At 59.9% G+C, this 227,192-nt stretch carries 201 protein-coding genes, 1 tRNA gene, 1 pseudogene and 1 riboswitch (1 of these 204 running past the window's edge); of the genes and pseudogenes, 93 read left to right on the top strand and 110 right to left on the bottom strand.

Annotated features, from left to right (window positions below):
- Together ABIB44_RS03015 and ABIB44_RS03010 are read right to left on the bottom strand one after the other, a co-directional pair.
- Positions 1-430, bottom strand: the beginning of a protein-coding gene (locus ABIB44_RS03015) for an N-acetyl sugar amidotransferase (protein WP_354583141.1). It extends 779 nt beyond the left edge of the window; 430 of the gene's 1,209 nt are visible here — the first part of the coding sequence; the start codon lies at positions 428-430; its stop codon lies off the left edge, out of view.
- A 116-nt stretch (positions 431-546) separates the two neighbouring features.
- The gene (locus ABIB44_RS03010; protein WP_354583140.1) at positions 547-1,383 is read right to left on the bottom strand and encodes a carbon-nitrogen hydrolase family protein; all 837 of its coding nucleotides are present in this window, start codon (positions 1,381-1,383) and stop codon (positions 547-549) included.
- A gap of 450 nt (positions 1,384-1,833) precedes the next feature.
- Between ABIB44_RS03010 and ABIB44_RS03005 the strand changes: the two genes are divergently transcribed.
- Positions 1,834-4,464, top strand: coding sequence for a valine--tRNA ligase (locus tag ABIB44_RS03005; protein WP_354583139.1), 2,631 nt, complete (start codon positions 1,834-1,836; stop codon positions 4,462-4,464).
- A gap of 77 nt (positions 4,465-4,541) precedes the next feature.
- Here the strand turns inward: ABIB44_RS03005 and ABIB44_RS03000 are convergent, their stop codons facing one another.
- The 13 genes from ABIB44_RS03000 to ABIB44_RS02940 all read right to left on the bottom strand — a co-directional run bounded on the left by ABIB44_RS03000 (position 4,542) and on the right by ABIB44_RS02940 (position 16,069).
- Positions 4,542-4,739, bottom strand: a complete 198-nt coding sequence (locus tag ABIB44_RS03000) for a hypothetical protein (protein ID WP_354583138.1) — start codon at positions 4,737-4,739, stop codon at positions 4,542-4,544.
- A gap of 143 nt (positions 4,740-4,882) precedes the next feature.
- Complete coding sequence (locus ABIB44_RS02995) at positions 4,883-6,262, bottom strand: dihydrolipoamide acetyltransferase family protein (RefSeq protein WP_354583137.1); 1,380 nt, start codon at positions 6,260-6,262, stop codon at positions 4,883-4,885.
- A gap of 225 nt (positions 6,263-6,487) precedes the next feature.
- Entirely contained in the window at positions 6,488-6,883 is a 396-nt protein-coding gene (locus tag ABIB44_RS02990; protein ID WP_354583136.1) for a hypothetical protein, read from the bottom strand.
- A gap of 74 nt (positions 6,884-6,957) precedes the next feature.
- Positions 6,958-7,326, bottom strand: a complete 369-nt coding sequence (locus tag ABIB44_RS02985; RefSeq protein WP_354583135.1) for a hypothetical protein — start codon at positions 7,324-7,326, stop codon at positions 6,958-6,960.
- 134 nt (positions 7,327-7,460) lie between these two features.
- A complete protein-coding gene (gene accC / locus ABIB44_RS02980; RefSeq protein WP_354583134.1) occupies positions 7,461-8,807 on the bottom strand; it encodes an acetyl-CoA carboxylase biotin carboxylase subunit in 1,347 nt (448 codons plus the stop codon).
- Between the two features lie 143 nt (positions 8,808-8,950).
- Complete coding sequence (gene accB, locus ABIB44_RS02975; RefSeq protein WP_354583685.1) at positions 8,951-9,421, bottom strand: acetyl-CoA carboxylase biotin carboxyl carrier protein; 471 nt, start codon at positions 9,419-9,421, stop codon at positions 8,951-8,953.
- Positions 9,422-9,568: 147 nt separating this feature from the next.
- Positions 9,569-10,132 (bottom strand): elongation factor P, encoded by a 564-nt coding sequence (efp, locus tag ABIB44_RS02970; protein WP_354583133.1) that lies wholly within the window; start codon positions 10,130-10,132, stop codon positions 9,569-9,571.
- Positions 10,133-10,286: 154 nt separating this feature from the next.
- Positions 10,287-11,291: a beta-ketoacyl-ACP synthase III gene (locus tag ABIB44_RS02965; RefSeq protein WP_354583132.1), complete on the bottom strand. Its 1,005-nt coding sequence runs from the start codon at positions 11,289-11,291 to the stop codon at positions 10,287-10,289.
- Positions 11,292-11,439: 148 nt separating this feature from the next.
- Positions 11,440-12,381 carry a phosphate acyltransferase PlsX gene (plsX, locus tag ABIB44_RS02960; RefSeq protein ID WP_354583131.1) on the bottom strand — a complete coding sequence of 314 codons (942 nt, stop codon included), beginning with the start codon at positions 12,379-12,381 and terminating at the stop codon, positions 11,440-11,442.
- Between the two features lie 118 nt (positions 12,382-12,499).
- Complete coding sequence (gene rpmF, locus ABIB44_RS02955; protein WP_354583130.1) at positions 12,500-12,730, bottom strand: 50S ribosomal protein L32; 231 nt, start codon at positions 12,728-12,730, stop codon at positions 12,500-12,502.
- Positions 12,731-12,798: 68 nt separating this feature from the next.
- The gene (locus ABIB44_RS02950; protein ID WP_354583129.1) at positions 12,799-13,356 is read right to left on the bottom strand and encodes a YceD family protein; all 558 of its coding nucleotides are present in this window, start codon (positions 13,354-13,356) and stop codon (positions 12,799-12,801) included.
- Between the two features lie 80 nt (positions 13,357-13,436).
- Entirely contained in the window at positions 13,437-14,471 is a 1,035-nt protein-coding gene (pdxA, locus tag ABIB44_RS02945) for a 4-hydroxythreonine-4-phosphate dehydrogenase PdxA (RefSeq protein ID WP_354583128.1), read from the bottom strand.
- 140 nt (positions 14,472-14,611) lie between these two features.
- Positions 14,612-16,069: a leucyl aminopeptidase family protein gene (locus tag ABIB44_RS02940; RefSeq protein ID WP_354583127.1), complete on the bottom strand. Its 1,458-nt coding sequence runs from the start codon at positions 16,067-16,069 to the stop codon at positions 14,612-14,614.
- A gap of 240 nt (positions 16,070-16,309) precedes the next feature.
- Between ABIB44_RS02940 and rsmA the strand changes: the two genes are divergently transcribed.
- The 6 genes from rsmA to ABIB44_RS02910 all read left to right on the top strand — a co-directional run bounded on the left by rsmA (position 16,310) and on the right by ABIB44_RS02910 (position 21,086).
- A complete protein-coding gene (gene rsmA, locus ABIB44_RS02935; RefSeq protein ID WP_354583126.1) occupies positions 16,310-17,140 on the top strand; it encodes a 16S rRNA (adenine(1518)-N(6)/adenine(1519)-N(6))-dimethyltransferase RsmA in 831 nt (276 codons plus the stop codon).
- Between the two features lie 67 nt (positions 17,141-17,207).
- Complete coding sequence (locus ABIB44_RS02930) at positions 17,208-17,603, top strand: hypothetical protein (RefSeq protein WP_354583125.1); 396 nt, start codon at positions 17,208-17,210, stop codon at positions 17,601-17,603.
- 12 nt (positions 17,604-17,615) lie between these two features.
- The gene (locus tag ABIB44_RS02925; RefSeq protein WP_354583124.1) at positions 17,616-18,581 is read left to right on the top strand and encodes an NAD(P)-dependent oxidoreductase; all 966 of its coding nucleotides are present in this window, start codon (positions 17,616-17,618) and stop codon (positions 18,579-18,581) included.
- 101 nt (positions 18,582-18,682) lie between these two features.
- A complete protein-coding gene (gene greA, locus ABIB44_RS02920; protein WP_354583123.1) occupies positions 18,683-19,159 on the top strand; it encodes a transcription elongation factor GreA in 477 nt (158 codons plus the stop codon).
- A 160-nt stretch (positions 19,160-19,319) separates the two neighbouring features.
- Complete coding sequence (locus ABIB44_RS02915; RefSeq protein WP_354583122.1) at positions 19,320-20,150, top strand: nuclease A inhibitor family protein; 831 nt, start codon at positions 19,320-19,322, stop codon at positions 20,148-20,150.
- A gap of 105 nt (positions 20,151-20,255) precedes the next feature.
- On the top strand, positions 20,256-21,086 hold the full coding sequence (locus tag ABIB44_RS02910; protein ID WP_354583121.1) for an alpha/beta hydrolase: 831 nt from the start codon (positions 20,256-20,258) through the stop codon (positions 21,084-21,086).
- Positions 21,087-21,091: 5 nt separating this feature from the next.
- On the opposite strand, the gene ABIB44_RS02905 is transcribed toward ABIB44_RS02910, so the two are convergent.
- Positions 21,092-22,561: a DNA/RNA non-specific endonuclease gene (locus ABIB44_RS02905; RefSeq protein ID WP_354583120.1), complete on the bottom strand. Its 1,470-nt coding sequence runs from the start codon at positions 22,559-22,561 to the stop codon at positions 21,092-21,094.
- An 11-nt stretch (positions 22,562-22,572) separates the two neighbouring features.
- Here ABIB44_RS02905 and ABIB44_RS02900 point away from each other — a divergent pair, with 11 nt between their 5' ends.
- A complete protein-coding gene (locus tag ABIB44_RS02900) occupies positions 22,573-22,761 on the top strand; it encodes a hypothetical protein (RefSeq protein ID WP_354583119.1) in 189 nt (62 codons plus the stop codon).
- Between the two features lie 204 nt (positions 22,762-22,965).
- Here ABIB44_RS02900 and ABIB44_RS02895 read toward each other — a convergent pair whose 3' ends face one another.
- Together ABIB44_RS02895 and aspA are read right to left on the bottom strand one after the other, a co-directional pair.
- Complete coding sequence (locus ABIB44_RS02895) at positions 22,966-23,835, bottom strand: alpha/beta hydrolase (protein ID WP_354583118.1); 870 nt, start codon at positions 23,833-23,835, stop codon at positions 22,966-22,968.
- Between the two features lie 151 nt (positions 23,836-23,986).
- Complete coding sequence (aspA, locus tag ABIB44_RS02890; protein WP_354583117.1) at positions 23,987-25,393, bottom strand: aspartate ammonia-lyase; 1,407 nt, start codon at positions 25,391-25,393, stop codon at positions 23,987-23,989.
- 269 nt (positions 25,394-25,662) lie between these two features.
- On the opposite strand from aspA, the gene ABIB44_RS02885 reads away from it, so the two are divergent.
- From ABIB44_RS02885 to ABIB44_RS02875, 3 genes are all read left to right on the top strand, one after another.
- Positions 25,663-27,414, top strand: a complete 1,752-nt coding sequence (locus tag ABIB44_RS02885; RefSeq protein WP_354583116.1) for a DUF885 domain-containing protein — start codon at positions 25,663-25,665, stop codon at positions 27,412-27,414.
- 118 nt (positions 27,415-27,532) lie between these two features.
- Entirely contained in the window at positions 27,533-27,889 is a 357-nt protein-coding gene (locus ABIB44_RS02880; RefSeq protein ID WP_354583115.1) for a thioredoxin family protein, read from the top strand.
- A gap of 41 nt (positions 27,890-27,930) precedes the next feature.
- The gene (locus ABIB44_RS02875) at positions 27,931-28,683 is read left to right on the top strand and encodes a YdcF family protein (RefSeq protein WP_354583114.1); all 753 of its coding nucleotides are present in this window, start codon (positions 27,931-27,933) and stop codon (positions 28,681-28,683) included.
- Between the two features lie 162 nt (positions 28,684-28,845).
- Here ABIB44_RS02875 and ABIB44_RS02870 read toward each other — a convergent pair whose 3' ends face one another.
- Positions 28,846-30,246 (bottom strand): NAD-dependent succinate-semialdehyde dehydrogenase, encoded by a 1,401-nt coding sequence (locus ABIB44_RS02870; protein ID WP_354583113.1) that lies wholly within the window; start codon positions 30,244-30,246, stop codon positions 28,846-28,848.
- 257 nt (positions 30,247-30,503) lie between these two features.
- Here ABIB44_RS02870 and ABIB44_RS02865 point away from each other — a divergent pair, with 257 nt between their 5' ends.
- The 8 genes from ABIB44_RS02865 to ABIB44_RS02830 all read left to right on the top strand — a co-directional run bounded on the left by ABIB44_RS02865 (position 30,504) and on the right by ABIB44_RS02830 (position 36,083).
- A complete protein-coding gene (locus ABIB44_RS02865) occupies positions 30,504-31,064 on the top strand; it encodes an RNA polymerase sigma factor (RefSeq protein ID WP_354583112.1) in 561 nt (186 codons plus the stop codon).
- An 8-nt stretch (positions 31,065-31,072) separates the two neighbouring features.
- Positions 31,073-31,975: an anti-sigma factor gene (locus tag ABIB44_RS02860; RefSeq protein WP_354583111.1), complete on the top strand. Its 903-nt coding sequence runs from the start codon at positions 31,073-31,075 to the stop codon at positions 31,973-31,975.
- Between the two features lie 271 nt (positions 31,976-32,246).
- On the top strand, positions 32,247-32,390 hold the full coding sequence (locus ABIB44_RS02855; RefSeq protein ID WP_354583110.1) for a hypothetical protein: 144 nt from the start codon (positions 32,247-32,249) through the stop codon (positions 32,388-32,390).
- A gap of 47 nt (positions 32,391-32,437) precedes the next feature.
- Positions 32,438-32,776 carry an arsenosugar biosynthesis-associated peroxidase-like protein gene (locus tag ABIB44_RS02850; protein WP_354583109.1) on the top strand — a complete coding sequence of 113 codons (339 nt, stop codon included), beginning with the start codon at positions 32,438-32,440 and terminating at the stop codon, positions 32,774-32,776.
- 73 nt (positions 32,777-32,849) lie between these two features.
- Positions 32,850-33,908, top strand: a complete 1,059-nt coding sequence (arsS, locus tag ABIB44_RS02845) for an arsenosugar biosynthesis radical SAM (seleno)protein ArsS (RefSeq protein WP_354583684.1) — start codon at positions 32,850-32,852, stop codon at positions 33,906-33,908.
- 30 nt (positions 33,909-33,938) lie between these two features.
- Positions 33,939-34,475 (top strand): rhodanese-like domain-containing protein, encoded by a 537-nt coding sequence (locus ABIB44_RS02840; protein ID WP_354583108.1) that lies wholly within the window; start codon positions 33,939-33,941, stop codon positions 34,473-34,475.
- Positions 34,468-35,145: a TIGR04282 family arsenosugar biosynthesis glycosyltransferase gene (locus ABIB44_RS02835; RefSeq protein WP_354583107.1), complete on the top strand. Its 678-nt coding sequence runs from the start codon at positions 34,468-34,470 to the stop codon at positions 35,143-35,145. The genes ABIB44_RS02840 and ABIB44_RS02835 overlap by 8 nt, the downstream gene beginning before the upstream one ends.
- A gap of 44 nt (positions 35,146-35,189) precedes the next feature.
- The gene (locus ABIB44_RS02830) at positions 35,190-36,083 is read left to right on the top strand and encodes a hypothetical protein (protein WP_354583106.1); all 894 of its coding nucleotides are present in this window, start codon (positions 35,190-35,192) and stop codon (positions 36,081-36,083) included.
- Between the two features lie 44 nt (positions 36,084-36,127).
- Here the strand turns inward: ABIB44_RS02830 and ABIB44_RS02825 are convergent, their stop codons facing one another.
- The 3 genes from ABIB44_RS02825 to ABIB44_RS02815 all read right to left on the bottom strand — a co-directional run bounded on the left by ABIB44_RS02825 (position 36,128) and on the right by ABIB44_RS02815 (position 39,765).
- Entirely contained in the window at positions 36,128-37,480 is a 1,353-nt protein-coding gene (locus ABIB44_RS02825) for an MptA/MptB family glycosyltransferase (protein ID WP_354583105.1), read from the bottom strand.
- A gap of 35 nt (positions 37,481-37,515) precedes the next feature.
- Entirely contained in the window at positions 37,516-38,973 is a 1,458-nt protein-coding gene (locus ABIB44_RS02820; protein ID WP_354583104.1) for a glycosyltransferase, read from the bottom strand.
- Positions 38,974-39,066: 93 nt separating this feature from the next.
- Positions 39,067-39,765: a glycosyltransferase family 2 protein gene (locus ABIB44_RS02815; protein ID WP_354583103.1), complete on the bottom strand. Its 699-nt coding sequence runs from the start codon at positions 39,763-39,765 to the stop codon at positions 39,067-39,069.
- Positions 39,766-39,861: 96 nt separating this feature from the next.
- On the opposite strand from ABIB44_RS02815, the gene ABIB44_RS02810 reads away from it, so the two are divergent.
- Together ABIB44_RS02810 and ABIB44_RS02805 are read left to right on the top strand one after the other, a co-directional pair.
- Positions 39,862-40,314, top strand: coding sequence for a peroxiredoxin (locus tag ABIB44_RS02810; protein WP_354583102.1), 453 nt, complete (start codon positions 39,862-39,864; stop codon positions 40,312-40,314).
- A gap of 11 nt (positions 40,315-40,325) precedes the next feature.
- Positions 40,326-40,808, top strand: a complete 483-nt coding sequence (locus tag ABIB44_RS02805; protein WP_354583101.1) for an SRPBCC family protein — start codon at positions 40,326-40,328, stop codon at positions 40,806-40,808.
- A 119-nt stretch (positions 40,809-40,927) separates the two neighbouring features.
- Here the strand turns inward: ABIB44_RS02805 and ABIB44_RS02800 are convergent, their stop codons facing one another.
- A complete protein-coding gene (locus ABIB44_RS02800; RefSeq protein WP_354583100.1) occupies positions 40,928-41,860 on the bottom strand; it encodes a polysaccharide deacetylase family protein in 933 nt (310 codons plus the stop codon).
- A gap of 136 nt (positions 41,861-41,996) precedes the next feature.
- Here ABIB44_RS02800 and dapA point away from each other — a divergent pair, with 136 nt between their 5' ends.
- Positions 41,997-42,881, top strand: coding sequence for a 4-hydroxy-tetrahydrodipicolinate synthase (gene dapA, locus ABIB44_RS02795; RefSeq protein WP_354583099.1), 885 nt, complete (start codon positions 41,997-41,999; stop codon positions 42,879-42,881).
- A 138-nt stretch (positions 42,882-43,019) separates the two neighbouring features.
- On the opposite strand, the gene ABIB44_RS02790 is transcribed toward dapA, so the two are convergent.
- Together ABIB44_RS02790 and ABIB44_RS02785 are read right to left on the bottom strand one after the other, a co-directional pair.
- Positions 43,020-43,766 (bottom strand): (Fe-S)-binding protein, encoded by a 747-nt coding sequence (locus ABIB44_RS02790; RefSeq protein WP_354583098.1) that lies wholly within the window; start codon positions 43,764-43,766, stop codon positions 43,020-43,022.
- Between the two features lie 13 nt (positions 43,767-43,779).
- On the bottom strand, positions 43,780-44,631 hold the full coding sequence (locus tag ABIB44_RS02785; protein ID WP_354583097.1) for a hydroxymethylglutaryl-CoA lyase: 852 nt from the start codon (positions 44,629-44,631) through the stop codon (positions 43,780-43,782).
- Between the two features lie 215 nt (positions 44,632-44,846).
- On the opposite strand from ABIB44_RS02785, the gene ABIB44_RS02780 reads away from it, so the two are divergent.
- The 4 genes from ABIB44_RS02780 to ABIB44_RS02765 all read left to right on the top strand — a co-directional run bounded on the left by ABIB44_RS02780 (position 44,847) and on the right by ABIB44_RS02765 (position 47,638).
- The gene (locus tag ABIB44_RS02780; RefSeq protein ID WP_354583096.1) at positions 44,847-46,160 is read left to right on the top strand and encodes a peptidoglycan DD-metalloendopeptidase family protein; all 1,314 of its coding nucleotides are present in this window, start codon (positions 44,847-44,849) and stop codon (positions 46,158-46,160) included.
- Positions 46,161-46,277: 117 nt separating this feature from the next.
- Positions 46,278-46,535: a hypothetical protein gene (locus tag ABIB44_RS02775; RefSeq protein ID WP_354583095.1), complete on the top strand. Its 258-nt coding sequence runs from the start codon at positions 46,278-46,280 to the stop codon at positions 46,533-46,535.
- Complete coding sequence (locus ABIB44_RS02770) at positions 46,528-46,866, top strand: hypothetical protein (RefSeq protein WP_354583094.1); 339 nt, start codon at positions 46,528-46,530, stop codon at positions 46,864-46,866. Before ABIB44_RS02775 ends, ABIB44_RS02770 begins: the two co-directional genes overlap by 8 nt.
- Before the next feature lie 118 nt (positions 46,867-46,984).
- Positions 46,985-47,638: a cytochrome c oxidase subunit 3 gene (locus tag ABIB44_RS02765; protein WP_354583093.1), complete on the top strand. Its 654-nt coding sequence runs from the start codon at positions 46,985-46,987 to the stop codon at positions 47,636-47,638.
- Between the two features lie 52 nt (positions 47,639-47,690).
- On the opposite strand, the gene ABIB44_RS02760 is transcribed toward ABIB44_RS02765, so the two are convergent.
- Complete coding sequence (locus ABIB44_RS02760; protein WP_354583092.1) at positions 47,691-49,961, bottom strand: T9SS type B sorting domain-containing protein; 2,271 nt, start codon at positions 49,959-49,961, stop codon at positions 47,691-47,693.
- Positions 49,962-50,126: 165 nt separating this feature from the next.
- Here ABIB44_RS02760 and ABIB44_RS02755 point away from each other — a divergent pair, with 165 nt between their 5' ends.
- Positions 50,127-52,175: a M1 family metallopeptidase gene (locus tag ABIB44_RS02755; protein WP_354583091.1), complete on the top strand. Its 2,049-nt coding sequence runs from the start codon at positions 50,127-50,129 to the stop codon at positions 52,173-52,175.
- A 110-nt stretch (positions 52,176-52,285) separates the two neighbouring features.
- Here ABIB44_RS02755 and ABIB44_RS02750 read toward each other — a convergent pair whose 3' ends face one another.
- The 3 genes from ABIB44_RS02750 to ABIB44_RS02740 form a co-directional block, all read right to left on the bottom strand.
- Positions 52,286-52,921, bottom strand: a complete 636-nt coding sequence (locus tag ABIB44_RS02750; protein ID WP_354583090.1) for a hypothetical protein — start codon at positions 52,919-52,921, stop codon at positions 52,286-52,288.
- Between the two features lie 173 nt (positions 52,922-53,094).
- Positions 53,095-53,535, bottom strand: coding sequence for a DUF2147 domain-containing protein (locus ABIB44_RS02745; RefSeq protein ID WP_354583089.1), 441 nt, complete (start codon positions 53,533-53,535; stop codon positions 53,095-53,097).
- A 604-nt stretch (positions 53,536-54,139) separates the two neighbouring features.
- Entirely contained in the window at positions 54,140-55,006 is an 867-nt protein-coding gene (locus ABIB44_RS02740; RefSeq protein ID WP_354583088.1) for an NlpC/P60 family protein, read from the bottom strand.
- Positions 55,007-55,184: 178 nt separating this feature from the next.
- On the opposite strand from ABIB44_RS02740, the gene ABIB44_RS02735 reads away from it, so the two are divergent.
- Both ABIB44_RS02735 and ABIB44_RS02730 read left to right on the top strand, forming a co-directional pair.
- The gene (locus ABIB44_RS02735; protein ID WP_354583087.1) at positions 55,185-57,005 is read left to right on the top strand and encodes a M61 family metallopeptidase; all 1,821 of its coding nucleotides are present in this window, start codon (positions 55,185-55,187) and stop codon (positions 57,003-57,005) included.
- Positions 57,006-57,068: 63 nt separating this feature from the next.
- Positions 57,069-57,227 carry a hypothetical protein gene (locus ABIB44_RS02730; RefSeq protein WP_354583086.1) on the top strand — a complete coding sequence of 53 codons (159 nt, stop codon included), beginning with the start codon at positions 57,069-57,071 and terminating at the stop codon, positions 57,225-57,227.
- 130 nt (positions 57,228-57,357) lie between these two features.
- Here the strand turns inward: ABIB44_RS02730 and ABIB44_RS02725 are convergent, their stop codons facing one another.
- The 16 genes from ABIB44_RS02725 to ABIB44_RS02650 form a co-directional block, all read right to left on the bottom strand.
- A complete protein-coding gene (locus ABIB44_RS02725) occupies positions 57,358-59,322 on the bottom strand; it encodes a KUP/HAK/KT family potassium transporter (protein ID WP_354583085.1) in 1,965 nt (654 codons plus the stop codon).
- A 117-nt stretch (positions 59,323-59,439) separates the two neighbouring features.
- Positions 59,440-60,114: a hypothetical protein gene (locus tag ABIB44_RS02720; RefSeq protein ID WP_354583084.1), complete on the bottom strand. Its 675-nt coding sequence runs from the start codon at positions 60,112-60,114 to the stop codon at positions 59,440-59,442.
- A gap of 108 nt (positions 60,115-60,222) precedes the next feature.
- Positions 60,223-60,855, bottom strand: coding sequence for a BamJ family beta-barrel-assembly machinery protein (gene bamJ / locus ABIB44_RS02715; protein ID WP_354583083.1), 633 nt, complete (start codon positions 60,853-60,855; stop codon positions 60,223-60,225).
- A gap of 227 nt (positions 60,856-61,082) precedes the next feature.
- Positions 61,083-61,217, bottom strand: coding sequence for a hypothetical protein (locus ABIB44_RS02710; RefSeq protein WP_354583082.1), 135 nt, complete (start codon positions 61,215-61,217; stop codon positions 61,083-61,085).
- A 157-nt stretch (positions 61,218-61,374) separates the two neighbouring features.
- Positions 61,375-61,938 carry a pseudouridine synthase gene (locus ABIB44_RS02705; RefSeq protein ID WP_354583081.1) on the bottom strand — a complete coding sequence of 188 codons (564 nt, stop codon included), beginning with the start codon at positions 61,936-61,938 and terminating at the stop codon, positions 61,375-61,377.
- 73 nt (positions 61,939-62,011) lie between these two features.
- Positions 62,012-63,091 carry an OmpA family protein gene (locus ABIB44_RS02700; RefSeq protein WP_354583080.1) on the bottom strand — a complete coding sequence of 360 codons (1,080 nt, stop codon included), beginning with the start codon at positions 63,089-63,091 and terminating at the stop codon, positions 62,012-62,014.
- A 95-nt stretch (positions 63,092-63,186) separates the two neighbouring features.
- The gene (locus ABIB44_RS02695; RefSeq protein WP_354583079.1) at positions 63,187-63,759 is read right to left on the bottom strand and encodes a hypothetical protein; all 573 of its coding nucleotides are present in this window, start codon (positions 63,757-63,759) and stop codon (positions 63,187-63,189) included.
- A gap of 203 nt (positions 63,760-63,962) precedes the next feature.
- The gene (locus ABIB44_RS02690; protein ID WP_354583078.1) at positions 63,963-64,832 is read right to left on the bottom strand and encodes an aldo/keto reductase; all 870 of its coding nucleotides are present in this window, start codon (positions 64,830-64,832) and stop codon (positions 63,963-63,965) included.
- A 595-nt stretch (positions 64,833-65,427) separates the two neighbouring features.
- The gene (locus ABIB44_RS02685; RefSeq protein WP_354583077.1) at positions 65,428-66,216 is read right to left on the bottom strand and encodes an SDR family NAD(P)-dependent oxidoreductase; all 789 of its coding nucleotides are present in this window, start codon (positions 66,214-66,216) and stop codon (positions 65,428-65,430) included.
- 107 nt (positions 66,217-66,323) lie between these two features.
- The gene (locus ABIB44_RS02680; RefSeq protein WP_354583076.1) at positions 66,324-66,914 is read right to left on the bottom strand and encodes a histidine phosphatase family protein; all 591 of its coding nucleotides are present in this window, start codon (positions 66,912-66,914) and stop codon (positions 66,324-66,326) included.
- Between the two features lie 350 nt (positions 66,915-67,264).
- A complete protein-coding gene (locus ABIB44_RS02675) occupies positions 67,265-67,870 on the bottom strand; it encodes a hypothetical protein (RefSeq protein WP_354583075.1) in 606 nt (201 codons plus the stop codon).
- A gap of 824 nt (positions 67,871-68,694) precedes the next feature.
- Positions 68,695-70,026, bottom strand: coding sequence for a hypothetical protein (locus ABIB44_RS02670; protein ID WP_354583074.1), 1,332 nt, complete (start codon positions 70,024-70,026; stop codon positions 68,695-68,697).
- 82 nt (positions 70,027-70,108) lie between these two features.
- Positions 70,109-73,528 (bottom strand): methylmalonyl-CoA mutase family protein, encoded by a 3,420-nt coding sequence (locus ABIB44_RS02665; protein ID WP_354583073.1) that lies wholly within the window; start codon positions 73,526-73,528, stop codon positions 70,109-70,111.
- Positions 73,529-73,650: 122 nt separating this feature from the next.
- A complete protein-coding gene (gene fdhA / locus ABIB44_RS02660) occupies positions 73,651-74,877 on the bottom strand; it encodes a formaldehyde dehydrogenase, glutathione-independent (protein WP_354583072.1) in 1,227 nt (408 codons plus the stop codon).
- An 81-nt stretch (positions 74,878-74,958) separates the two neighbouring features.
- A complete protein-coding gene (locus ABIB44_RS02655) occupies positions 74,959-75,369 on the bottom strand; it encodes a GlcG/HbpS family heme-binding protein (RefSeq protein WP_354583071.1) in 411 nt (136 codons plus the stop codon).
- Positions 75,370-75,641: 272 nt separating this feature from the next.
- A complete protein-coding gene (locus tag ABIB44_RS02650) occupies positions 75,642-76,403 on the bottom strand; it encodes a hypothetical protein (RefSeq protein WP_354583070.1) in 762 nt (253 codons plus the stop codon).
- A 243-nt stretch (positions 76,404-76,646) separates the two neighbouring features.
- Here ABIB44_RS02650 and lepA point away from each other — a divergent pair, with 243 nt between their 5' ends.
- The 5 genes from lepA (at position 76,647) to ABIB44_RS02625 (ending at position 83,130) form a co-directional block, all read left to right on the top strand.
- The gene (gene lepA / locus ABIB44_RS02645; protein WP_354583069.1) at positions 76,647-78,434 is read left to right on the top strand and encodes a translation elongation factor 4; all 1,788 of its coding nucleotides are present in this window, start codon (positions 76,647-76,649) and stop codon (positions 78,432-78,434) included.
- 144 nt (positions 78,435-78,578) lie between these two features.
- Positions 78,579-79,499 (top strand): bifunctional methylenetetrahydrofolate dehydrogenase/methenyltetrahydrofolate cyclohydrolase FolD, encoded by a 921-nt coding sequence (folD, locus tag ABIB44_RS02640; protein ID WP_354583068.1) that lies wholly within the window; start codon positions 78,579-78,581, stop codon positions 79,497-79,499.
- Between the two features lie 201 nt (positions 79,500-79,700).
- Positions 79,701-80,282: a 7-carboxy-7-deazaguanine synthase QueE gene (locus tag ABIB44_RS02635; RefSeq protein WP_354583683.1), complete on the top strand. Its 582-nt coding sequence runs from the start codon at positions 79,701-79,703 to the stop codon at positions 80,280-80,282.
- An 8-nt stretch (positions 80,283-80,290) separates the two neighbouring features.
- A complete protein-coding gene (locus ABIB44_RS02630; protein WP_354583067.1) occupies positions 80,291-82,267 on the top strand; it encodes an OmpA family protein in 1,977 nt (658 codons plus the stop codon).
- A gap of 488 nt (positions 82,268-82,755) precedes the next feature.
- Entirely contained in the window at positions 82,756-83,130 is a 375-nt protein-coding gene (locus ABIB44_RS02625; RefSeq protein WP_354583066.1) for a hypothetical protein, read from the top strand.
- A 79-nt stretch (positions 83,131-83,209) separates the two neighbouring features.
- On the opposite strand, the gene ABIB44_RS02620 is transcribed toward ABIB44_RS02625, so the two are convergent.
- The 5 genes from ABIB44_RS02620 to ABIB44_RS02600 all read right to left on the bottom strand — a co-directional run bounded on the left by ABIB44_RS02620 (position 83,210) and on the right by ABIB44_RS02600 (position 89,177).
- Complete coding sequence (locus ABIB44_RS02620; RefSeq protein ID WP_354583065.1) at positions 83,210-84,499, bottom strand: citrate synthase; 1,290 nt, start codon at positions 84,497-84,499, stop codon at positions 83,210-83,212.
- A 206-nt stretch (positions 84,500-84,705) separates the two neighbouring features.
- Positions 84,706-86,127 carry a tRNA uridine-5-carboxymethylaminomethyl(34) synthesis GTPase MnmE gene (gene mnmE / locus ABIB44_RS02615; protein WP_354583064.1) on the bottom strand — a complete coding sequence of 474 codons (1,422 nt, stop codon included), beginning with the start codon at positions 86,125-86,127 and terminating at the stop codon, positions 84,706-84,708.
- On the bottom strand, positions 86,124-86,822 hold the full coding sequence (locus ABIB44_RS02610) for a metal-dependent transcriptional regulator (RefSeq protein WP_354583682.1): 699 nt from the start codon (positions 86,820-86,822) through the stop codon (positions 86,124-86,126). Before ABIB44_RS02610 ends, mnmE begins: the two co-directional genes overlap by 4 nt.
- Before the next feature lie 95 nt (positions 86,823-86,917).
- Positions 86,918-87,928, bottom strand: coding sequence for a 3-oxoacyl-ACP synthase III family protein (locus ABIB44_RS02605; protein WP_354583063.1), 1,011 nt, complete (start codon positions 87,926-87,928; stop codon positions 86,918-86,920).
- A 115-nt stretch (positions 87,929-88,043) separates the two neighbouring features.
- Positions 88,044-89,177, bottom strand: a complete 1,134-nt coding sequence (locus tag ABIB44_RS02600) for a glycosyltransferase (protein ID WP_354583062.1) — start codon at positions 89,175-89,177, stop codon at positions 88,044-88,046.
- Between the two features lie 131 nt (positions 89,178-89,308).
- On the opposite strand from ABIB44_RS02600, the gene ABIB44_RS02595 reads away from it, so the two are divergent.
- On the top strand, positions 89,309-90,133 hold the full coding sequence (locus tag ABIB44_RS02595) for a 2,3,4,5-tetrahydropyridine-2,6-dicarboxylate N-succinyltransferase (protein WP_354583061.1): 825 nt from the start codon (positions 89,309-89,311) through the stop codon (positions 90,131-90,133).
- An 11-nt stretch (positions 90,134-90,144) separates the two neighbouring features.
- Positions 90,145-90,690, top strand: a complete 546-nt coding sequence (locus tag ABIB44_RS02590) for a hypothetical protein (RefSeq protein ID WP_354583060.1) — start codon at positions 90,145-90,147, stop codon at positions 90,688-90,690.
- A gap of 37 nt (positions 90,691-90,727) precedes the next feature.
- On the opposite strand, the gene msrA is transcribed toward ABIB44_RS02590, so the two are convergent.
- Both msrA and ABIB44_RS02580 read right to left on the bottom strand, forming a co-directional pair.
- Positions 90,728-91,264, bottom strand: coding sequence for a peptide-methionine (S)-S-oxide reductase MsrA (gene msrA, locus ABIB44_RS02585; RefSeq protein WP_354583059.1), 537 nt, complete (start codon positions 91,262-91,264; stop codon positions 90,728-90,730).
- Between the two features lie 205 nt (positions 91,265-91,469).
- Positions 91,470-92,357, bottom strand: coding sequence for a 3-hydroxybutyryl-CoA dehydrogenase (locus ABIB44_RS02580; protein ID WP_354583058.1), 888 nt, complete (start codon positions 92,355-92,357; stop codon positions 91,470-91,472).
- Between the two features lie 216 nt (positions 92,358-92,573).
- Between ABIB44_RS02580 and ABIB44_RS02575 the strand changes: the two genes are divergently transcribed.
- Complete coding sequence (locus tag ABIB44_RS02575) at positions 92,574-92,732, top strand: lmo0937 family membrane protein (protein WP_168672812.1); 159 nt, start codon at positions 92,574-92,576, stop codon at positions 92,730-92,732.
- Positions 92,733-92,825: 93 nt separating this feature from the next.
- Here the strand turns inward: ABIB44_RS02575 and ABIB44_RS02570 are convergent, their stop codons facing one another.
- Together ABIB44_RS02570 and ABIB44_RS02565 are read right to left on the bottom strand one after the other, a co-directional pair.
- Entirely contained in the window at positions 92,826-93,647 is an 822-nt protein-coding gene (locus tag ABIB44_RS02570; protein WP_354583057.1) for a hypothetical protein, read from the bottom strand.
- Positions 93,648-93,748: 101 nt separating this feature from the next.
- Positions 93,749-95,371 carry an ABC-F family ATP-binding cassette domain-containing protein gene (locus tag ABIB44_RS02565; protein ID WP_354583056.1) on the bottom strand — a complete coding sequence of 541 codons (1,623 nt, stop codon included), beginning with the start codon at positions 95,369-95,371 and terminating at the stop codon, positions 93,749-93,751.
- Between the two features lie 283 nt (positions 95,372-95,654).
- Between ABIB44_RS02565 and ABIB44_RS02560 the strand changes: the two genes are divergently transcribed.
- Entirely contained in the window at positions 95,655-96,131 is a 477-nt protein-coding gene (locus ABIB44_RS02560) for a DUF4199 domain-containing protein (RefSeq protein WP_354583055.1), read from the top strand.
- 250 nt (positions 96,132-96,381) lie between these two features.
- Positions 96,382-96,714 (top strand): hypothetical protein, encoded by a 333-nt coding sequence (locus ABIB44_RS02555; protein ID WP_354583054.1) that lies wholly within the window; start codon positions 96,382-96,384, stop codon positions 96,712-96,714.
- Between the two features lie 192 nt (positions 96,715-96,906).
- Here the strand turns inward: ABIB44_RS02555 and ABIB44_RS02550 are convergent, their stop codons facing one another.
- A complete protein-coding gene (locus ABIB44_RS02550) occupies positions 96,907-97,329 on the bottom strand; it encodes a hypothetical protein (protein WP_354583053.1) in 423 nt (140 codons plus the stop codon).
- A 119-nt stretch (positions 97,330-97,448) separates the two neighbouring features.
- Between ABIB44_RS02550 and ABIB44_RS02545 the strand changes: the two genes are divergently transcribed.
- Entirely contained in the window at positions 97,449-98,234 is a 786-nt protein-coding gene (locus tag ABIB44_RS02545) for a murein L,D-transpeptidase catalytic domain family protein (protein ID WP_354583052.1), read from the top strand.
- Positions 98,235-98,326: 92 nt separating this feature from the next.
- A complete protein-coding gene (locus tag ABIB44_RS02540; protein ID WP_354583051.1) occupies positions 98,327-99,139 on the top strand; it encodes a M48 family metalloprotease in 813 nt (270 codons plus the stop codon).
- Positions 99,140-99,434: 295 nt separating this feature from the next.
- Here ABIB44_RS02540 and ABIB44_RS02535 read toward each other — a convergent pair whose 3' ends face one another.
- A complete protein-coding gene (locus tag ABIB44_RS02535) occupies positions 99,435-100,070 on the bottom strand; it encodes an LON peptidase substrate-binding domain-containing protein (protein WP_354583050.1) in 636 nt (211 codons plus the stop codon).
- A gap of 156 nt (positions 100,071-100,226) precedes the next feature.
- Between ABIB44_RS02535 and mtgA the strand changes: the two genes are divergently transcribed.
- On the top strand, positions 100,227-100,991 hold the full coding sequence (mtgA, locus tag ABIB44_RS02530) for a monofunctional biosynthetic peptidoglycan transglycosylase (protein ID WP_354583049.1): 765 nt from the start codon (positions 100,227-100,229) through the stop codon (positions 100,989-100,991).
- 5 nt (positions 100,992-100,996) lie between these two features.
- Here the strand turns inward: mtgA and ABIB44_RS02525 are convergent, their stop codons facing one another.
- Positions 100,997-101,281 carry a TIGR03643 family protein gene (locus ABIB44_RS02525; protein ID WP_354583048.1) on the bottom strand — a complete coding sequence of 95 codons (285 nt, stop codon included), beginning with the start codon at positions 101,279-101,281 and terminating at the stop codon, positions 100,997-100,999.
- 158 nt (positions 101,282-101,439) lie between these two features.
- Between ABIB44_RS02525 and ABIB44_RS02520 the strand changes: the two genes are divergently transcribed.
- Complete coding sequence (locus tag ABIB44_RS02520) at positions 101,440-101,910, top strand: YybH family protein (RefSeq protein ID WP_354583047.1); 471 nt, start codon at positions 101,440-101,442, stop codon at positions 101,908-101,910.
- Between the two features lie 62 nt (positions 101,911-101,972).
- On the opposite strand, the gene ABIB44_RS02515 is transcribed toward ABIB44_RS02520, so the two are convergent.
- Entirely contained in the window at positions 101,973-103,076 is a 1,104-nt protein-coding gene (locus ABIB44_RS02515; RefSeq protein ID WP_354583046.1) for an App1 family protein phosphatidate phosphatase, read from the bottom strand.
- 111 nt (positions 103,077-103,187) lie between these two features.
- On the opposite strand from ABIB44_RS02515, the gene ABIB44_RS02510 reads away from it, so the two are divergent.
- On the top strand, positions 103,188-104,309 hold the full coding sequence (locus ABIB44_RS02510) for a DNA topoisomerase IB (protein WP_354583045.1): 1,122 nt from the start codon (positions 103,188-103,190) through the stop codon (positions 104,307-104,309).
- Positions 104,310-104,363: 54 nt separating this feature from the next.
- Here ABIB44_RS02510 and ABIB44_RS02505 read toward each other — a convergent pair whose 3' ends face one another.
- A complete protein-coding gene (locus tag ABIB44_RS02505) occupies positions 104,364-105,863 on the bottom strand; it encodes a hypothetical protein (RefSeq protein WP_354583044.1) in 1,500 nt (499 codons plus the stop codon).
- A 235-nt stretch (positions 105,864-106,098) separates the two neighbouring features.
- Complete coding sequence (locus ABIB44_RS02500; protein WP_354583043.1) at positions 106,099-107,709, bottom strand: hypothetical protein; 1,611 nt, start codon at positions 107,707-107,709, stop codon at positions 106,099-106,101.
- 111 nt (positions 107,710-107,820) lie between these two features.
- On the opposite strand from ABIB44_RS02500, the gene ABIB44_RS02495 reads away from it, so the two are divergent.
- On the top strand, positions 107,821-109,422 hold the full coding sequence (locus ABIB44_RS02495) for a hypothetical protein (RefSeq protein ID WP_354583042.1): 1,602 nt from the start codon (positions 107,821-107,823) through the stop codon (positions 109,420-109,422).
- Between the two features lie 173 nt (positions 109,423-109,595).
- Here ABIB44_RS02495 and ABIB44_RS02490 read toward each other — a convergent pair whose 3' ends face one another.
- The gene (locus tag ABIB44_RS02490) at positions 109,596-110,309 is read right to left on the bottom strand and encodes a spheroidene monooxygenase (RefSeq protein ID WP_354583041.1); all 714 of its coding nucleotides are present in this window, start codon (positions 110,307-110,309) and stop codon (positions 109,596-109,598) included.
- Between the two features lie 100 nt (positions 110,310-110,409).
- Positions 110,410-110,922 (bottom strand): pyridoxamine 5'-phosphate oxidase family protein, encoded by a 513-nt coding sequence (locus ABIB44_RS02485; protein WP_354583040.1) that lies wholly within the window; start codon positions 110,920-110,922, stop codon positions 110,410-110,412.
- 127 nt (positions 110,923-111,049) lie between these two features.
- Here ABIB44_RS02485 and ABIB44_RS02480 point away from each other — a divergent pair, with 127 nt between their 5' ends.
- Positions 111,050-111,667: an acyl carrier protein phosphodiesterase gene (locus ABIB44_RS02480; protein WP_354583039.1), complete on the top strand. Its 618-nt coding sequence runs from the start codon at positions 111,050-111,052 to the stop codon at positions 111,665-111,667.
- A gap of 60 nt (positions 111,668-111,727) precedes the next feature.
- Here ABIB44_RS02480 and ABIB44_RS02475 read toward each other — a convergent pair whose 3' ends face one another.
- The 4 genes from ABIB44_RS02475 to ABIB44_RS02460 all read right to left on the bottom strand — a co-directional run bounded on the left by ABIB44_RS02475 (position 111,728) and on the right by ABIB44_RS02460 (position 115,403).
- Positions 111,728-112,006 (bottom strand): SemiSWEET family sugar transporter, encoded by a 279-nt coding sequence (locus tag ABIB44_RS02475; protein ID WP_354583038.1) that lies wholly within the window; start codon positions 112,004-112,006, stop codon positions 111,728-111,730.
- A gap of 159 nt (positions 112,007-112,165) precedes the next feature.
- Entirely contained in the window at positions 112,166-112,681 is a 516-nt protein-coding gene (locus ABIB44_RS02470) for an FKBP-type peptidyl-prolyl cis-trans isomerase (protein ID WP_354583037.1), read from the bottom strand.
- Positions 112,682-112,744: 63 nt separating this feature from the next.
- On the bottom strand, positions 112,745-114,736 hold the full coding sequence (locus ABIB44_RS02465; protein ID WP_354583036.1) for an AAA domain-containing protein: 1,992 nt from the start codon (positions 114,734-114,736) through the stop codon (positions 112,745-112,747).
- A gap of 85 nt (positions 114,737-114,821) precedes the next feature.
- On the bottom strand, positions 114,822-115,403 hold the full coding sequence (locus ABIB44_RS02460; protein ID WP_354583035.1) for a hypothetical protein: 582 nt from the start codon (positions 115,401-115,403) through the stop codon (positions 114,822-114,824).
- A 340-nt stretch (positions 115,404-115,743) separates the two neighbouring features.
- Here ABIB44_RS02460 and ABIB44_RS02455 point away from each other — a divergent pair, with 340 nt between their 5' ends.
- Both ABIB44_RS02455 and ABIB44_RS02450 read left to right on the top strand, forming a co-directional pair.
- On the top strand, positions 115,744-117,306 hold the full coding sequence (locus ABIB44_RS02455) for an FAD-dependent oxidoreductase (RefSeq protein WP_354583034.1): 1,563 nt from the start codon (positions 115,744-115,746) through the stop codon (positions 117,304-117,306).
- A gap of 282 nt (positions 117,307-117,588) precedes the next feature.
- The gene (locus ABIB44_RS02450; RefSeq protein WP_354583033.1) at positions 117,589-119,121 is read left to right on the top strand and encodes a carbon-nitrogen hydrolase family protein; all 1,533 of its coding nucleotides are present in this window, start codon (positions 117,589-117,591) and stop codon (positions 119,119-119,121) included.
- A 230-nt stretch (positions 119,122-119,351) separates the two neighbouring features.
- Here the strand turns inward: ABIB44_RS02450 and ABIB44_RS02445 are convergent, their stop codons facing one another.
- The 8 genes from ABIB44_RS02445 to ABIB44_RS02410 form a co-directional block, all read right to left on the bottom strand.
- Entirely contained in the window at positions 119,352-120,464 is a 1,113-nt protein-coding gene (locus ABIB44_RS02445; RefSeq protein ID WP_354583032.1) for a VWA domain-containing protein, read from the bottom strand.
- 159 nt (positions 120,465-120,623) lie between these two features.
- Positions 120,624-122,984 carry a DUF5682 family protein gene (locus ABIB44_RS02440; RefSeq protein WP_354583031.1) on the bottom strand — a complete coding sequence of 787 codons (2,361 nt, stop codon included), beginning with the start codon at positions 122,982-122,984 and terminating at the stop codon, positions 120,624-120,626.
- A gap of 26 nt (positions 122,985-123,010) precedes the next feature.
- Positions 123,011-123,616: a hypothetical protein gene (locus ABIB44_RS02435; protein ID WP_354583030.1), complete on the bottom strand. Its 606-nt coding sequence runs from the start codon at positions 123,614-123,616 to the stop codon at positions 123,011-123,013.
- Positions 123,617-123,781: 165 nt separating this feature from the next.
- On the bottom strand, positions 123,782-124,867 hold the full coding sequence (locus tag ABIB44_RS02430) for an ATP-binding protein (RefSeq protein ID WP_354583029.1): 1,086 nt from the start codon (positions 124,865-124,867) through the stop codon (positions 123,782-123,784).
- A 38-nt stretch (positions 124,868-124,905) separates the two neighbouring features.
- Complete coding sequence (locus tag ABIB44_RS02425) at positions 124,906-127,983, bottom strand: DUF5691 domain-containing protein (protein WP_354583028.1); 3,078 nt, start codon at positions 127,981-127,983, stop codon at positions 124,906-124,908.
- 103 nt (positions 127,984-128,086) lie between these two features.
- A complete protein-coding gene (locus ABIB44_RS02420; RefSeq protein WP_354583027.1) occupies positions 128,087-128,446 on the bottom strand; it encodes an Imm51 family immunity protein in 360 nt (119 codons plus the stop codon).
- Positions 128,447-128,614: 168 nt separating this feature from the next.
- Positions 128,615-129,931: a DASH family cryptochrome gene (locus tag ABIB44_RS02415; RefSeq protein ID WP_354583026.1), complete on the bottom strand. Its 1,317-nt coding sequence runs from the start codon at positions 129,929-129,931 to the stop codon at positions 128,615-128,617.
- A 103-nt stretch (positions 129,932-130,034) separates the two neighbouring features.
- The gene (locus ABIB44_RS02410) at positions 130,035-130,607 is read right to left on the bottom strand and encodes a hypothetical protein (protein ID WP_354583025.1); all 573 of its coding nucleotides are present in this window, start codon (positions 130,605-130,607) and stop codon (positions 130,035-130,037) included.
- 150 nt (positions 130,608-130,757) lie between these two features.
- On the opposite strand from ABIB44_RS02410, the gene ABIB44_RS02405 reads away from it, so the two are divergent.
- A complete protein-coding gene (locus tag ABIB44_RS02405; RefSeq protein ID WP_354583024.1) occupies positions 130,758-134,387 on the top strand; it encodes a DEAD/DEAH box helicase in 3,630 nt (1,209 codons plus the stop codon).
- A gap of 65 nt (positions 134,388-134,452) precedes the next feature.
- Here ABIB44_RS02405 and ABIB44_RS02400 read toward each other — a convergent pair whose 3' ends face one another.
- The 5 genes from ABIB44_RS02400 to ABIB44_RS02380 all read right to left on the bottom strand — a co-directional run bounded on the left by ABIB44_RS02400 (position 134,453) and on the right by ABIB44_RS02380 (position 140,128).
- Positions 134,453-134,980 carry an FKBP-type peptidyl-prolyl cis-trans isomerase gene (locus ABIB44_RS02400; RefSeq protein ID WP_354583023.1) on the bottom strand — a complete coding sequence of 176 codons (528 nt, stop codon included), beginning with the start codon at positions 134,978-134,980 and terminating at the stop codon, positions 134,453-134,455.
- Positions 134,981-135,127: 147 nt separating this feature from the next.
- Complete coding sequence (locus tag ABIB44_RS02395; protein ID WP_354583022.1) at positions 135,128-135,580, bottom strand: ribosomal maturation YjgA family protein; 453 nt, start codon at positions 135,578-135,580, stop codon at positions 135,128-135,130.
- Positions 135,581-135,659: 79 nt separating this feature from the next.
- Positions 135,660-136,472 (bottom strand): oxygenase MpaB family protein, encoded by an 813-nt coding sequence (locus ABIB44_RS02390; protein ID WP_354583021.1) that lies wholly within the window; start codon positions 136,470-136,472, stop codon positions 135,660-135,662.
- A 111-nt stretch (positions 136,473-136,583) separates the two neighbouring features.
- Complete coding sequence (locus ABIB44_RS02385) at positions 136,584-137,426, bottom strand: formate/nitrite transporter family protein (protein WP_354583020.1); 843 nt, start codon at positions 137,424-137,426, stop codon at positions 136,584-136,586.
- Positions 137,427-137,824: 398 nt separating this feature from the next.
- The gene (locus ABIB44_RS02380) at positions 137,825-140,128 is read right to left on the bottom strand and encodes an efflux RND transporter permease subunit (protein WP_354583019.1); all 2,304 of its coding nucleotides are present in this window, start codon (positions 140,126-140,128) and stop codon (positions 137,825-137,827) included.
- Positions 140,129-140,353: 225 nt separating this feature from the next.
- On the opposite strand from ABIB44_RS02380, the gene ABIB44_RS02375 reads away from it, so the two are divergent.
- Positions 140,354-140,812 (top strand): ankyrin repeat domain-containing protein, encoded by a 459-nt coding sequence (locus ABIB44_RS02375; RefSeq protein ID WP_354583018.1) that lies wholly within the window; start codon positions 140,354-140,356, stop codon positions 140,810-140,812.
- A gap of 98 nt (positions 140,813-140,910) precedes the next feature.
- Positions 140,911-141,123 (top strand): hypothetical protein, encoded by a 213-nt coding sequence (locus tag ABIB44_RS02370; protein ID WP_354583017.1) that lies wholly within the window; start codon positions 140,911-140,913, stop codon positions 141,121-141,123.
- Positions 141,124-141,199: 76 nt separating this feature from the next.
- Here the strand turns inward: ABIB44_RS02370 and ABIB44_RS02365 are convergent, their stop codons facing one another.
- Positions 141,200-141,754, bottom strand: coding sequence for a hypothetical protein (locus tag ABIB44_RS02365; RefSeq protein ID WP_354583016.1), 555 nt, complete (start codon positions 141,752-141,754; stop codon positions 141,200-141,202).
- 177 nt (positions 141,755-141,931) lie between these two features.
- On the opposite strand from ABIB44_RS02365, the gene ABIB44_RS02360 reads away from it, so the two are divergent.
- From ABIB44_RS02360 to ABIB44_RS02350, 3 genes are all read left to right on the top strand, one after another.
- On the top strand, positions 141,932-143,437 hold the full coding sequence (locus ABIB44_RS02360) for a cryptochrome/photolyase family protein (protein ID WP_354583015.1): 1,506 nt from the start codon (positions 141,932-141,934) through the stop codon (positions 143,435-143,437).
- 78 nt (positions 143,438-143,515) lie between these two features.
- Entirely contained in the window at positions 143,516-144,310 is a 795-nt protein-coding gene (locus ABIB44_RS02355; RefSeq protein ID WP_354583014.1) for a thymidylate synthase, read from the top strand.
- 5 nt (positions 144,311-144,315) lie between these two features.
- Positions 144,316-144,873, top strand: a complete 558-nt coding sequence (locus ABIB44_RS02350; RefSeq protein WP_354583013.1) for an energy transducer TonB — start codon at positions 144,316-144,318, stop codon at positions 144,871-144,873.
- Here the strand turns inward: ABIB44_RS02350 and ABIB44_RS02345 are convergent.
- From ABIB44_RS02345 to ABIB44_RS02330, 4 genes are read right to left on the bottom strand one after another with little or no spacing between them, the layout of a single operon-like run.
- Positions 144,848-145,663 carry an aminotransferase class IV gene (locus ABIB44_RS02345; protein ID WP_354583012.1) on the bottom strand — a complete coding sequence of 272 codons (816 nt, stop codon included), beginning with the start codon at positions 145,661-145,663 and terminating at the stop codon, positions 144,848-144,850. The genes ABIB44_RS02350 and ABIB44_RS02345 overlap by 26 nt on opposite strands.
- A gap of 50 nt (positions 145,664-145,713) precedes the next feature.
- Positions 145,714-146,853 (bottom strand): DNA-processing protein DprA, encoded by a 1,140-nt coding sequence (gene dprA / locus ABIB44_RS02340; RefSeq protein WP_354583011.1) that lies wholly within the window; start codon positions 146,851-146,853, stop codon positions 145,714-145,716.
- 48 nt (positions 146,854-146,901) lie between these two features.
- A complete protein-coding gene (locus ABIB44_RS02335; protein WP_354583010.1) occupies positions 146,902-147,324 on the bottom strand; it encodes a hypothetical protein in 423 nt (140 codons plus the stop codon).
- Positions 147,325-147,329: 5 nt separating this feature from the next.
- A complete protein-coding gene (locus ABIB44_RS02330; RefSeq protein WP_354583009.1) occupies positions 147,330-147,692 on the bottom strand; it encodes a MerR family transcriptional regulator in 363 nt (120 codons plus the stop codon).
- A gap of 125 nt (positions 147,693-147,817) precedes the next feature.
- Here ABIB44_RS02330 and alaS point away from each other — a divergent pair, with 125 nt between their 5' ends.
- Both alaS and ABIB44_RS02320 read left to right on the top strand, forming a co-directional pair.
- On the top strand, positions 147,818-150,499 hold the full coding sequence (alaS, locus tag ABIB44_RS02325; RefSeq protein ID WP_354583008.1) for an alanine--tRNA ligase: 2,682 nt from the start codon (positions 147,818-147,820) through the stop codon (positions 150,497-150,499).
- A 225-nt stretch (positions 150,500-150,724) separates the two neighbouring features.
- The gene (locus ABIB44_RS02320) at positions 150,725-151,483 is read left to right on the top strand and encodes a TonB family protein (protein ID WP_354583007.1); all 759 of its coding nucleotides are present in this window, start codon (positions 150,725-150,727) and stop codon (positions 151,481-151,483) included.
- 409 nt (positions 151,484-151,892) lie between these two features.
- On the opposite strand, the gene accC (ABIB44_RS02315) is transcribed toward ABIB44_RS02320, so the two are convergent.
- Positions 151,893-153,404 carry an acetyl-CoA carboxylase biotin carboxylase subunit gene (accC, locus tag ABIB44_RS02315; RefSeq protein WP_354583006.1) on the bottom strand — a complete coding sequence of 504 codons (1,512 nt, stop codon included), beginning with the start codon at positions 153,402-153,404 and terminating at the stop codon, positions 151,893-151,895.
- 280 nt (positions 153,405-153,684) lie between these two features.
- On the opposite strand from accC (ABIB44_RS02315), the gene ABIB44_RS02310 reads away from it, so the two are divergent.
- Positions 153,685-154,932 (top strand): aminotransferase class I/II-fold pyridoxal phosphate-dependent enzyme, encoded by a 1,248-nt coding sequence (locus ABIB44_RS02310; RefSeq protein ID WP_354583005.1) that lies wholly within the window; start codon positions 153,685-153,687, stop codon positions 154,930-154,932.
- Between the two features lie 255 nt (positions 154,933-155,187).
- Positions 155,188-155,358 (top strand): annotated as a pseudogene (locus ABIB44_RS02305) (BF3379 family histone-like protein); the annotation flags it as partial.
- Between the two features lie 246 nt (positions 155,359-155,604).
- On the opposite strand, the gene tyrS reads toward ABIB44_RS02305, so the two are convergent.
- Positions 155,605-156,921 (bottom strand): tyrosine--tRNA ligase, encoded by a 1,317-nt coding sequence (gene tyrS, locus ABIB44_RS02300; RefSeq protein WP_354583004.1) that lies wholly within the window; start codon positions 156,919-156,921, stop codon positions 155,605-155,607.
- A 166-nt stretch (positions 156,922-157,087) separates the two neighbouring features.
- Between tyrS and holA the strand changes: the two genes are divergently transcribed.
- From holA to trmB, 10 genes are all read left to right on the top strand, one after another.
- Positions 157,088-158,146 (top strand): DNA polymerase III subunit delta, encoded by a 1,059-nt coding sequence (gene holA, locus ABIB44_RS02295; RefSeq protein WP_354583003.1) that lies wholly within the window; start codon positions 157,088-157,090, stop codon positions 158,144-158,146.
- Positions 158,147-158,204: 58 nt separating this feature from the next.
- Entirely contained in the window at positions 158,205-158,417 is a 213-nt protein-coding gene (locus ABIB44_RS02290; RefSeq protein WP_354583002.1) for a hypothetical protein, read from the top strand.
- A gap of 585 nt (positions 158,418-159,002) precedes the next feature.
- Entirely contained in the window at positions 159,003-162,230 is a 3,228-nt protein-coding gene (locus tag ABIB44_RS02280) for a tetratricopeptide repeat protein (RefSeq protein ID WP_354583001.1), read from the top strand.
- Between the two features lie 50 nt (positions 162,231-162,280).
- A complete protein-coding gene (locus tag ABIB44_RS02275) occupies positions 162,281-164,047 on the top strand; it encodes a TonB-dependent receptor (protein ID WP_354583000.1) in 1,767 nt (588 codons plus the stop codon).
- Between the two features lie 108 nt (positions 164,048-164,155).
- On the top strand, positions 164,156-165,379 hold the full coding sequence (locus ABIB44_RS02270; RefSeq protein ID WP_354582999.1) for an HU domain-containing protein: 1,224 nt from the start codon (positions 164,156-164,158) through the stop codon (positions 165,377-165,379).
- An 8-nt stretch (positions 165,380-165,387) separates the two neighbouring features.
- Positions 165,388-166,083, top strand: a complete 696-nt coding sequence (locus ABIB44_RS02265) for a MotA/TolQ/ExbB proton channel family protein (RefSeq protein ID WP_354582998.1) — start codon at positions 165,388-165,390, stop codon at positions 166,081-166,083.
- 97 nt (positions 166,084-166,180) lie between these two features.
- A complete protein-coding gene (locus tag ABIB44_RS02260) occupies positions 166,181-166,603 on the top strand; it encodes an ExbD/TolR family protein (protein WP_354582997.1) in 423 nt (140 codons plus the stop codon).
- 65 nt (positions 166,604-166,668) lie between these two features.
- Positions 166,669-167,550 (top strand): hypothetical protein, encoded by an 882-nt coding sequence (locus ABIB44_RS02255; protein WP_354582996.1) that lies wholly within the window; start codon positions 166,669-166,671, stop codon positions 167,548-167,550.
- A 117-nt stretch (positions 167,551-167,667) separates the two neighbouring features.
- Entirely contained in the window at positions 167,668-168,981 is a 1,314-nt protein-coding gene (locus ABIB44_RS02250) for a bifunctional folylpolyglutamate synthase/dihydrofolate synthase (RefSeq protein ID WP_354582995.1), read from the top strand.
- A gap of 94 nt (positions 168,982-169,075) precedes the next feature.
- Positions 169,076-169,741 (top strand): tRNA (guanosine(46)-N7)-methyltransferase TrmB, encoded by a 666-nt coding sequence (trmB, locus tag ABIB44_RS02245; RefSeq protein WP_354582994.1) that lies wholly within the window; start codon positions 169,076-169,078, stop codon positions 169,739-169,741.
- A gap of 97 nt (positions 169,742-169,838) precedes the next feature.
- Here trmB and ABIB44_RS02240 read toward each other — a convergent pair whose 3' ends face one another.
- Positions 169,839-170,435, bottom strand: coding sequence for a hypothetical protein (locus tag ABIB44_RS02240; protein ID WP_354582993.1), 597 nt, complete (start codon positions 170,433-170,435; stop codon positions 169,839-169,841).
- A 144-nt stretch (positions 170,436-170,579) separates the two neighbouring features.
- Between ABIB44_RS02240 and rpe the strand changes: the two genes are divergently transcribed.
- A complete protein-coding gene (gene rpe / locus ABIB44_RS02235; RefSeq protein WP_354582992.1) occupies positions 170,580-171,293 on the top strand; it encodes a ribulose-phosphate 3-epimerase in 714 nt (237 codons plus the stop codon).
- A gap of 27 nt (positions 171,294-171,320) precedes the next feature.
- Complete coding sequence (locus ABIB44_RS02230; RefSeq protein ID WP_354582991.1) at positions 171,321-173,927, top strand: TonB-dependent receptor; 2,607 nt, start codon at positions 171,321-171,323, stop codon at positions 173,925-173,927.
- Here the strand turns inward: ABIB44_RS02230 and ABIB44_RS02225 are convergent.
- On the bottom strand, positions 173,924-174,655 hold the full coding sequence (locus tag ABIB44_RS02225; RefSeq protein WP_354582990.1) for a sterol desaturase family protein: 732 nt from the start codon (positions 174,653-174,655) through the stop codon (positions 173,924-173,926). The two genes, ABIB44_RS02230 and ABIB44_RS02225, sit on opposite strands and share 4 nt — an antisense overlap.
- 95 nt (positions 174,656-174,750) lie before the next feature.
- The gene (locus ABIB44_RS02220) at positions 174,751-175,317 is read right to left on the bottom strand and encodes a Crp/Fnr family transcriptional regulator (protein WP_354582989.1); all 567 of its coding nucleotides are present in this window, start codon (positions 175,315-175,317) and stop codon (positions 174,751-174,753) included.
- A gap of 433 nt (positions 175,318-175,750) precedes the next feature.
- Here ABIB44_RS02220 and hisG point away from each other — a divergent pair, with 433 nt between their 5' ends.
- From hisG to hisIE, 7 genes are all read left to right on the top strand, one after another.
- Entirely contained in the window at positions 175,751-176,602 is an 852-nt protein-coding gene (gene hisG / locus ABIB44_RS02215; protein WP_354582988.1) for an ATP phosphoribosyltransferase, read from the top strand.
- Positions 176,603-176,612: 10 nt separating this feature from the next.
- Positions 176,613-179,006, top strand: a complete 2,394-nt coding sequence (gene hisD, locus ABIB44_RS02210; RefSeq protein ID WP_354582987.1) for a histidinol dehydrogenase — start codon at positions 176,613-176,615, stop codon at positions 179,004-179,006.
- A gap of 54 nt (positions 179,007-179,060) precedes the next feature.
- On the top strand, positions 179,061-180,167 hold the full coding sequence (gene hisB, locus ABIB44_RS02205; protein ID WP_354582986.1) for a bifunctional histidinol-phosphatase/imidazoleglycerol-phosphate dehydratase HisB: 1,107 nt from the start codon (positions 179,061-179,063) through the stop codon (positions 180,165-180,167).
- Positions 180,168-180,233: 66 nt separating this feature from the next.
- Complete coding sequence (hisH, locus tag ABIB44_RS02200) at positions 180,234-180,821, top strand: imidazole glycerol phosphate synthase subunit HisH (RefSeq protein ID WP_354582985.1); 588 nt, start codon at positions 180,234-180,236, stop codon at positions 180,819-180,821.
- A 23-nt stretch (positions 180,822-180,844) separates the two neighbouring features.
- On the top strand, positions 180,845-181,561 hold the full coding sequence (locus ABIB44_RS02195) for a 1-(5-phosphoribosyl)-5-[(5-phosphoribosylamino)methylideneamino]imidazole-4-carboxamide isomerase (protein ID WP_354582984.1): 717 nt from the start codon (positions 180,845-180,847) through the stop codon (positions 181,559-181,561).
- 62 nt (positions 181,562-181,623) lie between these two features.
- On the top strand, positions 181,624-182,379 hold the full coding sequence (gene hisF, locus ABIB44_RS02190; protein ID WP_354582983.1) for an imidazole glycerol phosphate synthase subunit HisF: 756 nt from the start codon (positions 181,624-181,626) through the stop codon (positions 182,377-182,379).
- Between the two features lie 52 nt (positions 182,380-182,431).
- Positions 182,432-183,100, top strand: coding sequence for a bifunctional phosphoribosyl-AMP cyclohydrolase/phosphoribosyl-ATP diphosphatase HisIE (gene hisIE, locus ABIB44_RS02185; RefSeq protein WP_354582982.1), 669 nt, complete (start codon positions 182,432-182,434; stop codon positions 183,098-183,100).
- 68 nt (positions 183,101-183,168) lie between these two features.
- On the opposite strand, the gene ABIB44_RS02180 is transcribed toward hisIE, so the two are convergent.
- From ABIB44_RS02180 to ABIB44_RS02155, 6 genes are all read right to left on the bottom strand, one after another.
- On the bottom strand, positions 183,169-184,191 hold the full coding sequence (locus tag ABIB44_RS02180; protein WP_354582981.1) for a hypothetical protein: 1,023 nt from the start codon (positions 184,189-184,191) through the stop codon (positions 183,169-183,171).
- Between the two features lie 990 nt (positions 184,192-185,181).
- Complete coding sequence (locus ABIB44_RS02175) at positions 185,182-186,342, bottom strand: tetratricopeptide repeat protein (RefSeq protein WP_354582980.1); 1,161 nt, start codon at positions 186,340-186,342, stop codon at positions 185,182-185,184.
- 198 nt (positions 186,343-186,540) lie between these two features.
- Complete coding sequence (gene gyrA, locus ABIB44_RS02170; protein WP_354582979.1) at positions 186,541-189,189, bottom strand: DNA gyrase subunit A; 2,649 nt, start codon at positions 189,187-189,189, stop codon at positions 186,541-186,543.
- A 237-nt stretch (positions 189,190-189,426) separates the two neighbouring features.
- Entirely contained in the window at positions 189,427-189,696 is a 270-nt protein-coding gene (locus ABIB44_RS02165; RefSeq protein WP_354582978.1) for a hypothetical protein, read from the bottom strand.
- 55 nt (positions 189,697-189,751) lie between these two features.
- Positions 189,752-190,405: an HD domain-containing protein gene (locus tag ABIB44_RS02160; protein ID WP_354582977.1), complete on the bottom strand. Its 654-nt coding sequence runs from the start codon at positions 190,403-190,405 to the stop codon at positions 189,752-189,754.
- Between the two features lie 103 nt (positions 190,406-190,508).
- Positions 190,509-191,309: a DUF547 domain-containing protein gene (locus tag ABIB44_RS02155; protein WP_354582976.1), complete on the bottom strand. Its 801-nt coding sequence runs from the start codon at positions 191,307-191,309 to the stop codon at positions 190,509-190,511.
- A 150-nt stretch (positions 191,310-191,459) separates the two neighbouring features.
- On the opposite strand from ABIB44_RS02155, the gene ABIB44_RS02150 reads away from it, so the two are divergent.
- Both ABIB44_RS02150 and ABIB44_RS02145 read left to right on the top strand, forming a co-directional pair.
- Positions 191,460-192,263 carry a phosphatase PAP2 family protein gene (locus ABIB44_RS02150; RefSeq protein ID WP_354582975.1) on the top strand — a complete coding sequence of 268 codons (804 nt, stop codon included), beginning with the start codon at positions 191,460-191,462 and terminating at the stop codon, positions 192,261-192,263.
- Between the two features lie 81 nt (positions 192,264-192,344).
- Positions 192,345-192,569 carry a hypothetical protein gene (locus tag ABIB44_RS02145; RefSeq protein ID WP_354582974.1) on the top strand — a complete coding sequence of 75 codons (225 nt, stop codon included), beginning with the start codon at positions 192,345-192,347 and terminating at the stop codon, positions 192,567-192,569.
- 65 nt (positions 192,570-192,634) lie between these two features.
- On the opposite strand, the gene ABIB44_RS02140 is transcribed toward ABIB44_RS02145, so the two are convergent.
- From ABIB44_RS02140 to ABIB44_RS02130, 3 genes are all read right to left on the bottom strand, one after another.
- A tRNA-Thr gene (locus ABIB44_RS02140) sits at positions 192,635-192,710 on the bottom strand.
- 119 nt (positions 192,711-192,829) lie between these two features.
- On the bottom strand, positions 192,830-195,277 hold the full coding sequence (locus tag ABIB44_RS02135; RefSeq protein ID WP_354582973.1) for a DUF349 domain-containing protein: 2,448 nt from the start codon (positions 195,275-195,277) through the stop codon (positions 192,830-192,832).
- Between the two features lie 88 nt (positions 195,278-195,365).
- Complete coding sequence (locus ABIB44_RS02130) at positions 195,366-195,920, bottom strand: YqgE/AlgH family protein (protein WP_354582972.1); 555 nt, start codon at positions 195,918-195,920, stop codon at positions 195,366-195,368.
- Positions 195,921-196,158: 238 nt separating this feature from the next.
- On the opposite strand from ABIB44_RS02130, the gene pdxH reads away from it, so the two are divergent.
- From pdxH to ABIB44_RS02105, 5 genes are all read left to right on the top strand, one after another.
- Positions 196,159-196,809: a pyridoxamine 5'-phosphate oxidase gene (pdxH, locus tag ABIB44_RS02125; protein ID WP_354582971.1), complete on the top strand. Its 651-nt coding sequence runs from the start codon at positions 196,159-196,161 to the stop codon at positions 196,807-196,809.
- Between the two features lie 88 nt (positions 196,810-196,897).
- Entirely contained in the window at positions 196,898-198,229 is a 1,332-nt protein-coding gene (locus ABIB44_RS02120; protein ID WP_354582970.1) for a DUF1015 domain-containing protein, read from the top strand.
- Complete coding sequence (locus tag ABIB44_RS02115; protein ID WP_354582969.1) at positions 198,226-198,807, top strand: Maf family nucleotide pyrophosphatase; 582 nt, start codon at positions 198,226-198,228, stop codon at positions 198,805-198,807. The genes ABIB44_RS02120 and ABIB44_RS02115 overlap by 4 nt, the downstream gene beginning before the upstream one ends.
- A gap of 11 nt (positions 198,808-198,818) precedes the next feature.
- A complete protein-coding gene (locus ABIB44_RS02110) occupies positions 198,819-200,621 on the top strand; it encodes a hypothetical protein (protein WP_354582968.1) in 1,803 nt (600 codons plus the stop codon).
- A 98-nt stretch (positions 200,622-200,719) separates the two neighbouring features.
- Positions 200,720-202,477: a hypothetical protein gene (locus ABIB44_RS02105; protein ID WP_354582967.1), complete on the top strand. Its 1,758-nt coding sequence runs from the start codon at positions 200,720-200,722 to the stop codon at positions 202,475-202,477.
- A 5-nt stretch (positions 202,478-202,482) separates the two neighbouring features.
- Here the strand turns inward: ABIB44_RS02105 and ABIB44_RS02100 are convergent, their stop codons facing one another.
- The 7 genes from ABIB44_RS02100 to sdaAB form a co-directional block, all read right to left on the bottom strand.
- Positions 202,483-202,914, bottom strand: a complete 432-nt coding sequence (locus ABIB44_RS02100; protein WP_354582966.1) for an EamA family transporter — start codon at positions 202,912-202,914, stop codon at positions 202,483-202,485.
- Positions 202,915-202,928: 14 nt separating this feature from the next.
- On the bottom strand, positions 202,929-203,801 hold the full coding sequence (locus ABIB44_RS02095; RefSeq protein ID WP_354582965.1) for a glycosyltransferase family protein: 873 nt from the start codon (positions 203,799-203,801) through the stop codon (positions 202,929-202,931).
- A gap of 1 nt (position 203,802) precedes the next feature.
- Positions 203,803-204,207 (bottom strand): DUF4259 domain-containing protein, encoded by a 405-nt coding sequence (locus ABIB44_RS02090; RefSeq protein ID WP_354582964.1) that lies wholly within the window; start codon positions 204,205-204,207, stop codon positions 203,803-203,805.
- A gap of 48 nt (positions 204,208-204,255) precedes the next feature.
- Positions 204,256-205,245 (bottom strand): NAD(P)H-dependent glycerol-3-phosphate dehydrogenase, encoded by a 990-nt coding sequence (locus ABIB44_RS02085; protein WP_354582963.1) that lies wholly within the window; start codon positions 205,243-205,245, stop codon positions 204,256-204,258.
- Positions 205,246-205,318: 73 nt separating this feature from the next.
- A complete protein-coding gene (locus ABIB44_RS02080) occupies positions 205,319-206,734 on the bottom strand; it encodes an efflux RND transporter periplasmic adaptor subunit (RefSeq protein WP_354582962.1) in 1,416 nt (471 codons plus the stop codon).
- 103 nt (positions 206,735-206,837) lie between these two features.
- Positions 206,838-208,394: a TolC family protein gene (locus ABIB44_RS02075; protein ID WP_354582961.1), complete on the bottom strand. Its 1,557-nt coding sequence runs from the start codon at positions 208,392-208,394 to the stop codon at positions 206,838-206,840.
- A gap of 83 nt (positions 208,395-208,477) precedes the next feature.
- Positions 208,478-209,158, bottom strand: coding sequence for an L-serine ammonia-lyase, iron-sulfur-dependent subunit beta (gene sdaAB / locus ABIB44_RS02070; protein WP_354582960.1), 681 nt, complete (start codon positions 209,156-209,158; stop codon positions 208,478-208,480).
- 202 nt (positions 209,159-209,360) lie between these two features.
- Here sdaAB and ABIB44_RS02065 point away from each other — a divergent pair, with 202 nt between their 5' ends.
- On the top strand, positions 209,361-210,353 hold the full coding sequence (locus tag ABIB44_RS02065) for a tryptophan 2,3-dioxygenase family protein (RefSeq protein WP_354582959.1): 993 nt from the start codon (positions 209,361-209,363) through the stop codon (positions 210,351-210,353).
- A 100-nt stretch (positions 210,354-210,453) separates the two neighbouring features.
- Here the strand turns inward: ABIB44_RS02065 and ABIB44_RS02060 are convergent, their stop codons facing one another.
- On the bottom strand, positions 210,454-211,773 hold the full coding sequence (locus tag ABIB44_RS02060) for an MFS transporter (protein WP_354582958.1): 1,320 nt from the start codon (positions 211,771-211,773) through the stop codon (positions 210,454-210,456).
- A 154-nt stretch (positions 211,774-211,927) separates the two neighbouring features.
- On the opposite strand from ABIB44_RS02060, the gene ABIB44_RS02055 reads away from it, so the two are divergent.
- Together ABIB44_RS02055 and ABIB44_RS02050 are read left to right on the top strand one after the other, a co-directional pair.
- Positions 211,928-213,499 carry an NAD(P)/FAD-dependent oxidoreductase gene (locus ABIB44_RS02055; protein ID WP_354582957.1) on the top strand — a complete coding sequence of 524 codons (1,572 nt, stop codon included), beginning with the start codon at positions 211,928-211,930 and terminating at the stop codon, positions 213,497-213,499.
- A gap of 94 nt (positions 213,500-213,593) precedes the next feature.
- Complete coding sequence (locus ABIB44_RS02050; RefSeq protein ID WP_354582956.1) at positions 213,594-213,953, top strand: CoA-binding protein; 360 nt, start codon at positions 213,594-213,596, stop codon at positions 213,951-213,953.
- Between the two features lie 110 nt (positions 213,954-214,063).
- On the opposite strand, the gene ABIB44_RS02045 is transcribed toward ABIB44_RS02050, so the two are convergent.
- Positions 214,064-215,458, bottom strand: coding sequence for a hypothetical protein (locus ABIB44_RS02045; RefSeq protein WP_354582955.1), 1,395 nt, complete (start codon positions 215,456-215,458; stop codon positions 214,064-214,066).
- A gap of 144 nt (positions 215,459-215,602) precedes the next feature.
- Positions 215,603-215,676, top strand: a riboswitch (Fluoride riboswitch).
- Between the two features lie 49 nt (positions 215,677-215,725).
- Here ABIB44_RS02045 and ABIB44_RS02040 point away from each other — a divergent pair.
- The gene (locus ABIB44_RS02040; protein ID WP_354582954.1) at positions 215,726-217,006 is read left to right on the top strand and encodes a chloride channel protein; all 1,281 of its coding nucleotides are present in this window, start codon (positions 215,726-215,728) and stop codon (positions 217,004-217,006) included.
- Between the two features lie 71 nt (positions 217,007-217,077).
- On the opposite strand, the gene ABIB44_RS02035 is transcribed toward ABIB44_RS02040, so the two are convergent.
- Entirely contained in the window at positions 217,078-217,407 is a 330-nt protein-coding gene (locus ABIB44_RS02035; RefSeq protein WP_354582953.1) for a YnfA family protein, read from the bottom strand.
- Between the two features lie 232 nt (positions 217,408-217,639).
- Between ABIB44_RS02035 and ABIB44_RS02030 the strand changes: the two genes are divergently transcribed.
- The 4 genes from ABIB44_RS02030 (at position 217,640) to ABIB44_RS02015 (ending at position 221,363) form a co-directional block, all read left to right on the top strand.
- Positions 217,640-218,371 carry a DUF4386 domain-containing protein gene (locus ABIB44_RS02030; RefSeq protein WP_354582952.1) on the top strand — a complete coding sequence of 244 codons (732 nt, stop codon included), beginning with the start codon at positions 217,640-217,642 and terminating at the stop codon, positions 218,369-218,371.
- Positions 218,372-218,485: 114 nt separating this feature from the next.
- Complete coding sequence (locus tag ABIB44_RS02025) at positions 218,486-219,043, top strand: RNA polymerase sigma factor (protein ID WP_354582951.1); 558 nt, start codon at positions 218,486-218,488, stop codon at positions 219,041-219,043.
- 4 nt (positions 219,044-219,047) lie between these two features.
- Positions 219,048-220,196, top strand: coding sequence for a hypothetical protein (locus ABIB44_RS02020; protein WP_354582950.1), 1,149 nt, complete (start codon positions 219,048-219,050; stop codon positions 220,194-220,196).
- Between the two features lie 18 nt (positions 220,197-220,214).
- Complete coding sequence (locus ABIB44_RS02015) at positions 220,215-221,363, top strand: outer membrane beta-barrel protein (RefSeq protein ID WP_354582949.1); 1,149 nt, start codon at positions 220,215-220,217, stop codon at positions 221,361-221,363.
- Positions 221,364-221,508: 145 nt separating this feature from the next.
- Here ABIB44_RS02015 and ABIB44_RS02010 read toward each other — a convergent pair whose 3' ends face one another.
- Positions 221,509-222,267, bottom strand: coding sequence for an RNA methyltransferase (locus ABIB44_RS02010; RefSeq protein WP_354582948.1), 759 nt, complete (start codon positions 222,265-222,267; stop codon positions 221,509-221,511).
- Here ABIB44_RS02010 and tamL point away from each other — a divergent pair.
- Positions 222,267-224,930: a translocation and assembly module lipoprotein TamL gene (tamL, locus tag ABIB44_RS02005; RefSeq protein ID WP_354582947.1), complete on the top strand. Its 2,664-nt coding sequence runs from the start codon at positions 222,267-222,269 to the stop codon at positions 224,928-224,930. The two genes, ABIB44_RS02010 and tamL, sit on opposite strands and share 1 nt — an antisense overlap.
- A 13-nt stretch (positions 224,931-224,943) precedes the next feature.
- Here tamL and ABIB44_RS02000 read toward each other — a convergent pair whose 3' ends face one another.
- Positions 224,944-227,160 (bottom strand): alpha-ketoacid dehydrogenase subunit alpha/beta, encoded by a 2,217-nt coding sequence (locus tag ABIB44_RS02000; RefSeq protein WP_354582946.1) that lies wholly within the window; start codon positions 227,158-227,160, stop codon positions 224,944-224,946.
- Positions 227,161-227,192 lie beyond the last annotated feature (32 nt).

Below are 227,192 nucleotides of genomic sequence, written 5' to 3'. Positions count from 1 at the left end.
CGGAAGTGATGGTGCGCAGCTCTACGCCCAGGCGCTGGCAGGTGCGCACCATATTCTCACCGGCCACCGGGTTGCCAAAACCGTCGTTGAAATGAACGGCTAGGGGCCGCAGTTTCAGTTGTGTGACGCAATACCACAAGGCATAAGTGCTGTCGCGGCCGCCGCTCACGCCGATTACGCAGTCGTAGCGACGGTTGCGGCCAGCCCGGCGCATGGTCTGAGTATGCCGCTGCACGGTGCGCAGGCCGGCTTCGCCCAGCGGGAATGCGGTTTCCATGCGGTCGTGAACCGCGCAAAAGGAGCAAATGCCATGCGCATCGAAGCGAATGCCGGGTGCCATGGTGTCCATAATGCAGCGGCGGCACTGCTGGTACGCCGGGTCCATTTCAGTGGTGGCGCGGGTTGCGGCAGGGAGTACGAGAGATGGCAAAGGCAGCGGGTTTATGAAAAGTAGCGTGGCCTACTGTCGGGCACGCAGCGTCAGATGAGAGAATAGTATTTGGAAATAGGTAAGGAGTAGCCAGGTAGGGCCAGCGGAAATAGAGGTTAGGGCAACTGGTCGAAACGGTAGCCTTTGCGCTCGAGTAGGAGACCGATGTCGGTTCCGCATTCGGGCCGGTGGGGGCGGTTGAGGGTCGCCACCACGAGCTGGCTGGCAAACTCATTAAACGTGCCTTGGGCCTGCACGCCGTGGGCATCGACGGCCAGCGAGCAGCCCACGCTTTTTTTGCCTTCGTAAGGCCCGCCCACTATGTAGCCCACCGATGTGGTGCTGACCACTACTACGTTGTAAAGCTGGGCCAGGATTGAAAACGGCTTGAGCCATTTTTCCCGGTAGGGGTCGTGCTCTTCGGTGATGGAATAATCGACGGTCCAGGAAGCCGGGGCAATAATGAATTCGGCCCCCATGCGAGCGAGCGTGTGGCCGATAGGCAGGGCATCGAGGTAATTATCGGCGCAGATATTAACCCCTATTTTGCCCAGCGGGGTATCCACCACATTAAGCGTCTGGCCCACGGCGTAGAAAGGTTGCTCAACATCCAACAAGTTGATTTTGTGGTACTTGAGAATGATATGACCCTGCGGGTCGATAAGAATGGCCGCGTTAAAGTTGCGGCCATCAGCCGCCTGTTCGGTCAGGCCGGCGCAAACGTAGAGCCCGTGTTGGGCTGCTGCCGCGCAGAGGATGTCGCTGAATGGGCCCGGAATGGGTTGGGCTTCGTAGAGGGCACTGGGATGCGTCCAGGCAAAGTCTAAGGTTTCGGGCAGCAGCACCAGGTCGCATTTCTCGGCGGCGGCCTGCGCGATAAGGTCGGTGGCGCGGGCCAGGTTGCGAGCGGGCTCACCGCCCTCAACAAGTAGCTGGCCGAGGCCGATGCGCATCGTTCCCACTGGTGGGGGGACAACTGGCTGAGCTACCGGCGGTAGAGGCGCGGGCTTCCGAAAAGAAAAGAGCGTAGCCATCGGCAAACAACGGGATATCGGGTGCGAACACTCGGAAGGTACAAACAGAACGTTAGACTTTCATACCGCAGATTAGTTGCGATTTTTACGGGTAAAATGGCTCTCCTTAATAAAGTGATATCAGCTCAGAAGGCTATTCCCGCTTAATCACCCTAATTAATTTATAATCAAAAATATAAGAAATTTACCAAGGATTTCAGTGCAATAGGAGGGCATCGAAAATCTGGGGGATTGCAGAGGTGAATTTTGTGTGAAGTTGACCCTTGCCAGCGGCCGCATGTGCTGGTAGCGGGGCCGGCTGGGTTGAGTACTGGCTGCCCCGTTGCTTATGCCTATTTTTGCGCAGTCTGCACTCTGCAATTCCTCTTTATGTCGCTCGCCACCACTTACTCGCCCACCGATGTTGAAGCCAAATGGTATCAACGCTGGCAGGAGCAGGGCTTTTTCAAAGCCAAACCCAACCCAAAAAAGAAGCCTTACACCGTCGTAATTCCACCACCGAACGTGACGGGCGTGCTCCACATGGGGCATATGCTGAACAATACGATTCAGGACGTGCTGGTGCGCCGCGCCCGCATGCAGGGCAAGGAAGCCTGCTGGGTGCCCGGCACCGACCACGCCAGCATTGCCACCGAAGCCAAAGTAGTGGCCTTACTGAAAGAGCAAGGCATCAATAAAACGGACCTTACCCGTGAGGAATTTCTCTCCCATGCTTTTGCCTGGAAGGATAAGTACGGCGGCATCATTCTGGAGCAGCTCAAGCAGCTCGGTGCCTCGTGCGACTGGGACCGCACCCGCTTCACGATGGAGCCCGACCTGACCGATGCCGTACTGCGTGTATTTGTCGACCTCTACAATAAGGGGCTGATTTACCGCGGCGTGCGCATGGTGAACTGGGACCCTGAGGGCCGCACCGCCATCTCCGACGAGGAGGTGATTGCCAAGGACGTGCAGGCCAAGATGTACTACCTGAACTACGCCGTAGTAGGGCAGGAGGGCCAGTTTCTGACCGTGGCCACCTCGCGCCCCGAAACGATTATGGCCGACGTGGCCGTGGCCGTGAACCCCAATGACCCGCGCTACGCTCATCTGGCCGGGGCGCAGGTGCGCATCCCGCTGCTGGGCCGCGAAATCCCGGTGATTTTTGACGAGTACGTGTCGGTCGATTTTGGTACCGGCGCGCTGAAAGTGACGCCCGCCCACGACCTGAATGACTACGAGCTGGGCGTGAAGCACAACCTGCCGGTCATCGATATATTGGCGGATAACGGCACGCTGAACGAGAAGGCCATTCTCTACGTGGGGCAGGACCGGTTTGCCGCGCGTAAGCAGATTGCCAAGGATTTGCAGGATGCCGGTCTGCTCGTAAAAATCGAGGAATACGCCAGCATCGTGCAGACTTCGGAGCGTACTAAAGCCGTGATTGAGCCCAAGCTCAGCCTGCAGTGGTTCATGAAAATGGAGCACATGGCCAAGCCCGCGCTCGACGCCGTGGAAAACGACACGGTGCGCCTGCACCCGCCCAAGTTCAAGAACATGTACCGGGCCTGGATGGAGAACGTGCGCGACTGGTGCATCTCGCGCCAACTCTGGTGGGGACAGCAGATTCCGGCCTACTACTTGCCCGATGGCTCGTTCGTGGTCGCTCTCACCGCCGAGGACGCCCTGCAGCAAGCTATTGCCCAGACCGGCAAGGCCGATATGCAAATCAGCGACCTGCGCCAGGACGAGGACGTACTCGATACCTGGTTTTCGTCGTGGCTGTGGCCGATTTCGGTTTTCGACGGCTTCAAAGACCCCGACAACGCCGACATCAACTATTTCTACCCCACCAACGACCTGGTGACGGGGCCCGACATCCTCTTCTTTTGGGTGGCCCGCATGATTATGGCCGGCATCGAATACCGTCAGGAAGTGCCGTTCAAAAACGTGTATCTCACTGGTATCGTGCGCGACGCGCAGGGCCGCAAAATGAGCAAGCAGCTCGGCAACTCACCCGACCCGCTCGACCTCATTGCCCAGTACGGGGCTGATGGCGTGCGCACCGGCATGCTGTTCTCGGCTCCGGCCGGCAACGACCTGCTCTACGACGTGAAGCTGGTTGAACAGGGCCGTAACTTCTCCAACAAGCTCTGGAATGCCTTCCGCCTCGTGAAAGGCTGGGAGGCTGATGCCTCGCTGCCCTTCGTGAATGAAAAGGCGGTTACCTGGTTCAACGCCCGGTTGCAGGCCGCCATCGTGGAAATGGACGACCATTTTGAGAAGTTCCGGATGTCGGATGCGCTCATGACCATCTACAAGCTGGTGTGGGACGATTTCTGCGCCCTGTACCTGGAAATGGTGAAGCCCGCCTACCAGCATCCCATCGATGCCGAAAGCCTACGCCATACCACCGCCTATTTCGAAACGCTGCTCAAGCTGCTACACCCCTTCATGCCCTTCATCACCGAAGAACTGTGGCATGAGCTGGCCGAACGCGGCCCCCGCGATTACGTGACCGTGGCTCCCTGGCCCCGCGCCACCGCTCCCGCCAACAGCGCCGAAACCCTGGCCAATATGGAAAAGGCGCTGGCTATCGTGGCCGGTATTCGGGCCGTGCGCAACCAGAAAAACCTCGGCCCCAACAAGCCCCTGACGCTAGTAGCCAAAACCGACGAGCCGCAACTGGTAACCAATTACGACGGCATCATCCGCAAGCTGGGCAACATCTCAGAGGTGACCTTCGCTGATGCCGGCCCCACCGCCTCGGTGAGCTTCGTGCTCGGGGTCGGCGAGTTCTTCATCCCGCTCGAAGGCCACATCGACATGGCCGCCGAGCGTGCCCGTCTCGAAAAAGAGTTGGAATACGCCCAGGGCTTCCGCGATTCAGTGCAGAAAAAACTCGGCAACGAGAAGTTTGCGCAGAACGCCAAGCCCGAAGTGCTGGAAAAAGAACGCCAGAAACTGGCCGATGCCGAGGCAAAAATCGCGGCTTTGGAGCAGGCCCTCAAAGGCTTGTAGTCGCACATTAGTTCCAATACATTAAAAAGCCGCTTTCTGCTAGCAGAAAGCGGCTTTTTAATGTATTGCGGCGGGCTTCACTGGGGTACGCCGCCCGGCTGCTTCTTCTGCAAGGGCGCGAGTTGATTCTGCAGCTGAAACGTGACTTTCTGGCAATCAGCAAAGCGTTGCTCCGATACTTGCAGGGCCTTTTCGGTGGTGGTGAGTTGCTGATACAAATAGCCGATTAGGCCCAGAGCAAGTATCAGCGCCCCGAGGAAGATGAGGTTTTTCATGAGTTAATAGATAAAACAACGTCATGCTGAGCGCAGCCGAAGCATTTCGCGTTTGGTAGAAATCCCATTGGCTGGGTTTACTATTGCACGCGAGATGCTTCGGCTGCGCTCAGCATGACGTTCGAATTAATGCAGATGATGCGCTAAATCGCCGTGTTTGGGTCGAACTGCTCCAAATAGTCAGCCACCCGGCGCACGAACATGCCGCCGAGCGAGCCGTCGACTACGCGGTGGTCGTAGCTGTGGCTCAGGAACATGAAGTGACGAATGCCGATGAGGTCGCCCTGCGGTGTCTCAATCACAGCCGGCTTCTTTTTGATGGCTCCCACGGCCATGATGGCTACCTGCGGCTGCATGATAATGGGCGTGCCCATCACGTTGCCAAATGAGCCCACGTTGCTCAGGGTGTAGGTGCCGCCTTCGAGGTCGGCGGGGGTGAGCTTGTTGATGCGGGCGCGGGCAGCCAGGTCGTTCACCTTCTTGGTCAGCCCGTTTAGGTTCAGCTGGTCGGCGTTGTGGATGACGGGCACAATGAGGTTGCCGCTGGGCAGGGCCACGGCCACCCCAATGTTGATGTCACGCTTCTTGATGATAAAGTCACCGTCAATCGACACGTTAATCAGCGGGTAATCCTGGATGGCGCGGGCCACAGCCTGAATGAAGATGGGCGTGAAGGTGAGATTTTCGCCTTCGCGCTTCTTATAGGCATCCTTGTGCTTGTTGCGCCAGTTCACGATGTCCGTCACGTCGGCTTCCACGAAGCTGGTGACGTGGGGCGAAATCCGCACCGAATCCACCATGCGCTGGGCAATCATCTTGCGCATGCGGTCCATCTCAATCAGCTCCTGGCCGCCGCTCACGCTCGGGGCGGGTTTAGTGCTGACTGCCGAAGCAGCCGGAGCTGCTGTTGGGGTTGCTTGCGGTTGCGCCGCCGGTGTTGCGGCCGGGGTCGGAGTGGCAGCAGGCGCAGCATCGACAGCGGTAAACGAAGGCTTGCCGGCCGCCACATAGTCGAGAATGTCTTTCTTCGTCACGCGGTTTTCTTTGCCGGTGCCGGGCAGGTATTCAAGGTCGCTCATGCTCACCCCTTCTTCGCGGGCAATGCTGAGCACCAATGGCGACAGGAAGCGGCCGGGCTGATGCTCGGCTCCGGCTACCGGGGCGGCCTGGGGCGCAACAGCCTCGGGCACGTAAGGAACGGCGCTACCGTTGCTCGAAGGAGCAGGGACGGCCTGCGGGGCGGCGGGGGCGCTGGCCGGAGCAGCAGCACCAGCGGCGGCCGCATCCGTTTCCATGATGGCGATGGGCGCGCCCACGGCCACAACTTGGCCTTCCTGCACCAGAATTTCCGTCAGCACCCCGGCATAAATGGCCGGCACTTCGGTATCTACTTTGTCGGTGGCTACTTCCAGCACCGATTCGTCCTGCTCGATTGCGTCGCCAACTTGTTTAAGCCATTTCAGGACGGTGCCTTCCATGATGGATTCGCCCATCTTGGGCATCGTCATTTCCACTCGTGCCATAGGTAAGGAGGGGTATTTGAGGGTAAGTGAGGGTGGGGTGGGAGTTTAGCTAGCACTGACCTTGCGGTTGGTGCCGCAAAGGTAGCCAGAAAGCCGAACGCCCTCGCCGCTTCCTGCTGCTGGCGGGTTCTGCGGGTGTTGCGGGCCGCCGATTGGTTTGAAGCCGAACCCGGTAAAGACTACTTGCAACCAGCAATAGCCACAACTATGCCTTCCAACTGCGGTCTAATTCATCGCCCGAAAATGCTTATCGCGCAAGCGCCGACGTACCTCCGGCGGCAGGGACCAGCCCTGCTCGTACTGGCGCACGATGAGTAACTCACGGTCCGCACCGTAGCGCAGGGCTTGCCGCAGCCCAATTACCGTCGAAACCACCGTAAGCAGAGCATTCACGCCCACCATATCGTATTCGCCCCGCGCCGAGCTGGATATCATGCCGACGATGCTGGCGGCCCCGGTGCCCAAGGCACCTTCAGCCGAATGGCGATGCTTTTTGAAGAGCTGATGCACGGCAAAGGCTGAATCGCGCACCGGGTGGGACAGGGGAAGTAGGGTTTGGGCCGCGCCGGGCAGCGGCAGAACTGCCAGGAGCAGCCCACCCATAAAACCAATACAGCGCATCAAAGGGAAAGAAAAAATGGCCACGATTCCCGTTTAGGAGTCGTGGCCATTGGAGGTGGTTGCATAGGTGCTGGCTACTCGGTCACCGTAATTTCCGGCAGGCCTTCCTCCGTCAAATCGCCGCCCGTCTCCGCCGCGTTCTGCTTAAACTTCGAGAAGCAAATGGTACGGTTCGAAGCAAAGCGGCTGGTGGGGTCATTGATGATGACAACGTGCGGGAAGGTGCCGAACTCTTTGCCCTCGTATAGCAGCGTTTTTTTGATGCCCAAATCCGGCTTGTTCACCACGTCCACATAAATGTTGCGGCCCACGCCCTTCGGCCCCGGCTTGGCAAAAAGCACCGTGGTTTCGATGCTACCGTTGCAGGAATCGGCGCAGGAGGTGAGGATGAAGCAACTTGCGACCGCTACAGTAACCAAAGGTTTGAAGGAATAGCGCATCATATTTGGAAGTGAATGCTAAGCCCCAGCGTGGCGGCATTCGTCGGAGCAAATGTCAGCCAGCCGGGGCTGTGGGCCAGAAATTGGTGTGAACGTGCTACTAATAGGTTGCCACGCTCAGGCTGAATAATGGGTGCTTAAATCGTCGAGAAATCGAACGACTGCTCCAGGAAAGCCGTCGTGAAATTGCCCGCCTTGAAATCCTCGTTATCCATCAGCGCGAGGTGGAAGGGGATGGTCGTTTTCACGCCTTCCACCACAAACTCGCTCAGGGCGCGCTTCATTTTTACGATGCACTCCTCCCGGGTCTGGGCCACGGTGATGAGCTTGGCAATCATCGAATCGTAGTTGGGCGGGATGGTGTAACCCGCGTACACGTGCGTATCGACGCGCACGCCGTGACCGCCGGGAATGTGCAGGGTCGTGATTTTGCCGGGAGCCGGGCGGAAGTTATTGCGGGGGTCCTCGGCGTTGATGCGGCACTCCATTGCGTGCATTTTCGGGAAGTAGTTTTTGCCCGAAATCGGAATACCCGCCGCCACCTTGATTTGCTCCTTGATTAGGTCGTAGTTGATGATTTCTTCCGTCACCGGGTGCTCCACCTGAATGCGGGTATTCATCTCCATGAAGTAAAAGTCGCGGTTGGCATCCACCAGAAACTCAATCGTGCCCACGCCCTCGTAGCCAATGGCCGAAGCGCCCGCAATGGCCGCCTTGCCCATTTTCTCGCGCAGCGCGTCCGTCATAAACGGCGACGGCGCTTCCTCCACCAGCTTCTGGTGGCGGCGCTGGATGCTGCAGTCGCGCTCCGAAAGGTGCGCGACGTGCCCGAACTGGTCGCCCACAATCTGCACCTCAATGTGGCGCGGCTGCACTACGTACTTCTCCAGGTACATGCCGTCGTTGCCGAAAGCAGCTTTCGATTCCGTGCGCGCATCGTCCCAGGCTTTCTGGAATTCGTCGTCCCCGTGAATGATGCGCATGCCGCGCCCGCCGCCGCCGGCCGTGGCCTTGATGATGACGGGGTACTTGATTTTGTTCGCCAGCTTCTTGCCCTGCTCCACCGATTCGAGCAGGCCCACTGAGCCGGGCACCACCGGCACGCCGGCCTTAATCATGGTGGCTTTGGCCGTGGCCTTGTCGCCCATCTGGTTAATCATCTCGGGCGAGGCCCCGATGAACTTGATGCCGTTTTCGGCGCAGATGCGCGAGAATTCCGCGTTTTCCGAAAGGAAGCCGTAGCCGGGGTGAATAGCATCGGCGTTGGTGATTTCGCAGGCCGCAATCAGGTTGGGCATGCTCAGGTAGCTGTCTTTGGAAGCGGGCGGCCCGATGCACACGGCCTCATCGGCAAATTTCACGTGCAGGCTTTCCCGGTCGGCCGTCGAGTACACGGCCACCGTTTTGATGCCCATTTCCTTGCAGGTACGGATAATGCGCAGGGCAATTTCGCCCCGGTTGGCGATGAGTATTTTCTTGAACATGGGGGTGGGAACGTCAGGGTTAAAACCTGTCATCCTGAGTATTTTGCGAATAAAGCAAAGTCGAAGGACCTTATCACGTTTGAACGACTCGTTCCGACTTGATAAGGTCCTTCGCTCCGCCCAGGATGACAAATGGGGGAAAACTACTCAATCAAAAACAGCGGCTGGTCGTATTCCACCGGCGTGGCGTTGTCCACGAGTGCTTTCACGATGCGGCCGCTTTCCTCGGCTTCAATCTCGTTGAACAGCTTCATCGCTTCGATGATGCAGATAACCTGGCCTTTCTCCACCATGTCGCCCACCTGCGCAAAAGCGGGGGCATCGGGGCCACTGCTGCGGTAGAACGTGCCAATCATTGGGGCTTTCAACGACTTGTAGTTGCCGGCCGGTGCTTCGGCCGGGGTCGGAGCAGCGCTGGCTGCCGCGGGAGCCGCGGCAGGAGCCGCCACCGGAGCCGGGGCTGCTGCCGCTACCGGAGCCGCCGCGCTGAACACCGTTTTGGTATTGGGGTCGCGCTGCACCGAGATTTTAAACTCTTCGGTTTCAATGTTGACCTTGTTCAGGCCCGACTTGGCGATAAAATCAAGCAGCTCCTGTAATTCTTTGGCTTTCATGGCAGCGTCTTTTTCCTTTTTGGGCGAGTTGGACATATTCTTTAGCTGCTAGCTATAAGCTGCTAGCTGTTAGCTTTTGCAGAACGTCAGCCAACAGCTGAGGGCCGGATAAAGGGCCCCGCTGGCAGCTAACAGCTCAATAAGAGGCTACTTCACGCGCTCGACGTAGCTGTAGTCGCTGGTTTTGATGCGGATTTTAGTGTCAACATCAACGAACAGCGGCACTTGGATGCGGGCCCCGGTCTCTACGGTAGCAGGCTTGAGGGTGTTGGTGGCGGTGTCGCCGCGCAGGCCCGGCTCAGTGTAGGTCACCACGAGGTCCACGGTGGTGGGCAGTTCGGCGGTCAGGGGCTGTTCGGTTTCGGCGTGCATGAGGATGGTTACCTCCTGGCCTTCCTTCATAATATCGGCGAAAGGTACCAGCTCCTCAGGCAGTACTATCTGCTCGAAAGTGCTGTTATCCATGAAGTTATAGCCGTAGTCGTCTTTATACAGGAACTGGTGGGGGCGCTGCTCCACCCGGGCCGTTTCCACCTTCACACCCGCGTTGAAAGTGTTGTCGATGGTGCGGCCGGTTTTGATGTTGCGCATCTTGGTGCGCACGAAGGCGGGCCCTTTGCCGGGCTTCACGTGCTGAAACTCGGTGATGACGTGCAGCTCGTTGTTGTAATTAAGGACGAGCCCGTTGCGGAAGTCGGCGGTTGATGCCATTTTATTTGAGCTATTAGCTGATAGCCGTTAGCTATTAGCTTATTGTGGGTGTTTTAATTTATGCCATTAAGCAATGGTCGTTAACCATCGGCTATCAGGAAATCCAAAGGAGGGACAAAGCTAACAACTGGCAGCTATAAGCTAACAGTCACTTCTAGGCTGCTTTATCGCCATCGTACGCCCATTTGATATAAATGGAGCCCCAGGTGAAGCCACCGCCAAAAGCCGCGAGTATGAGATTGTCGCCCCGGCGCAACTGGCTTTCGTAGTCGGACAGGCACAGCGGAATGGTGGCGTTGGTGGTGTTGCCATAGCGGTCGATGTTGAGCATCACCTTCTCGGGCCCCACGCCCATGCGGTTGGCGGTGGCATCGATGATGCGCTTATTGGCCTGGTGGGGTACCAGAAAAGCCACATCATCCTTGCTGAGGTGATTACGCTCCATTACCTGGGCGGCCACGTCGGCCATGCTCTTCACGGCAAACTTGAATACCGTGGCTCCTTCCTGATAGATGTAGTGCTCCTTGGCATCCACGGTGGCATGCGTTGGGGGGCGGCGGCTGCCGCCGGATTTCTGGTGCAGGAAAGCTTCGCCCGAGCCATCGGTACGCAACACCTGGTCGAGAATACCGAAACCGTCGGTGCTGGGTTCGAGCAGCACGGCCGCCGCTGCGTCGCCAAACAGGATGCAGTTGGCGCGGTCGGTATAGTCCACGATGGCCGACATCTTATCGGCTCCCACCACAATCACCTTTTTGTGCGTGCCGGCCTGAATGTATTGCGCGCCCGTGGCCAGCGCAAACAAGAAGGTCGAACACGCCGCGTTCATATCAAAGCTGAATGCCTTGGTGATGCCCACGCCGTTGGAAATGATATTGGCCGTGGCCGGAAAAAGCAAATCGGGCGTGGTCGTGGCGCAAATCAGCAGCTCCACCTCATCGGGGTGGGTACCGGTTTTCTCCAGCAATCGCTGCACCGCCTGAATGCCCATCACGGAAGTACCCTGGTTTTCGCCCTTCAGAATGCGTCGCTCCCGAATGCCGGTGCGCGACAAAATCCATTCATCGTTGGTATCCACCAGCTTCTCAAGCTCGGCATTGGTAAGCACATAGTCGGGCACATAGGAGCCCACACCAGTGATGGCGGCAGTAATCTTCATACGGGCAAAAGTAGGCGGGGCAAGCGTAAAATGGGAAGGGGGCGGCGGCGCGACCGGCGCTAGCCACCCAACGTCCCGGCAATGAGTGCCCAAGCAGCTAAAAAAAATCCGGCCGAAGCCGGAGGTTTTTCACCACCGGGAACCGGAGTTAAGACTTAAAAGTAGCCTTAATTTGGTCAACAATTCCGGAATCGGCCATTTTGAAGCCCTGCATCAGCATGTTGCCGATGGCGCGGGGCGTGCTGCGGCCATGCCCGATAATGGCGTTGTCGTTAATGCCCAGAATGGGCGAGCCACCCACCGACTCATAGTTGAAATGGTCGAAAAACGGGTCATGAATTTTCTTTTCCTCCATGGCATCATAAATCGATTCCGCCATTTTCAGAATAATATTGCCCGTAAAACCATCGCATACAATAACATCAGCTTTATCGTTGAAGAGGTCGCGCCCTTCGATATTGCCCACGAAGTTGATGTGTGGATTGGCCTTCAAGCGCTGGTGAGCTTCCTGAATGATGGGCGTGCCCTTGCCTTCTTCCTCGCCGATATTCATCAGCCCCACCAGCGGCTGGGCAATGCCCAGCACATGTTGAGCATACAGCGAGCCGAGCTCGCCGAACTGTTCCAGCATCTCGGGCTTGCATTCGGCGTTAGCACCCACGTCGAGTAAAATTCCTACGCTGTTGTGCAGCTTGGGTAAGAAATTGGCAATGGCCGGGCGCATCACGCCGGGCACCGTTTTCACAGTGAACATGGCCCCTACGAGCATGGCACCCGTGTTGCCAGCCGAGCAAAAGGCATCGATTTCGCCGGCGAGAAGCATTTTGTAACCTATGGCAATGCTCGAATCCTGCTTCTGCTGGAAGGCTTTGGCGGGGTGCTCGCCCATGTCGATAACCTGCGACGCGGCAATGAACTCGAGGGCGGCACCGGCGGGGCCGGCGGCCTGCAGCAAGGGACGCACCGCGTCCTCCTGCCCGATAAGGACGATGGTGGCCCGGCCGGCGAGTTCTTCGGCAGCTAGCAGGGCACCCGCCACGGCGGCTTGGGGGGCGAAATCGCCGCCCATTGCGTCGAGGGCTATTTTCATGAAAAAGGTGTTTGGAGGGAGGTCAGCGGAAAGCAAAAGTACCAAAAATCCGGCTCCGCTGGCTTAAAAAAGGAGCGAAGCCGGACCAAGTGGTGCCGCGAAGTAACAACCAAACGCGCTATTCGTCGTCTTCGGCAACGTCGGCCGCAGGGGCGGCGTTGGTCTTAGCGTAGTTTTTGATGGCCAGCTGGCCGTTGTGGTACAGGTCGCCGTCGACCATATAGGCCTTGTGGCGCAGGTGCAGCTCGCCCGTGTTAGGGCACAAGGTCACGGCCTTAGGAGTCAGCTTGTAGTGGGTACGACGCTTGTCGCGAACAGCGGTGGAGGTGCGGCGCTTAGGATGTGCCATGGTTTAGTTGAAATTAGGGGATTGAAGTTGCGGTTAACGAGTGGGGAGCGACTCGGGGCACTGACGGTTTAATTCAGGTTGCGCAGCGCGGCCCAACGCGGGTCGGCCGGCTCGTCGTCGTCGGGCGCATCATCGGCAGGACGGGTGCTGAAGATGTGCTTGGTCGGCGCGTCGGGGTTATCATCGGCCTCGTCCTGGAAGCGCGGATGCAGCTTCTTCATGGGCAGGGCCAAACCAATGTAGTCGTATAGATGCTGAGCGAGCGGGAGGACCTGCGTCTCGGGCGTGATTTGCAGCACGTTGTCGTCCAGCTCTTTGGCCTCATCGCCGAAGCGCACCAGCAGCTGCTCGTGAATGTCCAGCGGCTGAGCAAACTCATCGAGGCTCCGGTCGCAGGTAAGCTGCACGGTACCGGTAATGTGAAAGTTGAGCGTCATCAGCCGCTCGGTTTTCACTACCTCCACATCGGCGTGCAACTGGCCTTCATCAACCAAAGGCTGGTCGAAAAGGGCAAAAAAGTCGGGACCCAGCTCGAACTCAAACTGATGCGTTTTCAGCGTCAGTCGGGCAAGGTTTAGGTCGAATTGGCTTTCTTTTTTCACGGTCGGCTCTGTAGCAGGGGGCAAAAGTAGTGAAAATTCGGCTTTTTGCCAAAAAAAGCAGCCAACTTTCTCTACCGTAGCCTCTTCAAAAAGCTATTCTGAAACTACCGCGCCGAGCGGGGCTGGGCGTCTTCCCAGCGTTGCTTCCAAATATCGCAGGCCAGATACACGGCGGCGCGAAACGATGATTCGTTGGCTTTGTACTGGCCGGCTAGGCCGTAGGCCGTGCCGTGGTCGGGCGAGGTACGGACTACGGGCAGGCCAGCCGTGAAGTTCACGCCGCGCTCGAAGGCCATGAGCTTGAAGGGAATCAGTCCCTGGTCGTGGTAGAGCGCCAGCGTAGCGTCGAACTGGCGGAACTGCTGGGTGCCAAAATAGCCATCGGGCGGGAAGGGACCCACGACGAGGTGGCCATCGTGGGCAAACTGCTGAATGACGGGCGACACAATGTCGCCTTCCTCTTTGCCCAAAAGGCCGTTTTCGCCGGCGTGGGGGTTGAGGCCGAGCACGGCGATGCGCGGCTTGAGGATGCCAAAATCGTTTTTCAGCGACTTGAGGAGCAGGGTGATTTTAGTGCGCAGCAGCTCGGCCGTGAGGCGGGCCGGCACATCCTTCAGTGGGATATGGCCGGTGACGGTGGCAATGCGCAAGCTGGCGTCCTCGTCCACCAGAAACATGAGGCTCTCGGGAGCTTCGAAAAAGCTGGTGAGAAACTCGGTGTGACCGGGGAAGCGGAAGTCGTCGGCCTGGGTATTGTCCTTGCTGATGGGGGCCGTCACGAGGCCGTCTAGCTTGCCGGCTTTTAGGTCGCGGGCGGCGCAGAGCAGGCTTTCGCGGGCGGCCGCGCCGGTGGCGGGGGAGGGCTGGCCGGGGGCCAGTACAAAATCCTCGTCCCAGCACGTCACGGCGTTGAGGCGGCCGGGGGCGATATCGGCCGCGTCGCGCAACTGGCGAAACTGCAGGTGCTCAGAATCGGCGGGAGTGGGAAAATCGTCGAACAGCGCCGTGGCCGTGCCGTAGATAACGGGCGTGCAGAGTTTGAGCAGGCGCTCATCGAGCAAAGTTTTGTAAATGACTTCGGGGCCGATGCCGGCGAGGTCGCCCACGGAAAAGCCGAGGCGGGGGAGGTTTTGGGGCATATTGTTAATACTAGGGCGTCATGCTGAGCGAAGCGCAGCGGAGTCGAAGCATCTCTACCTTAATACTATTCAATACTGATGGCAACGAAGCGGTAGAGATGCTTCGACTCCGCTGCGCTTCGCTCAGCATGACGTTCTATCTACGCCAACTGCTGCTGAAAGAACTCATACAAAAGCCGCACGCCCGTGCCGGTGCCGCCTTTGCCCCGGTAGTTCTCGGGGGCCGTTAGGTACGCGGGGCCGGCAATGTCGAGGTGTACCCAGGGGTAGCCCTCGGCGAAACGCTCCAGGAATTTGGCGGCCGAGATGTGTCCGGCTTCGCCTTTGCCCAGGTTGCTGAGGTCGGCGATGTCGGACTTGATGTGGTCGGCGTACTCATCCCAGAGCGGAAACTCGACGAGACGCTCGTGCACGGCGTGGCCGGCTTGGGCGAGCTGCTGCATGGTGGCGGGCCCGGCAGTGCCCATCGAGGCGGAGGCTTCGGTAGCCAGGGCGCGCACGGCGGCCCCGGTGAGGGTGGCCAGGTCGATAACCAGTTCCGGCTCGTAGCGCTTGGCGAAGCTGAGGGCGTCGGCAAGGAGCAGGCGCCCTTCGGCATCCGTGTTTTTAACTTCGACGGTGAGGCCGGAGTGCATCGTGATAACGTCGCCGGGGGCGTAGGCGAGGCCGCCGGGGCGGTTGTCGGTGGCGGGCACCAGGCCGATGACGTGCAATGGCACCGCGTTTTTGGCTAGGGCGAAGAGCGTGCCGGCCACGGCCGCGCCGCCGGCCATGTCGCACTTCATCATGTCCATGCTGTTGGGCGTGGGCTTGAGGCTGAGGCCACCGGTATCGAATACCACGCCCTTACCGACGAGGACGTAGGGCTTCTCGTTTTTGGCGTTAGCCGGCTTGTATTCGAGGATGCTGAAGGTGGGCGGCTCGGGCGAACCGAGGTTGACGGCCAGCAGGCCGCCCATGCGCAGGGCTTCGATTTTGGCCAGGTCGAGGATGTCGGTGCTATAGCCGGCTTCATCGCCGGCCTGGGCCATGCGCTCAGCAAACTGCACGGCATTCAGCTTATTGAGCGGGGCGTTGACGAGGTCGCGGGCCAGCATGACGCCTTGCAACAGGCCGTCGAGCTCGTGGATTTGGGCGACGGTAGCGGCGTTGCCGACCAAGTAAACTTCTTTCAACTCCGGCGCTTTGCGCGACTTCTCGTCGGTTTTATAGCCCTCGAACTGGTAGGCGGTCAGGGCCAGGCCTTCGGCGAGCAGCAGGGCGGCGTTGGGCGTTGCGCTCAGGTTTTGAATGAACACCTCATTGGTTTTTTCGGCCTTTAGCAGGCCGTGCAGCGCGTTTCCGGCGCGCCGCAACTGTTCGGCTACCTGGGCGGCGGTGGGCTTGTCGGCTAGCACCACGAAGTAGTGGTGGTGGCTGAAATGATTGAGGTGAACGAGCTTCTGGTCGCCGGCGAGGGCGGTGGTCACATATTGGCGGGCCGGTCCCGAAAGGTCGCCGACGGCGGCATCGGGCAGGGTGGTAGTGCCTGCGGGCAGGATGAAAACCTGCGTGGCTTGGGCGGGCGCAGCGGCGGCGTGAGCGAGGGCTAGGGACATAAGCGAAGTTGAAGGCCGTAGATTTGAGGCCGCAAGGTACTGTTACGGTGGCGAGGTTTTTCTGACGTTTGGGTTAGAACTTTGACCGCGCTTATTTGAACGTCATGCTGAGCGTAGCCGAAGCATCTCGCTTGCGGTAGTAACCAAGATTGTCGCACGATTGAATTAGTAATGCACGCGAGATGCTTCGGCTGCGCTCAGCATGACGTTCTGTATAACCTCTTACGCCCTCACCACTCCGTGAATACCGTTCGTCCCAAAAAGCACCTGGGCCAGCATTTTCTGGCCGACCCCAACATTGCCCGCAACATCGTGGGTGCCTTGCAGCTGCCCGACGGCGTGCGGGAAGTGCTCGAAATAGGCCCGGGCATGGGCGTACTCACGCAGTACCTGCTCCAGAACCCGGCCTACCAGACCAGCGTGGTGGAAATTGATACCGAGTCGGTGGCTTACTTGAAAGTGCATTATCCGGCCCTAACCGAGCGCATTTACGCAACCGACTTTCTGAAGCAAAGCCTAGCCGTGATGTTCCCGGACCAGCCGCTGGCCATCATTGGCAACTTTCCCTACAATATCAGCAGCCAGATTTTCTTCGCCGTGCTCAACAACCGCCAGCAGGTGCGCGAGGTAGTGGGCATGATTCAGAAGGAAGTAGCCCAGCGCCTGGCTGAGCCGCCCGGTTCGAAAACCTACGGCATCCTGAGCGTGCTGCTGCAGGCCTTCTATAAAATAGAATACCTGTTCACGGTGCCGCCGCACGTCTTCAACCCGCCGCCCAAGGTGGAGTCGGCCGTGGTTCGACTTACGCGTAATGATACCTTGCAACTCGACTGCGATGAGAAGCTGTTTTTTCGGGTGGTGAAGCAGGCATTTCAGACGCGCCGCAAGACGCTGCGCAATGCGCTGAAACCCTTCGGGATGCCGGCCGAAGCCACTACTGACCCCATTTTTGAGAAGCGGGCCGAGCAACTGGGCGTGGCCGAATTCGTGAAGCTGACGCAACACGTAGGCCAGCATATGGTGGGTGGCGCGTTGTTGCCGGATTTGAATATCAGCGACGTTACTGAGTAAATACCGATAAAGTTCTGTGATTATTGGCTCTGACTTTTAATGCCTGATTATCAAATATGATTCGCTAATGACTCTCGGACGCAAAGTTTTAATCGGCGCTTTGTTGATTTTCTGTGGTTGGTATATCGTATCTGATTATTTGTTTGACGATGACAATATCACGCATCTTACCGGTAGATATTACACTGGTAATTATGGTGATGGCGTCGCGCTGCATTTGTATGAGGATGCCGATAAGCCCTATGGTGAGCCATTGTTGGAGCAGGTTTATGCCATACAAATTGGCGGCCGTTATTTAGTTGCACGAGCAGGAGTAGACTTTTATTTCCTGTATCCGATAGCTGCTAAAACAACCGAAGAAGCTCAGCAAAAGAAAATGGGACCTCTGCTGAAAGCTGAATTGATGAATAAGCTGATTCAGCTAAATGGTGATACGCTACTCCGCACAACAGGGCCCTTCTAGCTTGTAATTATAATGAGTACCTGTCTAGTTGTCGACGAAATGCACCCCTCGCTGCAACCGCTGTTGCAAAGCATCGGGGTCGAAATAGATTATCAACCAACTCTCACCGCCGCCGAGGTGCCCGCCGCCCTTGCCGCGCAGCCCTACGAGGGTCTGATAGTGCGGAGCAAGCTGCGCGTAACCGCCGACCTGCTGACCCACGGTCCGCAGCTGCGCTACGTGGCCCGCGCCGGGGCTGGCACCGACAATATCGACGAAGCCGCGATGGCGGCGGCCGGCGTGACGCTGCTGAATGCCCCCGAGGGCAACCGCGACGCGGTGGGCGAGTTTGCCGTGGGCCTGCTGCTGGGGCTATTGCGCAACATCGTGCGGGCCGACCACGAGGTGCGCCAGGGGCAGTGGCGGCGCGAGGCCAGCCGGGGCGAGGAAATCGGCGGCAAAACCATTGGCCTGCTGGGCTATGGGCACATGGGCCGGGCCTTCGCGCGGCGGCTGGGAGCGTTTGGCTGCACGGTGCTGGCGCATGACAGCGACCCGGAAGTTACCACCGACGGCCATGCCACGCTGGTGCCGCTGGCTGAGCTACAGGCGCGGGCCGATGTACTCAGCCTGCACATTCCGTACTCGGTAGCCAACCACCATTTTGTGGATGCCGCGCTGCTGGCTGGTTTCGCCAAGCCGCTTTGGGTGATGAACACGGCCCGGGGTGAAGTGGTGGACCAGGCCGCGCTGGTGCAAGCCCTGCGGGCGGGCTCGGTGCGCGGCGCGGCCCTGGATGTGCTCGATAATGAGAAACTCAATAGCCTCAGCTCAGCGCAGCAGGCTACGTTCGATTTTCTGAAAACGGCTCCGAATGTGGTGCTCACGCCGCACGTGGGCGGCTGGACATTTGAGAGCTATGCGCGCATCAATGAAGTGCTGGTGGAGAAAATTCAGTATTTCCGGGCGGGCACGTTAGGGGCAGGCGCGGGGAGCTAATTCGTTTTGCGTATCTTTGCTGAGAACCTAAGGAGGGAGAACGGTTGGCAGTGCCAGCCGTTCTCCTTGCTTTTTAGCCAAACCGTCAAGCCTCTACTCTCATGGCCACCACCATCAACTATTACACCCCCGAGGGCCTCCAAAAACTGAAGGATGACCTTCAGGACCTCAAAGTTCGCGGCCGCGCCAAAGCCGCCGAGGACCTGCGCGAAGCCCGCGACAAGGGTGACCTGAGCGAGAACGCCGAATACGACGCCGCCAAGGACGCGCAGGGTCTGCTGGAACTGAAAATCTCGAAGCTCGAAGAAGTGCTGGGCAATGCCCGCCTCATCGACGAAACCAACATGGATTTCAGCAAGGTGCTCATCATGAGCAAGGTGAAGCTGAAGAACCTGAAGAATAACATGGTGCTCGACTACACGCTGGTGGCCGAGGAGGAAGCGAATCTGGCCGCCGGTAAAATCTCGGTGAAGTCGCCGATTGGCAAAGGCCTGTTGGGCAAATCGGCCGGCGACATGGCCGAAATCACCGTGCCAGCTGGCAAGCTGCAGTTTGAGATTCTGGAAATTACGCGGTGAAAATTGGTGCCTGGTTGTTGGTACCTGGTGCTTGGCAATTTGTTTGATGGGCAGTTCCGGAAAGGGGCTGCCCTTTTTTTAGGGCGCTTTCCGGCGTAGGCCGTTACTTGCATCGAATAAAACCAAGCACTAAGCACCAGCCACCAAGTACCAAACTGCCATGCCCTCGATTTTCTCCCGCATCGTTTCCGGCGAGCTGCCGGCATATAAAGTGGCCGAGGATGGCCGCCACCTGGCTTTTCTCGACATCACGCCGCTAGTGGAAGGCCACGCGCTGGTGATTCCGAAGAAGGAAGTCGACTACATTTTTGATATGTCGGCCGATGAGCTGGCGGCCCTGCACGTGTTTGCCCAACGCGTGGCCCGGGCCGTGCAGGCGGCCGTGCCCTGCAAGCGCATTGGCGTGGCCGTGATTGGACTGGAAGTACCGCACGCCCACATCCACCTCATTCCAATGAATAAAGTGTCGGATATGAATTTCGCCAACCCCAAAATCAAGGTTCCCGAAGACCGGATGAAGGAGTTGGCCGCCGCCATCGCCGCCAAAGTGGAGGGCGGCAGCGGGCTGGCCGAACCCAAGCCCGCCGGCGCTGCTTCCGATGCGGCCGTGCCCGCCGAGCTGCAAAAGCAAGTGGCGGGCCTGCGATTTATCAGCGAATCGGAGGCTCCGCTCGAAGCAGTGGCCTACGCCGCGCCGGGCGGCGAGCTCAGCAACGCCGCGCTGCTGAAGCTGCTGGGCGAGCCCGCCGATGCCAAAGTGGAAACCGGCGAGCTGACGCAATTTCTGCGCAATCATACGGCCGACGACGGCGTGCTGAGCGACGTGGCCCTCTCGAATCGGTACAAGGCGCTGCAAATGTTCATGAAGCAGGACATGAACGGCGTGCAGGTATACCGCGTGGGCAGTGGCCCGAAAATTCACGCCTACGCCCTGGGCCGGATGATGGATGGCACGTTGGCCGGTTTCAAAACGGTGCTCACGCAGACATGATTACGGGTAGCAGGTCCCGCATCTTTTGATGCCGGCTGCAACGTGGTGGGTGAAAGGCTGTCTGTACCGACAGTTTTTCACCCCCTTTCTTTTTTAGTCCTGACCATGCGCAGTATCCTACTCCTGGCGTATCTGTTCCTGCAAACTGCCGCTGCCTGGGCCCTGAAGCCCAGCCGCGAATGGGTGGCCACCCCCGATTCGCTGGCCCTGCGCTACCAGACCACGGCCCTCGCCACCCCCGACCACGCCCAACTGGCCGGTTGGATTGTGGAGCCCGCCGCCAACGTGCCCGACCAACACACCACGATGGTGCTGGCCTACGGCGACATGAACAACATGTCGCACTGGCTTTACCAGGCCCAGGCGCTGAGCCAGGGCGGCTACCGGGTGTACCTATTTGACTACCGCGGCTTCGGGCACAGCAGCGACTTCGCTATCGAGCGACAGCGGCTGTACTACCCCGAGTTCACCACCGACCTGCGTACCGTGCTGGCCGATGCCCGCCAACGCTTCCCCCGTAGTCGCACGGGCATTATCGGCTTTTCGATGGGCACCATCATGGGCTCGGAAGTGGCGGCCCGGGGCGGGTGCGATTTCCTGATTGCCGAGGGCTACTCGGCCAATCCACAGCGCATCGTAGCCGAGCAGTTCGGGCGCTACCAGAAAACGGTGACGCTGCCCGACGAGGCCGCCGACTACGCGCTGGTAGCCCGCCGCGTGCATTGCCCCTGGCTGCTGGTGGGCGGCACCAACGACAAAAACACACCCCTGGCCGATTCGGTGGTCGTAGCCCGCCAGGCCCGGTGGCGGCAACGCCGGCAGGTGCTCTGCTTCGACGGCGGACACCTGGAAGGGTTTTATCGGCTGACGGAGGCGGCCTACGGCGATAAGTATGTGCGGGAGGTAACGCGCTTTCTGGCCGGAAAGCGAAGCTAGAAGTACTACTCGGCCCGTCCGGTATCTACCAGCTTCTGCAGGCGGGCCTGGGCGTCGCGGGGTAGGGCGCTCAGTAAGTCTAAACCGGTGGCGGCTTCAATTTTATCCACGGAAGTAAGGTACTGCCGCCAGTCGGGGTTCACGGTGTTGTTGTCGTTGGGCGTATCGATGGCCAGCATGCGCACTCCAGGGTCGGTCGCGATGCGCAACAGGTCGTTGGTGCCGTCGGGCAGAATGACCATGATTTTCCAGATGCGGGCCGGCACGGTTACGCGGCCCTGGTCGAGGGTCTGCACGAAGCCGTTGCTGCCGGTTCCGCCGCGCCCGTAGCTGCCCATTACCACGTAGATTTCCTGGCCGCGCTGGATTTGCGAGCGGCCGTATTCTTCGAGGTGAGCCCAGGTTTGCTGATTGTTGTGCGGGGCCTGGGGCACCATGTTGGTCATCAGGAAGGTATTGGAGTTGGCGTCGAGGTCGGCGGTGCGGTCCCCGCTGGGGCAGTTGTGGCCTTTGTCGAAGCCCGAGCGGGCGTAGCTGGCGGGCGTCACTGCATAGAATTGCCGGGGCAGGGCGGCATCGGGCCGAAAGTTGTTCTGGCGCGGGGCCTGGCCGAGGTCGGCCCGGTCGATGTGCCAGCTCACCCAGGTTGGAATGCCACGCGCGGCATTGTAGCCGATGGTGAATTCGGGGTGGACCAGCAGGTAGTTGCTCGCATTGCCGGGGTCGGAGGTAGCGCCGCTGGGGTTGCCGAGGGCCAGGTTGGCATCGTTGGGGTCCTGGGCCGTGCCCGTGCCGGTACCGGCCGGATATTGGCTAGCAGCAGGCGCTGATGCGGCGGGAGTCGGGGGGCTGTTCCGATTCTCGAAATAGCCGCCCGACGCCCCAGTTCCCACGGCGACGGCGGGGCCAGCGGCGGTTTCGAGCACAATGTCGTCGATATCGAGCCGATTTTTAGGGCCGCTGGTTTTGCGGATTTCCAGGCGCAGCGGCTCGTTGGCCAGGCCTGCGAATACGTGCGGTACCAAGGTCGGGCCGCTGGTGATGACGGGCGCACCGGTGCGGGCATAGGTGCGGCCGCCGTCGCGGCTCAGCCACAACTCCCAGGTGCTGGGGCCGTCGGTACCATACGCGGCGGCCGAAATGGTGATGCGCCGTACGCCGGCCCTGGCATCGAAGCGCATGGAAACCCGGCCCAGATTGCGTAGGCGGGCCGCCCGCTCGCCCGATTTATGGTCTTGCGGGCCGCTGCCGACGAGGGCGTCCTGAAAATGCCAGCTGCCAGTAGCGAGCGGCTCGTCGGCCTCCTCATAAGAACCTTTAGAACCCGCTTCGAAGGTTTCGGGAAACGGAGCCGGGGCGGGCTGCTGGGCGGGGCGGGTTTGCGAAGCGCGGGTGGCGGTGGCCGTTTCGGTAGGCTGCTGGGAGCAGGCCAGGAGGCCCAGCGCGGCAAGGGTGAGGTAAGCGGAAGCATGCATGGGGCGAAGATATGCGCCGGCATGCAGCACTCCCGGCCTACGACACCCAGGAGCTGAAGCAGCTGGCGCTGCTGGGCGTGACGGAAGGCGAGGAGACGAGCAACAAAGCCTCCATCTTGGGCGCGCTCATACTGTACCTCGATTTCGTGAACCAGTTCCTATTTCTGCTCCTGCTGCGCATTTTTGGTCGTCGGCGCTAGCCATCAGCGCTGATGGCTGCTTAAGGAAGAGGCCCCGCTGGCATTGCCAGCAGGGCCTTTTACTTTCCTGGTGCCCGGCTATATCGGGACGGCCAGCTACTGCGTCGGCGGGTCGACCTAGCCTTGTTTACCGCCGTTGCTCATGGCATTGGTCCCGGTCTTTTTGAGTGTTTCATCTTCGTGGGGGGCGTTTCAAACGGGATTTTAGCGCGGCACTGCCGCTCCATTGGCCCGCAACACGTTGTTCAAAAACAGCACCTGATAGGGTAGTGCATTCTGCCAGTAAGGCCAGTTGTGGCCGCCGGGACGCTCGGTGTAGTCGTGCGGGGTGTTGGCGTAAAGCAGGCGGCGGTGTACTTCGCGGTTGATTTCCAGCAGGCCATCTTCCACCCCGCAGTCGATGATGATGGGCTGGCCATTGCGGTGGAACTGCTCCAGCAGGCTCAGTACCGAGTTGGCCGCGAAACGCTCGGGATTTTCGGTTTCCGCGCCCAGCACCGGGGCCCAGAGCCTGGCACGAGAGGCCGCGTCGGCGGGCGAAAGCTTGCGGTTGAAAGTCGTCAAATCGAGCGCGCCGCTCATGCTGCCGGCGGCGCAGTACAGGTCGGGGTGGCGGGCCGAGAGGTAGAGGGCCCCGTGGCCGCCCATGCTCAGGCCGGCAATCACGCGGCCCTTGCGGTCGGGCACGGTGCGGTAATGCTGGTCGATGGCCGGAATAACCTCTTTGGTCAGGTAGGTTTCAAACTGGCTGTCGGGGCTCACGGGGCTATCGAGGTAGAAGCTGAAGGTTTCGCCCTCCGGAGTCACGATAATCAGGTTGTACTCATCGGCCAGCCGGTGCAGCAGCAGCTTGTCGGGCGTCTTGTTCAGCCAGTCGCCGAAGTGGCCCCAGGCCCCGTGCAGCAGATACAGCACCGGGTAATTGGCTTTTTTATTCTTCGCGTAGGAAGCCGGGACCACCACCGCGGCGCGGTAGGTTTTGTGCATAGCCGCGCTCGGAATGTCCAGGGTATCGACGCGGGCCGCGTGGGCGGTGAGGGAAAATAGGAGGAGGGCGAGGAGGAGGAAGCGCATGGAGAAATGGATGGAAGGGGATAACAGAACGTCATGCCAAGCGTAGCCGAGGCATCTCGCGCGCAATACTAGCTATTCCGTATAACGAATTGATTACTAGCCCACGCGAGACGCTTCGGCTCCGCTCGGCATGACGTTCTGTTAAGAAGTCTTACTTCATAAACACCGGCCGAATCAGGTTTTCAAAGGTGAAAATCTCGTCCCATTTCTCTTGCGTCAAAAGCCCGCGCTCGGTTACGGCAATGTCGTGCACCGACTTGCCGGTTTTCAGGGCTTCCTTGGCAATCTCGGCCGAGGCTTCGTAGCCGATAACCGGGTTGAGCTGCGTGACAATGCCGATGCTGTTGCGCACGAGATTTTCGGCGTGGGCCTTGTTGGCTGTGATGCCGACGACGCATTTGTCGCGGAGGGTGCGGCAGGCGTTGGTCATGTAGGAAATCGAGGTGAACAGCGCGAAGCTGATAACCGGCTCCATCACGTTGAGCTGCAACTGGCCGGCCTCGGCCGCCATTGTCACCGTGAGGTCGGCCCCGATAACGTAGAAAGCCGTCTGGTTCACCACTTCGGGCACCACGGGGTTCACCTTGCCGGGCATAATGCTGGAACCCGGCTGCAAGGCGGGCAGGTTGATTTCGTTAAAGCCCGTGCGTGGGCCCGACGAGAGCAGGCGCAAGTCGTTGCAGATTTTGGAGAGCTTCACCGCCGTGCGCTTCAGCACGCCCGAAAGCTGCACGTAGGCACCGGTATCGTAGGTGGCTTCGAACAAGTCGCCGGCCAGGCTCAGGTTCAGGCCCGTGATGGTGCGCAGGTGCTCGGTCACCAATTCGGGGTAGCCGGTGGGCGCGTTGATGCGCGAGCCGATGGCCGTGGCGCCCATGTTAATTTCGTCAATCAGCCGGCGCGAGTCGTCGATGCGCAGCAGCTCTTCGCGCAGGTTGGTAGCGAAGGCGCGGAACTCGTCGCCCATGCTCATCGGCACGGCATCCTGCAGCTGGGTGCGGCCCATTTTCAGAATGTCGCGGAATTCATCGCCCTTCTGGGCGAAGGCATCGGCCAGTACTTTTAGGGTTTCTCGGTAGCCCACCAGCTTGTTGTTGAGGGCGATGCGGAAGGCGGTAGGGTAGGCGTCGTTGGTGCTTTGCGAGCAGTTGACGTGGTTGTTGGGGTGGCAAAACTGGTACTCGCCTTTAGCGTGGCCCATGATTTCGAGGGCCACATTGGCAATGACTTCGTTGGCGTTCATGTTCACCGAAGTACCCGCGCCGCCCTGAATCATGTCGGTGAGGAACTGATTATCAAACTCGCCGGTGGCCACGCGGTCGCAGGCGGCGGCAATGGCGTCGGCGATAGTGGCGGGTAGCACGCCAAGCTCCTTGTTGGCCAGGGCCGCGCCTTTTTTCACGAAGGCGAGGGCCTGCACAAACAGCGGTTCGTTCTTGATGGGAATGCCGGTGATATCAAAATTTTCGAGCGCCCGCAGCGTCTGAATACCGTAGTAGGCGGTGTCGGGCAGGTTGCGTTCGCCGAGGAAATCGTGTTCGGTGCGGGAGGTTGGCATAGGGAATTTTTGGGTGGGAGAATAGGGCTGGTACGGAATGGCCGGCTGGCCGGACAAACCTACGGCGGCGCGTTGCAATGTGGCCGGTTTGGGACGTTCCTTTGGGGGCGTTGCCACTGTAGAAAACACTCAATTGGTCCGTCATGTCGAGCGTAGCCGAGACATCTCGCGTGCAGCAGTAATCAATTACCCTTGCAACGAAGCGAGCGAGATGTCTCGGCTACGCTCGACATGACCGTTCTGCTATCGTTCAATCTAAACACCCACCCATGAAATTCCGCTACCTGCCCTTGCTGGCCCTGGCCCTCGCCAGCTGCTCCCAAGCCGATAAAACGGCAACCGCCACCGGCCCCGATGCCCGCTTTGATGGCTTCAAAAGCCAGTTTATCGAGGCGCTGTGGAAGCAGAACCCCGACTATGCCTCCGGCGTGGGCTACCACAAATACGATTCGCTGCTGCTGATTCCCAACGCTGCTCAGCGGCAGGCCGACGATGCTTTCGCGCAGAACAACCTGGCCGCGCTGAGCAAATTCACCCTCGACAGCCTCTCGCCCAACAACCAGATTGACCTGCGCCTGCTCCGCAACGAGCTGCGCGCCGAACGCTGGTACGCCGACACCCTCAAAAACTGGCAGTGGAACCCGGCCAGCTACAACCTCGGGGCCTCGGTGGGCGAGCTGCTGAACGGCCGGCACTTCCGGCTGGACCGTCGCCTACGCAATATTTCTGATAAAATCAGCCACGCGGCCGAGTACTACGCGGCAGCTCAAGCCAACATCAGCAACCCGACGAAGGAGCACAGCGAGCTGGCCATCAAGCAGAACGCGGGCGGCCTGGCGGTGTTCGGGGCCGCGCTGGCCGACTCGGTCCGGAAATCGGGCCTGACCGAAGCCGAGAAGAAGTCCCTGACCGCCCGCGTGGCCGCCGCCCGCACGGCCGTGCAGGGCTACCTGGATTTCCTCAAAAACGACGTGCTGACCAAGGGGCGGTTCCGCCCGTTCCGCATCGGTAAGGCGTTATTCGAACAGAGATTTGCCTACGATATTCAGTCGCGCTTCACCGCCGCCGAAATTTATCAGCAGGCCCTAAAGCACAAGGCGGAGCTGCTGCACGACATGGGCCACCGCGCCGCGCGGCTCTATCCCAAGTATTTCCCCGGTCAAAAGGCCCCAGCCGATACGTTGGCTCTCATCACGGCCGTCATCAACCAACTGACGCTGAAGCACGCCCCACGCGACGGTTTTGTAGACGCCGTGAAGCGTCAGATTCCGACCCTCGTGGCTTTCGTGAACGAGCACCAGCTATTGACCCAAGACCCCAGCAAGCCGCTAGTGGTGCGCGAAACTCCGCTCTATATGCGCGGCAGCGGCGCGGGGGCCAGCGTATCGGCCCCCGGCCCCTACGATAAGGGTGCCAATACCTATTATAATGTGGAGCCCCTGCCCGCCGACTGGACGCCCGCCCAGGCTGAAAGCTACCTGCGCGAATACAACGACTACACCCTCCAGATTCTCAATATTCACGAAGCCATTCCGGGCCACTACACGCAGCTTGTGTACGCCAACCGCTCGCCCTCGCTGGTGAAAAGCATTTTTGGCAACGGCGCCATGGTGGAAGGGTGGGCCGTCTATTCGGAGCGCATGATGCTGGAAAGCGGCTACGGCAACAATTCCGACGAAATGTGGCTGATGTGGGACAAATGGAACATGCGCTCGACCCTGAACGCCGTCATCGACCACGCCATTCAGACCGAGAACATGAGCGAAACCGACGTGGTGGCGATGCTGCGCCGCGAGGGCTTCCAGGAAGAAGCCGAGGCCCGGGGCAAGTGGTTGCGCGCCACCCTTAGCCAGGTGCAGCTCAGCAGCTACTTCACGGGCTACTCCGAAATCTATGCCCTGCGCCAGGAGCTGATGCAGCAGGACGGCAAAGCCTTCGACCTGAAAGCGTTCAACGAAAAATTCCTCAGCTACGGCAGTGCCCCGGTGAAATATATCCGCGAGTTGATGCTGCGAAAATAAGCCGAACCCTGCAGCTGTTTTCGGGGTTTAACGCTCCTGCCGGATATTGGGGCTTGCTGTATCATTGCACGCCGCCCAATTGAAAGCGCAGTGTATACCAGCTTATCAATTGCCTTTCATGACTGAACAAGAACGTAAGCGGGTGCTCGATACCGACGATGAGCACCTGCGTCGCCTCACGCACGAGCACCTGAAGGTGTTTGCTAAATTCACCTCCCTCGATTGCGCCATCTGCCAGGCGCTGGCCCCGCCCTTCGCCAAATTCGTGGATGACCCCGGCAACGAATCCATCCTCTTCCTGCGTCTCAATTCGGATGAGAACCCCGTGGCTAAAAAGCTGATGCAGCAGAAGATTGCCCCCTTTTTCGTGAGCTATTGCCAGGGCCGCATCCTGGATTGCGATAACCTTACTACGGAGGCCGAAGTGGAAGCCCAGTTGGCGCGCCTGCGCGCCTTCGTGCCCGACCACGTGTAGCCCGCGCCGGCCCTGCGCCGGCCGTGACGCTACCTTTGGGCATGTTTTTTCTGCTTTCCAAGGTTCTCGATTTTGTGTTGGTGCCCACCGTGTGGTTGCTGGCCCTGCTGGTAGTGGCCCTGCTGGCGCGGCAGCCCCGCCGCTGGCTGGTAGCCGCGTTGCTTGTGTTTTTCATCACGACCAATCCATTGGTAGTGAATGAGCTGCTGCTGGCCTGGGAGCGCCCGCCGGTGCCCCTGGCCGCCCTGCCGCGCCACGCCGATGCCGCCGTGCTGCTCACCGGCATCACCATCACCAGAAAATCGCCGCACGACCGGGTGTATCTCGGCTTGGGAGCCGACCGCTTCACCGATGCCCTGTGGCTGTACCGGGCCGGGCGGGTGCGCTGTATCATCGTGTCGGGCGGCTCGGGCGCAGTGCAGGCCAGGGCCCACACCGAAGCCGACGACCTCACCACGCTGCTGCGCTTGGCGGGCGTGCCTAACTCGGCCATCATCCGCGAAGACAAAAGCCGCAACACCCACGAAAATGCGTTTTTTACCAAGCGTTTGCTCACGCCCGAACAGGACACGCTCATCCTCGTTACGTCCGCTTTTCATCAGCGGCGGGCCATGGGCTGCTTTGCCAAAGTGGGCTTGCACCCCATCGGCTTCCCGGCCGGCTACCGCAGTACCGACCGCAGCCTTAGCCCCGATGCCTGGCTGGTGCCCAGCCCCGAGGCCATGTCCAGCTTCGGTTTGCTAACGCACGAGGTCGCCGGATGGCTGATTTACAAGGTGTTGGGATACGCGTAGGTAGGTGAATGGATATGGCAGAAAAAAGAAGTAAAGAAGAACGTCATGCTGAGCGCAGCCGAAGCATCTTTACCGCGCAGCGTAGTCCAATCAAATGGAATACTACTGCGGTAGAGATGCTTCGATCAGCTCAGCATGACATTCTTTTTTCTGCCAATGCTATTACTCCGTCTTCGCCTTCACTGATGCTACCACTTCCTTGGCCACCCAAATCGACTTCTGGTTTACGAACTCCCGAATGCCGAGGTAGGAAAGCTCGCGGCCATAGCCCGACTTCTTGACGCCGCCAAATGGCAGCTCGGGCATCGATTTTACCAGGCCATTGATGAACACGGCCCCGCTTTCAATCTGACGGGCCATGGTCTCGCCTTTTTTCGGGTCCGCCGTCCACACGGCGGCCCCCAGGCCAAAGCGCGAATCGTTGGCTAGTCGCACGGCATCGTCGGCGTTTTTAGCTTCGAGCACCAACGCCACCGGGCCGAACAGCTCCTCGGCGTAGGCGCGCTGGCCGGGCTTAACGTTTGACAGAATCATGGGGCGGAAGAGGGCGGTTCCGGGCTTGGCTTGGCCGCCGTGGAGCTCAATCTTCGCCCCTTTTTTTACCGAGTCCTCCACTTGCTGGGTAAGCTCGTCGGCCAGGTCGGGGCGGGCCAGCGGACCGTATTGGGTGGCCTCATCGAGCGGGTCGCCGGGGCGCAGAGCCAGCAGATGAGTTTTTAGCTGGCTGATGAACTCGCGGTACACCGGTTTCTCCACAATGAAGCGCTTGGCGGCGATGCAGCTCTGGCCGCTGTTTATCATGCGGCTTTGGGCGGCGATTTTGGCGGCCAGGGTCAGGTCGGCGTCGGCCAGCACAATAAACGGGTCGGACCCGCCCAGCTCCAGCACGGCTTTTTTGATGTGCTGCCCGGCCACGGCCGCCACGGCCATGCCCGCACCTTCCGAGCCGGTGAGCGTTACGGCGCGCACCCGGTCGTCGGCCAGCAGCAGTTCCACCTGCTCCGAGCCCACGAGCAGGGTGCGGAAGCAGGCCGCCGGTAGTCCTGCATCGTGAAAGATTTTTTCCAGCGCCAGCGCGCACTGCGGCACGTTGGAGGCGTGCTTGAGCAAGCCCACGTTGCCGGCCATCAGCGCCGGCGCGGCAAACCGCACCACCTGCCAGAAGGGGAAGTTCCAGGGCATTACGGCCAGCACTACGCCCAGCGGCTGGTAGCTGATGAAGCTGCGCCCGGCATCGGTTTTAATTAATTCATCGGCCATAAACGCCTCGGCGTGCTCGGCGTAGTACTCGCAGCAGGTGGCGCATTTCAAGACCTCGGCGCGGCCATCGGTGATGGGTTTGCCCATTTCCAGGGCCATGAGGCGAGCCAGGGCATCCTGGCGCTCGCGGAGCAAGGCGGCGGCCCGGCGTAGCACGCCGGCGCGGTGGGCAAAGGTGGTGGTGGCCCAAGCCTTATATGCTATATGGGCCTGACTGAGAATGCGTTGGGTTTTGGCCCAGGCAAAAGGGGTGAAGCGACGGAGTACCCGCCCGGTATGCGGGTTGTATGATTCGATGGACATAGCTCAGGTTAGAAAGAACAGGAAGGTAGCCGAAAGGTACAAGCCAGCGGCAACCCGGGCTGCCCATACCGGCTGTGCACCCGCCCGGAAACATTGCCTGAACATTGTAGCTCCCGGCGGGTACTGCTAGCGGCCCACCGTTGTTCGGTTGCGGGCCGCTCAATGCCGTATGGTAGCAATTAGCTGGCACCGCGTATTTTCGTGCGCTCACCAACAGGTTGTCCTACCGCTTTAATTCTCCACTTTTAGCTACTCCAGTGTCCGATAATCCCCTTATTTCCCTGCCACCTGCCGCCGAGGAGGACTTAGTCCGGCGCCTACAGGCCCGCGACGAATCGGCCATGACGCTGTTCTATGACCGGTATTCGGCCGCGCTATACGGCGTTATCTACCGCATTGTGAAAGCCGAAGATGAAGCCGAAGACGTGTTACAGGAGGCCTTGGTCAAGATATGGAATGCCTTCGCCAGCTACGACCCTAGTAAGGGCCGGCTGTTCACCTGGGTGCTGAACATTTGCCGCAATTTGAGCATCGATAAAATCCGCTCGCGACAGCACCGCGTAGGTAGCAAAACAACCGGGCTGGACGACAGTCTGGTAGCGCAACGGCAGGCAGCGCCCACGTCGTTTCGTCCCGAACATATTGGCCTACAAGAGATTACCCAAAAATTGATTCCTGAGCAACGCCTGATTATCGACATGCTCTATTTTGAGGGCTTCACCCAGAGTGAGGTGGCCGAGGAGCTTAACATTCCTCTCGGTACGGTGAAAACCCGTGCCCGTACTGCCATCAAAGTCCTAAGCAAACTTATTCGTTGAACCCAACCGTGGAAAATTTCCAAGAATATATCGAATCGGGCATCCTGGAGCTGTACGCTCTCGGAGAACTCTCGGCCGCCGAGCAGGCAGCCGTAGAGGCCCAGGCTGCCAGCCATCCCGAGGTTCGGGCCGAACTGGCGCAGGTGCAGGCTGCGCTCGGGTCCTACGCCGAAGCCCACGCCGTTGCTCCGCCCGCCGGAATGCGCGAGCGGGTGCTGAGCAACGTAATGGCGCAAATTGCCGCCCCCGCCGCTCGCTCCAACTCTTCGCTCCGGGCCGACGTGGATGCCATCATGGCTCCCGCCGCTGCCGCTCCCGCCGCTCACCGCCCCGACGAAGCAGTAATCCGTCCCATGGTTTCCGCGCCCGTTGCAACCCCAACCAGCCGCTCGAACTGGGCCGTAGCGGCTTCGGTAGCCTTGCTGCTGAGCCTCGGAGCCAACTTCCTGCTGTACTCGAACTGGAGAAACGCCAATGCCCAGGTAGTAGCGCTGCAAGGCGACCAGGCCCGCTTCGCCACCACCTCACAGGTGGTGGAACGCCAGCTAGGCGACCTGCGCCAGGAGAACCAGGTGTTGCGCAACGACGAATTCAAGGCTGTGGCCTTGGCTGGAACTAAAACCGCTCCCACGGCAAAGGCGCGCGTATTCTTTAATGTGGCGACCCACAAGGTGTACGTTGATGTTCGTAGCCTGCCGGCCCTGCCCGCTGGCAAACAGTATCAGCTTTGGGCGCTCGACAAGGGCCAGCCGATTGACGCTGGTGTGCTTACGGCCGCTACCGCTACCGGCGAAGGCTTGCAGCACATGAAGGACATTGCCAGCGCCCAGACCTTTGCCATGACAGTTGAGCCAACCGGTGGTAGCACCGGCCCTACGCTCAGCACGATGACAGTGGTAGGCAATATCTAGCCGGAAGCGAATAGGCTTATGCACTTAATATTGCAGCCGCCTGGCCTAGAGCAAACAATGCCGCCTGTTAGCCGTTTGGGCTGGCAGGCGGCATTGCTTATCCCGTATCTTGTCATTAATTCAGGTTTATGCACGGCACGATACTAACGCTTCTGAAGCGCTACGTACAAACGCAGTACGACCACAGCACCTGGGTGAAGCTAATGGAGCTTTCGGGCCTTGATAAAGTGGAATTCGCTGCTTTGGTCCCAATGAGCTGATAATTGACTACGTGTCGCCCCGTCGCATGGGCGGGCTGGCCGTAGGTATCGTGCGCGGGGTGGCTGCTTATTACGATGAAGCCGACCGCATCGACGTAATGCCTACTACCAGCGAAGATGGCGAGCGGGTTCGCATCCACGTGCGCCGCCGTTGAACCTTCAACAACTCCTTAACCTTCACTCTCAAAACGCCACTTTTATCATGAGCGATTCCTCCTACTACAATCCCGCCGACTTGGCCAAATTTGGCAAAATCAGCGAGTGGCAGCCCGAAATGGGTCGCAAATTCTTCGATTACTACGGCGAGGTCTTCAAGGAAGGTGCCTTGAGTGAGCGCGAGAAATCCCTCATTGCCCTGGCCGTGGCCCACGTGGTGCAGTGCCCGTACTGCATTGACGCCTATACCTCGGACTCGCTGCAAAAAGGGGCCGACGAGGCCCAGATGATGGAAGCCGTGCACGTGGGAGCCGCAATCAAGGGCGGGGCCACGCTGGTACACGCCACCATGATGATGAACAAGGCGAAAGAATTATCGATGTAAACCAGCGGAAGTGGGGGCCTGCCCGGGCTCCCGGATTCCGATTCTATTTTCCCCTATCTCACTTCCTGTGTCCCTGTCTCCTACGAAATCGCTCCACGCTCAGCACCATGCGCTGGCCGACTCCGCCTATCAGCTCGACGTGCTGAACCCGGCCCAAACCGCCGGGGCAGCCTTCCCCGCGTTTGCCTCTAAGCTGCGCGAAATTGGCCTGCTGCCCCTGCGCCCCACCGAAATGACGGTGCTGCAAGTGAACGTGGGCAAAATGTGCAACCAGGTGTGCAAGCACTGCCACGTGGATGCCGGCCCCGACCGTACCGAAATTATGACCCGTGAAACCATGCAGCAGTGCCTGGATGCGCTGGCCAAAACCAACATCGAAGTGGTGGACCTGACGGGTGGCGCACCCGAGATGAACCCCGATTTCCGCTGGTTTGTGGAAGGCATTTCGGCGTTGGGTCGTATTGCCATCGTGCGCTGCAACCTCACCATCATCGTCGCCAACAAGAAGTATTACGACCTGCCCGAATTTTTTGCCAAGCACAAGGTGCGGGTCGTTTCTTCTTTGCCGCACTTTGCCGCCGCCCGCACCGATGCGCAGCGCGGCGATGGCGTATTCGACAAATCGATGCGGGCCTTGAAGATGCTGAATGCCGTGGGCTACGGAGTGGAAGGCTCGGGCTTAAGTTTGGATTTGGTATATAATCCATCCGGCGCTTTTCTGCCTGGTAATCAGGTGAGTCTGGAGCGTGAGTTCAAGCAGCGCCTGAGCCGGGACCACGGCGTGTCGTTCAACAACCTGCTGGCCATTACCAACCTGCCGGTGAGTCGCTTCCTCGATTACCTGGTGGAAAGCGGCAACTACGAGGCTTATATGGATAAGCTGGTGCAGGCCTACAACCCCACCGCCGCTGCCAACGTGATGTGCCGCAGTACCATCTCGGTGGGCTGGGACGGCCTGCTCTACGACTGCGATTTCAACCAGATGCTTGACCTGCCGGTGGCCCGCACGGCCTCGCAGCACATCCGCGATTTCGACCTTGAGTCGCTCCAAGCCCGGGCCATTGTAGTCAACCAGCACTGCTACGGCTGCACGGCTGGTGCGGGGTCCAGCTGCGGCGGGGCTACGGCCTAGGCCGGCCGGCCGGCTTACCCTTTATTTCCCATGCTCACGCTCCGAATTTTGCGCGCTCGCTATTGCCTTGGCCTGTTGGCCCTGGCGGGTTGCGAGTCCGAGTCGGGGACGATGCCCACCAGCCCTGGCGTGCTTTATCAGCAGCTCCTCCGTACCGTCTACCACCACACCGTGCCCACGGTGCCCGCCACCGACTTGGCCCGCGAGCTGAAACTGGCTGCCCCGCCGCTGCTGCTTGATGTGCGCACGCCGGCTGAATTCCGAGTGAGCCACCTGGCCGGAGCCCGGTTCGTGAACTTTGACTCGTTGTCCACGGTGCAGTTGCCCGACGTTAGCCGGGCCCGACCGATAGTGGTATATTGCTCGGTGGGCTTGCGCAGCGAACGGCTGGGCGAGCGCCTGCACGCGCTGGGTTTCCGGCAGGTGCGCAACCTCTACGGAGGGCTTTTTGAATGGGTGAACGAAGGCCATCCGGTGGTGAATGCCTCCGGTGTCACGGCCGATGTGCACCCGTATTCCACGTTCTGGGGCACTTGGCTCCGGCGTGGCCGCAAAGTATATGAATAAGCTGAATTTGATGAGCCAAACGCCGCCGCCAACTGACCAACAACTGCTGGTGTTTGCCCGCGTGCCGGCCCTGGGCCGCGTGAAAAGCCGGCTGGCGGCCGGCGTGGGCCCGCCCGCTGCCCTAGCCGTATACCGCGAGCTGCTGGCCATTACCAACGCCGCCATTGTAGCGGCTGGTGTGCCCGCTACCGTTTGGCTAGCCGACACCGCCACCGCCGAGCCAACCGCCGCAGAGGCCCGCGAGTGGGCCGCCCACACCACCTGCTGCCAGCCCGAAGGCGACTTGGGCGAACGCATGACGACGGCCTTTGCCGCCGCATTTGCGGCCGGGGCCGGGCGCGTGGCTATTATCGGGACCGATTGCCCGGGCCTGCGCGCCAGTCACCTCACCCAGGCCTTCGAGGCACTGGAAACCGCGGAGGTCGTACTTGGCCCGGCCACCGATGGCGGCTACTACCTGCTGGGCCTGCGCCAGCCGCAGCCCGCGCTGTTTGCCAATAAAACCTGGAGTACCGACTCGGTGTTGGCCGATACGCTGGCTGATGCCCAGCGCCTGGGCCTGCGTGTAGCGCTGCTATCCGAATTGCGCGACGTGGATACCGCCGAGGACCTGGCCGCCTGGAATGCCATGCACCCGGCGCTGGCCGGGTACCAGCCCGCTAGCCGATGAGCGACCAGCGCCAATCAGAACGGGCTTAGCGCCTACTGCTACTTATGAACCGAAAATCACTTTCATTTGGCTTGGGCGCGCTGTTGATAAGCCTGGCCCTGCCCGCGTGTACTCCGGACGCTGAGCAGACCGACAAGCCGAAGCCCCGTGCCTCGGTGCGGGCGTTGCAAGCCATTATGCCCCATTTCGATGAGCAGTGGGCCATGAACAAACTCTGGGAGGACGGCCTGGCCGAAGTAGCCACCTACGATGCTGAGCGCATGGTGTACAAGAAAAAGCGGCAGTTCGAGTACACGCTTATCACGGTGAAGGAGGAATTCAACCAGCAGTTCAACGTGAAAACCGACGATTACAAGCGCGACGATTTATTTCCGGTGATGAAGGTGAATGCGTTTTGTCAGATTCCGGCCGACAACTACCCGTACCATTACCTGACTTCGCTGTTTTTTCGGCGCGACCAGCCGGTGGCTTTGTACAAAATGACCTCCTCGTCGCAGGAGTGGTGCGGCAACACCTTCAAAGCCATTGTAGACGACGGTGTCAGTTTCAAGGAGAACTATAACTCCTATTGGGACCAGCAGGGAGTGGGCAGCCGCGACCTGCGCCGCGACGTGCTGTTGGAAGATGCTCTGCCGTACACGTTGCGCACCCTGCGCTTTGCCCAGCAACCAGCCTTCGACCTGGTGGTGATGGACCTGCAGCAAACCAGCAAAGCCGCGCTGCCAGTATACTATAAGTCCCACCTCACCACCACCGAAGCTTCGGCCGCCGAGGCTAGCGAACCAGCCTGGCGAGTGACCGTACAGCTGGCTCCCGACAAGCAGAACGTGTACTGGTTTGCAAAAGCCTACCCCAATATCCTACTGCGCCAAACAACCTGGGACGGTCGCAGCCTACGCCTGAAGGGACAGCGGCGCTACGCGTACTGGCCGAAATAAGGTGCCGCACTTAATTGAGAATGAAGAATTTGGTACCAACCCGCTTATTCTTCGTTCTTGGCTACACGCAGTCTGAGCTCCCAAACCAGTACGACGCTCAGGATAAAGTATTCCAGGCCCACCAGCCACAGATTTTCGGTGTAATCGGTGGTGCGATAGGCTGCGTATGAAAGCACCGCTGCACCACCCCACACCAGCGGATAGCGGAAGCGGGTGAGTGGGGCCAGCGCAATCAGCGGGGTGATGTACCAGGGGTGTACCGTGGTAGCCAGGGCATAGTAGCCCGTGAACAGCAGCAGCAGGACTGCCGGAAGGGTGGCAAGCGTTGGCCGACGCTCGCGCCAGGCCAGGCCCAATCCAAATAACGCAGCCACCAAAGCCAGGGCCGGGCCGATAAGCGCGATTTTGTTGTAGCCGGTGAGGTGGTAGCCAATAGCGCGTAGCACGTAGTAAATGCTGGCGTTGAACTCGAAGCTGCGGAAATAGAGGTTGAGGCTCCGGCTGATGTTTACGACGAGCGCCACCGAAATAAACGGCGCGAACAGCACCAATAGCGTGCCCGCCACCACCGCCGAGTAGGCCGCGAAGCGCCGCCAGCCCAGCCGCCGCGCCAGCAGCGGCAGCGCCAGCAGCGGCAGCAGCTTGGCGGCTACGGCCAGCCCCATTGCCCCGGCCGAGCGAGTCCATTGCTGCCGGTGCAATAGCCAGATGGCCAGCAGCACGAAGCAGAGGGCCAGCGCCTCAAAATGAAGATTGCCGGTGAGTTCGACCACAACCAGCGGATGCAGCAGGTAGCGTAACGCCCGCGCCGCCGGCCAGCCCAGGGCCGGCAGCAGGGCCAATAGCAGCCAGGCGGTACCCGCCTCCGCCAGCAACATGGCCACGCGCAGGCTTACCACAAAGCCCCGTTCGGAGAAAGGAAACAAGTAGGCGGATGCTCCAAAAACTGCCTGACACACCGGCGGATACACCGAATAGTAGTGCGGTGAGTTTAGCTGGCGGTAGAGCTGCTGCAGCTCGGGCAGCACCCGGGCGCGCGTAGTGGCATCGGGCAAGGCGGTGCGGGCCCCGTCGGCAACCAGCTCATCGGGCCGAAACCGGAAGGGGTTTACCCCCTGGGCTACCAGCAGCCCGTCCCAGCGGAAGCGGTACAGGTCGTCGGACAGGGCGGGTTGCGCCGGCAGCCACAGCAGTCGGAAGACCAGCGCCGCGCCCAGCCCCCAGCGTAGCGGCAGCCGCGTGCGCAGCAGCCACGCGTAAGCCGCCAGGGCCAGCGCCATCAGCCCGGCCAGCTGCCCAAACTGGGCCCGGGGGGTGGCGTAGGCCAGGGCCGCGTACGCTACCCCCGAAAGCAGCAGCGCCAGTAGCTGAGAAACGGAGGGGAGCTTGAGCGGCAAGAAAATGGAAAGAATAGCGGTGTTGCGATGGCGGCCTACTTGTCGTCGCGCACCGAGTAATAGCAGATGGCCCCGAAACCAATAGTCAGCAGCGTGTGGAAGGGGAGCAGGCCGAAATCGTTGAAGTAAATGCCTGCCACCAGCCCAAAGGCGAAGTAGCAGGCCAGCACGCCTTCCAGCAGCACCAGCGCGCCCACGCCGCCGGTGCGGTAGCGGCGGCGCTTGGCCGGGCCACCGGTGCCGGCTTTGGGGGTGCGCACGAAGGGGGTGCGCTGTCCCAGCCAACCCAGAATTACGGCGCGGGCATTGTGCAGAGCCAAGCCCATCGAAACCGACAGAAACAGCAGAAAGAAGCCGGGGTAGCGCCACATCGACTTACGAGGGTGCGCCAGCCGCCAGGCCGTGTAATAGTAATAAACCAGCGGCGCGAAGCCCAGCAGAAATACCGAAGCCAGCCGAAACACGACTTTAAACTCGTGGTACTGCGCGCGCACGAACACCAGCGGCACGCTCAGCAGCGCCATGAGCATGATGACGATGTAGACGGAGCTATTGAGCAGGTGGAACGTGGCCTGCAGCTTCACGGCCAGCGGCTGCGACGAGCGCCACATCTGGCCCAGGTGCTTGCGGGCGGTTTCGGCTGCGCCCTTGGTCCAGCGGAACTGCTGCGATTTGAGGGCGTCCATCACGGCGGGCAGCTCGGCGGGGGCCACAATGTCGGGCCGGTACAGGAAGTGCCAGCCGCGCAGCTGGGCGCGGTAGCTCAGGTCGAGGTCTTCGGTGAGGGTGTCGGTGTGCCAGCCGCCGGCATCGTCGATGCAGGCGCGCCGCCACACGCCGCCCGTGCCGTTGAAATTGATGAAGAAGCCCGCGAAGGTGCGCCCCACCTGCTCAATCAGAAAGTGCGCGTTCAGCCCAAATGCCTGCAGGCGCGTCAGCAGGTCCTCGTCCTCGTTCAAATGGCCCCAGCGCGTTTGCACCACCCCAATTTTTTCATCCGGCAAAAAGTAGGGGATGGTGCGCTTGAGGAAATCGGCCTCGGGCACGAAATCAGCATCGAAAATGGCCACGTACTCGTCCGTATTGCCTTCCAGCCCGAAGCGCAATGCCCCGGCCTTAAATCCCTGGCGGTCTGTCCGCCGCACGTGGCTGATACTCAGGCCCCGGGCGGCGTGGTGCGCCACGCGGGCGGCGGCAAGGGCCACGGTGGCATCGTTCGAGTCGTCGAGCACCTGGATGTGCAGGCGGTCGGCGGGATAGTCGAGGGCAGCACAGGCATCGATGACGCGCTCCACCACATTCTGCTCGTTATACAGCGGCAGCTGCACCAGCACGGTGGGCCACGCGGGCGGGATGGGCGGGGCAGGTGGCAATCCTTGTTTGTAGGCTCGCCGCGCCAGGCGCGTCAGCTGCCACTGGCCCAGGCTGAACCCCAGAATGAACAGCAGGCATAGCCCGTAGAGCACCACCAGTAAAGTCGGCAGTACGGCCATCAGAAACAGAAAACGTAAGCGTGCGACAAAGCGAAAAAAATAGCGGAGCCCGGCTGGCGCGGCGCGGGCCGCAACTCAACCGGGTAGCCCGGGTTACCAGTATTTGAAAATCGTCCAGAGAATTTTGTAGCCGGCCCCGAGGGTGCCCTTCACCGTGCCCGACACCTTGCTCGTGCCGATGCGCTTGCGGTAGCGCACGGGCACTTCCACGGTGCGCAGCCCCAGGCGGGCAACTTTGACCTGCATTTCTACCGTCCAGCCGTAGGTTTTGTCTTCCATGCCGGTGGCCAGCAGGGCGGCGGCCGTAATAGCCCGGAACGGCCCCAAATCGGTGACGGTGCCGCCGTAGCGCAGGTTGAGCAAGCGGGCGGCCAGCCAATTGCCAAAGCGTTGCTGGGGCAGCAGCGAGCCTTTTTCGCGCTTGCCCAGCGCCCGCGAGCCGATGACCATATCGGCCTCCCCGCGCAGGAGCGGGGCCAGTAATTCGGGCATCTGTTCGGGAAAATCGGAATGGTCGCCGTCGAGAAATACGACGAGGTCGGGCCATTCGGATTTAGCGCCCCCGAAGGCGTGGGCCATGCCCGCCAGGCAGGCGTAGCCGTAGCCGGGGCGGGGCTCGCGCAGCACCGTGGCCCCACCGGCGCGGGCAATGGTACTGGTGTCGTCGGTCGAGTTGTTGTCGACCACAATTACCTCGTGCGCGAGCCCTGGCGGAATTTCGGCCAGCACCAGGGCAATGGCCCCAGCTTCGTTGTGGGCCGGAATGATAACGCTAATGCGGGGCTGCGACATGAAGGCAAGTTGACGAACGGGGCACAAAGATGACGCCTTTGCCCGCAAAGCCTTACACGGGCCGTACTTTGCAGCCTCAATTTATTGTTTTTTGCCATGCTTCAGGTAGGCCAGCCCGCTCCCGATTTCACCCTTACCACCACTTCCGGCCAGTCGTTCCGGCTCGCCGACCAGCGCGGCCGCCACGTCGTCCTGTATTTCTACCCCAAGGACGACACGCCCGGCTGCACCGCCGAAGCCTGCTCGTTCCGCGACCAATACGAGGATTTTAAGGACCTCGGGGCTGAAGTCGTGGGCATCAGCTCCGACAGCGAAGCCTCGCACCAGAAATTTACCCAAAAGCACCGCCTGCCCTTCGAGCTGCTGGCCGATACTGACGGCAAAGTGCGCAAGCTTTACGAAGTGCCCCGCGCCCTGCTGGGCCTGCTGCCCGGCCGCGTCACGTTCGTAATTGACAAGGACGGTGTCATTCAATATATTTTCAACTCCCTGAGCGGGGCCACCGACCACGTGCGCAATACCAAAGAGGTGCTGCGCGGGCTCAAATAGCCATTGTAAGCATGGCGCGTATTGAACTGGAAATGCTGGTGCAGGCCCCGCCGGCTGCCTGCTACGCGCTGGCCCTGAATGTGCAGGCGCATCTTGATTCAACCCAACAAACCGGCGAGCGCGTGTTGGCCGGCCCGCCCAGCGGCCAGCTGCAGTTAGGCGATGTGGTGACGTGGGAGGGCCGCCATTTTGGTGTCCGCCAACAACTCACGGTTAAAATCACGGCAGCCTCGCCGCCGCACTATTTCCGCGATGAGCTGGTACGCGGGGCGTTTAAAACCCTGCGACACGACCATTATTTCGAAGCCACTGAAGGCGGAACCCGGGTGCGCGACGTGTTCGAGTTCAGCAGTCCGTTCGGGCTGGTCGGGCGCTGGGTTGATACGTTTTTTCTGACTCAGTACCTGACCCGGCTGTTGCGAACGCGCAATGCGATTCTGAAGCAACGGTTGGAATCCGAAGTAAGGAGTGAATTTACACCGTCTGTAAAGTAAAAAAAGTTGGCTACTTAAAAGCCGACCCGGCAATGCCCATAAATTAGCCCGGCTGCTGAACAGTCGGGCTAATTTATGGGCATTGCCGGGTCGGCCCGGAAAATTATGGCTGGTTCAGCCTAAAACGACTGCACGATGTTGTTGCGCAGCGTTTTGGGGCTCCAGTAGCCGCTGGCGATGATGCGGCGGATGGTGAAGAGCGGGTCCTGCTGGTCGCGCTTTTCGGCCAACGAGAAGGCGGCCACGAAGCCGCGCTTCTTCAGCTCGGGGAAGGCCTGCGGGTTCCAAAGGCCGAAGGGGTAGGCGAAGTAGTTGATTTTCTTGCCCGTGATATCCTCCAGCGTTTTGGTGGGCTTATCGATTTGGATTTCCCAGTCTTTGCCCTGGTATTTCTTCACGTTGTGGTGGTCCCAGGTGTGCGAGCCGATGACGTTGCCCTCGTCGGAAAGCTGCTTTACCATGTCCTTGGTCATGTAGTGGGGGCGGCCCAGACTCACGGTCATCACGAAGTACATGGCCTTGTAGCCGTACTGCGCCAGCGTGGGCCGGGCAATGGTGAACTGGTCGAGGTCGGTATCATCGAAGGTGAGCATGATGGGCTTGCTCGGCAGCTTTGCGCCGGTCGTCATGTAGGCATACAGCTGGTCGGGCGACACGGTGTGGTAGCCCGAGTCGGCCAGCATCTTCATCTGGGCCTTGAAGGCGGCGATGGGCACGATGTAATCCTTGGCTCCTTTGGAATCGCGGGCCGTCCAGTCCCGAATCTGGTGGTAGCAGAGGATGGGTACCTGCGGGCGGGCCAGGATGCCGGCCGCATCACCGGCTTTCCCGGCCGGGATGGTTTTGGGGTCGGGGCCGGGGGTGGCATTGGCTTCGTCGGTCGCGGTGGCCTGGGTGCCCGAGGTTTTAGCCACGGCCGGGTCGGTTACCAGCGAATCGGCCGCACCCACGGTGGCTTTGCTGGTGGCGGTTTCGCCGGTGGTGGCGGTTTTTGAGTCGCAGGCAGCCAGGCTCAGGGCGGCCAGCAGGAGGGAAGCAAGGGAAACTTTCATGGAAACGCACGAAGCCGGGCTTCGCAACCGGGGGGTGAAATGGGGGTGAATGCCGAAACCTGCAAATCTGCGCCGCCGAATAGCGAACCGACCTGCTACTTTTGCAGCCCACAAAACTAACGCCCAAACTCCCGGCATGCGCACTCCTGGTTCCCATCTTCCCGCATTTCATGGCACTGGTGTGGCCTTGGTCACGCCCTTCACCCCGGATTTGGCCGTGGACTACGGTGGCTGGCGGCACCTGCTCGATTTCTGCATCGAGGGCGGCGTAGAATACCTCGTCGTGAATGGCACCACCGGCGAATCGCCGACCACTACGGCCGCCGAAAAAGCCGAGCTGCTCCGCACCGCCGTCGCGCACGTAGCCGGCCGCGTGCCGCTGGTGTACGGCATCGGTGGCAACGATACTGTGGCGGCCGAAGAGCTATTCCGCACCACCGACCTGACTGGCGTGGCGGCTATTCTTTCGGCCAGCCCCGCCTACAACAAGCCCAGCCAGCCCGGCCTTATTGCCCACTACACCCACCTGGCCGATGCCAGCCCGCTGCCCATCATCCTCTACAACGTGCCCGGTCGCACGGCTTCCAATATCACCGCCGAAACCACGCTGCGGCTGGCCCGCCACCCCAACATTATCGGCATCAAGGAAGCCAGCGGCAACATGGAGCAGTGCCTGGCCATCGCCGCCAGCAAGCCCGAGGGATTTCTGCTGCTCTCGGGCGACGACCTGCTCACGCCCGCCCTCATCGCCTGCGGGGCCGAAGGCATTATTTCAGTAATGGCCAATGCCTTTCCCAAACGCTTTGCCGAGCTAACCCGCGCCGCGTTGGCCGGTGACTTTGCCACCGCCCGCGCCGGCCTTTTCAGCCTGCTGCCCCTCAACCCCATGATGTATGAGGAAAGCAACCCCGTGGGCGTGAAAGCTGCCCTCGAAGGATTGGGCGTGTGTGGAGCTGCCGTGCGCCTGCCCCTGCTCGAAGCCACCGAGGGGCTGAAGGACCGGATTCGGAAGGCGCTGTAAGGTTGTCCTGGTCCGACCGCCCTAGGCGGTCCGACCGGTCGTCGTCTGGTCCAACCAATGGTCACAATACCGAAGTCTTAACAACGACAACCGGTCGGACCGCCTAGGGCGGTCGGACCGGACCATAATGACGAACGCCTACCAGCCGCTGGCCAGCACATCGGCCACGTGCAGGCATTTGAGCGGCAGCTTTTCCTTTTTAATGTAGGAATCGAGGTGCATGAGGCAGCTCACGTCGGTGCTCACGAGGTAGTCGGCCCCGGTTTCGAGGGCGTGTTCCACCTTCTGCTGGGCCATGGCGACTGATATAGCCTCGAACTTCACGGCGAAGGTGCCACCGAAACCGCAACAGGTGCTGGTTTCGGCCATTTCGATGCGTTGCAGGCCCACCACGCCATCAAGCAGCTGGCGCGGGCCCGGGCCGATGCCGCACTCGCGCAGCGCCGAGCAGGAGTCGTGGTAGGTATAGGAGCCGGCCAGTTGCGCGCCCGGCACGGCCGTGATGCCCAGTACGCCCACCAAAAATTCAGTCAGCTCGTACACGCGGTCCTGCACGCCGCGGCAGGCGTTTTGCTGCGCGGGCGTTTCGGCAAACAAGTCGGTGTAGCTGTTGCGCACCATGCCCACGCATGAGGCCGACGGGCTCACGATGTAGCGTCGGGTATCGGCGGCCGGGGCGGCAAAGTCCTCCAGAAACTTGTTGGCTACGGCCCGCGCCGCCGGGTGGTAGCCGGCGTTGTAGGCTGGCTGCCCGCAGCAGGTCTGGCCGGGGTTGTAGTTCACGTCCACACCCAGGCGCTCCAGCACTTTCACCATGTTCAGGGCCGTGGTGGGGTAGAGTTGGTCGACGAAGCAAGGGATGAAGATGTCGACGGTAATAGGCATGGTAATAAAGAAGTTAATGGCTAGGGAAAACAGAATTGGCCATCGATTGGGCGTGGCCGAACGCAGCCATATCCAGCCCGGTTTCGACGTTCTGCTCGGCTAAATAAGCCAGCAGGTTTTCGGTGGCCATGTTGCCGGTTAGCTCATCGGCTGCCATCGGGCAGCCGCCAATGCCGCCAATCGCCCCGTCGAAGCGGTGGCAGCCGGCCCCGTAGGCGGCGCTCACTTTCTCGCGCCAGGTGGTGGGCGTGGTGTGCAGGTGTGCTCCGAATTCAATGGCGGGGAAAGCCGGAATCAAAGCCGAAAAAAGCGGACTAATAGTAGCCGCCGTGCTGGCCCCAATGGTGTCGGACAGCGCCACGATGCGCACGCCCAGCCGGGCTAGCTGTTCGGTGAAGTTGGTCACAATTTCCGGGCTCCAGGCGTCGCCGTAGGGGTTGCCGAAGCCCATCGACAGGTAGGCGACCAGCGTTTTGCCGCTGCGTTCGCACAGCTTGTGCATGGCGGCCACGTCGGCTAGGGCTTCGGCGGTGCTTTGGTTGGTGTTGCGCCGCTGGAAGGTTTCCGAAACCGACAGCGGAAAGCCCAGGTAGCTGATTTCGGGGTGCTGCACGGCCGTTTCGGCCCCGCGCCGGTTGGCCACGATGGCCAGTAGCTTGGTGCGGGTCTGGCTAAGGTCGAGGCCAGCCAGTACTTCGGCCGTGTCGCGCAGCTGCGGAATGGCCTTTGGCGATACGAACGAGCCAAAGTCCAGCGTATCAAAGCCTACGGCCAGCAGCGCGGCGAGGTAAGCCGTTTTGGTAGCCGTGGGGATAAATTCGGGGAGGCCCTGCATGGCATCACGCGGGCATTCGATGAGCTTCATATACGAAGGTGAGGATGGGCGGGAGTGGCCCGTAAAGGTAGGCCTGGGCCGAAGCCTTTGCTTCGCTATCCCGTCAGGACGAATAAAAGGGCGCGCTCCGGTGCGCATTGCCGCGCCGGGCTGCGCCTGCGAACTACACCGTGCTGCCCGGGGTTTAGCCCACTATGCCCTTATTCCCTTTCCCTACCGGACTCCGGCTGGTTTTCGGTCGGTTTTTGCCCGTTGCCAGCGCACTTCTTTTCTTGCTGGCCGGATGTAGCAAGCAGCAAACGCTCCAGGCCATTTTTCAAAAATCAACGCCGCACCAGGCCTACGCCCGGCAACTGGCCCAGGCGGGCCTCGACCGCCGCCCCGCCGGCCGCCGCTGGCTGGCCGCCGCCGCCCAGGCCCTGCGCGACTCGCTGGTGGTGCCGCTGCCCTTCGCCGAAACCGGCTATTTCCGGGCCGAGCTGCCTGCTGCCGCCAGCTACCGCTACGCCGTGCGCGCCGGCGAGCAGGTGCACGTCAGTCTCACGCTCGCCCCGGGAGCCAACGCCCACGTTTTCCTCGATGCCTTTGAAGCAGCTCCCGGCCAGGTTCCTACCCCGCTGGCCAGCGCCGATACCGTGGTGCTGGATTTTCGCTACCGGGCCGAAACGACCGGCCAGCACCTGCTGCGCGTGCAGCCCGAGCTGCTGGCCGCCGGCCGCTACACCTTGCGCGTAGCCCGTGAGCCCAGCCTGAGCGTGTTCCCGGTACGGGGCCGCAACGATGCCGCCGCCGGCAGCTTCTGGGGGGCCGACCGCGACGGGGGCACTCGCCGCCACGAGGGCATCGACATTTTTGCGCCGCGCGGTACGCCCGCTTTGGCTGCTGCCGACGGCTTCATCACCCGCACCGGCGAAACGCCCTTGGGTGGCCGCGTGGTGTGGCTGGCCGATGCCGCCCACGGCGAACACCTCTACTACGCTCATCTCGATAAGCAGCTGGTGAGCCCCGGCCAGCGCGTGCGCGCCGGCGATACCCTGGGCCTGGTGGGCAATACCGGCAACGCCCGCACTACGGCCCCGCACCTGCACTTCGGCATTTACCGCAGCGGGCAGGGTGCAGTCGACCCCTTACCGTTTGTGCAGCGCGGTGCCACCGCGCCCGCGCCGCCGGCCGGCCCCGACCGCCGGGGCGAGTTCGTACGCCTGCGATTGGCTACTGCATTGCGGCCCACCACGGCCAAGGTTACCAGCCGCCGCATGGAAACACTATCCAAGCAGATGCCCTTGCTGGTGCTGGGCCAGCAAGGCCTGGTGCTGCGCGTGCAAACGCCCGCCGGAGATATCGGCTACGTTGCTGCACTGGCTGTAATTGAAGCGGGGCGCGCGCCGTTGCGCCGGCTGCTGCTGCCTGCAATAGTTGAGTTGCGGGACCAGCCCACTGCCACTGCGCCGGCCCGCGTGGCGCTGGCTGCCCGCACGGCCGTGGCCGTACTGGGCGAAACTAATGGCTTCAGCCTGTTGCGCGGCCCGCGGGGGGAGCTTGGCTGGGCTACCATCTAACTTGAATGCAATGCTTCCGGCAACCCGCGCCGGAGCCTTGCGTTAGTTGGCGCAGGGCCGTACTTTGCGGCCGGGCCGTCTGCCGGCGGCCTATTTACCTCCCCCAATTTTGTCATCATGTCCGAAACTACTTCCCCCAACTGGGCCGACATGGCCGCCTCGCTGCTCGGCAAGCTCTCGGGCGGTGTGGAGCTCAGCTGCGCCTTCGACCAAATGGAGCTGCAAGTGCCCAACCCGCAGAACCCTAATGGGCCCGCTGCCACCTGGAAGCTGAACGGTTCACTCCGCATCCGCACGCGTGGCGAGCAGCCGGGCGCTGCTCCGGCCGCCCCGCAGCCTCAGTTGGCCGCCAGCCACCCCGAGCCCGGTGCCTAGCGCGCTCGAAATCGAGGCCCAGCTGGTCATCAACTGGAACGGACACGCGCTCCAGCTGGCGGCGGCTGGTACCTACCTCATTCTCAATATTCCGAGCCAAGAGGTTCTCGACCAGCTCACGGCCGGCCCGCCCAAGCCCCCCGGCGCGCCCAAAGCGCCCAAGCCCGCCGGCCCCGACCCGCTCCAGCAAATAAACGACTTGGCGCGCGGCCTGGGTTGGGTGCTCGACCTGCGCGTGGGCGGCAAAACCTACGTGACGTTCGGGGTGCAGCGCACGCCAAAAATCACGCTCAATGCCGTTCTGGGCAAAATAGGCTCCTTCTTTAAGTGAGTGTGAGGCAAGCTGCCCAGCACGGGCCCAGCCGCCCGTAACATTTGGGCAAAAATCGGCCGGACGCAACTAATTCCTGCTGGTGTAGTTTGTTAGCTACACCCTCGGCGCTGCCCCAATGAACCCCGATTCCGAACGCAATAACCAGATTGGAGCCCGCCGGCCGGCCTCCTCGTTTGGGCACATCGAGCGCCTGCCGCCGCTGCTGATGGCCGGCTACCTGGGCATGTTGGCCATTGCCATCATGTTCGCCATTCTGATTGCGGCCTACGTGCAGGCCCGCGTCAATAGCGGGGTGCCGACCGGGCTCTACGCGTTGCCACGCTATTTTTCACTCAGTACCATCGTGCTGCTCATCAGCAGCTACACCATGGCCCAGGCCCCGCGCCTATATGCCCAGGATGATTTGGCCAGTCTGGCGCGCTGCTTAGGGGCTACGTTGCTGCTGGGCTGCATCTTTTCTGGTTTGCAGCTGCTGGGCTGGCGCGAGCTATTGCAGAACGGTGTGGCCTTTCGGGGCGAGGGTAGCCGCAGCAGCGGGCAGTTCCTCTACCTTATTTCGGCGCTGCACGTGGCGCACCTGCTGGCTGGTATGCTGCTGCTGCTGGCCGTGCTGCTGCGCGTGGCCCACGCCGGCCGCGATGCCGTGCGTACGCTCGTCTACATTCGTAACCCCTACCATCAGCGGCATCTGCGCCTGCTGGGCACCTATTGGCACTTCATCGACGTGCTGTGGGTCCTGCTGTTCGCGGTGTTTCTGTTTATGTATTAGCGTTAGCCGGTCCGCCGGGCGCGATGCTTAATGGCTGGCCGGACTAGTGCGCTTAGGGCTTTATTTCGAGCCAGCCTTTGTAACGCCGGCCATCGGTGTAAGTCGCCAAATAATAGTACGTTCCCGCCTGGCCTTGGCCGGGCCAGCGGAAATTTCGGTCCGCGGATTCGAAAACCGACTGGCCCCAGCGCGAAAACACCTGAATGCGGGCAAAGCGGTTGTCGCAGAAATCGACGGGCAGCTCGGGCAACCGGAACTCATCGTTCTGCCCATCGGCGTTGGGGGTGATGACGTTATAGAGCGTGAGGACCGGTGAGGCCGGCGGTTCTACCTCAAACCGCACGACTTGGCGCTGGGGCAGCGGCCGGCAGGTCGCATCCAGCAATTGAAAGGTGACGTCGAGCGGGCGGTGCAGGTTTACCGCGCCGCAGCCCACGTCCCAGCGGAAAGTGCCGGCCGCGCTACCGGCCCCGTTGCGGGCCGTAAAGGTCATGCCCGCCTCGGCCAGGGTAAAATTATCACTGCTGGCAGTCAGCGTCAGGTTGTCGCGGTTGGCATCGGTACCCGTGAGCTCCAGGGTGAAGGAAGCGCCCAATTGCCGGCTCACCAGCGAAATTCCATCCGGGCCGGGGGCTGGGAGGGGGCCCGTGGTGCGCAGCACTGGTGCGGCATTGGCGTAGCGAACCACTACGGCCACCTTCAACACAGCGGTTTGCCGCAACCCGCAGGGGACAGAAGTTGCCGTGAACTGAAACACCCGCACCGAATCACCCGTCAGCACGCGGCAATCGACGGGCCAGCGAAACCGGGCCAGCTGCGGATTGGTTGGGCCGGCGGGCGTGAGGCTGGCCCCCAAGTCGGCCGGAACAAAGTTTTGCCCGGCCAGGTCCAGCTGCACACTCTGGTTGAAGGGGGCCGCCGCCTGCACATCGAAGCTCACCACGTCGCCCACGCGCACCACCAGCGGCTGCGCGGCCGGCGCGGTGCTGCTTATCGTGGGGGGGCCGCTGGGGAGCGGCAGGGCCACAAAAGCCAGGCGCACGGTGTCGCGTTTAGGCAGGCTGCAGCCGTCGTCGGCCACTATCACATCTACCTGCCACACCTGGCCGCGGCTATCGAGGCAGTCGGGAAAACACAGGGTGCTGCTGAGCGTATCGGGCTGGCCGGCCGCGTGTACAATGCCCGCGCTGGGAGTACTGAAAGCTGGCAGCAGCCCCCGGAAATTCACCGGCCGCACCGCCAGGCTGAGCCGGCTATTCAGGTCGGGGTCGGTGAAGCGCACGCGCACGCAGCGGTTGCTGCCTGGCCCCAGACGCAGGGTATCGCGGCCGGGCCGGTAGCGCACGGGCCCCGTGGCACCGGGCAGCACCACCGTCAGGCTCGGGCGGGCATTGGGCGGGCAGCTGAGCACCATCAATTGGAAGTCGCGCCGCACTTCTCCGATTTTTTCGCCCTGGCGAAACTCCGAGCAGCGTATACCAAAGGCGTATAGGCCCAGCGCGGCTGGCCGGGCGCTCAGGCGGCCCGTGCGCCGGTCGATGCGCAGGGTGGGGGTTCCGGGCAGGGGATTGGTGGCCCCCAGCCCGGTAACCCAGGCGATGGGCGCGTACGGCGCGGCCGTGGCCGTGGGCCGGGGTACGTTGATGCTGGCATGCCCGTTGAGGGGGGTTGCCAGCTCGTACACTAATGAGTCGCCATCGGGGTCGGTACCGCCAAAGTCAAAATAAAATGGCTCGCCGAGGCAGGCGTAGTCCGAAAGGGCGGGGAACATTCGGGGCGTCGAATCAACAAAAGGCTGGCCGCTGCGCACCACCGCCGGAAACTCCAGGTAAAAGGCCTGGGCCGCGTTACCCGGGTTCACGATGTTGGCAATTGAGAGGTTGCGGCAGCATTGCTCCACGGCCACGTAGTAGCCCTGCGGGGCGCTGTAAGTGCCAGTGGGCAGGATAACTTCTTTGCTGTACACCAGCTTGCGCGTGCTGAGCGTGGGCCGGGCACAAAGCGGGTTGCTGTAGTTGACGAAGGTGTTTTCGACGATGGGCAAGGCCAGGTCCTGCATCCGGCCGTTGGTGGCTTTATCGAAAATACTGGCCGTCACGCTGCCTGCAATTAAGTCGGCCGTCCCGTTCACGGCATCGAAATACAGGTTTAGAGTAAGGACATACGATTGGCCGGTGGTGTGCGTTAGTTCCAGCTCGCCGCCCACGATGTGCGAGGCCCGGGCCCGCCCCGCCAGCAGCAACAGGCCACAAAGCAGCAACCAGGCGGCGCGGCTTCGGCCCGGTAGGCGGCGGGGCAACCAGGAATAACGGAAAAAGCGCATTCAATCTATATTATGCCGAAATATACTGCTGCGTCAGGCTTCTGCGGCTGGGCGGCGGGCGGGCCCGGTGCCGGACACGGGCCGGGTAGCGCGGCCATTCGCTATTTTTGCTCGGGCCCACCCACCAGCCCCGGGGTTTGGCCTTCATCATTGCTTTTGCTATCCATGAAAATTCGCCCTTTCGCGTTTTTGTTTTGCATGCTACTTGCGGGCTCGGGCCAGCACCTGCGTGCCCAATCCGGCACCCGTTCGCTCAAGCCCGAAGACCTCGAAGGCGGCTATACCTGCGCGGCTGGCCGCGTGGCTACCGCGCTGCGCACCACGACGGCTTCGGTAAGGCACCGCGCCAAGATGGAGCGCTATGACGTGAAGTACTACAAGCTGGACCTGGCGCTGGAAAATACCTCGCTCAACATTGCCGGCTCGGTGTGGATGCGGGTGCGGGTGGGCACCGTGGCGCTCGACTCGCTGGCGTTTGAGCTGTACCAGGGACCAGCCGGCGCGGCCACGCTGCTCATCGACTCGGTGGTGGTGAACGGGCGGCGCTCGCCCGGCATCCGGCGCGTGGGCAACGACGCGACGGCCGCCCTGCCCCAGGCTGCCGCTGCCGGCTCGCTCACCGATGCCCGGATTTACTACCATGGCACGGCTCCCAGCGGCAACTCGGCCGCCATCGGCAATGGGTTCAACAACCGGAATCAAGTGCGCGTGAATGGGGTTTTGCAGCCTTATAACGTTACCTGGAGCCTGTCGGAGCCCTTTGCCGCCCACGAGTGGTTTCCGTGCAAGCAGGTGCTCACCGATAAAGCCGACTCCAGCGACGTGTGGGTGACTACCACGCTGCCTAATAAAGTGGGCTCCAACGGGTTGCTGGCGCGCACGGTGCCACTGCCCGGCAACAAAGTGCGCTACGAATGGAAATCGCGCCACCCCATCGACTACTACCTTATTTCGGTGGCCGTAGCCCCTTACCTCGAAACCGTGACCTATGCCCACCCTGCGGGCGGCCCCACGGTGCCCATCGTGGATTACGTGTATAATCAGAACACCCTCAACTTTTATCAGGACGAGATTGCCCGCACGGCCGGCTTTATCGAGAACTATTCGAATCTGGCCGGCCTCTATCCGTTTGCCGACGAAAAGTACGGCCACAGCATGGCCCCGCTCGGCGGCGGTATGGAGCACCAGACCATGACCACGCAAGATGGGTTCACGTTCACGCTCACCGCCCACGAGCTGTTTCACCAGTGGTTCGGCGACAATGTTACCTGCGCCAGCTGGGAGGATATTTGGCTGAACGAAGGCTTCGCCTCCTACGGCGAGTACCTCTCGCTGCAAGCCCTGGCTACCCCCGCCGATGCCCGCAACTGGATGAACAATGCGCATGAATACGCCCAGCGCAGCTCCGGGACGGTTTACGTGGCCGACACCACCAACGTGCGTCGCATTTTCGACTACTACCTCAGCTACAAAAAGGGCGCGGCCGTCATCCACATGCTGCGCTATTTGCTGAACGACGACACCAAATTCTTCCGCGCCCTGCGCACCTACCAGAGCCAGTATCGCGGCAGCACGGCCCGCACCGCCGATTTGCAGCGCGTGTTCGAAGCCGAAGCCGGCCGGCCGCTCGGTTACTTTTTTGAGCAGTGGTTTCGGGGCCAGGGCTACCCCACCTTCGATGGCCGCTGGAACCAGGTGGGCGGCAGCGTGGTGCTGCGCGTAACCGAAACGGCCTCGGTGCCCGCCGTCACGCCTTTCTTCGATACCGACGTGGACTACCGTCTCACCTTTGCCAACGGCACCACCCAAACCGTGCGCCTACACCAGGGCCAGCCCGTGCAAACTTTTCAGTTTGCCGCCAGCGGCACCATCGTCAGCATTGCCGTTGACCCCGACCAGTGGGTACTCGACCTGCCCGCGCCCGCTCCGGTGCGCGACAATGGCCTCGCCCTTGCCACCCACACGGCCGGCAACCTTGCACCCCTCTCGCTCTTCCCCGTTCCGTGCCATGCCGTGCTGAACCTGGCCGCCCTGCCCGCGCCCACCGTGCGCGGCGAAGTCGTGGATGCCACCGGGCGGGTTGTGCTTCGCCAGGAGCTGCGTGCGGCTCAGCCCCAGCTAGTTACCAACGCCCTGGCCCCGGGCCTATACTACCTGCGCCTGCTTGGGCCGGCCGGCGAGCTGCTGGGCCGGGGCCAGTTTGTGCGCGAGTAGGGTTTGGTAATTGGCAAAAGCAAAGCGCCAGGCTCCGTAGGGGCCTGGCGCTTTGCTTTGTAAAAAGCTCCGCATGAGTTTCAAGCGGGCTCGCTGAATAACTTCTCCGGTTAGAACCGCTGGTAATATTCCGGAATCAGCGCCTGCGTTTCTGGGGTGGGCGGCGGGGCGGCTAGTAAATCGCGCAACAGCTCTTCGACCGAAGCGGCGGGCGTAAAACCCGGCTGAAGGACTGCATTGCTGGCTACGCGAATGAACAGGGGCTCTCCATTCACCGCCACCAAGTCGATGGTGACCAGGCCAAAGCGCTGGTTGCAGTCGCCGGTGTCCGGGCAGTCGGTAGGGTCGGGCTTGAACAGTTGCTTGAGCGTGGTTTCGGCCAAGTGCTGGTTGCGCTGGGTGCACTGGTCGGCACAGGCGCGGTGGTATCCCATGCTCAGCATCCGTTCGCCCAGGTGCTCGTAGAAGTGGCGAAAGTTGCCGGGCCCGATGCTGGTATGGTACAAGAACAAGGCTCCTTCGCGGCCAACCTCGTGCAGGGGCTGCACCTGGAAGCTGCGCCGGCCCCCGGCCCCGACTTTGTGCAGGTGATAGGCCTTGTAGTAGGGTTCGAGCCAGTTTAGAAACACATGCTGCTCGACCCAGCGGGCGTGGCGGCGGGCCTGCGCCGGGGTGAGCACCACAGCATGCCAAGCCGCTGGGGCGGCGGCTTGCGGACGAAATAATTTCTGGATGAAATTGAACAAGGCAGCGAAACTTAATGAACTCAAAACACGGGTCCCGGCAAATAGTTTAGGCGACCGGGCGGCTGGATGGTCCTCAGGGCCGTTTTCTGAGTGCGCGAAAGGCTGAAATCAGGCTATAAAAAAAGGCCGGCTCCCCGCGGGAAGCCGGCCTTAAAAAGTAAATGAGCTAGGGCTTATTTCACCCGCGTCCAGGTCTGCGACTTACCGATGAGCGAGAAGCCAATGTAGCCTTTCACTTCCATCGTGTTCTGGCTTTCCATTTTCATGTAGCACGAGTAGGTTTTGCCGGTTTTGGGGTCGTAGATTTTGCCGTCGTCCCACTTGTTATCGCTGTCGTACTTGAAGCCTTGCATAAATACTAAGCCTAGGCGTGGGCGGCTGCGCAGCTTGGGGTCGGGGTTCTCCGTGTCGGTTTTGGGCTTACCAGTTTTGGGGTCGTTGGGCACGGTCAGGCTCACGATTTTACCGCACAGCTTGTCGCCGCACTTATAAATTTCAAACGTGGCTTCCTTCTCAGCATTGGTCCATACGCCCAATGGCGACATGGTTTGGGCCGAGGCCATGCGGGAAACGCCCAACACGAGAAGGACAAGGAGGAGCAGGGTTTTTTTCATTTCAAGATGAAGATTGAGTGGGTTTTCGGAGAAAAGATAAGGGAAAATTCCTGTCGCGCACCAGCTAAGGCATTTTTATGAGTGATTGCAAGTTTACGGCCAGATTTCAATTCGACCCCTCAAGCCAGCTAATATCTTTTGCAACGCAAAAAAACAGGTCTGATAATCAGGGCTAAAACCACTAAAAACCGGGTTTTGCCAGAAAAAAGCCCTATAAGCTTTGAACCTTAGCCCCGGCTATTAACTTTACCGCTCAGTAGTGAGTGCTACGACCTCGCTCAAGCAGCCCTAAGGTACTGGGCCGCGCGAGCGGAGGAAATGTCGAACGTAAAGAAAGGAGGTACAAAATGTCTAGTAGTCCCAACCAAATCCTGCCAAGCCTGTCGAATGTCGTACGCTTCACCGCAGTACGCGCCTAACAACAGCTTCGTGGGGTAGCTCCTAAGGCTGCCCACATTCGGCCAGGTCTTATCCGAAAGACGCCGGAACTGCACCCCAGTTTCGCCGCTTGGTAAGATTTGAAGGATTAGATGCCCGGTTTGCCCAGTCGCCCTTCAGTGGGACGGCAAAGGCAAGCCGGGCATCGCTGCGTTTGGGCGGGCCGCTAGTGGGCAGCAGTGCGCGATTTCGTCGTCGTGGCTTTCTTCAAATTGGCTGCCCGGGGCTTTACGGCCGATTTCACGGCTGCGCTGGTAGCTGGCCTGGCACTGGCTTTTCGCGGCTTACGCGCTATTGCAGTTGGCTTGCGCACTGCCACCTTTTTATGGGCCACCACGGGATGGGGCACGGCGCGCTTCGGCAGCGTATGGGGCAACGGCACCAAAGCAGGATGCTCCTCCACCGCCACGGGGCGAGCGGCCAGCACCGCCACCGGAACTGCGGCCCGCGTGCTAGCGGCCGGCGTAGCACCAGGTACTTTGGCCCGTGCCGTATTCACCAATCCCGTACCCGGCCCAAGTACCCGGCGCACCTGCATAAAGCGCCGCTCGTAATCGGACCCTTCCACCTGGCTCACTTTCACGAAGGGTTCGCGGCGCGAGGAGGAGGCGTGCACGAATCGGAGCGGCAACTCGCCCCGGCGTGAGATTACAATACCCGCGTGGCCGGGTGTGGTGCTGGCTTTATCAGTACCGGTGAAGACGACAATGTCGCCGGGCTGGGCTTCGGTACGGGTCACGGGCCGACCTACGTCGATAAGCAGGGAGGTGGAGTGCGGGATGGCCACCCCGAAATGCGCGAATGTGTACATGATAAACCCCGAGCAGTCGAACCCCGTGAGGGGCGAAATGCCCGCCCATACGTAGGGCGTGCCGCGCTGCGCCAGGCCGAAGGCCACGATGCTATCGGCCCTGACGAGGTCGGCACGAGCGGAGGGGCCGAGCCCGACGGGGGAGTAGGTCACCTCCTGCCTGGCTGGCGTGCCACCGGGCACCGGTGGCACGTCACGGTGGCTCAGACGAGGTAAAACCACCAGCATTGCTATTAACAACCCCCCAAAAATCATCCAGACAAACCTCATATTCCTGAAAAAAACATACAAGTGGCCGGGTAAGCGCCACGCTAGCTCCTAACGGGGCCGGGCGGTGCTAGGTTAGAGACAACCCAGTGGCCTTACTTTGTGCCCTTGCTAGTCCCTCAACTAATTCAGAATGCCTAAAAATCCCACTGCCGCGCTTCGCGCTTTCGCCCTGGCCGGGCTGCTGACTTTTCAATTGGGAGCCGCCACAGCCGCCCCAAGCCCACTGGCTGCCGTGCCGACGCTGCGCTACACGCTGGCGATGCCGCTGCCCCAGTCGCACTATTTTGACGTGAAGATGGAGTTGGGCGGCTTTGGGGCCGACTACACCGACCTGAAAATGCCCGTGTGGGCTCCGGGCTCTTACTTGGTGCGCGAGTATTCGAAGAACGTGGAGGGATTTGAGGCCCGCACCGCCGCCGGCCAGCCGCTGGCCTTCGAAAAACTAAATAAGAATACCTGGCGGGTTAAGCACCCCAAGCAGGGCGGTTTCCGGGTAAGCTACCGGGTGTATGCCTTCGAGTTGAGCGTGCGCACTTCATTTATCGATGCCGACCACGGCTACCTCAATGGCAGCAGCATTTTTATGTATGCGGCCGATAACAAGATGCTGCCCAGCACCGTCGTGGTGCAACCTGCCGCGGGCTGGAACCAGGTGAGCACGGCCCTGCGCCCCGGCCCGGGCAAGTTTACCTACAAGGCCGCGAGCTACGACGAGCTGGCCGATTCGCCGATGGAAATCGGCAACCAGAAAATCCTCGAATTCACGGCCAACGGCACGCCGCATCAGGTGGCGATGTACGGCCAGTACACCGGCGACGATGCCAAAATCGTGGCCGATATGAAGCGCGTGTGTGAAGAAGCGCACCGCGTGGTGGGCCAGAACCCGCTCGACCACTACCTGTTTATCGTGCACAACCTGGAGCGCGGCGGCGGTGGTCTGGAACACCTCTACTCGACCACCCTCGAAGTGGGCCGCACCGCCTACAGTACCGACGCCGGCAACAAGTCGTTCCTGGGCCTGGTGGCGCACGAGTACTTCCACCTCTGGAACGTGAAGCGCATTCGGCCGATGGCGCTGGGGCCATTCAACTACGACCAGGAAAACTACACCCACATGCTGTGGGTGAGCGAGGGCATGACCGAATATTACTCGAAGCAGATTCTGGCGCGTGCCGGCGTGCTGACGAAGGAGGAATACCTGGGCCGCCTCGGCAACGCCATTACGGAAGTGGAGAACACCCCCGGCAACCGCATTCAGTCGGCCGCCGAGTCGAGTTTTGATGCCTGGATTAAGTATTACCGGCCCAACGAGAATTCAAACAACACCCAAATCAGCTATTATTCGAAGGGCGACCTTATTGGCACCTGGCTCGATTTGAATATTGCCTACGCCACTCAGGGCAAGAAGCATCTCGACGACGTTTTCCGTCTGCTGTACGACACGTATTATCTGAAGGCCAAGCGTGGCTTCACCGACCAGGAGTTTCAGGATGCCGTGGCTACCGTGGCCGGTCGCCGCTACGACAGCTTCTTTCAAAACAGCGTGTATGGCACCCAACCCATCGATTTTACTGCCCCGCTGGGCTATGCCGGTCTCAATCTCACGGCCACGCCGGCTACGCAGGGCACGCTGGGCGCAGCGTTCTCGAACCGGACCGGCAAGCTGCTCGTAGCCGCCGTAGAGCGCGACGGGGCTGCCTGGACCACCGGCCTGAGTGCCACCGACGAGGTCGTGCTCATCAACGGAGCCGCGCCCAGCGAGGAAACCGTGAAGGCCCTGGCCGGTGGCCCCGTGGGCAGCGAAGTAACCCTGCAAGTGCGCCGCGACGGCCTCCTGCGCGACATCAAGCTGAAGTTGCTGGCCGATACCGACCGCAAATTCACCATTCAGCCAGTGGCCAGCCCCACACCCGCCCAACAGGCCGTGCTGGCTCGGTGGCTGGGGAAATAACAATTCGGGGTGGCGCAGCTTTTACGTCAGTATATATATAACTGATTAATTGCGCACAACCTCATGCTGGCCGCCCTTTTCTGGTTCGCGTACATGTTTTGCATCGGCTATTTTGCCCTGAGGCTGCTACGGGAAACCGATTCCGAGAAGAAGCATTTGATGATGTTGCTGGCCGTCGTGGCTGCCGTCATCTACGTGGCCTACCGATTAGCCACCCGTTGATTGGGCGACACCGGACGACCCGCTTCGCTACTCTATCCATCAAAAAAAGGCCCTCTGCGAATAGCAGGGGGCCTTGTTGTTTTAATCGTTCGGGTGCTCAAGTCCGTCGATTTAGTTGAAATCTGGGGACTTACTTAATTCGCTTCAGCGCTACTTCGCGCACGGGCGTAATCACCAGCGGCACCTTCTCCACTTTCACCGAGGAGGTGTCGAGGCCGAAGTACTGGTCTTCGGAGGCGATAAACTGGCGGATGTAGAAGTAAGCCTGCATCACGAGCTTCTCCTGAGTGGGGAAGTCGTTTTCGACTGAGAGGAATTTTTCCAAGACTACGAAGCGGAAATCGCCGGTGACGTGCTGCTTATTCAGCGACTCGTAGCGCGAGGTGATGTCCACTTCCTTGTTGCGCACCAGGTCCTCAATTACCTTGCGGAAGTAGAGATTGATGCGCTGCTGCACCCGGAAACCGAGGCGGAAATTGATGCGGAATACATCGTCCTTGGCCACTTCGGTTACTTTATACTCCATGGTATAAGGCTCATCAGTCGTATCAACGTGGATGAACCAGTAGATGTCGGCCCGCTTGGGGCGCTTCTGAAAGATGGAGTAAATGATTTTCTGCTCAATCTCGGAGTTGCGCTCGGCTGAGGTGAGGAACACCAGGTGGGTTGAGTATTTCGGGATAGACTCGTCGTCGCTCAGTTGTTTGAGGGCATCGACATAGGGCTCCAGCTTCACGAATTCCGTAAGGCGACGCTTGATGTAGTAAGCCTTCAGCCACACGTACATCACAGCCATGAGCGTGCCGCCGATGGCCAGCGATACCCAACCGCCGTGCGGAAACTTAATCATGTTAGCAACCAAGAACGAGCCCTCGATGATGCCGTACACGACCGCAAATAGAATAATAAGCGGCGTGGCCACCTTCTTCGCCTTCAGCCAGACGGTGAGCAGAATGGTGGTCATCAGCATGGTGAGCGTGATGGCCAGGCCATAAGCGGCTTCCATGTTGGTCGACTCGCGGAAGTAGAGCACCACCCCAATGCAACCCAGCAGCAGCAGCCGGTTCATGCTGGGCACGAAGAGCTGGCCCTTCACATCGGTGGGGTAGTTGAGTTTCACTTTGGGCCACATATTCAGGCGGATGGCCTCCGCTACCAGCGTAAACGAGCCCGTGATGAGAGCCTGCGAGGCAATAATGGCCGCGATGGTGGCGATGCTGATACCGATGAGCAGGAACCACTGCGGCATCAAGGCATAGAACGGATTTTTGCCATTCAGCATCTGGCCCTGGTGAGCGAGCAGCCACGCGCCCTGGCCCAAGTAGTTGAGCAGCAGCGCAGATTTAACGAAAGTCCAGCTGATGCGGATATTGCCTTTGCCGCAGTGGCCCAGGTCGGAATATAGCGCCTCGGCCCCGGTCGTGCACAGAAACACCGAGCCCAGCAGCCAGAAGCCGCCGGGGTAATGCACCAGCAGGTCGTAGGCGTAGTAGGGGTTAAAGGCTTTCAAAATGACCGGGTTCTGGATAATCCAGCTTGCGCCCAGCACGCCCAACATGGTGAACCACAGAAACATAATCGGCCCGAAGGCCTTGCCCACAATCTGAGTGCCAAAGCTTTGGAGTAGAAATAGCCCCGCGATAATACCGATAACGATGTAAACAACAACATCCTGCGTGAGCGTCGGAAATACGTTCTTTAGTCCTTCGACCGCCGACGATACCGAAATGGGCGGCGTAATCACGCCATCGGCCAGCAGGGCCGAACCACCGATGATGGCCACGGCCGAGAGCCAGGTGCCGCGCCGCCGTACCAGGGCATAAAGCGAAAAAATGCCGCCTTCGCCATTGTTGTCCGCATTCAGAGTGAGCAGCACATACTTGACGGTGGTTTGCAGCGTCAGGGTCCAGATAACGCAGGAGATGCCACCCAGTACCAATTGCGCGTCAATTAAATCGGGTACCCGCCCGCTTTTTAGGATGGACGACATCACGTAGAGCGGCGAGGTGCCGATATCGCCGTAGATAATGCCCAGGGCAATCAGCAGCCCCGCCCCGGAAATGGCGGTATGCGAATGTTTCGAATCAGAACTCATGAGGTAAAAGTCAGGTATCGGGAGTGGCAGGGGCGGTTAGTGGTTTACGGGGCGCGAAGGTAGCAGGTGCGCCCCGGCTGGCAGCCTTACGGCAGCGCGAACCGCAAGGTGACGTAGCTAGGCAGGAAATTCATTTTCCGGGTAGAGGCGGGTTGTTGGGTCGGCCGCCGCCGCCGCTTCGGCAGCTAGTTGGGCCGCCAGGCGCATTGCTTCGTCGGCGGCAGCCAGCTCTGCGGCGGCCAGCCGGGCGGCGTGGTCATGCACCCGAAAAATGCGGCGGTTGAGCTCGGCAACAAGGCGCTGCCAGGGTGGCGTTTCGCCGGGCAGGGCAAAGTTGACGACCTCCCGGCCCAGCCGGTGCAGGCGCAGGCGGTTGGTGCCGCGGTGCCCATAGGCTAGCAACAGGCCCGTCAGGGCCATGCCCAGCATAGCCGGTCCGGTCCGCAGCCCGTTCTGCAAATAGGTAATCATCACAAAAGCCAGCCCCAGCCCGCCCAGCAAAAACCACAGTATCCAGCGCACGTGGGCCACATCAGCGCGCTCGAGCTCGCGGAGTAGGAATTCGCGGCCCGCTACCGTCACCGTGCTATCGGTGATAAGCACGCGGCCGTCGCCCGAACTGACCACGGGCAAGGGCGCGAGGTCGGGCAGCAGCCCGGGAAGCGGTTCGTACGTCGGGCCGGGGGCCTCCCGGGCTGGTATGGCGGGTGTAGTCAGCAAAGCGGCCCCGGAAGGTTGTTCCGGGGCCACGTTGGGCTGGTGAGCGGGAGGCTGGGCTTCGGAGGGAGTCATGGACTTGGAAACAGCCGGAAAAGTACTGGTTGGAGGGCTCCAGGTTGCGGCTCCCAGGCGGGTAGCGGCGGGGTTTCCTACCGGGTACAACCCCGCCGCTACACTCGCTCAGTTATTTACTTTCAGCAGCTCAACGTCAAAAATCAGGGCCGTATCGCCGGGAATGTCGCGGCCCGCGCCGCGTTTGCCGTAGGCCAGGTCGGAAGGTATGTAGAGGCGGTACTTCGAACCCTCGGGCATCAGCTGCAGGGCCTCAGTCCAGCCGGCAATCACGCCGTTCACGGGGAAGGTGGCGGGCTGGCCGCGCTGGTAGCTGCTGTCGAACACGGTGCCGTTAATCAGGGTGCCGTGGTAGTGCGTGGTTACCGACGATTTCAGGCTGGGCTTGGCACCCGTGCCTTCGGTAATTACCTCGTACTGCAGGCCGCTGGGCAGCGTGGTAACGCCGGCTTTGCCAGCATTTTCGGCGAGGAAGGCTTCGCCTTCGGCTTTGTTGTTGTTCATGGTTTCGGGGTCTTGGGAATTATCGTTTTCATCAGGGCCGCCCATCTGCTCCTGCAGCTGTTGCATGGCGGTCTGCATCTGCTCCTGCGTGAGGCGGCTGGGGAGGCCCTGGAGGCCTTCTTTCAGCGCCCCGGCCAGGGTGTCGACGTCCAGTTCGAGGCCTTGCTGGGCAAAGTTGCGGGCTAGGTCGCGGCCAATAATGTAGCTCACCTGAGCTTGGTGGGAATCGAGGTTCATAAAACCAGGAGGGGGATTGGTGAGGCGGTGGAGCAGCATGTCGCCGTCTGCCGTTGTGAATAAGGGTTGCCACGGATTACGCCGTTGCGCGGGCAAAGTTCCAAAAGCCGCGCCGAACCCGCCGGGCCCGCCGCATTGGCCGGAATCTCAATAAAAAAGCCCGGCTAATGTACCGGGCTTCTTTTATAAATAATGCGAATAGGGTATCCTAACGATAAAAATAGCGCCTAGTGATAGTGATAATGGTCGTCGTCGCCGTGGAAGAAAAACGTCAGGTCAAGGCCCGCCAGTTTGGCAGCCAGGTAAGCTACGCCGCCGGCCAGCAGCAGCGAGGAGAATGAGAAGGCAGTGGTCTTTTTCATAATCAGATGGCGAAATAAGCAGGGGTTAATTCTGATGCAAATATACGACAGCGCGCGGAAAATGTTATGCATGCAGCATAAATAATATTGCGGTCATTTGGGATGGCAGGCTGAGAGCCAAGCTGGTGCAAACCTATGCGCGGGCTACAAGCCCGCGCTACAAGCCGAAATCGGCTACTTCGCGCACTTCGCCCGAGGCCAGCTCGCCCAGCCAAATATCCGCCACCCGCACCCGCACCAGGCGCAGGGTGGGAAAGCCCACGGCGGCCGTCATCTTGCGCACCTGCCGGAACTTGCCTTCCGTGAGGGTGATGCTGACCCAGGAGGTGGGGCCGTGGCGGTCGTCGCGGATTTTGCGGGTGCGCGGGGCAAAATCCGGGGCTGGCTGGAGCCGGGCGGCGGTGCAGGGGCTGGTAACATAGCGCACGTTGTGAATGCCGATTTCGACGCCGGTTCGCAGTTGGGTGAGGGCCGCGTCGGTTATCAGGCCATCGACCTGGGCGTAGTATTCCTTCTCCACTTTTTTGCTGCGCACCAACTCGCTCGTGCGGCCGTCGGTGGTGAGCAGGAGCAAGCCTTCGCTGTCCTCATCAAGCCGGCCAATGGCCATAATGCCTTCGGGGAAAGGATGGAATTCGCCCAGTTTTTTCTTTTTGGCTTCGCCTACAAACTGGCTGAGGTAGCCGTAGGGCTTGTGAATAAGGAAATGGCGGTGCGACATGCGGAAGGGAAAGGACCGCCGTTCGGGCAGTGCCGGCAGGAGCGGATATCAAAATTAAGCCGGCGAAATACGTTTATTCTATCTCCTGCACCTCCACCCGGCGGTTGCGCACGTCGGGCGAGGGGTAGAGCAGGCGCGTGTCGCCGTAGCCCACGGTGCGCAGGCGCTCGGCGGGTATGCCGGCCTGCACCAGAAACTCCTTCACGGCTTCGGCGCGCTGTTCGGAGAGCGCCTGGTTTTTATCGGGCTCGCCCACTTTATCGGCGTGGCCGGCAATGCGCAGCTTTAAATTGGGCCGGGCTTTAAGCTCCGTGGCCAGCTGGCCGAGGGCCGGGGTGGAGCCAGGCAGCAGCTCGGGCTTGCCCACCTTAAAGAGCACCGTGGGCAGCAGGACCGGGGCTGGCGTGGTGGGCAGAATGGGCGTGGGGGCAGCCGTAGCAACCGCCGTATCTGCCGGTGGTGGGGTAGGCGCGGGGGCGGGTTTCGCGAGCGGGGCTTTGGGCGGCGTACCGCTCACCCGAATGGTGATGGGCACCACCGGGCTCTCTTTGGAGGAATAGTAGCCCTGCCGGAGAAAGAAGGTGGTGGTTTTGCGGAGCCTCGCCCGGTAGGTGTTGCCGGCAGCCAGGGGCTGCCGCAGTTCAGCATCGGCAAACCAGCGCACGTCGCGGCCCGATACGCGTAGCGTGCTTTCGGCCCCGGCCGGCACCATAGCGGCCGATTTTAATTTGATGCGATAGAGCGTGAGCGTGCCCACGGTGCACTCGCCTTTGGGTTCGTAGGCGGCGTGGCCGGTAAGTTTTTCGAGGGTGGGGTCGTAGGTGAAGGTAATGGCCCCATCGCACCAATAGGTGCCGAAAATGCGGCCGGTTTCGTTCAGCTTCTCGCCGTGCTCGAGGTACAGGCCTGTAGCAGTGCGGGTGCCCTGCATTTGGAACGTAACCGTGATGCCTGGTTTTCCCCCAACTTCTTCGTAGAGAATGCCGAAAACATTGCTGCCCTTGCTTTTCTGCAAGCGTAGCACCGTGGGCCAGTAGCCGCCGGGCTGCCCGGTGTCGGTTTCAACGCCCTGCCAAATGCCCGTCAGGGATTGGGCCGGGGCCGGGCCCGCGAGTAACAGCGCCCCGATGCCATACCAAAAGCTGCGTTTCATGCTGCAAAAATAGCAGATGGGGTAATTCAAGTTGCGGCATTCGGCAGAATTATTCCCCTCCTTCAGCGCCATAATGGAAGCAACACGAAAGAACTTTATTTTCCAAACTGCTTGTGAATGCGCTTCAACAGCATCACCACTAACCCTTTGTAATAGTATACAAATGTCTCGCTGAAATCATCGACTATGTATTTATCGCCGTTCGACAAGTCCTTGAGATACAAGTCTACCATGGTTGGCGAGCTGGGATTACTGCCGCTGCCTCGAAAAGTGCCGTTTACAAAAGAATTAAAGGAATTATGCATGAGCACATACCGATAACCCCGCTCCTGATAGTAAGCAGTTGAGTCCTGCGTCGTAATTCGGTAGGCATAAGGGTATTCTGCGGTGGCTTTTACCAATTGCTCGTTGGCGTGCGGATAATTTACCGCGTGTTGCTCCAGCAGCTTATAGTCGCGTCGGGACATTTCCGTTGGCCGCTCAACTGGCACAGCGGCCGGGCTGAATTTTATAAATAAAATCTTTGCTTTTGGTAAGTCATCGGGAAGTTTTTTATTAAATACCTGGCCCACGCCTCCCGAAGCACCAGTACTAGTTTGAGCAATGCTTGGGCGGGGTGCACTGATGCTTAAAGCCAGAATAAAGGCTGAGTAGAAAACAGTTCTCATTCTTGTTGTAAAAGTAAATACGGCTCAAGATACGCGGAGCGATATTACTTTGATTTGAATTTCTCAGATTCAAAAACCAACCGAATTTTATTGAATTCGGGGGAGTGGTTTATTGGTCCGCATAATACACCCAAGATGCTCGGGCCTTTCTGAATTAGGTGGTCATGCTGGGCGCATTAGAAGCATCCGCACCGACGTAGTAATTACCCTAAATACGCCATATCATCCGCGCTCAGCTTAATATCTGCCGCTTTCATATTCTCCTCAAAATGCGCGAGCGACGAGGTGCCGGGAATCGGCATAATCCAGGGTGATTTATGGAGTAGCCAGGCTAGGTTAATCTGGGCTTCAGTGGCACCGTGTTTACGCGCAATTTCAGCGATTTTATTGTCGGCTTTTGGAAGTGAATTCACCAGCGAGAAAAAGGGGATGAGCGGTATGCCCCGCTGCTCGCACAAATCGAGCACTTCCTCGCCGCCGGGATTGGTGCCGTAGGGGAGCACCACAGTTGTGCGCTGCCCGTGGCCGTACATGTTTTCCACGGTGGCGATTTCTCCCAGGCGAAGGCCGGCTTCCAGCTCCGCGTGGGTGACGTTGCTGAGGCCTACGTGCAGAATTTTGCCTTCCTGCTGCATCTCGAACATGGCTCCAAGCTGCTCCTCGAGGGGTACCGCGCCGTGGCCCATCAGCCGCAGGTGCACCAACTGAATCTGCTCGCGTTTCAGCGTACGCAGGTTGTTGTCGATGCTGGTACGCAGGTTGGCGGGGGTGTTGTAGGGCACCCAGCTTTTATCGGGGCGGCGGGTCGCCCCCACTTTGGTGCAAATCACCAGGTTGGCGGGGTAGGGGTATAGGGCCTCGGCAATGAGGCGATTGGTTACGTCCTCACCGTAATAGTCGGCGGTGTCGAGGAAGTTTACGCCCGCCTCAACGGCTCTTTTTAGGATGGCCAGGGCCTGGGGGCGGTCGGCCGGCTCGCCCCATATTTCGGGGCCGGTGAGGCGCATGGTACCGTAGCCGAGGCGGTTGACGGTTAGGGGTTGGGTAGATTCTGGAGCGATGGTGATGGTCATGAGCAAAAATAAAGGGCTGGTAATGGCAAGACGGTTTACGGGCCGGAATATTTTATGCTATTGAAGCGGTTTAGGAAGTCGTCAAAAATAACCAGCATGACGTGTTTTTGACTCGCTAGAGCAGATTCGTGGTCAGTGTACATGGTAGCTAAAGGCGTCACTTACCAGCCTGAAAACGGGAACTTGCGAGTTAAATTTCCGCACTCTCGACCAGCCTGTTGAAATTGCGAGTAAAGACAAGCCTAGAACTGGCTAATGGGTGCTAATTAGCGGTACACCTGTAATAACCGAAACAAGGTGAAGTTTGACCGGGTATTATGCTGGTGCAAAGGGCTAACCGGCAAAAAGGCGAGTTGGTGTAGCCAAGCTATGCTTCTGACCTTGACGATGGCAATGTATTCGATAAAAACAAAGACAAGGTGTACGTTGCCATCGGCCAGATTCCCCAGGGCTTCGACCGCCGCGCCGATAAGTTGGAATAACGCTCCGAGCTCAGGGCTAAACAAAAAACCGCCGAATGCATATCCGGCGGTTTTTTATTTAGCCCTGAGCTCGGCCAAGTGTTAATTTGCAACAGTCCAGGCTGGGCCTAGGGCTACATGGAGCGGTGCTGGGCCGTGCGTTTGCGCAAAGCTTCGTAGTTAGCGGCCGCTACGGCGTCGATTTTGCGGGGTTCCAGAAAATTGGTTTTGATTTGCTCCTCGCGCTCGGCACCGCCCATGATGACGTTGATTTCGCCGGCCAGCAGGCCCTCGATGGAAGCCTTGGCGACATCCTCGGCCGAGTCCATGCCCTTCACCACGGCAGTTTTCATCATGTCAGTGTCAGTAGCGGAGGGGTACACGGTCATCACATGCAGCGAGTGCTGGAAAAGCTCGCGGCGCATGGCATCGGAAAACTGGCGGATGGCGGCCTTGGTGGCGGCATACACGCTGTAAAAGGGCATGGCCAGGTAGCCGTAGCCCGAAGAAATATTCATCAGCGCCGCGTCGGGGCTTTGCAGCAGGAGGGGTAGGGCTTTCTTAGTGAGTAGAATCAGGCCGGTCAGATTAATGTTGATTTGGCTAATGATGTCGTCGTCGGGCTGGTCGGCGAGCAGGCCGGCACTCACCACTCCGGCGTTGTTCACCAGGATATCGAGCCCTCCCCATTCGCGGGTAATGGTGGCCACGGCGCGGTCGAGGTCGGCGGGCTGGCCTACATCGCCGGTGATGAGCAGCAGCCGGGCGTCGGGGAATTCTTGTCTCAGGGCGTCGAGGGCTGCCTGTTTGCGGCCCATCACGGCGAAGTCGCGCACGCCCTGCCGGGCGAATTCGGCCAGCAATGCTTTGCCTATTCCGGCGCTGCCGCCGGTTATAAATACCTTCTTGTTTGCTAGCTCCATCGGGCAAAGGCTGACGGATTGATGAGCGTACAGCCAAGTTGGTTGTACCCGTCCGGCCCGCGAAAGGTTAGGGTTGGTGACCTCTGGAACCGGGGTCCGAAGCCTAATTACACAGCCGCAGGCTGAATGCCCTGACGGGTTTTGATGAGCACCGGTAGTTTGGCTTTGCCTTTGGCCCGTCCTTTCTTAAAGGTAATAGTCCAGATGCTGTCGTAGTCATTGTCGGGCCATTCCTGGGGTTCTGCAATACCCAAAGCCTCGGCAATTTTCACAATGTTGTGATGCTCCCACACCAGCAGCACGATGCCGCGATGGTGCCGAAGCTCTTTCACAAGACCCTTAATTTCGTCGGGGGCGTAGTCGCTGTTAATGGTCAGGTTGTGCTGCACGGCATAAGGCAGTACCGTTTGCATCATTCGTACGCGGGTCGTGTCCTCCTTGTCGGTACCGATGCACGGCACGTAGGTGAAATGGGGTGGCCGGGGCAGCAGGTTGTTGAGTACCTCGGGTAGCGCCAGCGCCCGTTCCAAGCCTTCGGGAGAAAGGTTGTCGCCCGCAGTCGGCTTTTCGCCGTGCCGGATGATGACAATTTGGAGTAACGGGCCTTTAGGGACCGGTGGGGCCTTGGGGTGCACCGGATTGAGATGATACAGCAGGAAAAGCTTAGTTCTATCTAATTCGGTCAGACGGTCAATCATAAAGTAAAAACAGTGATAAAAGCCCGGAAGCACATCCGGAATGCAAAATACGGCAACCCGTTATCTGCGGCATACTAGCCGAGTAGGCGCAGGGTTACAAACAGGCGTTGCCAAGCGCTTGTCAATACCAAACCCTAAACAGGCACTCCCGCCCCAAGCGCCCAGCCACTACTTGCCGTAGTTAGGGCCATAGCAGAAACGGATGTTGAGGCTCGTGCCGTCGCACAGTAGTGTGGCTTAGCCGGCCGCCCTAGTCGGAATCAACTCATCGCATCACCCCGCCCTCCAGAAGTTGGAAAAGCAGAAGAGCGTGAATCACTATAGGGGGTGCTAAAAGCGCATGTTTTGTCTTATTTCTTTGCCTTAAATTGCTTCTCAACGCGTTTTAGCAGCATACCAACTAATCCTTTGTAATTATAAATAGTCGATTCGCTGAAATTATCTATCACGTATTTATCCCGCGACGATAAATCCTGGATGTACAAATCAACAAAAGTATCGGCAGGAGCATTTGCGTTAGCAACATCTACGATGGCACTACCTGCGGTGTTCCCCTTTGAGCCTTTGTAGGTTCCGTTAGTGAATGCATTAAAGGACTGATGGAAAAGCACGTATTTATAGCCTTGTGCGGAATAATAAGACGTTGAATCTAACGTAGTTACCCGATACCCAAAAGGATAGTGCGCAACTGCTGCTGCCAATTGCTCATTGGCGCGAGGGTAGTTAACCGCGTGTTGCTGCAATAGCTTGTAATTAGTGGGCGACATAGTCGTGGGCCGCTCAGCGGGAACCGGAGCTGGCACGAATTTGATAAACAAAAGCTTGCTGTTGGGTAGGTCGTCAGGTAATGACTTGCTATACACATTGCCTGATGCGGGCACTTGTTGCGCAAGCGCAGGCTGCATCAGGCAGTAGCTGAAACATAAGAGTGCAATCGGGAGGAGTGTTTTTTTCATAAAGCCAATAAATAAAATGTGATGCTGCCTATCGCTGTCTACCGAGGGAAGCGTTTCGAACTGTCACTAAGCACGAGCCATATAGTAGAGCCACAAGAGAATGCCGTTTCGGTAAATGCGATTCTGATAACCACAAGTCGCGCGTCCGCAAGGTAGGTTAAGCGCCGCTATTTCGTTGGTTTAAACGGCGTATATGCCGCTGCGCTCGCTCAATGGCTGTACACGAAGCATCAGGCTTAGCCAGCTTGCTCATTGTCGGCAGCATTCCTTACAAGTACAGTGTGGCAGTGACCGGGTTTACCCGCGTTTCAATGCCGCAAAAGTTCGCTCCGCCCAGTGCGCCAGATACGGTACGATAGGAGCTAGTATTGATACGATAGTAGGGCAATTGCCAAGCTCGCCCTAAAGCGCCCAACCGCTACTTGGAGCGGCGGGAGAGGCAGCCGCTTATAGAACATCCTAACAGCCAGACCCCTCTGTAATGCTGACGAAGGAAGCATCTTATAAGGTCAGAATCGGTCGTGCGGCGGCGATATGATGCTTCCATCGTCGGCATTACAGACGTTGTGCGGCTTGCAACCCCCCAGCGCCCCCGCCGCCGCTTGGCGTGGCTGGAGAGGCGACAGAAGCCGTTGCTGAAGCCTGGAGCGTCGTGGAGCAACTCCTGGCTGGCCGGTTTGGATAGTGCATTTTTATGCCCGACGCTCTCCACTCCCAAGTTTGAAAAGGCATAGTGCCGGTGTAAGTAAGCCTATTAGAGTTTTTCTGGTTGCTCAATAGTTACTCCGCAACAAATGTAGCTGGAATTCATAAGGCCGAAATATCTATTCTCCCTGTTGCTCCTTAACCTCGTTTTCATATTTGTCCTTTTGTATTCTAGCCTCGGCAGCTTGACTAAGAATTACCTCAAACATCTTCTTAGGTGCTTCAACTACTGAATAATCCTCATCAAATAAATCCTTGTATGTATTTACGAAAAGGTCGGTTTCTCGAAAATCATCAAATAACGGCCACGTCTTATAAGCTGTTTTATCAATATCACCTTCCTTTCCTAATTTCTTCATTATTTGAGCAACATTTTCATGATTGCCTAAAAGCGCTTCTTTTGCAATTTTGAACTTGTCACTACAAGCACTCCAATCTTTGCTAGAAACTAGTTCATTACAGGCCTTCTGGTTCCCTCCTAATTTGAAAGACAATGCTTTGTTAATAAATAGCGTATTCTTGCTCTCTTCATTGTGGTGCTTTTTTAATGTTGTCGTGGCAAAATCTAGCAGTACATCAGAAATATTGAAATGCTTTTGATGTAATAAATCATAGCAAATTTCGTTCAAACTATTATCAGCTTCTTCTAGGTCTGTTGACAGAATTTTGCGCCAAACCACTTGTGTCAGTTTAACCGATAGCTCGTAAAGGCACTTGTAGGCTGATTCAAAATATTCTGAGTCCACCACCAATTTATCGCCTGGTTTAAGTCCTTTTTTTAATTTAACTTGGTTCTGTCTGCAAACAAATAAGTATTGGCTAGAAACAATTCCATCTAAATGGACAAACAAATTTCTGCGTTCTGTTAACTCGATAAAGTCCTGCCAAATTGGTAAATCTTTTCTCATCGGAATACCGAGTTTACTTTCTAGCCAAATAAAATGGTCAGTATGACTGTCCCTTAAAATTGTTTCTACTTCTTTCTCAATTAATGACTCTCTTGCTTCTTCAATAGACTTTAATTCTAAGAGCCGGGCAAATGTCAAGCTCTTTTCACTTGAACTTAAAATCTCAGGTCTTACCTGAAAAATTTCTTTAATAAGTTTTCCGATAAAAGAGTCAAACTGGCTAACTAGAGATACTAGTAAACTGCTTGGAATAATTGTTGATGCTACTGAAGCATTTTCTGAATTCCTTTTTAGAATTCTATACTTGTGACTGTCTTCTGAAGAAAAGGTGTAGTACTCCTCATTATTTTCGTCTTTTTCTTCTATGCCATTTGAGTTAACAAAATCTAACAAAGCTTTACTTGCATCTGAATTGCTAGCTGTAACAAAAAGCATTACAATTGGAAAAGTATCTCTTAAGCCGTCGATTTGTTTAATAAATTCCTTATTAACACTGTTAAACTTATTAGTGGATTTAACCGCGTCTGATGTTTCAGTAGACATACGTTTTAGATGAAGCTTAAACAAAAAAAGGTACTACCTCAGCAAGATAGTACCTTTTTTGTATGTCATAACGAATCAATTCCTACATATTCCGCCGGTACTGCCCGCCGACCTCAAACAGCGCATTCGTAATCTGGCCCAGCGAGCAGTATTTCACCGTTTCCATCAGCTCGGCAAACAGGTTGCCGTTGGCCACGGCGATTTGCTGGAGCTGCTTGAGGCGCGCCGGGGCCTGGGCGGCGTTGCGCTGGTGCAGCAGGGTTAGCATGTCGATTTGGTACTGCTTTTCCTCCTCCGTGGCGCGGATAACCTCTGCCGGCACCACCGTGGGCGAGCCCTTCGACGAGAGGAAGGTATTTACCCCGATAATGGGATATTCGCCGGTGTGCTTCAGCATCTCGTAGTGCATGCTTTCCTCCTGGATTTTGCCGCGCTGGTACATGGTTTCCATGGCCCCGAGCACGCCGCCGCGCTCCGTGATGCGGTCGAATTCGAGCAGCACCGCCTCTTCCACCAGCTCGGTCAGCTCCTCGATGATGAAAGAGCCTTGCAGCGGGTTTTCGTTTTTGGCCAGGCCCAGCTCGCGGTTGATGATGAGCTGAATGGCCATGGCGCGCCTTACGCTTTCCTCGGTGGGGGTAGTGATGGCCTCGTCGTAGGCGTTGGTATGCAGCGAGTTGCAGTTGTCGTAGATGGCATACAGCGCCTGCAACGTGGTGCGGATGTCGTTGAAGTCGATTTCCTGGGCGTGCAGGCTGCGGCCCGAGGTCTGGATGTGGTACTTCAGCATCTGGCTGCGGGCGTCGGCGCCGTACTTCAGCTTCATGGCCTTGGCCCAGATGCGGCGCGCCACCCGCCCAATCACGGCATACTCCGGGTCGATGCCGTTGGAGAAGAAGAAGCTCAGGTTCGGAGCGAAGTCGTTCACGCTCATGCCCCGGCTCACGTAATATTCTACGAACGTGAAGCCGTTGCTCAGCGTCAGGGCCAGCTGCGTAATCGGGTTGGCCCCGGCCTCGGCAATGTGGTAGCCCGAAATCGAGACGGAGTAGAAATTCCGCACCTTCTCCGTGATGAAGTACTGCTGCACGTCGCCCATCAGGCGCAGGGCAAATTCGGTGCTGAAAATGCAGGTGTTCTGCGCTTGGTCCTCCTTCAGAATGTCGGCCTGCACGGTGCCGCGCACCTGCGTCAGCGTGCGGGCTTTAATGGTGGCGTACACATCGGCGGGCAGCACCTGGTCGCCGGTCACGCCCAGCAGGCGCAGGCCTAGGCCGTCGTTGCCGGCCGGCAGTTCGCCTTGGTAACGGGGGCGGGGCTGCCCCAGCGCCGCGTAGATGGCGTCAATTTTGGCATCCGTTTCCGCTTCCAGACCGTTTTCCTGAATGTAGAACTCGCACTGCTGGTCGATGGCCGCGTTCATGAAAAACGCCGCCAGCGTGGCTGCCGGGCCGTTAATGGTCATCGAAACCGACGTGCTGGGGTTGGCTAGGTTGAAGCCCGAGTACAGCTTCTTGGCATCGTCGAGGCAGGCGATGCTCACGCCCGCGTTGCCGATTTTGCCATAGATGTCGGGCCGGTGGTCGGGGTCCTCGCCATACAGCGTCACCGAGTCGAAGGCCGTGCTCAGGCGCTTGGCTGGCAGGCCCATGCTCACGTAGTGAAAACGTCTGTTTGTCCGCTCCGGCCCGCCTTCGCCGGCAAACATGCGGGTCGGGTCCTCGCCCTCGCGCTTGAACGGAAACACGCCCGCCGTGTACGGGAATTCGCCAGGGAAATTCTCCTGCATGGCCCAGCGCAGCCGGTCGCCCCAGCCCGTGTAGCGCGGCACCGATACCTTCGGAATCATGTTGCCCGATAGCGACTTGGTGTGCGTCTGCACCCGAATTTCCTTGCCGCGTACCGAGTACACGTATTCCGGGTCGCGGTAGTTTTGCAGGGTGCTTTCCCAGTTTTCCAGAATGGCCTGGCTGTCGGCATCGAGGCGGCGCAGCTGCGTCTGCTTGTTCTTGCCGAACTCCTCCACCGTGGGGTCGTCGGCTTTTTTCTCGGCGCGGTAGTGCTCTTCCAGCTTGGCGAAAGCCCCGGCCACCTCGGCAATATTGGCCTGCTCGCGCACGCGCTGGTCGTAGGCGCGGTTGCTTTCGGCAATCTCCGAGAGGTAGCGCGTGCGGTGCGGCGGGATAATGTAAATCTTCTCCGAGTCCTCGCCGCTGGTTTCTAGGTGCGAGGCGAAAATGGCCCCGGTCTTGGTTTCCAGCATCTTCAGCACCGCGCGGTACAGCCGGTTCATGCCGGGGTCGTTGAACTGCGAGGCAATCGTGCCAAATACCGGCATCTGGTCCGTAGGCGTGTCCCAGAGGCCGTGGTTGCGCTGGTACTGCTTGCGCACGTCGCGCAGCGCGTCTAGGGCCCCGCGCTTGTCAAACTTGTTCAGCGCAATTACATCGGCAAAATCGAGCATATCGATTTTCTCCAACTGCGTAGCCGCGCCGTACTCCGGCGTCATCACGTACAGGCTGGCGTCGGAGTGCTCAATGATTTCCGTGTCGGACTGCCCGATGCCGGAGGTTTCCAGAATAATCAGGTCGTAATTGGCGGCGCGCACCACATCCACCGCGTCCTGCACGTAGCGGCTTAGCGCCAGGTTGCTCTGGCGCGTAGCCAGGCTGCGCATGTACACCCGCGGCGAGTTGATGGCATTCATCCGAATCCGGTCGCCGAGCAGCGCGCCGCCCGTCTTGCGCTTGCTGGGGTCCACGGAAATAATGGCAATGGTCTTGTCGGGGAAGTCCATCAGAAACCGCCGCACTAACTCATCCACCAAGGACGACTTACCCGCGCCGCCCGTACCGGTAATGCCTAAAATTGGTGCCTGATGCTTGGCGCTTAGTGCTTGGTTCTGGCTTTTCTCCTCCAGCTGAAAATCCGAAACCAACTGGCCTTTCACCCGCTCAAACTCCTCGGGGAAGTTCTCCGCCGCTGAAATCAAGCGGCCAATGCTGCGCGCATCCTTCTCCTTTACGTGGCCCGCCTCGCCGTTTAGGTTCTGGCCGGTGGGAAAGTCAGCCTTTTCCAGCAGGTCGTTAATCATACCCTGCAGACCCATGGCCCGGCCATCGTCGGGCGAGTAGATGCGGGTGATGCCGTAGCCCTGCAGGTCCGCAATCTCAGTCGGCAGAATCACGCCGCCGCCGCCGCCGAAGATTTTGATGTGCCCCGCGCCGCGCTCCTTCAGCAGGTCGAAGATGTATTTGAAATACTCATTGTGCCCTCCCTGGTAGCTGGTAATGGCAATGGCCTGGGCGTCTTCCTGAATGGCGCAATCCACGATTTCCTGCGCCGAGCGGTTGTGCCCGAGGTGAATTACCTCCGCGCCGCTGCTCTGAATGATGCGGCGCATGATGTTAATAGCCGCGTCGTGCCCGTCGAACAAAGCGGCGGCGGTGACGATGCGAACGTGATTCTTCGGTTTGTAGGGCGCGGTGGGAGCGGGGTGCATATAATAGGGAGGGCTTCAGCCCGCCGTTAGTAAGCGTGAAAAACGTACACAAAGGTACGGAAAACGCCCCGGCGGGGTGGCCGGGGCGTTTCAAAAAACGACAAAATTGATTTGTCTATAGCCTAAGCAGTGGCCACTGCTTTAGCATTGAGCTTTACGTTGGGAATAAGGTTGTGGGGGTTAATCACAAACTTCTTCGCCACACCGCTATCGAATTCGGCGTAGCCTTTGGGGGCATCGTCGAGGCTGATGATTTCCACATTCACGGCTTTGGCAATCTGCACCTTGTCGTACAGAATGGCCTGCATAAGCTGGCGGTTATAGCTCATCACCGGGGTCTGGCCAGTGTGGAAGGAGTGGCTCTTGGCCCAGCCCAAGCCGAAACGAATGGACAGGTTGCCCGTTTTAGCGGCTTTGTCCTCGGCACCGGGGTCGGCCGTAACGTACAGGCCGGGAATGCCAATAGAGCCACCTGCACGAGCAATTTCCATTAGCGAATTTAGCACGGCGGCGGGCACTTCGGTTTTTGCCTGGGTGCCGTGGCCGCTCGCCTCAAAGCCCACGCAGTCGATGGCGCAATCGACTTCCGGCACGCCTAAAATCTGGGCAATCTGGTCGGCCAGGTTGGCATCTTCATTCAGGTCAACCGTCTCGCAGCCAAAGGAACGGGCGTGCGCCAAGCGGGCCTTGTTCATGTCGCCCACAATCACCACGGCCGCGCCCAGCAACTGGGCCGAAGCAGCGGCGGCCAAACCTACCGGGCCGGCTCCGGCCACGTACACCGTAGTGCCAGGGCCGACACCGGCTTTTACGGCCCCGTGGAAACCGGTGGGGAAAATGTCGCTCAGCATGGTCAGGTCGCGGATTTTCTCCATGGCCTGGTCCTTATTCGGAAATTTCAGCAGGTTGAAATCGGCGTAGGGCACCAGCACGTATTCGGCCTGGCCCCCAACCCAACCACCCATGTCGACATAGCCATAAGCCCCGCCGGCGCGGCCTTCGTTCACGGTGAGGCAGATGCCGGTTTTCATCTCCTTGCAGGTACGGCAGCGGCCGCACGCCACGTTAAACGGCACCGAAACCAAATCGCCTTTTTTTAAGAACTCGACATCGTCGCCCGCCTCTACCACTTCGCCGGTTATTTCGTGCCCCAACACCAGCCCGGCCGGGGCCGTGGTCCGGCCGCGTACCATGTGCTGGTCGGAGCCACAGATGTTGGTGGAAACCACTTTCAGAATTACGCCATGGGTAATTTTTCTCCCCTTAGGGTTTTTTAACTCGGGAAAATCAATGCTTTGAACCTCGACTTTGCCGGGCCCTAGATATACGACACCTCTGTTGCTAGCCATGATGCTGGGGGTAAGATGAAAAAAAACGCCATGCTAAGCAAGCTCAAGCACGGCGTTCGAGGTAGGGGAAGGCGGCTTCAACTACCGCTTGCCTTCGATGGCCAGCTGGCCGGCTTCGGCCACGGCGTGGTCGTCTTCTACCGTGCTGCCTGACACGCCAATAGCACCCATCACCAGGCCGCCATCGCCCTTAATGGGGATGCCTCCGGGGAAGCTGATGAGGCCACCGTTAGAGTGCTCAATGCCGAAGAGCGGGCCGCCCGGCTGCGACACCCCGCCAATGGCCCCGGTGGGCATGTCGAAAAAGCGCGCCGTTTTGGCCTTCTTGATGGAGATGTCGAGCGAACCCAGCCAAGCATCATCCATGCGAATAAAAGCCACTAGGTTGGCTCCGGCATCAACCACCGCAATGTTCATTTTTACGCCCATGGCCAGGGCTTTTTCGTGAGCGGCCTGCACCGCCGTTTGAGCTTGTTTGAGGGTGATTCCCATAATAAAGGTGTTGGTAAGGTTGGTGAAAAGGGGTGAAAGTAGGCAGGCGAAAAGAGCATACCGCACGCGGTAAACTGCTTTTTAGCCCTTGTGGTTGGCTGGGAGGGCGCAATTGCGACAATAGAGGACCATTTTGCGAGAATATTATCAGGGTCCGGCAGCGACCGCCGCAAAGTCGGAATGGTCGACACGGACCACCCGGTACCAGAATTGTCGTGGCGGCAGGGAAAAAATGCCCGACATGCCGTATGTTTCCCCCCCTTTGATGATTGCTAGCCAAAGGTCACCGGTGGGCTCAGAGCCAGCCGCCAAACCACGGCCAGCACAACGGCCAGCCCAATCAGCCCCCAGGCAATTCGGGTAGCCTGCGGCCGTTTAACGGTATCGGAAAACACTTCGTTCAGGCAGCCCAGGGCCATGGGAGTTATCAAAAGCCCCATCATGGCTAGGTGCAGTGCTTCCTGAATCGTCAGATAGGGCTGTTTTAGGAGCATGATGAACAGGCTGCCGGCCACCCAAGGTGCAACCAGTGTACTGAACACCATTTTTTGGCGATTATCGTAGCGCATCACCGTTTTAGAGTCATGGGCCTGCAAGAAGGCGATGGCCCCGAAGTAGCCCAGGCCCAGTTGCACCAGCCCGGCCAACAGGGCCAAGCCAATATTCACTGCGTTGCCCATGCGCAGTAGCCAATCGAATACGTACCACGAGCCCGATTGCGTAAACGTATCGGCCAGCAGTGCTCCGAATACGGCATTGCACGCCTGAAAAATCACCCATAGTAGTAACAGTTTGCGCTGCCCGCGCCGGGCCCGCTCGCTCCGCCAATACCAGCGAAACACCACCAAGCTCAGCAACAGGCACACCAGCGGCCCCACTCCATACACCGTTACCACGGCCGTGCGCCACCATTCGCTGTCGTTGAGCGTATAAACTACCCGGCTCGGGTTCCAGCTGCCCCGCAGATGAAAGTAGCGCGAAGCCAGCACTTTCGCTGCCTCGTACAGGCCCCACACCAGGTAATAGGCTAGCACGTAAAGCCCTGTGCTATTGAGCGCTGAAATGATAAACTTGTTTTTTTCGGCGTCGGCTGTCGGGGATGATAACGTAGAAGTTTCCGGGTTCATAGGCGCAGGGCAGGTAAATAATCAGGGCAACCGGTAAAACTAAGCACTTAGACGCAGATGCCCCAGCATACTGCCGGGCTTGGCAGCCGGCCTCCGGCTGGCTTTTGCGCCTCGTGGTTCGTACCTTCGCCTTCTGAAAAACCGCCCTCTGTGAAGAATATCCGCAACTTTTGCATCATTGCCCACATCGACCACGGGAAAAGCACCCTGGCCGACCGCCTGCTCGAATTTACCAGCACCGTGGCCAAGCGCGACATGCAGGCCCAGTTGCTCGACAACATGGACCTTGAGCGGGAGCGTGGCATCACCATCAAGAGCCACGCCATTCAGATGCAGTACCCCTACAAAGGGGAAATCTACACGCTGAACCTGATTGACACGCCCGGCCACGTCGATTTTAGCTATGAGGTGAGCCGCAGCATCGCGGCCTGCGAAGGTGCCCTGCTCATCGTCGATGCCTCGCAGGGCATCGAAGCCCAGACCATTTCTAATCTCTACCTCGCCATCGGGGCCGATTTGGAAATCATCCCCGTGCTCAATAAAATCGACCTCCCGCACGCCATGCCGGAGGAGGTGACCGACGAAATCGTGGACCTGATTGGTTGCGAGCCCGACGATATTCTGCACGCATCCGGCAAAACCGGCATCGGCATCGAAGCCATTCTTAATGCCATCTGCGACCGTATTCCGGCCCCGAAAGGTGACCCGGAGGCCCCGTTGCAAGCCCTGATTTTTGATTCCGTCTTCAATTCCTACCGCGGCATCGAAGTTCTGTTTCGCATCAAAAACGGCACCATGCGCAAGGGCGACAAGGTGAAGTTTATGGCCACTGGCAAGGAATACGGGGCCGACGAAATCGGCATTCTGGGCTTGGCCCAGGAGCCGCGCACCGAAATGAGCGCCGGCAACGTGGGCTACCTCATCTCGGGCATCAAGGAAGCGCGCGAGGTGAAGGTGGGAGACACCATTACCCACGTCAACCGGCCTACCGCAGACGCCATTCAGGGCTTTGCCGATGTAAAACCGATGGTATTCGCCGGCATCTATCCCGTCGAAACCACCGAGTACGAGGAGCTGCGCTCCAGCATGGAAAAGCTGCAGCTCAACGACGCCTCGCTGGTATGGGAACCCGAAACGTCGGTGGCCTTGGGTTTCGGCTTCCGTTGCGGTTTTCTGGGCATGCTGCACATGGAAATCGTGCAGGAGCGCCTCGAGCGCGAGTTCAACATGACGGTTATTACCACCGTGCCCAGCGTGCAGTTCCACGCCATCGGCACCAAGGACCAGCTGCTGACCATCAACGCGCCGTCGGAAATGCCGGAGCCCAACCTGATTAAGGTGATTGAAGAGCCGTTTATCAAGGCTCAGATTATCACGGCTTCGGAGTACGTCGGCCCCATCATTACGCTGTGTATGGACAAGCGCGGCATCATTAAGGGCCAGTCCTACCTCACATCCGAGCGGGTGGAAATGACTTTCGAATTGCCCCTGTCCGAAATTGTATTCGATTTCTTTGATAAGCTGAAAACCATCAGCCGCGGCTATGCTTCGCTCGACTATGAGCTGATTGGATTCCGTGAGGCTGATATGGTGAAGCTCGACGTGATGCTGAACGGTGAAAAAGTCGATGCCCTGTCGGCCATCGTGCACCGCTCCAAAAGCTACGAGTGGGGCAAGCGCCTCTGCGAGAAGCTGCGCGAGCTGCTGCCCCGTCAGATGTTCGATATCGCTATTCAGGCTTCGATTGGACAGAAAATTATCGCCCGCGAAACGGTGAAGGCGCTGCGCAAAAACGTAATTGCCAAGTGCTACGGCGGCGACATCAGCCGGAAGCGCAAACTGCTGGAAAAACAGAAGGAGGGTAAGAAGCGGATGCGTTCCGTGGGCTCCGTCGAAATACCGCAGGAAGCCTTCCTGGCAGTGCTTAAAATTGATTGATTTGTAAAAAGGCGGCTTTCGGGCCGCTTTTTTTATGGTCGTGCTGACGAAGGAAGCATCTTGTCACGGTTGCCTTCATCAGATTTGAATCACTACGGCTCAAGGCGTGAAAAGGTCCTTCGCTGTACTCAGGATGACTTACCGATGACGACGTCCCCCGTGCAAACCACCAACAACCTCATCGACGGCAAGCAGACCGCCGAAGATATCAAGGCCGAAATTGCCCTCGAAGTAGCCGCCCTGCAAGCCGCTGGGCAGAGGGTGCCCCACCTTGCCGCCATCCTCGTGGGCCACGACGGTGGCTCGGAAACCTACGTGCGCAACAAAGTGCTGGCCTGCGAGCGCGTGGGCTTTGCCTCGACGCTACTGCGGTTCGAAGACGATATAACCGAAGCCGAACTGCTAACCCAAGTCGACGACCTGAACCGCGACCCTGAAATAGACGGCTTCATTGTGCAGTTGCCTTTACCCAAGCACATCGACCCCGAGAAGGTCATCGAGGCCATCCGGCCCGAGAAGGATGTCGACGGTTTCCATCCCATGAACATCGGCCGAATGGTAGCCGGCCTGCCCGCTTTGCTACCCGCCACGCCGTCGGGCATTGTGGAATTACTAAGCCGTCAAGGCATTAAAACCAGTGGCAAACACGCCGTGGTAATTGGCCGTTCCAACATTGTTGGTACACCAGTTAGTATACTGTTGGCTAAGAATTTAGATACGGCCAACTGCACGGTTACTTTATGCCATTCGCGCACCGAGAACCTGGCTGAAATCTGCCGGACGGCTGATATCGTGGTGGCCGCCATCGGCCGGCCCGAGTTCGTGACAGCCGACATGGTGCGGCCCGGCGCGGTAGTCATCGACGTGGGCACCACCCGCGTGCCCGACGCCTCAAAGAAGAGCGGCTATACCCTCAAGGGCGATGTGAATTTTGCCGAGGTAGCCCCACTGGCCTCAGCCATCACGCCGGTACCCGGTGGTGTCGGGCCGATGACCATTGCCATGCTTCTGCTCAATACGCTGCGGGCGGCCACTGGTAAAATCTACCCTCGCCCGGTGAACTGATTTTTTGGAATATTTGGTTAAGCTGTCCCAGTGCTGTACTTTTAAGTCCGGCACTGGGAACACCTTGCCTTGTTGCCGGCGTTATGGATGCTTCGCTTCCTGACGCCTTTTTTATTAGTACTCGTGACGTTACATTCTTCTGAAATTATTGCACCTTTTGGTGAAGTGGCCGCGCCGGTATCGGGCGCGATGCTGCCCGTTATGGAGCAGTTTTACACCATTCAAGGTGAAGGCTACAACACTGGGCGGGCGGCCTATTTTATCCGGCTGGGCGGCTGCGACGTGGGCTGCGTGTGGTGCGATGTTAAGGAGTCGTGGGACGCCGATGCCCACCCCCGCCAATCCGTGGCGCAACTGGTGGCCGCCGTGCTCAAATACCCTGGGCGCGATGTGGTGATTACCGGCGGCGAGCCCCTCATGCATAATCTGGAACTGCTCACGGCGGCGCTACGGGAGGCAGGCTGCCGCACTTGGCTCGAAACTTCAGGCGCGCACCCGCTTTCCGGTTCCTGGGATTGGATTTGCCTGTCGCCGAAGAAATTTAAGGCACCGTTGGCCAATGTGCTCGCGGCGGCCCACGAATTGAAAGTGGTGGTGTATAACCGGCACGATTTTGCCTGGGCCGAAGAGCATGCGGCCCTGGTGCCCGCCACCACCCGCCTGTATCTGCAGCCCGAGTGGAGCCGGGCGGCACAGATGACCGCTGAACTGGTCGATTACGTGAAAGCGCACCCGCGCTGGCAGGTATCGTTGCAGACTCATAAATACTTAGACATTCCGTAGTTCATTCTATGCGTCGCGATTCAGTGTTGGGGGCCGTGCGCCTCGGAATGATGTGCCTGCTGAGTGTGGCCACGGCCCAAACAGCCTGGAGCCAGCTCCCGCCCAAAGTGCAGACGCCCGGGAACACCAAGGCGCGCAGCCTGTTGGAAAAAGCCCAGCAACACGTTAAGGAGCGCGACTTTGTAAAAGCAGTGGCGGTGCTCACGCAGCTCAACCAGAAGTTCCCATCCTTTGGCGATGGCTTTCTGCTGAAGGGCTCGTTGCTGAAGGCCATGGGCGACAATCGGGGGGCGCTGGCGGCTTACCGCGATGGCTTGGCCAAAGTGTCCGTTGAAGGAATCCATGCCTCTGAATACCAATTGGTTGGTGACTTAGCCCTTAGCTACGGGGAATACCAGACGGCGCTCGATGCCTACCGCCAACTAATGAAGGTGGCTCCGAAGACGCAGAAGAATTTGGCCAAGTCGCAGCGCCAGCTCCTCACCTGCGAATTTGCCCTTGAAGCGCTGAAGCACCCCGTTGGTGAGGCCCCGGTGCCGCTACCCGCGCCTCTCAATGCGTTCAAGTTCCAGTACTTTCCCGACCTCACGGCGGATAACCGCTTTCTGCTGTTCACGGGTCGCCCGGCCGCCAGCAGCGGCGAAGACCTGTATGTGAGCCGCCAAAACAAAGACGGCAGTATGGGCGAGCCCCAGCCCATTTCTCCGGCTATTAATTCCAGCTATAACGAGGGGGCCGGCTCGATTTCAGGCGATGGCAAGACATTGGTGTTCGCCTCCTGTGACCGACCCAAGGCCATCGGCAACTGCGATTTGTACATCTCGCGGCGCACCGGCAACAACTGGAGTGCTCCCGTAAACCTGGGCCTGAACGTGAACTCCACGGAATGGGACTCGCAGCCGTCGCTTTCGGCCGATGGCCGCACGCTCTATTTCACCTCCACGCGCCGCGGTGGCCAGGGTCAGGAAGATATTTATATGAGCACGCTGCAGCCCGACGGCAACTGGAGCCCCGCCCAAAACGTGGGTACGCCCGTGAACACGCCGGGCAAGGACATGGCTCCGTTCATCCACGCCAGCGGTACCACTTTGTATTATGTAACCGATGGCCTCGTGGGCATGGGAGGGCTGGATGTATTTCGCTGCGAAAAAACGGCTGCCGGTACCTGGACTTCCCCCACCAACCTGGGCTATCCGCTAAATACGTTCGAGAACGAGGCTTCTCTGTTTATTACTTCCGACAACCTCAAGGGATTTTGCTCGCGCAGCCGGGCCACCGAAGAGCCAACTGGTGGCTACCGGTTGGCTCGCGAGCGGCCGGTCGAGCTGTTTAGCTTTGCCGTACCACCGCCCGTAAAGGCCCGCGAAACTAGTACCTACACGCAGGGCCGGGTGTTCGATGCCAACACCAAAAAGCCGCTCAAGGCCGAGGTGAAGCTCTACGACCTCGACACCGACGTGCTTACGCAGTTTGTGACTTCTGACCCCGAATACGGCGATTACACCGTGGTGCTGAATGAAGGCCACCATTACGCCATGTACGCGGCCGCCAATAAGTACCTGCTCAAAAGCCTCAGCTTTGATTACAGCAATCAGCACGCCTTTAACCCCACCGCCCTGGACATTTATTTGGAGCCCGTGCGTTCGGGCCGTAGCGTGGTGCTGAACAACCTGTTCTTCGATACCAATAAATTTGACCTCAAGCCGCAGTCGCGTACGGAGCTGAACCGGCTTATCGAGTTTCTGCGCCAGTACCGCGACGTCCAGATTGAGGTATCCGGCTACACCGATAACGTGGGCTCACCAGAAACCAACTCGATACTCTCGCAGCGTCGGGCCCAGTCAGTAGTCGAATATCTGTCGGCTCACGCCATTTCGCCCACTCGCCTGCGTTCGCGTGGCTACGGCGAAACGCACCCGCTAGCCGCCAACGATACCGAGGCTCATCGGCAACTCAACCGGCGTATCGAGCTTCATATTCTGTAAGGGCTAGCCGCAATTGCGGCATTAACAAGAAGGCACGCTCCGGCGGCTGATAACGGCTTTTGCCGGTATTAGCCGCCGGTTTTGGTTGAATCAGGTGTCAACAGGCAATCGTTTTAAGCTTTATAGCCTTCATTGGAGCACTTGGATGTGGTTATGATGTGAAGGCATGTTGGCTGTCGAGTACCGACCCAGAACCTATTTCACTTAAAGTAAGGCTTTAAGTAAGTGTAAATATAATTGGATTCCCCCGGTAGAAATATATGGTTCGCCTTATGGCTGACTTTTTTTTTGATTAACTACTTACTTTTTCTGTAAAATTCAACTAGCCGAATATGAGCTGATTATATAGTACTAGGGCAATGATGAGGTGAAAAAAGTGACAAAAAAAATATTTTTCGTTCAAATGATTTTTTTGCCTACGTTTGGATTGGTCAAACACTCGAGTTCTGGCCGCTTAACGCAACTTATCACCTTCACCCCCCAATTCCATGAAAAACTTGTTTCTGGCAACTTGCATCGCCGCGGGTGTTATTATTGCACCAGCTGCTATGGCCGGGCCCGGCGAAGGCGCTTACTCATCGGCTATGATGAGCCGCGCCACGACCCTTACCCGGGCTCTGGCCCAGCACATCCCTTTCAACGAGGCCCAGTACCTCGCCGTTAAGCAGCTGCACCTGCAGATGCTGACCGAGCGCCGCGACTTGGAAATCATTCTCAACGGGGCCAGCGCCGAAGAGCGTGACACACAGCTTGCCACTGCTCAGCAACGGTACGAGACTGAGCTGAGCCAGCTGCTTCAACCCCAGCAGCTGGTGGCGTACCAAAACCTGCGCACCAGCTTCACCGCACACCGCCTGAAATAGGGGAGGAGCCCGTGCCAACTGAACACGAAAAAGCCCGCTTTGCAGAGCGGGCTTTTTGTTTGTCATAATATGGATTAACCTAGCGGGCCTCAATGGACGCGTAGTTACGCTCCAACTCGCCGGTATAAATCTGACGGGGGCGGCCGATGGGCTCCTTGTTCTCGCGCATTTCCTTCCATTGAGCAATCCAGCCGGGCAGGCGGCCCAGCGCAAACATCACCGTGAACATCTCGGTAGGAATGCCCAGGGCTTTGTAAATGATACCCGAGTAGAAGTCCACGTTCGGGTACAGCTTGCGCTCGATGAAGTACTGGTCGGTTAGAGCGGCCTGTTCGAGCTCCTGCGCAATTTTCAACAAGGGGCTGTCCTGCATGCCGAGGGCCTGAAGTACCTCGTCGGCGGCTACCTTGATGATTTTGGCGCGTGGGTCAAAGTTTTTGTATACGCGGTGGCCAAAGCCCATGAGCCGGAACGGGTCGTTCTTGTCCTTGGCTTTGTTGATAAACTTGCTGGTATCACCGCCATCTTTTTCGATGGATTCCAGCATTTCGATAACTTCCTGGTTGGCACCGCCGTGCAACGGGCCCCAAAGGGCGTTGATACCAGCCGAAACCGAGCCGTAGAGGCTGGCGTTGGCCGAGCCTACAAGACGCACCGTGCTGGTCGAGCAGTTCTGCTCGTGGTCGGCGTGCAGGATGAGCAGTTTGTTGAGGGCCCTTACTACGACAGGGTTGATTTCATACTTCTCGGTAGGGAAGCTGAACATCATGTAGAGGAAGTTGGCGCAATAGTCCATGTCGTTGCGCGGGTAGTTCAACGGATGGCCCATGTTGTTCTTGTAGGTCCAGGCCGCGATGGTCGGCATCTTCGCCAGCAGGCGAATGATGTTGAGCTCCATCTCCTCGGGGCTGAGGTCGGGCGATACGCTCTGCGGGTAGAAGCCGGTGAGCGCGCAGATGAGCGATGACAGGATGGCCATGGGGTGCGTAGCCGATGGAAAACCATCGAAAATCTTGCGCATGTCCTCGTGCACCAGCGTGTGCTGGGTAATCTGGCCACTGAAGTGGTCGAGCTCGGCCTGAGTCGGCAAAATACCGTAAATCAGCAGGTAGGCGACTTCCAGGAAGCTCGATTTCTCAGCCAGCTGCTCGATGGGATAGCCGCGGTAGCGCAAGATGCCCTCTTCGCCATCAAGGAAAGTAATGGCGCTTTTGGTGGCACCGGTGTTCTTGTAGCCCGAATCGAGGGTAACGTAGCCGGTCTGGTCGCGCAACTTGCCAATGTCGAATGCTTTTTCGTGTTCGGTACCTTCGATGACGGGCAAGGTGATGGACTTGCCGTCGAGGATGAGTTCAGCAGTTTCTGCCATGGGCGGGAGGGGTAAGGGGGATTTAGAGTGCGAAACTACGCCACAGGTCGTAAGCCGGGAAATTTTTTCGGCTCCGGTGACTGCAAGCTTTACACGTAAAGGGCGCGGGAGGTTTCCATAAACCCCCTAAACGGCTGTTTTTTTCAGAGCGGCCAACCGTGGCGAAAATTCTGCGGTGGTGCCTTACCAGCCGTTCACAGCACCTGCTACTTGCCGATGCAAAACTGAGTGAAAATGCTGGTTAGCAAATCTTCGGACGAAATTTCGCCGGTAATTTCGCCCAGCGCCGCCAGGGCATGGCGCAGGTCCGCGGCCAGCAGCTCAGTACCCCGGCCGGTTTCGAGCCCCGCCTGGACGGCGGCCAGATGAGTAGCCGCGATTTCGAGGGCGCGGGCATGGCGCACATTGGTCACGATGGTAGCAGAAGCATTGTTTTCCAGTGCCGAGCCCCGCACCTGCTCAACCAGCGCAGTCTGCAGGGTTTCGATGCCCTGATTTTGAGCGGCGGCCAGTAGCAGCAGCGGAACTGGCGGTTCATTTTCGGGCTGGCTGGCCCGAAACCCGGCCTCAAAAGCAGCCAGCGCCTCGGCCGATGCCAGGTCGGTTTTGTTACCGACGGCTAGTACGGAAAGGCTGAGGCCGGTAGTTAAGGCCTGAATTTCAGCCCGTACTTCAGCGGGAGTCAACTCAGTCACATCGAATAAGTAGAGCAACAGCGCCGCCTGGCGCACGCGCTCCCGGGTGCGGGCCACCCCAATGGCTTCGACCTCATCGGCGGTATCGTCGCGCAGGCCAGCCGTGTCCACGAAGCGGAAGCGCAGGCCGTCGATGCCCACTTCATCTTCGATAAAGTCGCGGGTAGTGCCGGGAATGGCCGAGACAATGGCGCGCTCTTCGCGCAGCAAAGCGTTGAGTAGAGTGGACTTGCCCGCGTTGGGCCGGCCGGCGATGACGGTGGTAATGCCATTTTTGATGACGTTGCCCAACTCAAAGGAGCGGAGCAGGCCCAGTACCACGCCGTGCACTTCGGCCAGCAGCGCGGCCAGGCCGGTGCGGTCGGCAAACTCGACATCTTCTTCACCAAAGTCCAGCTCCAGCTCCAATAGCGCGGCAAACTTGACAAGGCGGGCACGCAGCTCGCGCAGCTCCTGCGAGAAGCCGCCGCGCAGCTGGTTCAGCGCAACGCGGTGGCTGAGGGCGGAGTCGGCGGCGATAAGGTCGGCCACGGCTTCGGCCTGGGCCAGGTCCATGGCTCCGCTCAGGAATGCGCGCTTGGTGAACTCGCCGGCCTCGGCCAGGCGCGCGCCGTGGCGCAGGAGCAGGGCCAGTACCTGGCGCACCACATAACCGGAGCCGTGGCAGCTGATTTCGACCACGTCTTCGCGGGTGAAGGAGCGCGGGGCGCGGAAGAGGCCAACCACCACTTCATCCAAGATTTCGCCGCCGCTGGGGTCGCGCAGGGTACCGTAGTGCAGGGTATTGCCGACAGCTTCGGCGAAGCGCTTTTTGGAGAACACGGCGGCGGTAATGGCTACGGCCGCTGGCCCGGAAAGCCGGATGACTGCCAGCGCGCCCGCGCCCGACGGGGTCGACAACGCAACAATGGTATCGGAGGAAAGGGTGGTCATGCCGTTACAAACAGGTTGCGGCTTACTTCGGCTGAAATAAGAGCCGTACGCTCACGGTTTATTCTGAGCTCGAAGGAGTTGTCGAATGCTACCTTATCCAGTACTTCAACCTTAGCTCCGAGCTGCAGGCCCACTTTGTCGAGATACTGGAGAAAGGGCGCGGTGGTATTTTTAACGGCAGTCAGCGTGCCAGACTCACCCGCGCACAAGTCGGCCAGCAAGCGGTGGGCAGGGCGGCGCATGGCCCCATTTTCGGCTGGTATGGGGTCGCCATGAGGGTCGAGGGCGGGGTGGCCCAGGAAGGCGTCGAGCCGGCGCATCAGCAGCGGCGACTGCACGTGCTCCAACTCCTCGGCCACCTCGTGCACCTCATCCCAGCTAAAGCCGAGCTGCTGCACCAGGAAAACCTCCCACAGCCGGTGCTTGCGAATGGTGAGCAGGGCCAGTCGCTGGCCCTCGGCGGTGAGCTGCACGCCGCGGTATTTCTCGTAATTCAACAGGCCTTTTTCGGCCAGGCGGCGCAGCATGTCCGTCACGGAAGCGGCGCGCGTAGCCAGGGCCGCGGCGATGCGGTTAGTGCTCACGCCCGACGCCTCGGGCTCGGCCTCGGCCAGCTTGAAAATGGCTTTGAGGTAATTTTCCTCGGTGTGGCTGGGAAGTTTGACGGGTGGCAGGCTGGATGCGGAGTCGCTCATTCGGGGCAGGGCTGGCATGGTGAAGCCAGTGCAAAGCTGCATTCAAAATGAAATGCACGCTTCGCACTGGCCCCCAAACAGTCAAAATTCAATACTTAAAACTTCAGCAGTGCCGAGGCCCAGGTGAAGCCCGAGCCAAAGGCGGCGAGGCAAACCAGGTCGCCGCGCTTGATTTTGCCTTCCTGCACGGCTTCGCTGAAGGCCAGAGGTACCGAGGCGGCGGTGGTATTGCCGTAGCGCTGGATGTTGCTGAACACCTTGTCATCGCTGAGGCCCATTTTCTGCTGCACGTACTGGGTGATGCGCAGGTTGGCCTGATGCGGGATGAGCATGTCGATGTCCGAAGCCTGCATGCCATTCTGGTCCAGCGCCTCCTTGATGACCTGCGGGAAGCGTACCACGGCGTGCTTAAACACGTTCTGGCCGTTCATGTAGGGATAAAGCTCGGCTTGGTTGGCCACAATGTACTCCACGCGGTTGTTGCGGTTCGAGCTGGGCTCTTTCACGATGAGCTCCTCGGCAAATTCGCCCTGCGCGTGCAGGTGCGTGCTCATAATCAGCTGGTTGTCGGAGGTGCTTGGCCGCAGCACCATGGCCCCGGCCCCATCGCCGAAAATAACGGCTACGCCCCGGCCTTCGGGCGATTTGTCGAGGCCGGAGGAATGGATTTCGGAGCCCACCACCAGCACCGTGTCGTACATGCCGGTCCGGATAAACTGGTCGGCCACCGAAAGGGCGTACACAAAGCCGGAGCACTGGTTGCGCACGTCGAGCGCGGGGCAGTTGTTGGTCATGCCCAGCTCGCGCTGCATCAGCACACCCGAGCCGGGGAAGAAATAATCGGGCGAGAGCGTGGCGAAGACAATCAGCTGCACGTCGTTGGCTTCAACGCCGGCCATTTCCAAGGCCTTGCGGGCGGCATTGGCACCCATATTGGCGGTAGTATCGGTGCCTTCCTCGAACCAGCGGCGTTCCTTAATGCCGGTGCGCTCCTGAATCCAGGCGTCGGAAGTATTCATCATTGGCTCCAGCTCGGCGTTTTTAACCACGCGGCTTGGCACGTAGTGGCCGACCCCGGCAATGAATGAGTGACGTAAAGTTGCCATGAATGGTGGGAGGGGAAATGAGGGGCTGAAGGGAGAGAAGACCGACGGCAAAGCAGCGTTAACAACGGTGACTTACCTACGTGCTGCGAGCAAATTGGGGCGCAAAGGTGGCAGGTTAAATCACAGAATCCAGCAAATGCCACAATTTTTTGCCTTCGCCGGCCCACCGCACGTCGGCCGGAATGCCGTGGGGATAGAACGAGTGGGCTTGCAGGCGGGCCACAAGGGCGGCTCCATCGATGGGCTGCCCGAAGTTGACTGGCAGGCCCGCACCGTGGGCATTCAACAATTCCAGCCACAGCGGATTGGGCGATGCCAGCACCGGCAGCCCGTGGGCCAGGTACTCGAACAGCTTGGTGGGCCGGCAGCGCTCCGTGCTCGGGTGCGGTTGGTAGGCCAACAGCCCGAGGTGGCTATTATCGATTTCGGCCACGATGCGGGCATGAGGTACCATTTCAGCCCCGCCAATAAGCGTGAGCCAGCCGGAGTTTTGAGCCGCATTTTCCTCCAGCTGCCGCAGCAGCCCGGGCTGCTGGCAAAAGCCGATGATGGTGAGCCGCACCCCGCCGGGCCACGCGGCGCGCAGCTGCTCGGCCAGGGCAATCGCGTCCCATATCCCGTTTAGCTCCGAAATGGTACCGGAATACAACAGGCGTAGCGGCTCGTTGCGCGGCGGCAGCGCCAGTGGTTGCTGGCGCAAAACCTCGCCCGGTTGGGGCTGGTACTTGTTTTCGAGTATCACCACCCGATTAGCTGGCAACTGACTCAAAAATGGCAGTTCGGCGGCGTAGCTGGCTTCGGCCAGGATAACTCCGGCCGCCCGCCGCGCCGCGCGTGCCTCTACCCAGCGCAAGCCGGCCGCCAGCCCGCGTCGCGTGAAGCCCTGGTACACGCGCTGCGTACGCACGTTGAGCGCGTAGTTTTCGCGGATGTCGTAGAGGAATTTGCGGCCCCGGCCCAGCGCCTGCCAGAGCAGCGTGAGCGGGAGCAGCTCCGGGGCGTGCACGACGACGACCGTAGGATGCAGTCTTTGTAGCAAGCGCCAGTAGCGGGCCTGCGCCGCCAGCCGGTCAAGACTCGTGCGGAAGCCATCAAAAATGCGATGCCGATACACGCCAAAAAACTCGTCGGCCATTCCAGTTTCGGTGCCCACGGGGCCGCGGCCAGCTACATGAACCTGAGTGGTTGGTCGCTCAAGCAGCGTTTCAGCAAACTTGCCCCGCATGCGGGTATCGTCTACGGGCTTCAAAACGGAGGCCAACAGAATGACAAAAGGAGATGGTTGGGAGCCAGGCACGGGCCAAAGATGCTAGTTTTGCAGCTTCCAAGCGGCTCTTTTATTGTCTGGCCGCTTAACCAATACTTATTTTGCCTCCTCCAATGTCCGACCTGCAAACCCAAATCGAAGCCGCCTGGGCCGACCGCGCCCTGCTCCAAACTTCCGAAACCAAAGCTGCCATCGAGCACGTCATCGAAGAGCTCGATAAAGGCCGCCTGCGCGTGGCCACCCCGCCCACCGAAGACGGCGGCGAATGGACCATTAATGAGTGGGTGAAAAAGGCCGTGATTCTCTACTTCCCCATCCGCCAGATGAGCACCCAGGAAGTCGGCCCCTTCGAGTTTCACGACAAAATGCGGCTTAAAACCGACTACGCCGGCCAGCAGGTGCGCGTGGTGCCGCCCGCCGTGGCCCGCTACGGTGCGTTCCTGGCCCCCGGCGTCATCCTGATGCCCAGCTATACGAACATCGGCGCCTACGTGGGCGAGGGCACGATGGTGGACACCTGGGCCACCGTGGGCAGCTGCGCCCAGGTGGGCAAAGGCGTGCACCTGAGCGGCGGCGTGGGCCTGGGCGGCGTGCTGGAGCCCGTGCAGGCCGCCCCCGTCATCATCGAGGACGGCGCGTTCATCGGTTCGCGCTGCATTCTGGTCGAAGGCTGCCGCATCGGCAAAGAAGCCGTGATTGGCGCGGGTGTCACCATCACCGGCAGCACCAAAATAATCGACGTCACCGGCCCCGAGCCCAAGGAATACCGTGGTTACGTGCCGCCGCGCTCGGTGGTCATTCCGGGCACTATTCCCAAGCAATTCCCGGCGGGTGAGTACCAGGTGCCCTGCGCCCTCATCATCGGCCAGCGCAAGCCGAGCACGGACTTGAAAACGTCGCTGAATGATGCGCTGCGGGATTTCGGGGTTAGTGTATAAACACGCCAGTTATGAGTGCTTATTATTTTGATGACGAGGAAGTAGGCTTGGCTCGGGAAACGAGCCATCCGCTTTTAGTAGAAAATGCCGCCGCCGAATTCTATTATGATTGTACCGATGATTTTTCCCCTTTTGGTAACGATTCAGGGAACGACACGCTAGCTAATCTTGAAGAATGGTACCAGCAACGGACTGCAGGAGTTGAGGCAGCAACATTTCTGCGCAACCTGTTAACCAACGATTGGGGATTTGATACAACTTATCTTGATGTGACAGAACTCACGCAACTGGATGCAATGTCACGAGATGAATTGTCATTGAATAGCGAAATTGACCGGGCTGTGGTTGCCACTGCATTCGGACAATTCAAAATTGCTGGTCAAGCTGACAACGCTGTATTACAAATGGCTGCTGATGCATTTCGACGTCAACGCTACGAAGCCGAAAAAGCAGGTAAGCGTGAAATTCATCCTTGGGAATATGCTGAGCAATTCCTAGCCCGGCTCGATGCAATGGAAGCCGACCTAGCCAAAATGGCCAACAAAAAAGCCCGCTAATCAGTGGGCTTTTTTGCTAGTCGAAATTAATATTGGATTACACGCCGGCCTTCAGCTTCTCGCCGAATAGTGCCTTCACCTTGTCCACTTTGGGGCGGGCCACAAACTGGCAATAAGGCTCGTGGCCGTGCAGGTTGAAATAGTTCTGGTGGTAGTCCTCGGCGGGGTAGAAGGTGGGGGCGGCCACAATTTCCGTCACCACCGGATTGGGGAAGGCATGGCCCTCATTCAGCTTCTGCTTATACTCCTCGGCGAGCTGCTTTTGCTCGTCGTTGTGGTAGTAGATGCCCGAGCGGTACTGCGTGCCGGTGTCGTTGCCCTGGCGGTTGAGGGTGGTCGGGTCGTGGGTTTTCCAGAATATCTCGAGCAGCTCTGTGAAGCTGATAATAGCCGGGTCGAAGGTGATGTCAATCACCTCGTTGTGGCCCGTAAGGCCGCTGCACACTTCCTTGTAAGTTGGGTTGGCAATGCGGCCGCCGGCATAGCCGGAAACCACTTTCTCCACACCGTTCAGGTTCTGAAATACGGCCTCGACGCACCAGAAGCAGCCGGCGCCAAATGTTGCTTTTTGCATGGGTAGGAATATTGATTCGTTGGTTGCGATAACAACGCGGTAGACGTAGCGCAGGTTGTTTCCTTACGTGATGAAGTGGCTGTAACAAAAGAATGTCATGCTGAGCGCAGCCGACGCAGCGCTACCGCAATAGTAAATAATTACTTACGCGGTAGCGCTGCGTCGGCTGCGCTCAGCATGACGTTCAGGGGGAGCTGGCGTGGGCCTACTTCCGGAACCGCGCGGCCACTACCAGCTCCTTCGAGCCGGCGGTGTGCTGATAGAAGCCCTCGCCCGACTTCACGCCCAGGCGGCCGGCCATTACCATGTTCACCAGCAGGGGGCAGGGAGCGTATTTGGGATTGCCCAGACCATCGTGCAGCACCCGCAGAATGGCCAGGCACACATCCAGCCCAATAAAATCGGCCAGCTGCAGCGGGCCCATCGGGTGGGCCATACCCAGCTTCATTACGGTATCAATCTCCTCTACGCCAGCTACGCCCTCAAACAGCGTGATGATGGCCTCGTTAATCATCGGCATCAGTATGCGGTTGGCCACGAAGCCGGGGTAGTCGTTCACCTCCGTAGGCGTTTTCCCCAGTTGGCGCGACAGCTCCATTACCTGCTGCGTCACGGCATCGGAGGTGGCGTAGCCCCGAATCACCTCTACCAGCTTCATCACTGGCACGGGGTTCATGAAGTGCATCCCAATTACCTGCTCCGGGCGCTTGGTGACGGCCGCGATTTTAGTAATGGAAATCGACGAAGTGTTCGATGCCAGAATGGCCTCGGCGGGCGCATGCTGGTCCAGGTCGCGGAAGATTTGCAGCTTTAGGTCGACGTTTTCAGTGGCGGCTTCCACCACCAAGCTCACGCCGGCCACGCCTTCCTGTATGGAGGTGAAAGTCTTCACTCGGCCGAGGGTAGCCATCTTGTCGTCCTCGCTCAGGGTGGCTTTGGCTACCTGGCGGTCGAGGTTTTTAGTGATGGTGCCAAGGGCCCGGTCCAGCGCCGGCTGGTTGATATCAATGAGAGAAACGGAAAAACCATGCTGGGCAAATACGTGGGCAATGCCATTGCCCATGGTGCCAGAGCCAATTACGGCGACGTTCATAAAGTGCGGAAAAAGAGAGGGTGGGATGAGAAATGTAGCCATGACGGCGACTTGGTACAAAGCTAAGCCCACAAGCGAAAGGGTCATTTTGTTTGGCGCCTCAGAAAAAAAATGATAAAGAATTATATCCTTTTGAATTAGTACCCCGTACAAGCCCCAGAGACACTTCTTACTCTCTTTTTCACCTCCCCTTCACACTCTTTCAAACTTTCAATCATGGGTAATCTCCTGTATATCATCGCCGTCATTCTGGTCATCATCTGGGCTGTTAGCTTCTTCGGTGGCTTCTTCACGGGCGGTATCATTCACGTACTGCTGGTTATCGCCATCATCGCCATCCTGCTGCGTGTTATCAGCGGCCGAAGCGCGGTATAGTCTTTCCCGCAAGGGTTAGCTAAAAAACACAAAAAGCCCCGCTGGAATTTCCAGCGGGGCTTTTTGTGTTCAAATATTCGGGCTAGATAAGCCCTATTTACCAAAGTTGAACAACAAGCTGAATCGAACTACCAGGCCGGGGTAAAGCGAATACAGGCTGTTGTCGAAATTATAAAGCCCGACAATATCAATAGCCGCGTTCTGGCCCAGGTAGGAGCGGTAGCCGATGCCGGCCAATGGCGTGGCTACAGTGCGCTTATACTTATAATAGCCAGTATTCGAGTCGAAATCAATGAGTTGAGCATTGGTAACTTCGTACTCGGCATGAACAAAAAACTCCTTGTACACGATGTACTGGGCAAATGCTTTCAGCCCGATGCTGCTGGAGCTGATGCTCTTGTCGCCGTTCAGGTTTAGGGCGAAACCAGCGTTGCGCGCCTGATTATCGAGGCTGTAGCTGCTGTAGGCGTAGGAAATACCCGGGCCAACGGCAAATTTATTGGAAATCCGGAAGCCTACGGCGGGCGAGATACTTGCGTTGAACTGGTTTAACCCATTTACGGAAGCGAAGCCCAGGCCGACGTTGGTGTAAAGAAACTTCTTGGTTGGCGGCACATCCTCCGCTCCGCCGGCCTTGGTGGTTTTTCGGTTCGGGAAATCCAAGCCGGATGGCGCAGATGGCGACGACTGCGGGGCCGGCGTGTTGGGGTCGTAGGTGGGCGTAGAGGCCGGTGCGGTGGGCTCGGTAGCTGGCACGGGCACCGGAGCCGGCGTAACGGGCCGTGGTGTCACGGGCGGCTGGCCGGGAGGTGCCGTGTTGAGCACCGGCTTATTGTCCTGGGCCTGGGCCCGGAGGGTGGGCAACCCGATAGCTGCGGAAACCAGCAGCATTAACGGAAGCAGACGACGATTCATGCGAAAAGCGAAAAAAGGAGGGAATTGGAGCGCACACGCGCAGACCGGTAACGAAAGCGGCCGGAAAATTATTCATTTTCCGGCCGGTAATCGTCAATTGCTTAGGCCATTTTGTACATCTTCTGGCGCTGGGCCTTCAGATTATCATCGGCCAGGTATTCTTCGTAGTTCATGCGTCGGTCGATAATGCCGTCGGGGGTGAGCTCGATGATGCGCGTGGCCACTGTGTCGATGAACTGCAAATCGTGCGAGGCAAAGAGCATGGCCCCCGGATAGTCACGCAGCCCGTTATTCAGGGCCTGAATGGATTCGAGGTCGAGGTGGTTCGTCGGGTCGTCGAGCACGAGCACGTTGCCGCTTTCCAGCATCATCTTGCTTAGCATGCAGCGCACTTTCTCGCCGCCGCTCAGCACGTTGGATTTCTTCTGCGATTCCTCGCCCGAAAACAGCATCCGGCCCAGCCAGCCACGCACAAAGCTCTCGTCCTTATCGGTCGAGTACTGGCGCAACCAATCCACCAGGTTCATTTCACCCGACTGGAAGTACTGGTTGTTTTCCTTGGGGAAGTAGCTCGGCGTGATGGTGGTGCCCCACTTGAAATCGCCGGTGGCCGGGGTGGCATCACCAAACAGCACGTCAAACAGCAGCGAAGCGGCCCGGTCGTCGCGGCCCACAATGGCTACTTTATCGCCTTTGTCAAGCGAGAACGTCACGTTCTTGAATACGTGCTTGCCATCGACTTTGGCGCTGACGTTTTCTACGTTCAGCAGCTGGTTGCCGGGCTCGCGCTCGGGCTTGAAGGCGATGTAGGGGTAGCGGCGCGAAGACGGCTTGATTTCCTCGAGCGTTAGCTTTTGCAGCAGCTTCTGGCGGCTGGTGGCCTGCTTCGATTTCGAGGCGTTGGCCGAGAAGCGACGCACAAACTCTTCGAGCTCCTTGCGCTTGTCTTCGGTTTTCTTGTTCACGTCCTGGCGCTGGCGCAGGGCCAGCTGGCTGCTCTCGTACCAAAACGAGTAGTTGCCGGGGTACATCGTGATTTTTGAGAAGTCCAGGTCGGCCATGTAGTTGCACACGGCATCGAGGAAGTGGCGGTCGTGGCTCACCACAATCACCGTGTTCTGGAAATTATCGAGGAAGTTCTCCAGCCAGAGCACGCTCTCGGCATCGAGGTTGTTGGTCGGTTCGTCGAGCAGCAGCACGTCGGGGTTGCCAAACAGGGCCTGGGCCAGCAGTACGCGCACTTTTTCGCTCGCCCCGAGGTCCGACATCAGTGCGTAGTGTTTGTCTTCCGTGATGCCGAGGCCGCTGAGCAGCTCGGCCGCCTCGTAGTCGGCGTTCCAACCTTCGAGGTCGGCAAACTCGCCTTCCAGAACGGCGGCACGCTCGCCGTCGGCATCCGAAAAATCGGCTTTGGCATACAGCGCGTCCTTCTCGCTCATCACCGCAAACAGGCGCTGGTGGCCCTGAATGACGGTGTGCAGCACTTGCTGGTCGTCGTAGGCAAACTGGTTCTGCTTGAGCACGGCCAGGCGCTGGCCGGCGGGCATCTCCACCGAGCCGGTGTTGGGCTCAAGCTCGCCCGAGAGGATTTTGAGGAAAGTCGACTTGCCTGCGCCGTTGGCGCCAATAAGGCCGTAGCAGTTGCCGGGCAGGAATTTAACGGTGACGTCTTCGAAGAGAATGCGCTTGCCGTAGCGCAGGCTAACGTTGGAGGTGGAAATCATTCAAGCAAAAAATAAGGGCGCGGGCACCCCGCATCCAAGCAGGGCCAGCCACAAAATTACATAATAGGAGCCGGGTCCGAATCCGATTAGCGGAAAGGAGTAGCTTAACCTGAAGAAAATAACTATCTAGCGGGAAGATTAGTGCCCGCCGCACACTGGCCAGTCAACCGCTAGCGACCCCCCGCGTACAACCATCGCGCGGTATCGCGTGTTGCACTTCTGTCTAAAGGCTCTTTAAACCGGCTAATCTGGCCAACTTTCACCTGTTAACGCAAATTCAAGTATGGCTGCCCCAACTCTGACTTCCGAAAAAAACGGCCTGCGTATGGGCGTATTCACCGCATTGGCCCTCGTTGTCTACACTGGCGTGGCTGCCCTGGCCGGTTTCCTGGGCCAGCTCGAAGCGGGTACCCTCGATATTGTGCTGCTGGCCGGCGGGGTGGTGTTTGCCATTCGGCGGCTCAAAAAGGCTTGTGGCGACCGCATGACCTACTTTGGCGGCTTCAGTACGGGCATCATCACCGCGATGGTGGCTTCGGCGCTGCTGGGCGTTTTCTTTTGGCTGCTGGGTGGCATCAGCCAGGCGGCCATCAGCCAGATTGAGGCCCGCGACCTGTTCGGGTCCGACCTGGGCGTGCTGATTAGCGGCCTGGGCATCATTTTACTTGGCACCATGACGGGCGTTATCACATCACTCGTTGCCATGCAGTATTTTAAAAGCACCGAACACCAGGCAATGGGGGAAATGGAAAAAGTATAATTGCCGTAGCCCCCAATCAGTAGTAGCCTGAAAAGCAGCCTCCGACGAGGCTGCTTTTTTTATGGGTTCGAATATAGAAGTGGTGTGTTATTGTGAAAAAAGATAGAACGGATTGAAACTTTGCGTTGCTAAATCGACGTTTAAGGCGTAAATTTGTTTTAGCCGAAGAAAAAATTGACTTATGCGTTTCTCTATTCCCTTCTTTATCGCGCTGTGCTGGTCTTTGGCTTCGTTGCCGGCCCGTGCACAAATGGCTGACCGGATTACCGAAAAGCCCACGCCTCGGGAGGCTTCCCAACGTGAGGTTGTGTCCTACACCCGGGAGATGGCCAACCGCCTCCACCTGAATGAAGGACAGTATCTACAGCTGCTCCCTCTGAACCGCACCCGGCTAAGCACCCTCAACGGCATCAATCGTGAATACCGCACCGATGCTGCCACCCGTGCCGCCAAGGCGGCCGAGCTCGAAGCCCAGTTCGAGCAGGAATGCAGCCGCATTCTCACCCCTTCACAGTTGAGCCAGCTGCAGCGTTCTGCCCCGCCCGTTACCGCGCCCGCCACCACCGGCAATGGCCTGGGGTAATCCCGCCTCAAAGCGGCTCATTTACTTAAAATAAAAGTTAAAAGCAACGGCCCGCCAAGTAATGGCGGGCCGTTGCTTTTATACCACTTCAGCAGTCATTATGGTTGCGCCGGCCTCCGGTTTGCAAGCGGACGAATGACGACTCTTACTTCAATGAAACAAATCGTCTACCTTCAAAAGGAGGCTATTTCTTTAACGCAACGGGGTTAGCGGGTCACTCAGTACTTCCGTAACCGTGCCGAGCGGGCCAAAGCGCAGGCTGATGCGTGGGGCGGCCGAGCGCACATGGCCGGCCGCGCATTGCGTGCCGGGTTCTAGATAGTAGTAATACACTTTTTCGGTGTTGGCGCGTAGCTCCTCCTCATCGGGCTGGCCAAGGAGCGCATTCACGTCATCGGCCCGGGCTTCGTAAAGATTCTCTTTAACGCGCAGCAGGGCCGGCACGGCCGCCCGCCGCTGGTTGTGGCAGGCGTAGGGGTCGGCGCGCCAGGCGGCGGCATCAAAGTTGGGGATGTTGGGGAGCGCGTGGCCGCAGCCCGCCAATGCCGGGCTTGCCGCAAGTAGGAGAAAAGAAAGGTGCCGGCGAACGCTCAGGCAGTAGGAAAAATGCGTCATGAGCGATGAAAATAAATTAGAAACGAGAATATGAACAAAATTAAGCACTATTTTTGGCCTGGTGCTGTCTACGACCTACGCTGACTAAAATACAGATTTATATAATTTATATTATTGGAATGTTCAAAAGGATTTTAGTTGCGAGCGCGGTAGTGGGCTTGGTTCTGATGGGCGGTGCGGCCCAGGCTCAAACCGTGCCGGCCGCCGCACTGGCTAAGTTGCCCGAAAGTGCCCGCCGGGCGTTCAACCAGACGGTGTTTGAGCGCAAAGCGGCAACGCTATTTGCCCGGTTAGGGGCCGCCGACCTGCCGTTTAGCCTGCTGCGCGAAGGATTGGTAGGCTTTTATAACGTGCGGGCGGCGGGCCGCGCTGCTGGCCGGCCGGTACTTACGCTGGTCGATTTCAGCCGACCCAGCCAATTGAAGCGCCTGTGGGTGATTGACGTGGCCGCCGGCCGCGTGCTGTTTCATACGCTGGTAGCACACGGCAAGGCCAGTGGGGGCGACTTGCCGGTAGCGTTTTCGAACCAGGAAGGCTCGGAGATGAGTAGCCTGGGCTTCTACCGCACGGCGCCGGCTACTTACGTGGGCAAGCACGGCCTCTCGCTGAAGCTGCAAGGACTCGACCCCGGCTTCAACACCAATGCCGAGAGCCGCGCCGTGGTCGTGCACGGGGCCGACTACGTGTGCGAAGAGTTTGTGCGGGCCCACGGCCGGCTGGGACGCAGCCAGGGCTGCCCGGCATTGCCGGCTGGGCAGGCGGCGGCTATCGTGCAGGCTATTAAGGGTGGGAGCGTGCTGTATCTGCACGGGCCGGCCCAGGCTGGCTACCACTCGCGCTGGCTCGAGGTAGACGGGGCGACGGCTTCGTGGGCAACCCCGGACGGGGGTGGGGCGGGCAATTAGCATAACCAGAATGGCAGGGGTGCGTTAAAAGCGCAGCGCGCCGGGCTTCGCGCCCGGCGATTTTCTTTTTCATCCTTTTTTGATTGTTTACCATGCGCTTAAATCTCCGCTTCATCATCGGGCTCATCGTGGCGGCGGTGTCGCTGTTCGGCTACTTTTTTAATACTTCCAAAAACGAAGTGACCGGCGAAACCCAGCACGTCAACATGAGCACCGACCAGGAAATTGCCCTGGGTCTGCAGGCCGCGCCGCAAATGGCCGCCGAATACGGTGGCGAAAGCCCCGATGCCCGGGCCACCGCCGCCGTGCAGGCCGTGGGCCAAAAAATTATTGCCAGCACCAAAGCTGGCCAGACGCCCTACCGCTTTCAGTTTCATCTATTGGCCGACGACCAGACCATCAACGCCTTCGCGCTGCCGGGTGGCCAGGTGTTCATCACCAAAGGCATTCTCAACAAGCTGACCACCGAAGGCGAGCTGGCCGGTGTGCTGGCCCACGAAATTGGCCACGTGGTGGCCCGGCACTCGGCCGAGCAGGTCGCCAAGTCGAACCTGACGCAGGGCCTGGCTGGCGCGGCCACCATTGCGTCCTACGACCCCAATAACCCCGGTAGCTCAATTGCCAAGGGAGCCATCGCGGCAGCCATTGCCAAGGTGGTTTCGCTGCGTTTCAGCCGCAACGATGAGCTGGAAGCCGACAAGCTGGCCGTCGATTTCACGCCCAAAGCCGGCTACGACCCCCGCGCCATGATTCAGGTGATGCAGATGCTCCAGCAGCAGGGCGGCCGCAGCAGCACGCCGGAATTTATGAGCACGCACCCCGACCCCGGCAACCGCATTGGCGAGCTGCAAAAAGAAATTGCCGCGCAATATCCGCAGGGCGTACCAGCGGGCTTGAAGCAATAATATCGGACGAGTACAGATTTTGCAGTTAACTCGCAACGAAAAAAGGCTTGCCCATCGGCAAGCCTTTTTTCGTTGCTGTTCAGGAAGTCGCCAAAAACAACCAGCCCGTCATGCTGAGCTTGCCGAAGCATCTCTACCGCGCCGTTGGACGGCCCTGACAAAGCAGTAGAGATGCTTCGGCAAGCTCAGCATGACGGCCTTTTGACTTCCTAGACAGCTTCATATTCTTGATTTAGCCGCTCAAAACAGATTGCAACATCCGAGCAATTCGCTAAAAATCCTCCTGTCCGTGGTCCTAGAAGTTCGGGGGGGTGAGGTTTTTAAAGTGGCCATTCAGGCGCACCCGCTCCTTGAGGCGCTCGGTTTCGAGCACAACGGGCAGGATGGTGTCGAGGTGGTCGCGGACCATTTCCTGGCGTTCGAGCTCGCTGGTGGTGGCCAGCAGCTGGTATTCCTGCTCGGTGCTGAACCCGATGTGGTGAGCCACATCGAAAATGGCGTAGTCGGGAGCTAGTTCCAGCAGGAGCTTACGCAGGCCCAGGGCCTCGTAGAGCTGGCGAACCTGCTTCGTGATGACGGTGCGCAGCACAGGGTCGGCCTCCGTATCCTGGGTCACGTTTTCGACAAGGGCACCGGCGTAGAGCTTGCCGGGAGCCTGGCGATAGAACTTATTGATGCGGAACACCCCCACGGCCTTGGAGCGGATATCGAGCTCGCCGCTGGAGTAGGTTTGCTCGACGCTGAGCAGACGCATTTCAGTGCCGAGCTCGCTGAGGCTGTCGTTGAGATAGGGCGGAATGCCGAAGGTGGTATTTTGCTCGATGCATTCGCGCACCAGCTGGCGGTAGCGGGGCTCGAAGATGTGCAGGTTGAGCTTTTCGCCCGGAAACACCACGAGGTTGAGCGGAAACAGCGGAAGCAGGCGGGCCATGGGCAAATAAGTACTGGGGCGGAACGTAACTACGGGCGCAACAAGTGGCCCCCGGCGTTGGGTTTTGGCCCGCCCGGCAATACGGCCGGCGGCGGAGCGAGTAGCAAGGTAGGCGGGAATGCCGAAAAGCCGCGCAGGGCGCTACTTTTGCGCCCCATGTCCTCTTCCACCAGCTTAATTCCTGACGTTCGCACGCTGCTAAAAAAAGCCGGCCGGCTGCTGCTGCAACTGCTGGCCGCGCTATTTCTGACCTCGGTGGCCTGGGTGCTGCTCTACCGCTGGGTGGCCCCACCCGCCACCTGGCTGATGCTCGACCGCCGCGCCCACGCCCCGGTAGGGCTCGGCTACTACGGCATTCAGCCCGCGCCGCGCCGCATCCGCTACGATTTTCGCACCCTCGATGAGGTGGCCCCCACGGTGCCGCTGGCCCTGGTGGCGGCCGAAGACCAGCGCTTTCTGCTTCACCACGGCTTCGACCTCGATGCCTTGACCCAGGCCGCCCGACGCAACTGGAATGGCGACGGCAAGCACATCGTGGGCGGCAGCACCATTTCGCAGCAAGTGGCCAAAAACGTGTTTTTGTGGCAGGGCCGCAGCTACGTACGCAAGCTGGCCGAGGCCTACTTCACGGTGTTGATTGAAACACTTTGGAGCAAGCGCCGCATTATGGAGATGTACCTGAGCGTGGCCGAGATGGGCGACTGCACTTTCGGAGTAGAGGCGGCCAGCCGGCGCTATTTCGGTAAGTCTGCCAGCGAGGTGAGCCCCGCCGAAGCCGCGCTGCTGGCTGGCGTACTGCCCAATCCGCTTCGCTTCCGGGCTTCGAACCCCGGGCCGGTGGCGCGGGCCAAGCAGCTGCGCGTGCTGCGCAACATGCGCCGGCTGGGCGGCACCCGCTACGTGGCCGAAATGCTGAAGTAGGCGCGCTAGCTGCGCTTAGAAATTTTATTGATGCTGATACTGCGCTGCCGCGTGGATTTAAAGCGCCCGTCATCGACCGGGCTTTTGGCTTCGTGCTTGGTGGCCCGGCCCTGCACCCGGGCGCGCCAGCGGCGCCAGGAAGAAGCCTTCAACTCGCGGCGCATTAACTCGATAACGGCTTGCTCGCGGAGCCCAAACTGCTGTTCAATGGCGTCGAAAGGCGTACGGTCTTCCCAGGCCATTTCGATGATGCGGTCAATATCCTGGTCGGTGAGAGTGGGCTCGGTCATGGAAAATCAATAAAATCAGGGCCGTTACAGCAGTAGCAACTGCTGCTGCTGTAACAGCGCAAACCGTCGTTTGGCTAGCCAGCCTATGCGGTTTACGGGGTTTTGGGCGAGATTGGGGTCAGAATCTAAAATTTCTCCCATTCACCACCGATAAACCAATGGCTAATCTGAACATAACCCTGCACTTGCTAGTGTGCCTGGCCGGCGCACACGGGGCTGCCGCCCAGGCCACTCCCAAAGCCAAGCCGGAGGCCGACCGCCGCGCCATCGTGCAGGTGCTCACTACCCAAACCGCCGCCTGGAACCGGGGCGATATTCCCGGCTTCATGCAGGGCTACTGGCAGTCCGATTCGCTGGTGTTTATTGGCCGGAAGGGGCCAACCTACGGCTGGCAGCCCACGCTGGCTAACTACCAGAAAAACTACCCCGACGCGGCCACGATGGGCCAGCTCGATTTCGGCGGGCTGCGGGTGTCGCTGCTGGCCCCCGGCGCGGCGCAGGTGGTGGGGCGCTGGCACCTGGCCCGCCCCGCGGCGCTGGGCGACTTGCAGGGCTATTTCTTGCTGGTGATGCGGCAAATCAACGGCAAGTGGGTGGTGGTAGCCGACCACACCAACAGCAGCCAGTAACAACCACCTTACTGCCGTAACTCACCCACCATGTCGTCACCGTCGTTTGAGAGGGGCGCTGGTTAAGCCACCAGCCCCATTGCCGCCGCGTGTGCCGCTGCCGCCGCGTAATCGGGCACCAGCAGCATGGGCACGCCCGCCACTTTCAGCTCCTCGATGATGGGGCCGACGAGCAGAGCCCGCGCCGGTACCTGCACGTCGCGGATGTAGATAGCACGGATGCGGCCGGGGTGGCGGCGCACTACTTCGCGGTAAATGCGGGCATCTTCCTGGCCGCTGTCGCCGCAAAGCACGAAGGGCAGCATTGGGTAGGTGGTCAGGATGTCGTCGATTTCGTGGAGCTTGTGGGCGAAGTGGATGGCGGCCGAGCCCGTGATGCCGGGCGGGGGCGTGGTGCGCGGCGTGCCAATGGTGAAATCGCGCAGCAGGAGCGGGCCGGGGGGCAGCTCGTGGAGGCCCATAAACTCGTCGAGCATGTCGTAGAGGTTCCAGGGGCTGCTGCTCACGTAAAAAAAGGGGTTGTCGGGCTGGCCGGTGCGGCCGCGCTGGAGCTGGCGGTAGAACGCGGCCACCCCCTCGAAGGGCTGGCGCGAGTGGGCGTTGCTGAGCAGCGTGCGGGCCAGCATCTTGAACAGATTGGTGGCCCGGGTTTCGAAAACGGTGTCGTCGAGGTCGGAGATGACGCCGAACTCGGCGCTGGGTGGGGGCACCAGTACGCTGGCGGTGGCCTGTACGGCGGGCTGGCCGGGACCGAAGGGCGGGGGCAGGCGTGCCACGCGCACCGAAATGGGGTACCAGAGGTAGGCCGCCGGGGCAGGCAGGGCCTGGGGCTTGAGGATGAGCGTGAAGTAACCCTCATCGTCGGTCGTAACGAGGTGCTGGCTGCCGTCGGGTAACTCGGCCACGAGGTCGGCCCCGGCGATTTCGCGGCTGTTGAAGCGGCGCACCATGCTGCGAAAATTGCGCCAGCCGGAGTCGGTAGCTGTTTGGGGCTGCAGACCCCGGTCGCCAAGCAGCCGGCCTTTCACATAAATTCGGGAAGCCGTGCCGTAGCTGCGGTAGGCATCGAGTTGCAGGCGCTGGAGGCGGCCCTTGCGGACGAGGTAGCGGGTAAGAAAATGGTCGGTCCACTCGTTGAACGCGGACACGGGGTTAAGCAGATTCATGTGGCAAAACTACGGCCAAGGGCTGGTGCCGCCGTAGCTAGGACGTAGCCCCGCCGGCATCTTTTCCGTAGAATGCCGGTGCCCGAATTTCCGACTCCTACATCACTGACTATGCCTGCCGCCACCACTGCCCGCCCAAAAACCCGTAAAAAGGCTTTATCACCCCAGGATGAGGCCCATATCCTATATAAAGACCCCGCCCGCCAGGCCCAGATGGCCGGCCTGCGCTACGCCACCGACCAAGGCCCTGGCCTGACACGCAAACCCACCCGGGCCGGCAAATTTGCTTACTACGACGCCCACAACCAAAAAATCAGCGACGATAAGACGTTGGACCGCATCGGCAGCTTCGTAATTCCGCCGGCCTGGACGGAGGTGTGGATTTCGCCCTCGGCCACCACGCACCTACAGGTGACGGGCCACGACGCACTGGGCCGCAAGCAGTACCGCTACCACCCGGCCTGGGACGAGATGCGCAGCCTGACCAAGTTTTCGCGCCTGCGCACTTTCGGCGAAAAGCTGGAGCCCCTGCGCCAGCAGCTGAACAAGGACCTGGCCCGCCCGGACCTCGACCACGACCGGGTGGTGGCCCTAGTGATTACGCTGATGGACCAGTCCTTTATCCGGGTCGGCAATAAGGAGTACGCCAAAAACAAAGGCGGCAAAAAGGCCAGTTACGGCCTCACCACGCTCAAAGATGGCCACGTGGCGGTGAAGGGGGCCGACGTGAATTTTTCTTTCGTGGGCAAGAAAGGCGTGCCGCACGACGTGACCGTGCACGATGCCCGCCTGGCCCGGCTGGTGCGCAAGTGCAAGGAGATTCCGGGCCAGCACCTGTTTCAGTACTACTCAAAAGAAGGGCAGCGCCGGGCGCTCGAATCGGGCGACGTGAACGAATACCTGCAACGCCATACCGGCCTGGCGCTTTCGGCCAAGGACTTCCGTACCTGGGGCGGCACCGTGAAAATGGCGGGTTGCCTCGAAGCCGTGCTGCGCGACGAGCCCGACCTGGCTCCGGAGAAAGCAATCAAAAGCGCCGTGAAGGAAGTGGCCGTGGGTTTGGGCAACACGCCCACCGTGTGTTCCAAATACTACATTCACCCGCAGGTGGTCGAACTGTTCAAGTCGGGCCAGCTAGTGGAGTTCCTGCGCCGGCACGACGCCGAAACTACGCCCGACGACCTACTGCTACCCATCGAGCGGCTGGTGCTGAAGATGCTGGCGGACGCTTAACGCAGCAACGGCAGCAGGCGTGGGACTTGTCCCTGCCATGCATGTTATCGCAGGCTATTCTTCCGGTAGCTTATCGAACGCCTGGCCCGCCGGGGCGCTGCCCTGCTCGAAGCGGAGGCCGCGTCCCGGCGGGCGCAGTTCGTCGTTGCCCGGCCCACCGTAGATGTGGATGGCCGGCTGACGATTGGCCGGCGCACCATGAGTGGTGACGACAAATACGTCGTCGCCGCCCAGGCCTTCGAGCTGGATATGGCGGGTTTCGGCTGGCACGAAGGCGCGGTGGTAGAAGGCAACCGTGCCCTGCGCCGGAAATATCGTCACCACGGTAGAGTCGGCATAGCGGTGGATTTCGAACCGCTCCGCTGCTTGGGTGCCCGCAATGCGGGGCTGGCGGGCCAGGTCGCGGTAGAACGTCTCGGCCAGGGCGGGTAAATCGTCGCGCCGTGCCCGGAAGGCGGCCAGGGTGCGAGCCCCTTCAAGGGCGTATACGGCGGGTGGCAGGCGGCGCACGGCACGTTGCAGCACCGAGTCGGGCAAGCGGCGCTGCAGGTCGAGCGCGGCCGTCTGAAACTGGGCCCGCGTAAGCTGGTTGAGGGCGCGGCGGTCGAGGTATTCGCCGTTGGAAAGCTGAGCCACCGGGTTCTTGTAGCGCGGCCCGAACGTGACCCAATGCCGAATAGCGACGTGGCCAATCAGCCAGCCCAGCACCCCATCATCGAGGCGGTAAATAACCATGTCGCGGTCTTTGGGCAGGGGGCTGATGGGCGCGAAGCCGCCGGGCGTAGGCGCGGCCATGGCCCAGCTCCACTGGCCGGCGTGGCGGTCCCAGTCGCCTAGCCAGGCATCGAGCAGGCGCGCGCGCAGCAGCGCCGGTTGGTCGAAGCGCCGGTTGGGGCTGGTAAAAACGCTGGCGAAAGCCTTTTCACTGTTAACCACGCTGATGGGGGCGGGCTGCCCGGGAGCCAGGGCCGCTTTTTCTTCGAGGTACGCCAGCTGCCCGCGAAAATGGACCAGCGAATCGGATTGAAAAGCCGGGTCGTCGGGCCGTACGTAAAACAGCTGCGGCGAGGAGTGGGGCACGCCGGCGGCCCGGGCCAGTGGTGGCACCAGCAGGGCGGCATACGGGTTGGTAGAGGACACATTGTCGCGCAGCACATTCACCAGAAAGGTGCCCCGCACGGCTTCCGGCGTAGCCCGAATGGGGTCTTTATCAACGGTGCGAAGCACGTAGGCGTGGCCATCCCCGGCCGTCAGGCTCAGGCTGGTGCTGTTGAAACCGCCACCTACTTTGCCCGGGTGCAGGCCGCCGGGGCGTGCCGTACTCAGCCGAAATACCGGGGCCGTGACCGGGGCTGCCCAACTGGGACGGTGGTGGCGGCCCACCATTGCGTTGTACACGCCGCCGTGGCGGGCGTATTGCCGGCCCGCCGTCACATTGCGTACGCTGTCGGCCGAGGCGGATAGGAGCATGCTGGTATTGAGCCGGGCATCGGGCTGGAAAAAATTCTTCCGGACGCAGCCGCTGGCGAGTAGCCCGGCCAGCGTGCCTGCCATTAAAGTATAAAAGCGCAAACGAAACAGCATCAAGAGGAAGCAGGGGAATTAGGGGCGGGCGTTGAACGGAGGCGGGCCGAAAAAGGCTGGCGGGTAATGATGAACAGGCAATGGGTGGCGCATCGGCGTTAGCCACGCGGCTCTCCGGTTGAACGATAACAAATGAACGGACCCCGAAGGCTAAAATTGAACTGGTCATTCAATATTCAAACCTACACCAGCTTGTTTTACTGCCCTAGTCATCATTTAGGCGGTCGTAGGCCCGGTGCTTCTTAGGTGGCAGGCTGGCGCGGGGAGCGCCGGCGGCCGTCAGGTCGGAGGCTTCGTCGTAGAGGGTTAGCCGGCTGCTGCTGCCTTGCAGGCGCAGCTGGTCGTGGCCTTCGCCGCCATAGAGCTGCAGCCGCATGGGGTGGGCAGTGTTGATGGTAGTCAGCTCAAAAACGTCGTCGCCGCCCAGGCCATCGAGGCTTAGACAGGTAGTTTCCTGCCGGAAGTAGGTGCGCTGGAAATGCAGCGAATCGCCGGCCGGCGACTGGGTTCCCGAGTATATCTGCACCGTGGTCGAATCGGCGTAGCGGTGCACCACAAACCGTTCGGCCCGGGCGGTGCCGCCGAGCGTGGGCGTGCGCGCCAGGGTCAGGTAGTACGCCTCGGCCGCCTGGGGCAGCGTTTCGCGCCGGGCGCGAAGGGCATTGCCCAAGCGCTGCCCTTCGAGGGCATACACGGCGGGGGGCAGCCGGTGCAGGGCGCGTTCGATAACCGAATCGGGCAGGCGGCGCTGCAGGTCCAGCGCGGTGCGGTGGAAGTCGGCCCGGGTCATGCCCGAAAGCCCGCGCTGGTCGATGAACCGCGCCTGGTACACGAGGCCGTCAATATTATTGTACTCGTTGCGAAAAGTCTGGAACTGGGGCGCAATAAAGGGCCGGGCCGCCAGCCAGGGTATCAGGCCGTCATCGAAGCGGAAATACACCTGGTCGCGGTCCTTCGGAATGCTGAGGTAGCGCACCCGGCCGTTGGGTTCCCGGAATTCGGCCCAGCTCCACTGGCCCTCGTGGCGGTCCCAGTCGCCGAGCCACACATCGAGCAGGCGCGCGCGCAGGAAGGCCGGCTGGTCGATGTAGTGCGCCGGGTGGCGGTACACCTGTTTCAGCATGGCTTCGCTGCCTTCAAAACCGGCCGCGTCGGCCACGGCGGGCGTGCGCGAGGCCAAGGCATCGAATTTCTCTTCGAGCAGCGCTACCTTACCCCGAAACCGCTCGGACGATGCGCCCAGGCCGGTTTCATCGGCCCGCACGTACACCATACGCGGGCGGGTGTGCGGCACACCCGCCGCCTGGGCCAGCGGCGGCACCGTGAGCGCGCCGTAGGGCATTGCCGCCGAAGTGGCGTCGCGCACCACGTTCAGCACGAAGGTGGGGCGCAGCATTTCCGGCAGGGTTTTACTAGGCTCCTTGTCGAGGGCGCGCAGGGCGAATGCGCGTTTTTGGCTCCCCTCGAGCGTCATGCTGATGCTTTGGTAGCCGCCGCCGGCTTTGCCCGGGCGCAGGCCGCCGGGCGCAGCGGTGGCCATGCGCAGCACGGGAACCGCCACGGGCGCGGCCCACACCGAGCGGTAGTGCCGGCCAAAAAACAAGTAGTAAAGCCCGGAATGGCGGTTGTATTGGCGGCCGGCCGTGGCCAGCACCGAATCGGCGGTGGCGGGCAGCGGCTGGGCGCTACCGACTCCCACGCGGGCATCGGGCTGAAAATAATGAGGACGGGCGCAGCTGCTGGTGGCCAGGCTCAGGCCCAGCGCGGCGAATAAGCGCCACCGGTATCGGGCTTTAGAAAGATAGAATAGTGGCATCCGAAGAAAAATCGCGGCGGCAGGAATGAGCCTTTAACGCAGCTTAGCCGTAAAGGTGGGCCGGCCCGGCTTGCTGCCAGCACTTTCGGGCCGTTGCCAAAGGGGCCTCTTATGCCGAAAAGAATACGTGTACATGGTGGAGGGCTAGCCATAATGGGCCTGCTGGGGGCGTTGGGGCTGGATAGCTGCACCGGCCCGGCCGCCGGCCCGCCGCCCGCGCACTGGGCCGCCGACTCGGCCTCGGTACGCGTGGTGCCCGGGCCGCAGTATGCGCGTGGCGCGGTGTGGAGCGCGTTTTTCGGCCAGCACTACCGTTCCTGGTGGAACACGCCCGTGACGGTGCCGGTCATTCGGCTGGCCTCGGCCGTGCCCGGCGGACTGGTGCCGCTGCAAGCCGGCGGCAGCTACCAGAGCCACACGCTGCGCCTGCGGGCACCCGATGGCCGCGAATACGTGCTCCGCTCCGTGGATAAGGACATGAGCGCCGCGCTGCACCCGGGCTGGAAAAAAAACCTGCTGCGCGGCCTGCTCAAGGACCAAACCAGCGCGACTCAGCCCTACGGGGCGTATCCGGCTGCCTTCCTCGCCGAAGCGGCCGGGGTGTTGCACGCCAACCCGCGCCTGGTGTACGTGGGGGCCGACCCCGGGCTGGGCAAGTTCAACGCCGAATACCGCGATGCGCTTTACCTGCTGGAAGAGCGGCCCGATGGCGACCAGCGGCCGGTGGCCAGCTTTGGCCACTCGCCCAACGTGGTGAACTCGGCCCACATGCTGGCCGCTTTGCGCCGTAGTTCCCGCTGCTACGTGCCCGCCCGGGCCTACCTGCGCGCCCGCTTGCTCGACCTGTTGGTGGGGGACTGGAGCCGGCGCGAAGACCAATGGCGCTGGGCCAGCTTCCCCACGCCCGGCTCCGTCGCCTATCGCCCCGTGCCCCGCGACCGCGACCAGGCCTTCTTTCTCTTCGATGATGGCTTGATTACTCGGCTGGTTTCGTGGTTCGCACCCAAGTACCAAACGTTTCGCGGCTCCATCCGGCTCGAAAACGTCGACGGGCTCACTGCCACTGCGCGCGCCCTCGACCGCACCCTGCTTACCAGTCTGAGCGCGGCCGATTTCCGGCAGGTGGCCGATTCGGTGCGAGCGGCCTTGGCCGATAGCGTGCTGGCCCGGGCTTTCACCCAGGGGCCGCCCGAAACGCGGGCCGCCATTGCCGCCCGGTTTGTGCCCGCGTTGCAAGCCCGGCGCGAGCAGCTGCCCATGGTGGCGCAACGGTATTTTGAGCTCCTCAACAAGGAAGCCTGGCTGATTGGTACCGACCAAGCCGAGCGGTTTGTACTGAGCGGGGCCGACGGCGGCAAGTTGCGCGTACAAATGCTGGCCCACCGCGCGGGCCGGCCCGATAGCCTGATAACCGACCGCACCTTCGCGACGGCCACTACGAAAACGCTCGATTTGTACGGCCTTGGTGGGAATGACCGGTTTGAGGTGCACAGTGGCTTGCCGGTTGGCATTGCCGTGCGCGTGTACCAGGGAGCGGGCCAAAACCAGCTGCTCGTTTCACGCGGGGCCACCCCCGGCGACGTAACGTGGTACCTGGTACCCGGCGAAAAACGGACTCACCTGCCCGCTGGGGTGCAGGTTGAAGCCGACCCGCACCCCACGCTCACGGCCAATGCAAAGGCCTGGCTGGCGCGCTACAATCTGGATGATTGACAGTAAATCACGGCCCGGGCTTCCTGCTAAATTGCGAATGGGCCAGTATTATACTTTGCGCAAAGTGTTTGGCGGAAAAGGAGAAGATATGGAAAAGCGGTAGGGTACGGGGCTTGCTCCCGCACCCTACTTCGCCACGAGTGTTAGCCAACTTTCGAAGCCAATTGGGACGGTTAGGGTAGCAGGTCTGCCAGGGGGTTGTGGCCGTCGAGCGTGCCTTGGCTGCCCAGCACGCGGAAGCGGGCAAACAGCTCCTCGCCGTACCATTTTTCGCGGCGGGTGAGTTGAATTACCTCGCGGTGGCGGGCATCCTTGTACGCGTATTCCTGCATGGCCCGCGCCGATTCCCACACGCTGAACGTGGCCTGCCGCACCACTGGCAGCTCGCCCAGGCCAATGGCAGCCCGCACGCCGGCCGCCTGGGCCAGCGTCGCGCTCGTGGGCTCGACAAACTGCCAGAAGCGGGGCGCTTTACGCCAGCGAATGCTGGCCCGCGTGAGCACTGCCACCGGCGCATCCGGCGCATCCGTAGCTGGGGCCAGCTCATTCGCCGCAAACGGGTTTTGCCCGTCCCACAGGCCCTGGGCTTTGTATGGGGCCAGGTGCACGGTCCACTGCTCGGCGCTGCGCTGCTGGTATCCGGCCCAGAGCGGGTGGCGCGTAAAGAAGGCTTCGGCGGCGGCGGCATCGTCCCACACCCCCATAAAACCGTAGCGGTCGAGGTTGGGCCAGAAGCCAAAGCCGTTGGCCGCACCGCTGCCCAGGAGCTTAAAAAACCGCAGGCCGGCTACTCGTTTCAGCGGGCCAGGTGAGGTACCCATCTGAGCGAGGCCCCAGCGGCGGCGGCCGGGTTTGAGGGTGAAGACGGTGAGCGTAGTGAGCGACATACGAACCTGAAGGTCCGGGAAAATTCGGGCACTACAGGTTTCAGGCAACAAAAAAAGGCCGGAATTGCTTCCGGCCTTTCGCAAATTAGGCGTCGGGGCCTTACTTGGGCTGCACCTGAGCGTGCTGGTTCACGTCATCGTCCTTGCTGCGCTCGCCGGTTACTAAGGCGCGCGCGTAGGCGTAGGCCTGGCTGAGCAGGCTGCTGGGCGAATCCCAGAATTCGGCCTTGTCGATGGTGATTTTCAGGATGTTGATGCGTGGGTCGTCTTTGCCCTTGGGAAACCAGCCGCGCATGGGCTCGCTCCAGAGTTCGGCAATCTGGGCTTCGTCGCGGTAGGCATTGGCCTTGCCCGATACCGAAGCATAAACATTGCTGCTCGGGTCGGAATAGCTCAGGTTAACCTGGCTGTCTTTTTTAATTTCAAAGACTTTGGCCGATTCCGAGTCGGTGAAAAAGTACAGGGCCTGGTCTTCGCCGGGCTTAATGGTGGCCATGGGCCGGCTGTGCAGGCTACCGTGCTCGTCGGTGGTGGTGAGCATGGCCATGCGCACTTCTTTGATTTTTTCGAATAGCTGGGTCAGGTCGTGGGTTACGGGCGACTTATCGGACATGAGAAAGAGTGTTGGGGAGGTGAAAGAACCGGCCGCTTCCAAACCAGGCTGGCGGCTGAATTGCTTACGGCAGCCGGCCGGCCGGGGTTGAATAAACGCTGCCCGAACCCGTATCTTGCCGCCCCCAATGAACTTCCTGGCCCATCTTTTCCTGTCCGGCGCGCCCGGCTCGGCCACTTACGCCGACGTGCTCGTGGGCAATTTTATTGCCGACTCGGTGCCCGGCCGCCAGCTCGAAAACTACCCGCCCGCAGTGCAGGCCGGCATCCGGCTGCACCGCGCCATCGACACCTTCACCGACCAGCACCCCGTGGTGCGGCGCAGTACCCAGCGGCTTCGCGCGGCCGGCTACGGCAAGTACGCCGGCGTGGTTTCAGACATGTTTCTCGACCATTTCCTGGCCCGCAACTTCTCCGAATTCTCTTCTGAAAGCCTTTCCGATTTTGCTCAGCGCGTGCATATTGTGTTGAGGGCCCGCGAACCCGAAATGCCGCCCCGCGTGCAGCAGATGCTGCATTACATGGTGCAACACAGCTGGCTGCGGGGCTACGCCGAAACCGAAGGCATCCGCCGCGCGCTCGGCGGCCTTAGTAGCCGGGCCTCGGCTGGCTCGGGCATGGAAACCGCGGCCACGGAGCTGGTGGCAAACTACCCGCACTACGAGGCAGATTTCCGGGAGTTCTTTCCTCAACTACGCAACTATACCGCCGCCGAGCTGCTGCGGCTGATGGCTAGCCAGCTCTGATGCGAACGCAGCGAGTTCGTGCATTCGAACGCTCAAGCGCGCGGAGGCACGGCGTCCGGGCTACTTGGCTTCCGCATCAATCCCGGGCTTTTCAATCAGCTTTAGATAGAGAATAACGCTGCCCAACAGACCGCAAACCAGGTTGGTAAAAATGATGGACCAGTCGCCGAGCAGCAGCCCATACGCTTCCCACAGGCAGGTTCCCAGAAAAAGCATGATGTACGTTGGCAGCGAAAGGCTGGCCGTGGAGCGCGTTTTGATAGTTTTGTAGGCCTGGGGCACGTAGGCCACCGTGGTAAGCAGGGCGGCAATCGCGCCAATGGCGGAAACAGTAGTCATAAGCCGAAAAAAAAGCGAGAGGGCGAAACGGACGGTGCGGCTGTTGGGGCCTGTGGCAGCGGGCCTGCCCACCAAAAACGGGAGCGGCCTGCCAGCTGGCAAACCGCTCCCGTAAGGTAGGGCGCAAGGGGTGGCCGGCCGCCGGGGCCGGCGCTGGGCTTAGTGCTGGTGGCCGCCTTCGCCGTGCGCGTGGCCGTGGGCCAGCTCTTCGGCGGTGGCCTCGCGCACGTCTTCCACCTTGCCGGTGAAGTGCATGACCATACCGGCCAGCGGGTGGTTGAAATCCATCTGCACGGCTGTGTCGCCGATGCTTAATACCTTGGCTTGCATGTGGTTGCCCTCGTTGTCGGCCATGGGTAAGAAGTTGCCGGGCTGCAGCATTTCCTCATCCAGCTTGCCGTCGATGAGGAAAACCTCCTTGGGGATTTCGACCAGCGCCTGTTCGTCGTACTCGCCGTAGGCTTGCTCGGGGGTGAGGCTGAACTGAAACTCGTCGCCGGGATTTTTACCATCGAGCTGGGTTTCGAACTCTTCGGGCAGGCCGCTGTGGCCAAACAGGAAGACCATGGGCGCATCGGCTTCGGCCGACTCCACCAATACTTTTTCCTGGTTTTCGTCGGTCACGCTAAGGTCGTAGGTGATGGTGACGACTTTTTTATCGCTGATTGCAGCCATGATGGGGTAGGTGAGGTTTGGTAAGAGATACGAAGTACGGAATTTGTCGGAAAACCAGCCCGCTCAATCAGCGATTTCCCAGGCCGTGCGGTAGCCGCCAATGCGCTCCACGTACTCAATCAGCGACTTGAAAAATGGGTTGGCACTCAGGGTTGAAGAATCGCCGACGAGCAGCAGCTTTTTACGAGCGCGGGTCATGCCTACGTTCATGCGGCGGATATCGGAGAGGAAGCCGATTTCGCCGTGGTTGTTGCTGCGGGTGAGGGTGATGGCGATAATGTCGCGCTCCTGGCCCTGGAACGAGTCCACGGTGCCCACGCTGAGCTGGCGGTGGAGCATGAAGCCGCTGAGTTCGTCGTTTTCCTCAATGGCATCCTTTAGGTAATTGATTTGGGCCCGGTAGGGGGCGATGACGCCGATGCTGAGCGGGTCTTCCTCATGGTCGGCGGGGTCGTAGGATTCCAACAGCTGGGCGAGGCGCTTGAGGAGCAGGTCGGCTTCTTCGGGGTTGGCGGTGGAGCGGCTTTCGGGAATGGTGATTTCGGTGAAGCCGAAGCCGGCGGTGTCGAGGAACTCCACGGGCAGGTCGGGGGCGAAGCGCAGGTCGTAGGCGTCGAGGCCGGCGTGGGCCACGGTTTCGTAGGCCACCAGCTGGCCGTCGTAAAACTGGTCGGAGCTGAACTGCATGATTTGCTCGTGCATGCGGTACTGCACCGTGAGCATGCGGGCGGTGGCGGGTTGGCGCTTGATGGCCTTTTCGAACAGCGTTTCGCGCAGCGCGCCGGCCTTGTCGCTCTTCACGGTGGGCGGCAGCTGGTGGTGGTCGCCGGCCAGAATCACGCGCTGGCCCTTTGATATGGGAATCCAGCAGCCCGGCTCCAGCGCCTGCGCTGCTTCGTCGATGAACACCGTTTCGTAAGTGAGGTGGCGAATGTTGCGGTTGCTGGCACCCACCAGCGTGCACGTTATCACCTGCACCGATTCCAGCAAATCCTCGGTGATGTAGCGCTCCAAATCATCGGCCTGCTGGAACAGCATCCGCGCCTCCTCCTTCAGCATCCGGCGCTGCTGCTGCTCCTCGTAACCGAAGTTGCGCACGTGCTTGCTGGCGGTTTCGCGGTACTGGTCGGCGGTTTGGCGCATCGAGCGCATCTCGTTGTAGCTCTTGTGGTTCATCACCTGGGCATCGAGGGTATGCTCCAAAAGCAAATCGGAAACCCGCGACGGGTTGCCCATGCGAATGACGTTTACGCCGCGCTCGGCCAACTTTTCGGTGAGCAAATCCACCGCCGTGTTGCTGGGCGCGCATACCAGCACCCGCCGCTCGCGCCGGATGGTTTCCAGAATGGCCTGCACCAGCGTGGTGGTTTTGCCAGTGCCGGGCGGACCATGGATGATGGCCACGTCCTTGGCCGCCAGCACGTGCTTCACGGCCGCTTGCTGCGACTCATTCAGCGGGCTGGGGTAGAAGATATCGGAGGCTTTTTCTTCGCGGAAACGGGCTTCTTTGGCCCCCAGCAGGATATCGCGCAGGTCGGCCAGGCGGTCGCCATACGCGCCCATCACCTTGCCCAGGGCGTAGTCCATCTCACGGTAGCTCACCTCATCAAACGTGAGGTCGATGCCCATTTTATTGCCCTCGGTTACCCAGTCGGGCAGGTCTTCCTTGGTGGTGGCGAGCCGCAGCTTGTTGCGCCGCACGCTGATGATGACGCCGTTGAGTGTGGGCCGGTCGGTGGCCGAGCGGCCGGGCACGTTTCCAAACAAAGCCGCGTTCTTGCCCACCTGAAACAGGTGCAACCCGGCTTGGCCGGCGGGCCGCTCCAGCTCCAGCACCACCTTGCCACCGAAGCCAATGTCTTCCTGCGTGATGGTGACGGGGTACCAGGTGAGGCCGCGCTGCTGCCGCTCTGCTATGCTGGCCTTAGCGTTTTTGAGCTTGAACTGCACCAGGTCTTCCTGCTGCTCCAGCTTCATGAGGGCCTGCACTTGGCGCAGCTCTTTTTCGATGGCGTAAGGGTCGACGGGGGCGAAAGTGGGGGTAGTGTCGGACAAAAGAAAGCGGGTTGGGTTCGTTGGTTGAATAACAACGAAAAGAGGAAATGAGTGGCTAAAGGGGCAGAAAAAAGAGCTGCCGACTTTAATTTATGACAGGCCTGAATTCAGGCAATAGGTGCACATTAATTCGGATGGAGTCGCCGCGCTGAACGTGCAAAGACGGCGCTTCGGACCAAAGCAATCCAACGCCACCCACTCGCACGTGGTGCGAGCCCGAGCCAATTACCTGTACGTAGTTGCCAGCTTGGTCGGCAAAGATATGGGCATCGTCGATGGTGATGATTGGACCGGGCAGGGGGGTAAATTTACCGTTCTCCTCTTGTATATCAACGTAGCCGGCAATCACTGGATTACCTGCCGGATTCGTGCGGCGTAGGCGCGTGAAGGAGGTGGGTGGTCCTTGCCAATTGGCTTGCTTCCGATGCGGTTTGTAGTGGCGCACATACTCTTGTCCCATAGCTACGCCTTGCTTATAGCTTGTAATGTGAATGGTATTTCCAACTTGGCAGCTGACCAGCCATCCTATTGAGATGAATAGAAGAAAATTAGGAAGGCGAATGGCCAAATGAAATAAATTGTGCATGACCAAATGTGTAGGATACAGATGTTTTAGCCTTGGAAACGTACCTGCTGCGCCCGCACCGATAGTTAAGTACTCGTGCATAAGTAATCGTATTCGCTCGAGCGTCATGCTTATCTGGCGTCCGCTCGTCGAAGCATCTCTACTGCTTCGTTGAACGGCTCATGCGAAGCGGTGGAGATGCTTCGACGAGCGGACGCCAGATAAGCATGACTGCCTTTTTACTGTGCGCTTACTTAGGCGTGAGTACTTGCCAGGTTAGCAAGTCTATGTGCCAACGTGATTTTCGTTGTTGCCTAGGTGACAATTATTCCGGCCACATGGGAGCGCAGCGGCCAGCCCGCCAGGTCCGGCGGTTTCGCTGAAAACGCCACGCAATACGTATGTGGAGCACGAACCCACCTGCTCATACTTCCAAAAAACCATGGCTGATACCGCTCCGAAACCCCTTCCCGGCCCCGACCTCTTGGCCGACGGCCTCGCCCTCACCGACCTCGCCGATGGCGCGATGACCACCGGTCACGCCTACGGCGAAGCCGTGCTGCTGGCCCGGCGCGGCGAGCAAATTTTTGCAATCTCCGCCAAGTGCAGCCACCTGGGCGCACCCCTGGGCGAGGGCCTGTTACTCGACGACACCGTACGCTGCCCCTGGCACCACGCCTGTTTCAGCCTGCGCACGGGCGAGGCCCTGCGCGCCCCCGCCCTCAACCCGCAGGCGTGCTGGACGGTAGCGCAGCGCGCCGGTCGGGCCTACGTGACTGGTAAGCAGGAGCGCGACCCGCTGGCTCCCGTGGCAACGACCAAAAACCCGGCGCACCCCGCCGCGGTGGTTATCGTGGGGGCCGGCGCGGCCGGCAGCGCGGCGGCCGAAATGCTGCGCCGCGAGGGCTACGAGGGCCGCATCACCGTGCTCGATGGCGAGGCCGAAGCCCCGTACGACCGCACGATGCTATCAAAAAGCTTCCCGGCCGATGAGAAGAAGCCGGTGGCGCTACGGCCCGCCGGCTTTTATGCTGAGCATAATATAGACGTGGTGCACGGCGAAGTAGCGGCGCTGGACGTGCCCGGCCGCCGCGTGCTGCTGGCCAATGGCGCGGCCCATGCCTACGATGCCCTGTTGCTGGCCACCGGGGCCGCGCCGGTGCCGTTGGATATTCCCGGCCACAACCTGCCGCAGGTGCACACGCTGCGCTCGCTGGCCGACCACCGCGCTATCGTAGCCGGGGCCGAAGGCGCGCGGCGAGCCGTGGTGCTGGGGGCCAGCTTCATTGGCCTCGAAGTGGCGGCCGCCCTGCGTGGCCTCGGAATCGAGGTGCACGTGGTGGCTCCCGACGAAACGCCGCTGGCCAAGGTGCTGGGGCCCGAGCTAGGGGCGATGGTGCGGAAGCTGCACGAAGAAAAAGGGGTGATTTTTCATCTGGAGCAGCAGGCTGAGCGCATCGAGGAGGGCGTGGTGGTGCTGCAAAACGGCGAGCACCTGCCCGCCGATTTGGTGGTGGTCGGCATTGGAGTACGGCCCCGGCTGGCGCTGGCCGAGGCCGCCGGGCTGGCCATCGACAAAGGCGTAACCGTGAATGAATACCTTGAAACCAGCGCCCCCGGCATTTTCGCGGCCGGCGACATTGCCCGCTGGCCCGACCCGCATAGCGGCCAGCCTATTCGGGTGGAGCACTGGGCGCTGGCCCAGCGCCAGGGCCAGACGGCCGCCCGCAACATCCTGGGCCAGCGGGTAAAATTCGACGCCGTGTCCTTCTTCTGGAGCAAGCACTACGACCTATCCATCCGGTACGTGGGCCACGCCGAAAAGTGGGATTCCGCGCCCATCAGAGGCGATTTGGCCCAGCCGGAATTCTCGATTGCATACCAGGTCGACGGCAAAACCCTGGCCGTGGCTAGCGTGAAGCGCGACCTTGAAAACCTGAAAGCCGAGGTGGCGCTGGAAGCGAATGATGAGGCCGCGCTGACCGAGTTGCTGGGTGCCGGGTGAGGAACGCGCACTATTTGGGCTGGGTACCGGCAGCCGGTCAAGGAAAAGGCTGCGTGGAAAGGGGGGGACTAAAAAGGAAAACCGGGACCAGTTTTTGAGCTGCGGGATACCTCTTAAAAGGGAATTTCAGCTAGCCAAACCCGGCCGAAAGGCTCCTGCCTGCGTAGAGATGGGATAAGAACATCCAAACGGAATGTGGCATACAGCCCGATTAACTGCTGCGATTTGCCAGGTTTTCCAAGTCTGGATATAGTTGCGGCAGCAGTAGATTACCCTTTGTTTATGAATGAATTAATTGAAATACGCCACCTTCTTAAATCCGATTACGAAGCGCTGAAAACGGCCATGCTGCTCGCTTACCCGCGCATGCAGAGCTACTGGCGGCGCGGGCAAGTCGAGCTATTGGTTGACCTGTTTCCCGAAGGCCAGTTTGTGCTGACGGTGAACGACGAAATCGTAGCCGCCGCCCTGGCCCTGATTGTAACGCACGACCAGTTTGGGGCCGTCCACACGTTTCAGGACGTCACTGGGAACTACACCTTCAGCACCCACAGCGCTGCCGGTGACACCCTCTACGGCATCGAAGTATTTGTGGTGCCGGCCATGCGCGGCCGCCGGCTGGCCCGCCGCCTCTACGATGCCCGCAAGGAGCTGTGCGAGCGGCTGAACCTGCGCGCCATTGCCTTTGGGGCGCGCATCCCGGGCTACCACGAGCACATGGCCACCCTCACGCCCAAGCAGTACGTGCAGAAGGTGAAGGAACGCGAAATCGTGGACCCTTCGCTGAATTTCCAGCTGGCCAACGACTTTCACCCCGTGCGGGTGCTCAAAGGCTACCTACCCGGCGACGCGGCCTCGGGCGACTATGCCCTGCTCATGGAGTGGGACAATATGCTGTACGACACCAGCCCGGTGCCGGCCGTAGCCCAAAAAACCCAGGTGCGCCTGGGCCTGGTGCAGTGGCAGATGCGTCTCTATGAGGGCCTCGACGACATGTTCCAGCAGGTGGAATACTTTGTGGATGCGCTGGCGGCCTACCGCGCCGACTTCGCCCTGTTTCCCGAGCTCTTCCACGGCCCGCTGATGGCCGAGGCCAACGAGCTGTCGGAAATTGACGCTATTCGCAAGCTGAGTCGCTTTTCCGAAGAAATTCTGGCCCGTTTCACGGCGCTGGCCGTGAAGTATCACATCAACATCATCACCGGCTCGATGCCCGAAGTGGCCGCCGACGGCAAGCTGATGAACGTGGGCTACCTCTGCCGCCGCAATGGCTCGACGGAACGCTACGAGAAAATCCACGTCACGCCCAACGAGGCCAAATACTGGGCGCTCACCGGCGGCAAGCGCCTGCAAACCTTCGATACCGACTGCGGCCCCATCGGCGTGCTGATTTGCTACGACTCGGAGTTTCCGGAGCTGGCTCGCCTGCTCGCCGACCAGGGCATGAACATCCTGTTTATCCCGTTCCTGACGGATACCCAGACGGCCTACTCGCGGGTGCGGCACTGCGCTCAGGCCCGCGCCATCGAAAACGAGTGCTACGTGGCCATGGCCGGCTCGGTGGGCAACCTGCCCCGCGTCAAAAACATGGATATTCAGTACGCGCAGTCGGCCGTGCTCACGCCCTGCGACTTCGCCTTCCCCAACACCGGCGTGAAAAGCGAAGCCACCGCCAACACCGAAATGATTTTGGTGACGGACGTGGACCTGACCATTCTCGACAAGCTGCGCCACAGTGGCAGCGTGCAAAACCTGCGCAACCGCCGCCACGATATCTACTCTCTGAGTGCTGCCGAGCTCATGCCCAAGCACTAGATAGTTGCGACGTATTATCCGGCAGCCCCAGCGGGGCGATATGTCGGTAGTACAGTCAGTTGAAAGCACGTTAAAGCCCCAGCGGGATGACACTCGTTCAACGAGTATCGCCCCACTGGGGCTTTAACGAATCAGAATAGGTCTAATTTATTATCAACATATCGCCCCGCTGTGACTGTCGAATAACACGGTGCAATATGGATTTTTTAATCAGGTCGAGCACCTGGACTTCAAGCTGATTCCAGCTTTTGCCCCTGAATGGCGCGGGCCATCAACTCCGGAAACTTCGCCGGCGTGCAGGCGAAACTAGGAATCTCCAGCGCCGCCAGCTGCTCGGCCACGCGGCGGTCGAAGCTGGGCGCGCCATCATCGCTCAGGGCCAGTAGCACTACGATATTCACGCCGGCGGCTTTGAGAGCGGCGGCGCGCTTTATCATTTCCTTTTCATTTCCGCCTTCGTAGAGGTCAGTGATGAGGACGAGGATGGTGTCGGTGGGCCGCGTAATCAGCTGCTGGCAGTAGGTGAGGGCCAGATTGATATCGGTACCGCCGCCTAGCTGGACGCCGAATAGCAAATCGACCGGGTCGTGTAGGTTTTCGCTCAGGTTCACCACGGCGGTATCGAAGACGACCATGTGGGTTTTCACGGCTTTCAGCGAAGCCAGCACCGCCCCGAATACCCCTGCGTACACTACCGACGAGGCCATCGAGCCGCTTTGGTCCACGCAGAGCACGATTTCTTTCATTGCTTGCCCACGCCGCCCGAAACCCACCAGCCGCTCCGGAATAATGGTTTTGTGCGCCGCCTGGTAGTGCCGCAGGTTGGCCTTGATGGTCGCGCCCCAGTCGATTTCGTGGTAGCGGGGGCGGGGGTTGCGCACGGCCCGGCTCAACGCGCCCTGCACGGCCTGGCGCAGTGGGTTGCTGAGCTTCTTTTCCAGTGCGCGTACCACTTTGATGATGACCTCGCGGGCGGTGGCCTTCGCTTTTTGCGGCATCACCCGGCTCAACGACATCAGCGTGCCCACGAGGTGCACGTCGGCCTGCACCGTGCGCAGGATTTCGGGCTCCAGTAGCAGCTGGTTGAGGCCCAGGCGGGTCATGGCGTCTTGTTGCATGATGGCCACCACCTCAGTCGGGAAATACTCCCGGATGTCGCCCAACCAGCGGCCCACGCGGGGCGCGGAGCTCCCCAGACCGGCCTTGCGCTCGCCCTTATCGCCGTCGTAGAGGGCGGTGAGCACGTCGTCCATGCGTCCGTAATCGGGCGGCAGCGGCACGGTGTTCTGCGCATCGGCGGCTGAGCCGAGAACGAGTTTCCAGCGGGTGGCGGTGTTGGGCATGGGTTCGTTTGGGGTGATATTACAACGTCATGCTGAACGGAGCCGAAGCATCTCGCGTGGGGTAGCAAATCTCTTATTTTAACGATTGATTTACTTGTGCACGCGAGATGCTTCGGCTCCGCTCAGCATGACGTTCTTGTTTTAACTGCGTTTGAAAAACTACATCCCCAGAAGCTCCCGCAATCCCGGCAGCACCCGCGCCCCGCGCTCCCAGTCGAAATCGACCTCCGAAGCGGCTACCGGCTGGGCGGCATCCGTGCCAGCCAGCTCCAGAATCTGCCGCCGCTCGGGCAGCGAGAAGTCGGTGAAGGCGCGGCGCAACAGGGGCACTATTTCGCGGAAGGTGTCTTCCGGCAAGCCAGCCAGCCACGTATCGAGCAGTGCAAATAATTCGCGGTGATGGATGAGCAGCAGGCCGCTGCCGCGCAGGAAGCCCTCAATCCAGGCAGTGGCGTAGTCGGTGGGTTGGGCGGGGGCCAGGGCCAGGCCCAGGGTGGTCGCGGTGGCAGTGGCATCGGCCTGCTGGGCATCGAAGAGAAGGCGGGCGGCGGTGCCGGCCAGCAGGCCGCTGGTGGCGGCGTGGCGCTGCACGGCGGCCAGGGCGGCGTACCAGTCGGCTTCGTGGGCGTCGTTTTGCAGCAGGCGGATGGCCTGGTGGCTGGCTTCGAGGCGAACCAGCAGCGCTTTAGCAGCATCGTAATCGAGGCCGGCGCAGGCGGCGGGTAGGCCGATGCACAGGCGCGGCACCAGCTGCTGCACTACCTGGGCTACCTGCCGGGTATCGGTGCGGCGCACGTTGCCGTAGCGCAGCACCTGGGCCAGTGGGGGCAGGGCGGCCAGCAGGTGGGTCACGTCGCGGGTGCCGGCTCCGATGGTTTCTAGCAGCGCCACCAGCGCCGGAATGGCCGGGCCGAGGTCGGCGCGCAGGGCCTTTTCGAGTAGGGTGCTCACGGTTTCGAGGCTGGTGGCTTCGGCGGCGCGGGCGGTGGCGTGGGCGGCGGCGGCGGCCAGCACGGTATTGCCCCAGCGGCCGGCCTCAATCACGGCCAGGGCCATTTCGGGCTCCCATTCCAGGGTCCAGAGCTCGTGGAAGGTGCCGCTTTTACCCGCCACCTCCTCCGGCTCGCCCCAGTTGATGTCGAGTAGGCGCAGGCGGTGCAGCAGGTGACTGCGGTCGAGCTGGGCGGGCTGGCGCAGGTCGAGGTCGAGCGGCTTGGGCGTAGCTTCGGGCTTGAGGCGCAGTGACTTCTGCTGCTGGGTCAGGTCCTGCTGCAAGGGCGTGGCGGGCAAGCCGGCGGGCACCTCGCCCAGCTTCACGCCAATCACCAGCTCCCTATGCACCAGGGCCAGTGGCTCGGCGTAGCCTCCACCCAGGATGGCCACGGCGGCTTCCTGCAGCTCGTCGATGCCCGGCAGGGCCAGCCCGCGCACGGCGGCCAAGGCCGCCGCCAGCCGCACCCCCTCAATGGCGTGGGCCGAGGACGCATCCACGTCCTGTCCGCGCAGCAGGCGGGTGGCGCGCACCATCCAGTGGGTCAGAACTTCGGCCCTTGGCTGGGCAAACAGCAACTCGTACCAGGCCGGCGAGAGCACGCCCGCCCCATAGCCGGAGCTGAACGAAAGCCGCTCGTAGGTCCACGGAATCCAGGTGGTTTCGGTGGCGACTTTCTTCAGCCCTTTCAGCCGCGCTTTGTCTTCTTTTTTGAGTAGCTCGGCGCGCAGCACGGGCGCGTGCCAGGCTCCGCACACTACCGCCACGCGCGGGTAGCCCTGGGCCAGGGTGGCGCGTAGGGTTTCGCGCATGAAGGCTTCGCGGAGCAGCGTTTCCTCGGTTTCGGGGCGCTGCAACTCCTCGCGGAGGGCCGTCATCAGCTCCAGCACCACGGCGAAGGTGTCGGCGTTGCCGGGCGCGTGTTCGAGGTGGGTTTCCCACCACTGCTCGGAGTCGGTGTAGCCGGCTAGGCGGGCGATGTAGGCGACGGGGTCGGTTTCGGGTTCTGGGCCGCCCTCCGCGTCAACCTCACCCCCTGACCCCCTCTCCAAAAAAGAGGGGGCACCGGTCATGTTTTCTTCGGCTTGTTCGGGAGGTATTGTTGCTTCATTGTCTGCTGCGGAAGCATCAACGGGCATTTCCGGTGCCCCCTCTTTTTTGGAGAGGGGGTCAGGGGGTGAGGCTAACGCCTGCACCGCATCGCGCATCCCAAACCGCAAACTCATCGGCAAATCCATGCACCGCACGTGCGCCCCATTGCGGGCGCACCACTGAACCGCCTGCCACTCCGGCGAAAACTCGGCAAACGGCAGAAACGAGGCCTGCCCCTGCTGCTTGGGGTTGTAAACGAGCAGGGCCACGGGCGGTAGCAGCTCCGGATTGGTCGCCGTGGCGAGGGCCGCCTCGGCATCGGCGGGGCACTCCAGCAGCACGATATCGGGCCGGAAAGCTTCGAGGGCGGCCACGAGGCTGGCGGCGCTGCCGGGGCCGTGGTGGCGAATGCCGAACAGGCGGAGGTCGGTGGGCATAGAATGCTTGGGTATAACGTAAATAGTTACTTCTGAATATTACTTTTCGATAGCTGTCTTTCCATCTCAACACAGCTTGTGTATAGAGTTTTGATTTTATTGTTCCTTAAATATATATTCTTGCTTGTTAAACAATTATCACAAATAATGCAGGTTTTTGAAGAAATACAATAGGTCTCCCAATTTGAAATTTCAGGATTGGCCGCACCTGCTAATTGAGGATGTGATTTGAGTACGGTTTGGCCAAATGCCGAGCACTCACCGGTTAGAGATAAAATATTTGGATATAAATATCCGGCCTTTAGATAGCTGTGATTGATTTTTAACATCAAAATAACTATCGCCTCCTTCGCTTTTAAATTTGACTTTGAGTTAATTAGACTTGCTACATAGTACTTGTATTTTTCAAAACGCAGCAAATCCTTTTCTGAGTCTAAATGAATTGTGTCTGCAATAGTGTAAAGGTCATCAATGCTTAATTCTACAGAGTCTGCTGAGATTTTTGATTCCAGCTTATGAGAAGGCTCACGAATATTATCTGCTGAATTACATGCAGTAAATACAGGTGCAAATAGCATCCCAAGAAACGTAATATAGGCAATGCCAATGAGGGCGATTTTTTTCTCATTCATGTAGTGGAGCTGTTATGGATGAAGCTGTTTAGAAAGTCGCCAGAACGGCGTAGAGATGCATATTTGCGTCTTGTCGTTGAACGGAAACCGCTGTTATCATCCAACGACGAGACGCAAATATGCGTCTCTACATCAGCGAACTCACTTTCTAAACAGCTTCGTTGTTTACTCCGCCACCTCCCGACACGCCCGGTATAAATCCTTCCAGCCGTCGCGCTCCTTTACCACAGTTTCGAGGTATTCGAGCCAGACTACGCGGTCGGGGGCGGGGTCTTTGATGACAGCGCCCATTAGGCCGGCGGCCAGGTCGTGGGCGCGCAGGGTGCCATCGCCGAAGTAGGCGGCCAGGGCCAAGCCGGCGTTCATCACCGAGATGGCCTCGCCGGTGCTCAGCGTGCCGGTGGGCGACTTGAGCTTGGTTTTGCCGTTATCCGTCACGCCCGCCCGCAGCTCGCGGAAGATGGTGACCAGGCGGCTGATTTGCTCTAGCGCGGGCGCCTCCACGGGCAGCTGGAGGGCCTGGCCCTGCTTGGCCACCCGGGTTTGCACGATGTGGACTTCCTCGGCCAACTTGGCGGGCAGGGGCAGCACCACGGCATTGAAGCGGCGGCGCAGGGCGCTGCTCAGCTCATTCACGCCCCGGTCGCGGTCGTTAGCCGTAGCGATGACGTTGAATCCCTGTGTGGCCTGGATTTCGGTGCTTAGCTCGGGGATGGGCAGCACTTTTTCGGAGAGCATGGTGAGCAGGGTGTCCTGCACGTCGGAGGGGATGCGGGTAAGCTCCTCGATGCGCACCAGCTGGCCGGTTTGCATGCCTTTGTAGAGTGGGCTGGGCACGAGGGCGGCCAGCGAAGGGCCTTCGGCCAGCAGGCGGGCGTAGTTCCAGGAGTAGCGCAGGCTGTCTTCGGCGGTGCCGGCCGTGCCCTGCACCAGCAGGTTGGTGTGCCCGCTGATGGCGGCCGTGAGGTGCTCTGAAACCCAGCTTTTGGCCGTGCCGGGCACGCCGAGCAGGAGTAGGGCGCGGTCGGTGGCCAGGGTGGCAACGGCAATTTCCATCAGCCGCCGCTGGCCGATGTACTTGGGCTCGATGTCCAAGCCATTATCCAGCTTGCCGCCCAATAAGTACGTGACCACCGCCCAGGGCGAGAGCTGCCAGCCGGGCGGCTTGGGGCGGGTGTCGGCGGCGCGCAGGGCGGCGAGCTCTTCGGCGTATAGGTCTTCGGCGTGGGGGCGGAGCAGGGTGGGCGTCATGGCGAGTTTGGGCGGGTAAGAGAGAGGAGTCAGCGGTATCATTCCGCCGGTTCGGTGAGGCTGGTGTGGAGGCGTTGGCGGAAAACCAGGCCTTCATTGAAGGAATCGATGAGTGGAGCTACCAGTGGGTGGGCTTCGGCCACCGGGTGCAGGGTTTCGGCGCAATGCGAGGCCAGGGTGGTGGGCGCGTAGCGCTCCAGGCGATAAAACAGGCTGGACAGGCGCTGGTGCGGCTCTCCATAGGGATTGGTAATGGCGGGTGCGAGTACTTCGGCCACGTAGCGCAGCGCCGCCGCTACTAGGTCGGGTGGCCAGGGCGCGAAAATGTATTTCAGAAACTCGGGTAAGAATGCTGGTAGCGCGGGGCTGCTCGCTTTTAGCTGCGCCCGGAGCAGCGCGATTTTTTCGTCATCACTCAGTACCCAGGTCAGGTGCGTGGCTTGCTGGTGGTGCAGCCAGTTGGGCTGGTGGAAGTGGCGCAGTAGCAGCGGCGCGGCAAACGCTTTGTCCTGATGCAAAAACGCGGCCCGCGCCCAGGCCCGCAGTAGGAGCAGCTTCCATTCACTGGCTTCGGCCAAGGTCAGGAGCTCCTCGGGCGTGAGGTCGAGGTGCGCGGCCCAGCGGCCGGGCGGCAGCAGCGTGAGCATCTGGCCCAGCCAGGCGGCGCGTTGGCCACCCTCGAAGCTGGTATCGTGCTGCTCGATGCCGTCGGCCAGCCAGGTTTTGTCCCAGCCATCGGGGAGGGCGATTTGCAGCTTGGCGCGGCGCAGCAGCGGGCGCTGCACGCTGAGCAGGGGAGCGGCCCGTTGCCAGAGCCGCTCCAGTACGGGCGCGCCGGGCAGCCGCGCCAGCAGAGGCAGCACGGTTTGGCGTACTTCTTTGCTTTTGGCGGTGAGGTATGTTTCCAGCAAGGGCGCGTCGGCCGCCGTCACGGTGTGTTCCAGCTCGCTGAGCAGGGCCGCCTGGGTAGCGGCCGGCTCGGTGGGCAGGACGGCGGCCAGCAGCTCGCGGGCCTGGCTGGGGTCGGCCTGATGCAGGAGCTGGATGAAAAACCGGCGGGCGCGCAGGTCGCCGGTTTCCCAGGTTGCGAGGTCTTTAGAGGGGTGCACGGGGGCCACCAGCGCCTGCCAATCGGGGTTTTGCCGGGCCAGCCAGCGCCCGCGCTCCCCCAAAATGGCCGAGGTGTCGCCGGGCAGGTGCAGGCGAAAATCCTTATGGTTGAGTACCGGCACCAGAAGCGCCGGGGGCACGGTGCGCTGCTGAGCTTGCAGCAGCGCAATGTAATCGGTGCGAAAGCCGGTGAAGCGGTTGCCGTTCAGCAGGGCGCGCAGGCACTCGGCCCCCGTGGGTCCCAGCGGGACCCAGGTTTCGGCGGGGGCCGGCGCGGGCGGGGCCGTGGTTGGGGCCGGTGGCTGGTGGCCGGCCTTGCGCATGAAGGCCAGCGTGCCGGCCGCCAGCAAAAGCTGCTGCTCGGCTGAGGGAGCCAGCCTGGGGAAGACGGGAATGGCCTCGCCACTTTGCCGGGTGCCCAGCAAGGCCACGCGCAGGAGTTGCGGGCCATTCACCTCACGGAACTCTTGCAGGGGCGGCCCCGCATCTAACTTATCCGCAGCATCCGGCTGCGAGTGCGAACCTGAAATTATCAGGGTGATGTTGTTCGGCTCCTCCCTCCACAGAGTTGGGGCTCCGAGTAAAGTGTTTAGCCAATTGCTGAGCGGCCGGAATGCCCGGCCGTCCCACTCTCCAAACAGCGTGATTGGCTGGCCGCCGCTTTCGGCCAGCAGCTGCCAGCCCGCATTTTCGTCGGCGAAGCGCAGGGGTAAGGTGAGCGGCTCAGTGGCGTGATGCAACTGCCACTGCCCGTCGGCCTGGCGCACCGGCAGCACCTGGGCGAGGGTGGCGGGCCACTCGCGCAGCCAAGGCTGGCGGGCCAGGGCGTTGGCATAGTCGTCCAGCAGCTGGCCGATGGACTGGCCGGGCGGCACTACTTCCGGCGGCACCGTACCATCGAATTTCAAACTCAACGGGGCGGCGCGCAACGGTAGCAGGCCGGGGTAAAAGGCCAGCTCGCCCACGTAGCTGCCCTGCAAAATAAGCGGCGTAGCAAAGGGCTGGCTGCCGAACGAAAACTCCAGTACCAGCGCCGTGCGGCCGGTATTGCGGCCGTGCAGCCAGGTGCGGCGGGCGGTCAGGCGCTCCTCTTCCCACCGGAACTGGCCCAGCACGCGCCAGGAATCGGCCACGGGCGCGGCGGTGGCGAGCAGGTCCTCTTTCTTCAGGTTGACGCCGACTTGCTGCAATACATCGGCTCGCGCCTCAGGAACCAGGCCGGGCAGATTGAGAAAAGCCCGGGCCAGCAGATATAGCTCGCCCAGGCGGCCCAGCAGGTGGGCGGGCCAGTCGACGTGGGCGTGGCGCAAGGTGGCCAGCTCCCGCACGGTGGCGGCTAGGCCGGGCAGCTGGTTATCGACGAGGCGGGCTCCCTGGCTTTCCCAGTACCGGGCCGGCTGCTTATCGAGGGCGGCCAGCCCGGCGCGCAGCAGGTCCTCGAGCCAGGCCACGAGGTCTTCGGTGCCGGCCACCATGCGGGCCAGGCGTTTGGGGTCGACGGCGATTCCCCCAACCGACGCAACCTCATCCCCCGGCCCCTTTTCCAAAAGCGAAGGGGAGCCCGACGGCACCTTTTCGCCCTGGAATAGCACGATTGCTGAAGTGTCTCCGGAGGCTTTGGCGGTGAACACGGCGGCGGTGTCGGGTGCGGGTTTTACCGGCTTTTTCTCCTGGCTATGCTGGCGTTTTTCCAGCCATTCGCTCAGCCAGGCCGGCGGGGTACCGGCTCCAAAAAGTGCGGGCTGCCGGGCCATGAGCAGCAGCAAGCCCGCGCCGTGCTTGCACGGAAAAACGCGGCTGGGGCAGCTGCATTTGAAGGCCGGCTCGGTCAGGTCGATGCCGGTGAGGTAGGGTTTGCTGCCGCTGCCGGCGCAGTCGCCCCAGGCGGCGGTTTCGGTGCGGCCCAGGTTGGCCCATTTGGTGGGTTTCAGCAGCTCCTGGCCTCTTTTGAGGGTGCCGGGGTCGGTGATGAGGGCGAGGGCCTGCGCTTCGGAATAGGAAATCATGCGGGGCGGAGTAGGCACCAGAAAGGACGCCGCCCGCCTGGCAACACGCAGCGGCGAACGGTGGCTCAAGCTACATCAGCTTTCCGAATACTGGTCAATGAAATCACGCGAAAAAGTCGTCTGGGTCGGCCTGGCCCAGGTATTTGCGCAACTGTGCCAGTGAGCCGAAATAAGGCAGCACGCAAGCCAGAAACTGCTCGGCAATGGCCGCGTTGCTGGCGTAGGCTACGAAGGCGGTGCCGCTTTCGGTGAATTCCAGCTCATCGAGCAAGGCGGGGCAGTGCTCTTCCACGATGGTTTCGAGGTGCTCAGCCCAGGAAGCGGGCGTGCCGCCAAAGCCGAAGTGCTGAAACAGGGCATAATACTCTTCGAGCCCGCCTACGTCGGCAAAAACCAGCATCTCGTACTCGGGCGAGATGGGAGCGGGGGCGGCGGAAAGCTGAAAGGGGAACGTTGCGGACATGCGGCGAAGGTACGGCGGGGCCAATAGCGTGATAGTATAAACGGTCATGCTGAGCGCAGCCGAAGCATCTCTACCAAGTAAGTAATTCTTTTACTATTGCGGTAGAGATGCTTCGGCTGCGCTCAGCATGACTGTTCTGCTATACTCATTTTGGCAAAGTCCGCGGGGCTACTTGCTCCAGGTGCGCACGTAGCGCTGCTGCGGGTCGTAGCGGCGGGCCTGCTGGGGCACGTCGAAGGCGGTATCGCGCACGTCGGTGCCGGTGCCGGCGATGTACTTCCAGTTGCCCCAGTTCGAGGCCGCGTCGTGGTCGATGAGCTGGTGCTCGAACCAAGACGCGCCCCAGCGCCAGTCCTGGTGCAGGTCGTGGATGAGGTAGCTCGCCACGTTCTGCCGGCCACGGTTGCTCATGAAGCCAGTGGCGACTAGCTCGCGCATGTTGGCATCCACGAAGGCGTTGCCGGTGCGGCCGGCGGTCCAATTGTCGAACACCGCCTGGTCGGGCCGGGCGGGCTTGGGCAGCTGCTCGCGCAGCCCGCGCCAGCGGAAGAAATCCGGCCCGGTGCGCTGGGCCAGTAGGCGGAAATAATCGCGCCACAGCAGCTCCAGCCGCAGCTGCATGGCCCCTTTGCTGCGGGCCCCGTGGGTGGCATCGTAGGTATCGATAGCTGCCCACACCTGCCGGGCCGAAAGGCTGCCATTGGCCAGCCAGGGCGAAAACTTGGTACTGAAAGCCTCACCCAGCATTTCATTGCGGGTATCGTCGTAGCGGCCGATGAGGTGGCGGTCCACGGCGTAGTCGTGCAGGCGGGCCAGGCCGGCGGTTTCGCCCCCAGGCAGTGCGGGCAGGGCCGTGCGGCGGTCGGGCACCGGGCCTGCTCCCGCCGGTAGCCCCATCGCGGCCGCTATTGAGGCGGCGGTGGGCAGCGGCGCGGGCGCAAACTCGGTGGGCAGTGGCGGCAGCTGGCCCGGGGCGGGCAGCGGGGGCCGCACGCTCACCTTTGCGGCCACATCAAACCGAAACTTGCTGAACGAGAGCGGCAGCCGGCCAATGGGAATGGGCAGGTCGTCGGGGTGCAGCAGGGTCAGGGTTTCGAAGCGACGAAGGGGGATTTGCGGGCCCAGGGCGGCGGTGAGGGCATCTTCGGCTTCTTCTTCCTCGGTGGTGTGCTCGGTGCTGGCGAAAACGGCCTGCGCGCCCAGCTGCCGGGCCAGGGCGGGCAGTACTTCCTCGGGTGGGCCCACCGCGAAGTGAATGCCGGAGCCCAGCCCGGCGTAGCACCGCTGCAAATCGGCCAGGGTTTCGAGCAGGAAAGCCAGGCGGTGCGGGCCGGTGCGGGGCAGGCCCAGGTAGGCGTCAGGGCCCAGCGTCACGGGGTCGAAGCAGTACACGGGCAGCAGGGCGGTGGTGCCGGCCGGCAGCGCGGCCAGGGCTTCGTTGTCGTGCAGGCGCAGGTCGTTGCGCAGCCAGTAGAGAACGGTCATCAGAAGGAATTAGCGGGTTGGCTACGCTAACATTTTGCCGGGCAATTTGTCCCGGCCAGTCCCTGGTTTTTCTGCCCGAGCCCTATGCTACAGCTCCGTCGCGTTACCTGCGCTTGCGGCGGACCACCACCAATCCCACGCACAGCACGGCCAGTCCCGCAATCAGGGCATCGCGCACAAAGTGGCCCTGTTTGGCCTCAGCCACTTCGGCTTCGAGGTCGCGCATTTTGGCGAGCTGCTGCTTCTCGCGCTGGTGCAGGTTTTCGGCTTCGTTGGTGAGTTCCGAGAGGCGCTGGGCGGTGAGGTTGCGGTCGTCGCGCGAGCTGGTTTCGAGGTGGGTAGTGGTAGCAGTCAGCCGGGCCGAAGTGGTTGTGGCCTGCTGCGCGGTTTCGTTCAGCGCGTCCACTATTTGCTGGTCCTTGTCCACAATGCCTTGTAGCGCATCCACCACCTCCTGAAGGTCCTTTTTGGAGGGCTTGTTGCCGAACAGGCTGTGGCGCTGGGCGCTGGCCTCGCGGTAGCGGTCGGTGAGGGTTTTGCGCTCGCTCAGCAAGCCGGGCAGGCGGCTGTCGGGACTCACGGCCGGAGCCTGAGCCGCAGCGGGCATGGCCGCCCGGAGCAGCAGTAGCACCAGCGTAGTGCGAACGGGGGAAGTTGAGAATCGGAAGCGAAACATAGCAAGGGCAAATATTACGGCGTTTCATACGGGCAATCCGCAGCCATGGGGGAATTGGGCTTACCAAAATGCCCGGCTGCCGTGGTTCATTCCCTCCGGCGGCAAGCAGTGGCAGCGGTATATTTAACGTTCCAATCTACCCTCGTGCTCATGCCTGCCCGCTATTACACTCGTCTCGCCGCCCTGGCCGCCGATGCCACTGCCGCTCCCGCCGACCAGTTGCCCAAGCTGCGTAAGCTGCTCGAAACCGTGCTGCGCGACGACTGTAAGGCCCGCGAAGCCCCATTTATCGACCTCAACCAGGCCATTGGGCAGGCTGCCTATTCCCACGAGCTGCCCGCCGCCCTGCGCCAGCAGCTGCAAGCCCTGCGCCTGGCCGCCAACCTCGTGGTGCACGAAAGCTACGCCGGCACCCGCGCCGAGGCCGCAACTGGTTTTGCAGCGGTGGCGGCGCTGGTGCTGCACCTCACGGGCACGGCCTACGCTGGCCCAGCGCTGCCCCAGCCCATTGCCGAAGCCGCCACCACGCCCGCCTTAGCCGCTGCCGCTGCCTCGCATATTCCCGAGGCCGCTGCCAGCACCACCTGGCGCGTGCGGGTGGTGCACGCCGACCTGGCTACCGGCACGCTCACCGTCGAGATGGCCGCGCCCGCCGATGGCCGCCCCTCCGGCCCGTTTGGCCTGCTGCTGCCGGCGGCCTACGAAAACGTGCTGCCGCTGGCCGCCGCCCTGCATCCCACGCTACACCTCATCGGCCCGGTGCTGCTGGCCGATGGCAGCGTGCGCGCCCGCCGCGTAGTACTCGAGCCCGACTACCTCATCAGTGTGACGACCATTGCCGAATGCGCCCAGCGCGACGGAACCATCCCCGAATGGGCGCTGCTGAACGCGTTTCTACCCGATGAAACCTCGCGCCCGCTGGTGCTCGGCAACCTGGTAAACCTGCTGCTGGATGAAGAAGTAAGCCACGCCGGGCGGCAGGAAGAGCTGAAAGGAAAGCAGGAAGCTGCCGAAAAACGCCAGCAACTGGAGCGTCTGGCGAAGCTAGCTAGCCCCGCCACTGCTCCCGCTGAGGAGGAAGAAGCCGAGGCCAACGAATCGAAACCGTCATCGGTTGACAGCCAGTCAGTAATTGTTAAGGAATTCGACCTGGAAACGTTCTTTCGGGGCCGCCTTTTCCGCTCGGCGCCGCTCTCGCTCAGCACCTTGCCCGAGTTCCAGACCCGTACCGGCGTGCCGGAGCTGCTCAACGACCTGCGCCGCCACCACCGCACCCTGCGCGAAACCCGCGCCCTGGGTTTCGTAGCCGCCAGCCGTACTGGCTACCAGCAGGAGCCGTTGAATCTGGCCGACTGCTTTCTGGAGCCCACCTTCCTGTCGGCGACCTATGGCTTGCAGGGCCGGCTCGATTTGCTGCACGAAAGCAGCACCGGCTACGACCTGGTCGAACTGAAAAGCTCCACCAAAGTGCCCCACGCCGAGCCCTGGACCAACCACGCGGCCCAAGCCCAGCTCTACCGTTTGCTGCTGGAATCGGTGTTCGGGGCCGATGGCGAAACCGCCGGCCGGGGCCGCACCAGTATTTTGTACTCGAACGCGGCCAGTGGCCAGCCCGCCGTGCGCCGCGTCGACCAGGACCAGGACCTGATTGACCGCCTTATCTCGGCCCGCAACCAGCTCGTGGGCACCGAGCTGCAGCTGGCCCGCGCCACCGGCCCCCGCCAGACGGCCGCCCTGCTGGCCCCCGTGCTGCACCCCAACCTCATGGCCCTGCCGCCCTTCGGCAAGGCCAAAGCCGAAAAAGTGGCCAACGCCTGGGCCGCCGCCGACCCCGTGGAGCGCGCCTATTGCCTGGAACTGGCCCGCTTTTCGGCCCGCGAAATGCGCCTGACCCTGCTCGGCGACGAAGCCCGCCCCGGCGACGCCGGCGGGCAGGCCGGCCTTTGGCTGCTGCCCCAGGCCCGCAAGTATCAAAACTTCAGCCTCCTTGATGACCTCGAACTTATCGAGAACCACAGCGGTGCGCCCGATGATGCCCGCGATGGCCTTGGCCCGCACCTCATCTTTCAGCGCCCGGCCGGGGGCCGCGAAGTCAACTTCCGGGCCGGCGACACGCTCATTCTGTATCCGCGCAGGAAAACTGCAGCTTCCGCAATAGCAGAAAGCGGAAATTCCAATCCCGAAGCGTCCCGGACCCTAAGTCCCCTCGACAGCCAGGTAGTCAAAGTGGTGCTGGCCGAAGACCTCGGGGCCGATGGCCGCGTGGTGCTCAGCGTGCGCAACCGCCGCATGGCCCCGCGCTACCTGCTGGGCCATTCCCACTGGGCCCTGGAACCCGATACCTACGATACCTTTCGGCGCGAGTGGGCTGGCCTCTCTTCCTTTCTGATGCTGCCCGCCGACCGCCGCCAGCGCCTGCTGGCCCGCACCGGCCCGCGCGAGCCCGAGGGCTGGAGCCCCGCCAACGCGCCCGCTACCACGGCCCCCGAAGTGGTGGCCCGCGCCCTGGCCGCGCCCGACTGGTTTGTGCTCTGCGGGCCGCCCGGTACCGGTAAAACGCGGAGCGTACTGCGCGAGCTGGCCGTCAAGCTGTACCAGGAAGACAAGCAGGTGCTGCTGGCCGCCTACACCAATCGCGCCGTGGACGAAATCTGCGAACAGCTGGTGGAGGCAAAACTGCCGTTTATTCGGGTGGGCTCGCGGCTGGGGACGTCGCCACAGTACCGGCCGTACCTGCTCGATGCCATGATTGCCGACTGCGGCAGTCGCCAGACCGTGCGCGCCCGCCTCACCGGCACGCCGTTTTACGTGGGCACGGTGGCCAGCCTGCTGGGCAAACCCGAGCTGTTCATGCTCAAGCAGTTCGATGTGGCGGTGGTGGATGAGGCCAGCCAGGTGCTGGAATCGCCAATGCTGGCCCTGTTGGCTAAGGTGAAGAAGTTCATCCTCATCGGCGACCACCGCCAGCTGCCCGCCGTGGTAGCCCAGGAGCCTGAAACCAGCGCCGTGGCCGCCGAAGTGGCCGATTTGCTGCGCGAAAACCTCGGTCTCACCAACCTGCGAAACTCCTATTTCGAGCGCCTGTTTCGGCGCGCTGAGGCTCATTGGCCCCACGCCCACGGCACCCTCGCCGACCAGTATCGCATGCACGAGGCGCTGGCCGTGCTCGTCAACCAGGATTTTTACGACGGCCAGCTGCGCTGCCCGCAGCCCTGGCAAGCGGCCCCGCTCGACCGCGCCGCCTGGCCCGCCGACGCCGATGAATTAACCGCCGCGCTGCGCCGGCAGCGGGTGGTTTTCGTGCCCACCCGCCGCCAACCCGAGGATTTATCCATGAAGGAATCGGCCGAGGAAGCTGAGCTGGCGGCCCGCGCCGCCGCCTACGTGGCCCAGGGCTACGGGGTGGCTTTCAACCCCGAGACCACGCTCGGCATCATTGCCAGTTACCGCAACCAGGCGGCCCGCATCCGCGCCCGGCTGGCCCAGCTGGCCGTCGAGCTGCAATTGCCGTCCCTCGCCCAAATCAGTGTTGATACCGTGGAACGCTACCAGGGCAGCCAGCGCGAAGTCATCATCGTGAGCTTCTGCTGCCACCACGAACACCAGCTCGAGCTCATGGTATCGCCCGACGAAACCGGGCAGGTCGACCGCAAGCTCAATGTAGCCCTCACCCGCGCCCGCCAGCAGCTCGTGCTGCTCGGCAACGAAACGATGCTCAGCCGTGCCCCGCACCACGCGGCCCTGCTGGCCCGAGTAGGTGTGCTTTCGGTTACTGCTTAAATAATTAAAGCCCTCGCTTCCACATTTGGAAACGAGGGCTTTCCGGCCAATGCCTTACATTCAGACTATTGAATGTTGGTAAGCTCTACTTCGAAGCGGAGAATTGAATTTGCCGTGATAACGGGGGGACGCGTTTGCGAGCCATAAGCCAGGCCCGACGGTATCAATAGGATGCTTTTCTCATTTTTTTTCATCAGGGCAATGCCTTCGTCCCAACCGGCAATGACCTGGCGGGCCCCCAGTGTGAAGGAAATAGGCGTGTTGCCGTGCTGCGACGACGCATCAAAGACCGTCCCATCCAGCAGGGTGCCGGTGTAAAGCACCGAAACACTGCGCCCCGCCGTGGCCTGCGCCCCGTTGGGATTGGTGATGACCGGAATGTAGTACAGACCCGAAGGCTGCTTTTTTGCGTTGGTGATTTTGTTGTCGGCCAAGTATTTCTGGATGGCCGCATCATCGGCGGCCGAGAAATCCTGCTGAGTAACCACTGCCGGCGAATCCTTCGAGCACGAGGTGGTGGCCAGCGCGGCACCCGCCACGAGCATTGGGAACAGCAACCGGGCCGCAGCCCCGGAAATATATTTCTTCATCATCAGTTTTTTGGTAAAAATAAGCCTTATGCGCCACACAACCGCTGAAGCCCGTTCGAAAGTGCCGCCGGTTCGTCCGTGCAGGCTGAATTTTTCGCGGGTCAACTAGCACGCCGGGGCAATGCAACTTCAGCATGGCACCAGCATGAGTTAAACTGATGCCGGATGGTTGCTTCGCTGTTTCTGAAGTGCCGCCGTTGCCGCAGGCTGCCCGGCCGCTGCCGGAACGGAGCCGGCCGGTCTGCGCAGGTTTTCGGCGGCTAGCACCAGTAGCGCCCCCAGCGAGTATGCCAGCATATCGCCCCAGGCAAAATGGCTGCCGAGCACAATCCGGGCGAGCCGGAAATGCTGCCATCCCAGCCAGCTCAGCAAATCGAGATACTGTAACCCCTCAATCAGGTAAGAAATCAATAGCACGGCCATCAGGATGCGGGCACGCCGGGCCACCCCGAAGCTGCGTACCAAACAGTACAGGAAAACGGTAGCCAGCAAATCGCCCCCGTACGGCCGGATGATTTGGTCGTGCGCGTAAAGCGCAATAACGACTTCGGTAAGAAGCAAGCCACAGGCAACCAGGAAGTAACGTTTGCGAAAGTGAAGCATAAAATAACCGAGCATGAAGGGCAGTAAACAAGGTCACAATGCCTGCTTGGCGGGCCTAGGATTTGATTATTTGGAACCCTCAGTGCATCGGGCAGCGGCGGAGCAGCAGGGGGCTTGGCGTTTCGGCGGCTGGCGGTGCGGCATCGAGGGCCTGAATACGGGCCCGGTATTCGGCGGGCAGCATGGCGCTTTTGGCCCATTGGCTCAGCGCCAGGTGGCGGGTGGCGCGGTAGGCCGCCACGGCTGGGCGCACGGCTGCACCACCGGTCAGGCCCAGTAGTTGACGTACCCGCTCGGGTACTACCAGGCCCTGCACCAGTCGCAACAGCTGGTAGCGCGGGCCGCCCAGGTGCTTGCGGTATTGTTGGTACAAATCGGTCGTGAGGGGGCTGGCGGCCGTGTCGGCGGCCAGGTGCTGCCGCCGCGCCACCCGCCAAGCCGCGTAGGAATCCGGCAAATCGGGAATGCCCATGCGCTGCCCAACGCGGCAGAAAACCGCGGTTATCTCCTCACATTCGGCCGGCGTGAGGGGCCGTTCCAACACTTCAAAAGCCCGGATGGAATAGGCAATCAGCATAAACAGCACGTCGCGGTAGGCCCAGGCCGGAATGGCCTGCCCGCGCCTGGCTTCCACGGCCGCGTGAATGGCGGCAATGCTGTCGATGGCCTTTTCGGCCCCGGCGCGGTCGGCAAACACGATGCGGCGGGCGTAGTCCACCGTCGAAAACAGGCGGCCCAGCGGGTCGGCGGGCAGGCGGCCGGTGAAATACAGCCAATCGACGGCCTTGTTGAGGGCAAACTCGGCGGCGGCCCCGGCGAAGATGAACAGCACGGTGTCAGACGAGCCCCAGATGCGGCGCACAATGGAAGCAGGAGGAACAAAATGCGTCATGTGAAAAGAACTTTGAAACACAAAGCTAGAAACCAATGCCCTCCTTTGCAAGCCGATAGTTGGTCCCTTAGGGCGTAACTTGACCGCACTGCCAGTGTGATACGGACGCGCCTATATTTCTGCCTCCAATTCGCCGGCCGTAACCTGGCCGTGATTGAGCAGCGCCACCAAGGTGGTACCGCCCAGAATGTTGCCCAACAGGGTCGGGACGACGAACAGGCCCACTACCTGGCCCCAACTGGCCTGGCCCATAGCCGCCACGGTAAACGTTTCGATAGACCCCGCAATAATGTGACTGAATTCGCCGATGCCGACCAGGTACGTGATGAAGATGATAACCAGCACCCGCGCCGATTCGGCATAGGGCAGCAGCCACACCATGAGGGCAATCAGCCAGCCGGCAAATATGCCTTTTAGCAACGTGGTGCCGAACCCGTGGGCGAGCGCCTTGTGGCCGATTTCGGCGAAAGCGGCCTGCGCCTCCGGTTCGAATGCCGTGGTGTGCGCCACGGTCAGCGCCACGGCCAACGCGCCAATCATGTTAGCTACCAGTACAATGGCCCACAGGCGTAGCACATTGCGCAGCGTGGCTAGGTTGAGATGTTGCAGCAGGGGTAGGATGGGGGTGAGGGTGTTCTCGGTGAATAGCTGCTGCCGGCCCAGAATAACCACCAGAAAGCCCGCGCTGTAGCCCAGTTTGGCCACCAGCGGCCGCCAGGGTGCGTCGGGCAGGTGGCTGGCCAGCAGCCCTTCCATGAGCATCGAAAAGCCCATCGAAAGCCCAGCAGCCAGCCCCGACCAGAACAGCGCCGCCGATGGGCGTTTCAACTCCTCTTCGCCTTCGGCCAAAATGGTGCGGTACACAACCTTGCCACTGGGTGCACTGCGCTCTTCAGCCTCCTGTTTTTCTTTGGCTACTTCGGAGGCAGCGGGTGCTTTGAGCGGTTTTTCCATGATTTCGAAATGGGCTGCTGAGCAGAAAAGCGGTTATCGTGATTCTTCAGCCGCTTCGGCTTGGATTGGCCTAGCTGGCAAGCCAGAAGTTGTATTGCTATTCTTAAGCCATGAAATACACGCGAATAACCGATTCTGTTTTCACAACCATGCACATTCCACTTCGCGACGGGTGTAACTAGGCAAGAATGCCTGTAACAGCTTGTGCTGAGCGAAATACCAGAGCCATCATCACCACCGGTAGAAGCACGGTCAGCGCCGATATTCACAACAGACATGGGTTTTACAACCAGCTGTTGTGCTGGCGATATAGCACGGACCTATTAGTTTGCTTTCCCCGCGGCACTGGGCTTAAGCAGCGCAGGGACGAAGGCCAAGAATCCTGCACCAGAGCCGGCCTACTCCTGCGGTACGGCCAGCTCCTGCTGAACCACGGCTCGGGGCTTGTGCCGGTAGAAAAACAGAATCAGCAGTGGCAGCAGCGTGAGCTCGGCCACCACGCCGAACAGCAGCGTGAGGCCAATGAGCAGCCCCACGTAAAACGTGCCATCGAACGACGAAAACAGCAGCGTGGAAAAGCCGCCCACCAGAATCAGAGAGGTAACGATGACGGCTTTACCGGCCAGCAGGTAGGTATGCTTCACGGCTTTAAACAGATTGTCCTCGTGGCTGAGCGTGAGGCGTAACTTGCTGATGAAGTGAATAGTATCGTCGACGGCAATACCGAAGGCGATGGTGAAGATGATGCTCGTGCTCACCTTCATGTTCACGCCGGCCAGGCCCATCACTCCGGCCACGATGAGGATGGGCACGAGGTTGGGAATGAGCACCACTACCGTCATGCGGAACGATTTGAACAGCGCCAGCACGATAATCATGACCATCACAATGTCGATGCTCATGCCGGTTATCATGTTCAGCGTGAGGTTTTCGTTGTTTTTATCGATGAGGTTGCTCGAACCCGTGAGGCGAGTGCGCAGCACCGTGGTGTCGATGCTGGTGCGCAGGTAATGGCGCAGGGCATCGTTGAGGGCATCGGCGCGGATGCTGCCCACATCCGCCATGCGGCCCGTGAGGCGGCCGGCCGAGCCATCGGGCAGGGCCAGGGCCCGGAACTCCGGCTTTTTGCGAAAGAGCTTGAGCTTGCCGCGCAGCCGGGCCAGCTCCCCGGAATCGGTGGGCAGGCGGTACTCGGCCAGGCCGCCGCCGTTGAGGGCTTTGCGCACCGATTTCACGAGCGTGACGGGCGAGGCGGCGAAGCGCAGGCCGTAGGTGTCGCGCAGGTAGTTTTCGATGCGCTCGGTCTGGCGTAGCACGCCCAGGTCGTAGATGTCGCGGCCGCCGACGGGCTTTAGCTCCAGCTCGAAGGGGCGCACGCCGGCGAATTTCTGCTCGAAGAAGCCGAAATCCAGCCGCACGGGGTCGTTTTTCGACAAGTCGTCGAGCATCACGGAGTTGATGCGCACCCGCGTGGCCAGCCCGATGGAGGCGGCCAGTACTAGTCCGCTCACTACAAAAATCAGCCGCCGGCGCACCAGCACCGTCCGGAACAGGCGACCCAGCACGCCGTCCCAGCTGTGGCCCTGCGCGCGCGGCACCCGCAGCTGCGGCTTCTTGAGCAGTAGCAGCAGTGCCGGCAGCAGCGTGAAGCTGAGCACAAAGGCTAGCAGCACCGCGATGCCCGTGAAGAGCCCAAAGTTATAAATCGGCCGAATGGTGCTGGTCATCAGCGTGAAAAAGCCCAGGCTGGTGGTAAGTGCCGACAGCCCGGAGCCAAAGCCCGACTCCTTGAGCGTGACCCACAACGCGGCTTTTTTGCTGGCCCCGTAGCCCAATTCGCTCACGTAGCGGGTGATGATGTGGACGGTATCGGAAGTGCCTACCACAAACATCATCACCGGCAGCAAGGCCGTCATCAGGTCAATGCTGATGCCGCTGGCCCCCATCACGCCCAGGCCCCACAATATGGCCCCCAGCACCACCACCAGCGGCAGCACCACGCCCCACCACGTCCGGAACGTGAACCAGAGCAGCCCCGTCACCAGCAGCACCGACAGGCTCATGAACACGGCCAGCTCCCACTGCAGCCGGTCCACAAACACCGATTGCGCTACGGCCCGGCCCGCGAAGTGGTAGCGTTGCGCCGGGAAATGCAGTTGGGCCAGGCCGCCGCGCAACGTGGCCAGCAGCGAGTCGCCGGGCGGTTTTTTAAGGTTGGGCGTGGTTTGGATGACCAGCGCCACGGCCCGGGCGTCGGCGCTGAAAACGTTGCCCACCAGGCCGGGCGTCCGGTAAATCAGGGTTGAGTCGGCGGCGCGGCGGCCGGGTTCGGCCGGGTGCAGGTAGGGCAGGTTGAAAAAGCCAAGCCCTTCCACCACCGGGTTGCTGATGGTGGTGGGGGAGGTGACGGCCACTACGTGCGGCGTTCGCCGGGCCAGGCGGGTTAGCGAATCGACCTGGGCCAGGAAGCCTGGCGCAAAAACTGTTTGCCCGGCGGGTGCTTCCAGGCCCAGCAGCAGGTAGTCGTTGTCGTTGCCGAAGCGGCGAGTGTAGCCCTGGTAGTAGTCGAGGTCGGGGTCGCCGGCGGGGTAGAAGTCGTTGAAATTGTAGTTGAAGCGCAGCTGCGCCACGTAATAGGCGCTGAGGGCGGAAAGCAGGCCCAGCACCAGCAGGGCTAAGTGGGCGATACGGCGAAGGGACATGAGGGAAGCGAATAGCTAACAGCTTTTAGCCACTAGCTTAAAAAAGGAAACCGTAATCCCTAACAAGCCACTGCCCACAACGTTCGGCCCGCCCCGCCCTGAGATATTACTTTTCGGGCAAAGGCTTGTAATTATCATCGCAGCGGCCTTTTTAGCGCAATTCGCGCCCCTGCCGGGTTCATCTTTGTGGATTGTTTCGCTCAAAATATATTGCTGAATCTGGATATGAAGCGCGTTTTGTTATTTGTTGCTACCCTATTCTGTTTCGCCACTGCCGCCCAGGCCCAAACGCCCACGCCCGCCCAAAGCCTGAAAAAAGCGGTGCTGAAAAGCGACCTGCCCACGGCCGAAGCCCTGCTTAAAGCCGGCACCGACCCCAACGCGGCCATCGAAATCGTGCCGGGCTCGGCCACCACCTACCTCATCACGGCCGCCACCAACAACAGCCTCGAGGTGGTGAAGCTCCTGCTGCAAGCCAAAGCCCAGGTGAACCAAGTAGACGCCTTCAAAACCACCGCCCTGATGACTGCCGTGAGCAAAGGCAACGCCGCCATGGTGGCGCTGCTACTGGCCAGCGGGGCCGATGCCCGGGCCAAAGACGACGACGGCAAGGATGCCCTAGCCCTGGCCAGGGAGACCGGCAACGCGGCAATCATCGCCCTGCTCGAAGCCAAGCTGAAATAGAACGCCCGCCGGGGAAATTAAGTCCGGCCGGTGCGTATCTTAGGGTTGCGGATGTCGCTGGCATCCGGTTTCACCCCTTCACTTTAACTTCGTTTCTCATGAAAAAGACCCTGCTCGCCCTCGCCCTTTTTGCCTTCGCCGGCAGCACCGCTTTCGCCCAGGACGGCCAAGATAAAGACGGTAAAAAAGCCAAGAAAGAAACCTGCTCCATGAAAGGTGGCATGGCCGCCGGTAGCTCCTGCTGCATGAAAGGCGGCAAAACCGCCGCCGTGAAGCCTGCCCCCAAGCCGGTAGTTGCCGTCAAGCTGTAATTTCCCAGCCCTGGCCCCGGCCGTCGCTGAGTATCAAAAAGCCGCTTCGGAGACGAGGCGGCTTTTTTAGTTTCGATTACTGACGGTCTTTAAGCAGATGCCGGGCTGCTGCTATCGCCGCCGGAACAAGCGCATTAGCAGAAATAATTCGGGTTAGTTCCTCCGATGTTTTTCGGGCGAATCTGTATTTGAATTCCTCGATTACGATTAATTCCTGTTGCCGGGCTTTTCCTTCAGATGGTTTCAAAGCGGCTAGGACGGCACTATTTATTTGGTCGGTATTGGTCAAATAAACTAATAAGCCGAAAGCTAAAGCCACTAAATTAAGCCGTATTTGGGAATCTTCGTAACCGATATTAAACGAATGTTGTGTTGGCGTAAAGCTTATGATGTTGAATAGCGTTAGCAGTAGAATTGCTGCTAACATGTACTTGTAAAAACCGCGAAAACGGAAGAAAGACAGGGTAGCAAGGGCTAAAATTGGGAAGGAGCAATAGTGCTTTGCGGTGGGCGCAAAATCATAGGATTCACTGTCGAGTATGATGTTGCCCTGAATTGCAGTCACAACAGTAATGAAAGAACAAATAGCCAGAAAAATAACAGGGACAAGCTTTATATAACGTTGTATCATAAATATTTATGGGTAGTACAGGGAGGTTAATGTGAATAGTTAAAAGATGTTCTGTACTCTTAAACTGTGGGGCAAGATAATGGGCTGTTGAGACATCTGTAGTCTTGCTGATATACGGCTGCGCCCGAACCTTCCCCGCCGCCAATTGTAGCACTAGCGCCCATTATTACGCCTGCTATGCCTGCCATTCCTCCCGAGTGCCTCCTGCTTTTCCCCCACCAGCTCTACGACGAGCACGCGGCCCTGCGCTCCGAACGGCCGGTGACGCTACTGGAGGAGCCGCTGTTTTTCACGCAGTTTCGGTTTCATCAGCAGAAGCTGGTGCTGCACCGGGCCAGCATGCAGGCCTACCGGCAGCGGCTGGAGGCGCGCGGCTTTACCTGCCAGTACGTGGAAGCGCGCCAGCCCACCGCCGATGTGCGCCAGTGGATTGCCCAGGAGGCGGCTGCCGGCTTGCGCGAGCTGCACGTCATCGACCCGGTGGACGATTGGCTGAACCGGCGCATCGAAAAGGCCGCCGCCCGGGCCGGAATCAATCTCACGGTGCATCGCAACCCCAATTTCCTAAATGAGCGGAAGGACGGCGACGCTTTTTTCGCGGGGCGCAAGAAGTATTTCCAGACCGATTTCTACGTGGCCCAGCGTAAGCAGCGCCGCCTGCTGCTGGAGCCCGATGGGCAGCCCACCGGCGGCAAATGGACGTTTGACACCGACAACCGCGAGAAGTTTCCCAAAACCGAAACCGTGCCCGCGCTGCCCTGGCCCGCGCCCACGGCCGAAGTCCGCGAGGCCATTGCCTACGTCGAAACGCACTTCGCGGACCACTACGGCCGGGCCGCCGATTTCCGCTACCCCACCACGCACGAGGCCGCCCAGGCCTGGCTGACTGATTTTCTGGCGCGGCGGCTGGCCAAGTTTGGCGTGTACGAAGATGCGCAGGTGGCCCACGAGCCGGTGCTCTACCACGCCCTGCTCACGCCCATGCTGAACATCGGCCTGCTCAGTCCGCAGCAGATTATTGATGCCACGCTGGCCCACGCCGCCCGGCACGACGTGCCCCTGAACTCACTGGAAGGCTTTCTGCGGCAGATTGTGGGCTGGCGCGAGTTCATCCGCATCGTGTATGAGCGGGAAGGGCGGCGGCAACGCACCCGCAACTTCTGGGGCTTCGAGCGTAAAATTCCCAAGGCCTTCTGGACCGGCACCACGGGCATCGGGCCCGTGGACATCGTGATAGAGAAGGTGCTGGCCGGGGCCTACAACCACCACATCGAGCGGCTCATGGTGATGGGCAACTTTATGCTGCTCTGCGAGTTCGACCCCGACGAAGTGCACCGCTGGTTTATGGAAATGTACATCGATGCCTACGATTGGGTGATGGTGCCCAACGTGTACGGCATGACGCAATTTGCCGATGGCGGCCTGATGACCACTAAGCCCTACATCAGCGGCAGCAACTATTTGCTGAAGATGGGCGACTGGCCCAAGGGCGACTGGCAAGCCACCTGGGACGGTCTTTTCTGGCGGTTCATGCACGTCAACCGCGACTTTTTCACCAGTAACCCCCGCCTGGGCATGCTGGTGAAGATGTTCGACAAGATGAGTGAGGCCAAGCGGGACGCTCATCTGGCCCACGCCGAGGCTTTTTTAGCCCAATTGGATGCCTGGAACGAAGAATCGTAGCGCCTAGCCCGGCCACGCAGAAGCCGGCCCGCCCGCGTCCGTCGCCGGCTCCCGTCCTCGTTTTATCTTTGCCTCCCCATGATTCAATACCAAGCCCTGCTCCGCCAAATCCTTGCCACCGGCACCCTTAAAACCGACCGCACCGGTACCGGTACCGTGTCCATTTTCGGGCCCCAGATGCGGTTCGACCTGGCCGAGGGTTTCCCGCTCGTTACCACCAAAAAGGTGCATCTGAAGAGCATTATTCACGAGCTGCTGTGGTTTTTGCAGGGCGATACCAACATTGCTTACCTGAAGGAGCACGGCGTAAAAATCTGGGATGAGTGGGCCGATGCTAACGGCGACCTCGGCCCCGTGTATGGCCACCAGTGGCGCTCCTGGCCCGACGGCCACGGCGGCCACATCGACCAGATTTCGCAGATTATCCAGCAGCTCCGCACCAATCCCGACTCGCGCCGCATGGTGGTATCGGCCTGGAACGTGGCCGACCTGCCAGCCATGAAACTGCCCGCCTGCCACGCCCTGTTTCAGTTCTACGTGGCCGATGGTAAGCTCTCTTGCCAACTTTACCAGCGCTCGGCCGACGTATTTCTGGGGGTGCCCTTCAACATTGCCAGCTACGCCCTGCTCACCCTCATGGTAGCCCAGGTGACGGGCCTGCAGCCCGGCGAGTTCATCTGGACCGGCGGTGATACCCACCTCTACAGCAACCATTTGGAGCAGGCCCGCCTGCAGCTGGAACGGGAACCCCGGCTGCGGCCGCAGATGCGCATCAACCCGGCAGTGACTGATGTTTTCGGTTTTAGCTACGAAGACTTTGAACTGGTAAATTATGACCCGTACCCGGCAATAAAAGCACCGGTTGCCGTTTAGGTGGCATGAGACTGTTGTTGCTGGCCGCTTTGTTTTGCCTGGCCTGGTGTTCGGCTATGGGCCAGAACGGCGGAGGAATATATGCTGCCCCAGGCATGCCGCTGCATGTGCAGCGTGGCGTGCCGAAATCCCCCCGCCCGGTGAAGAAGGCCGGGGTTTCCACAGCAAAAAGGAAAGCAGACACGGCCAACGCAACTGCACCGATTGTTTCTCCGGTTTTTGCTCGTTTCTGGCATTTGGCCGGGCTTCAAGGTGCTCAAGCTGGCCAGCTGTATTACCGGTTTCAGCAGCAAAATATTCGATATCCGGTTACGTCCCTGCGGGCAGGCGTTGGCGGCACCGTGGCGGCTCGGCTGACGGTTTTACCCGATGGCAGGGTAGGAACGGTCCAAATAACCCGACGGGTATACGATAGCGCTGTCGCATCGATTGAGGCACCTTCTTTGGCCGCCGAAGCTGCCCTTGATGCGGAATTTATTCGGGTCGTAAGTCAGCTGAAGTTTGAACCAGCGGCAATTCCGGCAGATACTGTGACGGTCAATCAGCGCTTTGTAATGCAATAAATTGGGGAATGGCTGACTGAAAAGTGTTGGTCGCGATAGTTAACACAGGACGCACCGCCGCCACGTTCGCCGTGAATACGGCCTCTGCTGCCAGCAACTCCTGCTTACCAAAAAGACCCACCCGGTACTCCACGCCCGCAGCCTGCGCGGCCCGGAGTACCTGCGCGCGGCGCACGCCCGCCAGGCAGCCACTTTCCAGCGCCGGTGTGAACAGCACCTCATCCTTCAGCCAGAAAATGGCCGCTGCGCCGGCCTCCGCTACATGCCCGGCCGCGTCGCATAGAATTATTTCATCGAGCCCGCGCTGCTGCCGCTCGTGGGCGGCCCGCACGTAGAGCCACGCCTGAGGCCCCTTGCAAAAGCTCAGCGGAGAGAGAAGGGAATGGTTTTCAAGGGCGAAGTCAGCTTTTGCAATTGCCGAATAATCGGGAACGAAGGCTTCTGCAGTGGCCAGCCATTCGGCAGCATCCGTGGGGGGCGTGTAGCGGCCGCCCCCCGCGCGCCAGAGCTGCAGGCGAAGGCGGGCAGCGGGCAGTTGATTGGCAGCGGCGAGAGTCGCTAAGGTGGTTTCCAAGGCTTCGGCCGAAGCCAGGGCGGCGGGCAGCGTGAGATATAGGGCTGCGGCAGCCAGCTGCATGCGGGCGTGGTGGTCGGCGGCCAGGCGCAGGCGGCCGGCTTTGAAAATCAGGGTTTCGAAAAAGCCGTCACCGAAAGCCAAGCCACGGTTGGGCAGGGGTAAGCGAAGTGAAACCTCCTCCAAAAGCTCATTACTCAACAAAACCTGTTTCATTCTACTTCCACAAAATCCGAATAATCCGTTCAATCCGATAAATCCGCGGTTCAGACCAGCGCGAACTTCTTGCCTGGCAGCGCCCGCACCACGCCCCGAAACTCCAGGCCCAGCAGCAGCGATGCCACGGCATAAATGGCAATCTGGGCTTTCCAAGCTAGTTCGTCCATTTGCATTTCCCGGCTGGGCGCGGCGGCCAGCACGGTTATCAGACCAAATTCGTCGGCCGTAAAATCGTCGGCCGAGTAGGAGGGGGCGGGCTTAAACTTGCCCGACTGGTGCAGGGCGGCATCCCAGTTCAGGAGCTGTTCGAGGTCGCGGGGCTCGGCGTAGAGGGCGGCTTTGTTGTCCCGAATCAGCGCATTGCAGCCCTCCGAGGCGGGCGAGCTTAGGTTGCCGGGCACGGCCAGCACGTCGCGGTCGTAGCCCAGAGCCAGCTCGGCGGTGATGAGCGCCCCGCCTTTTGTGGCGGCTTCCACTACCACGGTTCCATCCGAGAGGCCCGCGATGATGCGGTTGCGGGCCGGGAAATTGTAGCGGTCGGGCGGGGTGCCAAAAGGGAATTCGGTGAGCAGACCGCCTTGTTCGCGCATTTTCTCGGCGGTTTTGCGATGCACGGCAGGGTAGATGATGTCCAGGCCGGTGGCCATCACGCCCACGGTTTCCAACCCCTCCTGCAAAGCGGCGCGGTGGGCCATGATGTCGATGCCGTAGGCCAGGCCGCTCACCACCAACGGCCGGTGCGGCAGCAGGCCCTTCACGATGCGCTCGGTTTGCTCGCGGCCGTATTCCGTGGCCTTCCGAGTGCCCACGAGCGCCACCGTTTTGGGGGCGTTCAAATCGGCTGTTCCCTGGTAATAGAGAATAGCCGGGGCATCCGGAATCAGCTTGAGGCGGCTGGGATAGCGCTTGCTCGTGTAAAACAGGATTTCGACGCCGTCCTTCTCAGCCTTCTTCAAATCGGCTTCCGCTTTGCGAAAGGCGGTTTCGCGGTCCTTGCCGGTAAGAATGGCCACGGTGGCCGCGCCCACGCCAGGGATACGGCGCAGCTTGCCGGGCGGCATCATCAGCACGTTTTTGGCCGCGCCACCGTAGCTCATCAACTGCCGCGTAAGCTGCGGCCCGATGCCGGGCAGGAGGGTGAGGGCGAGTTCGTGGAAGAGGAGGTCGTTGGTTGTAGAATTGGTCATAAAAGCCTTAAGCACGATGAACGCGCTGGAAAAGGAGGGATATGGGTATTAATCCTTATCCTGAAAGTCCTGTAACCAGTTCCACCCAGGATTATGAAGAATTCGAGCGACCAGTTCCGAGCCGACCAGCAAATCCCCGCAGTCATTGTCTACCAATACCTGGTCGTTATTGGCTATGCTGACAATCACCTGCTTTACTACCTCAATACTGTGGTAAGCAATGCTGTAGACATAACGAGTTGACGGAAATTTTCTGATAATCAATTCGATTTCAAAATCTTCCCAACCAATTGATTCCAGACTATCGTTTTCGACTTCGACCCAAATTCGACCACGACTTGAGAGTTCTAAAACGAACCCAGGTCGGCCACCTATGTCAGAAATGGCGGCGGTTGGGAAAACAGATTTGAGAGTACTCTTAAAAACCGGCAACAATTCTGAATTGTCCGCAATGAGCATTACCGATTCCATCGCAACTACTCCGCATCGGCCTTGCCCGCCGCCTCTACCTCCTTCTTAAGGCTCATCAGAAACGCCCGCACCTTTTCCAGGCTCTGCACCACGTCAATCTTCTCCTTCAGCTGCGGACCCTTTTGCTTGAGCATGTCGCGCGCCCCCGGAATGGTGTAGCCGCGTTCCTTTACCAAATGGTAAATGGTGCGGAAAATTTCGATGTCCTGCGGGGTATAAAGGCGGTTGCCCTTCTTGCTGCGGCGGGGGCGCAGCTCGTCGAACTCTGTTTCCCAGAAGCGCACCAGCGACTCGGCCACCTTGAATTGGGCGGCCACTTCGCCGATGGTGAAGTACTGTTTCTCGATGCTGCGCTCTTTATAGGGCATATGGCTACCTTTGCAATTACTCCGAAAAGTAGCCTAAAATTCGCAGCTATGTATAGTTGCGGGCTTATTTGGTGGAGATATCCAACGGTTTCTCATCATTCGCCAACTCCCGGTTGGCGCTGCTTATGTCTCTCCCCACCGCTTCCGCTGTCCGCCAGCAGTTTCTCGATTTCTTTGCCAGCAAAGGCCACCACATCGTGCCCTCAGCCCCCATTGTGGTGAAGGACGACCCCACACTGCTGTTTATCAACTCGGGCATGGCCCCGTTCAAAGACTATTTCCTGGGCAACAAGCCCGCGCCCTACAAGCGCATTGCCGACACCCAGAAGTGCCTGCGCGTGAGCGGCAAACACAACGATTTGGAGGAAGTAGGCTACGATACCTACCACCACACCATGTTCGAGATGCTGGGCAACTGGTCGTTCGGCGACTACTTCAAAACCGACGCCATTGCCTGGGCCTGGGAGCTGCTGACGGATGTGTTTAAGCTGGAAAAAGACCGCCTCTACGTCACCTACTTCGAAGGCGACAAGGGCGATAACACCGGCCCCGATACCGAAACTCAGAACCTATGGCGGCTTTACACCACCGATGACCGGATTTTGCCCGGCAACAAGAAGGACAACTTCTGGGAGATGGGCGACACCGGCCCTTGCGGCCCGTGCACCGAAATCCACATCGACCTGCGCTCCGAGGAAGAGCGCGCCGCCACCCCCGGCCGCGACCTCGTGAACGCCGACCACCCGCAGGTGGTGGAAGTCTGGAACAACGTATTCATGGAATTCCAGCGTCTGGCCGATAAATCTCTCATCAAGCTGCCCGAGCAAAGCGTGGACACCGGCATGGGCTTCGAGCGCCTGATGATGGCCGTGTCGGGCGTAAAGTCGAACTACGACACCGACGTTTTCCAGCCGCTCATCCAGTTCATTGCCAAGGAAGTGGGCGTGGAGTACCACGGCACCGCGCCCGCCAAGGTAACCGACCAGCCCACCACGGAGAACGAGAAAACGGACATCGCCATCCGCGTCATCGCCGACCACATCCGCACCATCGCCTTCACCATTGCCGACGGCCAGCTGCCCAGCAACGTGAAGGCCGGCTACGTGATTCGCCGCATTTTGCGCCGGGCCGTGCGCTACGCCTTTTCATCGCTCAATCAGAAACAGCCCTTCCTGTATAAGCTGGTGCCCGTGCTGGCCGACCAAATGGCCGGCATCTTCCCCGAGCTAAAAGCCCAGACGGCCTTCGTGCAGCGCGTGATTGAGGAGGAGGAAATTGCCTTCCTGAAAACGCTGGAAACCGGCCTGCGCCGGCTCGATGCGCTGGAGGAAAGCGCCCGCGCCAACGGCGGCGTTATCGACGGCAAAACCGCCTTTGAGCTGTCCGACACCTTCGGCTTTCCGCTCGACCTCACCGCCCTCATTGCCCGCGAAAAGGGCTTGAGTGTAGACGAGGAAGGCTTCAAAAAGGAGCTGGAGCAGCAGAAAAACCGCAGCCGCAACGCCCAGGAAACCGAGCAGAGCGACTGGGTAACGGTGGCTGATTCCGACGAGCAGCCCGCCTTCGTGGGCTACGATTTGGACGAGGCCCCGGCCAGCATCCTGCGTTACCGCAAAACCACCGCCAAGGGCAAAACCGAGTATCAGCTGGTGCTCGACCAAACGGCCTTCTACGCCGAAAGCGGCGGGCAGATTGGCGATACCGGTTACCTGGAATCGCCGCTGAGCAAGGTGCGCGTGATTGACACGAAGAAGGAAAACGACCTAATTGTGCACACCGTGCTGGAGCTGCCGCAGGACCTGACGGCCAGTTTCCTGACTATTCCCGACGCCGCCCGCCGCACCCAGATTCGCCAGAACCACTCGGCTACGCACTTGCTGCAAGCCGCCCTGCGCGAGGTGCTGGGCAGCCACGTGCAGCAAAAAGGCTCGTTGGTGAATGAGAAGCTGCTGCGCTTTGACTTCTCGCACTTCACGAAAGTGACCGAGGCCCAACTGCGCGAGATTGAGCAGCTGGTGAACGGCCGCATTCGCCAGCAAATCCCGCTGGTGGAGCGCCGCAACGTGCCCATTGCCGAGGCCAAGGGCCTGGGTGCGATGGCGCTGTTCGGCGAGAAATACGGCGAGTTCGTGCGCGTCATCACCTTCGACCGGGACTTCTCGGTGGAGCTTTGCGGCGGCCTGCACGTCCCGAACACGGGCACCATCGGCTACCTCAAAATCACGACTGAAAGCGCCGTGGGCGCGGGTGTGCGCCGCATTGAGGCCGTGACTGGCCTCGGGGCCGAAGCTTACGTGGACCAGCAAATCGACTTGCTTAACCAGGTGCGCGAAACGTTGGGCAACCCCCAGCACTTGCTCACCAGCCTCGAAAAGCAGAACGAGGAAATTGCCAATCTGCGCAAGCAAATTGAGCACTTCGAACAACAAAGCATCAACCAGCAGAAAGACCAGCTGGCGGGCCGCGTGAAGGAGCTAAACGGTGTGAACTTCCTGGCCACGCTGGTGCAGGCCGGCTCGGCCGAATCGCTCAAAACTCTGGCCTTCAACCTGCGCCAGGCCGTGCCCAACCTCGTAGCCATTCTCGGGGCCGAAATCGAGGGCAAGCCCCAGCTGGCCGTGATGCTGGCCGACGAAATTGCCCAGGCCGGGAAACTTAATGCCACCACGCTGGTACGTGAGCTGGCCAAGGAAATACAGGGTGGCGGCGGCGGGCAGCCCTTCTTTGCCACGGCCGGCGGCAAGAACGTGGCCGGGTTGGCGGCGGCTATTGCCAAGGCCGAAGCGGCGGTGGTGGCCGCGCTTTAAGCGTGCATTTGCTCGATTCAAGCGTCCGAAGCGGCGGCTCCAGAGTAATGGGGCCGCCGCTTCTACGTTACCCATGCGGGCACTGAGAGGGCGGGGCGGGGTGCGACTTTGGTGAGGCAGTGGAAAACCCGCTATTTTCGTCCTCTTTAAACAGTCGAAATCATATTCAACGCAGTTGAATCACGGCTTCTTTCATCAGTATCTCAACCAACGTTTCTACCACTCATGACCAGGTTTTGGAGCACCATACTCGTACTGGCCTGCCTGAGTGCGGCCCCGGCCGCCGCGCAACAAGCCGTGCCGCCTACCCGCCACGAGCTGCTCGATTCGACTCATACCGTAATCAACACCGCCACTGGGGCTCGCTACCGTCGCGACACCGAATACGCCGACAGCATACGTGGGGTGGTGCGTGAGTTCACGCTGGCCGGCCAATTAGTGCATCAGAGCCACTACGAAAACCTGCGAACCAGGCAGCTTGATGGCATCGCCGAATCGTGGTGGCCCAACGGGCAGCTCAGCGCGCACGAGGAATACGCGCACGGCAAGCGACTGGGCGATATGCGCCTTTACTACCAAAACGCTCAGCTGAAGCGTCGGGCCCGGTACGACGAAAGCGGCGCGAGCACGGGCGAATGCTTCGGCCCGGAAGGCCAGCCGGTGGCGTTTTTCGAGTACGAAATAATGCCGCGCTACTCGCGGGGCGACGGCGGATTTATGGCCATTGTGCAGGCCATTGCCAGCAACGTAAAGTACCCCCGCGATGCGCTCAAAGCCAAAGCGGAGGGCCGCGTGTTCGTAAAATTTGTAGTGGACAAATTGGGTAAGGTTGCCGATATTGAGCTGGTGAAAGGCGTTTTCCCGTCTCTCGACCAGGCGGCTATGCAGGCCGTGCGCGAGCTGCGGGCATTCACACCGGCGCAACAGGATGGGGAGGTTGTCGCCGTGTCGTTCACGGTGCCCATCACGTTCAGGGTCCAGTGAAATTTAGACAAGCAGTTTCAGAAGCCAGGTATTCCTTAAGTAGTCGTGCAGAAGGAACCGTATTCACTCTTGACCGTCATGCTGAGCTTGTCGAAGCAGCTCTACCGCGATACTAAAATTAGTTGGTAGCACGGTAGAGCTGCTTCGGCAAGCTCAGCATGACCGTCTTTTTTGCTGCAATTGCTTTTGTACGAATACTTAAATGGTGTTTGAACGGAGTAGAGACGCAATGTTTTGCGCCTCATCGCAGAATAATGCGGCGAACAAAGCCCGCCCGACATCCAAACGACGCGGCCGACGAGACGCAGCATGTTGCATCTCGTCGGCCGCGCTGAATAACTCAAATAGCTTCTTCGGGAAAATAACCCCATGTTTAGGCGGCTAGTAAGTGGCGTACCCAGCCCAACTCTTACCGCACCCCCAGCCGGTTCCGCCGCCAGCCCGAACCCTCCGTTCCGGCCGCCTCACCAGTTTCAGCCACTGCTTTAGGTTTCTTATTTTGCAGCAGCATGGCACCCAGGGCTGCGGCTACTTTGGCCGTGGCTTCGTCGGGTGTGGTAGGGGCTAAGGTGGTGGGGGTGAAATGGTCTTTGATGAAGTTGGTGTCAAAATCGCCGCTCACGAAAGCCGGGTGGCGGAGCACGTAGGCACCGAAGCCCAGCGTGGTTTCGATGCCCGTAATTTTATACTCTTCAATGGCGCGCAGCATTCGGGCAATGGCTTCGGCGCGGTCGGCCCCGAAGGTGACCAGCTTGGCAATCATCGGGTCGTAGTAAATCGGGATGTCCATGCCCTGCTCAAACCCGTCATCCACGCGCACACCGGGGCCCTGGGGGCGCACGTAGGTGGTCAGGGTTCCGATGTCGGGCAGAAAGTTGTTCTGCGGGTCTTCGGCGTACACGCGCAGCTCCAGGGCGTGGCCGGTGATGGTGAGGTCGGCCTGCGAGAAGGCCAGGGGCTCGCCCTGGGCCACTCTAATTTGCTCCTTCACGAGGTCGAGGCCGGTGATTTGCTCCGTTACGGGATGCTCTACCTGCAGGCGGGTATTCATCTCCAGGAAGTAGAAGTTGTGCTGGTCGTCGAGCAGGAATTCCACGGTGCCGGCGCCCGCGTAGTTGCAGGCACGGGCCACATCCACGGCGCAGCGGCCCATTTCGGCGCGCAGCTCGGGCGTGAGCACCGAGGAGGGCGCTTCCTCAATCACTTTCTGGTGGCGGCGCTGAATGCTGCACTCCCGTTCAAACAAATGCACGATGTTGCCGTGCTCATCGCCTAATACCTGAATTTCGATGTGGCGCGGGCCGGTTACGAATTTCTCGATGAACACCGCCCCATCGCCGAAGGCCGAAACGGCCTCATTGATGGCCAGCTGCATCTGCTCCTCAAACTCGTCGGCCCCGTTCACGATGCGCATACCCTTGCCGCCGCCCCCGGCCGACGCCTTTATCAGAATCGGAAAACCTACTTCCTGCGCAATCAGCTTGGCGGCGGGCACGTCCGAAATGGCTTCGTCGGTGCCGGGCACCAGCGGGATGTTATAGGCTTTTACGGCCTGCTTGGCCGAGAGCTTATCGCCCATCATTTCCATCGCCTCGGGGCTGGGGCCTACAAAAATGAGGCCCGCCGCGCGCACGGCCCGGGCAAAGCCGGCGTTTTCGCTCAGGAAGCCGTAGCCGGGATGAATGGCATCGACGCCGAGCTCCCGGCAGACCTCAATAATCTTGTCGCCGCGCAAGTAGCTGTCTTTCGAAGCGGGGGGGCCTACGCACACAGCCTCGTCGGCGTAACGCACGTGCAGGGCGTTGCGGTCGGCTTCGGAGTAGATGGCCACGGTGGCAATGCCCATTTCCTTGGCGGAGCGCAGCACACGCAAAGCAATTTCGCCCCGATTGGCAACCAGCAGCTTGGAGATTTTTTTCATGGGTGGGAGGAGGGCGGTGGGATGAAGGCAGTGTTAACGAAGGGCGTCATGCGTAGCCTGACGTCCTCGTTAGCCCGTTTGTGCGCCAATGGCCCACAAAGAAACTGCGAAACCGCAACCCGCCACCAAACCCTGCGGGCATTATCCTGTTATTAAGCCCAAATTATGCACATCGGCAGCCTATGGTTACCTTTGTAGTTGGGCCTGTTGAGAACTTACGAAAAAACTCCTTAGCGGCCGTTTCAGCGCGTTACACCACCACCTAATTTCCGTTTTTTCAGTGGATATTTTCGACCGGGTTTCGGCCAACCGCGGCCCCTTGGGTTCGCAATCGCATTACGCCCACGGCTACTTCGCTTTCCCGAAGCTGGAAGGCCAAATCAACCCCCGCATGCTGTTTCGGGGCAAAGAGGTGCTGACCTGGAGCCTGAATAATTACCTGGGCCTGGCCAACCACCCCGAGGTGCGGCAAGCTGACATCGACGGGGCCACCGACTACGGCATGGCTTACCCGATGGGAGCGCGCATCATGAGCGGCAACTCGACTAACCACGAGCGCCTCGAAAACGAGTTGGCCGACTTCGTGCAGAAGCCCGGCGCGCTGCTGCTCAATTTCGGCTACCAGGGCGTGGTAAGCATTATCGACGCGCTGGTGAGCCGCCACGATGCCATTGTGTACGACGCCGAGTCGCACGCCTGCATCATCGACGGGGTGCGCCTGCACCAGGGCAAACGGTTTGTGTTTAACCACAACGACATGGCCAGCCTCGAAAAACAACTGGAGCGCGCCAAGCGCCTGACCGACGAATCCGGCGGCGGCATTCTCGTCATTACGGAGGGGATGTTCGGCATGTCGGGCAACCTGGGCAAGCTTCCCGAAATCATAGCGCTAAAGAAGAAATTCGACTTCCGCATCTTCGTCGACGATGCCCATGGCTTCGGCACTTTGGGCCCTACGGGGGCCGGAACCGCCGAGCATTTGGGCTGTATTGAAGGCGTGGACCTGATTTTTTACACCTTCGCCAAGAGCATGGCCAGCATCGGCGCATTCGTGGCCGGCGAAGAAAGTGTGATTGAATATTTGCGTTATAACATGCGTAGTCAGATTTTCGCCAAATCGCTGCCCATGCCGCTGGTTATTGGTGCGCTGAAGCGCCTGGAGCTGATTCGCAACCACCCCGAATACCGCGAAAAACTCTGGACCGTGGTACGCGCCCTGCAGGGCGGGCTAAAGGAAAAGGGCTTCAACATTGGCACCACCGAATCGCCGGTTACGCCCGTACTGCTGAACGGCGAATTATCGGATGCGACGGCCCTAACCTTCGATTTACGCGAGAATCACGGCATTTTCTGCTCCATCGTCGTGTATCCGGTGGTGCCCAAGGGCGTAATTATGCTGCGCCTTATCCCAACGGCCATGCACTCGCTAGCCGACGTGCAGGAAACGATTGCAGCGTTTGAAACCGTGTCTGCCAAGCTCGATAAGGGGCTTTACAGCAAAGCGAACACTGCGCCGCAAACAGCTTAAAACAACGCCCCAGCGCGTATTTACGCCGGCTGTCCGTGAGGACGGCCGGCGTTTTGTTTTTGAACAATTCTAAGCTAAGCGCATTAGTGCTACTTGCTGCAAATGGGGTTTTTAAACCCAAAATCGGCCTCTGAAAGCCGGGAAGGGGGTTTTTAAAAATAAGGGAAAAAGTTGCTTGCATTTGAAATCCCTGTATATTAGGGCCGGCTTAACACCACTAATCATTCATTTTTCACACCCAAACCACAACCCCCAATGAACAATTTCAGCAAACTGAAAGACCTCGTGATGTCGCTCGAAGACGATTTCTCGAAATTCTACGACAAGCAGAACGCCGCTGCCGGCACCCGCGTGCGCAAAGGCATGCAGGAGCTGAAGACCATGGCTCAGACGTTCCGCACCGAAGTGCAGAACACCAAGAACACGGCTACTGCTGCTGCTCCCAAGGCGGCCGCTGGTGCTAAGAAAGCCGCTCCGGCTGCTAAGAAAGCCGCTGCTCCTGCCAAGAAGGCCGCTGCTCCTGCTAAGAAGAAGTAATTCTGGCCTGACGCGGACTTTACGGAGTTCGCCGATTGCTTTAGTAATGAAAAAGGCCCCGCCAATTGGCGGGGCCTTTTTTTATAGTTGGCTAAAGCTGTTCGCAGGATTTGAAAGACGGGTGTTAGCCTCCCACTACACCAATTCGACCAGGAAGTAGTTCTTCTTACCCTTCTGCACTACGAGGTACTTGCCGGCCAGGTGCTGGATGGCTGACACGGACGCCTCGGGTGAAGCTACTTTTTCGCGATTAATACTTACGCCGCCGGCCTGAATCATTTTGCGGGCTTCGCCTTTGGAGGGGAAGATTTTGTGCAGGGTGAAGTCGCTAAGGAAAGTGGCGGCGTTGAGTTCTAGCAGCATTTCCTCCCGGAGCACGCGTAAGTGGGGTACACCGGCAAACACGTCGAGCAGGGTGGCTTCGTCGAGCGTGGCGAGGTCGCCGCCGCCGAAGAGGACCTGTGAGGCGGCGATGGCGGCTTCGGTGGCCTCGGCGGAATGTACGCGGGTGGTAACGTCGGCGGCCAGGGCTTTTTGCAGGAGGCGCAGGTGCGGGGCGGCGGCGTGCTCGGCTTCCAGTTGCTCGATTGCCGGCTGCCCGAGCAGCGTGAATACGCGGATGAGGCGCGGGGCATCGGCGTCGGCGGCGTTGAGGAAAAACTGGTAGAACTGGTAGGGCGAAGTCAGCTTGGGGTCGAGCCAGACGGTGCCGGTTTCGGACTTGCCGTACTTGGTGCCGTCGGCCTTGGTGATGAGCTGGCCGGTGAGGGCGTAGGCTTTGGCTTCGCGCTCATCGGCGTTGGCAAGGCGGCGGATGAGCTCGGTGCCGGTGGTGATGTTGCCCCACTGGTCGCTGGCGCCCATTTGCAGGGTGCAGCCCAGGGTTTTGTTGAGGTGCACGAAGTCGTAGCCCTGCAGCAGTTGGTAGCTGAACTCGGTGTAGCTGATGCCGGCGCTCTCCCCGCCGTCTTCGGTGCCACCGATGCGGCGCTTCACCGAATCCTTGGCCATCATGTAGTTTACGGTGAGGTGCTTGCCCACTTCGCGCAGAAACTCCAGGAAGCCGAAGTTCTTGAACCAGTCGTAGTTGTTCACGACCAGCGCCCCAGTAGGGCCTTCGCTGAAGTCCAGAAACTTCTCCAGCTGGGCTTGAATACCGGCCTGGTTGTGGCGCAGGGTGGTTTCGTCGAGCAGGTTGCGCTCGGCCGACTTGCCGCTGGGGTCGCCAATCATGCCCGTGGCCCCGCCCACGAGGGCGAGGGGGCGATGCCCGGCCCGCTGAAGGTGCACCAGCAGCATAATGGTGGCCAGGTTACCGATGTGCAGCGAGGCGGCCGTGGGGTCGAAACCGATATAGCCGGTGATGGGCGCATTGGTAGCGAGGTGCTCGGCGGTGCCGGGCATGGCGTCGTGAAACATGCCGCGCCAGGTCAGTTCAGGGATGAAATTCAAGTTAAAAGTTAAAAGTTAGGAGTTAAAAATCAGCATATAAACTGCCGCGTGACGTTTAGCAAGGAGGCAACATGCGACCGCAAAGGTAGCCGGAAGCGTAACTTCGCAAGGCAGATTCTGCGCCTTCAAAGCTTCCTTTTTTAACGCTCAACTTTTACCTTTTAACTTGATACAGGAAGCCGACGCGATAATTAAGCAGCTCCAGCAGCGCCAGTTTCAGCCCGTGTATTTTTTGCAGGGCGAGGAGCCGTACTACATCGATGTGGTGGCCGATTTGATTGAGAAAACCGTGCTGGCCGAGCACGAGCGCAGCTTCAACCAGATGGTGGTGTACGGCAAGGACGTGGACGTGACGGCCATTCTGAGCCAGGCTAAGCGGTTTCCGATGATGGCCGAGCGCAGCGTCGTTATCGTGAAAGAGGCCCAGACCGTGGCCGACCTGGAGCAGGAGCGGAGCTGGCCTTTCCTGGAGGCCTACCTCAAAAACCCGCTGCCCAGCACCGTGCTGGTGTTCTGCTACAAGCATAAGACCCTGGATTCGCGTAAGAAGCTCGGCAAACTGCTCGCCGGCAAAGACTCGCTGGTCGTGCTCATGACCAGCAAGAAGCTCTACGACAACCAGGTGCCGCAGTGGCTCACGGCCAACGTGCGCAGCCGGGGGCAGCAGATTACCGGGCAGGCCACCGCCATGCTGGCCGAGTACATCGGGGCCGATTTGGGCCGGCTGGCCAACGAAGTCGACAAGCTGGCGCTGAACCTGAAGCCCGGCCAGCCAATTGACGAGGAGTTGGTGCAGCGCATGGTGGGCATCAGCAAGGATTACAACATCTTCGAGCTGCAAAAGGCGCTGGTGCAGCGCGACGTGCTCAAGGCCAATCGCATCCTGGCCTACTTCGCGGCCAATCCCAAGGCCAACCCGCTCATCCCGAACCTGACGCTGCTGTTCAACTTTTTTAGCAAGCTGCTGGTGCTGCACCAGGCCGGGGCCAACCCGCCCGATGGCGTATTTAAGAGCTTGGGCATTGTGAACAGCTTCGCGCAGAAAGAATACCAGCAGGCGCTGCGCGTGTTTCCGCCCGAGCGGGTGGTCGGGCTGATTCACTCGATTAGAAGGGCTGACGCGCAGAGTAAGGGCATCGAAAGCGGCTCAATGGACGATGCCGAGATTCTGCGGGAGCTGGTGTGGCTGATTCTGCACAACGTGCCGGCCGGGGTGTTGGAGTAACGTTCGGGGCAATGCGGGCGTATCAAGGTAGTTATTTCACTTCAACCTGATTTCACCCATGAGCAATAATTCCCGCAGCGGCACACTTGGTGGCCTACTGGCTGGCCTGATTAGCGGCCGAACCAACGAAGATGGAACCCGTGCCAGCGGTTCCAAATCTGGCACCCTGGTGAAAGGTGCGCTGCTGGCGGCTGGCGCAGCTTATCTATACAAACGCTACAAAGCCGGCGACCTGAAGCTGCCGGGTATCAATCTGCCCAAATCCAAGTAGCCGGGTAGCTTCAATCGGTTTGAACCCTGACAGGCCCCGTTAGCAATTGCTGACGGGGCCTGTTTTATCGGAAGGAGCCGAAGCCGGAGAGCTGCTTTTGGAGCATTAAGGCCCGGTTTGCCATTCAGATTGAAAATCGAACTTGTGGACTTCAGAAATACGAAGACCGGATAATGCTGGTGAAGGCCTTGGACGAAGAAGGTGCGCAACACAAGCTGCTTCCGGGCTTCAAAAGCTACGCGGAGCCCTATTTGAACTCTGCGGGCCTACTGGTCCGGTGGCAGTTCGAGAAGTTTCTGGATGCCTATTCAACCGATGTCCCTTCGTTGCAGGCATTTCTGCACGATGAAGGGGTAGAGGTGTTTTCGGAACTTGGAAACAGAAAGCTGAAACCTGGCTTCGAGTGGTTGCGGTTAGAATCAGGCAGTTGATTACCCAATTTAGAATGGATTAGCCAGCCAGATTGGATACCGCGCGCAACAATGAAAACCCAGCTTCCAACGTTGCCGGGGCAACCTACGGGCAATTATCGCTACTTTTGGCGAGTTCCCGGGCCCGGTGCGGCCCTCCACGCAAGGACATTACATGAAGCTATTTCCCCGGCTGGCGCTGGCCGCCGCCCTGAGTGCCGCAGCCCCCGTGGCTGTCTACGCCCAGCAAACCCAGGTATTTGCCGCCGATGAGCGACACTTTCAGGAAGGATTGGAGTTGTTTGACCGCGGCCAGTACGGGGCTGCTCAGGAAGCCTTCCGGCAGTACTTAGCCATCGAGCCGGTGCGCGCCGGTCAGGCCGGCCCCACCGCCACCGACCGCACCGCCGACGCCGAGTATTACTACGCCGTGAGTGGCCTCTACCTGTCGCATCCTGATGCTGAGGGACTGATTCTGGACTTCGCGGCCCGGCACCCGGCCCACCCGCGCGCCGCCGTGGCTTACTTCGAGCTCGGCAAGTTCTATTTCGACCAGAAGAACTACGAGGCGGCCATCCGCTACTTTACCAAGGTAGCCCCCGACAACCTGAGCAACGACCAGCGCGCCGAGTCCGATTTCAAGCTGGCCTACAGCTACTTCGAGCAGAAGGACTACGACAAGGCCCGCCTGCTGTTCGACCGCAGCAAGCAAGTGCAGAGCCAGTACAAATATGCTAGCTCATACTACGCTGGCTACCTGGCCTACCGTGCCGGTGACTACGCCGCCGCCCGCACCGACCTGGGCGTGGCTGAGCAGAACGATGCCTACAAGCACGTGGTGCCGGCCATCATGACGCAGATTTACTACAAGGAGGGTAACTACGATGGCTTGATTGCCTACGCCGGCAAGGCCCTTCAAAACACGCCGCCACCGCAGAACTCCGACGAAATCCAGTTGCTGCTCGGTGATGCTTACTACCAGAAGGAGCAGTACAAGGAGGCCGCCGACAACTTCGATAAGTACGCCGGGCTGCACCAGGGCCGCATCGAGCCGGCTCTGCAGTACAAGATTGGCTTTGCCAATTACAAGATGGGCGACTTTAAGGGGGCCATTGCTAGCCTGAAGAACGTGGCCGTGTTGCGCGACTCGCTGGGCCAGAATGCTGCCTACCACTTGGGCCTGAGCTATATCCAGACCGGCCAAAAGCGCGAGGCCGTAACGGCCTTCGAAGCTGCCCGCCAGGGAACCTTCGACAAAGCGGTGGCCGAAAACGCCACTCTGAAGCTCGGCCAGGTGCAGTATGAGTTGGGCAATCTGCCCGAAACCATTGCCGTGCTGCGCGATTTCCGTAAGCGTTTTCCCCGCTCCAAAAATCAGGCGACGGTGGACGATTTGCTAAGCACCAGCTTTCTGTCGAGTACGGACTACGCCCAGGCGCTGGCCTACCTCGAAGGCCTCGATGACCGCGGGGATAAGTTGAATGAGACTTACCAGCGGGTGGCCTACTCTCAGGCCGCCATGCTCTACAATAACAGCAACTACGCCCAGGCGCTGCCGCTGCTCGATAAGTCGCTGCAGTTTCCGGCCGATGACGGCCTGCGTGCAGCCGCACAGGTGTTGCGCGGCGAGATTTTTAGCGTGGGCCAGCAATACCCCGATGCGATTACGGCTTATGCGGCCGCGGCCCGCTCGGCCCGGCGGGGTGGCGTGAGCCCCGAGGAAGCCGACTTTGAGCAGAAGGCCCGCTACGGCTTGGGCTACGCCTACTACAATACCAAGCAGTACGACCGCGCCCGCGCGCAATTCCAGGCTTTCCTGAACGATACTGACGCCAAACCGTCGGATATCAATTACTACGACGCCACGTTGCGCCTGGCCGATACCTACTACATCGCCAAATCTTACCCGCAGGCCCTGACGCTGTACGATAAAGTTATCCAGGCCAACGCGGCGGACAAGGACTACGCCTATTATCAGAAAGGCCGCACGCTGGGTGCCATGGGCCGGCGCGAAGAAGCCGGCAGCACGCTAGCCGCACTGCTCAAAACCAGCCCCAACTCGCGCTATGCCGAAGATGCCGTATTTCAGCAGGCCCAGCTCTCTTTCGAGGCCGGGGAATATCAGCCGGCCGTCACGGGCTTCTCGAAACTGATTGATAACCGGCCCAACAGCGCGCTCATTCCGCAGGCATTGCAGAAGCGCGGCGTAGCCTACGCTAACCTTGAGCAGCAGGACAAGGCCGTGGCCGACTTCCAGCGCGTGCTCACGCAATACCCCCGGAGTGAGGCCGCCTCCCAGGCTTTGTACAGCCTGCAGGAAAGCCTCACGGCCCTCGGCCGCACCGAAGAATTCGATGCCGCGCTGGCTGGATTTAAAACGCAGAACCCCGATAGCAAAGCCACGGAGAGCGTCGAATACGAAGCCGCTAAGTCGTTATATCTGTCTGAGAAATACCAACCTGCTATTTTGCGCCTGGAGTCTTACTTGAAGCAATATCCGCAATCGGCGCTGGGGGCCGATGCCCGTTTCTTCCTGGCCGACTCTTACCTAAAAACCGGCGACCGCCAGCAGGGCCTGACCCGCCTGCGCGCCGTAGTGGAGGAAGGCAAGTCGGAATTCGTGAATCGCGCCGTGGGCCGCCTGGCCGACTTGGAATTTGAGAATAAGGACTACCCGGCTGCCGCCAAGCTCTATGAGCGCCTGCGCGGGGCCAGCACCAACCGCCGCGAAATGGCCAACGCTACCCTTGGCCAAATGCGCAGCCTCTACGAGAGCGCCGATTACCCCGGCACCCGCCGCGTAGCCGAGGAGTTGCGCGCCCAGGCTGGCGCGACCGCCAACGCAACCAATGCCGCACTGCTGTACCTGGGTAAGGCCAGCCTGCGTAGCGACCAACTCGACCAGGCTGTGACCGAGTTGACGGCCGCTGTTGCTGCGGCACCCAACGACGTCAACGGAGCCGAAGCCCAGTATTACCTGGCCGAAACCCTGTTCAAGCAGAAGAAAACCGAAGATGCTAAAGCCGCCGCATTAAAAGTGAACGCCAACTTCAGCAGCTACTCGCTGTGGCTGGGGCGCGCCTTTTTGTTAGTGGCCGATATCTACGCGTCGGAGGGCGATACTTTTCAGGCCCGTGGTACGCTGAACTCGCTTATTGATAACAACTTTCCGGTGCCCGAAATTCTGGAGGCCGCCCAGCAGCGCCTCAAAGGCCTGGGGGCTGACCAGCCCGACGAAGCCACCGAACCGGTCCCAACCAAAAAGCCGCCGGTAAAAGCCCCCGTGAAAGCGCCCACCAAAGGCCCGGCCAAAACCACCGCCCCGGCCAAGGGCAAAGCCACCGTGCCCCGCCCCAACCTGCGCGGCACCCTCACCGCCCCGGCCGACACTACTCAACGTTAGCCGCGTTCCCTCTTTTCATTGAATCCCCCTTGCTGATGAAGCATTTGTCGATGGTTATTTCTCAATCATTCCCACGTTCCGGCGCTGGGCTGGTGCTAGCGGCCGTGCTGGCCGGTGGCTTCAACCCGGCTTCAGCGCAAACGCAGCCGCCCAAAAAGCGCACCGGTCAGATTGAGGAAGCCGAGATTGAGATTGTGAAGGAACGGGTGAACCAGCTGCCCGAAGCCACCCGCAACTACGAAAAAATAAAGCTGCCGGCCCCGCCCAAGGTCGAGCGCAAGGTGGCGTATACGTTCCCCGATTTCCGCTTACCTGCCAATCGCCTCGCCCCGTCGGTAAAGGTGCTGACCATCCGGGCCGAGGAGGCCACGCCGCTCACCGGCAATTTCGTGAAGGCGGGGATTGGCAACTACGGTACATTCTACGGACGCGGTTACTTCCACAGTACCCGCGATACCGACCACGCCTATGGGCTCGATATCAAGCACGTTAGCTCCATTCAGGGTCCGGTAGATGGCAAGAACTCGCGCATGTCGGAAAGCAGCGCCCACCTCATGGGCGAGCTGTACCGGGGCACCGGAGCATTCGGGGCCACCCTCGATTTCGGCCGCGAACGCTACAATTTTTACGGCTATGAGAAGGCTGCCAATGGCGGCCCACTGACTACGCCTGAGTCGGCCGATATTAAGCAGATATTCAACCGCTTCGCGGTGAAAGCCTACGCTCACAATCGCAACCCCGACCAACAGCTGACCTACGACGCCGGCATCGGCTACCGCTACTGGGCTGATAACTTCGCCGCCTCGGAAAACGATGTGCGGCTGAACGCCAAAATGGGCTACGCGCTGGGCGAATTGAGCCGCCTGACCGTGGCCGCCGATGCTTCCTTTATTTCCGACAAGGACCTGTCGGTACCCTTGGCGGGCCAGCCCCCGGCCTCGCTCAGCCGCACGCGCACTTTTGTGCAGGCCACGCCGGCCTACGAGTTTCTGAAAAACAATATTGCCGTGACGGTAGGGGCTACGCTGGGCTATTCCAGCGACACCACCACCAACGTGAGCAAGGCCGTGGCTTACCCGGCCATCCGGCTGGGCTACACCATCGAGCCCGAGAAGTTTATGGTGTACGCCGGCCTGGGTGGCGCGCTTCAACGCGTCACGCGCTACGACCTGAGCACCGAAAACCCCTGGCTGAACCGGGGCCTGAACGTGGCCGACACGCACCGCGGCCCCACCATCTACGCCGGCTTCACTTCGACGCCCGCCCGGGGCCTGGAGTTCAATGCCCGCGCTACCTACGCCCGCGACCGCAACCTGTATTTCTACCTCAACAGCCCGCTCGACCCTTCGCGTTTCGACCTTGTGTATGACCGGCAGGCTACGGGTGTCCTTAATATCCACGGCGAGCTGCTTTACAACGCCGCCGAGAAGTTTCGGCTGGGTACGCGGGTAGACTACAATAAATACGCCCTTAAAAACCTGCCCGAGCCCTTCCACCGGCCCGAGTTCCAGGGCTCGGTGTTCGGCACCTACAACGTGTTCGATAAGCTGATGCTTGGCGTCGAAGGCTACTTCTACTCGGCTAGCTACGGCATCAGCTACCGGCCGGCCACCGTCCCGGGGGCCACGCGCACCCCCGATTTTTACCGCGCTACCACGCCGATTATCGACCTTAATCTGCGCGCCGACTACCGCGTTACGCCAAAAATATCCATCTTTGCAATGGGTAACAACCTCGTCAACCGTCAGTACCAGCGCTTCTACGGCTATCCGGTGAAGGGCATTAATGTGCTGGGCGGGGCAACCTATACTTTTTAAGTGTTGAATGTTGACTGTTGAGTTTTGATTGAGTTGAATGGTAAAAGGGCCTGTGTAAGGAACTTAACTTTCAACTAAGCCCTCGAAGCTCAGCACTAAAAACTTCCCATGATGCACCTCGCTGACCACATCCGTCCTTTGCTCCGTGACCACGACTGCGTGATTATTCCGGACTTTGGCGGGCTTGTGGCCGACGTGTCGCCGGCCCGGGCCCAGCCCGGCCGCCAGGCCCTTAGCCCGCCCACCAAGCTCGTGGCCTTCAACCAGGCCCTCATGCGCAACGATGGCCTGCTCGTCGATGCGCTCAGCCAGCACTTGGGCCTGCCCATTGCCGAAGCCCGCGAGCGGGTGCGCGTTGCCGTGGCCGGGCTGCACCAGGAACTCGACGAGAACAACCGTACCGAGCTGCCGGGAATTGGTATCTTCCGCCGCGCCGCCGGCCGTGGGCTGGCCTTTGAATACACGGGTACCGACAACCTGCTCGCCGCTTCTTTTGGCCTGCCCGAATTAGTTGCCCGCCCCGTGCGCGCCGGCGATAGTCGTAAGCTGCCGCAGCCGGTTTTACGCGCTACCCGTACCCGCCTGGCTCGTTTCGTGCCTGCTAGCATTATCGCCGTGGCCGTGAGCCTGCTGCTGCTGGCTAACTACCAGGTGGCCCTCAAAGCCGGTTACCTGCCCACCGCTCTGCGTAGCTCGGTGCCCAAGTGGGAGTGGGCCCAGCGCCCTACCGAAACGGCCGCAGTTATAACCGCCGAGCCTCAGCAAGCCGCCTTGGGCCAGCACGACTTCGGCAGCACCGCGCCGGAAATGCCCGAAGGGCTGACCCCAATTGCAGAAGCTCCGGCTACCGTGCCCGAAATGACGACGGCCCCCGACCTCACTGGTACCCCCGTACGCAAAGTTCCGGTTGTACGCGCCGAAACTGGCACGGTTCCCGCGCCGGTTTCGGCCCTGCCCATTGCCGCCGCCGCAGATGAGGCCATGGCTACGGCTAGTGTCGCCGTCGTTCCGGTTCCCGCCGCGCACATTGCCGCTCCGGCCGTAGTGGCCGCGCCGCGCAAAGCTGCCGCGCTTGCGAATACCAGCACAATTAAAACCAGTACGGGCCGTTACTACGTTATTGCCGGGGCCTACAGCAGCTTGGCCCGGGCCGAAGCAGGCCGTCGTAACCTGCTCCGCGCCGGGCACCCGTCCCGCATCATCTTGCCCCATTTTGGCACGCGCCATTTTCGCCTCACGGCCGGTGACTTTGCCGACCAGGCCTCGGCCCAGCGCGAGGCGCAACGGCTGCGCGTGAGCACCCGCTGCGATTACAATACGCTGAAATATTAATTGACCGCATGTCCGTATTCCTCCTGCAAGTGGTTCCTGCCGCTGCCGATACCCTTAATACCGCCGCCACTGCTGCACCCCTCGCCTCCACCGACGTTCCGGTTATCGACCTGCTGATGCGGGGAGGCTTGATTATGATTCCGCTGGTAGCCCTGTCGCTGCTCTCGTTTTACATCATTCTCGAACGGTACTTCACCATCCGCAAGGCTGCCGGCGACCCGGATTCCTTCATGGCCAGTATCCGCGCCCTGATGGTGAAGGGCGACCTGGCCGGGGCCAAGCTGCTTTGTGCCCAAACGGCTTCCCCGCTGGCCCGTATGGTCGAGAAAGGCTTGCGTCGTATCGGCCTGCCGCTGAAGGAAATTGAAACCAGCGTTGAGAACGTGGGCAAGATTGAAATCGCACGGCTCGAAAAGAATATCAGTATTCTGGGCATTATCGCCGGTATCGCGCCGATGATTGGTTTTGTCGGCACGATTATCGGCGTTATTAAGATTTTCTATTCGATTGCCGCCACCAAGGAGTTTGGTATTCCGCAGGTCGCCGACGGGCTTTATGTTAAGCTTGTGACCTCCGCTACGGGCCTCATTGTGGGCATCATCGCTCACGTAGGGTATCATTGGCTCAGCATTTTGGTCGAGCGCATGGTGTTCCGGATGGAAAACTCGGCCATCGAGTTCATGGATATTTTGCAGGATAATTAATTGATGTGGAAGTGTGAAGTTTTGAAAATGTGCTGATTGGGTGGTCAGTAAACGACCAGCAATTCATTTTCACATTACCCTGTTCTCTCATTAGCCAATGAACCTTTCCCGCCGTCACCGTCTCACTTCGCACGTCGAAACCGGGGCTATGAACGACATCATGTTTTTCCTGATGTTGTTCTTTTTGATTGCCTCTACGCTGGTAAATCCCAACGTTATCAAGCTGTTGCTGCCAAACGCCAAATCCAGCAAACAGGTTATGAAGCAGCCCATCACTATTTCGGTGGATGCGGCCGGTACCTACTACGTGAATAAGAAGCCGGTGAATCCGTCGGCGGTGGAGACCGAGTTGGTGGCACTGGTGGGGCCCACCACGCCCACCAGCGAGCAGGCCACCGTGGTGCTGCGTGTTGATAATTCGCTGAACGTGCAAAAGCTGGTTGATATTCTCGAAATTGGCAACCGCCTGAAACTGAAAATGGTGATGGCCACGCAGGCCCAGCAGGCGGCCGGCAAATAAGGAGCAGATTGGTTAAATTTGCTCAGTAGGTAATCGCCGCACTCAGCAATCAGTAAATCGAGAAAATGGCCATTGACTATCCCGAACCGCATCGCCGGCAAGCCCTGATTGGTACCCTGGTGGTGCACGGCCTGTTGTTGTTGCTGTTTTTGTTCACGCATTTCCACGGGCCCAACCCCCCATTGGCAATGCTCGGCGGCGATGGCGTAGAACTGAACTACGGCCTCGACGAGGCCGGCTCGGGCTATATTCAGAGCATGGCTCCGGCCAATAACTCCCCTAATCGCGAAGACAGCCGCCCGCCCAAGGCCAGCCCCGACCCGCAGCCGCGCCCCGTGGCCACGGCAACGCCCGACCCGACGCCACCCGCGCAGGAAAAAATTATTACCAGCGATGCCGAGGAAAGCCCGGTAGCTGAAACCCCCGTCGAAACGCCTGCACCACCCAAGGAGGAGGTGAAAGCCGCGCCCCGCGTGCCGCGAAAAGTAGCCGTTACCTTCGCCCCGAAAGGCAGCGCTACCGGCGGCGGCAATGGCGTAAACGGAACCAGCAACGCGCCCACCGGCAACAACAACGGCGACCGTCCGGGCACTACCGGCGACCAGGGCGACCCCAATGGTTCGCTTGATTCCAAAGCCCTGTATGGCGCTGGGGGGCGCGGCGGCACCGGCAGCAGTCCTGGCAGCGGCGGCCTGGAGATGAGCGGCTGGGCAATCCAAAACGTGCCGAGCATCCCGAAACTGGACGACAACAACGGAGTTGCCAGATTCAAGATTGTCATCGACGCAAATGGGGAAGTAGAATCCGTTACAAAGGTGTCAGGCAGTATCTCGGCTGAGCAGGCCAAGGCCGTGCGCGATGCCTTGCTGAGTGCTTCTTTCCGTAATGTGAACGGCATCTCCGGGCGTGCTACCGGCTTCTATAACTTTCGGTACACCGTGCGCTAATCACACTTGCAACCACGAAAACGCCCGCGACCTTTGTTAAGGCTGCGGGCATTTTTATTGGTGCGTGGCCCGCTGAGCCGTAATTTGGCATCTCAACGCATTACATACCATTGCTCCGTGACATACGCCGAAACCCTTGCCTATCTATACGAACAGCTGCCGATGTTTCAGCGGGTAGGGGCAGCTGGGTTTAAAAAAGGATTGGGTAATACCCTGGTGCTCGCGGAAGCCCAGGGACATCCGGAACAAAAATTTCGCAGCGTGCACGTGGCCGGTACCAACGGCAAGGGCAGCAGCTCGCACTTGCTGGCGGCTGTGTTGCAGGCGGCTGGCTACAAGGTGGGCCTCTACACTTCGCCGCACCTGCGCGAATTCACCGAGCGCATTCGCGTGAATGGGCGTGAGCTATCGCCGGAGTATCTGGTGCAGTGGGTTGCGAAATGGCGGCACTTATTTGAGCAGGTGCAGCCCTCGTTTTTTGAGATGTGCGTGGCGCTGGCCTTTTCGTACTTCGCCGAGCAGCTCGTGGATGTGGCCGTGGTGGAGGTAGGCCTGGGCGGGCGCTTCGATTCCACGAATATTATCACGCCGCTGGTTTCCCTCATCACCAACATCAGCTTCGACCATCAGGCGTTACTAGGCAATACGCTGGTCGAGATTGCGGGCGAAAAAGCCGGTATCATTAAGTCTGGCGTGCCAGTGGTGGTGAGTCAGTTTCAGCCGGAAGTAGCCGAGGTATTCCGGCGCGAAGCGGCTGCTAAACTGGCCCACTTGGTCTTTGCCGATGAAATTTATGGCGCGCAATTTTCCGCCGAGGCCGACCCCGAAACCGGTTTGCGGCCGCTGGCCTTGCGCCAGCACGGCCGGCCGTACCTGCCCAATGCCGAGTTGGGCCTGCCCGGCGACTACCAACAGCTGAACCTTACCGGCGTATTGGCTACGCTTGACGAGCTGCGCGCCCAGGGTTTCCGCATTACCGAGGCGGCGGTGCGCGCCGGGCTGCGGCAGGTTACCAAGCTCACGGGCCTGCGCGGCCGCTGGAGCGTGATTGGCCGCCGGCCGCTGGTGGTGTGCGACACGGGCCACAACGCCGCTGGCCTGCGCATGGTGATGAGCCAGCTAGCGCGGGTGCCGCACAAGCTTTTGCATTTGGTAATTGGCACCGTAAACGACAAAGATGTGCCTGCGATGCTGGCGCTGCTGCCCAACGAGGGTGTTTTCTACTTTTGTGCCGCCGCGATACCACGAGCCCTGCCCGCGGCCGAGCTGGCGGAACTGGGCCGGCAGGCTGGGCTGAAAGGCCAGGCGTACGAGTCGGTAACTGCGGCGGTAGCGGCCGCCCGCACGGCTGCCGGGCCCGATGATGCGGTGTTTATCGGGGGCAGCACCTTCGTGGTGGCCGAAGTGGCCGAGCTCTATGCCGATGCTTAAGCGTCGGGCGGCGTAATTTTGGGGCTGGCCCGGACCGTCGACTGCCCAAGCAGGCGGCAGCGGGCTTTTTTAAACTCCTCATCACCCTCTGCTTTTGGCCCGCGTTAAGCTCCAGCGTTTTCATGATAACGCTACCCGTCCCGATATTATTGAACCCGGTAAACCCGAATACGAGCAGCTTGGTGGCCGTTGGCGTACCGATTTTTTCTCCAATCCGCATCCACTAACGCTGGAAGTAGGTTGCGGCAAAGGCGAATACACCGTGGGCCTGGCCCAGCGCCATCCGAACCGTAATTTTCTGGGGCTCGACATTAAAGGCGAGCGCATCTGGCGGGGCAGCAGCCGCGCCGCCGAAATGGGCCTGACCAACGTGGGCTTTGTGCGGATGCGGGCCGAGGCGCTGGCCGCACAGTTTGGTGCCGGTGAGCTGGCCGAAATCTGGATAACCTTTCCCGACCCCCGGCCGCGCGACCGCGACATCAAGCGTCGCCTCACCTCGCCGCGTTTCCTGGCGCTCTACCAACAGTTACTCACTCCTGGAGGCCTGCTGCACCTAAAAACGGACAACGAGGACCTTTTTGAATATACCCTCGAGGTGCTGGCAGCCCGGCCGGGGACGGTGGTTGAGCGGTTTACCCGCGACCTATACGCCGAGACGGATGTCGAGTTTGCCGAGGCACAGGCGATTCAGACCAACTTTGAAGGGAAGTACCGGTCCATCGGAGTTCCCATCAAATACGTTCGGTTCCGGCTGAGCTGACACTTGCCGAACCAAGCGCAGGGAAGTCTGTGGAAGCCGCCGATTCAGCGACCATCAACTATTTTACTGCGCTCACCCTGGAAAACCAGTGATTAAATCATTCTAATTCCAGCGCTTCGAATACGGCTTCGAGCTGGTCGAAATCGCGCAGGCCGGGCTTCACTTCATTGCCCGATGGGAATGACAACCCCGCCAGGGGAAGTTGGGTGGCCGCTTCCCGTGCGCGCTCGGGGTGCAGGCCCGGGCCCAGCCACAGCGGCCGCTGGGTAGCTAGCGCCGCCAGGAACGGCGAAGTCAAAGGGGCATCCATTGGCAGCTCAACCACGAAGCCCACCGGTACAGCTGGTAGTTCACCTATTCCGGCCGCGACTTCGGTGGCGTTCAGTTCCAGGTAAACCGGAGGGGCGATTTCGGCCAATTCTTCCGGGGTGCGGAAGGAGCGGAGCAGGACGGCATCGAGGCCGCATTCGGCGGCCAACGCGTTTATTTCCGGAGCACTAAGCTGGCTGAACTCACCTATCAGTTCAACCCCGGCAATCCAGCCGGCCAGCTCTTTCACGGTTTTGGTATCGAGATGGTCGGGCAGGGCGGGGTCGAGCACGAAAGTGAGTTTGTCGGCACCCATCCCGGCGCAGTAGCGGGCGTCGGAAAGATTGTTGATGCCGCGGATGAGCAGGGGAACGAGGTGAGGCACGTTAAGTCAATTAGCAATGAGCGGTGAGCAATGAACCCAGGCCGGGAGCGGAAGTGAGCCGTGCCGGGCGGGCACAAAAGTAGAGCCGCTGGCGCGGCCCGGCGGCATTCGGGGAGTGCGGCGGGCGGCTGTATCTTCGTGCCCATGAACACAACCCGTAGCGCCCCGTTGCTGGCCCCATCGTTTCTGGCCGCCGACCTGGCCAACCTGCAAGCCGAAACCGAACTGCTTGCCAACAGCGCCGCCGACTGGCTGCACTTCGATGTGATGGACGGCCGTTTCGTACCGAATATTTCTTTCGGCCTGCCCGTGCTGCAAGCCGTGGCGCGCTACGCCAAGCAGCCCATCGACGTACACCTGATGATTGAGGAGCCGCAGCATTACCTCAGCGCGTTCCGCGACGCGGGCGCGGCCGGCATCACGGTGCACTACGAGGCCTGTTCGCACCTGCACCGCGTAGTGCAGCAAATCAAGCAGCTGGGCTGCCGGGCCGGCGTGGCGCTGAATCCGGCTACGCCCGTAGCGCTGCTCGAAGACATCGCGGCCGACCTCGATGTGGTGCTCATTATGTCGGTTAACCCCGGGTTTGGTGGTCAGGCCTTCATTCCAAACACCCTGAAAAAAGTGGCTATGCTGAAAGAGCTGCTGCTCGATACCGGCTCGGATGCTTTGATTGAAGTAGATGGCGGCGTGAACATGGACAACGCCGGCCCGCTGGTTGAAGCCGGGGCCGACGTGTTGGTGGCCGGCAACTTCGTTTTCAGCGCGCCCGAGGGGCCGGTCGCTACGCTGGCCCGGTTGCGCGAACACCTGACCGGGCTTGAAATGGGTGCCGAGGCTACGGGCCGGCGGCAATAGGTGCGTGGGTCCTTCGTTCTCTGCTTCGTGAATCAACCCACTACGCCGCTCCGGCCCGGTCTGCCGATTTCGTCTTTTGCTTTTCCCGGCCGCTGGCTGCTGGCCGGCACGGTGGTGTTGGCACCGCTGCTGCTGTTTCCAACTTTGGTCCGCGCTCAGACAGAGACTCCAGCCGCTACTCCGCGCGAGTACACCCTTGCCGGCCTGCTGCGCGATAGCAATGGGCAGCCGCTGGAACTGGCCGCCGTGGGTGTCGAAGGCCAGACGACGGGCGCCAATACCGCCGCCGATGGCAGCTTCCGCCTGCGGATAATGGCCCCGGCTTCGGGCCAGTCGTTGGTGCTGGTGGTGCGCCGGCTGGGCTATTTGCCTATTCGCCAAACCCTGCGCCTGCCCGCCGATGCCAACCGGACCCTGCGCCTAACCATGCGCCTGGATACAAAAGCGCTGGGTGGCGTGAACGTGACGGCCCGTGGCACGCAGGGCGATACCCGGGAGGAAGTAAGCCTGACCCGCATCGACCCACGCCAGGCCAAGGAGCTACCCTCGCCGTTCGGCGATTTCAACGCTATTCTGAAAACGTTGCCGGGCGTCATGTCCAATAACGAGTTGAGCAGCACGTACAACGTGCGCGGCGGCAACTACGACGAAAACCTGGTGTACGTGAATGGCTTTGAGATTTACCGGCCATTTCTCGTTACCTCGGCGCAGCAGGAGGGACTTAGCTTCATCAATGCCGACCTCGTGAAGCAGGTTGAATTCAGCAGTGGCGGCTGGCAGCCGAAGTATGGCGACAAGCTGGCTTCAGTGCTGAGTGTGGACTATAAAACGCCCGAAAAATTCGCGGCCTCACTCACGGCCAGCCTGGTCGGGGGAGCGGCTCACGCGGAGGCTCGTTCGGCCAACGGCCGGGTGAGCTACCTGGCTGGCGTGCGCTACAAGAATGCCCAGTACGTGCTCAACTCGCTGAGACAGGCACAGGGCGGCTATAACCCAACGTTCTACGATGCGCAGGCATTTGTGAATATCGGCCTGGGCCACAAGGACGACCTGCAGCGCACTACGTTGGGCCTGATGGGCGTGGTGGCGCACAACGATTACCGATTTGCGCCCGCCACGGGCGAGTCGACGTTCTCAACCGGCGTAAACCAGCTGACGCGGGTGTTCATCGGCTACGGTGGCCGCGAGCGCATGCAGTTCGATACCTACCAAGGTGGCCTGAACCTGAAACACGACTTTTCCTCCCGGTTACAAGTGGAGGTGCTGGGTTCGGCCCTGATTTCGCGCGAATTTGAATACCGCGACGTAGAGGCCGCTTATCGGTTTGCTGAAATCAACCGCGACCCCAATTCGCCCGACTTCAACCAGGCCGTGCGCGAGCGTAACCTGGGCTCCGAATTTAAGCACTCGCGCAACAACCTCACGGCGCGCATTTTTACCGCCGAAACCCGGGGGCGTTGGGCCCCGGCCGCCAACCACACCCTGCGCTGGGGCGCTAAAATCGGCCGCGAAAAAATCGCCGACCGGCTCGACGAGTACAGCTACGCCGACTCGGCCGACTTCGTGCCCGATGCCCGCCGTACCCGCCTGCTTTCCGACCTAAGCCTGCTGAGTACCCGCAGCCAGGGTTTCGTGCAGGATACCTGGAACTTCGATTCGCTGCGTACGCTCACCTACGGCGTCCGGGCGCACTATTGGACCACGAATGGCCAGCTTGTTATCAGCCCGCGCGTGCAATTTTCGCAAATCAGCCGCCGCCACCCCAACCGTTCGCTGAAAGCGGCGGTGGGTGTGTACTACCAGCCGCCGTTTTATCGCGAGCTGCGCACCCAGGCCGGCGAACGCACCAGTTCCAGCCAGCCCCTGGTGCAAACCGGCCAGTTGAACGTAGAGCTGCGGGCCCAGAAATCCTACCACTTCATCGTGGGTAAGGACGTTACATTCCAGGGGTTTGGGCGGCCGTTTAAGTTCTCCAGCGAAGTGTATTACAAGTACCTCACCGACGTGGTGCCCTACGATGTCGATAACGTGCGGCTGCGCTATTTCGGCAAAAACAACGCCCGGGCCTACGCCGCTGGCTTCGATGCCCGGCTCAGCGGCGAGTTTGTGAAGGGGGCAGAGTCGTGGTTCAGCCTGGGCATTCTTACCACCCAGGAAAACGTGGCCGGCGACTCGGCCAACGTGTTCGATGCCGACGGCAAAACCATTGGGCGCGAGGCCAAAGGCTTTATTCGCCGGCCCCAGGACCAGCGCTTCAACGTTGGCGTGTTTTTCCAGGACCATTTGCCCAACAACCCCTCGGTGCGCGGCTATGTGAACCTGGTTATCGGCTCGGGGCTGCCCTTTAGCCCACCCAACCAGCCCGATTTGCGCGGAACAGATGCGTTGGTACGGAGCTACAAGCGCGTCGACCTGGGTTTTTCAAAGGTCATTGGCCTGAAAAATACCGGGGCCCCCAAGGCGCATTTCTACAGCTTCGACAATTTATGGCTGGGCCTGGAAATTCTGAACGTGCTCGGCGCGAACAACGTGGGGGGCTACAGCTACCTACAGGATGTGAACGGCGTAACGTACTCCGTTCCGAGTTACCTGTCGCAACGCCTCGTCAATCTGCGCCTGATTGCCCGGTTCTAAGTGGTTTCGTCCGTCTTGTGCACGTCCTGGAAGCGGAGCATATCGAGCAGGCGCTCTTCCTTGGCGGGGTCGAAGCCACAGGAAGTTGTGAAGGTGGGTGGATTGTAATAGGTGCCGAACAGCATGTCCCACCACACAATATCGCCGTAATTACCGGCGTGCTTTTCGTATTCGTGGTGTATCCGGTGCATCTCCGGGCGCTGAAAAATATAGCCTATCCAGCGGGGGCTACGCACGTTGGTGTGGTAAAAGAACTCACCCAGTGCGGTGCAGAGCGTATAAATGGCTCCGGCCTCTGCACTCAGCCCCAGCAAGGTGTAAATGAGTAGTCCACCGATTATGGAGTTCACCGTCATCTCGACCGGATGCTTGTAGAACGAGGTGATAACTTCGATGCGTTGAGGACTGTGATGAATCTGATGGAAATGCAGCCACAGAAAATCAACCGTATGGCGCCATCGATGCCACCAGTAGAAAACGAACGTAGCCACGAAATAGGCCAGTAGCCCACCGGCCCAGGCCGGCACGTGCTGCGAGAGGTGGAAAAGGGAATAAGCGGACAGCCATTTCTCCCAACTCAGCCCCGCGACTATTACCACCAGCAACTGCACGAAATTTACTGCCAGCACCCGAACAGGCCAGGTGGGCACGGCCGGAAGCTTCCAGCCAGGAATAAGGCGCTCGAGTACGAAGCAGCCGGCGAACACGGCAAAAATGATGAGGAGCATACGGGTTGGGTTTGCGGTGATTGAATGCCTCAAAATTCCGCTTATCGTCCGTCGGCGTTCATGACAAAAGTCATTTTCGACCCTGCTTTTCGCGTTTAAGGCTGCTTGTTGCGCAGGCGGCTCAGGGTTTCCGGGGCCATGCCGAGGTGGGAGGCAATGTGCTGCAGGGCTACCCGCTGAAAAATGGTCGGAAAGTCGCGCAGCAACTCCTGGTACCGCTCGTGGGCTGTGCGCGCGCGCAGGTGCTGCGCGCGCTGCTCACTCATAACATAATATTTCTCAATCAGAAGCCGCCCCACGTAGTTGAACTCGGGAAACGCCTGGTATAACTGCTGCAGCTCGGTGTGCGTGACGGAGTGCACCACGGCCGGCTCCAGCAATTCCAGGTATTCGGTTGAGGGCTGCTGCGTGAAAAAGCTCAGAATGGAAATGACAAAATCGTTTGCCTGCATAAACCACGACGATACCTCGCGGCCGTGCAGCAAGGTGTAGCCGCGCACCAGGCCCGATTCAATAAAATATACCCGCCGGGCCACCTGCCCGGGCCGAAGCAGCAGGTGCCGTGCGGGCAGCATCTCGCTGCTGGTAGCAGCCTCCAAGGCGCTCCGGAGGGCGGGGCTGACTGGCTGAATGGCATCAAGAAACGCAAGAAAGGGAAGCATGCAAAATCCTTTGGTGATGGATAAGGAGCGAGTAGCTAGCACTTGTTTTTCGTCGGCCGAAAACTTTTCGCCCCGTTCAAAAGTATTGGCAGCAACAAAATAAGGTTGCTACATGCCAACTGCTGGCATCTTCGTACTACCTTTGTGCCCGATGAGCTTATTCCCTGCTGTTATTTGCGCTGTTGTAGCTGCCCCGTTGGCAGCCGGCCAGGCTGTTGCGGGTGTCCACCATCACCACCATCTGTGGGAGGCCGGGCTGTGTGCCGGGTGCTGATATAGCGCCGGTAGCTCGAGTCTCCACCTCCGCGCTTGGGGGCTCGCCAGCTTCCAGACACCTCTTTATATTTCCGGGAAATCAAACAACGGCCCGCCGTTGGCTGCTTATTAGGCCGCGTGCTCATCGAGCCGCGTTTTCCGGTCACATACCCGTTTCATGCTCCGTTTAGCCATTCAAAAGTCCGGTCGCCTCAGCGAGGACTCGCTTGCTCTCATCCGCGAATGCGGCATCAGCTTCATCAGCAGTTCTTACAAGCTGAAAACCGAGGCTACCAATTTTCCGCTCGAAATCCTGTTTCTGCGCGACGACGATATTCCCGGCTACGTGCAGGACGGCGTGGCCGACCTCGGCATTGTGGGCCAGAACGTGCTGGTCGAAGCCGGCTACCCCAGTCTGGAAGTCGAGGCCCTCGGTTTCAGCAAGTGCCGCCTGAGTCTGGCCGTGCCCCGGGCCGATGCCTACGCGTCAATCGCAGCCCTGCAAGGCAAGAACATCGCAACTTCCTATCCCAATATTCTGGGCCGCTACCTGGCCGAAAACGGGGTGCAGGCCAATCTGCACACCATCAGCGGTTCGGTCGAAATAGCCCCCAGCATTGGGCTAGCCGAGGCCATCTGTGATATTGTGAGCAGCGGCTCGACCTTGCTTGGCAATGGCCTGCGCGAGGTTGAAACGGTATTCCGTTCCGAGGCGGTGCTCATTGCCCAGCCAAACCTGAGCGCCGAACAGGCCGATTTGCTCGCTCAGCTGCTGTTTCGCATGCAGGCCGTGCGGCGTGCCAAGCGCAGCAAGTACATTCTGCTGAACGCCCCGGTGACGGCCCTCGACGAAGTACGCCGGCTCTTGCCGGGCATCAAGTCGCCTACCGTCACGCCGCTGGCCGAAGCCGGTTGGGTTTCGGTGCAATCGGTGGTGCAGGAAGATGATTTCTGGCACATCACCAGCCAGCTCAAGGCCGTTGGGGCCGAGGGTATTCTGGTGTTGCCCATTGAAAAAATGATTGCTTAGCCGCTCCGCCATGCAGTTTATTACTAATCCCGCTCCCCAGACTTGGGTCGAGCTTCAGCAGCGTCCCGCCGCCTCCGAAGCACCCCAGGTAGCCGCTCGCGTCCGGGCTATTTTTGAGCAGGTGCGCACCAACGGCGATACCGCCCTGCGCCAGCTGGCGGCCGAGCTCGACCAAGCTACCCTGCATGACCTGCTGGTTACTGCGGATGAGTTTGCTACGGCCGTGGCGCAGGTTCCGGCAGGCCTCCAGGCTGCTATCCGCCAGGCAAAATCCAACATCGAGGCTTTTCACACCGCCCAGCGTGAGCCCGAAATCCGACTTGAAACCATGCCTGGCGTGGCCTGTTCGCGGCGCTCGGTGCCGGTGCAGCGCGTGGGGCTGTACGTGCCCGGTGGCACGGCCCCTTTGTTCAGTACCCTGCTGATGCTGGGTGTGCCAGCCCGGCTGGCCGGCTGCCCCGAGGTAGTGGTATGTACGCCGCCGCAGCCCGACGGCTCCATCAGCCCGGTTATCCTGTTTGTGGCCCAGCTGCTGGGAATCAACAAAGTTATCAAAGCTGGTGGGGCGCAAGCCGTGGCCGCGCTGGCACTGGGCACGGCCACGGTGCCCGCTGTCGATAAGATTTTTGGCCCCGGCAACCGCTACGTGACTGCCGCCAAGCAATTGGCGGCGGCGGAGTTTGGCGTGGCCATCGATATGCCCGCCGGCCCGTCGGAAGTGCTGGTTATTGCTGATGCCAGCGCCAACCCTGTTTTCGTAGCCGCCGACCTGCTCTCGCAGGCCGAGCACGGCCCCGACTCGCAGGTGGTGGTGCTGAGCGACTCGCAGCAGGTACTGGAAAGCGTGCAGGCTGAAGTAGCGCGGCAGTTGGAAACGCTGCCCCGCCGCGAGGTAGCTGCGCTGGCTTTGGACAACAGCCGCGCCATTCTGCTGCCTGATGCGGCGGCTATGATGGCTTTCTCCAACCAATACGCGCCCGAACACCTTATTCTGGCCACCGACAACGCCGAGGCACTAGCGGCCCAGGTCACCAACGCGGGCTCGGTTTTTATGGGCCACCTCACCCCCGAGGCCGTGGGAGACTACGCCTCCGGAACCAATCACACTTTGCCGACCAGCGGCTATGCCCGGCAATACAGCGGGGTGTCGCTTGACTCATTCGTAAAGAAAATTACTTTTCAGCGCCTGTCGCCGGCGGGTTTGCAGGCCCTGGGCCCGGTGGTGGAAACCATGGCCGAAGCTGAGGGCCTGGTTGCCCACGCCCGCGCCGTGACCCTACGCCTGACCACGCTGGCTGCTGATAATACTGCTGCTCCCCACGACTCAGCCTCAACAGCAAATCCTTACGCCGGTCTCGTCCGCCCCAGCGTGGAGCGCATGCAGGCATACTCCTCGGCCCGCGACGAGTTTGAAGGATTGGCCGCGGTCATGCTTGATGCCAACGAAAACAGTCTGGGCTCGGTGGGCCCCGACGACTTCAGCCGTTATCCCGACCCGCATCAGCGGGCCATCAAAGCCGATTTAGCGAAGATTAAAGGAATTCGTCCTGACCAGATTTTCCTCGGCAACGGCTCAGATGAGGCGATTGACTTGCTCGTGAGGCTCACCTGCACGCCGGGGCAGGATAGCATAATCATCTGCCCGCCAACTTACGGGATGTATGAGGTAGCCGCAAACCTAAACGACGTTCGCGTCGAGCGCCTGCCGCTTACGGCCGATTTTCAGCTGCCGGCTAATGCCGCCGAAATGCTCGCGGCTTCGCGGGCCAAGCTGGTTTTCCTGTGTTCACCCAACAACCCCACGGGTAATTTATTGGCTCAGGAAGCTATCGAAGCCATCCTTGCTAATTTCAGCGGCTTGGTTATCGTTGATGAAGCCTACGCTGATTTTGCCGACGCCCCCAGCTGGATTACCCGGCTGGCAGAGTTCCCGCGCCTCGTGGTGATGCAGACTTTCTCGAAAGCCTGGGGGCTGGCCGGCTTGCGCCTCGGGGTGGCTTACGCTTCGCCCGCGCTCATCGGCTACCTCAACAAAATAAAGCCGCCGTATAATATTTCGGCTGCCACTCAGCAGCACGCCCTGGCCGCATTGGCCAATGCTCCTCAGCTGCCCGAGATGCGTTCCGAGCTATTGCGGGGCCGCGACTGGCTCGGCCAACAATTGGCGCATCTTTCTATCGTGGAGCACATTTTTCCTTCCGATGCTAACTTCCTTTTGGTGCGTTTCAACGTGGATGCCACCGCGGTGTACGATGCGCTGAGTAACCGGGGAATTGTGGTACGTAACCGTACCAGCCAGCCCGGCTGTGCGGGTTGCCTGCGCCTCACCGTTGGCACGGCCTCCGAAAATGCTCAATTAGTTCAGGCCCTGGCCGAAATAGGAGCGGAGGTAACCAGCGCCTAGTGGCCATTGGAAATCTCAGCACTGTCCATTATTCACTGATTATAATAAATTGATTTGAAAAAGGCTCTGTTCATCGACCGCGACGGCACCATCCTAGTGGAGCCCCAGCCCAGCCAACAAATCGACGGCCTCACGCCCGATAAATTCCAGTTTTTGCCCGGGGCCATCAGCAACCTGGCGCGCATTGCCCGCGAGCTGCCCGAGTACGAGCTTGTTCTCGTGAGCAATCAGGATGGACTGGGAACTGCCAGCTTCCCCGAAAACACATTCTGGCCGGCGCACCAGCTGATGCACGACATATTGGCGACCGAAGGTGTGCACTTCGCCGCCGAACATATTGACCGCAGCTTCCCGCACCAGAACCTGCCCACCCGCAAGCCCGGAACGGCGCTGCTGGCTCAGTACCTCGACCCGGCCCATGGGTATGACCTTGCCAACTCCTACGTAATCGGCGACCGCCTCACCGACGTGCAACTAGCTGTCAACCTCGGCAGTCAGGCCATTCTAATAGGAGAGGAGCCGGACCCGCGTGCCGCTCTCACGACCACAAGCTGGGACGACATTTATCGTTTTCTGCGTTACCCGGCTCGCGTAGCCGTCATCGAACGTAACACCAACGAAACGCAGATTACCATTCGCCTGAATCTCGACGGCTCAGGGAAATGCGACATTCACACGGGTCTGGGTTTTTTCGACCACATGTTGGAACAGCTTGGGCGGCACAGCGGGGTAGATTTACACATAAGTGTAAAAGGTGATTTGCATATCGATGAGCACCACACGGTTGAAGACACCGCTTTGGCGTTGGGTACGGCTTTCTCCCAGGCCTTGGGCGACAAGCGTGGTCTGGCGCGCTATGGATTCTTATTACCCATGGATGAAGCCTTGGCCCAGGCTGCCATCGACTTTGCGGGGCGGCCCTGGCTGGTATGGAACGCTGATTTTAAGCGGGAACGGGTAGGAGATTTACCCACTGAGCTGTTTTTCCATTTCTTCAAATCTTTTACCGATAACTCACGGGCAACGCTGAACATCTCGTGCCAGGGCGATAACGAGCATCATAAGATTGAAGCCATCTTTAAGGCAGTTGCCAAAGCCATCAAAATGGCATTGCAACGAGATGAATCGGGAACGATTCCCAGCACCAAAGGGATTTTGTAGAATTGATTAAGTTTATCCAAATCAATCAAAATCTTGTTTGTCATTTGGATAATAAAGTTTCTTGCTATGGAAATTGCAGTAGTAGATTACAAAGGCGGTAACGTGCAGTCGGTTCTGTTTGCCCTTGAACGCTTGGGCGCTCGTGCCACGCTCACTGCTGACCCCGAGGCATTGCGCCGGGCCGACAAGGTGCTTTTCCCTGGCGAAGGAGAAGCATCATCGGCCATGCAGGCCCTGCGGGAAGCCGGCCTCGATGTAGTGCTGCCTACGCTGACCCAGCCGTTTCTGGGGATATGCTTGGGTATGCAGCTGCTCGGGCAACACAGTGAGGAAAACGATACGCCAATGCTCGGGCTGCTGCCCTTCCACGTGCGGCGTTTCGTGGCTGACCCCACTCACAAAGTGCCGCACATGGGCTGGAACAACCTTCAGGCTTTGCGTGGGCCGCTTTTCGCAGGCCTGTCCGAAGCCGACCACGTTTACTTTGTGCATAGCTACTACGCGCCTGTCGGCGACTACTCCACCGCGCAAGCGACTCACCCGGCTGCCTTCAGTGCAGCGGTGCAACATCGAAATTTTCACGGGGTGCAATTCCACACCGAAAAGAGCGGAGCAGTTGGTACCCGGATTCTGACCAACTTTCTGAACCTTTAATACTTCTAACAACAGCTGCCAACGTGGAGATTATTCCCGCTATTGACCTTATTAACGGGCAATGTGTTCGGCTTAGTGCCGGGGACTTTGCTCGCCAGACTACTTACGACGCTGACCCGGTAGCTGTGGCACAACGGTTTGCCGATGCCGGCCTACGCCGCTTGCATTTGGTAGACTTGGATGGTGCCCGAGCGGGCAAACCCGTTAACCTGGCTGTGCTGGAAGCCATTGCCCGCCATACCAGCTTGGATATCGATGCTGGAGGGGGAATCCAAACCGACGACGCGTTGGCTCAGGTACTCAATGCCGGTGCCCGCCACGCCACTGCTGGTAGCCTGGCGGTGCGCGAGCCGGCTACCGTGCAGCGGTGGTTGGCCAATCATGGTCCTGAAGCTATTTTCCTGGGTGCCGATTTCAAGGGCGAGCACATTCTAATCAGTGCCTGGGCCGAGCAGAGTACGCTCACACTGGCCGCCTTTATTGAGCAATATCTGGCAGTGGGTGCCACAACCTTCATCTGTACCGATGTTAGCAAGGATGGCTTGTTGCAGGGGCCGGCGCAGGCAACTTATCAGCAGCTGGTGCGTCAATTTCCCGCGGCGCGTTTCGTGGCGAGTGGAGGAGTTACCACTATTGCTGATTTGGAAGCACTTGCTGAAATAGGCATGCATGGGGCTATCATTGGCAAGGCGCTCTATGAAGGTACTATTGCCTTGCCTGACCTCCTCCGCTTTTTATAAGCCATTGATTTAGCCTATCAAATGCCTGTCACCCATTAAGTCCACTTAAATTCAAACAATCCGTGGTAAAGAAACGACTCATTCCCTGCCTCGATGTGCGCGATGGGCGTACCGTTAAGGGCATCCAGTTCGAGGGTTTGCGTGATGCTGGCGACCCTGTGGCACTGGCCGAGCGCTATGCCCGGGAGGGGGCCGATGAGCTGGTTTTTCTCGATATCACGGCCACTAACCAACGCCGCCAGCCACTTACTGAGCTAGTGCGTAACGTAGCGCGTGTGCTTGATATTCCATTCACCGTGGGAGGAGGAATCAATACCCTGGCCGACGTTGAAGCACTCTTGCTAAGCGGAGCTGATAAGGTTTCCATTAATTCGGCCGCACTGGCCCGGCCTGAATTTATCAACGAGTTGTCGCGCCGCTTTGGCTCGCAATGCGTGGTGGTGGCTGTTGATGCCCGGCTGGTTGATGGTGAATGGCAGGTGATGACCCGCGCCGGTACCACGCCCACTGGGCGTGAAGCCGTTGCCTGGTGCCGTGAAGCTGCCGAGCGCGGTGCCGGCGAGATTTTATTGACGTCGATGAGCCATGATGGTACGAAATCTGGGTTTGCCCTAGAGTTGACCCGTGCCGTGGCCGATGCTATCTCAATCCCCGTAATTGCTTCGGGTGGAGCAGGTCAGCTCGCCGATTTCACGGCTGTATTCCAAGCCGGTGGTGCCGATGCCGCTTTGGCTGCCAGTATTTTTCACTTCAATGAAACGGCAATACCCGCTCTAAAGAGTTACCTTCTAGAGCAAGGTATCGCGATACGTCCCTGATATTAGGAGCTATCTGGCTGTTTTCTATTCGTTTTAATCCACTATCACTATAATGTTTGCTCAACCTGCTTCTCTAGATACGCTCCGCTTTGATTCCGTCACCGGATTAGCCCCGGCAATTGTGCAGGATGCCGCGACTGGCCAAGTGCTGATGCTGGGCTATGTTAATGCTGAGTCTTGGGCCAAAACCCGAGAGCTGGGACGTGTAACTTTTTTCTCACGCTCAAAAAATCGGCTTTGGACTAAGGGCGAAGAAAGTGGTAACTTCCTGCAGGTCGAAAGCCTTCATGTCGACTGTGATGCGGACACTGTGCTAATTCGGGCTACGCCGGCAGGACCTACCTGCCACCGGGGTAGTATTAGTTGTTTCGAGCAGCCTGACCAATTGGTTGCCCCAGATGTCGCAGTCGGTTTCATCGCTCGACTAGAGCGCTTGATTGTTGAACGGTATCAGTACCCTGAGCGAGCACCAACATCCTACACTGTCTCGCTTTTCAAGAAGGGAATGCCAAAAATAGCGCAGAAAGTAGGAGAGGAGGCAGTGGAAACGGTTATCGATGCTGTAGCGGGACACCGCGAAACCCTTCCTGGTGAGGTTGCTGACCTTTTATACCACCTTCTGGTTCTGCTTGTAGGGGCTGGTGTTCCGCTACATGAAGTTATTGGAATACTAGAAGAGCGTCATCGTATCCCAAGTACCCGCCATTTAACTGAAGGATAGTCAAACAGTCATAAACACAAAAGCCCATCTGCTTACAGATGGGCTTTTGTGTTTATGACTGTTTACACTTAAATGGCAGACCTGAGCTGTCTTCTGATTTTTTCTAAAAGTGCAATGGCTATCCCAATATCGTCTTCGTCGATAATATCAAGTGAGCTATTGACTCCGGGGCCACTCATTTGCATTTGATATATCACCGTGTTAGACTTTTGCGATTCTATAATGTACGGGACTGGATGAACAGGATTAAAATTTTGATAAGCTTTTTTTTGTTCGGTAGAGGTAGTATCATTTTCTCGATTACCCTCGTAATCTGTTATTGACGTATCTGATGCTGTGTCTGCTTGTTTTAATAAGTCTAAACCAAAGAGCGTAGCAATTGGGTCGTCTGCAGCAGCTTTTTTGTGACTTGTACTCTGACTTTTTTGTTTTACCTGGTTGCTTTGCTGATTATACAATCCAAGTGCTTCTTGAATATCAGTAATTTCTGGTTTACCGATAGTAGGAGGATGCGATAACTCGTTAGTTACCGCTGTGACATCCATTTCTTCTGCCACAGATTTCTGTATTTCTGGCGCTCTATCTATAACCATGCGCCTGGAGGCGCGATTGGTTGCAACATCGATGTCGGCAATGATATTTCGTTCATCAATCAACCCGCACATTCTACAGCCGTCCACAAAAGCTCTCGCCACATTCTGCGCGTTAATCTCCTCCACTCCGAACTCTCGGATGAGCATCACATCCAGCATTTGAACCGGTAGTTCACGGTCCCGAAACTTTCGGCAGATTTGAGTGAAAAGCGGTGGCGTCAAAAAAGCTTCTCGGTGGAACTGTAGTTCCTCAGCCTTGTCGTAGGCGTGCTTGATGCGTCGGAAAAGGGTAGTGGTTGTGAGCAATTCCCTTTTGCTGGTCATTAGCCCAAATTTTACCGCTGAGCCAATAATTGCTTTGAATGAGCCGCTCACTTTTCTATCTAATTTTCTAGCTGCGTTCTCAACTGAACATTTGCCACCCGTATCATCAACAATTTCTGATAGTTCCCAGGCTCCAGTATAGCTAGTTCTAGGATAGTCTATGAGTTTAGGCATAACAGATTTATTGGTTTGGATGGTAAACGTGTACAGTATAAAAAAGTTTTTGACCAATAAAAAATATGTACTTTTTTATGCTGTACATATCCTACTTGGTATTTTTGACTATCACTTGTGTAGCATAAGAAGCTTAAGTTTCTTAAGTTATGAAGCTTTATAGTATATAACTGATGTATCTGTAAGAGTGCTATAAATTCATGAATCTACTTCTAATTATAGGTATTAGAATAGTTTGAATTCATGTATAGTAATTAAAAGTATATAAAATTCTCATAATTAAAACTTTTTTATACTTTAAAATAAAAGGCAAATATTAAACTGTTAATAAGAGGAGGGAAGACAGCAAATTTGAGGTCGTAGATAGAAACATGAGTTGAGTGAACGACAGTCAAATAACAGAATTGAACTTGGGGCTATCATTGATGAGAAACAAGCTGAAAATGGTTAGCACGGTGTACGTTAGGAAAATCCTAACTCTAGAGAGTAAGCCCGGTTATCATCCCAGGTTCAAATAAGCGAAGTGATGAATGGCTTTGAGCCGAACTACGGACAGCTAATCAATTTGCTGCTGTCGAGAAGTCAGACATTGACACAACTGCAGAAAGATTATACCATGCGCGACGTATAGGTAATTACCTCGACGGCTCATATAACCACGCTATATTAAGCAGAATGGTATCTGAACCAAGTGCTCTTATGGTCTAAAGGTGGCAAACATAATGAAGGTGGTGGTGATATACAAAGACCTTCTGCCAAAGAAAGCGCAGCAGATACATGTATCGTAGGTTCCAATGGTACCGGCAAATTGAATTTAATAATCACTTGTAATACCTAACGCTTAAAAACAAGGTAACGTAGTAGGATGACGTAGCAGATAGAAATAACAAATTTAATAGTGTCTTATAATTTATATTATGTTAAGTTGAAGGGCAAAGTAAGAGGCCCGGTCAGTATAACCGGGCCTCTATGCTCCTACTAAAAGGAGACTTATTTCTTATCCATAGCATCGATACGCGCCTGCATGCGCTCCGAATCAGCGTTGCGGCCTAATCGGAAATAGATTTTCTTCAATGACGTCAACGTATTGCGGTCGTTAGGCTGGACCTCCAAGCCATGCTCGAAGTATGGAATAGCTGATTCGAAGTATTTTTTACCGTCAGCTTCCAACTTTCGGCCTGAGACTTGGTAGGTCTTCAAATCCATCTTACTGGCCTTCGTGTAGGCATCAGCAGCTTTGTTATAATTATAAACACCTAAGTTGAATTGAGCATCAAAGTTTTTTGGGTCAAGCTCAACTGCTTTGCGATAATCAGCGACTGCGAGGTCAGTCTTCTTCTGCTGGTCATAAAGGGAACCTCGAACCGCGTAAAGGTTGGAGTTCGTAGGGTCGGCAGCAATTGTCTTGTTGATTTTTGCTATTGCATCTTCCCCTTTGCCACCGGCCAGCGAGGCATTCAAATCCTCCAGCATAAAGTTTTTATTATTCGGATAAGCAGCCAATGCTTGCTGAAGTATTTTGGTAGCTTCAGCATTATCGTTCTGCTGGCGAGCAATTTGGAGCAAACGATTATAAACAGCCGCCGACTTATAGTTCATACCCAGCAATTGGTTATAGCTGGCTTTAGCACCCGTAAAGTCCTGCTTAGCTTCATAGGCATAAGCCGAATAGAGCACTGCGGTTGTATCCTGGGGTTTGATTTGAGCCGCTAGCTTGTAGCTACCAATGGCTTTTTCATAATCCTTGGCATTGTAGCTGTTAACCGCGTCATTAAAAGCCCTAGCATACAGTGCATCCATTCGTGAGCCTGCTTGCTTACCAAATTCGCCGTCTTTGGTATCGATTTCGATGGTTTTAGTGTAAGACTCATAAGCTTTTTGCAGGCCTTCACCTGGTTGCAGCTGCTTACTATAAATAGGGCTTTCAAGCATACCCTCGTAAATCTGCCCCCGTGTTAACCAGGTTTTGGCTTTGCCGCTGGTTTTCTCATTCACAATAGCTTTATCGATTTCTACCCGAGCTTTATCGAGCAGACCAGTACGTTGGTTCAGGATGGCATTAGTGACGGCCGACGTTTGGGCCGATACCATCAGGGGTGCCCCAGTGGCCAGCGTGGCGGCAGCGGCGAGCGTCAAAAAAGTCTTCTTCATGAGGTTAGGGATGTGCTGCTTCAACTTACTTGTGACCCGAAAGAACTGGGCATAACTAGTTGAGCAACTACGTGAAATTGAAAAAAAGTGCGGGATAAGTACCTTATTTATCGGGTCACAAACGCCAAAGCGCGACCTTGGGTTCGCCAAAAATAAATGGGGCGGCCCAAATGGACCGCCCCGCTCCTACTTCAGCAACTATGCCAAATCTGATTCATCTTCAGAATCCACTTCATCATCGTCTTCGTCAAGGTCATCTTCATCCTCCATGTCACTGGCATCATCCTCGTCAGCATCTGCGTCATCAGCCAGCGTTGAAGTAGTCATCACCATGCCGTTTTCAGCGATGGTCTCCCCTGCTTCACCAACTAATACGGCGGCTAATTCAGCATCCTCCTCCTTCTCTTCAGCCGCAACTTTCGCCACCGATGAGATTTCGTCATTTGCACTGATTTTGATAAGCCGAACACCCTGCGTAGCACGCCCAATGGTGCGCAAATCGCCGATGCGCAGACGGATGGTAATACCTGACTTGTTGATAATCATCAGGTCATCGGTATCATTCACGTCCTTAATGGCGACCAAATTACCCGTTTTATCGGTGATTTTCATGGCACGCACACCCTTGCCACCCCGCTTGGTAATACGGTATTCTTCGAGTACACTACGCTTGCCGAAGCCATTTTCACTAACCACTAGCAATTCCTGCGTGGGGTCAGATACGCAGACCATACCCACTACGCGGTTGCCGGGCACATCTTCGAGGCGAATTCCACGCACGCCAGCAGCGGAGCGGCCCATTGAGCGGGCTTCGCTCTCGTTGAAACGAACGGCCCGGCCAGTACGGGAAGCCAGAATAACCTCGGCGTTCGGTGCCAGCAGCTGCACATCGAGAATACGGTCGCCTTCGTTAATGGTGATAGCATTGATGCCGGCCGTACGAGGACGCGAGTAAGCTTCAAGTGGCGTTTTCTTCACCGTGCCCTGCTCGGTGCAGAACATCAGGTAAGTATTTTCCAGATAGTCCGGGTCTTTCAGCCCACGTACGTTTACGACGGAACGAACTTTGTCTTCGCGCGGAATCTCGATGAGGTTCTGGATAGGGAGACCTTTGGTCGCCTTCCCTCCTTCCGGCACTTCGTATACTTTCAGCCAGAATACGCGACCCAGCTCGGTAAAAAACAGCAGGTATTCGTGCGTAGTGGCGACAAACAAGTGCTCGGTGAAGTCATCTTTCTTCGAAATGGCCCCACGCGAACCGGCACCGCCCCGGCCCTGAGCACGGTACTCGTCGAGATTGGTACGCTTGATATAGCCTTCGCGGGAGATGGTAATAACCATCGCCTCATCAGCAATCATGTCTTCGGTCGAGAAGTCGCCGCCCTGATAGTTGATTTCGGTGCGGCGGGCATCGCCATAACGCTCCCGGATGTCTTCGAGCTCGGTTTTGATGATACCGCGCTGCAAAACGTCCGAAGCCAGCACCGACTTCAGGTAATCAATAAGCTTCATCAGCTCATTGTATTCAGCCACGATTTTATCGCGCTCCAGGCCGGTAAGGCGCTGGAGGCGCATATCGAGAATAGCGCGGGCCTGTACCTCGCTCAACGCAAAACGCTCGATGAGCTGGCCACGGGCTACCTCGGGGTCGCGTGAACCCCGAATGAGTTTAATAACCTCGTCGAGATGGTCGAGCGCAATGAGCAAGCCTTCCAGAATATGGGCGCGCTTCTGCGCTTCCGCCAACTCGTACTTGGTGCGGCGAATAATAATTTCGGCGCGGTGCTCAACGAAGTAATGAATGAGCTGCTGCAGGTTCAGCGTCATCGGGCGGCCTTTTACCAGGCACACGTTGTTGACGCCAAACGAGCTTTGCAGCTGCGTATACTTATATAGGTTGTTGAGTACCACGCTGGGCATGGCGTCGCGCTTGAGGTCGTAAACGATGCGCATGCCGTCGCGGTCCGACTCATCGCGCATGTCCGAAATGCCCTCAATCTTCTTGTCATTGATGAGCGCAGCGGTTTTCTCAATCATCGACGCCTTATTCACCATGTAGGGAATTTCGGTAACGACGATTTGCTCCTTGCCAGTTTTCGAGGTCTCAAAAGTGGCTTTGGCACGCATTACGATGCGGCCACGGCCAGTCTCGAAAGCCTGCTTTACGCCCTCGTAACCGTAAATAATACCACCGGTGGGGAAGTCTGGGGCCGTCACGTACTGCATGAGCTCAGTCACCGTGATGTCAGGGTTGTCGAGGTAGGCAATAATGCCGTTCACAACTTCCGTCATGTTGTGAGGGGCCATATTCGTGGCCATGCCCACCGCAATGCCCGACGTGCCGTTCACCAGCAGGTTAGGGAACTTGGCGGGCATTACGCTGGGCTCTTCCAGCGAGTCGTCAAAATTAGGCTGAAAGTCTACCGTGTCCTTGTCTAGGTCACTCAGCATTTCATCCGAAAGGCGCTTAAGGCGCGCTTCGGTGTAGCGCATGGCGGCTGGCGAGTCCCCGTCAACTGAGCCGAAGTTACCCTGGCCATCTACTAGCGGGTAGCGCAGGCTCCAGTCCTGGGCCATGCGGACCATGGTGTCGTACACCGAGCTATCGCCGTGTGGGTGATACTTACCCAGCACTTCACCCACGATACGGGCCGATTTTTTATACGATTTATTGTAGCCCACGCCCAACTCGCTCATGCCGTAGAGCACGCGGCGATGCACGGGTTTCAAGCCATCGCGCACGTCGGGCAGAGCCCGGGAGATAATAACCGACATCGAGTAGTCGATGTACGCCCCGCGCATCTCGTCTTCGATGTTTATCGGAATGATTTTTTCGCCTTCCGCCATTGAGGGGGTTGCTAGGCGGCTAATAAAATCCCAATGAAGGGGCTTTATAGCCGCACGGTGAATGGTTCTTTATATGCGTGCGAAGATACAACAAAAAGGCCGCAACGACAAGCGCAGCGGCCTTTTTTGAGGGCAATCGAATGGACTAATTAACGGCAGATGACAACACTGTAGCAACCCGCAAATGAACAATTCCGCCCGAAGGCCCAACCACTTAAACCTCGACCTACGGGCTGGTTATTTCAGCGTTTTGCTACGGTCGTTATTGGGCAGATAGCTTTTATCCTTGTGCGTCTTGATTTTCTCGCCGATGGCAGGATTTTGCTTTTTCCAGAGCGGCTGCCCCCGATACTTAATGCCATTGTGGAAATGGACCTTACGAACATGACAAGTATCAATCGGGCAGGAGCGGCAACTAGCCAGCACGAGCAACAATATGGGCAACAAACGCAGTATCGGCTTCATGGCAGCAAAGGTACGGGCTGTGGGCGCTAGGGATATTGTCATTCTGAGGCAGGAAAAATCCAACTGGTCTTTCCCCCGGGTAGCGGAGTTGGCACCCCTAGCCAATTCCATCCCACTCGGCCAGGAATCGGGCCACGTAAGTTTCCATGAAGGCGTGGCGTTCGGCAGCCACGGCACGGGCAGAATCGGTATTCAGCCGGTCTTTGAGGTGCAGCAGCTTTTCATAGAAATGATTGAGCGTCGGAGCAGTATTTTTCTGGTAGCTGGCAAAGGAGTCGTGCGCCACAGGCGGCACGGCAGGGTCATGCAGGGGGCGGCCCTTATGCCCCCCATAGGCAAAGGCGCGGGCAATACCAATGGCTCCAATGGCATCGAGCCGGTCGGCATCCTGCACCAAAGCGGCTTCGCGCGACGATACCGGTGTAGCCACTCCCAACCCCTTAAAGGAAACCTCGCGAATAACCGTTTCGACCCGGGCAGTAAGTTCTTCATCAGCCCCTTGGCTTATCAACCAGGCACGCGCCGCTCGGGGGCCAGCCTCGTAGTCACCGTCGTGGAACTTCCAGTCGGCGATGTCGTGCAGCAAAGCGGCCAGTTCGGTTACCTGCGCATCGGCTCCCGGCTCGGTGGAGGCCAGACGGCGAGCCATTAGCCAAACCCGACGGATGTGGGCCCAGTCGTGGCCGCTCCCTTCCCCATCAAAAAGGTGCTCAATGTGCGCGGCGGTGGAGGTAATGATGTCGTTATTCATAAACGTACAACGGTTAGTCGGCTCAGGAAAAGGCAAACAAAAAGCGGCCGCTACCAAAGCAGCGGCCGCTTGTAAGACGGGCAAACTTACTCCCCAAAGTCCATTATTGCTCGTTCAGCGCCCAATTGTAGGTCATGTAAGTGAGCGTGGCGTCGGGCTTTATCTTGGTATCAGCGTAGCGATTAATAAAGTCCTGCACTGATTTGCTGCCGTTTTTGGTGAAGTCCTTTGGATAGAAATTGAAGATGGACGACACCTGAGGCTTGTCGGCTGGGGTAAGCTTGTTTTTGGCGGGGTTGTTTACGAAGTAATGCCCCTGTTCATCCAGTTGAGCGTTGAGCGTAGGTCCGGTATAGGCATCGTTGCGCAAACGTGGGCACGACATGGCCGCGCACACCAAGGCCAAGTGAATGCGATTGTCCGCAAACTGTTTCCGAATAATGCGGTGCTCGATGTCGTTCAGCGAATAGTCTTTGCCATCAAGATGAATAAAATGTTTGTCCCAGGGAGTATTAACGAAGATTTTATCACCACCCAAGTCCTTGATACTCTTCACTGGGTAATTGCGAATAATGAGCTGCGCCGTGTAAGCGTTATAAGCGTTAATCCAGTAGGCAAGCCGGTCATTATCCGTCCAGCTTTTGCTAGGCAAATGGGTGGCCAGGTCCTGCAAATAAGTATTGAGGGCCAGGCTATCGGCGCGCAGCCCCCGGTAGTTTACCAGGCCGCGCTCGTTCACATACTGTTTTGCAAGAGCATTCCAGCCGGCGTGCGTGGGTGGCGAAGTCTCCGTTGCCGACATTGGGTTGAGCGGAATAAGGTAGCGAATGTAGCCGCAACTTGATAAGCCACTGGCGCTGAGCAGCAAGATTCCAAAAGAGAATAAGCGAAAAGAACGAGACATCGTTAAGAAAAAAGAAAGAGTGAAGACTACCTTTCAGCAGCTGGCTAAAGTACGTAGCCCACGAGATTTTTGGTGGGTTCCGCTACAATCATAACCAGGTTTTCATGCAATCAGCCGTTTCTTCGCACTATCGTTCAAATTACTACCGGTATGACAACCCGCTATTCTGTTCTGCTTGCCCTGCTCCTGCCCCTTTCGGCCGCCGCACAGGTATCCGCGCCAGCACCCGCCGACACGACGCACAAATACGAAAATCCAACCGGAATAAAATCGACGACCAAAAAGCCGTTTTTTAAAAGCAAGGGGTTTCGGGCGGCCATCGTGCCGGCGCTGCTCATTGGCTACGGCGCGAGCACGATTAATGGCAATGGCCTGTATAGCTCCTACGACGTTCACAACGATGTGCGGCACGTATTTGGGGGCTACCGCAGCCACATCGACGACTTTTTACAGTGGGCACCTTATCTGGAGATTCCCGCCGTGCTGCTGGCCGGCGTCGAGTCGCACAACGACCGGGTGAACCTGGGGCTGGTACTGGTGAAGAGCGAGCTGATAATGCTCGGAGCGGTGTACATCGTCAAAACACTGACTCAAGTGGAGCGACCCGACGGCTCGAATAATCTCTCCTTCCCATCGGGCCACACGGCGCAGGCATTCCTGGCGGCCAGCATCGTACACACCGAATTTAGGGATAAGAGCCAATGGTACGGTATCGGGGCCTATACTCTGGCAACGAGTGTGGCGGCTTATCGGATGATTAATGACAAGCACTGGGAGTCGGACGTAATTGCCGGGGCAGGTTTCGGAATCCTTTCGGCCCACCTCGCCTACCTTTCACACCGTAACCGCTGGGGCCACAAGCCCACCGGACGCGGCATTGGCGACACCAGCCTTGTACCGATGTGGACCCCAGCCGGCGGTGCGGGCCTTGGTTTCAGCTGGCGGCCAAAATAGCTGTCTAAGCTGAACAACAATCCTCAATTAGCGTACTCATCAACTTTCCTTGTTTCCCCACTTTAGCACTCATTACCATTCATGGAAACCACTCTGCTCACCAAGTACCGCATTTTTAAGCTCATCTTTGAATCCAACGTAAACGACTATGGTTCGATGTGGACTTACAAGCACATCCAGGGTGAGAAAAACCACGAATTCGACAGCGAAAAGGACGCGTTGGAATGGGTACAGGAAAACCCGGAAATCATGATTAGGTGCCGGGAGTTTGTCATCATCCCCGTTTACCATTTGGCGGTATCCTAAGGCACTTTACCATTTTTGACAACAAAAAGCCCCATTGCATCGCTGCAATGGGGCTTTAAGCTAACTGGAGCCGCCTGTCGGACTCGAACCAACGACCCTCTGATTACAAGTCAGAAGCTCTACCAACTGAGCTAAGGCGGCAGGTTGGTGGTGCAAAAGTAACCAGCCCACGCTAAATTTTGGGCCTTACAACCACTATTTAATAAAAAAAGGCGCTGCGCAATCGCGCAGCGCCTTTTTTGCAGCTGAAAATAAGGCGCTTAGCTCCGCACCATTTTCAGCTGTTTCTTCAGCGCGTCGATGCGCTTCTGGCCTTCGGCAATACGGCCCTGATACTCCTCGCGCAGCTGCGAAGCATTTTTGGACCGCGCGAAGAAGTCGAGGTTGGTTTGCAGGGTGGAAGCGTCGTTTTCGAGCTCGTTGATTTCTTTACGCAGCGCCATCTCCTTACGGGTAAGCTGTTGCTGGGCGTGCGGCCGCGCTTTCAGGCGGGCTACTTCGGTTTGAAACAACAAGTCGGTGCGGTCGGTGTAAGACAAGGCCGGCACTTGGTCGAGATACTTACCGAGTAGTTTAAGCAGCTGTTCTTCACTGGCATCGCCGGTGCCGCGGTTGGGCTGCTCATCAGAAGGGTCAAAAGCGTTGGACCAGTCGGACAGCAAGGCGCGGAATCCTTCGAGGGAGCCGGGATTATCGGCCGAAAGTACCTCAACCTGCTGAGCAACGGCTTCGAGGTGCGCAGTCTGCTCGGCCGAAGCCTGCTGCACTTTTTCCTCGCGCTGACGGAACTCCTGCTTCGGCCGCTCAAAAACGGCATCGCACGCGGCGCGGAAGCGGTGCCAAAGCTTATCGGCAAGCTTGTCGGGCACGCGGCCCACGTCCTTCCACTCCTTCTGCACCCGGATGATGGTCTGGCGCGCGGCGTCCTGGTCGGCGTTGTTCTGCGCTTCCTCAGCTTGGTCGATGAGAGCCTGCTTGGCCTTTACGTTGGCAGACTTTTCGTTGTCAAGGGACTTGAAGAAGTCGTTCTTCCGGTTGAAGAAAGCCTTGTAAGCAGCCCAGTACTGCTTGTTCAGGGCGTCGGCCTGGGCACGGGGCACAAGGCCGGCGGCTTCCCACTCCGTTTTAATTTCCTGGAGCTCATCGGTTTTGGAGCGCCACAGATTCACACGGTCCGTTTCGAAAGTGGCAAAAGGCAACACGCGCTCCAGCAGAGCCTGCTTCACCACGAGGTTGGCCTTTTCGACTACCGAGCGCTGGTCGGCGAACTCCTTGCGCCGCTGGTGCAGCACATCCGAGGCCGCGATAAAACGCTGCCACAGCGGCTCGCGCTGGTCGTTGGGCACGGGCCCTATGTTCTTCCAGTCTTCGTGCAGCTTAGTTAACTCGTCGAGGGCCTTATTGATACCGGAAGCCGAACCCAACGCCTCAGCCCGTTTGATGAGGCCTTCCTTAGCCTCCAGGTTGCGGCGGCGGTCCAGGTCCTTCATCTGCAGAAACTGGCCCTGCTTGCTGTAATAGATATCGAGTAAGCCGTGATAGGTATCCCAAATCGACTGACTATCGGTTTGCGGAACAGCACCAGTAGCTTTCCACTCCGATTGCAGCGTTTTCAGCTTAGCAGAGCTGTCCTTGGTTTCAGCACCTTCTACCAGCGTGCGCAGCTGGTCGAGCAGAGCTTTTTTCTTGGTGAGGTTATCGCCCCGGCTGGCATCTTCGGCCTTGGCATCCTTCACGCGGCTCTCGCGGAATTCCTGCAGGGCCTTATTAAGCTCCTGTTGGCCTTCGGGCTGCTGAAAAGCGAAAGCTTCGGCCCCTTCACCACCGGCGGCAAATTTTTCGCGCGCGGCGGTGCGAGCCAGACCGACGTTGGCTTCGTACTGGCGGGTAAAGTCCTGAATCTGCTTCCGGTAGTTGCGGGCATCGGGCCGGCGCAGCAGTCCAACCAAATAGGTGGCCTGCGCCGGCAGGTCAAGGCCCGTGAAATCAGGGACTAATGCTTCGGGAGCAGTTTCCGTCGTGGCAGACGCGACAGCAGCTTCTTCGGTCGGTAGCGGCGTTTCGGATGAAGTTGGGAGGGCCGCCACTGGCTCAGTGGCGGCTTCCAGCTCGGCCGCATCGTGCAGCTCCACCACTGGCAATTCGGGGGCCTGGTCCTCTACCGTTTCGGCCTGCGGGGCGCTCAGGGTTTCTGGGTCGGCAATGGGAGCCGGATTGACACTGGCGATATGCTCGTCGGCGGGGTAGGCCTCCGGATTGGGAGTGGGCTCGGGCGCGTCGGCTCCGGACTCAGCTGCGGGCGCACCATAGTGGGCCAGCGCGCGGGCCTGGGGAGCCGAGATGTCGCGACCTTCCACGGTGACGGAATCGGGCAGGTTATGGGCCGTGACGGCAGCAGCAGCGGCTTCGAGCGTGCCGGAGTCGGGAGTCAAGGAACCAAGGTCGGTGGCGATAACCGCCGCCCCGGTGGCTTCAGCGGTGCCAGCCCCTTCGGGTTGGCCGGCGGCCAGCTCGGGCGTGCCCTGGGCGGGCATTTCTACCTGGGTTTCGCCGCTCGCATTGGGCACAGCAGTAGCTGAGGGTGCCGGCTCATCGTCGGCACGGCCCTGAATTTCGGCCAGTCGGCGTTGCAAAATGGTCATCCGGTCTTCAGCGGACAATTCGGAACCGCCGGCTTGCGGCGAGGTGGGGGTTTCTTCAGCAGCCATAAATCTTCGTATTAGCCGGCCCACGTTGGGGCCAGAGGAGCGCGCAAAAAATTGTAAAACAACAAATAATCCGGCCCAGGGGGCCGCCTTAATTCAAGCTGGGGTCGACGGGATAATTGGCCAGCACCTTGTAGCGCCCTCCTTTTTCCCGCAGAATGTCCCGCCAGAAAGCATCAGATGCCAAAGTAAACACTTTCCCGGCGCTTGCGGGCTGCCGTATCCAACTCTGGTCCTGCATTTCGACTGCCAACTGCCCGCTGGACCAGCCCGAATAGCCAACGAACAAGCGCACATCGTCGGCGGCCACGTCTCCGCTACCCAGCAGTCGCAGCAACATTTCAAAATCGCCTCCCCAGTACACTTCCTGGCCAAGGTCCTGCGCGCCGGCCAGGTCGGCCCGCTGATGCAGGAAATGCAGCGTATCGGGCTCGACGGGGCCCCCAAGGTAAAGCGGCACGTTGGCAGCGGCATGCTCGGGCGTGGGCAGGTCGAGCACGTCGCCCAGCGTAAGGTTGGTGAGCCGGTTAAGCACCAAGCCGAAAGAGCCATTGGCGGGCTCATCGCGGCACAGCAGCACTACGCTGCGCTCGAAGTTGGGGTCGCCGAGAAATGGCTTAGAGATGAGCAGCGTGCCAGGGCGCATATTGAAACAGATTGAGGTAGAGAGGAGATAAGCGGTTGGCTGCCCGGCGGCGACCCAACGCGGGTTACTGGTTGAAGCAAGCAAAAGGGCCGCGAGCTTTAACGGCAGTAGTACCTTGCGCCCGCAAAACCGACTGGACGCGACCCAGCGATTGATATAAAGACTGTGGCATGCGGAAATTTGTTCCGGCTATGGTAATGGCCACCGTCACTCCGCTCCCACTTCCCTCCTGCTTCCAATGAATGATTCTCAACTAGCCGACCTGCGTAAAACGTATGCGCAGCGCTCCCTTTCCGAAGCCGACGTGCTGCCCGATGCCGTACGCCAGTTTCGAGCCTGGCTCGACGAAGCCATCGCGGCCAAGCTCGACGAGCCCACTGCACTAACTTTAAGCACAGTTTCGGCTTTGGGCCAGCCATCATCCCGCGTGGTACTGCTTAAGGGCTTGCCCGATGATGCGGGCTTTTTATTTTATACCAACTACGACTCGCGCAAGGGTCAGGAGCTGGCCGCGCAGCCCTTGGCCGCGCTCAACTTCTTCTGGCCCGGCCTGGAGCGGCAGGTGCGGGTGGAAGGCCGGGTCGAAAAAGCACCAGCTGAACTCTCGACCGAGTACTTTCAGAGCCGCCCCCGCAGCAGCCAACTTGGGGCCTGGGCTTCGCCCCAAAGTCAGGTTATCAGCAGCCGCGACGAGTTGGAAGACCGCGAAGCAGAAGTAGCCGCAAAATTCGGTGACCAGGACCCATTGCCGCGCCCACCGTACTGGGGGGGATTTATCCTGCGGCCCACTCTAGTCGAATTCTGGCAGGGCCGACCCAGCCGTTTGCACGACCGAATTGTGTACGAGCTGGAAGGCACAACCTGGAACCGCAGCCGCCTGGCTCCCTGATGGGGGTTGGATGCGAATGATTGACTATTAAAATTCAACATTATTCGCTCAGCTTTTCCAATCCTCAACATTCAAGCCCTTTATTTACTTGGCTGAGATTCAACCCCTGCGCGGCTGGCGCTACAATCCGACGCTGAGCGCCAACATCGATGCTTACGTGTCGCCGCTGTTCGATGTGGTTTCGGCGAAGCAGCGGGAGGCCCTGTACCGGAACCCGCTCAACTCCATTCACCTCTCGGTGCCCCGGGCCGACGACCCCGCCGCAGCCGCGCTGGCGCGGCTGCGCGAGTGGCAGGCCAGCGGTGTGTTGCGGCAGGATGAGCTGCCGGGCATTTACGCCTACTACCAGTATTTTCGGCTGCCGGGCAGCCCCCGCGAATACTGCCGCAAGGGCTTTATGTGCCACATCCGGGCCTACGATTGGGACGAGGAAGTGGTGCTTCGCCACGAAAACACGCTGCCGGCCTCGGTAAACGACCGGGCCGAGCTGCTGGCCCGTACCCAGCTGCAAAGCAGCGCTACCCACGGGCTATACCGCGACCAGGACTTTGAGCTGGAAGCTTTTCTGGACGAAGCCATGCGTACGCCGCTGGTCGAAACCGAGGAGGACTACCAGGGCGCACGCGACGTACTGGCCGTAATTCAGGATGCGGCGGTAATCCGGCGGTTTCAGGCGGTACTGGCGGCCCGGCAGGTGATTCTGGCCGATGGCCACCACCGCTACGAGGGTTCACTGGCCTACCGCCAGGCCCGCGAGCTGGCCGCCGACGGCCAAGCCACCGGCCGCGAGCCCTGGAACTACCACCTTATGTACCTGACCAACGCGGCCGCCGACGACCTGCGCATTTTACCCACCCACCGCTTGGTGCTGGAGTTTCCGGGCGACTTAAGTGACCAGGAATTACTATTCCGGCTGGAGCCGTATTTCACCGTAAGACCCTTGGACGATGCCAACGACCTACCCGAAATAATCGCGGGCAAACCCTGGGCCTTCGGGTTGTACTTGGACGGCCAGGCGTACAAAATACGGTTGCGGCCCGAGGTTCAGGCCCAGCTCGACTGGGACACCACCGAAGCCGTAAAAAACCTTGATTTGACCGTACTGCACTATTTCGTACTCGAGAAGTGCCTCGGCATCGTCGGGCCCGACGCTCAGCGCGCCTGGCAAGGGGTGGCCTACGTGCGCAATTTTGCGGAATGCCTGCAACGCGTGGACCGGGGCGAGGCCCGGGCTGCCTTCATTGTAAACGAAGTGAGCATGGCCGAAGTGGAAGCCGTGTGCCACTCGGGCGCGGTGATGCCCCCCAAGTCGACCTTTTTCTACCCCAAGACCATTGGCGGCTTTCTATTAAGCAGCGTTGCCGACGAAGAAGGCAGCAACGTTTTTCTCGATTACTTTCAGTCGCCTGTCACCGCGTGAAACTTATTCTGGCCTCCAATTCGCCCCGCCGCCGGCAGCTGCTGACCGACCTGGGCCTTGCTTATGAAATTCGCCTGCTGGAGGTAGATGAGGAGTTTCCTCCCCATCTGCACCGCGCCGAAGTGGCCGAATATCTGGCTGCCCGCAAAGCGGCTGCCTACGTAGCCAGCCTGGCTGCCGATGAAATACTGCTCACGGCCGATACTATCGTGTGCCTCGGGCCCGACGTCCTGAACAAGCCCGCCAACCGCGCCGAGGCCCAGTACATGCTGGGCCGCCTGCAAGGCCGGGCGCACGACGTATTTACGGGCGTATGCCTGCGCACCGGCGACGGCCGGCAGGTGGTGTTTTCGGACCAAACCACGGTGCATTTCCGCTCTCTCACTACGGCCGAAATCGACTACTACATCGATACCTGCCAGCCCTACGATAAGGCCGGAGCATACGGCGCGCAGGACTGGCTTGGCATGGCCGCCATCGACCGGCTCGAAGGTTCGTACTTCAATGTAATGGGCCTGCCCACCCACCGCGTGTGGGCTGAGCTGGAAAAGCTGGGCGCGCTGGCTACGCAGCGCTAGCTTCTCGCCACATGCTCAGGCCCCCGCAACCCAGCGCTGTCTCCCATCGGCGCGACCGCCTGGCAATCGTGGGAGTGGCAGTGGCATTGCTGCTGATTACCGGCAGCGGCCTGAGCTGGCTATTCGTTCCCACTCAGCTGCAACAGCTAGCAAAGCTGGGCGAGCTTCGTTATCACGAAGACGGGTTCCGGCATCTGTCGCTGGCGCTGTCTCCCGCCCGGCTGCTGGGCTTGCAGCTAACCATGGGCGGCACCTTGCTACTGGGCCTGGGAGGGTGGCTGGCCATTGGGTCGCGGGCGGTGAAGGTTATCGGGCCGCAGCTGCTGCGCGCCATTGGACGACTGCGCGGAAATTGGCAGCGCCTGCCTGCAAGCTTTCAACGCTACACCCTGCTACTACTCACGCTGGTGCTGGCAGCACGCCTGTATTACCTGGTGGCATTCCCCTTGAGTACCGACGAAATAGCATCGTTTGACTATTTCGTTAGCCATGGGCCGCGCGTTATCTTCAGCTATTACCCGATTCCGAACAACCACTTACTCTACAACCTACTAGCCTGGCCCCTGCGCCTGACCGCGCTGCCGCCTCTGCTGGTGATGCGCCTGCCGACCTATGTTCTGGGGGCCATCAGCCTGTTGCTGACGCTGGGATTGTTAAGCCGGATAATTGGATGGCGGCGCGCGCTGCTTATTTCTGCACTAACGAGCCTTACCCCTTTAAGTGTGTATTACGGGGCCGTTGGACGGGGCTATGGGCTGCAACTTGGCATGCTTCAGGTTGGCTTTTTTGCCGTGCTGGAGCTGCTGCGGCCCAAAAGCAACTACCGGCAGCTCGCCTGGGCGGCCCTGATGCTAAGCAGCGTTGCGGGCCTGCTACTGGTGCCCAGTTACGTATATCCGCTCGTCGCCCTGCTGCTGGGGGCGGCCGCTGGCATGTGCCGCGACCGAAACTGGCCCGCACTCGGTTCGCTGACAATGGCGGGTGCCATTATCGGAGTGGTAGTGGTATTGCTTTATAGTCCGATAGGCGCGATATCGGGCTGGGACCGGCTACTCGCAAACCGCTACGTGACCAGCCGGGCCGCCGCTCAGTTCTGGCCCGGTTTCCGCCCGCGCCTTTACGAAGTAGCAGCGGAGCTGTTCGGCCTGCCGGTACGGGTCAGCGGGCCGCTCTGGTTAGGAATTGCCTTGCTCGGCGGAGCCATCAGCGGGCGCATGCTGGGCGGTGCGCGCCGCCGGGCGGCCCTATTGGCGTGGCTGCTGGTAGCCCTCCCCATCGGGCTGTTGGCAGCGCAGCGGGTGTTTCCGCTGGCGCGGGTGCTGTTGTATATTCCCTGGGCCGGCGGCTTATGGCTGATGCTGGGCGCACCTCGCCTGAAAAGCACTGGACGAGCCAGAAAGTGGGCCTTACCTATTGCGGTAGCCGGGCTGGCGGGGATGGGACTACATGGCCTCTACCTGCGCGAGCCGCAGCGACGCGGTTCGCAACGCGAAACCCGGCTCGTGCAGCAGGCCTACTCCTGGCTCCGGCATGCAGTGCGGCCGGGCAGTCAGGCTCCCGTGGTAGGGCTCCAAGCTCCTATTCATGAGTTGTTTTTTGCGCATTACCTGGCGCTGAGCCAAAATCCGTCACTTCACCTCGTTTCTTACCGCACGCCGCAACCGGATAAGCAATACGATTTCATCGTACTCACCCACGCGGCGGAAGCCGCCGGGAGCCGGGTACCTAAGCCTTACCTGGCCAGCTACTCGGATATTTTGGTGACTATCTATACCAACCCTGCCCCACGCCAGCAGCCGGCAGCAATCCCCTAAATTCACTTACCATCGTGTTGTCCGAACCACTCGTTAACACCAGCTTTATAATCCCGAGCCCAGTCGCAGAGAAGCTGCCCTTCCGTTTCTTCGGACTAATGGTCTGCGCAGTTGTGACGCTGACCGCTGGTTTTGCGGCGGCGGTACTGCGCCAAACCAGCCCGGAGGAGATACGCCAGCTTGACCGCATCTTCCCCTATTATCATTGGCACGTTCAGGAAATAAGCAGCCCCAGGCTACTGGCAGGGGCAAGCAGCCTGGGGCTGCTCAGCGCCGTCGCCTGCTTACTTTTTCTGCTGTTACTTTTTGGCCCCAGAGCAAAACGCGATAAGAATACCTGGTGGGGGGAATACCCGCGCGCCACTACCGGTTGGAACACCCTGACACAGTTCCAACGCCGGCTGGCAACGGTTGTCATACTGGCCATAACAACCGTGCGCCTCGTCCAAAGTATCCCGGCCATTACACCGGCTTACGATGATGCGGCTTCCTATGCGCTTTTCGTGAGTCGCGGGCTACTGGCAGTTACCAGCTACTACCCATTGCCCAACAACCACGTACTAAGTAACCTGGTCGACTGGCTGTTTTTTCAGGTGAATCCTGGTTTCTGGTGGACGATGCGGCTGCCCGTTGTGCTTGCGGCCACGCTGGCTACCGGGCTGCTGTTTGGGGGGCTGTTGCGGGCACGGGTACCCTTCCGGCCCTCTTTACTGACAGTGGTGCTATTCAGCCTGAGCCAGCTGAGCCTGTACCACGCCACGGTGGGCCGGGGCTACTGGCTGCTGATGATAGGCGCTGCCCTGGTATTCTTTGCTACCCTCGATTTGAGCGGCCCCTCTCCGGCCCGTGCGCGGCGGGCCTGGCTGGCGTTAATTTTCGGAGGCATCATCGGCACTTACGCCGTTCCCACCTTTGCCATGATGCTGGTGTCGGCCTTTTCGTGGCTGGGGCTGCAGGCGGTGCGACGGCAAGACTGGCGACAGCTGCTGCAAACAGCCATTTCCGGGGGTATCATTTCGGCGGGAACCTTGCTGGTTTACGCGCCGCTCATGCTCATCTCCGGGGCCGATAAACTATTTGGAAACGGGTTTGTGGCACCAAGGCCCTGGCACGAATTTCTGGCAGGCCTGCCCCGCTACCTGTGGGAAACCGAAGGCTTTTTGGCCGGCCAAGTGAAGCTGGGAGCGCTCATCACCATTGTGGTGCTCCTGGGCACGGCTTGGTATCTGCGCCAGGCCCACCAAACTGCGGCTGCGGGCATATTAACGGCTGTTTGGCTGCGCTTGGGAGTTATCAGCCTCTGGTTTATCGGCATCCCTTATCTGTTGCTGGTAACGCAACGGGTATTTGCTCCGGGCCGGACGCTCTTCTACAAATCGTTCTTCCTGTACTTGCTGCTGGCTTTACTGGTCGAGGAAGTGTGGGACACGACAAAACTACGTCAAGCCAAACAGTTAACTCTACTGGCGGTGGCAATAGGCTGGACGGCCTACCAGTTTCGGAGCCTTAGCCGCGACAACCAGACGCCCCGCCAGCACAACGCCGCCTACCACGATGCATACGCCTGGCTAGCCCGTCACGAGCCCGGCCCTACCCTGGTCCCCGAACCAACTCACGGCATCTTTCTCACCTTGTATTTCCACTCCGAATCGCCCGGCGTGCTCTGGAGGCCCGACTTTGAGCCCCTGCCCGGCCGCGCCTATAAGTACGTCGTAGCATTCCCCAATGAGCGCGGCTATTTCCAGCCCCGCTTTACCTACGCTCCCGATTTCAAGAACGCCGAAGTGGAAATCTACCGCGTCCGGGAATCGCAGCCCGGACCCGGGCTGCCGGCCTACTGGCACCTGGCTAACTGAGGAGGCTACTGCCCGCGCGCCAGTAGCGCAATGCCCACCACGATGCACAGCAGCCCCCCGGCCTGCGCCAGGCTCAGGCTTTCGCGCAGCAGCCCCAACCCAAGTAAAGCCGTGAGCAGCACCGAGCCGCCCACAATAACGGGAGTGCCAACCGACGACGGCACACCCCGCTGAAACACCACGAAGGTCAGAATTTCGGCTAATCCTACGCCCAAGCCGGCTAGCACCGCCAGCCCCAGCCCAGCCTTGGTTAGGGTAATCGGCTGGCCTTGCAACTTGAGCCGGAACAGCCACGCGGCTCCCAGCGCGGCGGCCACCAGCTGCAACACCACCGCGCCCACGGCGGGCGCGACATGCCCCGAAGCCAGCTTAATAAAGAAGTTGTAGAACGCCAGACACAGGGCCGTAAGCAGGGCAAGCGGGAGCCAGGGAGCCATAGCTAAATTCAGGTTTAAAGCAGCTCGTAGTTACGGTACTCGCCCAGGCGGTAGCCCGTCAGGCGCTCCAGGGCCTGCTTAAACCGGTCCTTGAAGCGGTAGCGGTTGCGGGCAATATCGTGGTTAAATTGCCAGTTCTGGGCGCTAATGCGAGGATGCATAGTGGCCGGGTGCGTGCCGTCGAACCGTTGCAGGGAATCGACCTGACTGTAGTCGAATTCCTCGGCTTCCGCTACGTTTTGCGCTACCCACTCGTCCGAATGCCATAGCTTGTTGAAGGTTTCCTGCTTGCGCTGCATGGCGGCCGGGGGCTTCACCCAGCCGTAGTGGTGCACGGTAGCATCGAGCAGCTTCACGCGCAGCTTGCGGTTGTCAGCCCGCCGGAAACCCTGCGCATCGCGGTACGACTGCACCCCGATGCCGGGCCGCACGATGCGGATTTCGCGCCGATACCAGCGGTAGGAGTCGCCCACGTAATCGTAGGAGCCGTAAAAATGGCGGTAGCCCAGCAGCAGCCCTTCCACCGTTTTATCCTCCTGCCACCGCGCCATGCCGGCCCGGATGGCGGGGTAATCAGCCTCGTGCAGCACCTCGTCGGCCTGCAGGTAAATGGCCCAATCGGCATCAGTCGGCACGGCGGCCAGGGCCTTATCGGTTTCCACGGCCAGCACCCGGCCGCCCTCGCGCAGACTGTCGTCCCACACCGTTTCGATGATGTGGATTTTAGGCGAGGCGATGCTTTGAATCAGGGCCAGCGTACCGTCTTCCGAATTGCCCACGGCTACGACAACTTCATCGCACAGCGGCAGCAGTGAGGCGATGCTTTCTAGTACAGGGTAATCGTACTTGAGCGCGTTGCGCACGAAGGTGAAACCGATGACTTTCATCCTAACCCAACCGCGTTAAAAGCTCATGCTGCACCTGCTGCCAGTCGTTTGGCTCACCACCTTCAGCCCACAATTCCTGCAACTCGGATTCGCGTATAATCACAGAAACAGCCTTACGTGCTTGTTGTATTATCTTTTGATTCGCTTCAAAGCCCATTTTTTCAATAGCCGCCGATAACTCTTCGGGCAGGTCAGAAGCCGCCCGTCCAATTATAGCTGCAACGATTTCTGCCGCAGCCAAGGCTGCTGAAGCTTCATCTACTTCAATATATTCTTCATCCGCTCTGGCATCTATCACAAATCCTAGTGAAGCCGAAATTGCAACTTCAGATGGTGATTCCAGAAATTCACCAACAAAATCCATGGCCGAATCATTTTCAAAATTGCGACGTCCCCACGCTCCCATAAATTCTGATTTTTACAGTTGAGTTTCCTTTAAAATCCTCGATTAGAACTACCGCAGCTTCTCCTTCAGCAGCTCCATCTCCACGGCTGGCGCAATGCGTTCGTACAAAATGTTATACGCCGCCTCCGTAATCGGCATGTTGACCTTCAGCTTCTTGTTGAGCTCGTGAATGGACTTTACGGCGAAGTAACCCTCGGCCACCATGTTCATTTCCAGTTGCGCTGATTTAACTGAATACCCGCGGCCCACCATGCTGCCAAACGTGCGGTTGCGCGAGAACTGCGAGTAGGCCGTTACCAGCAAGTCGCCGAGGTAGGCCGAGGCCGACAGGTCGCGCGGCTGCGGATTGATGGCCTGCAAAAACCGGCGGATTTCCTGCACCGCGTTGCTCACCAGCACAGCCAGAAAGTTGTCGCCGTAGCCCACACCGTGGGCAATGCCGCCAGTAAGGGCGATGATGTTCTTCATCACGGCGCAGTACTCAATGCCGTCGAGGTCCTGGGCCGGGTGGGCGCGCACGTAGCGGTTGCGCAGCAACTCCGAAAAGTCCTCGGCTAGTGCCGCGTCAGGCGAGCCGATGGTGAGGTAGCTCTGCTTTTCGAGGGCCACCTCTTCGGCGTGGCAGGGGCCGGCAATCACGCCCAGACGGGTGTGCGGCAGCCGGAACCGCTCGGCCACGTAGTCAGTTACGAGTTGGTTTTTGCCCGGAATCATGCCCTTAATGGCCGACACCACGCGCTTGTGCTTCAGCGCGTCGCGGTCGAGCTTGTCGAGCACGGGCTGCACGTAGGCGGCGGGCACGGCCAGCACCAGCCAATCGGCTTCCTCCACGGCGTCGTCGAGGTCGGTGGTAGGATGCACGCGGTTCAGGTCGAACTGCACGGCCGAGAGGTAGCGCGGATTGTGGCGGGTGCGCAGCAGGTGCTGCACGTCGTCTTTCGAGCGCAGCCACCAGTCGACGCGGGCCCCGTTTTCGCTCAGGATTTTGGTTAGCGCGGTGGCCCAGGAGCCGCCGCCGAGCATGGCGATTTTTTCCAATTTTGGAGGAGTTGGGATGGGAAGTAGAAGCGCAAAGAAAGCCTGACATGCAGGGTCGAAACCATGCTACGAGCTATTTAGCCGCGTCGGGGTCTTCTTTCAGGGCTTCCTTGTTCAGCGTTTTCAGGTCCTTAATCTCGACCACGGAGCCGTCCTTCAGCGTTTTTGCCACGGCCCGGAATGGGCCGCTCACCACGGTGGCCCCAGCCGGCACCCCACTCAGAATCTCAATGTTCTGGAAGTCGCTGATGCCGGTTTTCACCGGGGTCAGCACGGCCTTGCCGTCTTTCACGACAAACACAACCTCCTGAATTTCTATTTTCTGGGTCTTGTCGGCGTTGGCATCCACGGCAGTAGCGGTGCCATTGGCACGCCCGCCCACGCGCGGGCCGCCGGGGCCAGCCTCCGCCTTGGCGGCAGCAGAGTCCGAGCGCGTCGTCACGGCGGCCAACGGTACGCTCAGCACGCCGGGCTTGCGCTCGGTAATGATGTCGACCGAGGCCGTCATGCCCGGGCGAAAGGGCACCAGGGTCCGGCCGCGCACGTTGCGCAGCAAATGCTGGTAGCTTTCGGGCAGCAGCCGAATACGCACCTCGAACTCCGTCACGGCTTCGGCCGTGAGAGCATCCTTGGCCGTATTGGCAATGTTGGTGACGAGGCCCTTAAACTTCTCGTTGCGGCTTGTATAGGCATCTACTTCCACTTCCACCGAGTCGCCCAGGCTCACGTTGTTCACGTCGTTCTCGTTCACGTTCACGCGCACCTCCATGTTGTTGAGGTTGGCAATACGCATGATTTCGGTGCCTGCCATCTGAGTGGTACCCACCACGCGCTCGCCCTTCTTCACGTTGAGCTTGCTCACGGTACCGCTTACAGGAGCGTAAATGGTGGTTTTATTGAGGTTTTTGCGGGCTTCCTCCAACGAGGCCGAGGCGGCACCTACGGTGCTTTGCGCGGCCCGAATTTGCTGCCGGGCGCTGTTAATTTCCTCTTGTGAGGCATTGTAGGCAGCCTGGCTGGCCTCGTAGTCGGCCTGGGAAATCACCTTTTGCTTATAAAGCGAGGCATTGCGGCGGTACGTCAGCTCGGTTTGCTTGGCCGAGGCAATGAGTTGCTGCAGGCGAGCCTGGGCCTGGCCCACATTGGCGCGCTGGGTACCCACCTGGGCGCTTTGCACGTTCACCTGGGCCTGGTAGTTGTCGGGCCGGATGCGGAGCAGTAGCTGCCCTTTGCGCACGGAATCGCCCTCATGCACGTATAACTCGATGATTTCGCCCGACACGTCGGGCGAAATTTTCACTTCGGTTTCGGGCTGCACCTTGCCCGAGGCACTCACCTTCTCCACGATGGTGGCCGAGCCGGAGGTAGAAACCAGCACTTCCACGCCGGTGGGCTTGCCTACCCAGCCCTGCTTTTTAGCCACGGTGTAGCCAATTAGCAGTACCAGCACCAGGCCAATCAGCGAATACAGTAAACGGTTGTTTTTCATGTGTTGGTTTTCAGTGGTTTTGTTGTCAGTTGTTAGGCAGAAGCATTACCCGTTGGCCCTGATAGATAATTCTAACAACTGACAACGAGCAACTAACAACCAATTACAGCGTCAGCGGCTTGCCCTGGTAAAAGTCGAGCACTTTGTAGCGGAAGAAAAATTCGTATTTGGCCTGAATCATATCCGATTCGGCGGCGGTGAGGTTGTTGCGGGCGATGTTGAAATCGGTGCCGTTGAGCAGGCCGTTGTTGAAGCGAATTTCAGCATTGCGGAAAGCCAGCGTCAGGGCCTCCACCTGGCGGGAGCTGGCGGCGTAGCGGCGCTGGGCGGCCAGGGCATCGGCGTAGCTCTGCTGAATGGTCTGGCGCAATTGCAGCTGCACCTGCTCAGCGCGCAGGCTGGCTTGCTGCACGCTAATCTGGGCCCGCTGCACGCCCACCCGCGTTTGCAGGCCGTTGAGAATAGGCACGTTCAGCGAAAGCTGCACGAACTCGCCCCGGTTGTCGGCCAGCTGGTCCAGAAACTTATAGGGCAGCGTCGTGACGGTCGCCTGGGGCGAGAGCAGCACGTAGGGCGAGGCGGAGTAGCCGCCCGGTACGGCCGGGTTTACTTGCAGCACGGGCACGGCAATGGGTTCGCCCAAGGTGCGCACGGCCTGGGTGCGCACCGACGAAAAGCCGGTTTGCACGCCACCAGCCACCGTCAGGCGCGGGTAGTAGCCCCCCCGGGCAATGTCGAGCCCGCGCTGGGCACTGTTCACGCGCAGGTCGGCCGCTTTGATTTCGGGCTGGCGCTGGCGGGCAATCTCGAAAGTCGCGTTCGGGTTCATCGCGTCGGCGGCCGGGGCCAGGGTGGCCGGGTCGGGCAGCGTGGGTGCCACCAACGCGAACTGGCTGGCCGTGGCCGGGTCTAGGTTCAGTAGCTGCACCAGCGAGAGCTGGGCCAGGGCCAGCTGGTTCTGGGCCGTAACCAGAGTGCGCTCCTCCCCAGCCAGCTGGGCGCGGCTGTCGAGCACGTTGCCCTCGGCTACGGCCCCGGCCTTCAGCAGCTTTTCGCTGCGCGAAACCTGGGCCCGCGTGGTGCTCAGGCGCGCTTCAGAAGCCCGGATAAGCTCCTGGGCCAACAGCAGCTGCAAAAACGACGAGGCCACGTTCAGCGACAAATCATTGCGCGCCTTCTCAACATCGAAGCGGGTGGCTTCGGCTTCGAGCACGCCCTGCTTAATGGTGTTGCGCAGCTGGAAACCCGAAAACAGCGTGGCCTGACCCTGCAAGGAAAAGTTATTACCCCGCACGTTCACCGCCTGAAACTGGTTGGTGAACGGGTCCTTGTTGGTGCCGAAGCTAAAACTTTGCGAGCCGTTCAGGCCCAAGGTCGGCAGCAGGGCGGCCCGGTTGAGGCGAACGCTGGCCAGCTGTTGTTGCGCATTCAGGTCGCTGGCCCGCACCGTCAGGTTGTGCGCCAGGGCGTAGTCGACGGCCGTTGGCAGGGTCCAGGGGCCGGTGGGGGCCGCCGCCGCGGGCGCGCCCAGCACCGTGGGGGCTGGCGTAGGGGCCGGGGTTTGGGCGGCGGCGTTACCGGCAGCTAGCCCACTCAGGGCCAGGCCACCGGCTACGGCCCGCAGGCTTCGCGGCAAAATCAGGGTATTCCGTGGTTTCATAGAACAAAAAGCTAGGCAATGCGGGGCGCGAAGCTGCGCGCTGACCATACATCGTTTTCGGAGTCAGATTTATTACTGCGGGCTTAATCCAGCGTGGCAATATTGGTGATGTGGTGCACCCACCGCAGCTGACGCAGATAAGCCAGCGTTATTTCCTTGATGGGGCTGTCCATCTCGATAAACTGCCGGGCCGCGTCGTTGCGGCCCTTGCGGCTCACAAACATGGTGGCGATGTTGCATTGGTCGTGGGCAATAACCGAGGCAATGAAAGCAATGGAGCCGGGCATGTCGTCGGCATCGATAATAAGCGTGTGCAGGCTGCCCGAAAAGTCGGCCGGAAACCCGTCCACTTCCACGATGCGGATAACGCCGCCGCCCCGGCTCTGGCCCACTACCTCCACCCGCCGGCCGGTCGCCGCGTCGAGCAAATTCACCTTAATCGTGTTCGGGTGCATGGTCGAGGCATTGCCCACGCTCTGAAACGTGTAGTGCAGCCCGGCGGCCTCGGCGTGCTCGAAGGCGGTGCGAATGCGGGTGTCGTCGGGCGCGTAGCCCAGCAAGCCCGCCACAATGGCGCGGTCGGAGCCGTGGCCCTCGTAGGTGCGGGCAAACGAGTTGTAGAAGGTGACGACGGCCTCGGTGGGCAATGCCCCCAGAATGCGGATGGCAGCGCGCGCGATGCGCACCACCCCGGCCGTATGCGACGAGCTGGGCCCAATCATCACGGGGCCAATCATATCAAAAATGCTGGATTTTTCGGCCATGGAAAAGTCGGTGGAAAGGACAAGCAGGGCTAAAAGTAGCGGATGCGGGCTAACCCAACCGCTACTGCCACCGCGTCGACGACGCAAAGATGCGGGTTAGCGGCCGGGGGTTGCCCCTGCTTTGCGCCTGGCTACGTCGGCAACGCAATTTTCCGATATTTGCCCCGGCCCACCCAGCTGCCATTCACCCGCACCCCACTTTATGTCCCCCGCGCCCACCCCGGACGAATTCTCCCCCGCCGTGCTCGAGCAGCTGCGGCGCTTACAGGCCCGCTACGCCCCCGATGGCCAGGACCTGGCGGCCTACCTCGAAGGCCTTTACCACGCCAAATACATCAATTACTGGGATTACATCGAGCTCGATACGCTGCTATCCATTCAGCGCCCGCTCACCAATATTCCCGACGAGCGGATTTTCATCATGTACCACCAGATTTCGGAGCTTTACTTCAAGCTCTGCCTCTGTGAGTACGAGCAGATTGGCGACTTGTGCGAGCCCACCCTAGGCGAAGTCGTGCTGCGCCTGGGCCGCATCAACCGCTATTTCGAGAACCTGATTGACTCGTTCGACGTGATGGTCGACGGCATGGACAAAGAGCAGTTTCTGGATTTCCGCATGGCCCTGATGCCCGCTTCAGGGTTCCAGAGCGTGCAGTACCGCATGATTGAGATTGCCAGCACGGACCTCGAAAACCTCACCGACAAAGTAAAGCGTCAGGCCCTGGGCCAGGCTTCGGCCCACGACTACGACGAGCTGCTGGGCTGCATCTATTGGAAAGCCGGGGCCACCATTGAAGCCAGCGGAGCCAAAGCCCTTACGCTTATTGAGTTCGAGCGCAAATATACCACCGACCTTATCCGCCATGCCGAGGCCTTCCACGACCGCAACGTGTGGGCCGTGGTGCAGCGCCTCGCGGCCGAAGAGCAGCAGCACCCCCGCCTGCTGCGGGCCCTGCGCCAGCTCGACGTGAGCGTGAACGTGAACTGGCCGCTGATGCACTACAAATCGGCGGTGCGCTACCTGCAGCGTAACCCCACCGACGTGGCGGCCACCGGCGGCACCAACTGGCGCAATTATCTGCCTCCCAAGTTTCAGCGCCGCATTTTTTACCCGCAGATTTGGACGGCTCAGGAACTGGAGGACTGGGGCAAGGGCTGGGTAGAAACCGTGCTGGGCGAGGACACGGCGGCATAAGGCCAGGAAGCCACCTCTGCCATATCGGGCCGGACGACGACACCAGCAGAACAGCCGTTGGGGGAATAGTGCGCAGTAGCTTCGCAGCAAAGATGGCGTCTTACTCTACCATGCGGCCTTTCTCGCCACGAGTTTCGCCCATGCGCCAGTACACCAGCAGCGATAGGAACGCACAGCCCGTTACGTACCAGTAGAACCATTCTTCTACCCCTTGATTCTTGGCGAAAAGGGCCACATATTCGGCCGTACCGCCAAAAATGGCCACCGTAAGGGCGAAGGGCAGCCCCACCCCCAACGCCCGAATTTCAGTGGGGAACAGCTCGGCCTTGACCACCGCGCTGATGGACGTGTAGCCGCTCACCACAAACAGCGCGGCAATGAGCAGGCCCGCAGCAGACCAGGCATCGTGCGTCTGGGCCAACTGGCGCAGTAGCGGCACCGTACCCAGCGTAGCCCCGATGCCAAACATCAGCAGTACTGGCCGCCGCCCCACCTTGTCCGAAATAGTGCCCAGCAACGGCTGAAAAAGCAGCGCCACGGCCATCACGCCGAACGAAATCAGCGTGGCCGACTCCTTGCTGAAACCAGCAGTATTCACCAGAAACTTTTGGGCATAGGTGGTAAAGGTGTAAAAAGCCAGCGTCCCGCCCAGCGTGAGGCCCACCACCGTGAGCACAGCGCGCGGATATTGCAGCAGCTGCCGCATCTGCCCCGGCGAAGGCACATTGCCTTCGCTTTCGGCTCCGGCTAAAGTGGCCTGCTGCTTTTGCTCGAAGGCGGCGGTTTCGCCCATGTGGGTACGCAGGTAGAGCGCACCCAGCGCGGCAATGGCACCAATTACGAAGGGAATGCGCCAGCCCCAGGCGCTGAGTTGACCAGGGCTGAGCAGTTGCTGCAACACTAGTTGTACTGAAAGCGCCAGCAGCTGCCCGCCCATCAGGGTCAGGTACTGGAAGCTCGACCAAAAGCCCCGGTGCCGAGCCCCGGCCATTTCGCTGAGGTAGGTAGCCGAAGTGCCGTACTCGCCTCCCACGCTGATGCCTTGCACCAGCCGCGCCAGCAGCAGCAGCGCCGGTGCCAGCACGCCAATTGTCGCATAACCCGGCGCGGCCGCAATCAGCAGCGAGCCACCGGCCATGAGCCGCACCGAAAAAAGCAGCGCTGCCCGTCGGCCGTGGCGGTCTGCATAGGCCCCGAGCAGCCAGGCTCCGAGCGGCCGCATGAGGAACCCCACCGCGAAGATGGCGGCCGTGTTCAGCAGCTGTGCGGTGGGGCTGCCCTTCGGGAAGAATACCGGAGCGAAGTAGAGCGCAAATGCCGAATAGGCATACCAGTCGTACCATTCGACGAGGTTACCGATGGAGCCGCTCACGATGGAGCGCAGGCGGGAAACTGGGGCCAGCGTAACAGGTAGATTCATGCCCCAAGCTAAGCACGGTTTTGCGAGCTGTTGGCATAGGTTGAGACGCCAGGACGAATTTTCCGTGGCAACACGCTCTGGCGCTGCCGTACCTTTGTAGCTGCTTCAGCCCCTCGCTGAAGCCCTAAAGGATAGCCACCTTTCTATTACACAAATGTCAAAGCAAGAGTTAGAAATTCTGTTAGCCCCCGAAGTTGCCTTCGATGAGCTGGCTCGCTATGAAGCCATCCTGAAGGAGGCTGATTTAAAGCCCGGACAGGCTGACTATGTGCATCTCCGTCGTCGTTCGATTGATGCGCGGGGCCGCCAGCCGCTGGTGCGCCTGCGGGCCGACGTCTACCGCGCAGCTCCTCCTAAAGAGTTATTCGGCCCTTGGTTTATTTATCCAAATGTAAAACAAGGTGCATCGCGAGTTTTGATAGTTGGGGCTGGCCCGGCGGGTTTATTTGCCGCACTACGGTGCCTGGAGCTCGGCCTGAAACCCATCGTGCTGGAGCGCGGCCGCGACGTACGGGCGCGCCGCCGCGACCTGGCCGCCATCAACAAAGAGCAGCAGGTAAATCCCGACTCGAACTACTGCTTTGGCGAAGGCGGCGCGGGAACCTACTCCGACGGTAAGCTGTACACGCGTGCCACCAAGCGTGGCGACGTGGGCCGCGTGCTGCGCCGGCTGGTGCAGCACGGTGCCACCCCCGATATACTGGTGGATGCCCACCCCCACATCGGCACCAATAAGCTGCCGGCCGTGGTGCAGGCCCTGCGCGAAGCTATCACGCATGCCGGCGGTGAGGTCCGTTTCGAAACCCGCGTGAGCGACTTGCTGCTGGAGGGCAACCAGCTGCGCGGCGTGCTCACGGCGGCCGGCGAAACCATCGAGGCCGAGGCGACTATCCTGGCCACCGGCCACTCGGCCCGCGACATTTACGAGCTGCTGCATCGGCGCGGGGTACTTATCGAAGCCAAGCCGTTTGCCCTGGGGGTGCGTGTCGAGCATCCGCAGGCCCTCATCGACGAGGCGCAATACCGACGGGCTGAACGCGGGCTGTTGCCGGCGGCCTCCTACTCGCTGGTGCATCAAACCGAGGTGGGCGGCCAGCAGCGCGGCGTATTTTCGTTCTGCATGTGCCCGGGCGGCTTTATCGTGCCGGCGGCTACGGCCCCCGGCGAAGTGGTGGTGAACGGCATGAGCCCCAGCCGCCGCGACTCGCGCTTTGCCAACTCGGGCATCGTGGCCGCCGTGGAGCTGGCCGACCTGGACGTGGCTCAATACGGCCCGCTGGCGGGCCTGCATTTCCAGCAGCAGATTGAGCAGCTGGCTTGCCAGGCGGCCGGAGGTACGCAGCGCGCCCCGGCTCAGCTGCTCGGCGACTTTCTGAAAAACAAGCCTTCGACGAGTTTGCTCGAAACCTCTTACCAGCCCGGCCTGGTGCCCGTGCAGATGGAGGAGGTGCTGGGGCCGGTGCTGGCCGAGCGGCTGCGTCAGGGCTTCCGCGATTTTGGCCGGAAGATTCCCGGCTACGCTACCAACGCCGCCCAGATTGTGGGCGTGGAAAGCCGCACATCGGCCCCCATTCGCATTCCGCGCGACAAGGATACGCTCCAGCACCCGGTGGTGGCAGGGCTGTTTCCGTGCGGCGAAGGCGCGGGCTACGCCGGTGGCATTGTGTCGGCCGCGATGGATGGCGAGCGTTGTGCCGAAGCCGTGGCGGCCCTGGTGCGTCGGTAGCCAAGCGCAGGTTTCGGTCGTCTAATACAACCAAACGGCATCGGTTAACGAACACATCCTGGCAAGACTCATTGTCAGCTAATCAACTTAACTTATGAAAAAGACGCTCGTTCTTGGCGCTTCCGATAATCCTGCTCGTTATTCATTTCGGGCGGCCCACATGCTGAAAAACCACGGCCACGAGGTAGTGCCGGTGGGCATTCGTAAGGGCGAGGTGGCCGGCATGGCCATCCACACCGACCGCCCGCAAGCAACCGACATCGACACCGTGACCCTGTACGTGGGCCCGCAAAACCAGCCCGACTGGTACGACTACATTCTCGACCTCAAGCCGAAACGCATTCTCTTCAACCCCGGCACCGAAAACCCCGAGTTGGAGCGCCTGGCTCAGCAACGCGGCATCCAGACCGAGGAGGCCTGCACGCTGGTCCTGCTTTCGATTGGGCAGTATTAAGTGCCTATCTCAAAAAGGCGGTCATGTTGAGCTTGTCGAAGCATGACGCTTCGAGTTAATACGACCACTTAATGGAGCTAGCCGGATGGACCTGCATGGCCGGGTCGTGCTCACTTGGAGGCAGCCAGCAGGTATGGCCGAAACCGGAGCTCAACATCTTGTTTAATCAATTTAGAAAGCCCCAGGCAGCCCATCAGATAGAAGGCAAAAACTGCCAGCAACACCATTGGCCGGCGGCCCCCGCGAGCCCAGGCGGGCCAGGAGCCGAAAGCCACCAGCGCCAGCAGCAGCAGGTGCAGCGGCAGCAGGAAACGCACTTCCATGCTCAGCGGAATCACGGCCAGGCACGGCAGCAGCAAAGCGGCCAGCACCAGGGCTTCGCGGATGGTGGGCCAGCGGCGCAGGGCCACCAGCGCCGCCCAGAACCAGAGCGCATAATTCAGCAGCTGCATCGGGCGCGATGGGGCCCAGCGTTTTAGGTAGGGCGTGGGGTGGCTGATGTCGAGGCCGGCGAATAGGTGGCGAGCATAGATGCCGGCCAGCGCCAGCGGGTGCCGGGTTACCAACCCCAGGTACTGGCTGGGCGAGTCGATTGCGCTGAGGCCCTCGGCGCGGAGCACGGCAGCCCCGGCGGCATCCAGAAAAAGCAGTTGGCCAGTGGGCAGCTCATGGCCCACCGACGACTCGTATTTTTCGTGCAGCAGGCCCCATTTCAGCTTTTGCAGATAGAGGTTGTGAATGGCTAGGGTCTTAGACTGCGACAGCACCAGCGGCGTATTTGCATTAAAGTGCCGTAGGTTGATGAGCCACTGCGGGGCCAGCACCAGCCCGGCACCCAGCAGCAGCGCCGCCAGCCGCGCCCCCCAGACCCGACGCGGGGGCCGGCCAACCCACAGCAGCCCCAGCGCCGGCAGCACCGAGGCCAGATAAATCGGCCGGATATTGATGGCCAGCGCCAGCGCCGCGCCCGCCAGCAGCGCCGCCCTGAGGCGTGGCCGCTGTACCAGCCACAGCCCCGCACCCAACGCGCCCAACGCTGGAAAGTCAGACAGTGAAAAGTTGAAGTAGTCGCGCCAGAACACGAAAGCCAGGGCCACCCATACCAGCCGCCGCACCAGCGACGGGGGCTGCGGCGCCCCGATGCTCGCCTGCCACAAGCGCGGGCCCACAATTCCAAAAAGCAGGCCGGCCAGCACCGAGTTGAGCAATTTTACGACCGTTACAGCCGGCCAGCTTAGGGCTTTGCGCACCGCCAGGCACCCGAAGTTCACCAGGGGGTAGGCGTAGCCACGCATGGCATCGTCGTAGCCCAGCAGCTCGAACCGGCCGTGGCGCACGAAGCGGTGGCCCAGCTGCCAGTAGTCTTCGGCATCGTAATAGAGGTTGTGGTATTCGGTCGAAAACAGGTACAGCGCGTAGGCCAGCGCAATGGCAACCGCCAGCCCAGCTTCCGGCCGCCACGGCGAAACTGAACGGGGCACGGCGGCAACATTCGCAAGGGGCATAATATCGGGGGAAGTAGCCATACTGCGAACGCAGGGCCACCGGCAAAGGTCGCAGCCGCCAGCCAAAGGCAGCGCACCCCACCTTGGTTAACGTTTAGCGCCTCCATCCAAGGCTTCGCCAGCAAACGCCATATATATTTACCCCCAGAATACGGTGATGGATTGCCACCGCGAACCGCCGGAGCCCCGCGCCCCGCGCTGATGATTCCTACGCAACGGTACGGCCCCGACGGCCGCGCCGCCTGATTCATCCTGCCGTTCGCCCTCATGCTCCCCCCCTTCGCCCTCGCCCGCCTTCGGGTTTCCCACCCCACCGCCACCCTGCTGTTTCTGCTACGCTGGCTGCTGATTGGTAGCCTGATTGGCGCATTAGCCGGCACGGCTTCGGCAGGCTTTTTAGTGGCGCTCGACTGGGCCACGCGTTGGCGCGAAGCCCACCCCTGGGCCCTGGCACTGCTGCCGGCAGCGGGCCTGCTTATTGGCGGGGCCTACCACTACGTTGGCAATCGCGTGGTGCGCGGCAACAACCTCATTCTGGATGAAATTCATCGTCCCAGCCAGCAGCTGCCGCTGCGCATGGTGCCGCTGGTGCTGGGCGGCACGCTGGCTACCCACCTGTTTGGCGGCTCGGCGGGCCGCGAGGGCACGGCCGTGCAGATGGGCGCGGCCCTCGCCGACCAGCTTACCCGCTGGTTGGGCCTGCGCCCGCGCGACCGCCGCCTATTGCTCGTCGCGGGCATGAGCGCGGGGTTTGCCTCGGTATTCGGTACGCCGCTGGCCGGGGCCGTGTTCGGGCTTGAAGTCTTTCTGCTGGGCTCGATTCGGTACGACGCCGTGTTGCCCAGCTTTCTCGCCGCCGTCGTTGCGGACTTCGTGACGCGGGCCTGGGGCGTGGGCCACACCCACTACCCCACCCTGGCCGAATTGCCCCTCACGCCGCTTTTACTGGGTTGCACGCTGCTGGTGGGCGCGCTGTTTGGGCTCACGGCCCGGGCCTTTGCGACCCTCACGCACGGCCTGAGCCGGGTATTTGGCCGCATTGCCTACTCGCCGCTGCGGCCGGTAGTGGGCGGCGTACTGGTGGCCGGGCTGTTGTGGGTGGTGGGGCCGGTACGGTTCGGCGGGCTGGGCATTCCGGTTATCGTAGAGGCTTTTCAGCACCCACTCGCCCCCACCGACTGGGCCTGGAAGCTGGCCCTCACGGCCCTCACGCTGGGCTGCGGCTTCAAGGGTGGGGAAGTGACGCCGCTGTTTTTTATCGGGGCGGCGCTGGGCAGCGCGCTGGCCGTGGTGCTGCCGCTGCCGGTGGCTCTACTGGCGGCCATGGGCTTTGTGGGCGTGTTTGCCGGGGCAGCCAATACGCCGCTGGCCTGCACGCTCATGGGGCTGGAGCTGTTCGGCAGCCACGCGGCCGTTTACCTGGCGTTGGCTAGCGTGGTGGCGTATTTGTTCTCGGGCCACCACGGCATCTACAGCTCGCAAGTGGTGGGCCAAGCCAAACACCTGCGCTTCGGCCGGCAGCAGGGCCAGCGGCTGGGCGATTTGTAATGGGTCGAACGCAGGCAATACTTCAACTGCGCTCAGCCATGAGCGTTTCAGAAAAAGCACCCGACACGACCTTAGGAGCGAGGCCAGAACAGGATGACGCCAATCCCCACGAAGCATATTGCCCCGCCGATAGCATCGTATCGGTCGGGCCGGAAGCCATCGAAATACCAGGCCCAGGCAATGGACATGAGGATGAAAACGCCCCCGTACACGGCGTAGGTTTTACCAAACGTCATCCTCTGCCAAGTGGCCACCCAGCCATAGATAACTAGCAGCACGGCACCGAGCAGGCCCATCCAGGCTGGTTGTTCGGCCTTGAGCCACTGCCACATCAGGTAGCCTCCGCCAATTTCGCAGAGGCCGGCCAGCACATACAGCGCGAGGGGTTGAAGGTTGGGCATGAGCAGTAATGAAGCAAAATTCGCAAGCCGGAGCCACTGCCCCGCGTTCCGTCTACGCCAATCCCACGACCGGCAGCCACCTTGGCGGCCTACTACGCCTCCTTAAAAGAAACGCCGCGGCCCAGGCAACCCAGGCCGGCGGGTTCGAATCTGCCAACCCAACTACGGCAGCAATTGGAGCCTCCTCCGGCACCGCTTGCCTGCCATTACCCCCCACTCCACTAATTTTCTGATGCTTAACCGCTCCATCGAAGATTCTCCGCTTTGGTATGCCCGCCTCGGCGGCGCGCTATACCTCGCCATTATTCTGTGCGGAGGCTTTTCGGAGGGGTTTGTGAACGGCAAGCTGATGGCCGGCGATGCGGCGACTACGGCGCACAATATCCTGGCCGCCCCGGGCCTGTGGCGGCTAGGTACTGCCCTCAACCTGCTGGTCGTGCTCTGCGCCGTACCGCTGCTGTGGATTGAATTTCAGCTGCTGCGGCCCGTCAATAAAAGCCTGGCGCTACTGGCCTTGCTGCTCAACGCCGTGTCGCTGGCCGTGGAGGCCGTGAGCAAGCTTTTTCAGCTGCTGGTGCTGCCCATTCTGCAAAGTGCCGAATATCTCCGGGCCTGGGGCCCCACCCGGGTCGCCCTGCTGGCCAACCTAGCCCTCAAATCGCACGACACGGCTTTCAACATCGCCCTGGTCTTTTTCGGCCTCACCTGTCTGGTGAATGGCTACCTTATTTTCAAATCGGGCTTCCTGCCCGCGGTGCTCGGTGTGTTGATGCAAGTGGCCGGAACCGCCTACCTGATAGCCTGCCTCGCGGCGCTATTTGCCCCGGCCCTGGCCAACCAGCTGCTTCCCGGCATCCTGCTGCTCCCGCTCGTGGGCGAATTATCGCTGTGTCTGTGGCTGCTTGTCAAAGGGTTAAATAACGGCCGATGGCAAGAGGCCCGGCGCTCGGTCCCGAGCAGGTGAGCCGGCGATTCGGGAGGCTGCGATGGTAGCAGTCGTCAAAAAAATTTATTGACAGGGGCAACCTTTGGGGGCGCAACGGCATCTGCCGCTGCATCTCACCATCCTTTCTGCGCCTTGCCTACTCTTACTTTATCGGAAGCCGACCTCATCGCCGCCTGCGTGCGCGGCGAGCACCGGGCGCAGCGCCAGCTCTACGAGCAGCTGGCCGGGCTGATGCTCACCGTGTGCCGCCGCTACCTCAAGCGCCGCGAAGATGCCGAAGAAGCCCTGCTGCTGGGCTTTGCCAAGATGTTTCGGGCCCTGCCCAACTACCGCTTCGAAGGCAGCTTCGAGGGCTGGGTGCGCCGCATCATGGTGAATGAGGCGCTGATGCAACTGCGCCAACGCGAGCTGCTAACGGTGTCGTTCGAGGAGTTTGTGCAGCCCGAAAACCTGGCCGTAACGGCCGCCACCGCCGATACGCAGCTGCAGGCCGAAGACCTGCTCAGCCTGCTCGCCACCCTGCCCGCCGGGTATCGCACCGTTTTCAACCTCTACGCCCTGGAAGGCTATGGCCACCAGGAAATTGCCGAGCTGCTGGGCATCAGCGAAGGCACCAGCAAGTCGCAGCTGAGCAAGGCCCGCGCCCTGCTTCAGCGGCGCATCCAGTTTTCCGCCATTAGCACCAACTAGACCCATGTCTACCGAAAATATCGACGACTTATTCCGCCGCCAGCTCGGCGACCACGAAACGCCGCCCGGCGACGAGCTGTGGGCCCGCCTACAGGCCGGCCCCGCTGCCGCCGCCCTGCCAGGTTCAAGCCCGGCTCCCGAAGCCCACGCGCCCGCGTCCGACCGGCTCAACCAGCTGTTTCAGCACAAGCTGAATACCCACGCTACGCCCCCGCCCCGGGAAATTTGGGAGCGCCTCGAAGACGAGCATCTGCGCCCGCGCAAGCGCCGGGCCGCCGCCTGGTGGCCCCTGGGCATGGCCGCCGCCGTGGCGCTGCTCCTGCTGGCCGGGGGTGCGGGCCTGTGGCTGGGCTGGGTCGGCGGCGCGGGGCAGAGTAGCACGGTGGCTTTGAAACCGGTAAACAAGCAGGCTGATAAGGCACGGGCCAATGCAGATGGGCAGCGTCAGACTGGCGGCCCCAACCTCGGCGAAGCCAGCCCTACAAAGCCAGGCCAGTCGCCGCTAGTCGCTGTGGCCGTCACGAAAGCTGCTGCTGGCAATGCTGGCACGGCTACGGCTGGCCAAACCCTCGCGCAGGCATCAGAAACCAAGATTTCCGGCTCTACTCAAAAAAACCTGCCGGCCCGGGCAACCCGCCCCGACGGCCCCGCATCTAGCGCTTCGAAGGTCGGGATGATGGCTCAGCAGTCGCCCCGCCGCCCTCGGGGAGCTTCCCGGCAGCCGGACGCGGCGGCCGCTCCCACCCCGCTGGTGGCCCGCACGACGGCCCCCCTGCACACCCCACCAACCCGACCGGCTGACGAGCCGGCCCCGGCAGTAGCCTCCGCCCATCTACCAACACCCACTCCAACTCCGGCCGGGGAAATCGTTCCCGCCGCCACTGCTTCTCCCGCTACCCTCGCTGCTGCAACCTTGATTACGGTTGATGTGCGCAACGGTGCGGCCCGCCGCCCCTCACTGGCTACGGCCGTGGCCTCGGCCGCCGCTGCCACCCAAGAGCGCCAGGGCCTGGGTGGCCGCCTGCTGCGGCAGGTGGGCCACGCGGTGCGGGGCGAGCGCCTCAGCCTGTCGGAAGTGACCGGCCTGCCCGAAAACCTGACCCTGGAAGCCAACATTGCTGGCCGCCGCGTCAGCAAGTCCATTCAACTCTAACGCTCTTTTTCAGAAATCATGCAACGCGCTTTTCTCCCCTTTTCTCTGCTTCTAGCCCTGGTGCTTGGGCTTTCTTCGCAGGCGCAGGCCACGACTTTGGCCCGGCCGGCTACCGTGAAAGACACCATTGTGGTGCGCCTGCCCAATAAGGCGGTAATTACCCTGATGGTGCGCGACGCCGCCCAGCTGCGCCAGCTTAAAAAGTACCAGCTCGATTCGCTTACCTCGCGGCTGGCTACCTACATTACCCAGGCTGAGGCGGCTGCCAAAAACGCCACCACCAACCAGGTAACGATGGAATTTTACCCCGACAAGGACCAGCCGGGCAAGAACATGCCCGAGCAAATCCGCATCACCACGCACAAAACCGCCGCTGGCACTTCTTCTAGCAACAAGGTGGAAGTGATGATGGACAAGGCCTCGAAAAACACGGGCGTGAGCTTTAAAATTGGTGGTAAAACCGATGCTGAGCGCAAAGCCCGCGAACTCAACCGCGATTCGGTACGCCTGAAAAACTTCGAAAAACCCCACACCAAGTCGCACCTGATTTTTGACCTGGGCCTGAACGCGCTGGTGAACCAGAAAACCTACCTCGCGCGCGATGGCCAGCCCGAAAGCCTCGACCTGCGTTCCGGAGGCTCGCGCTACGTCAACATTGGCCTAAACTGGGACCCCCGGCTCGGCGGCAAGCATAGTCCCGTCAGCCTAACCATCGGGCCCGAGTTTGCCTTCAATAACTACATGCTGAGCGGCAACAACAAATGGGTGAATAACAACGGCCGCACCGACGTGGTGCGCGAAACCGACGGCCGTCAGTATCAGAAATCCAAGCTGGCCTCTTCCAGTGTGAACCTGCCGGTGATGCTGCGCCTCCAGCTGCGGGATTCGCACTATCGCCCCACTTTCCTGGTTGGCGCAGGCGGGTTCGTGGGCTACCGCATCAAGTCCTGGACCAAGCTGAAGTACACCAGCGAAGGCACCACCTACAAGGACAAAGAAGACGGCAGCTACAACATGGAAAACTTTCTCTATGGCCTACAAGGCACCATTGGCTACGGCGACCTGGAGTTTTTCGCCAAATACAACATGAACAGCCTGTTCAAAGCCGGGGCCGGCCCCGATACCCAGGTTCTCAGCTTCGGCATCCGGCTAATTGGCGTGAATTAAAAGGTACGGCTCTCACAGGCGTATGCTATTAGAAACGTCATGCTGAGCGTAGTCGAAGCATCTCTACCGCAGCAGTAATCACATTTACTATGGCGGTAGAGATGCTTCGGCTACGCTCAGCATGACGTTTTTTTGCCCTTTCCCTCTACTGCCCGCGGAAAAAATTATCCAGCAGAATCGCGGCAGAAATGGCCACGTTCAAGCTTTCGGCCTGGCCGCCGGCCCCGCGCGGGATGTGCAGCTTGCGCGTGAGAGCCGCCGCCACGCCTGGCGTGAGGCCGTGCGACTCGCTGCCCATAACCAACACGCCGGCCGGGCGCAGGGCAAGGCGGTGCACGTTGTCGCCCTCCAAATCGGCCCCGTAGATGCCCACGGCGGGCGGCAGCGTAGGCAGCCACTCGGCCAGGTCGCGCTCCCAGACGCGCACCCGGGCGAACGCACCCATGCTGGCGGCCACGGTTTTGGGCGCGTAGGCATCGGCGCAGCCGGGGCTGAGCACGACGCCGGGCAGGCCGTACCAATCGGCCAGGCGCAGCAGGGTGCCCAGGTTACCGGGGTCGCGCACCTCGTCAAGGGCCAGCAACAAACCGGTTTCGGGCAGCGTTAGGGGCAGCGGCGGCGTGGCGGGCTGGCGGGCAATGGCCAGAGCGGTGGTATTGGTAGCCAGCGTGCCGAGCTGCGTGAGCTCGTGCTCGGTGGCCAGGCTCAAGGGCAGGCTGGAAGGGAGTTGGGCACGGTATTGGTCGGCAAATTCGGGCGTGGCCAGTACGTGTTCGGTTTCCAGGGCAGAACTTAGCAGCTCCAACACGCTTTTGCCGCCTTCCACCAGAAACGCGCCGTGGCGGTGCCGGTATTTCTTTTGGTGCAGTGACTGCACGTATTTGCCCAGTGCTTTTGAAACCATTGTCGACTTCCTGTTTTGCAAACCTACGCCGCAGCGGCCGACTGGGGCCGCTACTGGCCCTTTTAGCGGTAGCCGCCTGTTCGCCGTTTAAGCTCCTCAAGCCCAACCAACGCCTGCTAAGCCGCGTCGAAATAACCGGCGTGAAGAAGCAGGTCGACAAAGATGCCCTGGCAACCTTGGTGCGGCAAAAGCCTAATACCCAGCTGCCGCTACCCAAGCTGGCCATCTACCAGCTGGGCGTGAAGTTTTACGATTCGGTGAAGCTGCGCTCGAAGCTGCGCGACATTGAGAGCACCTACGCGGCCAAAATGCAGGCTGCCGGCACCGACTCGGCCAAGCTCGGCCAGCTCATTACCCAGCGCGAGCGCAAAGCCAAGCGCAAGCAGCTGGCCCTCGACAAGGGCAACGCCATCATGCGGCTGGGCGAGCCGCCCGCCATTTACGACACCGCCCTCACGGCCCGCACCGTGCAGCAGATGACCACCTACCTGCACACCCACGGCTTTTTTCGGGCCCAGGTGGCGGCCACCGACACCGCCCGCTTTCGCCGGGGCCTGTTGTTTCGCGTCCTCACGCTTCCGGGTCGGCTGCTACCCAGCAAGCCCGACTCGCTCGACCGCGCCAAACAGTACCGCCGCGTAACGGTCATCTACCGCGTCGACGAAAACCTGCTCTTTCGCTACCGCCTGCAGCCGCCCGTCATTCCCGATTCAGGCGTGGCCGCCGTGGTGCGCCAGGTGCGGCCCGCCACGCTGCTGCACGAAAACGGCCGCTACAACGAAGACACCGTGGGCCTGGAGCGCGCCCGTCTCGAAACGGCCATTAAAAATGCCGGCTATTTCGACTTTCGCCAGCAGTACATTAGCTACGAAGCCGACACGAGCTATGCGGAGGGCACCGTACGCCTGCGCATGTTCATTGCCAACCCGGCCCCCGGCCAGGGCCACCGGGTATACACCATCCGGGAGGTGCGCTTCATCACCGATGCCGGGGTGGGGCGCACTCTGCGCAACGCCACCGGCGACACCCTGCGCCGCGCCGGTACCGCCGCGGCCCTGCGCGCCCGCCCCAGCCTGGGCCAGCGTACCGACACCGTCGTCACCGACTCCATCCGCTTCGTTGCCTACAAGCAACTGTACAGCACCAACCTACTGGCCCGCAAAGTACTGGTACGGCCCGGCCAGCGCTACAGCCTGGCCCGTACCCTGCAAAGCCAGCGCCTGTTGGCCGACCTCGACATGTTTCGGTTTGCGACTGTTAATTACCGCAAGGTGCCTGACCCGCCCGCTACCGACAGCGCCAGCCTGCACCCGAGCACCGGCGAGCTGGTAGCGGTGATAAACGCCTCGCCCGCGCCTAAATATTCACAAACCAGCGAAGTAGGCGGCACCTACGTGGCTACGCTGCCGGGCCCGTTCATCAACCTGCGCCTGAAAACCCGCAACCCTTTTGGCGGGGCCGAGGTGCTGGAAGTCGGCGTTCGGGCCGGTTTCGAAGGCCAGCTTCCGCGCATTGCCACAACCAATGGCCCATCGCCGGTTCCCGTGTACACTACCCAGCTCGGCGCGACGGCCGCGCTGGTGCTGCCTCAGTTTCTGGTTCCGTTCCGCACCAATCAGTTCCTGACGCGCTACAATCCTAAAACCCGGTTTTCCCTTTCCGAAACCTACGTGAAGCGGCCGGAGTACACCCGCTCCAACTTCGAGTTTGCCTTCGACTACATCTGGCAGCGGTCGGTTTACCACCAGTACGTGTTCTCGCCGGTCGTCATTACCCTGGTCAATACCCCGACTACCGACTCAGCGTTTCAGCGGCTGCTCGATTTGCGAAAGGTGTTTAACGGTTCTTCCCTGTATCGCTCGTTTTCGCGCCAGATTGAGCCCAGTTTCAGCTTCACCTCCCTCTACAACTCCAACGACTTTAACGAAACCCGCGATGCGAGCTACCTCCGGCTTTTTGCCGAAATCGGCGGCCTCACGCGGGGCCTCTACCGCGACGCACTGTTTCGGCAAACTGGCCTGAACGTGTACGATTTCGCCCGTTTCAGTGCCGATTACCGCCGCTACCACCACCTCACGCCCAATACATTTTTTGTTTGGCGGCTAAATGGCGGCGTGGTGCATGCGCTCACTCGCACCGAAGGCCAGTTTGTGGTGCCTTACGACAAATCCTTTTTTGCCGGTGGCTCGACCAGCCTGCGGGCCTGGCAGCCCCGCCGCCTGGGGCCGGGCGGCTACACCCCCATGCGGACCGTGTTGGTCGATGGACGGTCCGAAACCGCCCGCGACTACGTTTCCGAGCAACCCGGCGAGCTGCTACTGGAGGGCAGTGCTGAATACCGTTTCCCGATATACAGCTTCGTGAAGGGAGCCGTATTCACCGATTTTGGCAACGTTTGGGGCCTACAGGAGCAGAAGCAGCCCAATGGCGACTACATCCGTGATGGCGCGCAGTTTCAGTTGAATACATTCTATCGGCAAATTGCCGTGGGCTCGGGCTTCGGCATCCGCTTCGACTTTACCTTCCTGATTCTGCGCCTCGACATCGCCACCAAAATCTACGACCCCACTGCGCCCATCGCCGCCGATAAATGGGCCCTTCGCAATTTCGACAGCAGCGCCAACCCCATTTCCTTCAACCTGGGAATCGGTTATCCGTTTTAGCAGTCTAGCGGGCCTAGTACCCCAGCAATTCTGCTAGCGCCACCGCAACTTTGGCGGCGCTGGGCAGCATCTGGCGCTCCAGCTCCACGTTCAGGGCAATGGCGGGCAGGTTGGCCGCCCCGAGCGTGAAAACCGGCGCATCGAGCACCGTGAAGCAGTGCCGCTGAATGCGGCCCGCCAGGCTCTCGGCAAAGCTATTGAGCAAGGGCTCCTCGGTGAGGACGAGCACCTTGCCGTGGCGGCGGGTGGCAGCCGTCACAGCCTCGAAATCAATGGGGCTCAGCGTGCGCAGGTCGAGGATTTCGATTTGACCCGGAAAATCGCGGCTGGCGGCCCGGGCCCAGTGCACACCCATGCCATAGGTGACGACCAGCGCCGTGTTGCCGCGCCGCAGCTGCTCGGCATCGGCCGCCTGCGCGATGGCGGCCTGGCCCAGCGGAATAACGTAGCCAGCGGCCGGCTCCACGGTTTTGGCTTCTTCGGTGCCCGACACCTTGCTCCAGTACAGGCCCTTGTGTTCGAGCATGATAACCGGATTAGGGTCGAGAAAGGCGGCGCGCATCAGGCCCTTCATATCAGCCGCGTTGCTAGGGTACACCACCTTGATGCCGCGAATGGTGAGCAACGTGCTTTCGATGGAACCCGAATGGTAAGGCCCGCCCCCGCCGTAAGCCCCAATCGGCACCCGAATGAGCGCCGGAATCGGAAACTTACCCATTGTGAGATAGCACGATTTCGAAAGCTCCTCCACCAGCTGATTCAGGGCCGGCCAGATGTAGTCGGCAAACTGAATTTCGACGATGGGCCGCGCACCCACGGCCGCCATGCCCGCCGTGCTACCCACGATGTAGGCCTCCTGAATGGGCGTATTGAATACCCGCTTTTCGCCGTACTTCTTGGCCAGCAGTGCGGCTTCGCGGAACACCCCGCCCAACTCGCCGCCCACATCCTGCCCATAAAACAACGCCTCCGGGAATTCGCGCAGGATGTCGTCCACGGCGTGCAGGGCGGCATCGACCATTAGGGCTTTGTCGGCCCCGGCGGGACTGCGCTCACCGGCTTCCGCGGTCACGGCTGGCGGGGCAAACTCGTGGTCGGCGAAGGTGGCCGGGTCGGGATTGGGCGCGGCCAGGGCTTCGGCCCAGTCGGCGCGCACCGTGGCACGGGCCTGGGCTTGCAGCTGCGTCAGGACTTCGGCATCTACCCCCGCCGCCAGCAGCTGCCGATGCAGGCGCGGCAGGGGGTCCTGCACTTGGTGCGCGGCCAGGTCCGAACGGTACCACTCGCGCCGGACGCCACTGGTGTGGTGGCCCAACAGCGGGCATTTGGCGTGCACCAGCACCGGCCCGCGCCGGGCCCGCACGTGGGCAAACGCCTCACTCAAGCCGGTGTACGACGAGCCGAAATCGGCACCATCCACCTGCATCCGGCGCAGGCCGGGAAAGCCGGCGGCAAACTCGTAGGCACTCATGGCGCGCATTTCGCGGCCGGTCGCCGAAATGCCCCAGTCGTTGTCCTGCACCAGGTACACGATGGGCAGCTGGTGCAGAATAGCCATTTGCAGCGCTTCGGCCACCTCGCCTTCGGTCATGGCCCCGTCCCCAATCGAACACAGCACCAGCGGTTTAATCGCAGCGGCATTTTCCCCTGCCAGCTCCGCAGTTCTCGGAACAACCAGTTTTTGGCTTTCGAAATAAGCCAGCGCGTGCGCCGCCCCGGTAGCCGGGATGGCCTGCATGCCTGTGGCCGAGCTTTGGTGCGGAATCATCGGCACGCCCGCCCGGCGCAGCGAAGGGTGCGCATAGTAGGTACGCCCCCCGCTGAATGGGTCATCGGCCTTGGCCAGCAGCTGCAGCATCAGCTCGTAGGGGCGCAGGCCCAAGCCCAGCAGCAGAGCGTCGTCGCGGTAGTAGGGCGCGGCGTAGTCGGTTTCCTTTAATAAGAAAGCGGCGGCCAGCTGCACGGCTTCGTGGCCCCGGGCGGTGGCGTGCACGTAGCGCGCGGCCACGGTTTTTTCTTCTTCGAAGAGTGCCGCCATTTCGGCGGCGGTGTGCATCAGGCCGAAAGCGCGCTTCAACAGGTCTCCATCCACCGCGGCCGTAACTGCCGCCGGAGCCGGCGCGGTAAAGGCAGCCGCAGCGGCAGCCGCGGCCGAAGCCACGCGGGTGGCAGCAAAGTCAGTGGTATCGGGAGTAGTTTCGGCAGCGGCGGGAGCAGCAGATTCAGTCATCGGGGGCGGGACGGGTTTGACTGCAAAAGTAC

The sequence above is a fragment of the Hymenobacter sp. UYCo722 genome (assembly GCF_040547115.1).
In the GTDB taxonomy this organism is placed as follows: domain Bacteria; phylum Bacteroidota; class Bacteroidia; order Cytophagales; family Hymenobacteraceae; genus Hymenobacter.
This window is presented reverse-complemented; position numbering and strand designations above follow the sequence as displayed.

What these genes read in the sequence shown, in the direction of transcription:
- ABIB44_RS02815 (WP_354583103.1), bottom strand. Translation starts at nt 39,765, where the DNA reads ATGTCGCAGCCCCGCATTAGCGTTATCATTCCGGCCCACAACGAAGCT.
- ABIB44_RS02480 (WP_354583039.1), top strand. Translation starts at nt 111,050, where the DNA reads ATGAACTTCCTGGCCCATCTTTTCCTGTCCGGCGCGCCCGGCTCGGCC.
- pdxH (WP_354582971.1), top strand. Translation starts at nt 196,159, where the DNA reads ATGAATGATTCTCAACTAGCCGACCTGCGTAAAACGTATGCGCAGCGC.
- ABIB44_RS02500 (WP_354583043.1), bottom strand. Translation starts at nt 107,709, where the DNA reads ATGCCACTATTCTATCTTTCTAAAGCCCGATACCGGTGGCGCTTATTC.
- ABIB44_RS02685 (WP_354583077.1), bottom strand. Translation starts at nt 66,216, where the DNA reads ATGGAGCTAGCAAACAAGAAGGTATTTATAACCGGCGGCAGCGCCGGA.
- sdaAB (WP_354582960.1), bottom strand. Translation starts at nt 209,158, where the DNA reads ATGGCCGAAAAATCCAGCATTTTTGATATGATTGGCCCCGTGATGATT.
- ABIB44_RS02040 (WP_354582954.1), top strand. Translation starts at nt 215,726, where the DNA reads ATGCTCCCCCCCTTCGCCCTCGCCCGCCTTCGGGTTTCCCACCCCACC.
- gyrA (WP_354582979.1), bottom strand. Translation starts at nt 189,189, where the DNA reads ATGGCGGAAGGCGAAAAAATCATTCCGATAAACATCGAAGACGAGATG.
- ABIB44_RS02055 (WP_354582957.1), top strand. Translation starts at nt 211,928, where the DNA reads ATGTCAAAGCAAGAGTTAGAAATTCTGTTAGCCCCCGAAGTTGCCTTC.
- ABIB44_RS02535 (WP_354583050.1), bottom strand. Translation starts at nt 100,070, where the DNA reads ATGGCCCGCCTGCTTCCGCTGTTTCCGCTCAACCTCGTGGTGTTTCCG.
- ABIB44_RS02745 (WP_354583089.1), bottom strand. Translation starts at nt 53,535, where the DNA reads ATGAAAAAAACCCTGCTCCTCCTTGTCCTTCTCGTGTTGGGCGTTTCC.
- ABIB44_RS02035 (WP_354582953.1), bottom strand. Translation starts at nt 217,407, where the DNA reads ATGCCCAACCTTCAACCCCTCGCGCTGTATGTGCTGGCCGGCCTCTGC.
- ABIB44_RS02895 (WP_354583118.1), bottom strand. Translation starts at nt 23,835, where the DNA reads ATGCGCTTCCTCCTCCTCGCCCTCCTCCTATTTTCCCTCACCGCCCAC.
- ABIB44_RS02135 (WP_354582973.1), bottom strand. Translation starts at nt 195,277, where the DNA reads ATGGCTGCTGAAGAAACCCCCACCTCGCCGCAAGCCGGCGGTTCCGAA.
- ABIB44_RS02760 (WP_354583092.1), bottom strand. Translation starts at nt 49,961, where the DNA reads ATGCGCTTTTTCCGTTATTCCTGGTTGCCCCGCCGCCTACCGGGCCGA.
- ABIB44_RS02175 (WP_354582980.1), bottom strand. Translation starts at nt 186,342, where the DNA reads ATGAAGAAGACTTTTTTGACGCTCGCCGCTGCCGCCACGCTGGCCACT.
- ABIB44_RS02840 (WP_354583108.1), top strand. Translation starts at nt 33,939, where the DNA reads ATGCTCACGCTCCGAATTTTGCGCGCTCGCTATTGCCTTGGCCTGTTG.
- ABIB44_RS02525 (WP_354583048.1), bottom strand. Translation starts at nt 101,281, where the DNA reads ATGACCGAGCCCACTCTCACCGACCAGGATATTGACCGCATCATCGAA.
- ABIB44_RS02875 (WP_354583114.1), top strand. Translation starts at nt 27,931, where the DNA reads ATGTTTTTTCTGCTTTCCAAGGTTCTCGATTTTGTGTTGGTGCCCACC.
- ABIB44_RS02445 (WP_354583032.1), bottom strand. Translation starts at nt 120,464, where the DNA reads ATGCCCAACACCGCCACCCGCTGGAAACTCGTTCTCGGCTCAGCCGCC.
- ABIB44_RS02370 (WP_354583017.1), top strand. Translation starts at nt 140,911, where the DNA reads ATGAAAAAGACCCTGCTCGCCCTCGCCCTTTTTGCCTTCGCCGGCAGC.
- accC (WP_354583006.1), bottom strand. Translation starts at nt 153,404, where the DNA reads ATGAAAAAAATCTCCAAGCTGCTGGTTGCCAATCGGGGCGAAATTGCT.
- ABIB44_RS02675 (WP_354583075.1), bottom strand. Translation starts at nt 67,870, where the DNA reads ATGAAAAAAACACTCCTCCCGATTGCACTCTTATGTTTCAGCTACTGC.
- aspA (WP_354583117.1), bottom strand. Translation starts at nt 25,393, where the DNA reads ATGCCAACCTCCCGCACCGAACACGATTTCCTCGGCGAACGCAACCTG.
- ABIB44_RS02630 (WP_354583067.1), top strand. Translation starts at nt 80,291, where the DNA reads ATGCGTCGCGATTCAGTGTTGGGGGCCGTGCGCCTCGGAATGATGTGC.
- ABIB44_RS02665 (WP_354583073.1), bottom strand. Translation starts at nt 73,528, where the DNA reads ATGCACCCCGCTCCCACCGCGCCCTACAAACCGAAGAATCACGTTCGC.
- ABIB44_RS02425 (WP_354583028.1), bottom strand. Translation starts at nt 127,983, where the DNA reads ATGATTTCCTATTCCGAAGCGCAGGCCCTCGCCCTCATCACCGACCCC.
- ABIB44_RS02580 (WP_354583058.1), bottom strand. Translation starts at nt 92,357, where the DNA reads ATGAACGTCGCCGTAATTGGCTCTGGCACCATGGGCAATGGCATTGCC.
- rpmF (WP_354583130.1), bottom strand. Translation starts at nt 12,730, where the DNA reads ATGGCACATCCTAAGCGCCGCACCTCCACCGCTGTTCGCGACAAGCGT.
- ABIB44_RS03000 (WP_354583138.1), bottom strand. Translation starts at nt 4,739, where the DNA reads ATGAAAAACCTCATCTTCCTCGGGGCGCTGATACTTGCTCTGGGCCTA.
- ABIB44_RS02680 (WP_354583076.1), bottom strand. Translation starts at nt 66,914, where the DNA reads ATGATTGACCGTCTGACCGAATTAGATAGAACTAAGCTTTTCCTGCTG.
- ABIB44_RS02550 (WP_354583053.1), bottom strand. Translation starts at nt 97,329, where the DNA reads ATGACGCATTTTTCCTACTGCCTGAGCGTTCGCCGGCACCTTTCTTTT.
- ABIB44_RS02905 (WP_354583120.1), bottom strand. Translation starts at nt 22,561, where the DNA reads ATGCATGCTTCCGCTTACCTCACCCTTGCCGCGCTGGGCCTCCTGGCC.
- ABIB44_RS02885 (WP_354583116.1), top strand. Translation starts at nt 25,663, where the DNA reads ATGAAATTCCGCTACCTGCCCTTGCTGGCCCTGGCCCTCGCCAGCTGC.
- ABIB44_RS02385 (WP_354583020.1), bottom strand. Translation starts at nt 137,426, where the DNA reads ATGGAAAAACCGCTCAAAGCACCCGCTGCCTCCGAAGTAGCCAAAGAA.
- ABIB44_RS02700 (WP_354583080.1), bottom strand. Translation starts at nt 63,091, where the DNA reads ATGAAACGCAGCTTTTGGTATGGCATCGGGGCGCTGTTACTCGCGGGC.
- accB (WP_354583685.1), bottom strand. Translation starts at nt 9,421, where the DNA reads ATGAAAGCCAAAGAATTACAGGAGCTGCTTGATTTTATCGCCAAGTCG.
- ABIB44_RS02455 (WP_354583034.1), top strand. Translation starts at nt 115,744, where the DNA reads ATGGCTGATACCGCTCCGAAACCCCTTCCCGGCCCCGACCTCTTGGCC.
- ABIB44_RS02320 (WP_354583007.1), top strand. Translation starts at nt 150,725, where the DNA reads ATGACCAGGTTTTGGAGCACCATACTCGTACTGGCCTGCCTGAGTGCG.
- ABIB44_RS02595 (WP_354583061.1), top strand. Translation starts at nt 89,309, where the DNA reads ATGTCCGACCTGCAAACCCAAATCGAAGCCGCCTGGGCCGACCGCGCC.
- msrA (WP_354583059.1), bottom strand. Translation starts at nt 91,264, where the DNA reads ATGCAAAAAGCAACATTTGGCGCCGGCTGCTTCTGGTGCGTCGAGGCC.
- efp (WP_354583133.1), bottom strand. Translation starts at nt 10,132, where the DNA reads ATGGCATCAACCGCCGACTTCCGCAACGGGCTCGTCCTTAATTACAAC.
- hisH (WP_354582985.1), top strand. Translation starts at nt 180,234, where the DNA reads ATGGAAATTGCAGTAGTAGATTACAAAGGCGGTAACGTGCAGTCGGTT.
- hisIE (WP_354582982.1), top strand. Translation starts at nt 182,432, where the DNA reads ATGTTTGCTCAACCTGCTTCTCTAGATACGCTCCGCTTTGATTCCGTC.
- ABIB44_RS02720 (WP_354583084.1), bottom strand. Translation starts at nt 60,114, where the DNA reads ATGACTCCCTCCGAAGCCCAGCCTCCCGCTCACCAGCCCAACGTGGCC.
- ABIB44_RS02695 (WP_354583079.1), bottom strand. Translation starts at nt 63,759, where the DNA reads ATGAGAACTGTTTTCTACTCAGCCTTTATTCTGGCTTTAAGCATCAGT.
- ABIB44_RS02440 (WP_354583031.1), bottom strand. Translation starts at nt 122,984, where the DNA reads ATGCCCACCGACCTCCGCCTGTTCGGCATTCGCCACCACGGCCCCGGC.
- ABIB44_RS03010 (WP_354583140.1), bottom strand. Translation starts at nt 1,383, where the DNA reads ATGCGCATCGGCCTCGGCCAGCTACTTGTTGAGGGCGGTGAGCCCGCT.
- ABIB44_RS02160 (WP_354582977.1), bottom strand. Translation starts at nt 190,405, where the DNA reads ATGAATAACGACATCATTACCTCCACCGCCGCGCACATTGAGCACCTT.
- ABIB44_RS02850 (WP_354583109.1), top strand. Translation starts at nt 32,438, where the DNA reads ATGAGCGATTCCTCCTACTACAATCCCGCCGACTTGGCCAAATTTGGC.
- ABIB44_RS02400 (WP_354583023.1), bottom strand. Translation starts at nt 134,980, where the DNA reads ATGATGAAGAAATATATTTCCGGGGCTGCGGCCCGGTTGCTGTTCCCA.
- ABIB44_RS02450 (WP_354583033.1), top strand. Translation starts at nt 117,589, where the DNA reads ATGAATGAATTAATTGAAATACGCCACCTTCTTAAATCCGATTACGAA.
- ABIB44_RS02965 (WP_354583132.1), bottom strand. Translation starts at nt 11,291, where the DNA reads ATGAAGATTACTGCCGCCATCACTGGTGTGGGCTCCTATGTGCCCGAC.
- ABIB44_RS02820 (WP_354583104.1), bottom strand. Translation starts at nt 38,973, where the DNA reads ATGGCCGTACTGCCGACTTTACTGGTGGTGCTCTACGGGCTATGCCTG.
- hisG (WP_354582988.1), top strand. Translation starts at nt 175,751, where the DNA reads ATGCTCCGTTTAGCCATTCAAAAGTCCGGTCGCCTCAGCGAGGACTCG.
- ABIB44_RS02220 (WP_354582989.1), bottom strand. Translation starts at nt 175,317, where the DNA reads ATGCTTCCCTTTCTTGCGTTTCTTGATGCCATTCAGCCAGTCAGCCCC.
- ABIB44_RS02805 (WP_354583101.1), top strand. Translation starts at nt 40,326, where the DNA reads ATGGCGCGTATTGAACTGGAAATGCTGGTGCAGGCCCCGCCGGCTGCC.
- ABIB44_RS02505 (WP_354583044.1), bottom strand. Translation starts at nt 105,863, where the DNA reads ATGGCAGGCACGCTGGCCGGGCTACTCGCCAGCGGCTGCGTCCGGAAG.
- ABIB44_RS02165 (WP_354582978.1), bottom strand. Translation starts at nt 189,696, where the DNA reads ATGACAATATCCCTAGCGCCCACAGCCCGTACCTTTGCTGCCATGAAG.
- ABIB44_RS02710 (WP_354583082.1), bottom strand. Translation starts at nt 61,217, where the DNA reads ATGAAAAAGACCACTGCCTTCTCATTCTCCTCGCTGCTGCTGGCCGGC.
- ABIB44_RS02940 (WP_354583127.1), bottom strand. Translation starts at nt 16,069, where the DNA reads ATGTCCCTAGCCCTCGCTCACGCCGCCGCTGCGCCCGCCCAAGCCACG.
- ABIB44_RS02155 (WP_354582976.1), bottom strand. Translation starts at nt 191,309, where the DNA reads ATGTCTCGTTCTTTTCGCTTATTCTCTTTTGGAATCTTGCTGCTCAGC.
- ABIB44_RS02360 (WP_354583015.1), top strand. Translation starts at nt 141,932, where the DNA reads ATGCCTGCCATTCCTCCCGAGTGCCTCCTGCTTTTCCCCCACCAGCTC.
- ABIB44_RS02110 (WP_354582968.1), top strand. Translation starts at nt 198,819, where the DNA reads ATGCTCAGGCCCCCGCAACCCAGCGCTGTCTCCCATCGGCGCGACCGC.
- ABIB44_RS02870 (WP_354583113.1), bottom strand. Translation starts at nt 30,246, where the DNA reads ATGTCCATCGAATCATACAACCCGCATACCGGGCGGGTACTCCGTCGC.
- ABIB44_RS02915 (WP_354583122.1), top strand. Translation starts at nt 19,320, where the DNA reads ATGCCCTCGATTTTCTCCCGCATCGTTTCCGGCGAGCTGCCGGCATAT.
- ABIB44_RS02260 (WP_354582997.1), top strand. Translation starts at nt 166,181, where the DNA reads ATGAACCTTTCCCGCCGTCACCGTCTCACTTCGCACGTCGAAACCGGG.
- ABIB44_RS02880 (WP_354583115.1), top strand. Translation starts at nt 27,533, where the DNA reads ATGACTGAACAAGAACGTAAGCGGGTGCTCGATACCGACGATGAGCAC.
- ABIB44_RS02495 (WP_354583042.1), top strand. Translation starts at nt 107,821, where the DNA reads ATGCCGAAAAGAATACGTGTACATGGTGGAGGGCTAGCCATAATGGGC.
- accC (WP_354583134.1), bottom strand. Translation starts at nt 8,807, where the DNA reads ATGTTCAAGAAAATACTCATCGCCAACCGGGGCGAAATTGCCCTGCGC.
- ABIB44_RS02625 (WP_354583066.1), top strand. Translation starts at nt 82,756, where the DNA reads ATGAAAAACTTGTTTCTGGCAACTTGCATCGCCGCGGGTGTTATTATT.
- folD (WP_354583068.1), top strand. Translation starts at nt 78,579, where the DNA reads ATGACGACGTCCCCCGTGCAAACCACCAACAACCTCATCGACGGCAAG.
- ABIB44_RS02655 (WP_354583071.1), bottom strand. Translation starts at nt 75,369, where the DNA reads ATGGGAATCACCCTCAAACAAGCTCAAACGGCGGTGCAGGCCGCTCAC.
- ABIB44_RS02345 (WP_354583012.1), bottom strand. Translation starts at nt 145,663, where the DNA reads ATGAAACAGGTTTTGTTGAGTAATGAGCTTTTGGAGGAGGTTTCACTT.
- ABIB44_RS02225 (WP_354582990.1), bottom strand. Translation starts at nt 174,655, where the DNA reads ATGCTCCTCATCATTTTTGCCGTGTTCGCCGGCTGCTTCGTACTCGAG.
- ABIB44_RS02755 (WP_354583091.1), top strand. Translation starts at nt 50,127, where the DNA reads ATGAAAATTCGCCCTTTCGCGTTTTTGTTTTGCATGCTACTTGCGGGC.
- mtgA (WP_354583049.1), top strand. Translation starts at nt 100,227, where the DNA reads ATGTCCTCTTCCACCAGCTTAATTCCTGACGTTCGCACGCTGCTAAAA.
- ABIB44_RS02800 (WP_354583100.1), bottom strand. Translation starts at nt 41,860, where the DNA reads ATGAAAGTTTCCCTTGCTTCCCTCCTGCTGGCCGCCCTGAGCCTGGCT.
- ABIB44_RS02000 (WP_354582946.1), bottom strand. Translation starts at nt 227,160, where the DNA reads ATGACTGAATCTGCTGCTCCCGCCGCTGCCGAAACTACTCCCGATACC.
- ABIB44_RS02010 (WP_354582948.1), bottom strand. Translation starts at nt 222,267, where the DNA reads ATGGTTTCAAAAGCACTGGGCAAATACGTGCAGTCACTGCACCAAAAG.
- ABIB44_RS02775 (WP_354583095.1), top strand. Translation starts at nt 46,278, where the DNA reads ATGTCCGAAACTACTTCCCCCAACTGGGCCGACATGGCCGCCTCGCTG.
- ABIB44_RS02015 (WP_354582949.1), top strand. Translation starts at nt 220,215, where the DNA reads ATGCAACGCGCTTTTCTCCCCTTTTCTCTGCTTCTAGCCCTGGTGCTT.
- ABIB44_RS02610 (WP_354583682.1), bottom strand. Translation starts at nt 86,822, where the DNA reads ATGAGCGACTCCGCATCCAGCCTGCCACCCGTCAAACTTCCCAGCCAC.
- ABIB44_RS02560 (WP_354583055.1), top strand. Translation starts at nt 95,655, where the DNA reads ATGGCTGCCCCAACTCTGACTTCCGAAAAAAACGGCCTGCGTATGGGC.
- ABIB44_RS02410 (WP_354583025.1), bottom strand. Translation starts at nt 130,607, where the DNA reads ATGTTTCGCTTCCGATTCTCAACTTCCCCCGTTCGCACTACGCTGGTG.
- ABIB44_RS02050 (WP_354582956.1), top strand. Translation starts at nt 213,594, where the DNA reads ATGAAAAAGACGCTCGTTCTTGGCGCTTCCGATAATCCTGCTCGTTAT.
- ABIB44_RS02150 (WP_354582975.1), top strand. Translation starts at nt 191,460, where the DNA reads ATGACAACCCGCTATTCTGTTCTGCTTGCCCTGCTCCTGCCCCTTTCG.
- ABIB44_RS02105 (WP_354582967.1), top strand. Translation starts at nt 200,720, where the DNA reads ATGGTCTGCGCAGTTGTGACGCTGACCGCTGGTTTTGCGGCGGCGGTA.
- ABIB44_RS02395 (WP_354583022.1), bottom strand. Translation starts at nt 135,580, where the DNA reads ATGCTTCACTTTCGCAAACGTTACTTCCTGGTTGCCTGTGGCTTGCTT.
- rpe (WP_354582992.1), top strand. Translation starts at nt 170,580, where the DNA reads ATGAACACAACCCGTAGCGCCCCGTTGCTGGCCCCATCGTTTCTGGCC.
- ABIB44_RS02060 (WP_354582958.1), bottom strand. Translation starts at nt 211,773, where the DNA reads ATGAATCTACCTGTTACGCTGGCCCCAGTTTCCCGCCTGCGCTCCATC.
- ABIB44_RS02470 (WP_354583037.1), bottom strand. Translation starts at nt 112,681, where the DNA reads ATGGCTGCAATCAGCGATAAAAAAGTCGTCACCATCACCTACGACCTT.
- ABIB44_RS02635 (WP_354583683.1), top strand. Translation starts at nt 79,701, where the DNA reads ATGGAGCAGTTTTACACCATTCAAGGTGAAGGCTACAACACTGGGCGG.
- ABIB44_RS02725 (WP_354583085.1), bottom strand. Translation starts at nt 59,322, where the DNA reads ATGAGTTCTGATTCGAAACATTCGCATACCGCCATTTCCGGGGCGGGG.
- ABIB44_RS02335 (WP_354583010.1), bottom strand. Translation starts at nt 147,324, where the DNA reads ATGGAATCGGTAATGCTCATTGCGGACAATTCAGAATTGTTGCCGGTT.
- ABIB44_RS02415 (WP_354583026.1), bottom strand. Translation starts at nt 129,931, where the DNA reads ATGACCGTTCTCTACTGGCTGCGCAACGACCTGCGCCTGCACGACAAC.
- ABIB44_RS02430 (WP_354583029.1), bottom strand. Translation starts at nt 124,867, where the DNA reads ATGACGCCCACCCTGCTCCGCCCCCACGCCGAAGACCTATACGCCGAA.
- ABIB44_RS02390 (WP_354583021.1), bottom strand. Translation starts at nt 136,472, where the DNA reads ATGACGCATTTTGTTCCTCCTGCTTCCATTGTGCGCCGCATCTGGGGC.
- ABIB44_RS02705 (WP_354583081.1), bottom strand. Translation starts at nt 61,938, where the DNA reads ATGTCGCACCGCCATTTCCTTATTCACAAGCCCTACGGCTACCTCAGC.
- ABIB44_RS02065 (WP_354582959.1), top strand. Translation starts at nt 209,361, where the DNA reads ATGTCCCCCGCGCCCACCCCGGACGAATTCTCCCCCGCCGTGCTCGAG.
- greA (WP_354583123.1), top strand. Translation starts at nt 18,683, where the DNA reads ATGGCCACCACCATCAACTATTACACCCCCGAGGGCCTCCAAAAACTG.
- ABIB44_RS02330 (WP_354583009.1), bottom strand. Translation starts at nt 147,692, where the DNA reads ATGCCCTATAAAGAGCGCAGCATCGAGAAACAGTACTTCACCATCGGC.
- ABIB44_RS02910 (WP_354583121.1), top strand. Translation starts at nt 20,256, where the DNA reads ATGCGCAGTATCCTACTCCTGGCGTATCTGTTCCTGCAAACTGCCGCT.
- ABIB44_RS02475 (WP_354583038.1), bottom strand. Translation starts at nt 112,006, where the DNA reads ATGACTACTGTTTCCGCCATTGGCGCGATTGCCGCCCTGCTTACCACG.
- ABIB44_RS02290 (WP_354583002.1), top strand. Translation starts at nt 158,205, where the DNA reads ATGAGCAATAATTCCCGCAGCGGCACACTTGGTGGCCTACTGGCTGGC.
- fdhA (WP_354583072.1), bottom strand. Translation starts at nt 74,877, where the DNA reads ATGGCTAGCAACAGAGGTGTCGTATATCTAGGGCCCGGCAAAGTCGAG.
- ABIB44_RS02355 (WP_354583014.1), top strand. Translation starts at nt 143,516, where the DNA reads ATGATTCAATACCAAGCCCTGCTCCGCCAAATCCTTGCCACCGGCACC.
- ABIB44_RS02930 (WP_354583125.1), top strand. Translation starts at nt 17,208, where the DNA reads ATGACTCTCGGACGCAAAGTTTTAATCGGCGCTTTGTTGATTTTCTGT.
- ABIB44_RS02365 (WP_354583016.1), bottom strand. Translation starts at nt 141,754, where the DNA reads ATGATACAACGTTATATAAAGCTTGTCCCTGTTATTTTTCTGGCTATT.
- ABIB44_RS02765 (WP_354583093.1), top strand. Translation starts at nt 46,985, where the DNA reads ATGAACCCCGATTCCGAACGCAATAACCAGATTGGAGCCCGCCGGCCG.
- ABIB44_RS02690 (WP_354583078.1), bottom strand. Translation starts at nt 64,832, where the DNA reads ATGACCATCACCATCGCTCCAGAATCTACCCAACCCCTAACCGTCAAC.
- ABIB44_RS02575 (WP_168672812.1), top strand. Translation starts at nt 92,574, where the DNA reads ATGGGTAATCTCCTGTATATCATCGCCGTCATTCTGGTCATCATCTGG.
- ABIB44_RS02075 (WP_354582961.1), bottom strand. Translation starts at nt 208,394, where the DNA reads ATGAAACCACGGAATACCCTGATTTTGCCGCGAAGCCTGCGGGCCGTA.
- ABIB44_RS02830 (WP_354583106.1), top strand. Translation starts at nt 35,190, where the DNA reads ATGAACCGAAAATCACTTTCATTTGGCTTGGGCGCGCTGTTGATAAGC.
- dprA (WP_354583011.1), bottom strand. Translation starts at nt 146,853, where the DNA reads ATGACCAATTCTACAACCAACGACCTCCTCTTCCACGAACTCGCCCTC.
- ABIB44_RS02900 (WP_354583119.1), top strand. Translation starts at nt 22,573, where the DNA reads ATGCGCCGGCATGCAGCACTCCCGGCCTACGACACCCAGGAGCTGAAG.
- ABIB44_RS02540 (WP_354583051.1), top strand. Translation starts at nt 98,327, where the DNA reads ATGCGCTTAAATCTCCGCTTCATCATCGGGCTCATCGTGGCGGCGGTG.
- ABIB44_RS02785 (WP_354583097.1), bottom strand. Translation starts at nt 44,631, where the DNA reads ATGAAGCTCATCGAATGCCCGCGTGATGCCATGCAGGGCCTCCCCGAA.
- ABIB44_RS02420 (WP_354583027.1), bottom strand. Translation starts at nt 128,446, where the DNA reads ATGTCCGCAACGTTCCCCTTTCAGCTTTCCGCCGCCCCCGCTCCCATC.
- ABIB44_RS02275 (WP_354583000.1), top strand. Translation starts at nt 162,281, where the DNA reads ATGGTTATTTCTCAATCATTCCCACGTTCCGGCGCTGGGCTGGTGCTA.
- ABIB44_RS02995 (WP_354583137.1), bottom strand. Translation starts at nt 6,262, where the DNA reads ATGGCACGAGTGGAAATGACGATGCCCAAGATGGGCGAATCCATCATG.
- ABIB44_RS02545 (WP_354583052.1), top strand. Translation starts at nt 97,449, where the DNA reads ATGTTCAAAAGGATTTTAGTTGCGAGCGCGGTAGTGGGCTTGGTTCTG.
- ABIB44_RS02030 (WP_354582952.1), top strand. Translation starts at nt 217,640, where the DNA reads ATGCTTAACCGCTCCATCGAAGATTCTCCGCTTTGGTATGCCCGCCTC.
- ABIB44_RS02405 (WP_354583024.1), top strand. Translation starts at nt 130,758, where the DNA reads ATGCCTGCCCGCTATTACACTCGTCTCGCCGCCCTGGCCGCCGATGCC.
- ABIB44_RS02100 (WP_354582966.1), bottom strand. Translation starts at nt 202,914, where the DNA reads ATGGCTCCCTGGCTCCCGCTTGCCCTGCTTACGGCCCTGTGTCTGGCG.
- ABIB44_RS02145 (WP_354582974.1), top strand. Translation starts at nt 192,345, where the DNA reads ATGGAAACCACTCTGCTCACCAAGTACCGCATTTTTAAGCTCATCTTT.
- ABIB44_RS02925 (WP_354583124.1), top strand. Translation starts at nt 17,616, where the DNA reads ATGAGTACCTGTCTAGTTGTCGACGAAATGCACCCCTCGCTGCAACCG.
- ABIB44_RS02265 (WP_354582998.1), top strand. Translation starts at nt 165,388, where the DNA reads ATGTCCGTATTCCTCCTGCAAGTGGTTCCTGCCGCTGCCGATACCCTT.
- mnmE (WP_354583064.1), bottom strand. Translation starts at nt 86,127, where the DNA reads ATGACCACCCTTTCCTCCGATACCATTGTTGCGTTGTCGACCCCGTCG.
- ABIB44_RS02045 (WP_354582955.1), bottom strand. Translation starts at nt 215,458, where the DNA reads ATGCCCCTTGCGAATGTTGCCGCCGTGCCCCGTTCAGTTTCGCCGTGG.
- ABIB44_RS02375 (WP_354583018.1), top strand. Translation starts at nt 140,354, where the DNA reads ATGAAGCGCGTTTTGTTATTTGTTGCTACCCTATTCTGTTTCGCCACT.
- ABIB44_RS02130 (WP_354582972.1), bottom strand. Translation starts at nt 195,920, where the DNA reads ATGCGCCCTGGCACGCTGCTCATCTCTAAGCCATTTCTCGGCGACCCC.
- ABIB44_RS02490 (WP_354583041.1), bottom strand. Translation starts at nt 110,309, where the DNA reads ATGTCGCTCACTACGCTCACCGTCTTCACCCTCAAACCCGGCCGCCGC.
- ABIB44_RS02080 (WP_354582962.1), bottom strand. Translation starts at nt 206,734, where the DNA reads ATGAAAAACAACCGTTTACTGTATTCGCTGATTGGCCTGGTGCTGGTA.
- ABIB44_RS02510 (WP_354583045.1), top strand. Translation starts at nt 103,188, where the DNA reads ATGCCTGCCGCCACCACTGCCCGCCCAAAAACCCGTAAAAAGGCTTTA.
- dapA (WP_354583099.1), top strand. Translation starts at nt 41,997, where the DNA reads ATGCGCACTCCTGGTTCCCATCTTCCCGCATTTCATGGCACTGGTGTG.
- ABIB44_RS02270 (WP_354582999.1), top strand. Translation starts at nt 164,156, where the DNA reads ATGATGCACCTCGCTGACCACATCCGTCCTTTGCTCCGTGACCACGAC.
- ABIB44_RS02570 (WP_354583057.1), bottom strand. Translation starts at nt 93,647, where the DNA reads ATGAATCGTCGTCTGCTTCCGTTAATGCTGCTGGTTTCCGCAGCTATC.
- ABIB44_RS03005 (WP_354583139.1), top strand. Translation starts at nt 1,834, where the DNA reads ATGTCGCTCGCCACCACTTACTCGCCCACCGATGTTGAAGCCAAATGG.
- hisD (WP_354582987.1), top strand. Translation starts at nt 176,613, where the DNA reads ATGCAGTTTATTACTAATCCCGCTCCCCAGACTTGGGTCGAGCTTCAG.
- bamJ (WP_354583083.1), bottom strand. Translation starts at nt 60,855, where the DNA reads ATGAACCTCGATTCCCACCAAGCTCAGGTGAGCTACATTATTGGCCGC.
- ABIB44_RS02280 (WP_354583001.1), top strand. Translation starts at nt 159,003, where the DNA reads ATGAAGCTATTTCCCCGGCTGGCGCTGGCCGCCGCCCTGAGTGCCGCA.
- pdxA (WP_354583128.1), bottom strand. Translation starts at nt 14,471, where the DNA reads ATGCCCCAAAACCTCCCCCGCCTCGGCTTTTCCGTGGGCGACCTCGCC.
- ABIB44_RS02020 (WP_354582950.1), top strand. Translation starts at nt 219,048, where the DNA reads ATGTCTACCGAAAATATCGACGACTTATTCCGCCGCCAGCTCGGCGAC.
- ABIB44_RS02620 (WP_354583065.1), bottom strand. Translation starts at nt 84,499, where the DNA reads ATGGCAGAAACTGCTGAACTCATCCTCGACGGCAAGTCCATCACCTTG.
- ABIB44_RS02350 (WP_354583013.1), top strand. Translation starts at nt 144,316, where the DNA reads ATGAGACTGTTGTTGCTGGCCGCTTTGTTTTGCCTGGCCTGGTGTTCG.
- ABIB44_RS02790 (WP_354583098.1), bottom strand. Translation starts at nt 43,766, where the DNA reads ATGCCTATTACCGTCGACATCTTCATCCCTTGCTTCGTCGACCAACTC.
- ABIB44_RS02515 (WP_354583046.1), bottom strand. Translation starts at nt 103,076, where the DNA reads ATGAATCTGCTTAACCCCGTGTCCGCGTTCAACGAGTGGACCGACCAT.
- ABIB44_RS02670 (WP_354583074.1), bottom strand. Translation starts at nt 70,026, where the DNA reads ATGTCTACTGAAACATCAGACGCGGTTAAATCCACTAATAAGTTTAAC.
- ABIB44_RS02095 (WP_354582965.1), bottom strand. Translation starts at nt 203,801, where the DNA reads ATGAAAGTCATCGGTTTCACCTTCGTGCGCAACGCGCTCAAGTACGAT.
- ABIB44_RS02435 (WP_354583030.1), bottom strand. Translation starts at nt 123,616, where the DNA reads ATGAATGAGAAAAAAATCGCCCTCATTGGCATTGCCTATATTACGTTT.
- ABIB44_RS02460 (WP_354583035.1), bottom strand. Translation starts at nt 115,403, where the DNA reads ATGCACGAGTACTTAACTATCGGTGCGGGCGCAGCAGGTACGTTTCCA.
- ABIB44_RS02380 (WP_354583019.1), bottom strand. Translation starts at nt 140,128, where the DNA reads ATGTCCCTTCGCCGTATCGCCCACTTAGCCCTGCTGGTGCTGGGCCTG.
- ABIB44_RS02835 (WP_354583107.1), top strand. Translation starts at nt 34,468, where the DNA reads ATGAATAAGCTGAATTTGATGAGCCAAACGCCGCCGCCAACTGACCAA.
- ABIB44_RS02730 (WP_354583086.1), top strand. Translation starts at nt 57,069, where the DNA reads ATGCTGGCCGCCCTTTTCTGGTTCGCGTACATGTTTTGCATCGGCTAT.
- ABIB44_RS02180 (WP_354582981.1), bottom strand. Translation starts at nt 184,191, where the DNA reads ATGCCTAAACTCATAGACTATCCTAGAACTAGCTATACTGGAGCCTGG.
- ABIB44_RS02555 (WP_354583054.1), top strand. Translation starts at nt 96,382, where the DNA reads ATGGCTGACCGGATTACCGAAAAGCCCACGCCTCGGGAGGCTTCCCAA.
- ABIB44_RS02985 (WP_354583135.1), bottom strand. Translation starts at nt 7,326, where the DNA reads ATGATGCGCTATTCCTTCAAACCTTTGGTTACTGTAGCGGTCGCAAGT.
- plsX (WP_354583131.1), bottom strand. Translation starts at nt 12,381, where the DNA reads ATGAAAATAGCCCTCGACGCAATGGGCGGCGATTTCGCCCCCCAAGCC.
- ABIB44_RS02255 (WP_354582996.1), top strand. Translation starts at nt 166,669, where the DNA reads ATGGCCATTGACTATCCCGAACCGCATCGCCGGCAAGCCCTGATTGGT.
- alaS (WP_354583008.1), top strand. Translation starts at nt 147,818, where the DNA reads ATGTCTCTCCCCACCGCTTCCGCTGTCCGCCAGCAGTTTCTCGATTTC.
- ABIB44_RS02735 (WP_354583087.1), top strand. Translation starts at nt 55,185, where the DNA reads ATGCCTAAAAATCCCACTGCCGCGCTTCGCGCTTTCGCCCTGGCCGGG.
- ABIB44_RS02990 (WP_354583136.1), bottom strand. Translation starts at nt 6,883, where the DNA reads ATGCGCTGTATTGGTTTTATGGGTGGGCTGCTCCTGGCAGTTCTGCCG.
- ABIB44_RS02485 (WP_354583040.1), bottom strand. Translation starts at nt 110,922, where the DNA reads ATGTCCGATAAGTCGCCCGTAACCCACGACCTGACCCAGCTATTCGAA.
- ABIB44_RS02605 (WP_354583063.1), bottom strand. Translation starts at nt 87,928, where the DNA reads ATGGCAACTTTACGTCACTCATTCATTGCCGGGGTCGGCCACTACGTG.
- ABIB44_RS02590 (WP_354583060.1), top strand. Translation starts at nt 90,145, where the DNA reads ATGAGTGCTTATTATTTTGATGACGAGGAAGTAGGCTTGGCTCGGGAA.
- ABIB44_RS02810 (WP_354583102.1), top strand. Translation starts at nt 39,862, where the DNA reads ATGCTTCAGGTAGGCCAGCCCGCTCCCGATTTCACCCTTACCACCACT.
- ABIB44_RS02520 (WP_354583047.1), top strand. Translation starts at nt 101,440, where the DNA reads ATGGCTAATCTGAACATAACCCTGCACTTGCTAGTGTGCCTGGCCGGC.
- ABIB44_RS02565 (WP_354583056.1), bottom strand. Translation starts at nt 95,371, where the DNA reads ATGATTTCCACCTCCAACGTTAGCCTGCGCTACGGCAAGCGCATTCTC.
- ABIB44_RS02090 (WP_354582964.1), bottom strand. Translation starts at nt 204,207, where the DNA reads ATGGGAGCGTGGGGACGTCGCAATTTTGAAAATGATTCGGCCATGGAT.